General features: G+C 46.5%; 144 protein-coding genes, 3 tRNA genes, 1 other RNA gene and 4 pseudogenes (1 of these 152 running past the window's edge). 72 read left to right on the top strand and 80 right to left on the bottom strand.

The window, feature by feature from the left end:
- Positions 1 to 371, top strand: a pseudogene (locus tag FW758_RS02375) (IS4 family transposase); the annotation flags it as partial.
- Between the two features lie 76 nt (positions 372 to 447).
- Here FW758_RS02375 and FW758_RS02370 read toward each other — a convergent pair.
- Both FW758_RS02370 and FW758_RS02365 read right to left on the bottom strand, forming a co-directional pair.
- Positions 448 to 1,647, bottom strand: a complete 1,200-nt coding sequence (locus FW758_RS02370) for a porin (RefSeq protein WP_446444535.1) — start codon at positions 1,645 to 1,647, stop codon at positions 448 to 450.
- Positions 1,648 to 1,870: 223 nt separating this feature from the next.
- A complete protein-coding gene (locus FW758_RS02365; RefSeq protein ID WP_446444534.1) occupies positions 1,871 to 4,300 on the bottom strand; it encodes a DNA polymerase II in 2,430 nt (809 codons plus the stop codon).
- 137 nt (positions 4,301 to 4,437) lie between these two features.
- Between FW758_RS02365 and dinG the strand changes: the two genes are divergently transcribed.
- Genes dinG through FW758_RS02335 form a run of 6 tightly spaced genes read left to right on the top strand, consistent with a single transcriptional unit; the run spans position 4,438 to position 9,911 of the window.
- Positions 4,438 to 6,510, top strand: coding sequence for an ATP-dependent DNA helicase DinG (gene dinG / locus FW758_RS02360; RefSeq protein WP_446444533.1), 2,073 nt, complete (start codon positions 4,438 to 4,440; stop codon positions 6,508 to 6,510).
- Positions 6,511 to 6,519: 9 nt separating this feature from the next.
- Positions 6,520 to 7,293: a sulfite exporter TauE/SafE family protein gene (locus FW758_RS02355; RefSeq protein WP_012196866.1), complete on the top strand. Its 774-nt coding sequence runs from the start codon at positions 6,520 to 6,522 to the stop codon at positions 7,291 to 7,293.
- Positions 7,284 to 7,952, top strand: coding sequence for a primosomal replication protein (locus FW758_RS02350; protein ID WP_446444532.1), 669 nt, complete (start codon positions 7,284 to 7,286; stop codon positions 7,950 to 7,952). Before FW758_RS02355 ends, FW758_RS02350 begins: the two co-directional genes overlap by 10 nt.
- A 10-nt stretch (positions 7,953 to 7,962) precedes the next feature.
- Complete coding sequence (locus FW758_RS02345) at positions 7,963 to 8,652, top strand: DUF2057 domain-containing protein (protein ID WP_220776398.1); 690 nt, start codon at positions 7,963 to 7,965, stop codon at positions 8,650 to 8,652.
- A gap of 29 nt (positions 8,653 to 8,681) precedes the next feature.
- On the top strand, positions 8,682 to 9,587 hold the full coding sequence (locus FW758_RS02340) for a histone deacetylase family protein (protein ID WP_446444531.1): 906 nt from the start codon (positions 8,682 to 8,684) through the stop codon (positions 9,585 to 9,587).
- 33 nt (positions 9,588 to 9,620) lie between these two features.
- Positions 9,621 to 9,911 (top strand): late competence development ComFB family protein, encoded by a 291-nt coding sequence (locus FW758_RS02335; RefSeq protein WP_028760452.1) that lies wholly within the window; start codon positions 9,621 to 9,623, stop codon positions 9,909 to 9,911.
- Positions 9,912 to 10,129: 218 nt separating this feature from the next.
- On the opposite strand, the gene ffs is transcribed toward FW758_RS02335, so the two are convergent.
- From ffs to pspA, 8 genes are all read right to left on the bottom strand, one after another.
- Positions 10,130 to 10,227: signal recognition particle sRNA small type (gene ffs, locus FW758_RS02330), an RNA gene on the bottom strand.
- A gap of 294 nt (positions 10,228 to 10,521) precedes the next feature.
- Positions 10,522 to 10,890: a ComEA family DNA-binding protein gene (locus FW758_RS02325; RefSeq protein WP_446444530.1), complete on the bottom strand. Its 369-nt coding sequence runs from the start codon at positions 10,888 to 10,890 to the stop codon at positions 10,522 to 10,524.
- A 226-nt stretch (positions 10,891 to 11,116) separates the two neighbouring features.
- The gene (megL, locus tag FW758_RS02320) at positions 11,117 to 12,310 is read right to left on the bottom strand and encodes a methionine gamma-lyase (protein WP_446444529.1); all 1,194 of its coding nucleotides are present in this window, start codon (positions 12,308 to 12,310) and stop codon (positions 11,117 to 11,119) included.
- 343 nt (positions 12,311 to 12,653) lie between these two features.
- Positions 12,654 to 13,874, bottom strand: a complete 1,221-nt coding sequence (locus FW758_RS02315; RefSeq protein WP_446444528.1) for a TIGR01620 family protein — start codon at positions 13,872 to 13,874, stop codon at positions 12,654 to 12,656.
- Positions 13,871 to 15,331 (bottom strand): YcjX family protein, encoded by a 1,461-nt coding sequence (locus FW758_RS02310; protein ID WP_446444527.1) that lies wholly within the window; start codon positions 15,329 to 15,331, stop codon positions 13,871 to 13,873. Before FW758_RS02310 ends, FW758_RS02315 begins: the two co-directional genes overlap by 4 nt.
- A gap of 113 nt (positions 15,332 to 15,444) precedes the next feature.
- Complete coding sequence (pspC, locus tag FW758_RS02305; protein WP_063883141.1) at positions 15,445 to 15,831, bottom strand: envelope stress response membrane protein PspC; 387 nt, start codon at positions 15,829 to 15,831, stop codon at positions 15,445 to 15,447.
- Positions 15,818 to 16,057, bottom strand: a complete 240-nt coding sequence (gene pspB, locus FW758_RS02300) for an envelope stress response membrane protein PspB (RefSeq protein WP_006081138.1) — start codon at positions 16,055 to 16,057, stop codon at positions 15,818 to 15,820. The genes pspC and pspB overlap by 14 nt, the downstream gene beginning before the upstream one ends.
- Positions 16,058 to 16,074: 17 nt before the next feature.
- Positions 16,075 to 16,758: a phage shock protein PspA gene (gene pspA, locus FW758_RS02295; RefSeq protein ID WP_006081137.1), complete on the bottom strand. Its 684-nt coding sequence runs from the start codon at positions 16,756 to 16,758 to the stop codon at positions 16,075 to 16,077.
- 177 nt (positions 16,759 to 16,935) lie between these two features.
- Here pspA and pspF point away from each other — a divergent pair, with 177 nt between their 5' ends.
- The 8 genes from pspF to FW758_RS02255 all read left to right on the top strand — a co-directional run bounded on the left by pspF (position 16,936) and on the right by FW758_RS02255 (position 25,060).
- Entirely contained in the window at positions 16,936 to 18,027 is a 1,092-nt protein-coding gene (gene pspF / locus FW758_RS02290; RefSeq protein WP_446444526.1) for a phage shock protein operon transcriptional activator, read from the top strand.
- A gap of 69 nt (positions 18,028 to 18,096) precedes the next feature.
- Positions 18,097 to 19,722 (top strand): ABC transporter substrate-binding protein SapA, encoded by a 1,626-nt coding sequence (gene sapA / locus FW758_RS02285; RefSeq protein WP_446444525.1) that lies wholly within the window; start codon positions 18,097 to 18,099, stop codon positions 19,720 to 19,722.
- Positions 19,722 to 20,753: an ABC transporter permease gene (locus tag FW758_RS02280; RefSeq protein WP_446444524.1), complete on the top strand. Its 1,032-nt coding sequence runs from the start codon at positions 19,722 to 19,724 to the stop codon at positions 20,751 to 20,753. The genes sapA and FW758_RS02280 overlap by 1 nt, the downstream gene beginning before the upstream one ends.
- Positions 20,740 to 21,630 carry an ABC transporter permease subunit gene (locus tag FW758_RS02275; protein ID WP_446444523.1) on the top strand — a complete coding sequence of 297 codons (891 nt, stop codon included), beginning with the start codon at positions 20,740 to 20,742 and terminating at the stop codon, positions 21,628 to 21,630. Before FW758_RS02280 ends, FW758_RS02275 begins: the two co-directional genes overlap by 14 nt.
- A 3-nt stretch (positions 21,631 to 21,633) precedes the next feature.
- Positions 21,634 to 22,641 (top strand): peptide ABC transporter ATP-binding protein, encoded by a 1,008-nt coding sequence (locus FW758_RS02270; protein ID WP_259573231.1) that lies wholly within the window; start codon positions 21,634 to 21,636, stop codon positions 22,639 to 22,641.
- Positions 22,622 to 23,407 carry a peptide ABC transporter ATP-binding protein gene (locus FW758_RS02265; protein WP_115335020.1) on the top strand — a complete coding sequence of 262 codons (786 nt, stop codon included), beginning with the start codon at positions 22,622 to 22,624 and terminating at the stop codon, positions 23,405 to 23,407. The genes FW758_RS02270 and FW758_RS02265 overlap by 20 nt, the downstream gene beginning before the upstream one ends.
- Before the next feature lie 105 nt (positions 23,408 to 23,512).
- Positions 23,513 to 24,715, top strand: coding sequence for an enoyl-ACP reductase FabV (gene fabV, locus FW758_RS02260; RefSeq protein WP_446444522.1), 1,203 nt, complete (start codon positions 23,513 to 23,515; stop codon positions 24,713 to 24,715).
- A 132-nt stretch (positions 24,716 to 24,847) separates the two neighbouring features.
- Positions 24,848 to 25,060: a TOBE domain-containing protein gene (locus FW758_RS02255; protein ID WP_006085368.1), complete on the top strand. Its 213-nt coding sequence runs from the start codon at positions 24,848 to 24,850 to the stop codon at positions 25,058 to 25,060.
- Between the two features lie 188 nt (positions 25,061 to 25,248).
- Here FW758_RS02255 and FW758_RS02250 read toward each other — a convergent pair whose 3' ends face one another.
- The 9 genes from FW758_RS02250 to FW758_RS02210 all read right to left on the bottom strand — a co-directional run bounded on the left by FW758_RS02250 (position 25,249) and on the right by FW758_RS02210 (position 34,347).
- The gene (locus FW758_RS02250) at positions 25,249 to 27,114 is read right to left on the bottom strand and encodes a SurA N-terminal domain-containing protein (RefSeq protein WP_446444521.1); all 1,866 of its coding nucleotides are present in this window, start codon (positions 27,112 to 27,114) and stop codon (positions 25,249 to 25,251) included.
- Between the two features lie 225 nt (positions 27,115 to 27,339).
- Positions 27,340 to 27,612, bottom strand: coding sequence for a nucleoid-associated protein HU-beta (gene hupB, locus FW758_RS02245; protein ID WP_011717547.1), 273 nt, complete (start codon positions 27,610 to 27,612; stop codon positions 27,340 to 27,342).
- A 259-nt stretch (positions 27,613 to 27,871) separates the two neighbouring features.
- Positions 27,872 to 30,229, bottom strand: coding sequence for an endopeptidase La (lon, locus tag FW758_RS02240; protein WP_342897236.1), 2,358 nt, complete (start codon positions 30,227 to 30,229; stop codon positions 27,872 to 27,874).
- 132 nt (positions 30,230 to 30,361) lie between these two features.
- Entirely contained in the window at positions 30,362 to 31,642 is a 1,281-nt protein-coding gene (clpX, locus tag FW758_RS02235) for an ATP-dependent protease ATP-binding subunit ClpX (RefSeq protein WP_006081125.1), read from the bottom strand.
- Positions 31,643 to 31,726: 84 nt separating this feature from the next.
- Complete coding sequence (gene clpP / locus FW758_RS02230) at positions 31,727 to 32,335, bottom strand: ATP-dependent Clp endopeptidase proteolytic subunit ClpP (protein WP_006081124.1); 609 nt, start codon at positions 32,333 to 32,335, stop codon at positions 31,727 to 31,729.
- A gap of 89 nt (positions 32,336 to 32,424) precedes the next feature.
- Positions 32,425 to 33,729, bottom strand: a complete 1,305-nt coding sequence (gene tig / locus FW758_RS02225; protein ID WP_006085365.1) for a trigger factor — start codon at positions 33,727 to 33,729, stop codon at positions 32,425 to 32,427.
- Between the two features lie 262 nt (positions 33,730 to 33,991).
- Positions 33,992 to 34,067 (bottom strand) — tRNA-His (locus FW758_RS02220).
- A 9-nt stretch (positions 34,068 to 34,076) separates the two neighbouring features.
- Positions 34,077 to 34,153 (bottom strand) — tRNA-Arg (locus FW758_RS02215).
- Positions 34,154 to 34,270: 117 nt separating this feature from the next.
- A tRNA-Pro gene (locus tag FW758_RS02210) sits at positions 34,271 to 34,347 on the bottom strand.
- Between the two features lie 362 nt (positions 34,348 to 34,709).
- On the opposite strand from FW758_RS02210, the gene folD reads away from it, so the two are divergent.
- Positions 34,710 to 35,564: a bifunctional methylenetetrahydrofolate dehydrogenase/methenyltetrahydrofolate cyclohydrolase FolD gene (gene folD, locus FW758_RS02205; RefSeq protein WP_011846463.1), complete on the top strand. Its 855-nt coding sequence runs from the start codon at positions 34,710 to 34,712 to the stop codon at positions 35,562 to 35,564.
- A 198-nt stretch (positions 35,565 to 35,762) separates the two neighbouring features.
- On the opposite strand, the gene cysS is transcribed toward folD, so the two are convergent.
- Positions 35,763 to 37,142: a cysteine--tRNA ligase gene (gene cysS / locus FW758_RS02200; RefSeq protein WP_006085363.1), complete on the bottom strand. Its 1,380-nt coding sequence runs from the start codon at positions 37,140 to 37,142 to the stop codon at positions 35,763 to 35,765.
- Positions 37,143 to 37,282: 140 nt separating this feature from the next.
- Here cysS and FW758_RS02195 point away from each other — a divergent pair, with 140 nt between their 5' ends.
- Entirely contained in the window at positions 37,283 to 37,777 is a 495-nt protein-coding gene (locus FW758_RS02195; RefSeq protein ID WP_106650139.1) for a peptidylprolyl isomerase, read from the top strand.
- Between the two features lie 9 nt (positions 37,778 to 37,786).
- Positions 37,787 to 38,509, top strand: coding sequence for a UDP-2,3-diacylglucosamine diphosphatase (locus FW758_RS02190; protein ID WP_446444520.1), 723 nt, complete (start codon positions 37,787 to 37,789; stop codon positions 38,507 to 38,509).
- A 126-nt stretch (positions 38,510 to 38,635) separates the two neighbouring features.
- On the opposite strand, the gene miaE is transcribed toward FW758_RS02190, so the two are convergent.
- Positions 38,636 to 39,406: a tRNA isopentenyl-2-thiomethyl-A-37 hydroxylase MiaE gene (gene miaE, locus FW758_RS02185; RefSeq protein WP_259560496.1), complete on the bottom strand. Its 771-nt coding sequence runs from the start codon at positions 39,404 to 39,406 to the stop codon at positions 38,636 to 38,638.
- 283 nt (positions 39,407 to 39,689) lie between these two features.
- Here miaE and FW758_RS02180 point away from each other — a divergent pair, with 283 nt between their 5' ends.
- Entirely contained in the window at positions 39,690 to 40,286 is a 597-nt protein-coding gene (locus FW758_RS02180) for a Yip1 family protein (RefSeq protein ID WP_006081117.1), read from the top strand.
- Between the two features lie 182 nt (positions 40,287 to 40,468).
- Here the strand turns inward: FW758_RS02180 and glnS are convergent, their stop codons facing one another.
- From glnS to FW758_RS02165, 3 genes are all read right to left on the bottom strand, one after another.
- The gene (glnS, locus tag FW758_RS02175) at positions 40,469 to 42,139 is read right to left on the bottom strand and encodes a glutamine--tRNA ligase (protein WP_446444519.1); all 1,671 of its coding nucleotides are present in this window, start codon (positions 42,137 to 42,139) and stop codon (positions 40,469 to 40,471) included.
- Positions 42,140 to 42,354: 215 nt separating this feature from the next.
- Positions 42,355 to 44,649: a Fe(2+) transporter permease subunit FeoB gene (gene feoB / locus FW758_RS02170; protein ID WP_446444518.1), complete on the bottom strand. Its 2,295-nt coding sequence runs from the start codon at positions 44,647 to 44,649 to the stop codon at positions 42,355 to 42,357.
- Positions 44,642 to 44,881, bottom strand: a complete 240-nt coding sequence (locus FW758_RS02165; protein ID WP_006081114.1) for a FeoA family protein — start codon at positions 44,879 to 44,881, stop codon at positions 44,642 to 44,644. The genes feoB and FW758_RS02165 overlap by 8 nt, the downstream gene beginning before the upstream one ends.
- Before the next feature lie 435 nt (positions 44,882 to 45,316).
- Between FW758_RS02165 and FW758_RS02160 the strand changes: the two genes are divergently transcribed.
- The 22 genes from FW758_RS02160 (at position 45,317) to FW758_RS02055 (ending at position 75,559) form a co-directional block, all read left to right on the top strand.
- On the top strand, positions 45,317 to 46,282 hold the full coding sequence (locus FW758_RS02160) for a DmsE family decaheme c-type cytochrome (RefSeq protein ID WP_310796521.1): 966 nt from the start codon (positions 45,317 to 45,319) through the stop codon (positions 46,280 to 46,282).
- Positions 46,283 to 46,295: 13 nt separating this feature from the next.
- Positions 46,296 to 48,446: an MtrB/PioB family decaheme-associated outer membrane protein gene (locus FW758_RS02155; RefSeq protein WP_446444517.1), complete on the top strand. Its 2,151-nt coding sequence runs from the start codon at positions 46,296 to 46,298 to the stop codon at positions 48,444 to 48,446.
- A gap of 35 nt (positions 48,447 to 48,481) precedes the next feature.
- Positions 48,482 to 50,401, top strand: coding sequence for an OmcA/MtrC family decaheme c-type cytochrome (locus tag FW758_RS02150; RefSeq protein ID WP_446444516.1), 1,920 nt, complete (start codon positions 48,482 to 48,484; stop codon positions 50,399 to 50,401).
- Positions 50,402 to 50,649: 248 nt separating this feature from the next.
- A complete protein-coding gene (locus tag FW758_RS02145) occupies positions 50,650 to 52,842 on the top strand; it encodes an OmcA/MtrC family decaheme c-type cytochrome (protein WP_063883156.1) in 2,193 nt (730 codons plus the stop codon).
- A 341-nt stretch (positions 52,843 to 53,183) separates the two neighbouring features.
- Positions 53,184 to 55,136, top strand: coding sequence for an OmcA/MtrC family decaheme c-type cytochrome (locus FW758_RS02140; protein WP_446444515.1), 1,953 nt, complete (start codon positions 53,184 to 53,186; stop codon positions 55,134 to 55,136).
- Positions 55,137 to 55,204: 68 nt separating this feature from the next.
- Positions 55,205 to 56,206 carry a decaheme c-type cytochrome MtrA gene (gene mtrA, locus FW758_RS02135; protein WP_006081107.1) on the top strand — a complete coding sequence of 334 codons (1,002 nt, stop codon included), beginning with the start codon at positions 55,205 to 55,207 and terminating at the stop codon, positions 56,204 to 56,206.
- A gap of 12 nt (positions 56,207 to 56,218) precedes the next feature.
- Complete coding sequence (locus FW758_RS02130; protein WP_446444514.1) at positions 56,219 to 58,306, top strand: MtrB/PioB family decaheme-associated outer membrane protein; 2,088 nt, start codon at positions 56,219 to 56,221, stop codon at positions 58,304 to 58,306.
- Positions 58,307 to 58,522: 216 nt separating this feature from the next.
- Positions 58,523 to 59,128, top strand: coding sequence for a hypothetical protein (locus FW758_RS02125; protein ID WP_446444513.1), 606 nt, complete (start codon positions 58,523 to 58,525; stop codon positions 59,126 to 59,128).
- Between the two features lie 137 nt (positions 59,129 to 59,265).
- Entirely contained in the window at positions 59,266 to 59,964 is a 699-nt protein-coding gene (locus FW758_RS02120) for a uracil-DNA glycosylase family protein (protein ID WP_446444545.1), read from the top strand.
- Positions 59,965 to 59,972: 8 nt separating this feature from the next.
- Complete coding sequence (locus FW758_RS02115; protein ID WP_446444512.1) at positions 59,973 to 61,214, top strand: sugar diacid recognition domain-containing protein; 1,242 nt, start codon at positions 59,973 to 59,975, stop codon at positions 61,212 to 61,214.
- A gap of 151 nt (positions 61,215 to 61,365) precedes the next feature.
- Positions 61,366 to 62,373, top strand: a complete 1,008-nt coding sequence (locus FW758_RS02110) for a catalase family peroxidase (RefSeq protein ID WP_446444511.1) — start codon at positions 61,366 to 61,368, stop codon at positions 62,371 to 62,373.
- 344 nt (positions 62,374 to 62,717) lie between these two features.
- A complete protein-coding gene (locus tag FW758_RS02105; protein WP_006081101.1) occupies positions 62,718 to 64,076 on the top strand; it encodes a GntP family permease in 1,359 nt (452 codons plus the stop codon).
- A 242-nt stretch (positions 64,077 to 64,318) separates the two neighbouring features.
- The gene (locus FW758_RS02100) at positions 64,319 to 65,518 is read left to right on the top strand and encodes a glycerate kinase (protein WP_446444510.1); all 1,200 of its coding nucleotides are present in this window, start codon (positions 64,319 to 64,321) and stop codon (positions 65,516 to 65,518) included.
- Between the two features lie 275 nt (positions 65,519 to 65,793).
- Positions 65,794 to 67,443 (top strand): pyridoxal-dependent aspartate 1-decarboxylase PanP, encoded by a 1,650-nt coding sequence (panP, locus tag FW758_RS02095; protein WP_446444509.1) that lies wholly within the window; start codon positions 65,794 to 65,796, stop codon positions 67,441 to 67,443.
- 624 nt (positions 67,444 to 68,067) lie between these two features.
- A complete protein-coding gene (locus tag FW758_RS02090) occupies positions 68,068 to 69,180 on the top strand; it encodes a ParA family protein (RefSeq protein WP_446444508.1) in 1,113 nt (370 codons plus the stop codon).
- 3 nt (positions 69,181 to 69,183) lie between these two features.
- Positions 69,184 to 69,867 (top strand): hypothetical protein, encoded by a 684-nt coding sequence (locus FW758_RS02085; protein ID WP_446444507.1) that lies wholly within the window; start codon positions 69,184 to 69,186, stop codon positions 69,865 to 69,867.
- Positions 69,868 to 70,239: 372 nt separating this feature from the next.
- Positions 70,240 to 70,548, top strand: a complete 309-nt coding sequence (locus FW758_RS02080; RefSeq protein WP_446444506.1) for a hypothetical protein — start codon at positions 70,240 to 70,242, stop codon at positions 70,546 to 70,548.
- 120 nt (positions 70,549 to 70,668) lie between these two features.
- Positions 70,669 to 71,325 carry a Vat family streptogramin A O-acetyltransferase gene (locus tag FW758_RS02075; protein ID WP_432371833.1) on the top strand — a complete coding sequence of 219 codons (657 nt, stop codon included), beginning with the start codon at positions 70,669 to 70,671 and terminating at the stop codon, positions 71,323 to 71,325.
- 186 nt (positions 71,326 to 71,511) lie between these two features.
- Complete coding sequence (locus tag FW758_RS02070; RefSeq protein WP_259581471.1) at positions 71,512 to 72,348, top strand: helix-turn-helix transcriptional regulator; 837 nt, start codon at positions 71,512 to 71,514, stop codon at positions 72,346 to 72,348.
- 199 nt (positions 72,349 to 72,547) lie between these two features.
- On the top strand, positions 72,548 to 73,369 hold the full coding sequence (locus tag FW758_RS02065) for an AzlC family ABC transporter permease (RefSeq protein ID WP_011846435.1): 822 nt from the start codon (positions 72,548 to 72,550) through the stop codon (positions 73,367 to 73,369).
- Positions 73,366 to 73,668 carry an AzlD domain-containing protein gene (locus tag FW758_RS02060; protein ID WP_446444505.1) on the top strand — a complete coding sequence of 101 codons (303 nt, stop codon included), beginning with the start codon at positions 73,366 to 73,368 and terminating at the stop codon, positions 73,666 to 73,668. Before FW758_RS02065 ends, FW758_RS02060 begins: the two co-directional genes overlap by 4 nt.
- Positions 73,669 to 74,266: 598 nt before the next feature.
- On the top strand, positions 74,267 to 75,559 hold the full coding sequence (locus FW758_RS02055; RefSeq protein WP_446444504.1) for an aerolysin family beta-barrel pore-forming toxin: 1,293 nt from the start codon (positions 74,267 to 74,269) through the stop codon (positions 75,557 to 75,559).
- A gap of 116 nt (positions 75,560 to 75,675) precedes the next feature.
- Here the strand turns inward: FW758_RS02055 and FW758_RS02050 are convergent, their stop codons facing one another.
- The 7 genes from FW758_RS02050 to FW758_RS02020 form a co-directional block, all read right to left on the bottom strand.
- Positions 75,676 to 76,389, bottom strand: coding sequence for a helix-turn-helix transcriptional regulator (locus tag FW758_RS02050; RefSeq protein WP_446444503.1), 714 nt, complete (start codon positions 76,387 to 76,389; stop codon positions 75,676 to 75,678).
- A gap of 109 nt (positions 76,390 to 76,498) precedes the next feature.
- The gene (locus FW758_RS02045) at positions 76,499 to 76,948 is read right to left on the bottom strand and encodes a GyrI-like domain-containing protein (protein WP_446444544.1); all 450 of its coding nucleotides are present in this window, start codon (positions 76,946 to 76,948) and stop codon (positions 76,499 to 76,501) included.
- Positions 76,949 to 77,048: 100 nt separating this feature from the next.
- Positions 77,049 to 77,432 carry a VOC family protein gene (locus FW758_RS02040; protein WP_006081088.1) on the bottom strand — a complete coding sequence of 128 codons (384 nt, stop codon included), beginning with the start codon at positions 77,430 to 77,432 and terminating at the stop codon, positions 77,049 to 77,051.
- Positions 77,433 to 77,600: 168 nt separating this feature from the next.
- Positions 77,601 to 79,322: a phospho-sugar mutase gene (locus tag FW758_RS02035; RefSeq protein ID WP_446444502.1), complete on the bottom strand. Its 1,722-nt coding sequence runs from the start codon at positions 79,320 to 79,322 to the stop codon at positions 77,601 to 77,603.
- 191 nt (positions 79,323 to 79,513) lie between these two features.
- Positions 79,514 to 81,052: a hypothetical protein gene (locus FW758_RS02030; RefSeq protein WP_446444501.1), complete on the bottom strand. Its 1,539-nt coding sequence runs from the start codon at positions 81,050 to 81,052 to the stop codon at positions 79,514 to 79,516.
- A gap of 235 nt (positions 81,053 to 81,287) precedes the next feature.
- Positions 81,288 to 82,274 (bottom strand): TerC family protein, encoded by a 987-nt coding sequence (locus FW758_RS02025; protein ID WP_012588062.1) that lies wholly within the window; start codon positions 82,272 to 82,274, stop codon positions 81,288 to 81,290.
- 297 nt (positions 82,275 to 82,571) lie between these two features.
- The gene (locus tag FW758_RS02020; protein ID WP_446444500.1) at positions 82,572 to 83,156 is read right to left on the bottom strand and encodes a hypothetical protein; all 585 of its coding nucleotides are present in this window, start codon (positions 83,154 to 83,156) and stop codon (positions 82,572 to 82,574) included.
- 545 nt (positions 83,157 to 83,701) lie between these two features.
- On the opposite strand from FW758_RS02020, the gene FW758_RS02015 reads away from it, so the two are divergent.
- Entirely contained in the window at positions 83,702 to 85,321 is a 1,620-nt protein-coding gene (locus FW758_RS02015; protein ID WP_446444499.1) for a peptide MFS transporter, read from the top strand.
- 28 nt (positions 85,322 to 85,349) lie between these two features.
- Here FW758_RS02015 and FW758_RS02010 read toward each other — a convergent pair whose 3' ends face one another.
- The 6 genes from FW758_RS02010 to FW758_RS01985 form a co-directional block, all read right to left on the bottom strand.
- Positions 85,350 to 85,589, bottom strand: coding sequence for a DUF3624 domain-containing protein (locus FW758_RS02010; protein WP_259483168.1), 240 nt, complete (start codon positions 85,587 to 85,589; stop codon positions 85,350 to 85,352).
- A 105-nt stretch (positions 85,590 to 85,694) separates the two neighbouring features.
- Positions 85,695 to 86,894, bottom strand: a complete 1,200-nt coding sequence (gene oleD / locus FW758_RS02005) for a 2-alkyl-3-oxoalkanoate reductase (protein ID WP_446444498.1) — start codon at positions 86,892 to 86,894, stop codon at positions 85,695 to 85,697.
- A 149-nt stretch (positions 86,895 to 87,043) separates the two neighbouring features.
- Complete coding sequence (gene oleC / locus FW758_RS02000; RefSeq protein WP_446444497.1) at positions 87,044 to 88,918, bottom strand: olefin beta-lactone synthetase; 1,875 nt, start codon at positions 88,916 to 88,918, stop codon at positions 87,044 to 87,046.
- Complete coding sequence (locus FW758_RS01995; protein WP_259529671.1) at positions 88,918 to 89,826, bottom strand: alpha/beta fold hydrolase; 909 nt, start codon at positions 89,824 to 89,826, stop codon at positions 88,918 to 88,920. The genes oleC and FW758_RS01995 overlap by 1 nt, the downstream gene beginning before the upstream one ends.
- Positions 89,827 to 89,970: 144 nt before the next feature.
- On the bottom strand, positions 89,971 to 91,020 hold the full coding sequence (locus FW758_RS01990) for a 3-oxoacyl-ACP synthase III (protein WP_011846420.1): 1,050 nt from the start codon (positions 91,018 to 91,020) through the stop codon (positions 89,971 to 89,973).
- A gap of 253 nt (positions 91,021 to 91,273) precedes the next feature.
- A complete protein-coding gene (locus tag FW758_RS01985; protein ID WP_446444496.1) occupies positions 91,274 to 92,701 on the bottom strand; it encodes a methyltransferase in 1,428 nt (475 codons plus the stop codon).
- A 164-nt stretch (positions 92,702 to 92,865) separates the two neighbouring features.
- Here FW758_RS01985 and FW758_RS01980 point away from each other — a divergent pair, with 164 nt between their 5' ends.
- The gene (locus FW758_RS01980) at positions 92,866 to 93,099 is read left to right on the top strand and encodes a DUF1289 domain-containing protein (protein WP_006085323.1); all 234 of its coding nucleotides are present in this window, start codon (positions 92,866 to 92,868) and stop codon (positions 93,097 to 93,099) included.
- Positions 93,100 to 93,155: 56 nt separating this feature from the next.
- Here FW758_RS01980 and FW758_RS01975 read toward each other — a convergent pair whose 3' ends face one another.
- From FW758_RS01975 to FW758_RS01965, 3 genes are all read right to left on the bottom strand, one after another.
- Positions 93,156 to 93,518 carry a YajD family HNH nuclease gene (locus tag FW758_RS01975; protein ID WP_006081075.1) on the bottom strand — a complete coding sequence of 121 codons (363 nt, stop codon included), beginning with the start codon at positions 93,516 to 93,518 and terminating at the stop codon, positions 93,156 to 93,158.
- A gap of 164 nt (positions 93,519 to 93,682) precedes the next feature.
- Positions 93,683 to 95,659 carry a BCCT family transporter gene (locus FW758_RS01970; protein ID WP_006081074.1) on the bottom strand — a complete coding sequence of 659 codons (1,977 nt, stop codon included), beginning with the start codon at positions 95,657 to 95,659 and terminating at the stop codon, positions 93,683 to 93,685.
- A gap of 397 nt (positions 95,660 to 96,056) precedes the next feature.
- Positions 96,057 to 96,638, bottom strand: a complete 582-nt coding sequence (locus tag FW758_RS01965; RefSeq protein ID WP_006081073.1) for a DUF502 domain-containing protein — start codon at positions 96,636 to 96,638, stop codon at positions 96,057 to 96,059.
- Positions 96,639 to 96,825: 187 nt separating this feature from the next.
- Here FW758_RS01965 and FW758_RS01960 point away from each other — a divergent pair, with 187 nt between their 5' ends.
- The 5 genes from FW758_RS01960 to FW758_RS01940 all read left to right on the top strand — a co-directional run bounded on the left by FW758_RS01960 (position 96,826) and on the right by FW758_RS01940 (position 102,869).
- Positions 96,826 to 97,221, top strand: coding sequence for a VOC family protein (locus FW758_RS01960; RefSeq protein ID WP_006085321.1), 396 nt, complete (start codon positions 96,826 to 96,828; stop codon positions 97,219 to 97,221).
- 762 nt (positions 97,222 to 97,983) lie between these two features.
- Positions 97,984 to 99,312, top strand: coding sequence for an AAA family ATPase (locus FW758_RS01955; protein ID WP_446444495.1), 1,329 nt, complete (start codon positions 97,984 to 97,986; stop codon positions 99,310 to 99,312).
- 7 nt (positions 99,313 to 99,319) lie between these two features.
- On the top strand, positions 99,320 to 100,210 hold the full coding sequence (locus tag FW758_RS01950; RefSeq protein WP_446444494.1) for a DUF4435 domain-containing protein: 891 nt from the start codon (positions 99,320 to 99,322) through the stop codon (positions 100,208 to 100,210).
- 262 nt (positions 100,211 to 100,472) lie between these two features.
- The gene (locus FW758_RS01945) at positions 100,473 to 101,450 is read left to right on the top strand and encodes a transposase (RefSeq protein ID WP_446444493.1); all 978 of its coding nucleotides are present in this window, start codon (positions 100,473 to 100,475) and stop codon (positions 101,448 to 101,450) included.
- A 240-nt stretch (positions 101,451 to 101,690) separates the two neighbouring features.
- Complete coding sequence (locus FW758_RS01940) at positions 101,691 to 102,869, top strand: hypothetical protein (protein ID WP_259577340.1); 1,179 nt, start codon at positions 101,691 to 101,693, stop codon at positions 102,867 to 102,869.
- 296 nt (positions 102,870 to 103,165) lie between these two features.
- Here FW758_RS01940 and phoU read toward each other — a convergent pair whose 3' ends face one another.
- The 4 genes from phoU to FW758_RS01920 all read right to left on the bottom strand — a co-directional run bounded on the left by phoU (position 103,166) and on the right by FW758_RS01920 (position 108,786).
- Positions 103,166 to 103,876, bottom strand: coding sequence for a phosphate signaling complex protein PhoU (phoU, locus tag FW758_RS01935; RefSeq protein ID WP_006081068.1), 711 nt, complete (start codon positions 103,874 to 103,876; stop codon positions 103,166 to 103,168).
- 81 nt (positions 103,877 to 103,957) lie between these two features.
- Positions 103,958 to 104,776 carry a phosphate ABC transporter ATP-binding protein PstB gene (gene pstB, locus FW758_RS01930; protein ID WP_106650092.1) on the bottom strand — a complete coding sequence of 273 codons (819 nt, stop codon included), beginning with the start codon at positions 104,774 to 104,776 and terminating at the stop codon, positions 103,958 to 103,960.
- Between the two features lie 33 nt (positions 104,777 to 104,809).
- Positions 104,810 to 106,468 (bottom strand): phosphate ABC transporter permease PstA, encoded by a 1,659-nt coding sequence (gene pstA / locus FW758_RS01925; RefSeq protein ID WP_006081066.1) that lies wholly within the window; start codon positions 106,466 to 106,468, stop codon positions 104,810 to 104,812.
- A gap of 59 nt (positions 106,469 to 106,527) precedes the next feature.
- Positions 106,528 to 108,786 carry an ABC transporter permease subunit gene (locus tag FW758_RS01920; RefSeq protein WP_446444492.1) on the bottom strand — a complete coding sequence of 753 codons (2,259 nt, stop codon included), beginning with the start codon at positions 108,784 to 108,786 and terminating at the stop codon, positions 106,528 to 106,530.
- Between the two features lie 200 nt (positions 108,787 to 108,986).
- Between FW758_RS01920 and FW758_RS01915 the strand changes: the two genes are divergently transcribed.
- Complete coding sequence (locus FW758_RS01915) at positions 108,987 to 109,487, top strand: glycine cleavage system protein R (protein WP_071939034.1); 501 nt, start codon at positions 108,987 to 108,989, stop codon at positions 109,485 to 109,487.
- A 153-nt stretch (positions 109,488 to 109,640) separates the two neighbouring features.
- Here the strand turns inward: FW758_RS01915 and FW758_RS01910 are convergent, their stop codons facing one another.
- Both FW758_RS01910 and FW758_RS01905 read right to left on the bottom strand, forming a co-directional pair.
- Positions 109,641 to 110,528 (bottom strand): DMT family transporter, encoded by an 888-nt coding sequence (locus FW758_RS01910; RefSeq protein WP_300483183.1) that lies wholly within the window; start codon positions 110,526 to 110,528, stop codon positions 109,641 to 109,643.
- A gap of 100 nt (positions 110,529 to 110,628) precedes the next feature.
- A pseudogene (locus tag FW758_RS01905) lies at positions 110,629 to 111,783 on the bottom strand (alpha/beta hydrolase).
- A gap of 370 nt (positions 111,784 to 112,153) precedes the next feature.
- On the opposite strand from FW758_RS01905, the gene FW758_RS01900 reads away from it, so the two are divergent.
- Positions 112,154 to 112,975 carry a DUF2797 domain-containing protein gene (locus FW758_RS01900; protein WP_006081061.1) on the top strand — a complete coding sequence of 274 codons (822 nt, stop codon included), beginning with the start codon at positions 112,154 to 112,156 and terminating at the stop codon, positions 112,973 to 112,975.
- A gap of 262 nt (positions 112,976 to 113,237) precedes the next feature.
- Here FW758_RS01900 and FW758_RS01895 read toward each other — a convergent pair whose 3' ends face one another.
- Positions 113,238 to 113,957, bottom strand: a complete 720-nt coding sequence (locus FW758_RS01895; protein WP_446444491.1) for a DUF4136 domain-containing protein — start codon at positions 113,955 to 113,957, stop codon at positions 113,238 to 113,240.
- Positions 113,958 to 114,355: 398 nt separating this feature from the next.
- Here FW758_RS01895 and FW758_RS01890 point away from each other — a divergent pair, with 398 nt between their 5' ends.
- Positions 114,356 to 114,949: a LysE family translocator gene (locus FW758_RS01890; RefSeq protein WP_012088771.1), complete on the top strand. Its 594-nt coding sequence runs from the start codon at positions 114,356 to 114,358 to the stop codon at positions 114,947 to 114,949.
- Between the two features lie 27 nt (positions 114,950 to 114,976).
- The gene (locus FW758_RS01885; protein WP_446444490.1) at positions 114,977 to 115,525 is read left to right on the top strand and encodes a DUF1415 domain-containing protein; all 549 of its coding nucleotides are present in this window, start codon (positions 114,977 to 114,979) and stop codon (positions 115,523 to 115,525) included.
- Between the two features lie 502 nt (positions 115,526 to 116,027).
- Here the strand turns inward: FW758_RS01885 and FW758_RS01880 are convergent.
- Positions 116,028 to 116,495: a GNAT family N-acetyltransferase gene (locus FW758_RS01880; RefSeq protein ID WP_259215535.1), complete on the bottom strand. Its 468-nt coding sequence runs from the start codon at positions 116,493 to 116,495 to the stop codon at positions 116,028 to 116,030.
- Between the two features lie 665 nt (positions 116,496 to 117,160).
- On the opposite strand from FW758_RS01880, the gene FW758_RS01875 reads away from it, so the two are divergent.
- Positions 117,161 to 118,393: a serine hydrolase domain-containing protein gene (locus FW758_RS01875; RefSeq protein WP_446444489.1), complete on the top strand. Its 1,233-nt coding sequence runs from the start codon at positions 117,161 to 117,163 to the stop codon at positions 118,391 to 118,393.
- 209 nt (positions 118,394 to 118,602) lie between these two features.
- Here FW758_RS01875 and FW758_RS01870 read toward each other — a convergent pair whose 3' ends face one another.
- The 7 genes from FW758_RS01870 to FW758_RS01840 all read right to left on the bottom strand — a co-directional run bounded on the left by FW758_RS01870 (position 118,603) and on the right by FW758_RS01840 (position 125,442).
- On the bottom strand, positions 118,603 to 119,433 hold the full coding sequence (locus FW758_RS01870; RefSeq protein ID WP_446444488.1) for an SseB family protein: 831 nt from the start codon (positions 119,431 to 119,433) through the stop codon (positions 118,603 to 118,605).
- Positions 119,434 to 119,648: 215 nt separating this feature from the next.
- Entirely contained in the window at positions 119,649 to 120,935 is a 1,287-nt protein-coding gene (locus FW758_RS01865) for an acetyl-CoA hydrolase/transferase family protein (RefSeq protein WP_446444487.1), read from the bottom strand.
- A 169-nt stretch (positions 120,936 to 121,104) separates the two neighbouring features.
- A complete protein-coding gene (locus FW758_RS01860) occupies positions 121,105 to 122,226 on the bottom strand; it encodes an ABC transporter permease (RefSeq protein WP_006081051.1) in 1,122 nt (373 codons plus the stop codon).
- The gene (locus FW758_RS01855; RefSeq protein ID WP_006081050.1) at positions 122,216 to 123,172 is read right to left on the bottom strand and encodes an ABC transporter ATP-binding protein; all 957 of its coding nucleotides are present in this window, start codon (positions 123,170 to 123,172) and stop codon (positions 122,216 to 122,218) included. The genes FW758_RS01860 and FW758_RS01855 overlap by 11 nt, the downstream gene beginning before the upstream one ends.
- On the bottom strand, positions 123,169 to 124,272 hold the full coding sequence (locus tag FW758_RS01850; RefSeq protein ID WP_446444486.1) for an HlyD family secretion protein: 1,104 nt from the start codon (positions 124,270 to 124,272) through the stop codon (positions 123,169 to 123,171). The genes FW758_RS01855 and FW758_RS01850 overlap by 4 nt, the downstream gene beginning before the upstream one ends.
- Positions 124,269 to 124,970, bottom strand: coding sequence for a TetR/AcrR family transcriptional regulator (locus tag FW758_RS01845; protein ID WP_446444485.1), 702 nt, complete (start codon positions 124,968 to 124,970; stop codon positions 124,269 to 124,271). Before FW758_RS01845 ends, FW758_RS01850 begins: the two co-directional genes overlap by 4 nt.
- Positions 124,971 to 125,094: 124 nt before the next feature.
- Positions 125,095 to 125,442, bottom strand: coding sequence for a hypothetical protein (locus FW758_RS01840; protein WP_011846399.1), 348 nt, complete (start codon positions 125,440 to 125,442; stop codon positions 125,095 to 125,097).
- A gap of 851 nt (positions 125,443 to 126,293) precedes the next feature.
- On the opposite strand from FW758_RS01840, the gene FW758_RS01835 reads away from it, so the two are divergent.
- The 10 genes and pseudogenes from FW758_RS01835 to FW758_RS01790 all read left to right on the top strand — a co-directional run bounded on the left by FW758_RS01835 (position 126,294) and on the right by FW758_RS01790 (position 139,349).
- On the top strand, positions 126,294 to 127,151 hold the full coding sequence (locus FW758_RS01835; RefSeq protein ID WP_259511293.1) for a hypothetical protein: 858 nt from the start codon (positions 126,294 to 126,296) through the stop codon (positions 127,149 to 127,151).
- Between the two features lie 11 nt (positions 127,152 to 127,162).
- The gene (locus FW758_RS01830) at positions 127,163 to 128,491 is read left to right on the top strand and encodes a DUF4785 domain-containing protein (RefSeq protein ID WP_446444484.1); all 1,329 of its coding nucleotides are present in this window, start codon (positions 127,163 to 127,165) and stop codon (positions 128,489 to 128,491) included.
- A gap of 482 nt (positions 128,492 to 128,973) precedes the next feature.
- On the top strand, positions 128,974 to 132,165 hold the full coding sequence (locus FW758_RS01825; protein ID WP_446444483.1) for an nSTAND1 domain-containing NTPase: 3,192 nt from the start codon (positions 128,974 to 128,976) through the stop codon (positions 132,163 to 132,165).
- 37 nt (positions 132,166 to 132,202) lie between these two features.
- Positions 132,203 to 132,580, top strand: coding sequence for a DP-EP family protein (locus tag FW758_RS01820; protein WP_089067447.1), 378 nt, complete (start codon positions 132,203 to 132,205; stop codon positions 132,578 to 132,580).
- A gap of 169 nt (positions 132,581 to 132,749) precedes the next feature.
- Positions 132,750 to 133,811 (top strand): annotated as a pseudogene (locus FW758_RS01815) (transposase).
- 300 nt (positions 133,812 to 134,111) lie between these two features.
- Positions 134,112 to 135,140: a diguanylate cyclase gene (locus FW758_RS01810; RefSeq protein WP_446444482.1), complete on the top strand. Its 1,029-nt coding sequence runs from the start codon at positions 134,112 to 134,114 to the stop codon at positions 135,138 to 135,140.
- Positions 135,141 to 135,271: 131 nt separating this feature from the next.
- Entirely contained in the window at positions 135,272 to 137,866 is a 2,595-nt protein-coding gene (locus FW758_RS01805) for an FAD-binding protein (RefSeq protein ID WP_446444481.1), read from the top strand.
- 105 nt (positions 137,867 to 137,971) lie between these two features.
- Positions 137,972 to 138,178, top strand: a pseudogene (locus tag FW758_RS01800) (EamA family transporter); the annotation flags it as partial.
- 273 nt (positions 138,179 to 138,451) lie between these two features.
- Entirely contained in the window at positions 138,452 to 138,664 is a 213-nt protein-coding gene (locus FW758_RS01795) for an EamA family transporter (protein WP_446444480.1), read from the top strand.
- 160 nt (positions 138,665 to 138,824) lie between these two features.
- Entirely contained in the window at positions 138,825 to 139,349 is a 525-nt protein-coding gene (locus tag FW758_RS01790; RefSeq protein ID WP_012588096.1) for a lipocalin family protein, read from the top strand.
- A gap of 153 nt (positions 139,350 to 139,502) precedes the next feature.
- On the opposite strand, the gene FW758_RS01785 is transcribed toward FW758_RS01790, so the two are convergent.
- Positions 139,503 to 141,095 carry an ABC-F family ATPase gene (locus FW758_RS01785; RefSeq protein WP_012196852.1) on the bottom strand — a complete coding sequence of 531 codons (1,593 nt, stop codon included), beginning with the start codon at positions 141,093 to 141,095 and terminating at the stop codon, positions 139,503 to 139,505.
- Between the two features lie 367 nt (positions 141,096 to 141,462).
- The gene (locus FW758_RS01780) at positions 141,463 to 143,697 is read right to left on the bottom strand and encodes a heavy metal translocating P-type ATPase (protein ID WP_446444479.1); all 2,235 of its coding nucleotides are present in this window, start codon (positions 143,695 to 143,697) and stop codon (positions 141,463 to 141,465) included.
- A gap of 148 nt (positions 143,698 to 143,845) precedes the next feature.
- On the opposite strand from FW758_RS01780, the gene FW758_RS01775 reads away from it, so the two are divergent.
- Complete coding sequence (locus tag FW758_RS01775; RefSeq protein WP_446444543.1) at positions 143,846 to 144,316, top strand: MerR family DNA-binding protein; 471 nt, start codon at positions 143,846 to 143,848, stop codon at positions 144,314 to 144,316.
- A gap of 15 nt (positions 144,317 to 144,331) precedes the next feature.
- Here the strand turns inward: FW758_RS01775 and FW758_RS01770 are convergent, their stop codons facing one another.
- From FW758_RS01770 to FW758_RS01725, 10 genes are all read right to left on the bottom strand, one after another.
- Entirely contained in the window at positions 144,332 to 146,401 is a 2,070-nt protein-coding gene (locus FW758_RS01770) for a S9 family peptidase (RefSeq protein ID WP_446444478.1), read from the bottom strand.
- Between the two features lie 63 nt (positions 146,402 to 146,464).
- Positions 146,465 to 146,707 (bottom strand): hypothetical protein, encoded by a 243-nt coding sequence (locus tag FW758_RS01765; protein ID WP_006081033.1) that lies wholly within the window; start codon positions 146,705 to 146,707, stop codon positions 146,465 to 146,467.
- A gap of 215 nt (positions 146,708 to 146,922) precedes the next feature.
- Positions 146,923 to 147,681: an SDR family oxidoreductase gene (locus tag FW758_RS01760; protein ID WP_006081032.1), complete on the bottom strand. Its 759-nt coding sequence runs from the start codon at positions 147,679 to 147,681 to the stop codon at positions 146,923 to 146,925.
- Positions 147,682 to 147,705: 24 nt separating this feature from the next.
- Positions 147,706 to 148,608: a 3-hydroxyisobutyrate dehydrogenase gene (gene mmsB, locus FW758_RS01755; protein WP_259581995.1), complete on the bottom strand. Its 903-nt coding sequence runs from the start codon at positions 148,606 to 148,608 to the stop codon at positions 147,706 to 147,708.
- A 176-nt stretch (positions 148,609 to 148,784) separates the two neighbouring features.
- A complete protein-coding gene (locus tag FW758_RS01750) occupies positions 148,785 to 149,936 on the bottom strand; it encodes an enoyl-CoA hydratase/isomerase family protein (protein ID WP_446444477.1) in 1,152 nt (383 codons plus the stop codon).
- On the bottom strand, positions 149,936 to 150,709 hold the full coding sequence (locus tag FW758_RS01745) for an enoyl-CoA hydratase (protein WP_446444476.1): 774 nt from the start codon (positions 150,707 to 150,709) through the stop codon (positions 149,936 to 149,938). Before FW758_RS01745 ends, FW758_RS01750 begins: the two co-directional genes overlap by 1 nt.
- A gap of 59 nt (positions 150,710 to 150,768) precedes the next feature.
- Positions 150,769 to 151,926, bottom strand: a complete 1,158-nt coding sequence (locus FW758_RS01740) for an acyl-CoA dehydrogenase family protein (protein ID WP_006081028.1) — start codon at positions 151,924 to 151,926, stop codon at positions 150,769 to 150,771.
- Positions 151,927 to 152,027: 101 nt separating this feature from the next.
- A complete protein-coding gene (locus FW758_RS01735; RefSeq protein ID WP_446444475.1) occupies positions 152,028 to 153,527 on the bottom strand; it encodes a CoA-acylating methylmalonate-semialdehyde dehydrogenase in 1,500 nt (499 codons plus the stop codon).
- A 115-nt stretch (positions 153,528 to 153,642) separates the two neighbouring features.
- Entirely contained in the window at positions 153,643 to 154,833 is a 1,191-nt protein-coding gene (locus FW758_RS01730) for a thiolase family protein (protein WP_446444474.1), read from the bottom strand.
- Positions 154,830 to 155,069 carry a hypothetical protein gene (locus FW758_RS01725; RefSeq protein ID WP_446444473.1) on the bottom strand — a complete coding sequence of 80 codons (240 nt, stop codon included), beginning with the start codon at positions 155,067 to 155,069 and terminating at the stop codon, positions 154,830 to 154,832. The genes FW758_RS01730 and FW758_RS01725 overlap by 4 nt, the downstream gene beginning before the upstream one ends.
- Before the next feature lie 478 nt (positions 155,070 to 155,547).
- Here FW758_RS01725 and FW758_RS01720 point away from each other — a divergent pair, with 478 nt between their 5' ends.
- The gene (locus FW758_RS01720) at positions 155,548 to 157,266 is read left to right on the top strand and encodes a methyl-accepting chemotaxis protein (RefSeq protein WP_446444472.1); all 1,719 of its coding nucleotides are present in this window, start codon (positions 155,548 to 155,550) and stop codon (positions 157,264 to 157,266) included.
- Positions 157,267 to 157,521: 255 nt separating this feature from the next.
- Here the strand turns inward: FW758_RS01720 and metA are convergent, their stop codons facing one another.
- The gene (gene metA, locus FW758_RS01715; protein WP_006081023.1) at positions 157,522 to 158,463 is read right to left on the bottom strand and encodes a homoserine O-acetyltransferase MetA; all 942 of its coding nucleotides are present in this window, start codon (positions 158,461 to 158,463) and stop codon (positions 157,522 to 157,524) included.
- A 70-nt stretch (positions 158,464 to 158,533) separates the two neighbouring features.
- Entirely contained in the window at positions 158,534 to 158,953 is a 420-nt protein-coding gene (locus tag FW758_RS01710; RefSeq protein WP_006081022.1) for a YbaY family lipoprotein, read from the bottom strand.
- A gap of 117 nt (positions 158,954 to 159,070) precedes the next feature.
- Between FW758_RS01710 and FW758_RS01705 the strand changes: the two genes are divergently transcribed.
- A complete protein-coding gene (locus FW758_RS01705) occupies positions 159,071 to 159,814 on the top strand; it encodes an SDR family NAD(P)-dependent oxidoreductase (protein ID WP_006081021.1) in 744 nt (247 codons plus the stop codon).
- A gap of 92 nt (positions 159,815 to 159,906) precedes the next feature.
- On the opposite strand, the gene ompW is transcribed toward FW758_RS01705, so the two are convergent.
- From ompW to phhA, 8 genes are all read right to left on the bottom strand, one after another.
- On the bottom strand, positions 159,907 to 160,560 hold the full coding sequence (gene ompW / locus FW758_RS01700; RefSeq protein ID WP_446444471.1) for an outer membrane protein OmpW: 654 nt from the start codon (positions 160,558 to 160,560) through the stop codon (positions 159,907 to 159,909).
- Positions 160,561 to 161,082: 522 nt separating this feature from the next.
- Positions 161,083 to 161,760, bottom strand: a complete 678-nt coding sequence (locus FW758_RS01695) for a nucleotidyltransferase family protein (protein WP_446444542.1) — start codon at positions 161,758 to 161,760, stop codon at positions 161,083 to 161,085.
- Positions 161,761 to 161,824: 64 nt separating this feature from the next.
- The gene (locus FW758_RS01690; protein ID WP_446444470.1) at positions 161,825 to 162,115 is read right to left on the bottom strand and encodes a hypothetical protein; all 291 of its coding nucleotides are present in this window, start codon (positions 162,113 to 162,115) and stop codon (positions 161,825 to 161,827) included.
- Positions 162,116 to 162,211: 96 nt separating this feature from the next.
- Entirely contained in the window at positions 162,212 to 162,862 is a 651-nt protein-coding gene (gene maiA, locus FW758_RS01685; RefSeq protein WP_259510377.1) for a maleylacetoacetate isomerase, read from the bottom strand.
- 87 nt (positions 162,863 to 162,949) lie between these two features.
- Positions 162,950 to 163,936, bottom strand: a complete 987-nt coding sequence (locus FW758_RS01680; RefSeq protein ID WP_006085272.1) for a fumarylacetoacetate hydrolase family protein — start codon at positions 163,934 to 163,936, stop codon at positions 162,950 to 162,952.
- Between the two features lie 386 nt (positions 163,937 to 164,322).
- Positions 164,323 to 165,861, bottom strand: a complete 1,539-nt coding sequence (gene tyrR, locus FW758_RS01675; RefSeq protein ID WP_006085271.1) for a transcriptional regulator TyrR — start codon at positions 165,859 to 165,861, stop codon at positions 164,323 to 164,325.
- Between the two features lie 266 nt (positions 165,862 to 166,127).
- On the bottom strand, positions 166,128 to 166,466 hold the full coding sequence (locus FW758_RS01670; protein ID WP_006081014.1) for a 4a-hydroxytetrahydrobiopterin dehydratase: 339 nt from the start codon (positions 166,464 to 166,466) through the stop codon (positions 166,128 to 166,130).
- A 146-nt stretch (positions 166,467 to 166,612) separates the two neighbouring features.
- On the bottom strand, positions 166,613 to 167,413 hold the full coding sequence (gene phhA, locus FW758_RS01665) for a phenylalanine 4-monooxygenase (protein WP_259520972.1): 801 nt from the start codon (positions 167,411 to 167,413) through the stop codon (positions 166,613 to 166,615).
- Between the two features lie 323 nt (positions 167,414 to 167,736).
- Between phhA and galU the strand changes: the two genes are divergently transcribed.
- From galU to FW758_RS01635, 6 genes are all read left to right on the top strand, one after another.
- Complete coding sequence (galU, locus tag FW758_RS01660) at positions 167,737 to 168,645, top strand: UTP--glucose-1-phosphate uridylyltransferase GalU (protein WP_006081012.1); 909 nt, start codon at positions 167,737 to 167,739, stop codon at positions 168,643 to 168,645.
- A complete protein-coding gene (gene galE, locus FW758_RS01655) occupies positions 168,645 to 169,658 on the top strand; it encodes a UDP-glucose 4-epimerase GalE (protein ID WP_446444469.1) in 1,014 nt (337 codons plus the stop codon). Before galU ends, galE begins: the two co-directional genes overlap by 1 nt.
- 95 nt (positions 169,659 to 169,753) lie before the next feature.
- Positions 169,754 to 170,236, top strand: coding sequence for a ferredoxin-type protein NapF (napF, locus tag FW758_RS01650; protein ID WP_226058699.1), 483 nt, complete (start codon positions 169,754 to 169,756; stop codon positions 170,234 to 170,236).
- 110 nt (positions 170,237 to 170,346) lie between these two features.
- On the top strand, positions 170,347 to 170,796 hold the full coding sequence (locus FW758_RS01645) for a bactofilin family protein (protein ID WP_446444468.1): 450 nt from the start codon (positions 170,347 to 170,349) through the stop codon (positions 170,794 to 170,796).
- Between the two features lie 314 nt (positions 170,797 to 171,110).
- Entirely contained in the window at positions 171,111 to 172,085 is a 975-nt protein-coding gene (locus FW758_RS01640) for a LysR family transcriptional regulator (protein WP_063883223.1), read from the top strand.
- Between the two features lie 507 nt (positions 172,086 to 172,592).
- Complete coding sequence (locus FW758_RS01635) at positions 172,593 to 174,878, top strand: OmcA/MtrC family decaheme c-type cytochrome (RefSeq protein WP_446444467.1); 2,286 nt, start codon at positions 172,593 to 172,595, stop codon at positions 174,876 to 174,878.
- 149 nt (positions 174,879 to 175,027) lie between these two features.
- Here the strand turns inward: FW758_RS01635 and FW758_RS01630 are convergent, their stop codons facing one another.
- From FW758_RS01630 to mak, 3 genes are all read right to left on the bottom strand, one after another.
- Positions 175,028 to 175,711 (bottom strand): DUF2982 domain-containing protein, encoded by a 684-nt coding sequence (locus tag FW758_RS01630; protein WP_413493014.1) that lies wholly within the window; start codon positions 175,709 to 175,711, stop codon positions 175,028 to 175,030.
- A 70-nt stretch (positions 175,712 to 175,781) separates the two neighbouring features.
- The gene (locus FW758_RS01625) at positions 175,782 to 176,483 is read right to left on the bottom strand and encodes a YdcF family protein (RefSeq protein WP_446444541.1); all 702 of its coding nucleotides are present in this window, start codon (positions 176,481 to 176,483) and stop codon (positions 175,782 to 175,784) included.
- A 217-nt stretch (positions 176,484 to 176,700) separates the two neighbouring features.
- Positions 176,701 to 177,179, bottom strand: the 3' portion of a protein-coding gene (gene mak / locus FW758_RS01620; protein WP_446444466.1) for a fructokinase. 391 nt of this gene lie beyond the right edge of the window; the window shows 479 of its 870 coding nt (coding positions 392-870); its start codon lies off the right edge, out of view — the gene reads right to left on this strand; its stop codon occupies positions 176,701 to 176,703.

Raw genomic sequence — 177,179 nt, 5'->3', positions numbered from 1 at the left:
ATGGCGAGCTGAAGCAATATCAACTGGAAAATAAACCTATCCTGCGCAGTAAGAAGAAGGATGGGGTGTATCAAGAATTATGGGGGATCTTGACGACCTACAATATTGTTCGGCTAGAGATGGCCGCAATGGCTGTACAACATAAAGTTGAGCCACAGAGGATAAGTTTCATTAATGCCCTGTTTTTAATCCAGGATGAGTTTGGTTGGAGCGACAGAGGGAGTCCAGGAGCGATCCCACAGCACTTAAAACGACTGAGGGGAAATGGCAAAAGGTTGATTTTACCCGCGAAGAGGAAGCGCCCCAGCGACCCGCGTGTGGTGCTAAAGAAAACGGTGAAATATCCAAGTAAAAATGCCACTCGCTCTTAAGCGAGTGGCATTAGTCATTGCTGACTGGCTTTTTGGGTAATATCTGAAAAGGTTCTTACTTCAAAGAACCTGAAACTTAGAGCGTGTAACGGATACCGATTGCAACGCCGTCAGATTCAGAAAGTGCCATTCTGGCTTCATGTTCCCCAGAAAAATCACTGTAATCTTTACGTGCTTCTACGTACAGAACTGTGTTTGGATCCCACACAAAGTGCAAACCGACAACGACAAACTGACGCTTAAACTCATCTGTAGGTTTGGCATTGAAGTTTGGCTGGATGACATAATCTTTACCGGCATCAAGCACGTTGTAAGAAATGAATGGACGTAGGCCATTGTCAAACTTGTAAGAAACTAAACTTTCAATACCATAGGCATCTTTGATCAAACGACCAATGTTGTCAGTGTCATGGTTTTCTTGTCTGTTAACGTTTGCAGCAGCATATAAACCATCGTTATCGAAGTTACCCCAAGTGATACCTGCACCGTAGATAAGATCAACCGCTGTGGTTTGTTCGCCGTTACCAAAACTCACATCAAACTCACCACGGTTAACACCCGCAGTTAAAGTCAGCATATCAGTGGCTTTATAGGTCAGCGCGCCACCATAAGTGTAGTTGTACTCAACTTGTTGAGCTGTACGATCACCGCTGTTCCATAACTCTTCACAAGCTTGTTGAGTAATATCTTCTGAATCACAGGTATAGAAGCTGCTGTTTTTCAACTGCGCTTGAACTGCGAAGCTAACATCGCCAAAGGCGTTGCGATACTGGACCGTTTTATCACCACGACCCACGCCGTTTACCGCGCCGTCATCTTTGTTATAAGTGTAAACACCTGCAGTGTTGCCGTCCCACACAAAACCGTAGTTAGTGTTGTAAACGACATCGTACCAAGCACCCCACTGCTTACCGATAGTGAGTGTTCCATAAGTGTCATGGGACAGACCTGCGTAACCTAAACGGTTATAGAAGAACTCTTCTTGAACAGATTCGAAGCGATTGTTATAGACAATATCGCTATTACCCACTGGGTTTACGCCCCACTCTAATTTAGCAAAGGCTTTCCAACCGTCAGTCAACTCACGATTAAAACCAAAATTAATGCGAGATGCGCCGTTAACAACCTCTGTTTCCCCTTGAGTGTTGATCACGCGTGCATCAATAAAACCACCGATTTCTACGGCATTTTTATTATCTTTATAGATCTCGATAGCCGAGACTGATGGTACTAAAAACATTGCTGCAAGCGCAGTTGCTACTAACGTCTTGTTCATTTGGTGCTTAACCTTTTTTTGTTTATGTTCTGCCAACGTCATTCCGTTGTTATATTTCCTTACAATTTCCGCTTAAAGGGTAGCAAATTTTCAATATCCCCTCAAAGCGAAACCTAAAGAATATGTCGATTAACATCACAAAAACAAACCAGTTAACCTCTACAAAACAGGTTAAAACGCTACATTCGCCACCTATAGCAACACATAAAGAACATTAAAAACACTATATTAACAGCAACTGCTTTGACGCAATATCCATGTAGTTTAGTTTCATTATCGAAAATACCGGCTCTGCAATAGGGCCAATTTGCTTATCAATGTAGTATTGGTAATCAATTGGTGACGTTCTGTACAGTAAGGGTTCCGGTCCATTTACAGTAATCAGGTAGTCAATTTGCGCCCCACGCTTGCCAAAAGAGACATCACCTGTTATGTCGCATAGTTGCTGGGCGACTTTAACATGTGGTGAAGATTTAGCCGTGTAATCTTCAATATTACGCCGCATGCGTTTACGAAATACCAAATCATTATCCAACTGACCATCAAGCAGTTTTTCAAACACGCTGGCTAAATAAACACTGATATCCCTTTGGTTAAACATTCGCTCATAGAGTGACTCTTGGACTTTGCGCGCTAAAGGACTCCAATCACTGCGCACTTGTTCCATACCTTTAAAGGTAAGCTCAAGTTCATCACTGGTATTACGCCACGCGCCAACATAACGTTTTTTACTGCCTTCTAATGAGCCTCTTAAGGTTGGCATAAAGAACTGCTCGTAATGCCGCTCAAACTGTAACTCGAGAAAACTCTCAACTTGGTGTTCAACACAGATCTTAGCCTGCCACTTAGCATTGATATCCTGTGCTAGTGATTTACCTAAGGCGTTAATGTCTGAGAGATCAGGCTCGCTGCCAAGCCACACAAAGGTCGAATCCGTATCGCCGTAAATCACTTGATAGCCCATCTCTTCTATCCATGCGCGGGTTTGTTTCATGATTTGATGGCCGCGCATCGTGATCGAACTTGCCAACTTGGCATCATGGAACACGCAGCCTTGAGAGCCTAAAACCCCATACAGCGAGTTCATGATAATTTTTATCGCTTGGGATAACGGCGCATTGTGCTCACGCTTGGCCTTTTCGCGCTGCTCGGATAGGGTTTGAATTAGCTTAGGTAAAATAGGCTGTTGCCGACTGAAACGGCCGCCGAGAAACCCCGCAACACATTCAGACTCGGGCAACTGCAAGCCCTCAATCAATCCCTTAGGATCGATCAAAAAGGTGCGAATAATGGAGGGATACAAGCTTTTAAAATCGAACACTAAGATGTGTTTATAAAGACCCGGCACAGAATCCATCACGTAGCCGCCAGGACTTTCAATGCCCTGACTCACAGGCTCTGCTGGAGCGACATAACCCACGCGATGTAGATGCGGTAAATACAAATGATTAAACGCCGCCACTGAGGCCCCTACCCGTCCCAGTTCTAAACCTGTCAGTTCGGCACGCGCGAGGGCAAAATCCCACAATTGAGTGTGAGTAAAAATATCCCACACTAGGCGGCTATCGGTAAGATTGTAATGCGCTAAAGCTTGTTTATCGGTCTTAAACAGCTGGTCAATTTCTTCAACGCGATTATCGACGTTATGAATGGCCTTGCCTTCACCTAATAGTTGCCGCGACACAAATTCCAACGAGAAACGCTCAAAGTGATAAAAAGCGGCTTTAAGCCAATCGATACCATCGAGTACCACACGGCCCGGTAAGACTAAGGTTTCTGGGCGAAACTTATTGTCAACTTTCCAATCGAGCTTGGCGCCACCGCGGCCAATGGTGAGCGGAATACGGTGTAATGATGCACGGCGTGACAATAGAGCGAGATCGAAACTCACCACTGACCAACCGATAATAAAGTCAGGATCAAACTCATGGAACCACGCGATTAATCGATGGATCAGCGCCGCTTCATCGGCCACCCATTCAATATATTCGGGGGAGTTTGATTCAACTTCGCCCACCATAATCACTTTTTCATAAGTCTGCTTGAGGCTGCCTTGCCCCTCGTCTCGGCCACTGTCTTGACTATATAGCGCCACCGAATAGAGTAAGCCCTCAAAGCTACATTCAAAATCCAGTGAGATACAGCGTAAATTCACCGCCGTTAAAGGGGCAATACTCTTAGCCCGCTCGGCGATAAACACGGGCAGCGAGTTAGCCTCAAGACTGTCGCTAGTCGGCGTAGAGAAATGCCCTAAAAATGCCACATCTAGCGCTACAAACCGCTCGATTAAATAACGCTGTTCGGGCCGAATATCCGCTTCGAATAAAGGGATATCGGCATCTTTCGCGATGCGCTGTAAGGTACGTAAGCTGTTGCTCGATTTAGCATAAACTCCACTGACGGCGCCGCCTTTAAAGCTTTTGAGCGCTAACGGCACAAACCGCAATGCTTGACCCGGCGTTTGTAACTGTAAAGCCGCCACATCCGTTTGATGACAAAAACAAATGTGTTCAGTGCCTTGCACTTCCACCAGCACAGGGCCTTGGGCGGTCGCCAGATAATACTGCAACACTAAACTCCCATTACGATGAATCGCATGGCGTGTTAAGACTCGACCTTGTACACTAACGGCCGCGGTAGCCTCTGGCTTCATCGCATGGATTCCCAAATCGCATAGCTTGTCAATTTAGATGGTTCCTCAATTTAAATGCCGCCAAATGGCAGAAAAGTTTCTTAGGCTATGCAATCACTGTTATTATGTACAGCATTAATTCGATAAAGTAGTGACGCATGTTACCTGACAATGTAAAAACCCAGATCCGCGCCATCTATAAGGATATCGCTACCGCCTTACCTCATTTTAGGCCGCGCCGCGAACAAAACTATATGGTGGCGGAAATCTCTAAGACCCTCGCCGGCGACTATGACAAAGATAGACGCATCATAGTGGTCGAAGCAGGGACTGGTATCGGTAAATCATTGTCTTATATTCTCGGTACCATTCCACTGGCATTAGCGAGCAAGAAAAAAGTCTGTATCGCCACCGCGACCGTTGCCCTGCAAGAACAATTACTGCATAAAGACTTGCCCTTCTTCCTTGAGCAATCCGGCTTAAATTTCCGCTTTGGCCTAGTCAAAGGTCGACAACGTTATGTGTGTCTTTCGAAACTGGCGATGCTCATCGGTGACGACAACAGTACACAAATGGCCATGTGGCAAACTAAGCCTGACAATAGCCAAGTGGCTATGATGCATGGCCTGTTAAAAGACTATAACGAAGGTCGCTGGAATGGCGAAATCGATACCTTAGCCGTACCGCTGCCCGATCACCTGTGGCAACAAATCGCCTGCGACAAACACAGCTGTCATCGTCAAGTCGCCAGCCACAGAAATTGCCCGTTCCATAAAGCCCGCGAAGATGTCGATACTTGGGACGTACTTATCGCCAACCACAGCTTGTTATTCGCCGACTTAGAGCTCGGTGGCGGCGTGATTTTGCCCGATCCCGAAGACGTGTTTTATGTTATCGATGAGGCACATCACTTACCGATTGTGGCGCGGGATTTCTCCAGTGCGCAGGCCACGCTGAGGGGCGCATGCGACTGGCTCGAAAAAATTGGAAAAACCTGCGCTAAGTTGCAAAACCAAATAAAGAGCAACAACATTATTGCTCCTGCGCAGGCGATGCAGGATCACTTAGGCGATCTTATCAGTCAGCTCAATCAAGTGGCCCACTACTGCGACACCCAAACTAAACACTTTGCTAATCCTGAAAACCGTCTGCGTTTTGAACACGGCAAACTGCCGGACTCATTACTCATTCTGGCTGAAAACCTTGCTGTAACGTCTAATCTTGCCCTCAAACAGTTTAATAAAATGCTGTCACTGCTGGCCGAGGCGATTAAAGATGGCGACATTCCTAAACATCAATCCGAAGCACTGTTAGCCGAAACCGGATTTATGCTGCAAAGACTCGAGAATCTACAAAAATTGTGGAGGATGATGGCCAAGGAAGATAAACATAAAGGTGCGCCTATGGCGCGCTGGGTGGAGCTCATTACAGGTAAACAAGTGGATTATCTGTTTAGCGCCTCGCCTATCGAAGTCGGCTTTATGCTGGAATCCATGCTGTGGCAAAAAGCCGCGGGGGTAGTGTTATGCAGCGCCACACTACGCGCACTCAATAACTTCGACCATTTTGTGCATCAAGTCGGTTTGTCACTCAACGATGGCAGCCGTTATTTAGCCTTACAATCGCCCTTCGATTATCCCAATAACGCGACACTTTATTTACCCAAAATGCGCACTGAGCCGACGGATGATGCCTATACGGCAGAACTTGCCGAGCAAATCGTCACTCTGATTGAAGGAGAAATGGCTACCTTAGTGTTATTCGCCTCCTACTGGCAGATGGAAAAAGTGGTTGAATTACTTGAAGGTAAACTCACCACTGAGCTGCTTATTCAAGGCAATGCGCCACGGCAACAGTTACTCGAACATCATAAAGCTAAGTGCGATAAAGGCGAACCGAGCATATTGTTCGGCACCAGCAGTTTCTCCGAAGGTCTCGACTTACCCGGCGATTATCTGACGAACTTGATCGTCACTAAACTGCCCTTTGCGGTGCCAACCTCACCCGTTGAACAAGCCCATGCGGAATATGTCAAAGTCAAAGGCGGCAATCCCTTCTTGCAACTGACTATCCCAGATGCTTCACGTAAGCTTATTCAGAGTTGTGGTAGATTACTGCGTAAAGAACAAGATTATGGCCGAGTCACCATTTTAGATAGGCGGTTAGTCACTAAACGCTATGGCAAGTCCTTGTTGGACGCCTTACCGCCCTTTAGACGTGTCATAGAGTAGGATTAAAATTTGGAATTGTTACTCGAGCCCAGTCATTGGGCCCTGTTGGCAGTTATAGGTCTTATCGCTGGATTCATCGATGCCGTTGTTGGCGGCGGTGGCCTATTGTCGATCCCCGCACTGTTAACCTTAGGCATTGCACCGCACACCGTATTAGGTACTAATAAGTTAGCCGCCAGTTTTGGCTCTTCAATGGCGGCTTGGACCTATTATCGTCAGCACCTTTTTAAACCCTCATTTTGGTACATGGCCTTTATTGCCACCTTTATTGGTGCCGTATTGGGCAGTTTCTTAGTCTATTTAGTCGATACCCAATGGCTCGAAAAAGTCCTGCCACTGCTGATCATTGGCATCGCCATTTACAGTTTAATCAGCCCCAATGCGATATCAGATGTTAACTGCCAAGCCCCAACCAGCAAACCACCCGCCAAGCAACAATGGCTACAGGGACTCGCTTTAGGCACTTATGATGGCTTTGCCGGCCCTGGCATTGGCGCGTTTTGGACTGTCACATCCGGCTCTTTGTATAAACTGCCTTTACTGCACAGTTGCGGCCTCGCCCGTGCAATGACCTTCACCAGCAACTTGACCGCATTGACTATCTTTGGCTGGCTTGGGCAGGTAGAGTGGCAAATAGGTTTGTGGATGGGATTATGCATGATGTTAGGCTCATTTATCGGCGCCCGCTGCGCGATTAAATTTGGCATGCCCTTTATTCGTCCACTGTTTATTTTGATCGTGCTAATGATTGCAGCAAATTTGGCATGGAGCGCATGGTTGTGAACACCCAACAATTACTGGTGATGCTGAAAAATCAGCTCAAAACGCTAGAGCAAGAAGTACTGCAGCACGATAATCGACTCGCGCCGCCGCAGCGCAAACTCCTGCAAGAAACGGAGCGCTTTAATCACTCGCTATTTGTCCAACACGGCGCCCAACTCGGTCCCTGTATTGAACAAATTCGTAGCAGCATTATACAGCTCGAAAAACAAATTAAGCTCAAACTCGCCCCCCAGACGATTGCCCTCAGCTGCGAGCGGATCCAAGACAGATTCACCGCCGTCAAACGGGCCTTGCTGACGACCTCTATCGACATTAAGTCTAAAACTCAACAGCGTGCCAGTAGCCGCGCCCGTTTTGCCGAGCGTCAGAATCAGTCTCACCAAGCCAGCGGTTTCGATTGGATCGCCAATAACGTGATGCAAAATAGTCACGAGATCTATGAAGAATTGAACAAACACCTAAATTGGGCGAAAAAATTTGAACAAAAAATTGAAGAAATGGAATCAAAACTTGAAAACTGTCATAGTGCTGACAAAATAAAATTGCAAAATGACATCCTTTTGATGCATCGTCGTCTAGGAAAATGCAGGCAAGCTATTAGTTATATAGAAGATCGCATTCAAATATTCGAACGTCCGTATCAGAGTAATAATCGTTAAGGAGTAACAATTGAAATCACTTTTGCCAATCAGCAGCCTGCTAGTATTACTCGGTTCTGCTTCAGCCTTCGCCGCAGATCTCAACATTCCGATGTCTTTTGAGTACCTTGCACTCGATGGTAAAAAAGTCGAATCCAGCGTATTCAACCATAAAAGCAGCTTAGAATTGACACCCGGCACTCATAAAATCGCCATTCGTTACCATGAGATGGTAGAAGACGATTTTAGCGATAGCCAAACCTTTGTTAAATCAGCCCCTTTCATCGTGACCTTAGACGTTGATGGCGACTATCAATATTACCTCCAAGCCGCCGAAGGCAAAGTCGTCAAAAAGCCAAAAGTTTACGCGCAAAACCCACAAATCAAATTGACCCGTAGCGACAAAGGCAACGTCAATTTCCAAGTGGTGAATACCAATTTAGAAGAAGAAAGCTTTGTCTCTCGCCTTTTCAGTGGTAATCAAGCTGTTGACGTATCGGGAACTGCCGCAGCAGCAACCGGTGCAGCAGGCGCTGTGGTTGCAGTTGCACCAGCACCCGTGGCGACATCGGCGACCGTTAGCGCAACCTCACTCACAGCTCCTGTAGACACTTCTAAAGCAACAGCTGCCAATCCACAACAAATGTTGCAATACTGGTGGTTACAAGCGGATGAGAAAACACGTAAAGAATTTATGAGCTGGGCAATTTCACAGCTATAACGACTTACGATAACGAGGTTTAGTCAATATTGACTCTGATCCCACTGGTTTATCACGCCAGCTATTCCAAGCTGGCGCTTCCTCCTCACCACAGATTCCCCACGACCAAGTACGCGAATTTACGGCAGTACTTACTCGAGAATCAGCTTGCCACACCAGCCCAGTTCCACACGCCAACGGCGATGACAGCGCAGGATGTAATGCAAGTGCATCAACGCGAGTACGTAGAGCAGTTTATCGCGGGCACTTTGTCAACAGCGGCGCTTAGACGGATTGGTTTTCCGTGGAGTGAAGCCTTAGTTGAGCGCACCTTGCATTCTGTGGCAGGCACCACTCTCACAGCTTCATTGGCCATTAATCAGGGTATTGGCCTGCACCTAACGGGTGGCTATCATCACGCCCATTACGATTTTGGCAGTGGCTATTGTATTTTCAACGATCTTATCCTCGCGGCCAAAAATGCCATCGCGAGCCAGCAAGTGCACAAGGTACTGATTTTTGATTGCGATGTACATCAAGGTGACGGTAGTGCGACACTCAGCCAGCGACATCAAGGGATAATCAGTTGCTCGATTCACTGCAAAGAGAACTTCCCGAGTCGTAAGCAGCATTCCCACCATGATATTGAGCTAACCAAAGGCAGCGATGACAATCTGTATCTCGAAACCGTGGAGCAAACACTCGCCCTACTCATTCGCATCCATCAGCCAGATCTCATTCTTTATGATGCAGGGGTCGATATCCATCAAAATGATGATCTCGGCTTGCTCAGTATCAGTCAAGAAGGGCTGTTCAGACGGGATTTAACTGTGTTATCAATGGCAAAATCGGAAAATATTCCAATTGCTGCCGTGATAGGCGGCTACAGCAGAGACGCACTACAATTAAGCCAAAGACACAGCCAACTTTTTATTGCGGCAAACCATTTGTGGTAGCAAACTCAATGAAAACCGTCATGGAGCATAACGATGCAACTCGAAATCCGTAATTACTACGAAGTTCTTTTAATGGAAATATTGTCAGATGAAGGACTTATGGACGAGCTTCCTGAAGACTATCTCGCCGACTTATGTTGCGTGACCTTAAATCAACTGCCTGTGCGCTACATACGCCACCTCGTCGATACCTACTTCTTTGAAGACTATAACGAGCTGCAAGAATTAAAGCGTGAGATCCAGACCGCACTCGAAAAGTCCCGCGCCTTCCTTAAACAAAATCTGCAAAAAAGATTACAGGAAGAAGCCGAAGCCAATCGTTAATCTCGCTAAGGGTTATTGTTCATAGCATTTTAGCCGTTGCAGTGGCATGAAAGAGGCAAACAATGGATTATCCCATTGCGTATAAAGTATTCACGCTATAAATGATTAACGGCAGAAAACAGAAATAGTCAGTTAGCCAGTATATTGAATAAAATAAATTGAGTAGATAGAGAGAAGTAAAAAGAGAATAAAACAGAGATATTGCAGAATTGGAGGTTCCCCTAGAGCCGACACCCCGGCACACGAGTCGCTTGCTGCGGTTGCTCCCTTCCGGGCCTGGCCGAGTTCACAAGTTATCATTGCGGGGGGACCCTAGGGTCACCATAACTTCGAGCATTGCTTTGAAAGAGATAAACCAAAGTGCTTGCTTGAACGCCGAGGATTATCCCCCATGCCTCCTATGGGATCAAGCGCTAATCGACAAGATCTGTTAATATCCCGCCTAACTGCACAATCTATAAGCAAGTGAAGTGGTTGAAATGATAAAAGCCTGCAAATGCAGACTTTTATAGACATTTCCCTGAGTTTCACTGTGTCAAACTTGGTATAAAGAAAATCCAACAAGAGTAAAACTCAATACATAATGACGCTCAATCATCGCCTGAGATAATTACAACTTAATCAAATGACGATTCTGCTCAATCAACTTAGCCCCAACACCCGAGACATTGGCTAAATCATCAATTGCATTGAACTTACCATTTTTGGTTCGGTAATCGACAATCGCTTGCGCCTTAGCGGCACCAATCCCTTTTAGCACTTGTAACTGCTCTGCTGAAGCCGTATTGATGTTGACTTGAGCAGCATCTGGCATGGCTTTCTTCGCATCCGATGCCATATCGCTCGCCTCAGTTTTGGCCTGAGTCTGCATTTTAGCGGCGGCTTTAGTCGGGGTGTCTGCGGCGATTGCTGGCGTTGCTAAAAAAGCCGTTAATGTCATGGCGCTCATAATCGCAGGTATACATTTGGTGATGTTCATAACTCTTCCTCTATTCCATGAATTGCGGCCTCTCTTCCTACTTCCGTGGCCTCAAATCAAAAATAGTCCAAGCTGTTATGAAATACCAAATCGGCGCCACAAATATTCACACTAGCTAAACTTCACCTCTTAACCCGATGAATCTAAACCTAACCATAGAAAAAGGGATGCTAAATCGCATCCCTTTATCATTCAAATAGTTGGTGGTTTAAATTAGTGACACTCGTTAAGCTAAACGCGCTAACGCTTGACTCAAGTCGGCGATAATGTCGTCACAATCTTCTAAGCCAATAGAAATTCGCAGCAGATTATCACCAATGCCAGCCGCCGCTCTCGCCTCTGGCGTATAGGGAGAGTGCGTCATCGACGCTGGATGTTGGATGAGGGATTCTGCATCGCCTAGGCTCACCGCAATAGAGAACAAGCTTAAATGCCCCACAAAGGCCATAGCCTCCTCTAAATTTGCCGCCAGTTCAAACGCGATCACGCCGCCGGCACGTTTCATCTGCTGACCAATGAATTTATGCCCTTGGTGAGAGGCAAGTCCGGGATAATACACCCGGTTAATACTGGGATGTTCGGCTAAAAATTCGGCCACGCGCTGGGCACTATCGCAATGGCGCTGTAAACGTACATCTAAGGTTTTAAGGCCGCGCAAGATCAGCCAAGCATCGTGTGGCGATATCACAGCGCCAATATCTTTTAAGATTTCATACTTCACTTTATGGAGCTGCTCTTCACTGCCACACACTATCCCCGCAATCACATCACCATGACCATTTAGATATTTAGTCGCACTGTGGATCACCAAATCGATACCAAAATCCAGCGGTCTCTGCAGTAATGGGGTCATAAAAGTATTATCGACAATACTGACCAACTGATGACGTTTGGCAATAGTCGCAATTGATGCCAAATCAAACACCTGTAAATGGGGATTCACTGGGGTTTCACAGAAAATGACCTTAGTATTGGATTTAATCGCCGCTTCTATTTCTGCTACCGATGAAAAGTCTACTAGGGACACTTCAATACCAAAGCGAGCGAACTGAGTCGTCATTAGCGCATAGGTACAACCGTATACGGCATTGGATGCCACTAAGTGATCGCCCATCTGCAAGTTAGCCAGTAATGCGGCGGATACCGCGCCCATACCAGATGCGGTTGCAGCGGCGGCTTCTGCCCCCTCTAAAATCGCCATTTTACGTTCAAGCTCGGCGGTTGTCGGATTCCCTAAGCGCGTGTAAATATACCCCGGCTCATTACCCGCAAATCGCTCACCACCTTGCTGTGCGGACTCAAACACAAAAGTCGCACTTTGATATAGCGGCGTCACTAAGGCGCCAAAGGCCTCACGCTCATGGCCGCCATGAATAACCTGTGTTGCCGCTTTCCACATCTTGCCTGACTCATCTTGCATACCTAGCTCCTTGTAATTGGCCTTGAGCGGTTCCCGTTCTTGATTGATTATTGGTATGGAACACTCAATGCCCGCATTATGGACAATCCAATAGATAAGTTAATGAAACATTAGCCCTATCGAATAAGCCCTACCATAACGCGGCCAAGCACTTAAGCCAGTAGTGTGGCGAAAATAGCAGCGCGCCAAGTGTAATTAACTTGTTACATAGCATTTTCCAGCCGCACTTGGTCATACTCGGTACCTGCAAAAAATCATAAAAAAATGCGCTAAGGAACAAGTCCATTAGCGCATCTACTTTCGGCCGATTTAAATCGGTTAATTGTTTGATATTGAATAATATCTACTCTTTAGTCTTCTCTTTAGCTGACTGAGGTACTTTGTCATCAACATCGGCGAACTGGCCTTTTAATGCGTCGCGGCCTTCCTTGGTAAACAACTTGCCTGAAAACTGCTTCAGTTCGATCAACAATTCCTGATGCACTTTAGACAATTTAGGCCTTTGCTCTTCCCTAAACACAATCGGCCGACACAGCGCCATGGCTTGATATCCAAGGCGCGCAGTTAACATACCGCCACCTAAGCCTTGGGCCAAGCGAGCAGACAATTTACCTGTCATTTCAACCGATAACAGCTGTGTTCCTAAATCGGTAACTAACTCACTGGTGCCTGCATAAATAATATTGATGATGATACTGCGGATAAGTTTAATTCGGCTCCAATAACCCAGCTCAATGCCATAACAGAGTGCGACATCACGCAGCATACGTTGATTACGCCAGAGGATAATGGCCATATCGAGCACAGCTAACGGACTGGCCGCCAGTAGCACTGCCGACTCAGCCGCATAGCGTCGCACGACTTTTTTGGCCAGTTCATCCCGCTCTGTCAGCACTAAGTCCTCGAATAACAAGACTTTCTCGGCATCATTATGCTCATCTTTTAATGAACGGCGAAGTTGCTGCAAACCTTGGCTGTCTTCATAGTGACAAACGATATTATCGATAAAGCTGTCTGCCTCACCCATTTGCATGCTCTGCGCCAGCCTAGCGCCAGTTTCTTGGGTATCGGCAACCTGTTTGAGTCGCTTCAGTTTGCGGTACTCACTAAACGCCCCCGCCAATGCCCACGCACTGACGACCCCAAGCACCACACCATAAAAACTAAACAACCAAGGGCTCTCAAGCCAAGCATCCCTCAATCCTAATCCTGTTTGAACCACTACGAGCAGCAATAAACTCGCTACCGCCAGACGAGCGAGCCATGACCAACGGCGTGATTTTACAAGTTGAGGCGATACCGATTTAGCATCGATCATTTTAGGATGGGATGACAGCGTTTCAACCATCAATTCCTCAATATCGGCAGCCACTTCTTGCACTGGTGTATGCGGATCAAAAGCTTTCGCCCCTTTGAGTTCCTCTTTGCTGGGTTTGAGCTCCACGACTTGTGAGTCAAACAGCTGCTGCTTTTTCAGCGGCTTATGTTCAACTGAGCGTGCAAATGAGTTTGCAGAAGAATTAGAAGCCTGCTCATTAGCGTTCTCCGATAGCTTTAACGTCATTCCAACTTATCTCCCAGTAAGTACTGCAGCAAATGATCGAGACGAATATGGTCAAAGTGCACTTGAGATGGGTCAACATTGGCATTGATCGGCGGTGCAAAGCCGACAAAGTTAAACCCTTGGTCACGCCAAAAATCAGGCTCAGGTAAGCGAGTGGGCACTTCGCCTGGAAACAAGGTCAGGGCTTTACCATTGAGTCCCGTCCCCTGCACGACTTCGACCTCGCCCTCTTGGGTCGTTACCATGCCATGGCGAGTCGCTTTGATGGCGCTAATCGCCATCGTCTCCACTTTACAACCATCGAAACTGGCAAAATGCTGGCTGTGTTTCAACATATCAGTCAGCAGGGACAAAACATGGCTCTGCTGATCGCGGGTAACATGGTCAACCTTGCTCGCGGCAAACAATAAACGGTCGATGCGGGGAGCAAATAAACGCCGTAAATAGCTCGATTGGCCAAACTGAAAACTTTCCATAATGGCATTAAGTGCCGCCCCCATATCCTCAAATTGCTTTTTACCGCGATTCAACGCACTAAAACAGTCAACTAGCACTAACTGCCTGTCAAAACCGGCAAAGTGATTTTTATAGAAAGGCTTAACCACTTTAGCCACATATTCTTGATAGCGTTTTTCCAGTACATGGAATCCACTGTGTTTATCGCTTTGCGAAAGCGCTGCGAACTTTTCATCATTAACCAATAACAGGGGGAAAAAAGCTAATAAGGGGGCGCCCTGCCATTCACCCGGCAATAACATGCGTCCAGGCTGCGCTTGGTAATAACCTTGCACGTGCACTAAATCATTGAGTAATAACTGATATTGATCGGCAATCCGCTTTAATTGCTGCTCATCGGCGCTGGCGGCTAAATCCAATGACATCAATGATTGTTCAAACTCAGCATACAAGGGTGAGCTTTTAAGATTCTCGATACGAACTTGTTGAGCACGGCACCAAGTAACGAAGTCTTGGCGCAGCATAGGTAAATCGAGTAGCCATTCGCCGGGGTAATCGACTATGTCCAAATACAGTGTGGCGGTATCAGAAAACTTGGCCAATAAGCCCTTTTGCGGTCGGTATTTAATCGCCAAGCGTAATTCAGAAATAGTGCGAGTGGAGGCTGGCCAAGTCGCAGGCTCGGAAGTGAGCGCTAACATGGCGCCTTGATAATCAAAACTGGCGATTTCCAGATCCGGCTGCATGGCACGCTTAACCCCGAGCAAACGCTGATCGCGGCTCACCTGCCACAATGGCAAAGCGCTGTTGTTGCGGGCGTGGGGTAAGGTTGAGACTGGTCCAGAATTAAGTAACTGATTGACTAAACCTGTGATAAACGCGGTTTTTCCCGCACCAGAAAGCCCAGTCACGGCCAAACGTAAATGCCGGTCCGCGGTGCGATGTAACAGGGATTGGCCCTTTTGGGTTATTTTATGGAGCGAGGCATCAAGCATTCCCATAGAGACTTCCCTTATGTCGAATGATGTTAACTTATGTTAAGTGATCTTGACTATACACTGGAATGGACAAGAGATTAAGCAACAAGGGCGGACATGGCCGCCCTTTAGAAGGGTTACAAACTATTGATTTGTCTTTTTAAATCAAAGTTGTCAGAGGTGACGTGACGTTCTAAATTTTGTAGCCTGACTTCCAGACTTCGAAATTGACGACTCACGTCGCTCAGCGCTTGCTTTGCGGGTTCTCCCGACTGCCACGGCTTCTTCTTCACCTCGATATCGTCCCTATCGTACGACTTCTGTGGCTTGATGTCTAAAATCACCCACAAAGCGACATAGATGATAAATACCACACCTGAGCCGCCGAGTAAGAAGATAGACACCGCCAGTACTCGCACTAACCAAGTTTCAATCGCAAAGTACTCGGCAATCCCTGCGCATACACCCGCTATTTTGCCTGACTGGGGAATGCGGTACAAAGTACGGCCATTAGATCCTCTCATGTTTCCCCCTCCATTCGGGCGATTCTGTATCCAGAATGGCCTCTAAGGTCTCGATACGCGCCGCCATTTTATCGGCCTTGGATATCAAGTCATTGAGTTGTGAAAACTCTTCCTCAGTGAGTCCCTGGCTCACTTGTCGCTTACTGCGATAATGAAGAACTAACCATATTGGCGCGACTATCACCATGAAAATAATAATCGGCGCCATTAGCACGTCCATATCCATAACTCACCTCTGAATTGTTATTCTTTTGACTTAGTTGGCGCTTTACCTTTTACCTTGGCTTTTAGCGCTGCCAGTTCTGCATTCACAGAATCTTCCGCTTCTAGCGCCGCAAACTCATCGGCTAAGGTCTTTTTGCTGCCAAGATCGTAAGATTCAACTTGGGCTTCTAAGCCTTCGACACGGCGCTCATATTGCTCAAACTTGAGCATAGCGTTGTCGATCTTGCTTGAATCTAACTGCTTTTTCACTTCTAAGCGTGATGATGCGGTTTGAGTGCGCAAAATAATGGTCTTTTGACGCGCTTTTGCATCGAGCAGCTTTTCCTGCAACATGCCCACTTCATCTTTCAAGCGTGCGATATGTTCATCGATAACGGCTAATTCTTGATTCAGCGTGTCTGCTAAACCGGTCGCTTTTTGTTTTTCAACTAAAGCGGCTTTCGCTAAGTCTTCACGGTCTTTGGACAGTGCCAGTTCAGCCTTATCTTGCCAATCTTGCACTTGCTCTAACACGCGGTTGATACGACGTTGCAGCTCTTTCTTTTCAGCTAACACTTTAGCTGAGGTAGAACGCACTTCAACGAGTGTGTCTTCCATTTCTTGGATAATCAGTCGAACCATTTTTTCTGGGTCTTCGGCTTTATCCAGCAATGCGCTGATATTAGAGTTAATGATATCGGCGAAACGAGAGAAAATTCCCATAATCCTATCCTCAAATTGATGTTGGTCTCTTATAAGGTAATACACTAACCGTGCCAACTTTTACTTCCCATTTAAATACAACGACTTAAGCAAAATTTTAACTTTTACTTCCTTTTACGCTTCAAGCCACTTATTATCATTTTCACCAAATTTTAGCGCGAAAGACTAAAAAATATCGTGGATAATAAATTTCAGCAAGACAACCTTATCGGTCAATCCAACGCCCTACTCGAAGTGTTAGAACATGTGTCGCAAATTGCGCCTCTGTCTAAACCCGTACTGATTATTGGTGAACGTGGCACAGGTAAAGAGCTAATTGCCGAACGCTTACATTATCTGTCTAAGCGCTGGGATCAAAGTTTTATTAAGCTAAACTGTTCATCTTTGAGTGAAAATTTACTCGAGAGCGAATTGTTTGGCCATGAGTCAGGTGCCTTTACTGGTGCTAAAGGTAAACACGAAGGTCGCTTTGAGCGCGCCGACGGCGGCACCTTATTCCTCGACGAATTAGCCAATACCTCAGGACTTATCCAAGAAAAGCTCCTGCGCGTCATTGAATATGGCGAATTTGAACGAGTCGGCGGCAGTAAAACCGTGCAAAGTGATGTTCGTTTAATCTGCGCCGCCAACGAAGATTTACCTTCGCTTGCGGAGGCAGGCGAATTTCGTGCCGACTTACTCGATAGGCTTGCCTTCGATGTGATTACGCTGCCGCCGCTGCGTTGCCGCCCAGAAGACATAATGACACTGGCGGAATACTTCGCCGTTGGCATGGCGCGCCAATTAAAGCTGCAGCTATTCAGCGGATTCAGCGCCCATGCGGTCGAGCAATTAATGACCCACGACTGGCCGGGCAATATCCGTGAACTTAAAAACGTGGTCGAGCGCAGCGTTTACCGAAATGGTGGTGAAAATCGCCCCATCGACCATATCACCCTCGATCCCTTTGCTTCACCGTATCGGCCTAAAACGCGCATCAAGACCCGCGAACGTCAAATCAGCTCAGTCGCGCCAATAAGCGTTGTCGGTACGCCGCAATCTGCGCCGATACTTGAGGCTGAAGTACCAGTCAATACTGAGTCTTCAGTGAATAGCTTTAATTTTCCACTGGATTTTAAAGAGCAAACTGAGAAGTTTGAGATGGATCTTATCCAGCAAGCACTCTCAAGCAGCCAATACAACCAAAAGAAAACCGCCGACATGCTCGGATTAAGCTACCACCAACTGCGTGGCATCCTTAAAAAATACAATTTACTTGATAAAGCATAAGCAGATTGCCCATGGGGGAGATGCACTGCTAAAATAGCCGTTCATAGTCGATAAAATAATGATTTATAAATGAGTGTGCTAATTAGACGCCTGTGCCTAACAACTGCAGTTTCTTGCATGAGTTGGTTGTTGGTCGCGTGTGGCCCCCAACGACTCCCTTCCGGTTTGGTGTATTGCTCCGAAGGGAACCCTGAGTCTTTTAATCCACAGTTGGTGACGTCTGGCACGACAATCGATGCCACCTCGCACCAAATTTATAGTCGCTTAGTGGATTATGATACCCAGTCAGGCAAGCTTGTCCCTGCCTTGGCGACGAGTTGGGCTATGTCCGATGATGGCTTAAGCTATCGCTTCATCCTCAGGGAAAACGTGCAGTTCCAGCATTCGAAGCGGTTTACCCCAACACGGCCCTTCAATGCCGACGATGTGTTGTTCTCCTTTAAGCGTATTATCGATACCCAGCATCCTTATCATTTTGTCTCCCGCACGGGTTATCCCTTCTTCCAAAGTATTGGCTTTTCTGAGCAAGTCAAAGGGATAGAAAAGATAAACGATCATGAAGTGGTCTTTTATTTAACCCGTAAAGATGCTTCTTTTTTATCAAATCTGGCCACCGACTTTGCGGTGATCTTATCCGATGAATACGCGCAGCAGCAGTTAGCATTGGGTCATCCTGAAAACGTCGACCACTTTGCCATTGGCACTGGGCCGTTCACTTTAGTTCAGTACGCGAAAAACGAATATATTCGCTATCGTCGTCATCCTGACTTTTGGGGCGAACCAGCAAAAATCGATATGCTCGTATTTGATATCACGCCCAAAAGTACCGTCAGACTCGCAAAACTTATCGCGGGCGATTGCAGTGTGTCTGCGCTGCCCAAAGCGGGTGAGCTGCCTGTTATCAAGCAACATGAAGAATTGAATATTGAGTCACAACCTGGACTCAACGTAGCATTTTGGGCCTTTAATACGCAAAAGCCGCCCCTGAATGATGTCCGAGTACGCCGCGCACTGGCCTATGCGGTCGATAAACAAAATATCCTGCGGGCGGTTTATCAAAATACCGCCATTGAAGCCACAGGCGTTCTGCCGCCAGCGTCTTGGGCCTACGACAATAACAAAGGGCTTGTGGATTACAATCCGCAAAAAGCGCGCGACCTCTTAAAAGAAGCAGGCATTAAAAATCTCAGTATCGATATTTGGGCTATGCCAGTTGCCCGCGCCTATAACCCCAATGCGTTAAAAACGGCCGAATTAATTCAATCGGATCTGGCCAACATAGGCGTCAAAGTGAATATCGTCAGTTACGACTGGAGCGTGTTTAGTCAGCGGCTCAGCCGCGACGACTATGATTCAGTGTTAATTGGCTGGAATGCTGATAACAGCGATCCCGATAACTTCTTTACTCCATTGCTGAGCTGCGCCGCAATGCAGTCTAACAACAATCGTTCTCGCTGGTGTAACCCTGAGTTTGATGCCATCTTAGATAGCGCAAGGGAAGTGTCAGATCAGGGCGAACGTAAAGTGATTTATCAACAAGCAGAAGCCTTTTTAGCTGAACAAGTGCCTATGCTGAGTCTGGCCCATGCCAAACGTGTGGCGTTAACTCGCCATGATGTTAAAGACATGCAACTCACGCCTTTTGGTGGCATTTCCTTCGCCCACACTAGCCAAGCACAAGAGGAGGCGAATTAATGTTTAAATACCTACTGCGCCGCCTCAATTTGTTTCTTGCCACCTCGTTAGTCATGGTGGGTGTCTTATTTTACGCCACCGGCTTATTTCCGGTAGATCGCACCCACGCACTCACCGGCATACATACACCGACGGCGAGCCAACTGGTTCAAATCGAGCAGGACTACAAATTAGATAAAAACCAAGCGTGGCAATTTATCGCTTATCTACAACAAAGGCTTAGCGGTAATTTAGGCATTTCAGTCACCTCACATCAAGAAGTGGCCGAAGAACTCAGCGCCGTCCTACCCGCCTCCTTCGAACTTGCTGTGATGGCGGCCATTATCGCGATTTGCTTCGGTGTGCCCTTAGGTGTGCTTGCTTCCCAGAGCCAACATAAGCTCACCCAAAATACCATTATGGCGATCACGCTAACGGGCTACTCTGTGCCCGTGTTCTGGTTAGGTCTTTATCTTTCGCTCTGGTTTGGTGTCGATCTCGGTTGGTTACCGATTTCTGGCCAAATCAATTTGTTATATGAAATCAAACCTGTCACTGGCTTTATGTTGGTAGATACCCTGTTGTCAGAGTCTGAATACGGCATGTCGGCATTTAAAGATGCGCTGCTGCACATCATTTTGCCTGCCACGACACTCGCAGTGTTACCTTTTACTGTGGTGGTTCGCAGCACTCGTTCGGCGATGATGAATGTAATGAATCAAACCTTTATCCGCGCCGCCGAAGCCAGAGGCATGCATACTGGGACTATTATACTGCGCCACGCCCTACCTAACGCCTTGATCCCTGTGCTGAAACATTTAGGGTTGATGCTTGGCTCATTTGCCAGTTATGCCATAGTGGTCGAAATGATTTTCTCTTGGCCTGGCGTGGGTTCTTGGCTGGTTTCAGGGATTTACCAACGGGACTACACTGTCATCCAAGGTGGTATTCTGGCTGTAGCCCTATTGATTATCTTCCTAAGTATCTTGATTGAAGTGCTGCACACAGTCTTTAATCCACTGAGCAGAAAAGACCTTTATGCCACCAATTAAAATTTATCAAGAAGATCAAATTGCCTCCCCGACTATGCGGGTTTGGCTTAATTTTTCGGCTAATCCTTTCGCCTTGGCAGGTTTGTGGACGATTGCATTCCTACTCTTGCTAACGCTATTTGGCCCTATGATTGCGCCCTTCCCACCAGAAGCACAAGATCCAAGAGCCTTGCTATTGCCCCCCTCTTGGGACCCCTCAGGCACAGTGGCACACTTTTTAGGCACAGACGATCTCGGCCGCGATATCTTCAGCCGATTATTACACGGCGCGCACTTGACCTTTGGTATGGCGCTGCTGATCGTCGTCACCGCATTATTCACAGGCTTTATCATAGGGTCACTGTCCGGCATGATGCGGGGCTTAAAATCCAGTATCCTCGGGCACTTACTCGATGCATTGTTATCAATCCCTTCGTTATTGATGGCCATTTTAGTGGTGGCCGTAATGGGGCCAGGGCTTGAAAATGTGTTCTGGGCCGTCGGGATAGCGTTAACCCCGCAATTTGTGCGCTCGATACACCAGTCAGTGCATGAAGAGTTACAAAAAGAATACGTCACAGCGGCGCGTTTAGATGGCGCGAACTCGATGCAAATTTTTTGGTATGTCATAATGCCAAACGTGTGGGAAGTGGTGATCATTCAAACCACGCTTGCCATTTCAGCCGCCATTTTAGATATCGCCGCCCTCGGTTTTTTAAGCTTGGGCGCGCAGGCACCAAGCCCTGAATGGGGCGCTATGGTCGCCCAAGGTATGGATAATTTATTAACGGCGCCTTGGGCTGTAACTATCCCGGGCTTAGCGATTCTTTTCAGTGTGCTTTCCATTAACTTGGTTGGCGATGGCCTAAGGTCGGCGCTTGCGCCCATCAGAAACTAACTTATGCCTTTACTCGACGTACGAAATCTCACGATTGAACTCGATACGCCCCACGGTAGAGTGCGGGCGCTCGAAAAAGTCAGCTTAACGCTCAACGCCGGCGAAATTCATGGCCTAGTCGGTGAGTCAGGCTCTGGACGAAGTTTGTTAGCCAGAGCGATTCTTGGGATCCCAGGTCCCAACTGGACCATCACAGCCGATCGCATGATGTGGGATGGCAATAACTTGATGGCCATGAGCTCAAAAGAGCGCCGCAATCTGATGGGTTCAGACATGGCGATGATCTTCCAAGATCCATCGGGCAGCTTAGATCCGGCGCAAACCGTCGGCAGTCAGCTGATGCAAGCTATGCCTAAGAATCCCAATGCCTTTTTTTGGCAAAAACGTCGACATGCACGGCTGACAGCGCAAAAATGGCTGCATAAAGTCGGGATTAAAAATCCACGACAGGTCATGTCTAGCTACGCCTGGGAATTATCCGAAGGCGAATGCCAAAAAGTGATGATTGCGATGGCGGTTGCAAATCAGCCTCGCCTCTTGATTGCCGACGAACCCACAAGCTCGATGGAGCTCAGCACTCAAGCGCAGATATTCAGATTATTATCTCAATTAAATCAATTACAAAACGTATCGATTCTATTGATCAGCCACGAGCTTGAAACCTTAGCCCAATGGTGCGATCACTTATCCGTGCTTTATTGCGGTCAGGTTATGGAATCAGGGCCGACAGACGAAGTGATTAAGCAGCCTTATCATCCTTACACTAAGGCGCTACTTGACAACATGCCCGACTATTCAGGCTCAGGTGGCCACAAGGCGATTATGCCCACCCTTCCAGGGTCTGCGCCCGCCTTACAGCATTTGCCAATCGGTTGCCGTTTAGGGCCTCGTTGCCCTGAAGCCCAAAAAAAATGCGTTAATCAGCCAAATTTAAGTCATATTAAAGACCGCTATTTTGCCTGTCATTTCCCTTATCACGGCGAAACCCACAATGACGACCCCACTGCTTAAAGTTAACGATCTTTATAAAAGATACGATACCGGTTATAGGGGCTTTTCCCGCCAATATAACGATGCACTAGCGCCCGTATCCTTCGAGCTCCAGCGCGGCGAAACCTTAGCCATAGTAGGTGAAGCAGGTTCGGGTAAAAGTACCCTCGCCCGCATTTTAGTCGGTGCAGAGCCCCGCAGCGGCGGCGAGATTTTTTTCGAAGGTGAAGCCTTAGACAGCCGCGATATCAAGCAAAGATGCCGCTTGATTCGAATGATTTTCCAAGATCCGAATACCTCACTGAACCCGCGTTTGACAATTGGCCAGCTACTCGATGAACCGCTGCGTTTTAATACCAATATGTCGGCGCAATCGCGGCACACCCAAGTGGTCGACACATTGCGCAAAGTGGGCTTATTACCTGAGCATGCGGAGTTTTATCCGCACATGATTTCCGAAGGCCAGAAACAACGCGTTGCGGTAGCGCGAGCCTTGATGCTCAATCCTAAAATTATCATTGCCGACGAAGCCTTAACCGCGCTTGACCTTTCAGTACGCTCACAAATTCTTAATTTGCTGCTGAAACTGCAAAAAGACCTCGGCTTGTCTTATATCTTCGTATCCCATAATCTCAATATTATTCGCCATGTTAGCGATAAAATTATGGTGCTGCACAAAGGTGTAATGGTCGAGAAAGCGCCAACAGAACAGATATTTAACTCGCCACAACATGAATATACCCAGAGGTTGATCCAAGAGCAAAGTCTGTTTGTCCATAAACGTTAAACTGCTCCAACCACTTAAATAATCAGGTGAATTGGCTAAAAATAGGTGCCATTTACCCGCCGAAATATTTATCCTATTGGTCATTTTGATAGAAGAAGCTTAAACATGATTATCAAACCAAAAATTCGTGGATTCATTTGTACCACTACACACCCAGTCGGTTGTGAAGCCAACGTTCAAGAGCAAATCACACTAACCAAAGCTAAAGGTAAAATTGCTAACGGCCCGAAAAAGGTATTAGTGGTTGGTTCATCAAGCGGTTACGGTCTGTCTTCACGTATCGCAGCCGCTTTCGGTAGCGATGCCGCAACGATTGGCGTGTTCTTCGAAAAGCCAGGTACTGAAACGAAACCAGGTACTGCGGGTTGGTACAACTCTGCTGCTTTCGACAAATTTGCTAAAGCTGAAGGCTTATATTCTAAGAGCATTAACTGCGATGCCTTTAGCCATAAAGCAAAACAAAAAGTAATCGAGCTTATCAAACAAGATCTCGGTGAAATCGACATGGTCGTTTACTCACTGGCATCACCTGTGCGCAAACTGCCAGATTCTGGTGAACTTATCCGTTCTGCGTTAAAACCAATCGGTGAAACTTACACTGCGACTGCGGTTGATACCAATAAAGATTGCATCATTGAAGCCACCGTTGAGCCAGCAACTGAGCAAGAAATTGCCGACACAGTCACAGTGATGGGCGGCGAAGATTGGGAACTGTGGATCAAAGCCTTATCTGAAGCGGGTGTATTAGCGGCTAACTGCAAAACCGTAGCCTATAGCTATATCGGTACTGAACTGACGTGGCCAATCTACTGGCACGGCGCCCTTGGCAAGGCCAAGATGGATTTAGACCGCGCAGCAAAAGCCTTAAATGAGCAACTTTCAGCCACTGGTGGCAGCGCTAACGTCGCGGTACTGAAGAGCGTTGTGACTCAAGCGAGTTCGGCTATTCCAGTCATGCCTTTGTATATCGCTATGGTATTCAAGAAAATGCGTCAGGAAGGTCTTCATGAAGGTTGTATGGAGCAAATCTATCGCATGTTCAGTGAGCGTCTATTCCGCGCCGATGGTGCTAAGCCAGAAACCGACAGCGACAATCGCATCCGTTTAGACGATTGGGAACTGCGTGAAGATATTCAGCAACACTGCCGTAATTTGTGGCCACAAGTGACCACAGAAAACTTGTCAGAGTTAACGGATTACCGTGAATACAAAGCTGAATTTATTAAATTATTCGGCTTTGGTATCGAAGGTATTGATTACGATGCTGACGTTAACCCATACGTTGAGTTTGACGTTATCGAGCTCTAATCGACTACGATAGCTCATCACTGCTTATCACAACCTTAAACGCCACTTTTTAGTGGCGTTTTTATTTGCAACGCCCACACTAAGATGCGCTACACTCGTTTCCACTAATCACTCCCTCAATAAAGAAAGACGATGAAAATTAGCGCAAGAAATACGCTCAGCGGCACGATCAAATCCATAGAAATGGGCGCGGTAAACAATGAAGTGACGATCGAACTTGCACCAGGTGTCGTATTGACCTCTGTGGTGACTAAAGCGTCCTGCGAGCGCCTAGGGCTTAAAGTGGGGGATTCGGCTTATGCACTTATCAAAGCCAGCAGCGTGATGATAGGCGTTGATGACTAGCCGCCTGTAACATCTCGCTTTATGTGATGGAAGAGTAAATCTGACGGGGCTGCTGTGGCAGATCACCTTCAAACTCATCGACATACTTCATCGCATTGAAAAACAAAAAGGCCAAGTGGAATCACTTGGCCTTTTTAATCGAATTTTACAAGTAAGATAGCCAGTTCAACGCGCTATCCTCACTTAAATTATTCTTCTACAGGGTAAAGCACCTTGGCATTGGCTTTAAGTGAATCTATCAAGCCACGGTAGTCTGCTTCGCTGTATTGAGCGTTCAGGCGTTGTTTAAGCGCATTAACCAGCTCATCACTCACACCTTCAGCAGCGTTGACTTTATCTAGCGCAACCACGGCATAACCATTTGCTAAACCCACGGTATCGACAACTGGAGAAGTGCTTGGTGTTGGCATTTGGAACGCTTTGCCTACAATCGCAGCATCAACATCTTGCGCGCCGCGGCCTAGTTTCGCTTCAGCCACTAAACCAAGATCCGTTGCACCGGCTTTAACTTGTGCCATCAGCTCTTGTGCTTTCGCACGGGCAGCTTCGTTTGCTTGTTCTTGCTTCAAACGTTCGGCGATATTAGCTTTCACTTCCGCTAAGGCCAAAGTGCCAGCATCGTGATGCTCCTTCACACGCACCACCACCACGTGGTTAGGTTCAAGCTCAATCACTTCACTGTTTAACCCTTTTAGCATAACAGTTTCAGAGAACGCAGCTTTAACTAAGTCTGGCTTGTTCAGCGCAGCAGGAACGTTATCGCGAGAGAACAGTGGAGTCGTCTTAATATCGACGCCCACAGCTTTAGCGGTTTCAGATAACGTATCTGGCACTTCATAGCTAGTATCAGCCAATTTGCTTTGTAAGCTATAGAATTGATCAACCGCTTTCTTATCTTGCAATTGCGCCACTATCTTAGCTTTTACATCGGCAAAAGGTACAGTCACACCAGGTTGCACATCTAATAGCTTGATAATGTGGAAACCAAAGTCAGTTTTAACCACAGCAGAATGTTGGCCTTTGTTCAATGCAAATAATGCAGCATCGAAAGCGGGGTCCATCACACCTGGTTCAAACCAATCCAGTTTACCGCCCTGCTCTGCACTCAAGGTATCGTCAGAGTTAGCTTTAGCCAGATCAGCAAAATCGGCACCGCTGTCTAATTGCTTAGCTAAATCTTCAGCCTTGGCTTTTGCAGCAGCTTCATCGCTACCTGGCATAACCAGAATGTGTGCGGCAAGACGCTTCTCGTTAGACACGTATTGCGCTTTATGTTCTTCGTAATAAGCTTGCGCTTCTTCGTCTGAAACTGGGTTATTTTTAGCAAAATCAGCCGCATTCAGCTCAACATATTCTAAGCTCACCATTTCAGGGCTCATAAACTGCCCTTGGTTTGCGTCGTAATAGTTTTTCACTTGCTCGTCAGTCACAACCGCTGTCGCTAAGAATGGCGCAGAATCAACGACTAAATAGCGCACATCGCGGGTTTGGCCTTGTAACTCAGCTAATTGCTTAGCTTCGCCAGCTAACACAAATTCAGTACCAACTAGCGCAGCCGTTAACTGACGGCGGGTCATATCGACGCGCATCATGTCTCTGAACGCCTGTGGTTGATAACCTAACTGACGTAGAATCGCCTGATAACGATCGTTATCAAATTTGCCATCGGTTTGGAATGCGGGTTCAGTTTTCACTGCTGCAATAATCTGTTCGTCAGATACACGCAACCCCATAGCCTTAGCCGCTTGATCTATCAGTTTGTCAGCCACTAAGCGCTCTAATACGCTCTGCTTAATGCTTTGTAGATATTTTTCGTCAGCAGATAACGCAGCAAACATCTCACCTAGCTGTTGCTCCATACGAGAGCGCTCGCTTTGGTAAGCCTGCTCAAGCTCGGCTTTAGTGATTATGTCACCGTTCACTTCTGCTGCAGGCACATCAGTTGTAGAACCTAAGTAACTGCTGACTCCTGCAAATGCAAAAGATAAAATCACAAGTACGAGAATGCCTTTAGCAATCACGCCTTGCGAACCATCGCGGATCTTTTCTAACATCAGATTTCTCGCTTGTTGCGATTAACAAAATAAAAAGGCGCATCGGTTTGAGATGCGCCTTTCTGTAATTTATGGGGAATATTCAGACGCTACCACAGGTAAATTCTAAAACCCCGAGTAATGGTAGAAATTAAGCTTCATATTCCATTACTTTCAATTCGTAAAAAGCACTGATAAACAGTGCTTGTCATTACGAATGCCTTACAAAGGCTACGATATTAATGATTAATTAACAGCGTCTTTCAGTGCTTTACCAGCTTTGAATGCTGGAATTTTAGCTGCTGCGATTTTGATTTCTTGACCCGTTTGTGGGTTGCGACCAGTACGCTCAGCGCGTTCACGCACTTCAAAAGTACCAAAACCAACAAGAGAAATTTTATCGCCTTCTTTCAGACCTTCGGTCACAGCAGCGATAAAAGAATCCAGTGCACGGCCTGCAGCGGCTTTAGAAATGTCAGCACCAGATGCGATTTTCTCGATTAGTTCAGATTTGTTCATGTCATCCCCTTGAATGTAATTTTTTTGCGCCGCAACCAAATCCGTCTCTAGAGCGGTCTGCGGAGGCTTTTATAACAAGCTTGAATTCAAAGTTCAAGCTGAGTTCGAAAACCAAAGAAATAAAACTGGATACAGCTCAAAGCCAGTTGCGCCAAGGGCTTGGAGCAGCTGGCTCTCCACAGACCTAGGCTACCACAGGTCTGCGCTTTGTTAAGCCCCTTTTTTCATTTTTTTTAACGTGATAGCGCAATTTCTTGCGTTATGCCAAGTTTTTAACCACTTCGAAGCCTTCAACCGGTCTTTCTAGGGCCAGTTTTAACACTTCGTCGACCCAACGCACAGGACGAATTTCTAAATCGGCAATCACATTGGCAGGAATTTCTTCCAGATCACGCTCGTTTTCTTTTGGTATAAGCACTAATTTTATGCCGCCGCGGTGTGCTGCCAGCAGTTTTTCTTTTAAACCACCGATAGGTAACACTTCACCACGTAAGGTTATTTCACCTGTCATGGCCACGTCGCTACGCACTGGGTTACCCGTTAAGCTGGATACTAAAGCGGTACACATAGCCGCACCGGCCGATGGACCATCTTTTGGCGTTGCACCTTCTGGCACATGCACATGGATATCACGCTTCTCGTAGAAATCCGCATTGATGCCTAATTGTTCCGCACGGGCGCGAACCACTGTCATCGCCGCTTGAATCGACTCTTGCATCACGTCGCCAAGGGAACCGGTATAAGTTAATTTACCTTTACCAGGCACTGACGTTGCTTCTATCGTCAGTAAGTCACCACCCACTTGGGTCCACGCTAAGCCAGTCACTTGACCGATTTGGTTCTTCGACTCGGCTTTACCGTAATCGAAGCGCTGCACGCCAAGGAATGACTTAAGGTTCTCTTGATTCACAGTGACAGATTTAACTGATTTATCGAGCAAAATCATTTTCACGACTTTACGGCAAATCTTAGACAATTCACGCTCAAGCGAACGCACGCCCGCTTCACGGGTGTAATAGCGGATAATGCCAACAATCGCGCTGTCATCCACATGGATTTCAGTCGCTTTTAAGCCGTTGCGCTCAATTTGCTTATTCAGCAAATGTTGCTTAGCAATATTCAGCTTCTCGTCTTCGGTATAACCCGACAAACGAATGACTTCCATACGGTCAAGCAGTGGCCCAGGAATGTCCATAGAGTTTGACGTAGCGACGAACATCACATCGGATAAGTCGTAATCGACTTCGAGGTAATGATCGTTAAAGGTCGCATTTTGCTCAGGATCTAACACTTCTAATAAAGCAGAAGCCGGATCGCCGCGCATGTCTGAACTCATCTTGTCGATTTCATCGAGCAAGAATAATGGGTTTTTCACGCCCACTTTAGCCATTTTTTGAATGACTTTACCTGGCATAGAACCAATATAGGTACGGCGATGACCACGGATTTCCGCTTCATCACGCACGCCGCCTAAAGCAACACGCACATACTTACGACCGGTCGCCTTAGCGATCGATTGACCCAAGGAAGTTTTACCCACACCTGGAGGTCCAACTAGACACAGGATCGGCCCTTTAAGCTGACGCACTCTGCTTTGGACTGCCAAGTATTCCAAGATACGTTCTTTAACTTTTTCAAGACCAAAATGATCGGTATCGAGCACTTCTTGGGCTTTCGCTAAATCACGTTTGATTTTAGAGCGTTGGCTCCAAGGCACTGACGTCATCCAATCCACATAGCTGCGCACAACTGTCGCTTCTGCCGACATTGGCGACATCATACGTAGCTTGTTAAGCTCTGCCAGGGCTTTTTCTTTCGCCTCGGCGGGCATATTAGCCTCTTCAATCTTACGATTTAAGGCTTCAAACTCGTCATGGCCTTCGTCTAAGTCACCCAGTTCTTTCTGGATGGCTTTCATCTGTTCGTTCAGATAGTACTCACGCTGACTTTTTTCCATCTGTTTTTTAACGCGGGTACGGATACGTTTCTCAACCTGCAATAGGTCGATCTCCGATTCCATCATCGCCATTAAATATTCCAGACGCTCGCCAACGTTGATCATCTCAAGCACAGATTGCTTATCTTCAAGCTTAAGTGGCATGTGTGCAGCCATAGTATCTGCCAGACGCGCCGCTTCATCGATACCCGATAAAGAGGTCAAGACTTCTGGCGGGATCTTTTTGTTCAGCTTGATATAACCTTCAAACTGACCAATAGCACTGCGCACTAACACTTCTTCTTCTTTGTCTTCCAGCGGTTCTGATTCCAGATACTCAGCCTTAGCCACAAAGAACTCTGTTTCTTGGGTGTAACGGGTAATACGGGCGCGACGACCGCCTTCTACCAACACTTTGACTGTGCCGTCTGGCAGCTTAAGTAACTGTAAAATAGAAGCAACCGTACCCACTTCGAAGATGTCATCTTTTGATGGTTCATCGAGTTCGGCATCACGCTGCGCCACTAAAATAATTTGCTTATCCTGCGCCATTGCGGTTTCGAGACATCGAATAGATTTTTCTCGTCCGACAAATAACGGAATTACCATATGGGGATAGACCACCACATCTCGCAGTGGCAGCACGGGGAGTTCGATATGCGCTTCACGCTCTTGGGTCATAGTTCGATTCCGTTTTGGTGAAATGGATTAATACTGGAGTATATTGGGACGCTTTATTGAGTTTCAATGGCTAATACGAAAAAAGGAGTCCATTGGACTCCTTGTTTTTCAGTTTATTAGCTATCAGTACAATTATTGCTCGCCAGAGGCTGCTTGGGCTTCATTGTGCTCATAAATCAGGATAGGTGCAGATTCACCTTTCACGACTGATTCATCGACAACGGCCTTCACTACACCATCGACTGAAGGAATATCGTACATAGTATCCAGTAGAATACTTTCAACGATTGAGCGTAAGCCACGGGCACCAGTCTTACGTGACATCGCCTTGTGTGCTATCGCTTTGAGTGCATCTTCACGGAACTCAAGCTCGACGCCTTCCATCTCAAATAACGCGCTGTACTGTTTAGTCAGGGCATTCTTAGGTTGAGATAAAATTTGCACTAGGGCTTCTTCATCCAGCTCAGTCAGAGTCGCAACCACAGGCAGACGGCCGATAAACTCAGGAATTAAGCCATATTTGACCAAATCGCCAGGTTCAACTTGAGTTAAGGTTTCAGAAATCGTCGCCTTTTCTTTTTCGCCTTTTACCTGAGCACCAAAACCGATACCCGAACCAACGTGTGCACGCTGCTCAATCACTTTCTCAAGCCCTGCAAACGCACCGCCACAGATAAACAGGATCTTAGAAGTATCGACTTGTAAGAATTCTTGCTGTGGATGCTTACGGCCACCTTGGGGTGGAACCGCGGCAACAGTACCTTCAATCAGCTTAAGCAGCGCTTGCTGCACGCCCTCACCCGATACGTCACGGGTGATCGATGGATTGTCTGACTTACGGCTAATTTTATCAATTTCATCGATATAAACGATACCACGCTGCGCTTTCTCTACATCGTAGTCGCACTTTTGCAGCAACTTTTGAATGATGTTTTCAACGTCTTCACCCACATAACCCGCTTCAGTCAGTGTTGTGGCATCGGCCATAGTGAAAGGTACATTGAGTGAGCGCGCAAGGGTTTCAGCCAACAGCGTCTTACCACTACCCGTTGGACCGATAAGTAAAATGTTACTCTTACCCAGCTCGATACCATCTTTAGGCGACGCATTTTTCAAACGCTTATAGTGGTTATACACTGCCACAGACAGCACTTTCTTCGCCCTGTCTTGGCCAATCACATAATCGTCTAAATGTGCACGCAACTCATGTGGTGTCGGTAACTTATCGCTATCGCGCTTTGGAGAGATTTCTTTAATCTCTTCGCGAATGATGTCGTTACATAACTCAACACATTCGTCGCATACATACACTGATGGGCCAGCAATGAGTTTTCTGACTTCATGCTGGCTCTTTCCGCAAAAAGAGCAGTACAGCAATTTACCGCTGTCACCATTATTTTTGTTGTCGCCCATTAATTACCTCATTTGCAGTCTGCTCTACTGCCTGTCTTAAATTTGCTTAACCTTTACAGAGCATAGCTCAGTCAAAAGCAAAAATCAGCCGCGTTTCGTCATCACAGAGTCAACTAAGCCATATTCGACGGCTTGAGTCGCGCTCATAAAGTTATCACGATCGGTATCGCGTTCAACCACTTCGAGCGGTTGGCCAGTGTGCTCGGCTAACATTTGGTTAAGCTTATTCTTAATGCCTAAGATTTCTTTGGCATGGATAGCGATGTCAGAAGCCTGACCTTGGAAACCACCCAGTGGTTGATGGATCATCACGCGAGAATTTGGTAAACAGTGACGTTTGCCCTTCTCACCACCGGCTAATAAGAAAGCGCCCATGCTGGCCGCTTGGCCGATACAGACAGTGCTAACATTCGGTTTGATAAACTGCATGGTATCATAAATCGCCATGCCTGCGGTGACTGAGCCACCTGGAGAGTTAATGTATAAAAAGATATCTTTATCTGGGCTTTCTGATTCTAAGAATAATAGTTGCGCCACGATAAGGTTTGCCATGTGTTCTTCAACTTGACCTACCAAAAAGATAATCCGCTCTTTCAACAAACGAGAATAAATATCGTATGAGCGTTCACCCTTAGCAGTCTGTTCGATCACCATAGGCACTAAAGCACTTTGTATGTCTGACGCATTATGCATTATTCACTTCCCTAAATAAAAATGGCTCGCATGAGGAGCCTCATACGAGCCATTATAAATGGCGAACAGCTAATCAAGTCAAGCTTAGCTTATGCGCGACCAGTAGCCTTGTTCATAAATTCTTCAAAAGCGACTTCTTTTTCGGTCACTTTGGCAGATTTCAACAGTGCTTCAACCGCTTGCTCTTCTAAAGCAACGTTGCGCATGTTTTGCATCAGCTCTTTGTTGCTGTTGTAATAAGCAACAACTTCACTTGGATCTTCGTAGGCAGAAGCCATAGAAGCGATCAAGCCTTGTACGCGTTCGTCTTCTGCTTTCAGTTCGTTAGTCTTGATGACTTCGCCTAATAACAGACCGATTTTAACGCGACGTGCAGCTTGTTCAGTGAACAATTCAGCTGGCAGTTCAGGCATGTTTGCCGTTTGATTGCCAAAACGTTGCATTGCTTGTTGACGCAGTACGTTAACTTCGCCATCAATCAGTGCTTTTGGCAGAGTGATGTCGTTGTTCGCTAACAGACCGTTGATCACTTGCTCTTTCACGTTAGCTTTTAACGCTTGCTCAAGTTCACGGTTCATGTTTTTACGGATTTCAGCTTTAAGGGCTTCTAAGCCACCTTCGCTGATACCGAACAGAGCAGCAAACTCATCGTTTACTTCTGGCAGGTTAGCTGCTTGAACTTCAGTCAGCGTAATCGCGAACTTAGCGGCTTTACCTTTCAGGTTTTCAGCGTGATATTCTTCTGGGAAGTTCACGTCGATAACAAATTCTTCACCCGCTTTGTGACCTAAAATACCCGCTTCAAAACCAGGGATCATACGGCCGCTGCCTAATTGCAGTTCGAAATCGTCAGCTTTGCCGCCTTCAAATTCTTCACCATCAACTGAGCCAACAAAGTTCATTTTCACTTTGTCGCCATCGGCAGCTTCACGTTCAACAGCAGCGAAAGTTGCGTGTTGTTTACGTAGCGTTTCAATCATAGTGTCAACGTCAGCATCAGTCACTTCAGCTTTTGGTTGTTCTACTTCGATTGCATCTAAGCCTTTCAGCTCAACTTCTGGATAGATTTCAAAGGTAGCGATAAATTCGAACTTTTCGCCATCAGTTGAACCAGGAACAAACGTCGGTGCACCGGCTGGGTTTAACTTCTCAGCAATAATTGCTTCGATGAAGTTACGTTGCATCACTTCACCCATGATGTCTTGACGAATCGCTGCGCCGTAACGTTTGTTAATCACAGTAATAGGCACTTTACCAGGACGGAAACCTGGGATACGAGCACGCTTAGCTTCACGTTGTAAACTGTCTTTAACCAGCTTTTCAATTTGTTCAGCAGGAACAGAAATGGTCAGGCGACGCTCTAGGCCTTGGGTTGCTTCAACAGAAACTTGCATTGTTTTACCTCGAAATTTGTCTAACGTCCTTTGTAATAGCCGATTCATCAACTATTCAGGTATTCGTTTCTTGATCATTAAATTTGACTACAATGCCCACCACTACTGGCTTTAGGCACAGGTCGCTCATAGTTGATATCTATCAAGACGCGACATTATAGCCACCGTTTTCTGCAGAGTCGAGCCTCAACAGCCGAATCTGGGGTATAAAAAAAGCGACACAAGGTCGCTTTTTTTAATTTGTACTCAAAGTACTAAAAAATGGGGTGACTGATGGGGCTCGAACCCACGACAACCGGAATCACAATCCGGGACTCTACCAACTGAGCTACAATCACCACTGAAACTGGTACGCCCGGCAGGATTCGAACCTGCGACCACCCGCTTAGAAGGCGGGTGCTCTATCCAACTGAGCTACGGGCGCATGGTTTACAGAACTTTCTGTATCCTAACCGATTTTGGAAAGCACTTAGCTAACCCTACTATTCGCTTATTTGAGTTCAAATTATCTTTAAATTCATTGAAGCAAACAATAATAAAGTGGTCGGTGATAGAGGATTCGAACCTCTGACCCTCTGGTCCCAAACCAGATGCGCTACCGGGCTGCGCTAATCACCGAAGGTCTTACATTTTTTTGGTATCAACTCAGAGGGTTTCCTCTGGCCCGCTCTCATCCAAAAACTGGATACACTACCGGACGCGCCAATCACCGAAGGTCTTACATAACATTTTCAGTGCTAGATGAACACATCTGCCTGAGAACGGAGCGCATCTTATCCCCTCACTTTAAAACCGTCAACGATTTTTTTATTGATTGACTCTAGGTGCTGAATTATCAGGCTAATCCGGTTTTTTTTATCCATTTGGCGACGGCTTTAACCATGACACAGTAGCTGTGCCCTGTTAAAATAGCCGCGATTGCCAATCTCTGTGTTAACTACTGTTTTAACCATCGCCCATATAAAGGATATCCTACACCCATGACAGCCCAAATAATCGACGGCAAGGCGATTGCTCAATCCATCCGCACTAAACTCAGCGAAAAAGTCACCGCCCGCAAAGAGGCTGGACAGCGTATTCCGGGTTTAGCCGTAGTATTAGTGGGAGCCGATCCGGCATCACAGGTTTATGTTGGAAGCAAACGTAAGGCCTGTGAGGAAGTTGGATTTATTTCTCGTTCATACGATTTAGAAACAAGTTGCAGTGAAGATGAGTTGCTGAGCCTTATTGATAGTCTGAATGATGATCCGACCATCGATGGCATTTTAGTGCAACTGCCACTACCCGCCCATATCGAAGATTCAAAAGTCATCGAACGTATTCGCCCAGATAAAGATGTCGATGGATTTCACCCGTACAACGTTGGCCGTTTAGCCCAGCGTATTCCGGTGCTGCGCTCTTGCACGCCGATGGGCATAATGACACTCATCAAATCCACCGGCGTTGATACTTATGGTTTAGATGCTGTCGTGGTTGGTGCGTCTAATATTGTCGGTCGTCCTATGACGTTAGAATTACTTTTGGCGGGTTGCACTACGACCACTTGCCACCGTTTCACTAAGAATCTTGAGCAAAAAATTCGTATCGCAGATCTCGTGGTTGTCGCAGTCGGTAAACCCGGCTTCATTCCTGGTGAGTGGATCAAGCCCGGCGCTATCGTCATTGACGTAGGCATTAACCGTTTAGATAACGGCACCTTAGTCGGCGATGTGCAATATGACGTTGCGGCGCAAAATGCCAGCTTTATCACTCCAGTCCCCGGCGGTGTTGGTCCGATGACGATTGCGAGTCTATTGGAAAACACCTTATACGCTGCCGAGCAATATCACGATTAAGTTCTAAGTTCTAAGTTCTAAGTTCTAAGTTCTAAGTTCTAAGTTCTAAGTTCTAAGTTCTAAGTTCTAAGTTCTAAGTTCTAAGTTCTAAGTTCTAAGTTCTAAGTTCTAAGTTCTGCAAGCATAAAAAACCTGCATGATGCAGGTTTTTTTATGGCTGAGGATTTCATCTAGATGAGAGAAAACAACTAACTAAGCTTATTTCTTGCGCCAAGTGGTGCCACTTGGGCCATCTTCGAGCTCAACGCCTAACTCATTCAAACGATTACGCGCCACATCCGCAGCAGCCCAGTCCTTTTCAGTACGAGCACGGTTACGTTCAACGATTAAAGCTTCGATTTCAGCCACTTCATCATCACTACCGCCGCCTTGGAAGAAAGCTTCAGGCTCTTGGCTTAATAAGCCTAAAACATCCGCTAATTGCTTCAAGGTGACTGCTAATGCCGATGCCTGTGCCATATCGGTCAGTTTTAAGCGATTGATCTCACGTACCATGTCAAACAGGACTGAATAGGCTTCAGGTGTATTAAAGTCATCATCCATCGCCGCTTTAAATTTCGCGATAAACTCTTCTGCTGGCGCTGCAGCGACAGTCAAGTCGACATCTTTAATGGCGGTATACAAACGCTCTAAAGCTGAACGAGCTTGTTTCAAGTTATCTTCTGAATAGTTCAGTTGGCTACGGTAATGGCCAGATAACAGGAAATAACGCACAGTTTCAGCATCATAGTGACCAAGTACATCGCGAATGGTAAAGAAATTGCCTAACGACTTAGACATTTTTTCACGGTCAACCATCACCATGCCAGTGTGCATCCAATAGTTCACGTATGGCGTGTCATGGGCACAGCAAGACTGGGCGATTTCGTTCTCATGGTGCGGGAACTGTAAATCAGAGCCGCCGCCATGAATATCAAAATGCAGACCTAAATGTTTGCTGTTCATGGCAGAGCATTCGATATGCCAGCCAGGACGACCCGGTCCCCATGGGGATTCCCACGTCGGTTCACCAGGTTTAGACATTTTCCACAACACAAAATCCATTGGATTTTGTTTGGTTTCGTCCACTTCTACCCGAGCACCGGCTTGCAGTTGATCTAAATTCTGACCCGATAAACGGCCGTAATCAGGATAGGAAGCCACGCTGAAAAGCACATCACCATCGCTCGCCACATAGGCATGGCCACGGGCGAGTAATAACTCAACCATGTCGATGATTTCGGCAATATGCAGGGTTGCGCGCGGTTCAAAATCGGGGCGCAACATATTTAAGGCATCGAAGTCTTGATGCATTTCACCGATCAAACGCTCGGTTAAGGCTTCACAGCTTTCGTTATTCTCGTTAGCGCGCTTGATAATTTTGTCATCAACATCGGTGATATTGCGCTGAAAATTCACTTCATAACCCGCGTAACGCAGGTAGCGCACTATCATGTCAAAGGAAACAAAAGTACGGCCATGACCAATATGACAGAGATCGTATATGGTCACACCACACACGTACATCCCGATTTTTCCGGGAGTAATCGGCTTAAATTCCTGTTTTTGGCGGGTAATACTGTTGTAAATCTTCAACATCGATATTCTCTTCAATGATACATTCAGGTGTAAAATCAAGGAGTCAGTCTATCACGGCCTGACAGGTTTTGAATACTGCACTTTGCGCGCAATCCGAGATAAGTTAGAATCGCGCCACTATTTACAGAGAGTATGAAAACATGATCACATTACACACCAATTTGGGCGACATTAAACTGCAACTGAACGCTGAAAAAGCGCCGTTAACAGTGGCAAACTTCATGAAATATGTTGACGAAGGTTTCTTCGACGGCACTATCTTCCACCGTGTGATTGACGGTTTCATGATCCAAGGTGGTGGCTTCAACGAAGACATGAGCCAAAAACGTTGTAACGAGCCAGTAAAGAACGAAGCCAATAACGGTTTATCAAACCGTACTGGTACTGTCGCTATGGCGCGTACTTCTGATCCTCATTCAGCCACTGCGCAGTTCTTCATTAACGTGAACGACAACACTTTCCTCGATTTTAAATCAGAAACCTCACAGGGCTGGGGCTACTGCGTATTCGGCGAAGTTGTTGAAGGCATGGATATTATCGAAAAAATCAAAGCAGTTAGTACAGGTAACCGTGGTATGCATCAAGATGTACCATTAGAAGCTGTAGTGATTGAAAAAGTCAGCGTTGCGGCATAATCCCTGCGAATGCGAACTTTATTTATAGGCGATCTGCACCTAAGTGCAGATCGTCTTGATATCACGCAAGCGTTCACTCGCTTCCTCGACACTGAGCTCGATGATGCCGACGCCCTCTATATCTTAGGTGATTTGTTTGAAGTCTGGGTTGGCGATGATATTGCCTTGCCTTTTGCCCTCGAACTCGCCGAAAAACTCAAGCAAGTATCGCAAAAGCTACCGGTGTATTTCATCCACGGTAACCGTGACTTTATGTTAGGCAAGCAATTTGCGCGCGCCGCAGGAATGAAAATCTTACCCGAAGTGACGTGCCTGAATTTATACGGCGTAGAGACGGTTATCTTACACGGCGACAGCTTGTGTACTTTAGATAAAGCCTACCAACGCTTTCGAAAACTGCGCAGTTTGTCACTGGCGCGTTGGCTATATGGTTGTTTATCCAAGAAAACCCGTCAGGGCATTGCCGATAAAATTCGCAGCAATAGCAAAAGTAGCAATCAGCAAAAAAGCTATACCATCATGGATGTGGAGCCCAATGCGGTCGATGCGTTATTTGCCAAGACCCACACCAAACATATGATCCACGGTCATACCCATAGACCCGCCATTCATCAACTTGCCAATGGCTGTCAACGTATTGTGGTGGGCGATTGGTATGAGCAAGGCAGTGTACTGAGTGTGAGCGCCGAAGGGATTAATATGCAGTCTTTACCCTTCGAGCAGGCAACTTAAATTAGCTTGCTTTTATTAGCCTTGTTTCAGCTTAAAGAGGCTTCATATTAACGGTTCGAGCGAACCGTTAATCGTTTTAGCTATATCGACTTAATTCATCAATTTTTAAAAAGAAGGTGCTTCAAATCAATTTGCTAGCGGCGACCCACTGTGGAAACGAAACTCTTCATCCTGCGCCAGAATCAACTCAGCCTCTATCTCACCAAAGTACTTTACGCGCTCGCTAATATCCTCAGGTGAAACCAACTGTGCTAATGAAAGATAATCTTGATAGTGGCGGGCTTCAGAGCGCAGCAGTGACACATAAAACTTACTCAGCTCACCGTCTAAATAGGGCGCCAACTTAGCAAAACGCTCACACGAACGCGCCTCAATATATGCCCCCACAATCAGCTTATCCCGCAGGATATCTTTCTCATGGGTCGTCACATAGCTCATCATGCCTTTGGCATAACGGCCTGCGCGAATATTACGATACTCAATGCTGCGTTTGTGCATCAATTCCAATACTTGCTCAAAATGATGAAACTCTTCTTTAATCAAGCGGATTAAAGGTGAAACCAAATTGGCGGCAAACTTAAAGTTTGGCTTAGGCATAAGTTCGGCCACCAGCTCATTCTTTTTCACATCGCGCGCCAGAAAGCTCACCACATCATGATCTTGCGAATAGATAAACTCTTCATAGGGTTTAGCCCACGCCAACAGAGCTCGACCACTGTCTTTATCTAACGCATATTTTCGAAGCAAAAATATCGCTGTCTGGGCTGCTTTTAACTCACAGTTACAATGATCGATAAGCAACTCATCCAAGGAATCTGATTTTATCGCGACATCAATCCAAGTTTGCGGTGTTTCACAGCGAAGAAACGCGTGGATGGGGGCAAGAAGTTGCTGCATGGACTCACTCAATATCATTCTGAATATCGCGCTATTTTACGCATATTTACTCATAAGCTATAGCATTAGGCTTCAGTAAACTTGACGCGCCGAACTTTTTGTTCAATAAATAATCTACACTCTAAAGAACTGAGATCCTGATCACACAGCTTCTCACTTCTGTATGTGTCACCAATCGGCAGTTAAAGGGACAGGACACCATTTTAACCTCGATTGTGGAGCTGTTATCAGCTCGTCTGACGTTTGGCGAGCCATTCATCAATGCTGAACAAGGATAATTATAATGATATTGAATCACTTAATGGGGCTATACACTCATCCTAAACAAGAGTGGCACACAATTGAAAAAAACCATGAGGCACTAAAAAGTAGTTTAAGTCATGTGGTACTGATCGCCTTAATCCCTGCGATTTGCAGTTATATTGCTACGGCTTATATTGGCTGGAACCCAGGCGCTGGCGATCCGATTTACCTCACACCTCAAAGCGCCATGTTTATGTCAGCTGGCATGTATTTAGGTCTGATTGCGGGCGTATTCGCCCTCGCCTATTTGGCCTATTGGATGGCAAAAACCTTCGATGCAAACCCAACCTACACCCAAGCGTTAGAACTCGCATCCTATACCGCTACGCCATTGTTCATGGTCGGTTTAGCCGCATTGTATCCAGTGCTGTGGTTTATCATGATAGTGGGATTGATTGGTTTGGCTTACTCAGTGTACTTACTGTACGCGGGTGTGCCGATCATTATGAATATCCCTGAAGAGAAAGGCTTTATCTACGCCAGTTCCATGGTGACCGCAGGTTTAGTGCTGTTAGTGGGGCTAATGGCAACCAGCGTTATCTTATGGAGCCTAGGCTTTGGTCCTATGTATCAATAACAACTCAAATTAACTGTAACCACACCAGACAATAGCTTTATCGCTGATTCATAAAATAAAAAAGAAGGCCTAAAGGCCTTCTTTTTTGGGTCTAATTAATGATCAGAATAACTTAGCTTAATTCAACTTAGCTTCGTTGAGTTGAACTGTTTGACTCATTCCATCAAACGCATTCTATCAAATCATTCGAAAGAATCACGCAGCGCTACGGTTAAGTTAAACACGTGTTTATCAGCTGATGAATCTTTGCTGTCAGCACAGAAATAACCTTCACGCTCAAACTGATAAGCTTTTTCTGCTGGTGCATTTACTAGGCTTGCTTCAGCAAAACCGTGCACAACCACTAATGATTCAGGGTTTAATACTTCGTCCACAGTCTCAGCCGCTGCTGGGTTAGGATCGGTAAATAAACGCTGATAGAGACGGAACTCAGCAGGTTTAGCAGTAGATGCCTCAACCCAATGAATCACGCCTTTGACTTTACGGCCATCAGCAGGATTTTTACCCAGAGTTTCAGGATCATAAGTGCAGTAAACCGTCGTGATATTGCCTTCGCTGTCTTTGTCACAACGCTCAGCTTTAATTACATAGGCATTACGTAAACGCACTTCCTTACCTGTCACAAGGCGTTTGTATTGCTTGTTGGCTTCTTCTCTAAAGTCAGCCACATCAATCAATATTTCACGGCCAAAGGCTAATTCACGCGTCCCCATGCTCTCATCATTTGGATGAGCGGCCGCTTGAATGTACTCAAGTTCACCTTCAGCATAGTTTTCGATGATCACTTTCAATGGACGTAATACAGCCATCGCACGCGGTGCATGTTCGTTCAATTCTTCACGAATACACGCATCTAACATGCCGACTTCAATCATATTCTCTTGCTTAGTCACGCCGATACGTTGGCAGAACTCGCGAATTGACGCAGGCGTGTAACCACGGCGACGTAAGCCAGCAATCGTTGGCATACGTGGGTCGTCCCAACCTGACACTAATTTGCGAGTCACAAGGTCGTTTAGCTTGCGCTTAGACATCAAGGTATATTCAAGATTTAAGCGTGAAAACTCGTATTGACGAGTACGATTCGGCGCTTGAAAATCATTCAAATTATCCAACACCCAGTCGTATAAACGACGGTTGTCTTGGAACTCTAAAGTACATAAAGAGTGGGTAATATGTTCTAACGCATCAGAAATACAGTGGGTAAAGTCGTACATTGGGTAAATGCACCACTTGTCACCCGTTTGGTGGTGATGGGCAAAACGAATACGGTAGATGATAGGATCGCGCATACACATGAATGGCGACGCCATATCAATTTTGGCACGCAGCGCACACTCACCTTCTTTAAAACCACCGTCGCGCATCTTAGCGAATAAGGCGAGGTTCTCTTCGACTGATGTGTCGCGGAAAGGACTGTTTTTACCTGGCTCTTTTAACGTGCCACGGTATTCGCGGGTTTCATCAGCATTCAAGAAACACACATAGGCCAAACCTTTATTGATCAGTTCAACCGCATATTGGTGTAACTGATCAAAATAGTTTGATGAATAGCGCACGTCGCCATCCCACTGGAATCCAAGCCAACGCACATCCGCCTGAATAGAATTCACATAATCAATGTCTTCTTTTTCAGGATTTGTATCGTCAAAACGTAAATTACACAGACCGTTATAGTCTCGCGCTATCCCAAAATTTAAGCAGATAGATTTAGCATGACCAATATGAAGATAGCCATTCGGTTCCGGCGGGAAACGAGTCTGTACACTCGTGTGCTTACCGCTTTGTAAATCTTCATCTATGATATTACGAATAAAGTTACTCGGACGTACTTCAGTGTCCACATGACTCATGGAATTCCTCTTTGCGAACAATGGCAATTTTAAGAAAACCAGCATGATCCTACAGATCACTACTAGTTACAATGCCTAGTGCTAAAAACTATGGTTTTTGACCGGCTGGGTTATAGCCGCGATAGTAAAGCAATAAAAGCAGCCATGAAAGCTGCTTTTATCTTTGACCTAACTAAGCTGACATTTATTACTCAGTCATGCTGACTCAGTAAATCTTACTCGGTAATGATGCGGATCCCCGGAATGATCTGCTGGGTTCTTCTGCCCTTACGTTTCAGCCATTGATAAAAGGCCACTAACGCAAAGAGGAAGAAACCAATCCACAGACTCGATTGCACAGGATGCTGCGTAAAGGTTGCCGCTTGATAGACCACCGTCGCTGAGCCATAGGCCAGTGAGAAAGTCCACGTTGCCGCAAATGTCGCCCAACGGGAGCCAAACTCATGCACTAAAGCGCCCATCGCCGCAACACAAGGGGTATACAGCAAGATAAACAGCAAGTAAGAAAACGCCGCAATTTTGCCACTGAAACCGGCTTGCAGGGCACCGAAGGTCGATGTCGCCACGCCTTGCTCTTCCGCTATCGCTTCTTGATTGGTCAAATCACCAACAGACAGTTTTAGCGGATCTTCAAGATCTAACCCAAACAAGTTTGCAGGAATCGTCGCTAGAGCCGCATTAAAGCTTTCACTCAAGGGTGTCAGCTCTTCATCAGCGGGCGCTGCACTGCTGTACAAGCTGTTTAAGGTACCGACCACGGCTTCTTTGGCAAAAATACCTGTGATAATACCAACAGTTGCTGGCCAGTTATCCTGTTCTATACCCATAGGTGAGAAGATAGGCGTGATTTTTTGGCTCGCAACACTCAACAAAGATGCTTGGCTGTCTTCATGGCCGAAAGTGCCATCAACACCAATAGCATTGATAAAGTTTAATAGCGTCACCACCAGCACAATGGTTTTACCCGCACCTAAAATAAAGCTCTTAGTGCGTTTACCTGTACGTACCATTACGGCTTTGAGTTTTGGCATTTCATAGCTTGGCAGTTCCATCACCACAGCGCTGCTGGTACCGGGTAACAGCGTGCTTCTGAGTAATAAACCCGTACCGATAGCGGCAAAGATACCAATAACGTAAAGCAAAAACACTAAATTCTGCCCAGAATCGGGGAAGAAAGCCGCAGCAAATAACGCATATACTGGCAGACGTGCACCGCAAGACATAAATGGCGCCATCATACCCGTGACAATACGCTCACGTTCACTGCCTAAGGTCCGCGTCGCCATAATCGCCGGCACAGAACAACCAAAGCCAACAATCATAGGTACGAAAGCTTTACCGGGCAGACCGATGCGGCGCATTAAACCATCGACCACAAATGCGGCGCGCGCCATATAGCCAGAGCTTTCAAGCACAGACAAACCAAGGAATAAAGCAGCGATCACCGGAATAAACGTAGTGACGGTTTGAATACCTTGGCCAACCCCACCCGCGAGGATAGTAACTAACCAAGCCGGAGAGCCCATGTTCGTCAAGAATGCGCCAAAGTGATCGACAAACAGCGCGCCCGCAAAGACATCGAAGAAATCGATAAAAGCACTGCCAATGTTGATGCTGAACATAAACATCAAATACATCACAAACAAGAACACAGGAATGCCAAGCATGGGATGCAATACGAGTTTATCTAATTTGTCACTGAGGGTGAGAAATCCCGACTCTTTCACTGAACCTTGAAACACTTTCTCAACGAAATTAAAGCGCGTGGTAGCCACCATCACTTCAATATCATGGCCTTGCGAAGAGATAATCTGGGTACAGGTATTCACTTCATCCTGCAGATCAGAATTCTGACAGCTGCCACAACCTGAACCATTGCCTAACATAGCCAAGGCACGGCCACGGCTTAATTGCGCGTCTTTGCTACAAAGTAACTGCACGCCCGCTTCAATTTGTTCATCATAATGCAGCATTAATGGCGCTTCAGAGACTCGGCCTTGCAGTAAATCGAGTACCTGCGCTTGCACTTTTTCCACATCGGCAGGATCGCGAGAGCACACACCAATCACGGGGCAGCCCAGCTCTTTGCTCATTTTCTTTAAATCGACTTTGATACCGCGTTTGACTGCCGAATCGATTTTGTTCAACACCACCACCATAGGGATCGCGAGTTCACGCAATTGGGCAGTGAGGTATAAGTGACGTTCGATGTTAGTGGCATCGACTAAATTGATAATGCCATCGACGCGTTGCTCGGCGAGATATTGCTGCGCAATTTGCTCATCGAGTGAACAATCGCAACTATTGCCCGCAGGCAGAAGATCGTAAATACCGGGTAAATCGGTCAGATAGACATCGGCACCGTTTAAGGTGAAATGACCAGTCTTTTTCTCGACCGTCACACCAGACCAGTTACCGACTTGTTGATTCGCGCCGGTTAGCGCGTTAAAGAGCGTCGATTTACCCGCGTTCGGGTTACCGACTGTGACGCAATGAAACTGCTTAGTCATTCGCCTTTTCCACCTCAATGATGTCTGCCAAATCTCTGCGCATACAAAGTTTACTACCACGAATATCCAGTTCGAGACCAGAGCCCATAGGTGCGTATCGGATCAATGAAAAACGCGTATTCGGCGTGATCCCCATGGACAACAACTTACGCTTCACGGTTTGTGGTAACGCTAAACGTCCCACTTCAGAAATAATACCGCGATCACCCGGACTGAGTTCGCTTAACTTCATTACGTATTCCACCTTGCAACAGGTTCAGCTCGAAAAACTGCGCCCATTGTAACTGAGCGATGACCCTAATAACTTTACCTAGATCAAGATTTTTGACTGGTAACGATAATAGTTTTCAATTGTGTTGGGTATTATGTGACAAAAATACCAATGAATAAACGGCCAACTGAAAATAAAAATTCACGCCCAAGTGCCCAAGACGGTTATGCGATCGACAGAAGTCAAAAAGCTGTGAACAAATCCCCTACCGAAGCAAACGTGATCAAGGTCACGCTTCCTCTATATCACCAGTAAAATCATCCATCTTTACAGTGAAAAGACCAATGAATGTTAAGCACCTGTCATACATTTGTTCTAATATTAACCAAGCTTGATAAGCTAAATTAGTAATATCGAAAGCGTAAAAATAACAAATATAAATGCACTCGGGAAAAGATGAACATGGAAATAAGGTTAAAGTTCAAAAGCATAGCTAAGGCTATGCTATGTATTTTGTTATCAATCGTCAGTATTTCGGCCTCGGCGACGCCTTGGGATGACAAAAAACCAGAGGACGTTGTCGCGACATTAGACAAAAAATTCGCCGAAGGTAAGTATTCCGCCAAAGGGGCTGACACTTGCCTGATGTGTCACAAAAAAAGTGCCGTGGTCATGGCGATATTTGATGGGGTTCATGGCAACCCCAATGTGAAAGATTCGCCCATGGCCGATTTGCAGTGTGAAGCCTGCCACGGTCCGTTAGGGAATCATAACAAAGGTGGCAAAGAGCCAATGATCACCTTTGGTGCAAATTCTCCTGTTACCGCGCAAAAGCAAAACAGTGTTTGTATGAGCTGCCACAATGACAGTCAACGCATTGCGTGGAAAGGCAATCACCACGATAACGCCGATGTTGCCTGCGCAAGTTGCCATCAAGTTCATACCGCCAAAGATCCTATCAGCGATAAAGCCAATGAAGTCGCCATTTGTACCCAGTGCCATACCCAACAAAAAGCTGATATGCACAAACGCTCAGCCCATCCATTACAGTGGCAACAAATGGTGTGCAGTGACTGCCATAATCCCCACGGCAGTTTGAACGATTCAAGCTTGAAGCAAATGAGCGTCAACGAAAATTGCTATAGCTGCCACGCAGAAAAACGCGGCCCTAAACTGTGGGAACATGCCCCCGTCACCGACAACTGTGCTAATTGCCACAACCCCCATGGCAGCGTGAACGAAGCCATGCTGATCAGTAAGCCGCCGCAGCTTTGTCAACAATGCCACGCCTCGGATGGTCATAGCAGCAATGCCTACTTTGGCAATCAAACCAATGCCTTCACTTCAGGTAACTCCTGTATGAATTGCCACGGGCAAGTGCATGGTTCTAACCATCCTTCTGGCAAATTGCTACAGAGATAACAAGGGAATGATCATGCGAACAGCTAAATTATCTCACCCTAGTGCTTGTTTCTCCCTCACTTTACTCGCATGGGCGATAAGCGGTGTTTTGACTCAAGCACATGCCGAAGGTTATGAGCTAAAACAGGCGAATCGAAGTGGCATTAAGACAGAGGCATGGAGCTGCAAACAATGCCAACCTAAGACAGGGCATAGTGGTAATGTCAGTGCCACTCTCGCTTATAACGATGGCGAGGACAGCCGTTTCGGTAACCGCACTGGGACAGATAACGATGGTCTCGTTGCCACCGTCGATGCGGGTATGGTGTACAAAACACAGTCGGGTTATCAAACTCAGCTGGTCGCGGATAAGTTAGGCTTTGATGCGGGCTCAACCAAGCTCACAACAGGAAGGCCGGGGAACTATCAAATCAACTTAGGTTATAGAGGCTTAGCGAGCTATAACCATAATCAACTCAAAAGCCCTTATACCTCAGTGCAAGATAAGATGTTGTTGCCCGATAACTGGATAACAGGTGGCACAACACAATCTATGCCTATGCTACAGAGCAGCCTTGTTGGCCAAGATATAAGTATTCAACGTGACCGCTTTATGATCGGTGGTTACTATGCCGGAAAAATATCACCCGAAAACGACCATTCCAGTCACTACAAAGCCTCATTAAACTATCAACATGAAGACCGCAGCGGCGCCAAAAAGACCAGCGCCAATATACTCACCAATAGCGTCATGCTCGCCCAACCTATTGATGACAGTACCGATGAAATCGATGCCAGAGTCTATTTTAATGGCACTGGCTGGCAAGCTGGCATCAATAGCCAAGTCAGCCAATATAAAAATGATCACCAAGCCATGCAATGGCAATCCGCCTACACGCCCACCTTTGGCGCGGCATACTTAGGCCAAAATGCAGTCGACCCCGATAGTAAAGCCTATCGCGTTGCCGCAGAAGCCTCAGGGGGAGCGAATGGGCAGAATGTGCTAATACACGCAGGCTTTAGCCGTATGACCCAAGATGACGCCTTTATTCCAGCCACCATCAATGGCCCATCACCTATCCTACCTGCAGATACCTTAGATGGCCAAGTGGATATTATTGAAATGGTCCTTAAATATTCGGGCCGGATCACCCAAGACTTAAGCGTACAGGCTAGCTACAACTATCAAGACAGAGATAACAAAACGGCCAAATTAGCCTTCCCACAAATCATCACCGACAGTATTAACCAAGGCACTGCTCAAAATAGCCTTTATGATAAGCGAACCAAAAAACTCGAACTAAAAGGCAAATACCGTTTCACCTCAGCCTCCTACGTCGAAGCGGGCTATAGCCGCAACGAAAACGATTACACTGAACTCGACCGCCAATCCGTCGACGAGTCCGGCGTGTTTACCAAACTGAGCTATCGCTATTCCCCTGCTTGGTCAGCATGGTTGAAAGGAGAAGCACTAGAGAGAGATGGCAGTGAATACGATCCCGTCACGACCACTCAAAGTCAAAGCAATCCTTGGCTACGTAAATCCTACCTTGCCGACAGAAAAAGACAAAAAGTCACCTTACACACTGATTATCAAACTGATATGGGCCTCTCGCTGGGCGCCAGCTTGCACAGTGTCGATGACGATTATCACCATACCCAAGTGGGTCTCACTCAAGTGTCCTACCTAGGTTATGACGTATCGGCCCAATATGCGCTGAGTAACGATCTGCATTTCACCGCCTTTGTTAACCAAGATTGGCGCGACTCAGATCAAGCGGGCAGTAACCGCTTTTCAACGCCCGATTGGTACAGCACTGCCGAAGAAAAATCGACTCTAATTGGGGCTGGTTTCAGTTATCAAAACCTGTTCGATAATCACCTCGACATTGGCTTGGACTACAGCTATTCCGATGGACAGAGTGATACCGAAGTCATCTACGGCATCACCAGTCCCTATGGCGACTTTTACGCCCGCAAACACAATCTGAATGCCTACGCCAAGTATAAGTTTGCCGACAGTATGTCGCTGCGCGTCGATTGGTTATTTGAGAAATATCAAGATGCTAACAGGCAAAACCAAGGCACAAATTGGGACACGATTCCCAACGTACTCAGTTTTGGTGATATGGGCCACGACTACAACGCTCACTATTTAGGCTTGACCTTAAGCTACCAAATGTAACTTAGGCACTGACAGCGCATTCCAAGGATAGAAATATGAACAAGTTTGCAAAAATGAGCACTCAATTCAGTCTGATGCTGGCCTTAGTCTCGCTATTAAGCGCCTGTGGCGGTGATAGGGGCCAAGATGGTAATCCCGGTGAACCCGCAAAACCGCCCGCATTAATCATCACTAGCCTAAAGGTCATGGTCGATAAAGTCGCGATAACAGATGGCATTGCTCAAGTGGATTTTCAAGTGAGCAATCAAGATGATGAAGCCGTCATTGGTGTCCCATCGGCGACGTTTATTGCAGCGCAGCTTCTTCCCCAAGGTTATACAGGCGCGGGAAATAGCAGTGAATGGCAACATTTTACCGCTGAAACCTGTGCGGCAACTTGCCCAGGCAGTCTCACAGATCATAAAAACGGTCACTACAGTTACACCTTCAGCGCCACGTTTAATGGCATGAATGGGGTGACGTTTATGCCAGAAGCGACCCAAAGAATGGTGGTCAAAATCGGCGGCGATAAACTTGCCGATAACACGCCCTTGCCTATTACCAATCAACATTATGACTGGCAATCTTCTGCGGATAATGTCGCTTACACCCGCAACTTAGTCACAATAGAAACCTGTAATAGTTGCCACAGTAATCTTGCTTTCCATGGTAGTAAATATAATCAAATCGAAACCTGCGTCACCTGTCATAACAGCAAAAAAGTCAGTAATCCTGCGGATATTTTCCCGCAAATGATCCACAGCAAGCATTTAACTGGTTTCCCGCAACCCATCAGTGATTGCCAAACCTGTCATGTCGATAAGGCTGAGTTAGCTGAGCAGCAAAACTGGCATAGAGTCCCAACCATGCAAGCCTGCGGCGCCTGTCATACACAAATCAATTTTCCCGCAGGCGAAGGACACCCTGCGCAGGCTGATAACAGTAACTGCGTGGCGTGCCATAATGCCGACTGGACCGCAAGCGTTCACAGTGATGAAGACAAAACAGCGGCACTGATGCAATTTAGTCCTAGTATCACCAGCGCCAGTATGGATGCCAATGGTACAGCCACTGTTGCGGTTAAATTGATGAACCCAGCTACAGGCTCCGTCTACAGCGACAGTGCCGATAAGCTAAAATTCATCAATGATTTAAGGGTCTATGCCAACTGGGGAACCAGTTTTGATTATGCCACCCGCTCTGCCCGTTCGATTAAGCTGCCGGAATCCACCCCAGTGTCAGGCTCAAATGGCATTTATACCTATACGATTTCGGGTCTTACTGTGCCTGCAGGCACTGAATCGGATAATGGCGGACTCGCGATTCAAGGCCGAGTCTGCGCCAAAGACAAAGTACTCGTTGATTGCACGACTGAACTGGCGGAAGTGTTAGTGATTAAAGCCAGCCACAGTTATTTTGATATGGCAGCATTAAGCAGTACGGGTCGCCGCACTGTTGTCAGTAATGCAAGCTGCGGTAATTGCCATGGCGATCAAAAGCTTAATATCCACGGCTCACGCAACGATCTCGGTGGTCAATGTCAGCTATGTCATAACGCCAATATGCTGGCTGATGCGACGGCGGCAAATCCTTCCACCACGTCGTTTGACTTTAAGCAGCTGATCCACGGTATTCACACCAGCCAATTCGCAGGTTTTGAAAACCTAAACTACCCAGGGAAAATCGGTAACTGTGCCCAATGTCATGTTAACGATACCGCGGGGATATCTACCGTCGCCCTTCCCTTAAATTCAGCGGTACAACCCCTTGCCCTCGATAACGGCACTTTTACCAGCCCGATTGCCGCTGTGTGTAGCAACTGCCATTCAGATACCCGCACTCATAACCACATGGCTCAGCAAGGTGCTGTTTTTGCAGGCACAAAAGCCGATGCAACCGCAGGAACTGAAACCTGTGCTTTCTGTCATGGACAAGGCGGAGTCGCGGACGTGTTAAAAGTGCATCCCATAAACTAAGCCTATGATGCTGGCCTAAAAAGGCCAGCAACTGCAGATATAAAAGGAACTCATACTATGCAGTCATCTACTCCTAAAGAAATAGTCAGATCTCAGTCACATTACCCACCTAAAGTGACTGATTAATACCAGTGACTTAGTTAGCCTTACAGATGGAAAACTAATTCCACACATCTTATGCTGGTAATGAGATTTATTCTTATCTACCAAGCGTTTGATGATGATTACAACTATTGCAGGGAAATATCATGATGAAACGGTTCAATTTCAATGCCGCAACAAAAGCGATGTTGGGTGCCGGTTTACTCTCTCTACTACTCGCCGGTTGCGGTGGTAGTGACGGTAAAGATGGTGAAGACGGTAAACCGGGTGTTGTTGGTGTTAATATCGATACAACTCCTACACTGAAAGCAAGTTTCACTAATGCCACTATCGATGCAGGTAAGGTTACAGTCGATTTCACATTAGAAAATGCGAATGGCGTAGCAGTACTAGGCTTAAATAAAGATCACGACATACGTTTTGGTATTGCACAGCTTAGCCACGTTACAGTAGCAACTGAGGATCCAGCAAAACCCGCTGACCGCGGTTACCAATGGCAAGCTTATATCAATGCCAAAAAAGAGCCTGGCACAGTGCCTTCTGGCGTGGATAACCTCAATCCATCAGCTCAATATCAAGCCAACGTTGAAGCCGCTGCCAAGTGTGATACCTGTTTAGTGGATCATGGTGATGGTAACTACAGCTATACCTATCAAGCCAATATCGCCAATGTCACTGAACCCTTAGCGATTACCTACAGTGCTGAAGCGACTCAACGGGCAACATTAGAACTTGAATTACCACAGCTTGCTGCCAACGCCCATTTTGATTGGCAGCCTTCTACAGGCAAAACTGAAGGTATTCAAACACGCAACGTTGTTTCAATAACAGCCTGTTATACCTGTCACCAACCAGAAAGTTTAGAGCTACACGGTGGCCGTAGAGTTGATATTGAGAACTGTGCATCTTGTCATACGGCAACTTCTGGCGATCCTGAGTCAGGTAATAGCATTGAATTTACATACATGATCCATGCTATCCACAAAGGTGGCGAACGTCATACCTTTGATGAGACAGGCGCTGAAGTACCAGCACCTTACAAGATTGTCGGTTATGGCGGTAAAGTGATTGACTACGGCAAGGTCGGTTTCCCATTAAAACCTGCAGCGGATTGCGCAGCCTGTCACGTTGAAGGAGCGGGTGCACCAGCTAATGCCGATTTATTTAAAGCCGACTTAAGCAATCAAGCCTGTATTGGTTGCCACACAGAAAAACCGTCTGCTCACCACAGCAGCAGTGATTGTGTCGCTTGTCATAATGCAACTGAACCATACAATGGCACAGGTAGTGCAGCTAAACGTCATGGTGATGTGCTGAAAGCTTACACAGAAACTAAAGCCATGGGCATTAAGTTCACTAATGTCGGCGTGAATGACACGGGCAAAATCACTTTTGATGTCCAAGTTGTTGACAAAGATGGCAATGCCATTGATAAAGCCTTCGTAAATCAAAGCTCACGCGTTGTCGTAGCATGGGATTCTGATAAAGATTACCCAAGCTATGCTGATGCCTCTTATAGTAATCGTCGTATCGCTTTAAGTGAAGGTACCTATAATGAAGCGAATAAAACCTACTCATTAACAGGCACTAAGTTCAGTTTACCCGCTGATGCAAATGGTAAAACATTCGAGCTGTGGTCAACATTAGAAGTGTGCTTCAACAATGGCGGTTATGGCGTTGCTGACATAGTCATGACAGATTGCTCTGCTGACAGTGTAAGTAAAGTCGCGGTTAAACAAGCCCCATATCATTTCGTTTGGAAAGATACGGGAGTGGACAACACTGCCAAGGCAGCGACACGTCGCGACATTATTGATGCAACTAAGTGTCAAGGTTGTCACAATCAAGAAATCCACCACTATGACAACGGTGTAAATTGCCAAACTTGTCATACTTCGGATAAAACCTTGAAAAGTGATGCCAACTATCCTGGCGGTAAGATCCCAACTAGCTTCGCGTGGAAAGCTCACGAACGTGAAGGGCATTACCTGAAATATGCGGGTGTACAATCAGGCACTGTGCTAAAAACCGATTGTGCGACATGCCATACGGTTGATAAAGCAAACGTCATTACAGGTATTACCTTAGGACGTCAGCCTAATCGCACATGGCGCTACGGTGATATCAATAATAACGGTGCCGATATTTGGGTATCTTCAGATGCGGGTGCGTGTTTAAGCTGTCACCAAAAATATCTGAGTGATGCGACAAAATCTCACATTGAGACTAACGGTGGTATTTTAAATGGCAGCAGTGCAGCCGATGTGCAAACTCGTGCATCAGAAAGCTGTGCAACTTGTCATACCCCAGCTCAATTAAGTAAAGTTCACGGTAATTAAGCAGATATAACGCTCTCATTCAGAGCAATGTTTTATCGTTACTAAAGAGAGAGGTTTTTACCTCTCTCTTTATATTCTTGCCATTTAAAAATCCGCTGTTTTTTTGATCTGAAATCGTTTTTACCTCTCGCTTTAAATACCTCTTTAGAAATAGAAAGATCCAAGTCACACATTAGCAAAGGCCTTGGAGATTTTAAGGTCATGTTAGGTTAGCCTTTCCTTGGGGAATTCTATTTCCAGCATCCACTTAAGTCGCTTCTAGTGACCAAAAACACAGACATAGAATCTGTTGGCTCTAGAACACAGCGTTTAAGCAATGCCAAACCTATGCAGGGAAAAAAATGATGAACGCACAAACAACTAAAATCGCACTGCTGTTAGCAGCAAGTGCAGTCACTATGGCCTTAGCTGGCTGTGGTGGCAGCGATGGTAATGATGGTAATCCCGGTGAACCTGGTGGCGAACCTGCTCCAGCGATTCAAACCCTTAATTTCACGTTTGATAAATCTGTCGTCACTAACGGTGTACCGAGTGTTGAATTTACCGTGACTAACGAAGATGATTTACCTGTCGTTGGTCTCCAAAAAATGCGCTTCGCCGCAGCACAGTTGATCCCGAAAGGGGCGACAGGTGCCGGTAATGCCTCACAATGGCAATACTTTGGTGATGAAACCTGTGATGTGGCAGCAACATGCCCAGGGACCTTTGTTGACAAGAAAAACGGTCACTACAGCTATACCTTCAACATGAACTTGACCGCTAACGCTAAAATCACCTACAACGATCAGTTAGCTCAACGGGTATTAATCCGCGCTTATAACACGCCGTTACCCGATGGTACTCAAGTCCCTAACAGTAACGCCTTTGTCGACTTTACGGCCGACACCGGTGCTGCAGCGACATACAGCCGCAAAATTGTTGCCACTGAAAGCTGTAATACCTGTCACCAAGATTTAGCCAATGTGAAACACGGCGGCGCGTACTCAGATGTTAACTACTGTGCAACTTGCCACACAGCTGGCAAAGTTGGCGTAGGTAAAGAGTTCAATGTTCTCGTTCACGCTAAACACAAAGACCTGACTTTAGGTTCATTGGAAAGCTGCCAAAGCTGTCATGCTGCAAACGATGCCGCGCCAGATTGGGGTAATTGGTCACGTATTCCAACTGCCGCTACCTGTGGAAGCTGTCATAGCACAGTGGACTTCGCCGCAGGTAAAGGCCATTCACAACAGCTAGATAACTCTAACTGTATCGCCTGTCATAACAGCGACTGGACTGCCGAGCTACACACAGGCAAGACTGCTGACAAGAAAGCCGTTATCGCTCAGTTAGGTATACAAGCAACACTCGTGGGTCAAACTGATGATACTGCGGTATTAACCGTCTCTATCTTAGACAAAGACGGTAACGCGATTGATGCGGCAACGGTCCAAGACAAGATTAAACGTTTAGAAACTGTCACTAACGTTGGCCCTAACTTCCCAATTATGGGTTACAACAAGAGCCCTGGTAGTGGTGCTGCGAAAATTGCTAAAGACTTAGTCAAAGATGGCGCACTGCAAGATGGCGTGACCTTAGTTGACGGCAAACTGGTTTTCACTACACCTGCCCTGCCTTTCGGTACTGGCGATACAGATACGGCCTTTACTTTTATCGGTCTGGAAATGTGTAGCACAGGTACTAGCTTAACGGCATGTACCGTTGATAGCGCAACCACCAGTATGAAAGCAGAGCTCGCCTTTGGTACTAAATCAGGCAACACCCCAAGCATGCGCCATGTTAACTCAGTTAACTTCAGCACCTGTCAAGGCTGTCACAGCGATACCTTTGAAATCCACAAAGGCCACCATTCAGGTTTTGTGATGACAGAGCAAGTATCACACGCAAAAGATGCGAACGGTAAAGCGATCGTCGGTGTTGATGCTTGTGTCGCGTGTCATACACCTGATGGTACTTATGCCTCTGGTGCTAACAAAGGCGCATTCGAGATGAAACTGCACGTGATCCACGGCGAGCAAGGTGTCATCAAAGAATGTACCCAATGTCACAACGATTTCAACCTAGATGCATTCAAAGTGAAAGGCGCGCTGGCAACATCAGCAGGTAAATACACCACGCCAATCACAGCCACTTGTACTTCATGCCACGCGCCAGAATCCATTGGCCACGGCTTAGAAAACATGGGCGCGATTGTGAACGGTGATTATGTTCAAGCTAACCAAGCGGCGCAGTCAGAAACCTGTTTCTACTGTCACAAACCCACACCAACAGATCACACTCAGGTGAAAATGTAATTTGCCCAAGCAGGGGGAGCTCGCTCCCCCTTTCTTGAATTTTGTTGGGACAAATTGGGAAGCCTATTATGAAGAACAGCCTAAAAATGAAAAACCTACTGCCGGCACTTGTCATCACCATGGCCATGTCAGCAGTCATGTCTTTATGCATCGCACCAAACGCTTATGCGTCGAAGTGGGATGCGAAAATGACGCCAGAGCAAGTCGAAGCCACCTTAGATAAGAAGTTTGCCGAAGGCAACTACTCCCCTAAAGGTGCAGATTCTTGTTTGATGTGCCATAAAAAATCTGAAAAAGTGATGGACCTGTTCAAAGGTGTTCACGGCGCCATTGATTCATCAAAAAGCCCAATGGCTGGCCTGCAATGTGAAGCCTGTCATGGTCCTTTAGGTCAACACAATAAAGGCGGCAATGAGCCGATGATCACTTTCGGTAAGCAATCGACCTTAAGTGCTGAAAAACAAAACAGTGTCTGTATGAGCTGTCACCAAGATGATAAACGTGTGTCTTGGAACGGCAGTCACCATGACAATGCCGATGTCGCTTGTGCCTCTTGCCACCAAGTACATGTGGCAAAAGATCCTGTGTTATCAAAAAACACTGAAATGGAAGTCTGTACTAGCTGCCACACTAAGCAAAAAGCAGACATGAACAAACGCTCAAGCCACCCATTAAAATGGGCTCAAATGACCTGTAGCGATTGTCATAATCCCCATGGGAGCATGACAGATTCCGATCTGAACAAGCCGAGCATTAACGAAACCTGTTACTCCTGCCACGCCGAAAAACGCGGCCCCAAACTGTGGGAACATGCCCCCGTCACTGAGAACTGTGTCACTTGCCACAATCCTCACGGCAGCGTAAATGATGCCATGTTGAAAACCCGCGCACCGCAGCTGTGTCAGCAATGTCACGCCAGCGATGGCCATGCCAGCAATGCTTACTTAGGTAACACTGGTTTAGGTTCAAACGTCGGTGACAATGCCTTCACGGGTGGAAGAAGCTGTTTAAATTGCCACAGTCAGGTTCATGGTTCAAACCATCCATCTGGCAAGCTATTACAGCGCTAAGGAGACGAGAAAATGAAATTTAAACTCAATTTGATCACTCTTGCGTTACTGGCAAACACAGGTTTTGCGATAGCGGCCGATGGGTATGGCTTGGCCAATGCCAATACCGAAAAAGTCAAAATGTCCGCATGGAGCTGTAAAGGCTGCGTCGTTGAAACGGGCACATCGGGTACTGTGGGTGTCGGTGTAGGTTATAACAGCGAAGAGGACATTCGCTCGGCGAATGCCTTTGGGACGTCAAACGAAGTCGCAGGGAAATTGGATGCTGATGTCACCTTTCGCGGTGAAAAAGGCTATCGTGCCAGCGTTGAAGCCTATCAACTGGGCATGGATGGCGGCCGCTTAGAGGTGAATGCCGGCAAACAAGGCCAGTACAATGTCAATGTGAACTATCGCCAGATTGCCACTTACAACAGCAACAGTGCCTTAACGCCCTACTCGGGTGTGGGCAGCGATAATTTAACGCTGCCAGACAACTGGGTGACGGCGGGTTCAAGCAGCCAAATGCCATTACTGATGGACAGCCTGAACTCCTTAGAACTGTCGCTCAAACGTGAGCGCACAGGGCTAGGTTTTGATTATCAAGGTGAATCGCTGTGGAGCACACATGTGAGCTACATGCGTGAAGAGAAAACCGGCTTGAAAAAAGCATCTGGTGGATTCTTCAACCAATCTATGATGTTAGCCGAGCCTGTCGATTACACTACTGACTCCATTGAAGCGGGTATCAAGCTTAAAGGCGACAACTGGTTCACCGCACTTAACTACAATGGCTCGATTTTTAAGAATGAGTACAATCAGTTAAATTTTGACAGTGCGTTTAATCCAACCTTTGGCGCGCAAACCACGGGCTCTATCGCCCTTGATCCTGACAATCAGTCACACACAGTATCGTTAATGGGCCAATACAACGACAGTACCAATGTGCTATCGGCTCGCTTGCTTACCGGACAAATGAGTCAAGACCAAGCGTTAGTGACTTCAGGTTATGGTTATCAAGTGCCAACTGAAGCCCTTGATGCCAAGGTCGACCTTATCGGTTTGAACTTAAAAGTGGTCAGCAAAGTCACCAACTCACTGCGCTTAAGTGGTAGCTACGACTATAACGACCGCGATAACAATACGCAGATTGAAGAGTGGACCCAAGTCAGCATCAACAATGTCAACGGTAAGGTGGCCTATAACACCCCTTACGACAACACTAGCCAACGCTTCAAAGTGGCGGCGGATTATCGTATTACCCGCGGCATGAAACTCGATGGCGGCTATGACTTCAGACGTGACGAACGTAATTATCAAGACCGTGAAACCACGGATGAGAACACGGTTTGGGCGCGTTTCAGAGTCAACAGCTTCGAAACTTGGGATATGTGGGTTAAGGGCAGTTACGGTCAACGTGACGGCTCTGAATATCAAGCCTCTGAATGGACATCGTCTGAAACCAACAGCCTGTTGCGTAAGTACAATCTGGCGAACCGTGACAGAACCCAAGTGGAAGCACGAGTCACTCACTCGCCTATCGAAAGCCTGACCATAGATTTCGGTGCCCGTTACGCATTAGATGACTACACAGATACTGTCATCGGTTTAACTGAGTCAAAAGACACCAGTTATGATGCCAACATCAGCTACATGATCACCGATGATTTACTGGCGAACGCCTTCTACAACTATCAAATCATTGAATCTGAACAGGCGGGTAGCAGCAACTACAGCACCCCAACCTGGACAGGATTCATTGAAGATAAAGTCGATGTTGTCGGCGCTGGCATTAGCTACAACAACTTACTTGAGACCAAGTTACGCATGGGACTGGATTACACCTATTCAGACTCCAACAGTAACACCCAAGTTAGACAAGGTATCACAGGCGACTACGGCGATTATTTTGCTAAAGTACACAACATTAACTTATACGCTCAATATCAAGCCACCGAGAAAATGGCGCTGCGCTTGGATTATAAAATTGAGAACTATAAGGACAATGACGCTGCCAATGATATCGCCGTTGATGGCATTTGGAACGTCGTAGGCTTTGGCAGCAATAGCCATGACTATACAGCGCAGATGATCATGTTAAGCATGAGCTACAAGCTCTAATCCTCAATGATAGACAATCCAAAAGCCCGCATCTTGCGGGCTTTTGTTTAACCGCAGCAGTCACATGCAAAATCATTACATCAGCCCAGATATAAGTAAAAATCTTGAATAAGATCAGACTCTGGCGCAAAAGTCCGCCCATAAAAACCTTATTCCTTGAGTTTTAGCTCACTTTAGCGGATCTTAATTCAATCTTTTGGTTAATCCTCTGAGTCCATGCGTATTTATTCTCCCCTCTGCCAATCTAAGTGCTTGTCGTCTCTTCCCGCCCTACTGGGGCTGAGTCTATTGCCCTTACCCGCCTTGGCGTTCGACCCCTCGGGCGGCACCGCCAGCCTGTTTATCATTCTCGGCCTCGGCGGCTTTACCTTAATCAATTTATTTTTACAGGGTTTGTTCTTTTTTGCGGGTCGGTATCGCAGCGCCACCTTTGCCAAACGTCATGTATTAAGCGCCTTAATCGTACCGCTGATTGCCGTCGCCTTAGCCATCTATGATCACAGAGGTTGGAGTGATTTCGCCTTAAACTTAGGCATTATTTGTGTGGGGATTGGACTGATATTATTGCCACTACAACTGTGCCAAATCGATAAACCCGCCAATCGTAATGCCGATTGGATCATCAGCCTAGGGGCATTATTCATCCTAGCCTTGAGTTATGTCATTGCGCCCTTAGCCTTTTTTACCATTGTGCTAACCCACATCTGTTTGGCTTCAAGCCCAAGTAGAGTGCCTAAGTTATTAAGCTACTTGGGCCTATTGTTAGGGTACGGTCTTTTTGGCTACTGGCTATATCAAACGGCGATGATGTTCCAATCCTGATTGAAAATGAATCAGCGATGACATTAACCACTGGCACTGACCACTGACTAAGACAAATTTTGACTAAAACACATTGCACTAACGCGCCGGCGTCATCACCGCTAAGCGAAACAGTATCGCCGCCCAATTCTGCATCAATGGCAGCGCTGCTGACGAAAATTAACGCCTGTACTTTATGTCAGGCCGATTTGCCCTTAGCGCCCAAGCCGATACTACAGGCCAGTAGCCAAGCGCGGATTTTGATTGCCGGCCAAGCTCCGGGCGTGAAAACCCACCATAAAGGCATACCATTTGACGATGCCAGTGGTGAACGGCTGCGCACTTGGTTGAATGTCACGCGGGAGCAATTTTACGACCCAGCCCTTTTTGCCATTGTCCCTATGGGATTTTGTTTTCCGGGCAGTATCGAAAAAAACGGTAAAAAGCAGGGTGATAAACCACCGCGCCCCGAATGCGCCGCCACTTGGCATCAAGCCTTACTTGCCCTAATGCCCCAAATAGAGTTAATCGTGATCCTCGGCCAATATGCCATCGATTATCATCTACCGCGTGAATCGTCCGTGGCCATAAACCCCACTTCGCCGCTCACTAAGCTTCAAACAACCCACATAAATGTATCGTCCAGCACCAAAGCAAAAACCATCCCCAAACTTAAACCCATCACAGTGACCCAAGCGTGCGCGCAGTGGCAGCAATATTGGCCTAAGTATCTTGTCTTGCCGCACCCAAGCCCGCGTAATAATCTTTGGCTTAAGCAGCATCCTGAGTTTGAACGCGATATGCTACCCAGATTAAGAATGCGTATTGCATCCCAGTTAAACCTTCAACCACTCTAGGCACTTATATGTATCTGCTTGATTCTGCCATCGCTAAACAAATTGTGAGTCGCACGATGAAAATCATTGGCCACAATATCAATGTGATGAATGGCCAAGGGGTGATTTTAGGCTCAGGCGATCCTAAACGTATTGGTTCAACCCACGAAGGCGCGCTGCTAGCCATTGCCCAAAATCGCAATGTGGAGATAAGCCAAGAAGTGGCCTCTGGATTACATGGCGTTAAACCTGGCATCAATTTACCCTTGCATTATCAAGGACAAATCATAGGTGTTGTCGGCATTACTGGCGATCCTAGTGAGCTTACCCATTACGGTGAATTACTCAAAATGACCGCCGAAATGATTGTCGAACAAGCCAACCTGCAGGATAAATTGCAGTGGGAGAATCGCCAGCGCGAAGAGTTTATTTTGCAGCTGATCAAAGCTGAAACCGACGATGATGAGCAGTTGCACCGCTGGGCAAAACAGTTAGAAATTGATATCAGCCTGCCACGGGTCGCGGCCATTATTGAGATCAGCGAGAAGCACACCCAAAAACAACATTTAAAGACTGACGCCAACTCATCGGCCTTGTACTTAGCAGAAGCTTCCGCTCAGTCCGCCGATGAACGCAGCCCCAGAGTCAGTGAAACCCTCAAGCAAGTGCTGCATCTATTGCAATACCCTGACCGAGCCAACTTGATTGCCATGACCTCAATGTCGCAATTGGTGATCCTAAAGCCCGCTTTTTTAGATGGTAAACAATGGGATCCTGAGCTTGAAAATCAACGCATCGACAAGCTGTTACAACGCTTACCCGCCCAAATGGATTTAAACTTTAAAATTGCCTTGGGTCATTTTTTCCCTGAAAAAGGCGGTATAGCGCGCTCCTATCAAACCGCGCAGGAAACCTTAGCCCTAGGTAAACAGCGCGATGCAGAGGGCAATAAATACCTGTTCGAAGATTATTCCCTGCAAGTACTACTAGCGGGACTTAAACAAGACTGGCGCGGTCAGGCACTAGCGTCACCCTATCAGCAACTCGCCAAGGCCGATAAAAACGGCCAGTTACGCAAAACCTTAGCCGCCTATATCACCCACTTTGGTGATGCGCAGCAATGTGCGAATGCGCTGTTTATACACCGCAACACACTTAGATATCGCCTCGATAAAATTCAGCAAATCACCCAAGCCGATATCCAATCCCTGCATGGATTATTGAGTTTGTATCTTGGACAACTGCTTGATACTTCGGCAACCCCAAGATAACGGGTGTTATTTCCTACGTCATTGAGTCAATTAAGCATTTATTAACAGATCGATTGAAAGATTTATACCGTATCCCCTTTCCTATAGTTTCTAATAACAATCTCGCGTCGACATGTCGAACGCTCGACCCAGACCATTGAAAGGAATTGCAATGACCCCATTCAAACTGACTTTACTCGCCAAAGCCTGCCTCATCACAGGCTTAGCGCTAACTTCACCCACATTAGTCGCTGCCGAAAAAACCATTCCAGAGCTGGTTGATGCCGTCAATGGCACGCCCGATGCGGCAAGTCGCGAGGCGGGTAAAAAAGTCAAACTGCGTAACCATACAAAAGGATTTTGCACCTCAGGTAGTTTTAAACCGGATCCGCAATTACAACAAACACTGGCGATTCCATTTTTTAATCAAGATGCCATTAAAGTTACTGCCCGTTTTTCCCTTGGTGGCACGAATCCACAGATCTCCGATAAAACCGCTGGGCGCTTTATGTCACTCAAAATTGATGGCGATAAAGAAAATCTTAATTTTGTCACCACTAACGTCCCCGTTTTCTTCGCCAGTAATCTAGAAGACTTTTTTACCTTTCAGACCAAAGTGAAACAAGGCGCAGAAGGTAAACAGTGGCTTATCGACAATCAACCCAGCGCTAAAGCCTTTTTCGACTATGTCAAACAGCTGCCTCCCAGCCCTAGTTTTGCCAACAGCCGCTACTATGGCGTGAATAGTTTCCTGTTTAGCACCCAAAAAGGTGGCGATCAGCAAGGTGAAACGGTTGCGGGAAAGTGGATTTTTGAACCTGTAGCTGGCACGGCAGCGCTGTCAGCCAGCGAACTTGCCAATTTGGGTGACGATTTTTTAAAGGCAGAATTACTCGAGCGCATTAAAACCCAGCCGGCACAATGGAACCTCTATATTCAACTGGCTGAAACTGGCGACGAGATTAATGACCCTACCGTGATTTGGCCTGAAACCCGCCAGCGTTTGCTGGTCGGTCAAGTGGTGATTAACGGTGAACGAGATAGCGATCCCCAAGTGCAACAGTGCGATAAAGGCATTTTCAACCCGCTGTTATTACCTAAGGGCATTGCCGCGTCTGCAGATCCGATACTCAATGCTCGCACCGCTGCCTATGTCGAATCTTTTATTCGTCGCCAATAAAACGACGAGTTAAGCCAAGTTCCTCCTATTTAAGGTTGGCAAATAGCCCTATTTGCCAACTCTTACCGACAAGCCCCCCTTATCGACAAAATGCCCCCTCTTACATTCGAATTCACCTAAGCATTTTTGTGCATGAGCACAAAAATGGCGAAACATAACGCGGTAATTCCGTGGATTTAACCAAAGCTATTCAAGCATGCCTGCACAATAATAGGATGATCTTAAAATAGGATAACCTTAAAGCAGCCCTCATTTGGACTCAGGCCCAAATAAGCACTGCGCCCTACAATATAAGTCAAAAAACTTACTCAAAAACTTCAGCCAAGAACTGAACGGGACATAATATGAACTTAGTGCTTATTCTTATCGGCGTGATTGCATTTATTGTTATCGCGACCTCAAAATTTAAACTCCACCCCTTTTTAACCTTAATTCTAGCCGCCTTTATCGCGGCGTTCGCCTATGGCTTACCGAGCGGAGAAATCGCTAAAACCATCACCACAGGTTTTGGCGGTATCTTAGGTTATATCGGCCTTGTGATCGTCTTGGGGACTATCATAGGTATCATTCTAGAAAAAAGCGGCGCCGCCATTACTATGGCTGATGTGGTGATCAAGGTATTAGGTAAACGCTTCCCGACATTAACTATGTCGGTCATCGGCTACCTAGTGTCTATTCCAGTCTTTTGTGATTCGGGCTTTGTGATCTTGAACTCGCTAAAACAATCGATGGCGAACCGCATGAAGGTCTCTAGCGTCTCCATGAGCGTTGCCTTAGCCACGGGTCTGTATGCCACTCACACCTTTGTACCGCCAACACCGGGGCCTATCGCCGCCGCGGGTAACTTAGGCTTAGAGTCGAACTTGGGCTTAGTGATTGGCGTGGGTCTCTTTGTGGCCGCCGTAGCCGCATTAGCAGGCATGTTATGGGCGAACCGTTTTGCCGATGTTGAGCCAGATGGTGAAGGTGCGCAGGAGCTTAAAGCGGAAGCGAGCGACTATGAAACCCTGAAAAAAAGCTATGGCACCCTGCCCAGCCCATTAAAAGCCTTCGCACCGATTTTTGTGCCTATCGTATTAATTTGTTTAGGTTCTATCGCTAACTTCCCTTCAGCGCCTTTAGGTAAAGCAGGGTTATTTGACGCGCTAGTGTTCCTCGGTCAGCCCGTTAACGCTCTGATGATTGGCCTATTCTTATCCCTGTCGTTATTGAAAGGTGAGAATAAGATCAGTGAATTTAGCGAGCGCATCAGCCAAGGGTTAGTCACAGCCGCGCCGATTATTTTAATCACAGGTGCGGGCGGTGCCTTTGGTGCTGTCTTAAAAGCCACACCTATCGGTGACTTTTTAGGCACATCATTGTCGGCACTCGGTATCGGTATCTTTATGCCCTTTATCGTCGCCGCAGCGCTTAAATCGGCGCAGGGTTCATCGACTGTGGCATTAGTCGCAACCTCGGCACTGGTTGCGCCTATGCTCGGTGATATCGGTCTTGGCAGCGATATGGGCCGCGTATTAACGGTTATGGCGATTGGTGCCGGCGCGATGACGGTTTCCCACGCCAATGACAGCTTCTTCTGGGTCGTCACCCAATTTAGCCGCATGAGTGTGAAACAAGCTTACAAAGCACAAACCATGGCAACCCTTATTCAAGGTATCACCGCCATGTTGACTGTGTATGTGCTCAGCTTAGTCTTGCTCTGATAGTGATGAGTAATTAGTGATTTAACCTTGATTCAAGCTTGTCCCTTGGGCGCTAACCGCGCCCAAGATCTCTTTGTTATCGCCCAAATAATTGCAACAGTTCAATGTGCCAGTGATGGATATTAATACGTTTATATACCTCAGTGTTTGCACAGGAAAGCTGTTGTACCCAACGTAAGTGGCATTGGGTTTAGTGTTCAACATTGAGCCCTGTTTTATCCCATTTAGCTGTAGGATTTTTAATGAAAATAGTTATCGCCCCCGACTCATTTAAAGAAAGCTTAAGCGCCCTCGAAGTGGCCAACGCCATCGAGCAAGGCTTAAGACAAGTGATACCCGACTGCGACATAGTCAAAATTCCCGTTGCCGATGGCGGCGAAGGCACAGTGCAATCTATGGTCGATGCCACGGGCGGCAGTATTGTCAGCTTAGAGGTCATGGGACCACTGGGGCATAGGGTGCAAGCGCACTATGGCATTCTTGGTGAAGGCATTCTCGGCAATGGATCAAACTCTGGCTCAAACAGTGGTTCAGTCGCTGATATAAGTACTGGCGCGATTGCCGTGATTGAAATGGCCTCTGCGTCCGGTCTGCACCATGTGCCAAGGGAGCAACGTAATCCGCTGATCACCACCAGTTATGGGACGGGCGAGCTGATTTGTGATGCGCTTAATCGGGGGATAAAGCACATCATTTTAGGTCTAGGCGGCAGTGCCACCAACGATGGCGGCGCGGGTATGGCCCAAGCGCTGGACATTTTATTGCTCGATAGCCAAGGTAAAACCTTGCCTTCTGGCGGCGCGGCGCTAGCGAACCTTGCCCAAATCGATGTCTCGAACGCTCATCCGCTGTTACGTGAGTGCAACTTCGAAGTCGCCTGCGATGTTGACAATCCACTGTGCGGTGAGCGTGGTGCCTCGGCAATTTTTGGTCCGCAAAAAGGCGCAACGCCTGCGATGGTTAAGCAGCTCGATACGGCGCTATCCCATTATGCCGATGTAATTGCCCGCAATGGCATGACAGATCACCGTGAACATGCGGGTGCAGGTGCTGCGGGCGGTATGGGTCTTGGCGTGATGGCTTTTTTAAATGCCGAACTTAAACCCGGTGTTGAAATTGTAATGAAAACCGTTGGCCTTGCTGACAAAATCCGCGGCGCTGATTTAGTGATCACAGGTGAAGGCCGCATCGACGGGCAAACCGTGTTTGGAAAAACCCCGATGGGTGTGTTAAAGCAAGCCCAACTGCAGGGCATTCCTACTATCGGTATCGCGGGCTGCCTAGGTGACAACGCCAATGCCATATTGGATCACGGTATGGCGGCTATCTTCCCTATCATTCCGCACTTAAGTCCACTCGATGATGTACTGGCTAATGCCAAGCTAAACCTTAGTAATACCGCCCGAAATATCGGCGCGGTACTCATGTTAGGCCAGCGCTAATTTTTAGGGATAACATGAATTTTAGGACTAATGCTCAAGCTTGATGAGTGGCTCGTCGAGTTAAACATAAAGGCGCCATAACGGCGCCTTTGCTTATTTAGGCCGCAACGCTTTAGCAACACAAAATTTTAGTGCTTGATGCCTAAAAGGCCTTGCAGTAAAGTGAGCTCCCTTTTTGGTATTCCGCTGATTGAACATTTTGAGAGTCACTGGTCCGTTGTACTCTTCGAGCAAATTTGCGGTTTCACTATAAAAATTAATAGACGGCAAGCCCCATGACCCAGAAACTCCCTCGCCAAGCCACAGCATCCGAAGAAAGTCTGCTACGCATTTTTACTGCACCGGAAGATGCAGGATCAACGCTGAGTATTATCGAGCAGAAGCTCTCCGAGGACTTAGCAGGCTTTTTGGGTGATAGTATCGCCGCGCTCGAAAAACCCTTGTCGGAAATTGAAACTGATTTTCAAGCCTTTGAGATCCCAACTCAGCCGCGTTTTGTTTCCGATTACACCGACGAAATTATGCAAAATCTGGTGGCGCATTCGGTACACACAGCGGCACCGAGTTTTATCGGCCACATGACGTCGGCACTGCCCTACTTTGTGTTACCGCTGTCAAAAATGATGGTGGGGCTCAATCAAAATCTGGTCAAAATCGAAACCTCAAAGGCATTTACGCCGCTTGAGCGCCAAGTGCTCGGGATGATGCACCATTTGATTTACGCCCAAGATACGGATTTTTATCAAAGCTGGATGCACAGCGCCAATCATTCCCTCGGCGCATTTTGCTCCGGCGGTACAGTGGCCAACATCACGGCCCTGTGGATTGCCCGTAACCAATTATTAAAAGCCGATGGCGAGTTTAAAGGCGTCAGCCGCGAAGGATTACTCAAGGCACTGCGCCACTATGGCTATGACGATTTAGCGATTTTAGTCTCGGAGCGCGGTCACTATTCGCTAGGCAAAGCCGTCGATCTGCTTGGTATCGGTCGTGACAATATCATCAGCATTCCCACGGGCATCGATAACAAGGTCGATGTCGCGAAAATGCGCCAAGCCGCCCTTGAACTTGCCAGTAAAAACATCAAAGTGTTGGCGATTGTTGGTGTGGCTGGCACCACTGAAACCGGTAATGTTGACCCACTGACAGAGTTAGCGGCGCTGGCAAAAGAGTTAAATTGTCATTTCCATGTAGATGCGGCGTGGGGCGGTGCGAGTTTATTATCCAATAAATACCGCCACTTACTCGCAGGTATCGAACTTGCCGATTCAGTCACTATTGATGCCCACAAACAAATGTACGTGCCCATGGGCGCAGGTATGGTGTTATTTAAAGACCCAGAGTTCGCCCACGCCATTGCCCATCACGCCGAATATATTCTGCGCCGTGGTTCAAAGGACTTAGGCAGCCAAACGCTCGAAGGTTCACGCCCCGGCATGGCGATGTTAGTGCACGCTTGCTTACAGATCATCGGCCGCGATGGCTATGAAATCTTAATCAATAACAGCCTTGAAAAAGCGCGTTATTTTGCGGAAAAAATCAAAGCCCATGAGGATTTTGAGCTGGTCACTGAACCAGAACTTTGTCTGCTGACTTATCGTTATGTCCCCGCCCGCGTACAAGCCGCCATGCAAGTTGCTATTGAGCAAGGTGACATGGCAAAACTCGCGCACTTTAACGCGCTGCTCGATGGCCTGACGCAATTTATTCAAAAGCACCAGCGCGAACAGGGTAAATCCTTCGTCTCCCGCACCCGCATTCAGCCCGCCCGCTATTTTAGGCAAGCGACCGTGGTGTTTCGTGTGGTATTAGCCAACCCGTTGACTAGCAATGATATTCTGAATCAAGTACTCATCGAGCAAGCTGAAATCGCCGCATTAGATAAAGAGTTTTTACCAGCACTCATGGCGATGGTGGCTGAATAGCAAGTTGTCTGGTGTTAGTTATATACGAAGCTTAAATAAAGCGCTTTAATGTCAAACAGCCGCAAATAATTTGCGGCTGGTTTTATTTGCGGCACAAAACTGGTTGGGTATTACGTTAAATAACAAAGAGTAAGCGTCATTTCACCATGCCATAGTACGTCGAATTCAACTGCTTCCGTGACACGCGTGAAGCCATCCATGGCGGCTCTACGATGACATCCATGTCATCGAAGGTCACGTCCGCAGTTAAATTCGCCTTGGTTAATTTCTGCGTAATCTGTAGCATTTAAAAAAACAAATAGCGCGATCACGTCGTAGTGATTTTAACCACAACCTATAGGAATTATAGTGTCCGATGGGGTTAGACCAGAACAAGCTATAGGTGTCCTCACTCTTTATTGATATAAACAAATTTAGAAGACATATAACCTATCCCACCATTAACTATATGTTTATCATGTATTTTAAAATTGATTTGAATATTTTAAGTTTAACTTCTACATCCCGTTTTAAAAACAACCCAAAAACACGGAACCTATTGAAAAAATTAACATTTAAATTTTACAAGGTATGCGATAGAGTATACGATTATCGTATTATAATTTACCTATTTCAGAGGAAAAAATGCAAATACTCTCAGTATTTAATAACAAGGGGGGAGTTGGTAAAACAACTTTAACTTATCACGTCGCACAAGCGCTGTCTGAAATGGGGAAAAAAGTACTTGTTATCGATGCAGATCCTCAATGTAACTTAACCATATACTCTTTAGGTCAAGAAATCATACATCAACTTTGGTATGAAGAAGATAGTTTTATCGATGAAGGCTATGAAAGCTCAAAGAAAAAAATGTCTCAAGAAAGTTTTGAAGATTTATTAAGCCGTCCACGTAGCCTCCATTTTTTATTAAAACCAACAGAGGAAGGTACTGGTGATCTAACTTCCTTACCGCCCCCAGCAGCATTAAATAATAATCTTCATATCATTCCAGGGCGTTTAACTTTACACCTTTATGAAGAGAAAATAGCTAGCCGTTGGACTGATATATATCGTGGTGAGCCCCTAGCCATAAGAACAATAACTAAAATCCGCTCATTAGCAGAGCAATATTCTAAGCAATATGGATATGATTTTGTTGTAGTTGATACATCTCCCAGCTTAGGTTCATTAAATAAAGTAATCATTTCAACCGTTGATGGTTTTTTTGTGCCAGCCCTACCTGATCTTTTTAGTTTGTATGGTATTAAAAACATTGGTAAAGCACTTGCGGCTTGGAAAGATGAATTTGATATTGTTTATAAGCTTATTTCAGATGAAAAACGTCATTTATTTCCTGAAAAATTTGTTACTTTTCTTGGATATACAATTTACAACGCGAAAAAATACACTGGATATAATGCATGGGATTTGGCTAAAGCACATATGAATTATGCACATCAAATCCCTAGAACAATTGAAGATAATATTAAACCTGAAATGAGGGTACATTTAACTCAGGAACTCTTGGAGGCTCCAATCGGAGGTACTGCGGTCATGCATACACATAATACATTCCCCTCAATGGCTCAGTATTACAATAGCCCTATGTGGCTAGTTCCTGATTTATCTATAATTGAAGCAGATCATGTAGACACTCTCCGTGGAGCAAGTCGAAAATACAGGTCAACCAGAGATGCATATAAAGAATTTTGCAATGACTTACTAGTGAGAACTGCTTTATTACAATCTGAGGTTTAGAAAATGAATGAATTAACTTCAGATAAAATTGAGCTGCTAATTTCTGAGTTCGAAAGGAATAAGCATACTTTTATAAAGTTTATGAAAGGTGTAGTTATTGCATTTGAAGAAGAGCCTGAACTAAACACGAGCCATAATCCTGTAATATATACTGTAAAAAGTCGTCTTAAAGATGTTGACCATCTTAGAGATAAAATTCGTAGAAAATGGGCTGAAGGTGTAGAAGTAACAGTAGAGAACTTATTTGATATTGTTAATGATTTGGCTGGGGTTAGGGTTCTACATCTGTACCAAGAGCAATTTGAAAAAATACATTCCTTAATAGTTAGCCAAGAATGGCATCTCAAGGAACCTCCAATAGCATATTCATGGGATCCCGAAGCGTCTGATTATTTTAAGGGGTTAGGTTTAGAACCTAGAATTAAACCTTCTTACTACACAAGTATTCACTATGTTGTACAGCCTAAAAAAGATTCTGATATATGCTGTGAAATTCAGGTCAGAACTTTATTTGAAGAGATTTGGGGTGAGATAGATCATACTATTAACTATCCACATCCAACAATAAACAACTCATGTAAAGAGCAGTTAAGAGTATTGTCGAAGTTAGTATCGACAGGAACTAGGCTAGCAGATTCAATTTTTAGAACACATAACGAACAAGTTTTGCAAGAAAAGTCGAAATAAAAAGCTGTTGCGACTTACATAAGAAACACAGGACAGGCTTGAATCTTTTAGAATTCACAGTTAACTCCGAAGTAACAGAATACACCTCCCCTCGGAGTTGCCGCAGGGCGAATAGGCAAATTGCGTGAGTCTCGCCATGGATGGCGAGCTAGCTTTCGCAGGTGCAGGGACGCATCCTTCGGAAGCAATAGCAAATTTGCCAATGAGCACAAGGGGCTTTCAACTCCGTTGGGGGCGTCTTGGAGCATCCAAGGAGGATAGGACGAGCAGTCCTTCTTGGTCGGGTGTGGGGTGAAGCCCCACGACGTTGATTTAGCCTTTAAAAATTAACCATCAATCATCCCCGAAACCACATAGGAACTAAGGCCTTACATGCGAAAGATCATTCTCCCACTGCTCATGCTAAGCCTTGGTGCATTGCCTCTATTTGCTCAAGCACAGGACACCAGCGCGTTATGGGGTAAAAAGTATGCTGAGGTGAAGTCGAGTTTATTGGCTGCTGGCTGGGTATTAGCGCCCGTAGCAGAAGATGAAAAGCCAATGACAGAAGATTACCCCGAAATAACCTGTGGTAGTGGCGCGATGGCAATTTGCTCTGTCGGCTTTATGCGAGACAAAACTACGCTTGCCTTAGTGGTTGAACCTATTGAAAATACACTTGTGGTGACGGGCGAGTACTAGTCCGGCTCATCCCGCTATCAACACCACCACAGGCACCACTGCAATAGGCACCACAAATTCGCACATCAATCGCATAAAAGAATGCACGAGTTAAGACGTACTTTAACGATGGAGACAGTTATGCCTGACACAACAACTCATTCCCAATTAGGCCCAAATCCCAACGATAAAGCGCCGATGAAAGGCTTCCCTCAGGTTGGATTTCTTAAAAACTTTATTACCCGCGAGAACATTATAGTCGGCGATTATACCTATTATGACGATGCTGCGGGGCCTGAAAGGTTCGAGTCGAATGTGCTTTATCACTTTGACTTTATTGGCGATAAACTGATTATCGGTAAATTCTGCGCCATTGCTAAAGACGTGAAATTCATTATGAATGGCGCCAATCATCAAGTGTCAGGCTTCTCGACTTATCCCTTTTATATCTTTGGCAATGGCTGGGAAAAGGTAATGCCAGATCCCACCGATTTACCCCATAAAGGCGACACCTGTATCGGTAACGATGTGTGGATTGGCTATAACGCCACTATCATGCCTGGAGTGAAGATTGGCCACGGCGCAATTGTTGCCAGTCAATCCGTGGTGACAAAAGATGTGCCGCCCTACGCTGTAGTTGGCGGTAATCCTGCCACTGTCATCAAGCTCAGGTTCGAGCAAGATGTGATAGATAAGCTCGTTACCATCGCTTGGTGGGATTGGCCGATAGAAAAAATCACTCAGCACCTACACGCCATCGCGGGCGCGGATCTGACTCAATTACAGCAGGCGACCTAAGTAAGCGGGTCGCGAGCAAGCTTGATGAAAAATCTCAAGCGACAGCAATAAGCAACAAACATTAAGAAACCGCCATTAAGCGCAAAACAAAATCCAATATGCGCAATTTTGTACAAAAGCGCTGAGGATTTCTGGGTTACTATCAGGCATAACCCGCCCATTCATCCATTCAAGAAAGGAGGCTTGATGAACACAGAACATGCGGCCTACCAAATTGCCGATGAATTAGGTGGCCTTGAGTTACTCAATGCCCACTACCATAAACAAAATTTTAGTCGGCACACCCACGAAGGTTACACCGTAGGCGTGATTGAAACGGGTGCGCAGCGTTTTTATCGCACCGGTGGCAACCATGTGGCGCCAAAACACAGCATTATTCTCGTCAATGCCGATGAAGTGCATAATGGCTGTAGCGCCACTGAAGGCGGCTGGTCGTATCGTGCCATGTATCCAGTCCCTGCGCAGTTTGCCGGTATTAACAGTGAGCGAGCAGCAAACAGCGGTGCGCCCTATTTCCCTGAGCCCGTAGTGTACGATCCTGAATTAGCCGAACTGCTGCGCCTCACCTTTACTACCTTAGATACATCGGATAATCGCTTACTGCGCGAAAGCTTAGTCTATTCAAGCTTGACGCAGTTGATGGCGCGCCATGGCAAGCATCGTCCAAGCGACAACCTCGCGGCAATGGCCAAGCCTGCGTTAGCGCTGGTGAAATCCTTTATCGACGATCATCCCGCAGCTGATATTTCCCTTGAAGAGCTGGCAACGCTTGCGGGATTAAGCCCCTATTATTTACTCAAGCAATTTCAGCGTTATTACGGCTTACCGCCCCACGCTTACCAAATTCAGACCAGAGTCAGACTGGCCAAGGGGAAAATCAAGCAAGGCACACGGCTGCTTGATGTCGCTCTCGATTGTGGTTTTCACGATCAAAGCCATTTGAATCGGCATTTTAAAAAGACAGTCGGCGTAACACCGGGGCAATTTGCCAAAGAAATAGGCCGCAATATTATCCAAGCCTAAACAACCACTTTAGGTTAATCTGACATGCTCATGCTTACTATCCCTAATAACAGGCCGCTAATAACAGGTCTGCCATAACTAAACACTAGTCTCTAAGAAATAGTCGTAACTGAGCGGTAATAACAGAGCAAGCAGACCTTATCCAAGCATTCATTGTTTAACAGCGATCCTCGCGTCGCCGCTATTTTTAGGAGCCAAAGTGACAACCGACAAGCTTATAGAATCTGATGTTTCTCCCGCGCATCCCACAAAAGCCAAGGCTTTTTTAAAAGGCACCTTGGCCATGATGCCGCTGACAATAGCAGTGGTTCCTTGGGGAATTTTAGCGGGCTCCTTCGCCATTGAGGTTGGGCTCACGCCCATTGAAAGCCAAGCCATGTCAGCCATTATCTTCGCGGGCGCGGCTCAATTAGTGGCGCTCGGCATGGTCAAAGCCGGTATTGGTCTGTGGAGTATCTTAATTACGACGCTACTCATCACCTCGCGCCATCTGTTATATGCGATGGCGATGCGCAGTCAAATCAGTCCCTTGCCATTAAAGTGGCGCCTGACATTGGGCTTTTTGCTCACAGATGAACTGTTTGCCATCGCCAATCAAGGCAAGTTGCATAAGTTCGATCGCTGGTACGCCCTTGGCGGCGGCTTGAGTTTTTATATCGGCTGGAACATAGCGACCTTGCTTGGCATAGTCGCAGGCAATGCTATCGAGAACTTAGGCGAACTTGGGCTCGATTTCGCCATCGCAGCCACCTTTATCGCACTGGTCGTGCCCACGGTAAAAAAGCCGTCGATTCTCGTCTGTGTATTAGTCTCGCTCACTCTCGCTGTGGTATGCGCCTTGTTTGAAATTCAAGCGGGATTACTGATCGCAGCCATAGCCGGAATGACAACTGGCGTACTTTACGCCAAAGTAACCAAGGAAGCGGAACGCGCAGAACAATCCGCAACTGAGCTTGCAAGCACACAAACCCAAGCAGAAACTGGGACTAAGACAAACACAGCATCAGGAGAAAAAGCATGATTTGGTTAATGATTTTCTCAATGGCAGCGGTTGTGTTTATTAGTCGTCATTTACTGCTCGAACCTAAATTACCGCTGCGATTAAGTAAGGTCACCCAAACTTTTTTAAGTTACTCAGCCCCTGCAGTACTGACCGCTATCTTCGCGCCCATAGTGTTTGTGCAAGAAGGCCAGCTCGATCTCAGTTTAGACAACAGCTATCTCATCTGCGCCGTGGTCGCGACGATACTCGCGCTCGTCACCCGTAACACCTTGCTGACCACAGTGTTGAGTATGGGACTGTTTTTCTTGATCCATTAAGTAAGCAACATTAAGTAAACAAAGAGTCAGTGCCCTCTGTAGCACTGGCTCTTGCATCAAGCACTTATACAGCCTCTACCACACTTTTACCCAACCTCATCCCCTCAGATACTCGTGTATCTGAAAATCACTTTCACATTATCTTCCACTGTCTTCATGTCCTATAGCCTTATGACTGTATCTATTAGGGTATTGATCTCGGTTTAACTTTCGATATCGCACTCGGTATAACTCTCGATATAACTCTTTGTATAAATCATCCATTTAAAAATTTTTTCATATAAAAGTCAGTTTAAATATTAAATACGCCATGCCATTAATATTAATTCACGCACAAAATTAAACTCATTAAAAAATTAAAGTAAATACACTAAATTATAAAGTTTAAAATACCGTTTAAAAATAAAACAATTAACACTTTTAACATAAATTAAACACTATTTAAATTAATCTATTTTTACTTTGTTTAATAAAAATAAAAGTGCTAGTTTTTAGATGTGCCTAGCAGTAATGATTATTTATATGATTTAGGACTACATATAATTGCCATCGGCGCTCTCAATGAAAGGACATATTTTATTAAAATAAAGGAACAATCATGAGAACAAAATCTAGCCTGAGTATATTAACTTTATCCTGTTTAACCGCACTTGGAACTGTTTCTTTGTTGGCCGAAGCCGCTATTCCGAATACTATTCCAAAACTGTCAATGGTAGAACACGCTGTCCCTGATCTTGATTCGCTTAAAAATGATGCGATTAACGATCCCTCGTTTATCAGCTCGTTATTCTCCTTGGGACACCATCTTGGATATGCATGGGCTGGCGGTACGGCATCCCAGTATGTTGGTGAAGACATCGAAGTCAGAAGAGAATCGAGCAACGAATACAGTCTTAAAGCCCGCTATAACGGCAACGATCCTTATGCAAGCGGCTACAGAGCGAATGAACGTTTGAAGGTGAATTTACAAAATATCCATTTCGTGACTAATCCTCAAAGCCTAAAGTTAGGTTCACCCCAAGTTTATGATCGTGAAGCTATTTATACCGCTCCAGTAGTGATTTACAACTGGGGCGATACCGAAGATACCGGTGTAGCCACCCTAAACTATGATTACACCACTAGCTGGGCCAAAACCGATAATTTCTCCTTCTCCGAGAAAATTGGCGTAACCAATAAATATGAAGTGGGTATTCCAGGAATAGGTGGAGCGAGTTCTGAAATCAGTGCCGAATTTTCCGCCAGCCAAGGTTGGAGTGAAACCGACGGTAAAAGTACAACGATTTCAAGTCAGGCACAGTACCGAGCAGTTATGCCGCCTCGCAGCAAACGTTATATCTCAATCACTCTGTTTAAACAAAAGGCGGATGTCCCATACACCTCAAGTTTATATATGATGTACGATATAAAATATGAGAACTTCTTAAAATGGGGAGGTAATGCGCATATTAATCATCCGACAAATAGACCTAACTTCCCTTACACCTTTGGCGGAGCGAATGCGAATAATCTCAATGGTCCAGAAGCCTTAGTCGATCAATATCTTCATCAAGATATAAACGGTTATGGTGTTTGGGATTGGCCTGCAGCGATTCATTCGGCACAGTCAAAAAGTGGCTTTGAGTGGCAATTGGCGAATATTGTTAGACAACATGGCGCACCAATCAGCGGTAAATTTACCGCAATCGATTCGAGTCAATTTAATATAGATGCCAGTGAATCCTATCCGCTAACGGATGAAGATATTGCTAATCGTCCTAAAAGCGCTCAAAAATTAGGACTGAGTCGTAATATTCAAGTTGCCGTCGGCGAGATCCAAAATAATGATGAAGATGGTTTAATCAAAAAACTGAATATTTCGCAATCAAGCGAAGTCATGTTAAACAATTAAAAACGGTGATCTAAGGCTCTCAATAATAGCTATGACACGAGTATCAGAGAGATCTCGATACAACTAGCGAATTACTAGAATGTTACTAGCAAATTAGAAATGTAATAAAAAGCCACTCATTCGAGTGGCTTTTCTTTTGCTTCGGCTCGCGCCTTCGCATGTTCATCCATCAGGCAAATATAATCTTCTAGCTCTTGCCCAGGTGCTTGGTCAAAATGACGGTTCAACCGCACAAGGCCTGTGATGCGATCAACCCTGAAATTACGAAAGGCTGAACGTAGCTCGCACCAAGTCAGTAAGGTCCAAGTGCCACGCCAAAAATAGATGGCGAGCGGGCGCACTTCACGCTCGGTGACATCAAGTTTGACGTCTTGATAGAAGAGTTTGACGTATTCGCGGTGCTGAGCTGAGTTACGCAGCGGATCGAGGAATTGGAACTCATTGGAGTCGAGGTAAAAATCCGGTGAAAACATCAAGGATTGATAGGCTTGTAGTCGTTTTGGTAGTACGGCTTCGACTTTAATCATCGCCTGCCTCGCGGCGCTACCAAGCTCCTTGCCACCCCAAGTTTGCACCATACGCATGCCAACTTGAATCGCTTCGAGTTCGGCTTCGTTAAACATCAAGGGCGGAACATTCACCTCGTGGCGCAACAAATAGCCGACACCCGCCTCCCCTTCAATGGGAATGCCACTTAAACACAAATCCTGCACGTCACGGTAAATCGTGCGCGTGGACACCTCTAACCGTTCAGCCAACTCTTGGGCTGTGGTCAGGCGTTTATGTTTAAGAATTTGCACTATTTGAAATAGGCGGTCGGCGCGGCGCATTGACTCTGATTCAATCCTTTAGTTGCCTATCAGTTGATTAAGCATTGTGAGTTTACATAAATCACTGACATATCCTGATACTCACTTGAGTGATATTTTACGATTTAAATCATAAAATCCCGATATAAATCTCAACCTCAGTGGCGCTGAGATAGACTTCAAAATCAGTTTGATAACGTCGCTGATGCGGACAATCGTTAGCACTAAAATAGCCCCACACTTGTCCCCAAAGATCGATAACACACTGGGGCATGTCACCTTGACCGGTGAATTTAAGGTATTTACCGGCTTCAAGATCCAGCGACGTGAAGTAGTTTGCCTCAACAGGGGCATCAATTGCCTTGCCCACCAGCACAGCAAACTCGCCATTCATGTCTGACTCATAGTCATAATACACGCCATACATGGGCGAATTGAGCATGGCGGTGAGCTGGGATGATTCAAAAAAGGCTTGCCATAAACTGCCAATTTTAGCGCCATCGGCGCACATTTCGGCCCGATTGTTCGTGCGGGTGCTCAATCCAAGTAGCGGTCGAGCATCAATATAAACCACGTCCATCTTTGTTTCTTCCATAAAAATCTAAACCCATGTTTAGTTAATTGCGTGATTTTAGCGTCGTGCCTTAAGGCCACGACGCTAATACATTAATCACTCGAGACTACTTATCCTTAGACCACAGACCCACTTTGTTACCTTCGCTATCGGCAAATAAGGCGATATAACCACACTCACCGTCTTTTATCGGTGTGACTGGCAGGATAATCGTCACCTCTGCTGCGATAAGTTTATCCACTAAAGGTTGCAATTGTGCGCTGAAATGCAGATATACAGTGCTGCCTTGCATCGATGGCTGGCTCATGCTGCATTTGACTAGCCCTATGCTCGCCGCACTCGCATCTTCGGTGACTATCGTCGCATATTCCATGTCTTCCATATCGTCACGCTTAAACTCAACCCCAAAATGCTGCTGATAAAAAGCAACGGCACGGTTCATGTCACTGACAGGAATTTCACCCCAAACTAACGGTGCAATAGATAACATTTTCACTTTCTCCTTGTTGAAAAATATCAATGATTCAAACCTTATTTATAAAATTCAGGACTGAATCATTAACGGGCGACAACAAGAATAAAACAAGGCTACTGACAGCATGATGTCAGTAGCCTTTTAATAAAAGTGAATGTTGAGGGTTTTGGCCTAGTTAAAACGTTACTTTGGCAAACTGGCTTGGTGCGACTGAATAAAATCATCCATGGCTTTACTCGCCCTAGCTTGGGCGCTGGCCAAGGTATCTGTATCGACCATAGTTTCGACCACTTCGTAGTAGCACTTAATTTTGGGTTCAGTGCCAGATGGCCTAACGATCACCCGAGCGCCACCCGCTAAGCAATAGGTCAATACATCGCTTGGTGGCAAGTCGATTTTCTCAACGCTACCATCGGCAAAACGACGCTCAAGGGCTTTTAAATCATCGGTTGAGAGCACGTCTTGCTCACCAATCTTCGCGGGGGGATGTTCGCGTAAATAGGCGCCAATATTAGGCGTGTCAGGTTTTAGTGCAATACTCACCTGCGCATTGAGATGGAAGCCATGCTCACGGTAAATTTGCTCGAGTCTGTCCCAAATCGTTTGCCCCTTCGCCACCAGCTCGGCAGTTAATTGGGCAAATGCCACCAGCGCCGACAAGCCATCTTTATCCCACACCATGCTGCCAACTGTGTAACCAAGTGCTTCTTCATAGGCAAACAGGAACTGATCCTCAGGGGACGTTTTCGCGATACCCACATTCATCAGCCACTTAAAGCCGGTGAGCGTGGTAAAGCTTTGCGTGCCAAAACCTTGAGCAATTTTAGATAACAGGCTCGATGACACTATCGTGGTGCCCGTAAGTCGCTGATTATCTTTGGCGTGAGATAACAAGTAATGCCCAAAGAGCACACCGACTTGATCGCCCGTTAGCATCTGGTATTCGCCATCATCGCGGCGCACTGCGACCGCAAAACGGTCGGCATCGGGATCGTTGGCACAGGCGAGCATAGCGCCGTGTTTTTTCGCCTCGGCGATCACTAAATCCATCGCGCCCTTTTCTTCCGGATTGGGGAAGTTCACCGTTGGGAAATCCCCATCGGGTTCGCGCTGGGAGGCTACCGAATACACTTGGGTGAAACCCGCATCTTTCAATACGGTTTCAGCCATTTCAGCGCCCACGCCGTGCATGGCGGTATAGGCTAAACTGACCTTTTCTGGAGCCGTATGGTTTTGCAGCACCTCAGCGTGCTGCACGCCATGGCGATAGCTTTGGTAAAAATCGTCCTGCAGAATAATTAACTTACCTTGTTTTACCGCCTCATCATGTTCTAAAAACGGAATCACTTGATTCGCGGCGCGCTCAATTTGCGCGGCAATGCCAGAATCGTGGGGCGGAATAATCTGCGCGCCATTGTCCCAATACACTTTATAGCCATTGTATTGCGGCGGGTTATGACTCGCGGTCACTACAATGCCTGCTGCCGCATTAAAATGTTTCACCCCAAAAGCCACCAGCGGTGTCGGCGCCACTTTAGACGTTAAGCGCACCTTAATGCCCATAGCGGTGAGCACACTCGCCGCATCATGGGCAAAATTGAATGAATCGTGGCGACCATCGTAACCAATCACCACACCACGCTCGGCGGCATCTTTAATCTGATCAAGTAGATAAGCACCAAGGCCTGCCGAGGTTTGACGGATCACCAGACGGTTCATCCCCATGGGTCCTGCGCCGACCACACCGCGTAATCCTGCGGTACCAAACTCTAAGCGACCGGCAAAGCGCGCCGCGAGTTCGGCTTCATTGCCACTATCGACTAGGGTTTGTAATTGGGATTGAGTGCGAGGGTCAGGATCATTTTCAAGCCAATGGTTTACCTGTAACTGCAGATGGGTATTCATAACACGCCTCATTGAAAATCATTTGCAATCACATTAGGAAAAACAGCGGCGAAGAACAAGCTAATTTGCATTAATTTCAAAATCAGCTGAGGCTTAATTTCGGCATAAACTAAGGCTTAGCATAAAAAACGCACTATCTGGCCATTCATGCCGGATAGTGCGTTGGTGTTAACCTTAAACAAACTTCAACATTAGCGAGAAGGTAAAGTGCCCTCGAATACGCGCACTTTGATGTTCTTTTTCAGGTTATCTTGGTCTTCTTGCCATTCTTGCCACTGGGTGAGACTGATACTGAGCTGTAATGAAAAGTCAGTAGAAATCCACTCTTTTTGCCCTTGGGCATATTTAGGTACGGGGACTATGTTGCTTGGTCCAACAAAGGATTCTGAGCACATAAAGGTTTTGAAATACACTTGGTCAATCGATAAATCGAGGGCGCTGGGCGATGTTAAGCATTGACCACTGCCCGGCTCTTGATACGAGGCAAATTGGTACATGATTGCCGGAGTATTATTAGTGCTATCAGGAACGGATGCGGTTTGATGGCAAGATAAACAGCTACTTAATGCGTTATCCGCAGGGCCATTTAAACGTCCATTACACCCTAAGTGTCCCGCATTGGTGTGCTCATTCAAGCGACCAACCACCTCTTGAAATACAGCGCTATCCTTAAGCCCTGTGATTGGGTTTTGAGGGAATGCTGCCGCTCCCACTGTGGCTGGCGGCGTGTCATTACCCCACATTAACCCCAGTGGGGAGATACGATCCCAAGGATTTTTCTCTTTCGCTTTAAACTGACCATCGGCGACAAAAGTGCCATAGGCCCAGCCCACGGGCGAGCGGCTGTCACGCACTGCGATGTCAAACTGTAATAAGTACACATCGGCGACAGAGCGCGGGCATTGCTCTGTTTCCTGTTGGAAACTGCAAGCACTGCCATCGGCATTTTTACATTCGCAGAAATCACTGGCACTGATATTGGCTTGCCAAACGGGTACGTTTTCGAGGAAAGGATAATTATTGGGCGTTGCGGTAGTGAACAGTAACTTGCCAATCACACTACCTTCATTAAATGCAAAATTTTGCTGGGGCATTACAGGCGATGGCGCTCCTGTCCATACCTTGCCAATGCTATTAGCCGCCTGAGGATTATAAAACCCCACCGCCCACATAGTGGTTTTCAAATCGCCTTGGCCTTTTATCTCCATAGTGACGGGGGCTTCGCGGGTCAAGCCGTGGATAAATTCCCGCCCACTCATAGGATCATAGGTCTGATAGGGAATATGGTACCAAGAGCGTACCTTGTTATTACACAAATCCCAGTCCTTACTGATATCGCCTTTGTCGACATTCCCCTCTTGGATGTACTTCATCACAGCCCAAAGGTATTTCCACGCTTGGGTATTTTTATCTGTCTCACTCAGACTTTTATCGAAGGGATTGAATTCGAGCCAAGGTGCAGCATTATCTTGCTGCGCACTCGAATAGGCATCGCTCAAGCTAAAAATGGGTCCCTTCCAGCCCGAATATGCTTGGTTGATGATGACTTGATTGTCCCACATACCTGTTTTATTGAACGCGGGGTCTTGGAAGTAACTTGGGTAAGCTCCAGTACAAGTGGAAGTTACATTAGATGCTGTATCAGTTGCTTGTTTGTCTGCAGCTTTTGCACTGACAGGGGTCAATGAACAAACTGAGAGCATAAGTATGGCGGCAATGTTAAGTTTCATAATATCGTCCTTGAAGAGTATTAGTCCTAAAAACTCCCTTAGTGAGCCTCGAAACCAGCAGCGACTCAAAGTAAGCATAGACTAATTTTTAATATCCTCATTTTTTAACATCCTCTATAAAGCTTAACGATTCGGATAGTAAGAATATAAAAAAGGCCATTTAGCATGGGCTAAACGGCCAAGAGATTCGTTATTGGACTCGCCACGAGTCGCGCAAACTATTTCCCCTATTTCCCTATTTATCGATTTCTTGGCCGCGCGTTTTCCACAGCGAGAACAAGACCCCTGCGACTAACAGGCCGAACGTCACCCCAAGAGACAGTGCGGTTGGAATAGTAAAATCCACTATTCCCTCGTGATTGAAATACACTAAGCCCACTTTCACCCCGATAAATACTAATACCACCGACAACGCGTATTTAAGGTACTCGAAACGGTGCACCATGGCCGCCAAGGCAAAATACAAGGCACGTAGCCCCAAAATCGCGAAGATATTCGAGGTATAAACGATAAAAGGATCTTGGGTAATCGCAAAAATGGCTGGAATACTGTCGACAGCAAACACTAAATCTGCGGTTTCCACTAAGATCAATGCTAAAAATAACGGCGTCGCCCACCATCCTTTTGATAACTGATGATCTTCACCCCGTACCCAGAACTTCTCCTTATGCAGTGTCGGCGTAAAACGCATCTTAGTGCGTAACCATTTGTAAAATTTATTATCTTGGATATCACTGTGCTCGTCATTGGAGAAGAGCATTTTCACGCCAGTGAAAATCAAGAAGAGTCCAAATAACACCAGTACGCCTTGATACTGAGCAACGAGCACTGCGCCAAGGCCAATCATAATTGCGCGTAGCACTATTACACCCAAAATACCCCAGAAGAGCACTCTGTGTTGGTATAAACGCGGAATCCCTAAGCTACTGAAGATTAAGGCGATAACAAATACGTTATCCATAGACAGTGATTTTTCAATCAGATAACCCGTCAGGTATTCCATACCCGCCGTTGAGCCCTTGTACCACCACAGCCAAGCCCCAAACAGTAAGCCCATACAGATATAAAAGGCTGAAAGTTTTAAACTTTCGGCCACGGTAATTTCATGCTGCTCCTTGTGTAATACGCCAAGATCGAAGGCCAATAACGCCAGCACAAAACCGAAAAACATCAACCAAACCCAAAGCGGGTAACCCACAAATAGGGTGGTAAAAAACTCCATAAGTCTCCTTAATAACCAACATAACGGCTGAGCGAAATCAGCATAACTGAGTCTGAAAACCCATAGGAATCCTAGGTATCAAAACAGTGACTATTCAGATAAATCATTCTTAACATCAAAAGCTAATTGATTAAAATTGAGCTTATATCCACCGCCATTGGCATCTAATACCTATATCATTCAACACTGCTATGCAACCGATACGCAAGTCTCCGACGCAGAGCTAAACAATCCCTTTACCTTGCTTTCGGGCCTAATGTAACGTCCTAACGCTAACGAACGGTTGTTTTACTATTTCTAGTCGAATCGCTGCCAAACTTCGACTTCTTTTAACTCACCGTTTTCAACTCTTTGAGTATGTAACTCTTGACCCTTAATGGCATAACTAAACACAAACTCCGCACCTTTAGTGGCACCAAAAGAGTTCAGCTCTGGCCGCTCTGTATACTCAGTCGCCGTTGCCTGATAAGTCCCAGAGCCCGCCGCCCAGAACTGGCTGACACCTTCCACATTCTTCATGGTGGTAAAACTAAAGTGCCGCGCTGATATCACTTTAATTGCACTCAAATTGAGACTCTGATAATCCACCCATTCGTGCTTTTCATTCAAATAACGACCTGAGACTAGTTGCCAACTTCCCACTAACGCAAGAACTTGCGCGGGAACTTGCGCTGCTAATCCAGTGGCCGTATCGACTCTCGCTTCAGTGCTCACTGTTTCAGTGATCATCACTACTGAACTGGCAGTATCAGCATAAGCATTTTGTATCTCAATAAAGCCACTCGCATTGGTGAGCACGGCTAACAAGGTAAAAGCCTTCACATTCTGGCGAACCGCACTCATTACACTAATGGCACTAATGGCACTAATAGAAAATCCCATGAAAATATCCCTTTATACAAAGTACAAAGCCGCTTGCGCTAAGTTCTCATGTTGTGGAAGTATCTTCAACAGCACAGAATCGATATCAAGCACGCGCTTAAAACAAGGGATAAACAAGAGCTAAACAAAATCTTTAGCAATACCTTAAGCGGCTCGCTAAACGACGCCTTGAACATCAAATCGGCACAAAATCAAAGCCCTAAAGCCATCTTTAAAAACTAACTCAGTCGAATTCTGGCCACTATTTAGCACTCATTGATTAACTGAAAATGAATTAATTTAGCCACTCAGTCTGACTCAGAAGCAGGTTAACCACAGTTTCAAAGAACGGCAAAATGGTGAATTAAGCAAAATATTCATCAGTTTCAAGCCCCTTGGCTGTTCCATAGCATCCGAGTGTGATTAACTGCAGCTACTGCGGCGTCTTTTAGCAATCAACAAGGCTGCAATAACCACTAATAATGAAAAATAATTAATAAAATTCATTACGATAAAATGAATAAATCGAAGCTTGGTGCATGAAGCGCCAGCAATGGGAGTCTTAAGTGTCAACAGAACAACATCCTCCGCACGCTATGCAAGGCCCACAGGGTTCGCCCCCACCCGAAATGCTCTTTGGGCATCCTAAGGGCTTGTTTGTCTGCTTTTTTACCGAAATGTGGGAACGCTTTTCCTTCTACGGCATGAAGGCGTTACTGTTTCTTTACCTGATTAAATATCATCTATTTACCGATGAATTTGGTTACAACGTCATTGGTGCTTACGGTGCCTTAGTGTACGCCATGCCCGTGGTCGGTGGTTTATTAGCCGACCGCTATATCGGCATGCGTAAAGCGGTGATCTTCGGTGGTATTTTGTTGGTCCTCGGCCACTTAGGCATGGCCTTTGAAGGCCATCAAGCGGTCATCGTCGCTGGTGAAGTTCAGCGCGATGAACAAGCACTGCAGGTGTTCTATTTGTCCCTCGCCTTGATCATTGTCGGAGTGGGCTTTTTAAAACCTAACATTTCCACCATAGTCGGTCAGCTGTATCCCGAGTCATCTCCAAAGCGGGATTCAGGCTTTACCATTTTCTACGCTGGCATCAATTTAGGCGCCACCTTAGCACCGTTGATTTGTGCTTATTTAGGCGAAACCTATGGCTGGAAGTACGGCTTTGGTTTGGCCGGTTTAGGCATGTTAGCGGGGTTGTTGGTGTTTATTCGGGGTAAGAAACATTTGCAGGGCTTCGCCGAACCCAGAGATCCCGCAAGAATTTTAAAGAAAACCGCCGGCATCACCACAGAGCAATGGATTTATTTAAGCGCCATCGGCAGCGTACTGCTGGTCTGGGGCTTAGTTCAAACCCACTCCCTTGTGCTTTCTATTAGCAGTTTATTACCCGCTGTGAGTCCAGTTATTTGGTTTTTGCACTCAGTTTCACTGGGGCTCGCCCTCGGCATTGGCTGGTTTATGGTGAAACACTGCAACCCGATTGAACGTCAACAGATGTCGGCCTTACTGCTGTTCATCGTTGCGGGTTTGATCTTTTTTGGCTTATATGAGCAAACCTACGGCTCTTGGGTGGCATTTTCGGACCGTGTGATGGACCGTAACATGCTCGGCCTCGAATGGAGTGCGGGACAGTTAACCTTCCTCGGCGCCTTCTTTGTGATCAGTTTATCGCCCATCTTCGCTTGGCTCTGGCCTGCCCTCGCCCGTAAACATTGCGATCCGAGTAAGCCGGTTAAAACCGCACTCGGCATTTTGTTCGCAGGTTTATCCTTTATGGTGCTAGTGCTCGGGATCCAAATGCCGCTAAGCAGTGGCTTAGTGAGTATTTGGTTTTTAGTCGCGGCTTATTTTGTATTAGAAATCGGCGAGTTATTGCTGTCGCCCATTGGCTTATCAGCCGTAACTCAGCTGTCGGTAAAACGCGTGGTCAGCCTGATGATGGGCGCTTGGTTCCTCGGCACTTCATACTCTGAAATCTTAGCCGCCGAATTAAACAAACTCGCCGCGATTGATACCCAAGGCGGCGTGATAAGTGACGTACCGAGTGCGATGGCGCTATACGAGCAACTGTTTATCTTCTCGGCGCAAATTGGTGTGGTAATGGCGTTAGTCTTCTTTGCCCTTGCGCCATTAATGAAAAAAATGATGCACGAGAACACAGCAACAAATTAAGTCAAAGAAAAAAGAAAGGAAACTTGGCTTACTCTCGGCCTCTAAGGCGACGGTAAGCCAAGACAATAAGATGTAAAGCCAATAACCCCGTAAAAGCGGTGCAGAAAAACAGTAAGGCAATCGAGTTTACATCCCTAGGCGCATCATAATAAAGCCACCACCACAGCGGCCAACCGATAGCCGACAAAGCCGTAAGCTGCCACATACAGCGTTTGCAGCGACCAATCTTTTGCCTGAAAATCTCCGTTTTACAATCACCGCAACTCATAAGTCCCCAGCTAAACTATGCCCACAATAAGAGTGCCAATAAGAGTGCAAATAAGAGCAGGCATATTGAATTTCAAGCACACTCCTAAACTCACGCCTAATAACACTAGAGTGACGCTTTAAGTCTTGCCATCCCTTCATTGATAGAGACAAGTGCACGATAGCCTAAATCTCGCTTGGCAGCGCTGATATCAAAATAATGGCTGCAGGATAACTGCCGTGCCACGAAGCGCGTCATCATAGGCTCTTCTTGCTTCTTTAGCAGAAAATACACAGTTTCCAACACGGCGCCTGCCACATAGGCCACAGATTGTGGCACGCGCTTAGTGACTGGCGGCAAAGCATCGCAGGCCAAAATAAGATTAAGCATTTTTGCCATAGTAATGGGTTCATCGTTACTCAAAAAATAGGCTTTTCCCTGGCACTTAGGCTTTGCTTGACACAGTTCTAGCGCGGCCAGCACATGGGCATAGGCGGCGTTGTCTATGTAGATGGTATCGACCAGCTTATCTTCACGGCCAACCAGTTTAAGCTTATCTAAACGGCCGCGCGCCAGTACTCGAGGTACAAGATGGGGATCGCCAGGACCCCAGATCAAATGCGGCCTGAGCGCGACAGTTTTTAACGCGTAGGGTGCAGTCACTTGAGATGTGTTCGGGATAGCGACTTGAGTAGTGGCTAGATTATTGTCTGAAATAGTGGCTGTCGTGGCTTGAGTGGCTTGAGTTGCAGCGGCACTTTCAACCGATACGTCACCCACTTGATTGGCATCAAGCATCATCTTTTCGGCGATGGCTTTGGAATGGGCATAATAATTAAGGAAGGATGTGGCATAGGGAGTGGATTCATCTATACCGGATTCATCCTGCCCCGCAAAGGTTACACTCGGGGTACTGGTGTAGACTAACTTATTTATTTTTAATGTCTTACAAGCAGCAATCACATTTGCGGCGCCCTTCACATTCGGGCAAAAATAACTGTCCCTATCGCCCCAAACGCCAGCTTTAGACGCCACATGGAACACGATATCGCAGCCTTGCATCGACTGTTGCAACTGGTCTTTATTGACTAAATCCCCTTGCAACATGACTACGCCCAGCGCTTCAAGTTCGGGATAATGCCCACGGGCAAAACCTGTGACCTTAATGCCCGCGGCTAACAATCTCAAACAAATCGCTTTACCTAAAAATCCCCCCGCTCCCGTCACAAAGGCGTGTTGCACCTTAAGGGCGAGCTGCGCGAGTGCAGTTTGTTCAGCCGCATCAAATTGCGCAAGCGTCGTGCTCTTGATTGGGTTTATCGTCATTTAGGTATCCATTTCAGCACATTTACATGAACTTAAAGTCGGTGTAAGAAGTTTAAAATAAGCACAAGGGCTTAAAAATAAGCGAGTTTGTTCAAATGAACACAGAATATAACGTAAAAAATGCAGGAAAAAAGCCGCGGAGTTTTAAATCAACCTTTCGTTTGTGATTGTGCCCAAACAGCTAATTTTTCTCTAAAAATCTTGGCATTATGCCGCACATCCACAGGGAAATCAGGATGGATAAGAAAACGTCTTATGCCCTGCGTCTGGGCAAATTGCTCAGCGATGGTAATCAAATCTTGATACAGCTGTTGGCTCTTATTGCACACCAATGATTGGTCGAGTTCGATACAGATCAAGGGCTCTATCTCGTTCGCCACTTTCACTCCAACTAAGGCAGAGCGCTTCACATTTGGATGGGTATTAAAAATTCGCTCGCAGGGAATAGAATAATAACGCTTTACCAACTGGCCTTTACGGGTGGCATCGACTCTGTGGGCCTTGCGACCGCACATCCACAGTCGGCCTTGATCATCGAGATACCCGAGATCGCCCATGCGATGTCTAAAACTATTGGTGGCGGAGTCCCACATCTTGGCCGCCGCAGTCGCGCTATTACCTTGGTTTTCGTTTTGGCTATCGTGCTGACTATTATTTAGATAATAGGACTGACTCACCATAGGCCCTTGCACCACGATTTCGCCGATTTCACCCTTATTCAGCACTAAGGCCTCATCCCACTCGGGGATAACGGCTTCGCTGATGCCGATGATGCGAATCGTCACGCCATCGATAGCGCCGCCGACACAAATGCCGCCGCCGTTATCTGTGATATCTGTGGTGGCAAATAACGCATCGCTGGCAATCATGCTGATCGGTAAAGATTCGGTCGCACCGTAGGAATTTAAAATCGGCACGCCTTGGCTCAGCATCTTGCTAAATCGGGCGATGGAAGCAATGGTGGCTGGCGCGCCCGCGGAAATGACCCGCTGCACACTGGGCAGTTTATGCTGTTTTTGTTCACCTGCACGGCCTAAACGTTCAAGCAAGGCGGGATTAACAAAGATGTTGCTGCATTGATATTTTTCAATCGCGGCAAACAGGAATTCGGGATTGGCGGTAATGGGCTTGCTGGCATCCATTTCTGGAACGATAGAGGCCATACCCAGCGCGGGGCCAAATAGTGAAAACAGCGGAAACGTCGCTAAATCGCGCTCGCCATGGCAAATGCCATAATCGTTTTTTAACGCTTTAATTTGCGCCTCAAACATCCCATGGCTATACACTACGCCCTTAGGCGTGCCGGTACTGCCACTGGTGAATAAAATCGCCGCCATCTCATCAGATTTGAGCATCACCATGGGATATTCAGCATGTTGGGCTTGGGTGTGCTGAGCAGAGGCGTTTCGTGAAGAGCTGTTTTGCAGCAGAGTCGATAAACTGATGGCACCAGTAGCGATGCGGATTAATCGTGCCGCTAAGCCAGTTTTACCGCCATCAACATTGAGCAATGACGTAATGCTGCCCTTACCCCAACCAAATAAACGTCTGGCGATATGGGCTTTAGGAATACCGATAAAAGCATCAGGCGCGGCTTCGGCAAAACATTGCTTAAGATTGTTAATACCCATGCCGGGATCAACTAGGATAGGAATAATCCCCGCTTTAAACAGCGCAAAGGTGAGTGCAAAAAAATCCAGACTCGGCGTGACCATAAGCACAGCTTTCATGCCACGCTCAATGCCATGGGCGTTAAGCGCAAAGGCTATCGCATCGCTTTGTCTGTCTAGATTGAGAAAGTCCAACTCGCTGTAACGCAAATTCGCCACAGAAGCGCCCTGAGCGCTTTGTACAGCGACTGCAAGATGGTGGGGAATGGCATGGGCGGCTTGCTTGAGATGACGACAAATATTGGCGTCACTGGCCATTGCTGACGCAGAAGTGCCAGTTAAAAGTGACGTTTCCAACGGCGTCACTACAGCAGCCAACAAAGGAGTCACTTCAGTCTCAAGCAAGGTCGACATTAACCTGCGGCCTGTTCGGACGGCGCCGCTGCTTGGTCGTCGGCCATAAAGCCCTTGATATGAGCAATCACTTCATCGCTGGCATCTTCCAGAATGTAGTGACCACAATCGGCAAATTCATGCACGGTCGCATGGGGCATGTGCTGACGCCATTTTGCTAAAAAGTGCTTATCGAATACAAAGTCCTTCAGGCCCCAGCAAATCAAAGTCGGCACTTTGGCAAACTGCGGTAAACTCGCAGCGATATCAGAGACTAACTGATAGTTTCTATCGCCTTCACGCAACGGAATATCCTGCACAAAACGCAGCGTCGAAATGCGATTGGCCCAAGAGTTAAACGGCGCGACATACGCCTCACGAATGTATTTGGACATAGGCTGGCGCTTCACGCCCACATATGAGGCGATAGACGAAAAGGCATTAAAACCACGCACCAGCACTGTGCCTAGCAGGGTATTACGACAGATCCACAGCGGCCAAGGGAAAGGTTTAGTCTCAGGCAGATGGAAAGCACCCGTATTCAAAATCACTAGGCGTTTGATACGCTCAGGATAACGCGCCGCATAACCCATACCTATCATGCCGCCCCAATCGTGTACGACTAAGGTAATGTTTTCTTTCACATTCAGGCTATCGAGCAGGGCTTCGAGATCGTCGATGCGGTTCTTAAGGGTATAGTCATAGCCGCTATCGTCTGGCTTATCCGACAGACCACAGCCGATATGATCTGGCACTATGCATTGATGCGTGTCTTTTAAGGCGCTCACGAGATTGCGGTAGTAAAACGACCAGCTAGGATTACCGTGAACCATCACCACAGGTTCGCCTTGGCCCTCGTTGATATAATGCAGCTTGTTGCCATTACGGCTAAGAAAATGACGTTTAAAAGGCAACAGAGTGTCTAACATGACGCTTCCTATCTTGATTCTTTATGAGAGCGAATAACGGGTTATGTACAGCTGGCTTAGCTTATCGACTGAATCATGGACTTACTGGGTTGGCTAGAATGTATTCTAGCCATCAAGCAAAGGCGTGAAAAGGTGCACTGCACCCTACCACTTAATGCCTAACATCATGCAATTCAATCCACTGCCTATGCCTAAAAAGCTCACTTGATCGCCCGCTTGTAAAAAGCCTTGATCGTGCGCCATGGCGGCGGTCACAGGTAACGACACTGTGCCCATATTGCCCAGCAGCTGATACGTAGGAAATTCTTTCTCGGGGGGAATATTTAACGCGCTAAGCACTTGCTTACGGTTTGAGGCGCCCACTTGATGGCAAATCACTTTGTCCACTTGCTCAACCAGCCAATTACGCTGCTCAAGGAAATGCTCCCAAGTATGCTTAGCTAGCTCAACGCCTTCTTTGAGAAGCGTCACCGCATCGGTACGCATAAACTCGCGATACAGATTGTGCCCCACTTCCTGCAGACCCCATTGACACAACTGGTGGTGCTCAGGCGCCGATAAGTGCGATGCACCCAGCAATTGATGCTGACGCACATTTGTCAGCGGCAAACTGCCGTCGGTAAGGATAACCGCCACTGCGCCAGAGCCACCGGTTAAGGTCGCCAGCGACTGGGCAAAATTCTGCATAGTGGGATCGGCCAGCATGTTATCGATAGTGACATCGACAATATCCCGCGCCGATTCACAGGACACCACCATACCCGCCTTGATTTGACCCAACTCAATACGGTTAGCGATATCTAAAATGCCCGATAACACCCCAAGACAAGCGTTGCTGATATCGTAAATGGCGGTGTCTTTTGACACGCCCAATTCGGCAGCAACGCGACACGCAGTCGCGGGTTCATGTTGATCGCGGCACACGCCGGTATAGACAACAGCACCTAAATCGGCGACATCAATCCCAGTTTCAACCATGGCTTTACGGGCAGCTTTAATCGCACCGTCGGACAATTGATGTCCTTTTGGCCACCAGCGGCGTTCAGTAATCCCAGTCAATGCGGCAAGCTGTCCCATAGGAATACGGAACTTTTGATACAAAGGAGCAAGACGAGACTCTAGCTCACTACTGGAAACCACAACAGGCGCCAGTTCATAGGCCAGGCTATTAATAAATACGCGGGAATATTTCATGAAACTGTTTTATTCGCTCACTAGAATGACTGACCAACAGGTCAGCTTTCAGTTGTTATTCGTCATTAATGCGACATTTGAACAAGAAAAGCCCGATGATTCAATAAAAAACCATCTTCAGTGTAAGACTTGTCTCACAGCGCAGGTTCCAAACACGACGGCCCTGAATTCACTATCACTAAACTTAAATGCGCTAATATAGAAATACTTCATAAAAAACATCACAGTACAGCATATTTTCAGACACTCAAAATTATACTGACATTTTTTGCGCTAAAATCAGCGAATTTCTTGGTGTGACGCTGTTTGCACAAAATTCACCCACGCAAACACCATATCCTTGTTCCTGCAAAAAACAAGCGCGATCTAAGATTAACCATTGCTCGAGTACAGTGCGGAATAAATGCGCCACTAAATCGATGCGGCGAGTTAATTGTTGTCTTTGTCGCCCTATCTCAAGCCAAGCCTCAAAATCCCTATTTTTGGCTAAATTAACGGCCTTAGTCTCGGCCGCCCACAGGCAAAAATCAGTAAAACTGCCGCTCAACTGACTCTGTTTTAACGAGGGTAAAGGTAAATATTCGTCGATTTGTCGACATTCACGTTGCAGTGCATCAAAACCTAAGCGCCACGCGATTTCTTGATGGCGCAGCGCCTGCTGTTTGGGATTGGCGATCACGCTCTGCTGCAGCGGTAACTGTAAATCATGGCGACTGAGTTTTAGGCTGCTCTGCTGAGCAAGATTGGATAACGGCTGATAATGGCTCGCGTGAATTAAATGATAACAACAGGGGGAAATCGCCAGCGCCTGCGTGCCCGCCTCGGCCGCCAGTGTTAACAGCCGAACATGCAAATCACCGCAGGCATGCAAAGCAACCGCTTGCTGCCTTGCGGTTAAGGGATTAGTTGTTAACGGATTGGCATTTGAGGCGCGTTGAGCTGGTGCTTCAACTGTAGTAATGGATGTGGTTATAGATGTCGTTGTAGATGTGTTTGTCGCAGCATGTTCTGCACCAATAGCAAAGGCATCGGCACAAATAAAGGTTTGCGATAACTGCCACTTATCGGCAAAGGCCTGTCCTGCTTCACATAATGGCGCTTGCCATTCTAAGCTCACCACTTCGGCGCCGCGGGCTTTAGCAATCAAGCGGCCCAAATGCCCTTTACCCGCACACCATTCCAGCACAGGTAAATTAAGCTGGGGTAAATGCTGCACAAAGGCGGTAATTTGCTGCCATTTACGGCCTTTGATGTGCGCACTGAAATGCGCTTCATCGTCAAAGGACAAGCCGCCTTGCTGCGCTGCGGTGCTATCCATAAGCGACGGTTCAGCCACGTCAGCCTTATCAGTAACTGTCTTATCATTAAAAACCGTACGTTCGGCAATGGATGCGGTGAGCAATGACAAGTCCCAATCTTGGCCTAATGCCCTAAGATCTTGGCTTAATGCCGGTGACAACGCTTTAACCAGCAAAGATTGCTCGGCATCGAGTCCATCAAGCTCATCATCACCTAGCGTCCACACAGCGGCGGCCAACTGCGGAAAATCCTGTGCCCAAGGTAAAGCGTTCACTTCAAATGCACGCACTTGCCACAGGGCAGCACTCTTTTCAAGCAACTGATTAATTTTGCTAAATTTCTGTGAGTAAGTGAGTTGTTGCTGCAGGTTATCTTGGTTCACGTCATGCCCAGTGTAAAAAATACTTGTCTCACCTTAGGCCAAGGGAATGCGCCCTAAAGATGACTTTATGCGAAAAAATGTTAGTATCGCGGCCTTTAAACACTCAACCATATCGTTAACTGAGAAGACTCGGTTAACTAACCATAAGGCTCCAGAGGACACCTATGCTTTCACCTTGCGTCGCACGCTGCGGTTTAAATGACGAAGACTACTGCATGGGCTGCTTTCGACATATCGATGAAATCGTCAGTTGGCGCACGAGTAGCGAAGCGCAACAGGCGGCCATTTGTCAGCAACTCCCCGCCCGCAAAGCCTTATTTGAAGGCAGTGAAAACCAGCATATTTTAAGCCGTGATAAATGGTTAGCCGCCGAGGCGCGTTTAACCGACAAAGACTAAACGCCGTCCGCTAACGCTACCCTCTACGCAATCTTATCCAGCTAAAGCCAGCAAGACTATTTTTTCAGCATTGATTTCAAGTCGGCAAAGGGATTGTAGGTCGCCGCCGCTTGTTTCGTTTCTGTGGTGCTGCCGTAACGGATGAGTTCTTCGAAACGAGAATGTTCGTTATCGTGGCAGTACAGGCACAATAACTCCCAGTTTGAACCGTCTGACGGGTTGTTATCGTGGTTATGATCGCGATGATGCACTGTCAGTTCACTTAAGTTTTTCGGGGTAAACTCACGGGTACAGCGGCCACATACCCAAGGATAAAGTTTTAACGCCTGCTCACGGTAACCGCCCTCACGCTTAGCTTTGTACTCCCGCGCATCGGCTAATACTTTGTCTAACTTACTCTGGCCTGGCACTGACGACATAGTGTAATCCCTAAAACAAACCCTAAAAAATTGCCCCAAGGATAATCCGAGTTATCACTTGGGGCAATATCTCCCGCACTTTGCGGGTTAATGGTGCGCGATTTGTAGACGCAAATAGCTAAACCGACTTACGTTACTGGCTTACCTTGCTTAACTTACATTACTTAGCTTATGTGGGCATGATCGGCATTCGACAGATGCAAATAGTGTAAGTATTTTTCATACTGAGTCACCACATCCGCGAGGATTTGCTCTTCGGTATACCCCATCACATCGTAATGCTGACCACCTTGTTCTAAATACACTTCGGCGCGGTAATACAAGGTATTGCCCTGCTCGATTTCAGTCCCTATCGGGTTAGTGATGTCAAAACAACGCGTTCGTACTCCGTAAACAAAGGGCAAGTTCACCTCGTTGCTGATCACCAAACGTACGCGGCCATCTAAGTATTCGAGATCGGCCACTATGCCTTTGGCCATAAAGTGTTGACACACCTTAGACAAAGCAGGCGTAGCAACATTATTCAAGAACACTTGCGCTTCTTCATGGGTAGGATGCGAGACGAGAACGCCAATGCGCTCTTCCCAGCTCATGTTGGTTTTGGCGTACTGCACACTGGTATTGTGCAATTGCACGCTGTTGATCTTAAGCCAGTCATTCTTCAGGGCTTTAAATAATCCCAGACACATGAATAACATCACCACGAGGAACGGCATGGCGCTGGCGATAGCCGCCGTTTGCAGCGCCTGTAAACCACCGGCTAACAACAATACCGAGGCCACAACCCCTTGCAACAGTGCCCAGAAAATCCTCTGCCATACAGGCGCATTGTTATCGCCGCCCGAGGTTAGATTATCAATCACTAAGGATCCCGAATCCGACGAGGTCACAAAGAAGGTCACGACTAAACAAATCGCAATCCCTGAGAGTAAGGTCGGGAACGGCATGTGCTCGAAAAACACAAACAAGGCCACTGACACATCGGTATTCACCGCTTCAGCAAGGTAAGTCGCGCCTTGATTCATAATCGAATCAATCGCCGAGTTACCAAACACTGTCATCCACAGGAAGGTCAGCGCCGATGGCACAAATAACACACCAATCAAAAACTCACGGATGGTACGACCGCGGCTCACACGCGCTATAAAGGTACCGACAAAAGGTGACCAAGAAATCCACCAGCCCCAATAGAGCAAGGTCCAGCCGCCAAGCCAATCTTCCTTATGTTGATAGGCGTACAAGTTAAAGGTTTTGCCAACCAAATCACTTAAGTAACTGCCAGTGTTTTGCACAAAGGCCTGCAACAGCATGACTGTAGGGCCCAAGATCAAGACAATAAGCAATAAGATAATCGCGAGGCCAAGATTGAGTTCACTTAAGCGTTTGACGCCTTTGTCGAGGCCAGAAAACACCGACAGCGTCGCGAGCAAGGTAATGCCGATGATCAGGCACACTTGCACTACAGCATTATTAGGTAAACCTTCAAATAGATAACTCAGACCCGAGTTAACTTGCAACACCCCAAAGCCCAGTGATGTCGCCACCCCAAACATAGTGCCGAGCACGGCAAAGGTATCGACAATATGGCCAATAGGACCATAAATACGTTCACCAATTAAGGGATAAAGAGCACTTCGTGGCAGTAGCGGTAACTTATGACGATAGGAAAAGTAGGCCAGACTCAATGCCACTACGGCATAAATCGCCCAAGCATGCAGTCCCCAATGGAAGAAAGTAATCTTCATCGCCTCTTTTGCGGCGGCGAGACTCTCAGGCGTAGCATCTGGCGGCGCCAGATAGTGCATTACAGGTTCGGCAACCCCAAAGAACATCAGGCCAATACCCATACCTGCCGAAAACAACATGGCAATCCAGCTTTTATAGCTGTAATCCGGCACAGAATGATCTGGCCCGAGTTTGATATCGCCAAAGCGGCTGACCATGACAAAGATGATAAAAATCAGGAAAAACGCCACGCTCAGAATGTAAAGCCAACCGGCTTTCACTTCTATCCATGACTGTATTGATCTAAAAACGGTGTTAGCCTCTGTGGGCCATACTGCACAAATCATCACCATCAAGATGATGAAAAAGACCGACGAATAAAATACCGGCGGATTAATACTCGACTTGATCGACATTGACTCTCCCTATTTCTAGCGGGTTCACTCTCCAAATATCTCAGCGCACCAACGGAGAGATAGAACAAAACTTATACTCAAAATATGTTTAATGCTGCGGGGCTCATCTATGACCAGTATGGGCTCAATCCCACAGATCAATGCAACGACTCGCTATGGCTAAACGTGACAGGATCTGAAAAACGGGATTAACAACACACGACTTTGACAGCCGATGATTGATGGATAAATAGCGTTAACACCACTAAGGCAGTCAAAGCATGCCTTTAGCATAAAACAAATTTATAATTAGAATATTCAGCACAAAAAATGGCGACCATATTGGTCGCCAAAAAATTATACCACAAAAATCATCAAATTTAATTTTAAACGCTAAATCGCTTGAACCAACATCCGATTACTTAGTCGGTGTTTGCGAAATGCCAGCGGTTAAATTAAAGCGCATCGCCTCTTCAAACGACCAGTCGACCATGATTAGATCGTCCCGTTTGATCAAGCTAGTCACGCCCGCCATTTGGTAACTCAATTGGAACAACACAGGCACCCAATCGCCCTCAGGCAACGCATCTAACAATGGCTGCGGCGGCGTATCTGTCATGATAAATCCCACCACAAAACTGCCATTAGCCTGCTTCACTAAAACTGTCTTTTGGCTGGTCGGCTTGCCATCTCGATTCATCAAAGAGGCAATATCACGGATACTGCCATAAACCGATTTAAACAGTGGGAAACGCATCAACTGGCGCTCAAGCCAACCATAAAGCCACACTATCGGGCTGACTGAAAACAACAGGCCCACCGCAAAAACTAATGCCACCACCAGCATAAAACCGGCGCCGACAAAGTGTTGGTTAATCCCTACCAACTCTAAAATCACAATTCCTAAACCATCTAACGATACAAACAGCGACCAAAACAGCCACAAACTCAAGGCCATAGGTAATAGATTCATTAAGCCGCGGGCTAAGGTTTTCTTCATCACACTCTCATTCGGTCATAGGGATATAGTAGGCACAAAATATTTACGCAAAAAAACGCCACAAATGCTACCACAGAGTCACTTTTGCACCAGCACATGATGTAAGGTATCTGACTCTTATTCGTCTCAAGCATAGAGATAGCGTTCAAAATCAGAGCCCACTCTGAGCCATTCTAAGGAAAGTAAAATGCGCGTAACCCGCTTAGATCATTTGGTCTTAACCGTAAAAGACATCGCCGTCAGCGTCGAATTTTATCAAACCGTGCTCGGGATGAAGAAAGTGGTATTTGGCAATCAGCGTATTGCGTTAAGTTTTGGCGACCAAAAGATCAATCTACATCAAGCGGGCGCCGAATTTGAACCTAAAGCTGCAGCAGCCACGCCCGGCAGTGCCGATCTGTGTTTTGTAGTCAGCCATAACATAGAAGAAGTGATCGCGCATTTAAACGCACTTCAGATTGAAATCATTGAAGGCCCAGTGCTACGAACCGGCGCCACAGGCAGGATAAACTCAGTCTATATCCGCGACCCCGATTGTAACCTGCTTGAGTTATCAGAATATTTGCCCGCCTGCACAGGGTGAGCGAATTTGGGTAAAGGTAAGCGAAGTTAGGAAAGAGTAATCGGTCAGTTCTGCGAGCACGCTGCAGCCAGAACTGCAGCGGCCGTTATACTGGTTCACTATCGTTTGCGATAAGACTCTCGACAGTTAGATGGCATTCATTGTCATGATATCCCCAGTGACACGCCGTGTTTTCATTTAATAAGAACGTTCTTAAAAGCAAAATAAATAAGTCGTCAGTTGTGCAGCATGAATTGTCATTGCTTCCCCAGTGACTCGCCGCCCTTTCATTTAAAAAGTTTCCCTATAGGCTCGACGGCGACATCTGCTGTACAGGATGTACGAATGTTGCGATCACATGGATGTAAATGAGCAACCATGTCGCCAACGGTACAGTTGCAACAATACCAATATTACTGACCCTCTCGCTTTTCATTCAGCTAAAAAGCTAATGCCCCACAGCAAGATAACTTTATCGTCAGTTGTGCAGCATGAATTGTCACTGTTTCCCCAGTGACTCGCCATAAACTCGTCCCTGAGGGCTCGACGGCTGCATCCATGCCGCCAACGGTCACTGTTGCAACAATGCCAATCTTAACTAACCCTATCGCTGTTCGTTTAGCTAAAAAGCTATTACCCCAAAATCAGTTTCAGGAGACAAGCTACACAGATTAAGTAACAAGCCAATAGCAAGTCATACACTCATTGCCGAAAATTAGTGACATGAATCTAATACTCTATATAATCAGTAGTTTATATCTTTACTGAGTATGAGGCTTAGCAGTGAAACTATTACACTTTAGAGCACAGGGTGTTCACGGATATTTAGATTTTGATGTCGATTTCAGGCCTGATGTAAATTTTTTTGCTGGACTAAATGGTTCAGGAAAAACAACGGTATTGAATATGATAATGGCTTTGCTTACCCCGTCAGTAGATAAATTATTTGAAATTAGCTTTTCTAATGCAGTCTTGGTCGTGCAGAAAGCTAGAGAAATTATCTATATTGATTGTAAGAAGGAAAATGACGATATAAAGCTTACTGTTCGCGATCAATATACTACTTTAGGACAGGATAATATCTCTCATGAGGAGTACTTTTTTTCTGGAAGAAGAAGATCTGCAGTGGCACGAGATGTAAATAGTCCTGCTATCAGCGTAATTAGGCAGCTTGCTTCCCCGATGTTCCTTAGTCTTGATAGGCGTTTTGTAAAATCTTCTAGAGATGAAGACTTTCAAATATATTTGGATGAAAATACACATCGCACAATAAATAGAAGCGGACTCAAAGATAATAGCCTAGATGAAATCGTAGATATTGTTGCTGAGGTTAGTGCCGTAGCTAAAGCCCGTCAAAGCTCAGCTGATAATAAGTTAAGAAACGAAATTATTCTAGACTCTCTTTCCTTTGTAGAGATGACGGGAGAAGCAAACTTCCCTGATAATAAGACATTAAGTCAATTACGTCGCAAGCAAAAAGCTATCAAAAAGACCTTTGATAACTTAGAAGTACCTAGTGATCAATTTGAAATCAAATACAATGCATTTTTTGACAAGTTGGAAGCTCTAGTCAAGCGTTTTGAACTGCTAGATTCAAATAATGCACATCGACGTGAATTTGAACTAGATGATATAACGAACAAAATCATGTCAGATTGGTTTGTGAATCAACATCAATTACATCGAATAGATAGGCTGTTTTCTAAAGTTGAATCTTATCAGACTGAGAAAAATAAAATTTATGCTCGTCTATCTCGTTTTGAAATGCTAGTAAATAAATTTCTAAATGAAACGGGTAAGAAAGTTCAAATTAATAGTAAAGGACGATTGATTGTTAACTTCCCTGGTGAAGAAAGAGACTTGTCAGTTCTATCATCTGGAGAAAGACAAATTATAATCATGTTAGCGCATTTGGTATTAAATAAGAGTCTTCGTAGAGATGGAGTATTTATTGTTGACGAGCCAGAATTATCTCTGCATATCTCATGGCAAGATATGTTTGTGGAAGCTATTCAAGAGGCAAGTCCCAATTTACAGATAATTTTAGCCACACACTCTCCTTCAATTATTGGTGGGAGAAATTTTATGTATGTTCCTTTAAGTAAGGTCTGATAATAATATGTATGGAATACCAATCAGATCAGACTCTGCAAATCAAAGTGTTGGACTTTTTTATCGTACACTTCAAGAGATAGAAATATATGTTGAAGATGTTGATGCTGAAGCTATATACACAGAGCTGTTAACTCGTACAACTAGTTTCACAGTGAAAATAAGAAAAGTTATTTCTCTGTGTGGTCGTGAAAAAGTCGTCCAACGATGTCGGGAATATAATGAAGAGTTCCCAGCTATTTTTATTATTGATGGTGATCTAGATTTACTACACTATGAGCGTGAAGGGCCATATGAGAGATTATTTCAACATAGACACTATTGCTTAGAGAATTACCTGATTTGTAAGAACGCCAGTGCTGAGTTATTGCGAGATCATTCTGGTAAGCTTTCGATGCAACAAGCAATAGATATGCTGGAATGGGACAAGTTTCTAGCAACTATTACGCCGACATTACTTGAATTATTCAAGGTATATGCTGTGTCATGGAAAGCACTGGAAGAAGAACGAGTAGCTACGGTTGCGAGACGTTACCATAACATGTGTAACAAAAAGAAAAACCCGGCGCATTGGGAGTTGTGTTCGATTAAGGTGCAGCAAGTTATTGATGAAATAAATAGTCAAGTACTTAAATTAATTACAGTTGAACAATATGGAGAAATCTACAACTCGATTACAGAAAACATTAATAGGTTAGAGTCCCCACTATCAGCTATATCTGGTAAAGACTATCTTTTAAAGTCTTTGCGTGAGTACTTAGCATCAAAAGGGGCAAATTATAGTTGTGATAATGGTTTTAAGTTTAAATTAGCAAGGTATTGTAACACTGAACCATTAGCTGAATTAGGTGATGCAATAATTCATACAATCAAAAATGGACCTTACCTACAAACTTAGTAATAGAAAACCAGTCTTCGACTGGTTTTTCCAATTCCTTTAGCTCTAAGCATTCATAGAGGAATTAACTAGGGAATTAACTGGACACCCAGCCTTAATAGCTCAGTAGTTAACCTCGACTATGCTTTGGTTAAGCATTGAACAAGGAGATTTGTATGCCGCGCCCTCGCAGTGGTAAACGGTTAACTGGACACCCAGCCTTAATGGCGCAGTTGTTAACCTCCGACTATGCTTGGGTTAAGCATTAAACAAGGAGGTTTGTATGCCGCGCCCTCGCAGAACTCAGATAAGTGTTGAAGACACTCCATATTACCATTGCTGTAGCCGCGTTGTTCGGCGTGCGTTTTTGTGTGGCGATGATGCCTATTCTGGAAAAAACTATGACCATCGCCGTGGTTGGGTTGAGTCACTACTGTTTGAACTTGAAGCCGTTTTTGCCATTGATGTGGCAGCCTTTGCGGTAATGTCGAATCATCTACATGTGGTGCTGCGGGTCGATATCGACAGTGCAAATTGTTGGACTGACTGCGAAGTACTTGAGCAATGGCATAAGCTGTTTAAAGGCGATGAGTTAACGCAAAAATTTGCGCAAGGAGAGCTTGTTGAGGCGCATGAGGTCAACAGATTAAGGCATTCAATCGCCATTTATCGCAGTCGATTATGCGATATTTCATGGTTTATGCGCTGCCTTAATGAAACGATAGCAAGACAAGCAAATCAAGAAGATAACTGTACTGGTCGTTTTTGGGAAGGACGCTTTAAATCCCAAGCCTTACTTGATGAAGCTGCCGTTTTAGCCTGCATGTCTTACGTTGATTTAAATCCCATCAGAGCGCAACTGGCTGATACGCTAGAACAATCCGACCATACCAGTATTCAGCTGCGCATTCGGGCCGCATTAAAAGGTGAACAACCTAAAAATTTACTACCTTTTATCGGTAATGAGCGCGTGAACCAGCCCAATGGCATTGCGTTTTCCTTAACGGATTATCTCGAATTAGTGGATGATACAGGCCGAATCATCCGCAATGATAAACGTGGGACAATAAGTGCAAATAGCGCTAAGTTACTGACAATATTAAATATCCCCCATGAGAATTGGCTCAAGCTGTCCACTGAATTTGGCAAGCTATTTCATGGTCCGGTGGGTACGCTGCAAGAACTCACTGATTACTGTGAACATCTAGAAAAGCGACGACGGCACTTTGCGGCAAGCTGTCAGCACTTTCACAGCAACTAACTGTAATACTGCTTAACCAAACCAATCACTGCCCATTTGTTTTATTGGGTGGGTTAGCATGTCTTAAATACACCATTTTTTAATGAATTAGCTCATTTTTATGCCTCAGCTTCAGCTCTTCAACTTTTGATGACTCTCATTTAAGCAATTTTAGCTCGAACAAGTTGTAGACAAACCAAAAGTGCATTATGTTGTTGATCTAAAATGGATGGCCAGATTTTTTATGGAAGGTAAGATGCCATGGCGTTAAGCATTGAAATTATATTGACTTATAATGCTTTTAAAGAAGCATATGAATTGTGGGATATGGCAGGATTTACTGATGCTTTAAAAGAGTTCGAAGGGCTTCAATATGTCAGCTATAACCACACACCACACAGTATAAAAATTGAAAACCTAAATAGAAGCCTGAAAAAATCAAAAGAATATTATTCATTCCATGTTGAAAGCCCTGCAAGGGCCAAAAATGAATTAGTTTATATCAGTTACTTAAATCCATCTGGCAGTAATACCGGAAAGTTAGATATTCATAAATTCGACAATCTTATCAAAAATAGAGAATCATGGTTAAAAAACATATATTCCCATGAAACATTCATTCAATGTCGAGTTTATAACACTGAATACAGCCGCATCCAGAATATGAGTGACATTCAATCGTATGAGCTTTACGGCTTAAAACATGACCATTTGCCCAAAGTTAACAATGGTATGCCATACCCTCTAAATCTGGATGAAATTGATACTTCTTGCAATCCTGGTTATTGGACTTTTCGAAATGGTTATTTGGAATCAGTAGGTTCTGAAATGTGGCTTGGTAAACACTTTTTCAATAGGGTAAATTTAAGTGTTGATGATTTAAAAAAAGTGAATTGGCTCGAGTTAAAAGAATTGGATAATGGAGTTATTTACATTAAATCATATGAATATCCATTCGATAGTAGCGAAGGCGAGCAAAAGGATATTCAGGAAAAATTAAGACACTTGCTCTATTCAAATACAAACCTATCTGATAATGAGTCGAAAAATGACTCAGATGTTGGCTGTAGAATACTTATAGAAAGAAAAGATCGAAAAATTACGTTCTCCGAATGGATTGAAGCTATTTATAAAGTACAAGAGGTCAAGTTTGATGGTAACCCTGAAATTTTCAAAAACCCAGAGACAGGTGATATAATTACTATAAGAGGAAACCCAAGTATAGTTGCTGTTAACTTCAGCAATACACAGTCTAAAGAAGAATGGAGAACTTGTATTTATTTTAAGGATGGCAGCGTGATGTTCGATGCTATTAATTATATTGAAGATATTGAAGATATTGAAGATATTGATAATCGACTTAAGTTAGCTATCTCAAATATTGCTAAAGAACTAGATGCAAATATCGTAGGTTATGGTGGTGAGGTCTACGATTGGTAATCTCGTTTATGCCTCATAATTGGGCATTATATCATCCATAAAACTTACAAGCTTTGTAAATACCAACATGGTTAACCAGAATATTCACGAGATGACCGCATACCCAATAAACTGAAAATTTGAGCACCAAGGATGAAACAGAGTATAACTCGCCTCACCTATCAGCCATAACGAACACCCATAAACAACACTCTTTATTGACTTTTCAAGGCTCTCTTCCATTTAAACACCTAAACAAAAAACGCCCTGCGGATTAGGCAGAGCGTTTGTGGATAAACCCGTGTGATAAAAGGCGTTTAGCCTTTCATGTCCTTTTCCATATCTTCGTAGGAAGTATGGCGAACGTCTTTACCTTTCACATAGTAGATAATGTATTCACAGATATTTTTACAACGGTCGCCAACACGCTCAACCGCACGTGCTGCCCACAGTACGTCTAAGACGTCTGGGATAGAACGCGGATCTTCCATCATATAGGTCATTAACTGGCGGATAATCCCTTCGTATTCACGGTCAAGCTTGGCATCTTCTTTGTGCAGCTCTAAGGCTGTATCGGCATCCATACGGGCCAAAGCATCTAAGGTCGCGTGCAACATACGGGTCGCGTGACGGCCCATATTTTCAATGCTAACCAGTAAAGGTTGTTGATTATTCAAACGCTTATCTAACGCTGCTTTAGCGATACGCACGCAGGCATCACCAATACGCTCAAGATCGGCGATGGTTTTTGAGATGGCGATAATCAGCCGTAAATCGCTGGCCGCAGGTTGACGCTTGGCGATAATACGGGTGCACTCTTCGTCGATAGACACTTCCATGCCATTAACCTTGTGATCGCCCTCGATAACACGCTGCGCGAGTTCAGCATCCAGCGCGCTGAGTGCGTCAATGGCTTGCTCTAGCTGACGTTCAACCAAGCCACCCATAGCGAGTACGCGGTTACGGATATCATCCAGCTCAGCGGTAAACTGTCCTGAGATGTGCTTACTTAAATTCATGTTTTCCATTTAGCCAACCTTTTACTTAACTGTTTACCAAGCATGCTCAAAGCCTGCGGTTGCGGCTTTATCCGATAGCGACCGAGCTAATTAACCGTAACGTCCTGTGATGTAATCTTCGGTCTTACGTTTTTTCGGCGTGGTGAAAATCGTATTGGTATCAGCGTATTCGACCAATTCACCCATATACATAAAGGCCGTTTGATCCGATACCCGCGCCGCCTGTTGCATGTTGTGAGTCACGATAACCACAGTGTATTTAGTCTTAAGCTCGGTGATGAGCTCTTCAATCGTCAATGTCGAAATAGGATCGAGTGCCGATGTGGGTTCATCGAGTAATAACACTTCTGGCTCGATGGCAATGGCACGGGCAATCACCAGACGTTGTTGCTGACCGCCAGATAAACCAAAGGCGTTATCGTGCAATCTGTCTTTCACTTCGTCCCAAATTGCCGCGCCGCGCAGTGAACGCTCGGCCGCTTCGTCGAGTTCACGACGGTTATTCAGCCCTTGCAATCTCAAACCATAAACGACGTTTTCATAAATCGACTTAGGAAACGGATTCGGGCGCTGGAACACCATGCCCACGTTACGGCGCAGGGCCGCGACGTCGATTTTCTTGTCGTAAATATTCTGGCCATGCAGCAAAATTTCACCGTCGATATGGCAGTTATCCACCAAGTCGTTCATGCGGTTAATACAACGCAGCAGCGTCGATTTACCACAACCACTGGGGCCGATAAAGGCGGTCACTTGCTTCTTGGGGATCTTCATCGATACATTAAACAGCGCTTGTTTACTGCCATAGCGCAAGTCTAAGTTACGGATCTCCAACGCGGTGTCGGTCTGGCTTAAGTTCGCTAAATCAAAGTTGTTGGTTTTCATTGCTGTCGAATCTATAGAAATCATATTCAGTCCTAATACTTTCAGGATAATCGCTGATTAGTGCTCAAGCGAACGATATTTTTCACGCAAGTGGTTACGTACGCCAATGGCCGTCAAGTTGAGTGCCACAATCACAGACACCAGCAAGAAGGAAGTTGCATACACCAGAGGACGTGCCGCTTCAACGTTAGGACTCTGGAAGCCCACATCATAAATATGGAACCCTAAGTGCATGAACTTACGTTCTAAATGCACAAACGGGAAGTTAAAGTCCAGTGGTAATGTTGGGGCTAATTTCACTACACCTACCAACATCAGTGGTGCCACTTCACCGGCGGCGCGGGCGACCGCTAAAATCAAACCCGTCATGATAGCTGGGCTCGCCATTGGGATCACAATGCGCCACAGTGTCTCAGCTTTCGTTGCGCCCAGTGCCAAACTACCTTGACGCACCGCACTTGGGATACGGCTCAAACCTTCTTCGGTCGAAACGATAACCACAGGCAGAGTCAAAATCGCTAAGGTCAATGCCGACCAAATCACCCCTGGCGAACCAAAGGTCGGTGATGGTAATGCTTCAGCGTAAAACAGTTGGTCGATAGAGCCGCCCATCATGTAGACGAAGAAACCTAAACCAAACACGCCATACACGATTGATGGCACACCCGCTAAGTTGATTACCGCAATACGGATCATCTTAGTGATTGGGCCTTTCTTAGCGTATTCATGTAGATAAACCGCCGCGACCACACCAAATGGCGTCACGATAACGGCCATCAACATCACCATAAACACAGTACCGAAAATCGCTGGGAAAACGCCGCCTTCGGTGTTAGCTTCACGCGGGTCGTCACTCACAAAACGGCCGATACCGACGAACCATTTACCAATTTTGCCGATTAGGCTTAAGTGGTTCACATAGGTCACATCCAGCACTGTATCTAGCTTAAGCTCGACTTCTTCACCGCGCATATCACGCACGATTACTGAATCTCGCGCCGCGTCATCACGCAGGGCAAATAACTCTTTTTCAAGCACTAAGTAATCTTTTTGCAGTTGCGCTCGCTTGGCCACTAAGTCAGCTTTATTGCTGTCGGTCAGTTCGCCATCAAGCTCGTATCGACGCTCCTGTAAACGCAGTTTTTCAATGGCGTAGTTAATCGAGCCAATGTCTTGCTTCTGCAAATCGACCGCTTTGTCCGATAAGGCTACTGCGCGGTCGATATGCTCCATTAAGGAGGATTCAATCGCATCGTTAACTAAATCCAGACGCTTGCCATTTTCAATCACGGCGATTGGATAACCGTAGAAGTTACCGTTTTTAGCCCGCTCAATCATGGCGACATCGCTTGGCGTAGAACGGCTCAGAATGTCAGTGCCTAATATCCAGCGGAAATCTAGCCCTACAAATTCGCGGTTACCGGTTTTCACTAAGTAACGGGTGACGAACTCGCCAGGATGTTCCTTAAACACATGGCCCGCAGCAATCAAACGCTCAGTCGGTACTTCTTCCCTATCGTAAACTTCACCAATTAAGGTCGAACGTACGCCCGTGTTATCTTCGAGTTCCCACTGGTAAACCGTTGCTGGCCAAAAGTAACTTAAGCCACGCCAAGCGATTAACAGTAATAAGCCTAAGACGGCAATCAAACTGATGCTCACCGCACCGCCCGTCATCCATATCCATGGCGAGCCTGATTTTACCCACTTACCCATTGCACAAACCTCTCAAGGTCACTGGCGAAATAGTATTTAATGTCATTGTCTTATCCCCGTTACAGCGAGCTATAGCGTTCACGTAGACGCTGTCTCACCACTTCTGCAATGGTGTTAAAGAAGAATGTAAAGATGAATAGCACGAATGCCGCGAGGAAGAGCACACGGTAATGCGAACTACCGATAGCCGACTCAGGCATTTCAACCGCAATGTTTGCTGCCAAGGTTCGCATCCCTTCGAACACGCTCCATTCCATAATGGCGGTGTTACCGGTGGCCATCAGTACGATCATGGTCTCGCCCACAGCGCGGCCTAGGCCCATCATGATGGCCGAGAAAATACCTGGACTTGCCGTTAACAACACCACACGAGTCAGTGTCTGCCAAGGCGTCGCACCTAAGGCTAAGCTGCCGTTCGATAAATGACGTGGCACAGAGAAAATCGCATCTTCCGCGATAGAGAAAATCGTAGGAATAACCGCAAAGCCCATGGCGATACCCACTACCAGCGCGTTACGTTGGTCGAAGGTGATGCCCAGTTCGTTGGTGATAAATTGACGGGTATTACCATCAAACAGTGCCACTTCGATGATTGGGCTGACCGCAAAAGAGAACCAACCCACAAAACAGACCACAGGGATCAACATCAGCTCTTGGTACACTTCGGGTAAACGTTGTTTCCAAATAGCAGGTAACTTACTCCAGCCATAGGCCGAAGCGAGAATCGAGGTCGGCAACAGGGTCAGTAAAATCAAGATACCGGGGAGATGTTCTTCAATCAGCGGCGCTAACCACAGACCCGCCAAGAAACCTAAGATAACCGTCGGTAAGGCTTCCATGATTTCGATGGTCGGTTTCACTAAACCGCGCACCTTAGGCGACATAAAGTAAGCGGTGTAAATCGCACCGGCAATGGCTAAAGGCACGGCAAATAACATGGCATAAAATGCCGCTTTCATTGTGCCGTAGGCCAATGGCATTAAGCTCAGCTTAGCTTCGAAATCGTCAGAACCCGAAGTCGATTGCCATACGTATTTAGGCTCTGGATAACCTTCATACCATACCTTGTCCCACATGGCGCTCCATGACACTTCTGGGTGTGAGTTTTCCACACTGAAGATATGCAGCTTTTTGTCCGCTTCAACGACTATGCCGTTTGAGCGTGGGGTAAATCCCATTTTACCGGGGTTTTTAAGGTCGAATTTTTCGTCAAACAGTTCACGATGACTCGTGGTATAGAGCAATGTCAGCTCGCCCTCAGGGCTCACAGTCGCAAAACTCTTACGGTAGAATTCAGAGGTAATGGACTCAATAGGCGGTAAGTCATCAAACTGGCGGATTTCTTGATATAAACGCCCTTTTGGACCACTGACTTGGAAGTACTGGGCCACAATACCTGTGTCGTAGCTGACCAGTAACGAACTTGCGCCCGCCAGCAAAGCCACGTTATTCACTTGGGCTTTAGCACGTTCAACATCAATCACCTGCAGCAGATCTAAGCTGTCAGTATCACGGATGTCGTACACGAAGATTTTATTGCCAGTTTGCAACATCAATTGACGTTGATCGGGCGTCATCAGCTCATGGGAGACTTTCTTCGGTGCATCTTGAATTTGTGACGTCGTAGACACCCACTCCACTTCTTCAGTCATCATGTTCTCTTGCCCTTCGAGGCGAGTCAGGCGCCAAACGCCGCTCTCATCTTGATAGGCAAAGCTCATTTTGTCTGAACTGTAGGTGAAGGTCAGTTTATGAATCGCACTGCCCGTTTCATCGACTGTAATTGGGGTTTCGCCTGCGGGATAACGCAGTTTAGGCGTGATTAAGCGCTTGTTGTTTGGATAACTTAAACCAAACTCTAGGCCAGCCACTAGGACCTGACCATTACTTAATCCCAGCGCAAAACGCTGTTCGCTCGGCACGGCAACGGCGGCACTGGTCACAGTCACGCCCGCTGGCAACGGCGGTGTAAAGCTAGAAAGTAGGCTACCGTCGGCAACGGTATAGAAGTCCACTTGGCCATCAACGGCCACACGGTACATCACCTCATTTTGCTCTTCAGCGCCCACCATTAAGGTCGGTACATCCGCATGCTGATAGCTCACCGTCTTAACCGGCGTGACATCAGCACTATCGAAAATGGGTTTAATCACATACAACAGATAAAAGAAGATCAACAATAAGGCGACAAACACCATAGTGCCGCCGATAGTGACGCCGATTTGCGCCGCTTTATCCTTAAATGCCCTGCGATTCGAGCGTCCGCCTTTAAGCATACTGTGCGATGCAGAACCAGGTTGAGTGACCTGACTTTCCATTAAGAACCTCTATTATTAATAGCCAGCGAGTTTTTTCGCTAGGATTTGCCGAGTGCTATGCTTACACTGTTTGAACGTAAACTGAGCAATAACAACATCCTTTATTCTAAGTGCGTTGGATTATATGACGCAAAGATGACAGTTGTGTTACACCCCGTTTTAAAACAGGTGCCTTTTACAAAAAATAGGAGTCAGTCACTATGCTACGATATTTGATCACACTACAAGCACCTGATAGAAAAGGATTAGTAGAACAAATCGCCCATGCGGTGAGCCGTCACGGCGGCAACTGGCTCGACTCGGAATTGCGCCATATCGACGGTATCTTTGCCGCTATTCTGTTACTTGAAGTGCCTTCACTGCGTATGGATGAGCTTATTGAGGCGCTGGAGTGCATCGATAGCCTCACCCTCACCTACGCCAAAACCTCGGTCGCGCTTAAACCCATCAAACGCCTAAGCTACAACCTAGTGGCCTATGACAGACCCGGACTCGTGCTCGATATCTCAAATAAGATCAACGCCCTTGGCATCAATATCGAGCAGTTTAGTAGCCAATATGAAACCGCTGGCCACACAGGTATCGCTCTGTTTCGGGCGACTATCGGCCTTGGACTCACAGATCTCGCCCAAGAAGAGCAACTGGTAGCATCCCTCTATGCCCTGGGTGATGATCTCGTGCTCGATAGATTAAGCCGTTAACCTTTACGACGAGCTAACACTTATCACACTCGGCACATTTAGAGCGTGCATTTGCCATAGCACTTTCAAACTGCACGAAAATGGCACTTAAAAACGATTTGAAGATGCTAAAAATACAAACGCCGCTAAGCAGATGCCAGCGGCGTTTTTTGTTTAAGTCACTTTTTGATGCCGAGATTTGACTAAGTAACGCAGCGGCACTTGGGAGATCAACATCCCCAATAACATCAAGCCACAGCCGAATAATGCCCGCACACTCAAACTCTCATCGAGGAAGATAATGCCACCAATGGCCGCAAATACCGTTTCTAAACTGAGGATAATCGCCGCATGGGCTGGATGCGCATTTTTCTGTGCTAACACTTGCAAGGTATAAGCAATCCCCACCGAAATCAGCCCAGCATAGAAGAGTGAACCCCAAGCCGCCATCACACCATCGAGCGTGGTGACTTCAATCACCGCCGACACCATCAAGCTCAGCACGCCGCAGACGAAAAACTGCATCATGGCTAACACCACGGGCGAAATCCGCTTGGCAAAATGATCCACCGCCAGAATGTGCAATGCCCAAAACAAGGCGCCCACCAACTGCAAGGCATCGCCATAACCTATGCTCATGCCATCTTTAACGCTTAAAAAATACAAACCGACTGCGGCAATCGCGCAGCCAAGCCAAGTATTCAAGCCTGTCGTATGTTTTAGCGCTAACCCAAGCACAGGCACTAACACTATATATAGACCAGTGATAAAACCCGCGTTCGCTGCTGTGGTGTATTGCAAACCGACCTGTTGAAATGACGCGCCCGCAAACAGTAAACCCCCGACCAGCAAACTGCCGCGCACTAAATCCTTTGGCGCACTCACATGCAGCTTATTTTGCCGACGCAAGTACCACACCAAAGGCACTAAGCTAAACGTCCCCATTAAAAAGCGAATACCATTAAACGCAAAGGGGGAAAGATGTTCCATACCTAAGGTTTGGGCGACAAATCCAAAGCCCCAAATCGCGGCGGCAAGCAGTAATAACAGGTTGGCAGGCAAGATAAATTCTCAGCGAACAAAAAGATCACAAGATTACCTAGCCGCGTGAGACTTGTCCAAACATGTTGCAACTTTGTAGTTAAACCCTCTCTGGGAGCGGTTACTTTTTCGCTTGCGACTGCAAGTGTTTAGCTTGACTGAGGATCTCATTTAAAAACACGGAATCCGTTTGTTTTGCCAGTAGCACGGCTTTATCGGAGGCTTTTATCGCCTGCTCAAGTTGTCCATCCAGATCATAGGCGGTCGCTAAACTGTCCCATAACACCTCTGAATTGGGGAACACGCGCGTCCCCTCTGCGAGAATTTCAACGCCCCAAGCTGTTTTTTGTTCATAAGTCGCTTTGAGTCCATAAACATTATATTGCTGAGCAAAGAGTGGAAATTCATAGCCAAACTCAGCGCTCTTTTGTCGATAGAAGTGTTTTATGTCCTTGAGTGGCATAACGGCAATTTCAGGCACAGCATTCCAACCGACAAAAAGGGTCTTTAATGCCTCAATATTGCCAACAAGCGGCGTACTGTCGTGGGTTTCATCGGGGAAGTGTTTGTAAAACCAATGCAGTTGCTTTGATGCGTTCCCCGTGGGGCTTGTGCCTAAGCTGCCTTGCAACTGCTTAATTTGCGCCGCAAACGCGCTCGCCATTTCATTGGGTTCACTTGCCATACTCAAAAACCAGCGCAGTGGTTTCGCACGCTTGGCTGGTAATAACTCTGCCGACTTAAGCACTAGCCAATCACTGTCCCATCATAAACTGGGACTGATTGAAATCACTGCATCAAATTGGCTATTTGGCGTCATAGCCACATAACTCGTAAACAGCCCAGCGAAGGAGTGACCCGTGAGTATTTGATAATCCGAGGTGCGGTATTTTTGGCCTAATGTACTGAGCAGCTCTTGCTCTAAAAATTGCCTGAACCGTTCAGCACCACCGGAGCTGTCTTTAAATTTATCGATTTGAGTCGGCGTGAAATACTTCATCCGTTGATCCGAACTCACGCCAACGGTGATCATTTCCGGAATAATGGCATAAGTACTTAAAAAGCCAACATTCGCCGCCACATGCTCAAATTGGATAGAGCCATCTAATACGATTAATACCGGATAGTTAAAATCGTTGGAATGCGCATAGGTATCTGGCAAATGGATTTGTAAGCTTATGTCATCATTCAAAATTTCTGAATGAATTACCGTCTTATCCGTCTGTGCGAAGACAGCCGTTGAAAAGAAGAACATCAGCACTAAAACCAACCGCATAAGTACACCTCCATTTGTAATGCTGGGTAACTTACTGGTTTTCATCATAAGACTCAAATCATTACCCTCAAAAAGTCTGATTAAGATGATGGAGTTGAGTACAGTTTACAAAGACTCACTCAATCAGCTCATTCAATCGACTAATTCAATCGACTCTGGTCATTAACGCCATCAATCGGCTCGCTTATTGACTGACTTATCGATTCACTTACCGATTCACTTATCGCCTTACTTATCGAAAAATCCTATCTAAACTGGCTTGGATAATCTTGTATACTGACGGCCACGCAATGACGATATAACGAAAGCGTGCACTAGACCGCATGATGAGCGACTAAGCTGCACCAGAACGCAACACATTAGGATTACCATGTTAGGAACGCTAAAGAAGATGCGCGTACAGTTAGATGACGCGCAACAAGTGCAATATCAACTCGTTGTCGGTGATGAGTTACTCCCGCTCAATCCATTGATAGGCAAGCAATTAACCTTGACCCACACAGGCAATATCTTCTGCTGCAACTGCGGTAAAAAAAGCAAGAAGAGTTACTCGCAGGGCCACTGTTTTGTCTGTATGCAAAAGCTGGCGAGTTGCGATATGTGCATCATGAAGCCGGAAACTTGCCATTACGACCAAGGCACTTGCCGCGAACCCGAGTGGGCCCAGAGCCACTGTTTTGTGCCGCATTATGTGTATTTGGCGAATACTTCGGGCGTCAAAGTCGGCATTACCCGCCACACTCAGCTGCCCACCCGTTGGATTGACCAAGGTGCCACCCAAGGTTTGCCGATTTTTAAAGTGTCAACAAGACAACTCTCAGGTCTGGTCGAAGTAGAATTGGCCAAACTGGTCAACGATAAAACCCATTGGCAAGCCATGTTAAAGGGCCACGCCGACGATATCGATTTAAATGCGAAAGCCGCAGAACTGATCCCGCAAATTGAGGCTAAGTTGCATGAAATCGGTATGCAAAAAGGCGATTACAGTATCGAGCGTTTAGATGAAACGATTCAGCCGATTCATTATCCTATCAACACCTTTCCTAAGAAGATCACTTCCCACAACTTTGATAAAAACGGGGTTGTGAGCGGGATTTTGCAGGGGATTAAAGGTCAGTATTTAATGTTCGATACCGGCGTGATTAACATTCGTAAGTTTTCATCCTACGAGATCAGCGTCGAGCACGACTGATAGCCTGAAATCGAAACGGGACTTGCCCCGTTAAAATGAAAAAGCGCGGCAGTTTTCACTGTCGCGCCCTTTATTGAGATGGCTGTCACTAAAATACCATGTCCCACCATTCAAAAATGGGAGCTAGCGCCACAAATGTGGGACCGAGCCGCTCAATTAAGCACTAATACCGTTTACTAATCCCGTTTATCTGACGAATGCTCCTATCAAGATGCTGATTCACTCAGGCTAGCACTGAAACGAAGCAAGACTAAATCGCTGGCTAAGGTGCCACATTAACCGATGGCATGTTGGCCACCATGCTGGCAATAAGACTGTCGAAGTTTTCGGTTAGCTCATCCATCTTTTTAATGTTGCCAAAGCCTTGGGCAAGGACACGCCAAATGGGTTCGTCACCACCGCCCTTTATTTTGGTCGGCTTAAACAGTGCTATCACCACAGTGCCCTTGTCATACTTTTTAGTGTTCACACCTTCGGTCGAAAGCCCAGCAACCAAACCTGTTACCGCCAGAATTTGCTCATCGCTCATTTCAGTGCCCATGGCAACACCAAACCCGACCTGAAAATCTGCCAGTTGTGGGTCTTCAACCCAGCGATATCCCTTATTCTGCAAACTTTGTTTGAGTACATCTTGCATGTGCTGCAACACTTGCTGCGGCTCTAAGCGCTTGTCTGTGATAATTTTTTGAAACTTGGGATGCCAAGTGTACGTCATGGCGGTTGGTGGTAATTCACTGAGATCGCCAGACATCACGACTGTGGTTCGCAGCGGCTGCGCCGCGTTATCCGTCACAGTCACGCACCCAGTAAGACCTAAAACGCCCGTGAACAGCAGCACTAACACAGCTAAATATCTATTGAGCACTCGGCTAATATCTAGATGTAGTCCTCGACTTAGGCTTAGATCCTGCCTTCGACTTAGGCCCCGATTAAGCTCTCCACTTCGCTCTCGATGTAACGCGTTATGCAGCGGATTGATCATGCACTGTTCCCTCATTTTATAAAATTCTGTCTAAGGATAGTCGCTATTGCTAAAACTGAAAGTTGATATGCATCATAGTGTTAAATCAGCATATTCCAATATAGATTGATGTTCTCGCCATCACAGGGAAATCACCAGCCTGCGCTAATACTCTCCATTCAATATTGAGCCTCTTAGTGCTTCAACCTATTTTGTTATTCTTTTTCGTTTATAAACTCGCTATGCCGTATAGGCGCGGCAATATTTAACCGCTAGAATGCCTCGCCTGCGCTGCAATCAAACGCTGCAAAAACTTGCTAGCCACACAGTATTGCGCAGGCAGATGCGTCGGTCGCAGCCGAAATATCGCCATTAATCACAATGCCATACAACGAAAATGAAAGGTGTGAGATCTATCTATGGAGTTAATACTCGCTATCGCGCTATTCGCCTTCTCATCGGGGATCACCCCAGGGCCGAACAACATTATGCTGATGACCTCAGGGGTTAACTTTGGCGTAAAACGCAGTATTCCGCATCTGCTGGGAATAAGCCTTGGCTTCCCAACGATGATCCTCGCGATCGGTTTGGGCTTAAGTGCGCTCTTCCAAAGCTATCCTATCATCCATCAAGTGATTAAAGTCGTCGGCATAGGTTACCTTTTGTATCTGTCTTGGCTTATCGCCAACAGCAGTAGCAAGATGGAAGGCAAAGCCATTGCCAAACCCTTCAGTTTTATCCAAGCTGCGGCGTTTCAATGGGTGAATCCTAAGGGCTGGATCATGGCGGTGGGCGCGATTGCAACGTTCACATCAGTACAGCAAGATTTAACCCCACAGGTCATCACTATCGCGACAGTATTTTTATGTGTCGCCTTCCCCTGCGCCATTGTGTGGCTCGGTTTTGGCGTGGCCCTTAAGCGCATTTTAAAAAATGAGCGCCAACAGAAGATCTTCAATATCACTATGGCAGTCTTGCTTGTGGCGTCTATCATCCCTATGATCGCCCCCTAATTTTTGTCAGCACGAGTCACTACCACCATGAACGAAATCGACATGATCATTAAACAAACCGACAACTGGGTCAAAAAAGTGATCATGAAATACAATATTTGCCCCTTCGCCAGACAAGAAGTCGAGCGCGGCAGTATTCGGTATCTAGTGGTGGAACAAACCAAAGTCAAACTCGTGCTAAAGGCATTGATTGAAGAGTGCCAATACCTCGACGCCCACCCCGAAGCCGAAACCACACTGTTTATTCTGCCCCGAGGTTTTGAGGGCTTTTATGCCTATCTCGACCTCGTCGACATGGCAACCGATACGCTTATCGAGCACGAGTACGAAGGCACTTACCAACTCGCCACCTTCCACCCAGACTATTGTTTCGATGGCGAACCACAGGACGGGGCAGCCAACTTCACCAACCGCGCCCCCTATCCAACCCTGCACATCATTCGCGAAGCCAGCATGGAGCTCGCTCTTGCCAGCTACACAGATCCCGAAACCATCCCAGAACGCAACATCGCCTTTTGCGAACGCAAAGGCAGCGACTTTTTCGTTAAGTTGTTAGCAGAGTGCATGGGGAAATAGCTTAAGCGCCTCAGAAATAACTGAGAGAGATGGTAAATATAAGAAGTTGTAGAGTAATCACTTAACCTTGGTATCCAAAAATTAAGCACTGTCACTCCAGTGACACGCCGTAAACTCGTCCCTGAGGGCTCGACGACGGCATCCATGCCGCCAACGGTCACTTTCATGCCAGTGCTTAATGCCGTGGATTTTTGTGTATACCTACTGACCGCGAAGCCAAGATAGCAGGCTAAAAACGGGACAACAGATCTGCTTGCTCAGCTATATTTTTGCTTTTACGGCTCAAAAATACCAGATTGTGATACCAAGACAGAAATAGCCATCTAAGCAGACAGTGCTTTGTCCCTTACTTGCACAACTCCAATAAGGAAAATACTATGCCTGACCTGTCTTTTTCTTGCGGCATAACACACTCCAACATCGAAAAATTATTTCAATCTTATGGAAAATGCAAACTCCAGGTTTTAATTTAAATGACTTGATTTTCGTCTTTCAAAACTGCTTATTCACCGATGTTTGCGCTCATAACCAGTACATTTATACCTTTATAATTGACCTGCTCTATAGGCTCAAAGCCGTGTTGCAAATACAAACCTCCGGTTAAATCCTCTGTTTGAAGGTACAGGTTTTTAACGCCTATTTTATGCGCTAGCGATATTATCTCTTTTACTAGTTTTGAGGCGACTCCTTGTCCCCTAGCCTGCTTAGTGACGTAAACACCACCAAGCCAAAATTCAAATTCTGGATATATGTCCATTTCTCGAATTTTTAGCTCTGCTGATCCAGCAAGAACGCCATTCACTTTCCCGATGATCAGAATTGGAGCGGTATCTCGATTTATAGATGCTGAAACTTTTTTAACTACTTCGTCCTCGGTATAACTACCACTATCTCGGCACCATTCGTTGAAATACCATTTAGCGACAGTTTCTATAGCTGAAGGATTATCGGCAAGTAATGAAATTTCCATATATCTCCGTACATGTATCACGCTCACTTAAGCGTTTTACTTACTTTGGTTAAAATGCTTGTGGAACGAAGCAGCTTTGCGGAAGGTATAAGATAAACTTAACCTCCACGCTTATTCTAAATACTTGCTAAAAGCTGCCTAATTTGGTCATGAGCCTAGAAGTATCATGAACATACACGGACAACCACACTTTTATTTGTTTTATGAACAACATCTTACTAACTTAACTCTACCAAGCAAAAGGATTGCCGTACTGGATTACTTTATAGGGATGTAAAACGAGGACTTCGGAAGCCATAGCAAATTTGGCCATGAGAGCAAGGAGCTTACAACTCCGTAGGGCGTCTTTGGTGGATATGACGAACAGTACTTTTTGATCAACTCTTGATTAAATATCAGGGGATAAAGATCCACCACTTTGACTTTGAAAACTAAAAACGAAGTTAGAAAGTAGACTATATCTAAAGCGTGTCATCATTAGTTACACCTGCGATATTGCAACTGTAACCACAGTCCAATATGTTCAGTTCATCAGGCTGTTACGAAACAAATCCACACTCAGTATTGCGCCACGCTAAATACTCCCGTTTGTTTTGATAGACGAACACTTGAACAGCCCCTGTTTCGCCAAGGATTTTCAACATTTGATAAAGGACTAAAATCACATGCTCAATATGCTAAATCCGCTACGTAACACGTTGGCTTTATTGATGTTCGGCTGTTGTTATCCGATCGCAGTATCAGCCGCGACTGCCACACAAGATGATGCGGCGCAAAATGTCAGCATAAGCCGCGTTGAGCACGGGCTTTCCAGCTTAGTGGTTGCAAAAGGCGCCTCAGCGCAAAAGATGAACCTTGTGGATCGGATGCAATATTATCGGGTGCCTGCGGTCAGTATTGCGGTCGTCAATAATGGCCGCATTGAATGGGCTCGGGCTTATGGCGTCAATATTGCGGGAAAAGACGGCGCTAACGATGCGCAAAGCACGACACCAACAACATTATTTCAGGCCGCATCCATCAGTAAATCCCTCACCGCGCTGGCAGCATTGCATCTGGTTGAACAAGGAAAACTGCAACTGGACGGTGATATCAATAACCAATTGCACAGCTGGAAGCTGCCTGACAATGAATTTACCAAAGAGCACAAAGTCAGCCTGCGACAATTGCTTAACCACAGTGGCGGCATCAATGTTCATGGCTTTAAAGGTTATGCCGACGGGCAGCCTCTGCCCGACTTACTGGCGGTGCTAAACGGTGTTGCTCCGTCCAATACCGATGCGATTCGGGTCGAAGCCGTACCAGGCAACCAATGGAGCTATTCTGGTGGTGGTTACACTATCGCCCAATTGATGATGATTGAGGCCAGCGAACAGGATTTTCCGCAATTACTGCAACAAACCCTCTTTTCTCCTTTAGATATGCAGCACAGTTTCTTCGCACAAACCTTACCAGCCGAAGCGCGCAGCAATGCCGCTGCAGGACATGATGAAAATGGCGCTGCAATTGCGGGTCTGTGGCATCAAAACCCCGAGCTGGCGGCAGCAGGTCTGTGGACGACGGCGACGGATTTAGCCAAAGTCATCATTGAAGTGCAACAGTCGGAGGCGGGAACGTCCAATAAAATACTCTCAACGGATATGACCAAAACCATGTTAACCCGACTATTGGGTGAAACCGGCCTTGGCTTTTTTGTTGAGCAACTGCCAGACCGGATTAGCTTTAGCCATAGTGGCGGCAATGAAGGCTTCCGCAGCCAATTATATGGTTATACCCAAACGGGTCAGGGAGCCGTTGTGCTGACCAACGGCGATAATGGTTCCGCCTTAATAAAGGAAATTCTGGCCAGTATTTCAGCCGAATATGACTGGCCAGAATTTAAAGTGACAGAGAAGTAAGCTGCTTAAATAAGGCATTAAATAACAGCACATTGAGCAGTAATGCGAAGAGAAACAGTGCATTGCCAGACGCCAGACTAAAAACCATTTAGCTGGCGGCTCGCTTTAAAATTGCGGCGACAAAATAGCAGCGATGATCGCCACAGAAAGCGCGAATAAGCCTTAACTCATTTAATGAGCAGGTAAATAGATCAGCCTGTTATTTATGATTAGGCAAACCAGCGCTTCATTTTTGCAAACAACGACTCACTGTAAAAAGGCTTGGCTTTTTCAACACAAAACTGTCCGAGGGGTTCTTGAACATCTGCGCGCATTTGATGCACTTTCACCTCCCAACTATTGGGGTCCATTTTGCGCTGCATTCTATCCACATCTGCCCTGATCCGGCTTAAATCATCGGCATCATCAGCGACAAACTGCACCATCAAACAGAGCGCATGATCTGTGCAACTCCTACTAAAATTCAACGAGTTGGATTCGATAAGGTAGGCTTTCTGGACACGCTGATAGTTTGAGAGTATTTCCTTTAACTCCGCAAAAATGGGCAGTTCATCACTGAAGACTTTGCCCAGAATAACCAGTGCGCCCCTTTGTTCAACCAAAGAAAAATCCGGTAATAGCATGTAGCGGATCTCATCTTCATCTAAGGTTTTCGACATATTACTGTTGGGATTCAGCGCCATATCGTTGCCCGACTGCAATAGCAGCTGAAAAATCGTGGCCGCTTCGAGTTCCATCACGCCATGGTACTCAGTGCCTTCGCTTTTCATCAGCTCAATGGCTTTATCAACCGCGGTTTGGGAGGTAAAAATAGGGGTAAAAGGATGATCGCTGCCATCTTCTAAGGGGATATACCATTGCTTGATGCTGATAGCGATAGCACCATCACCCGCCTGCGGCGCATCCTCGCTACCCTCACTCAAGATAAAGAGTTTTGCTTGGCTCAATTGCTGATAAAACGCCTCAGCATACGCATTATTGCTTAATGCCTTTTCAAAACATTGTTCGAGTGGATTGGTCGCTTCTAAGTGGTACAGCATTGACAAACATCCTTTTATTTAGCAGTTCAGTCCTTTCTTATCAAAGCGTTAAAATACTTTAAGCAATTCAATTAACACTGAACAGATAATATCGTGCGGGCATATTAAAACATTGGGCGCGGGGGATCTAGTACGCCCAGCCTACCTCTCTTTATGTTTATGCTTGCCATCAATGAAGACTGAGCGACAGATCTAACGAGGGACACACCTAAAAACTACAGTCTTAAGCCCCAAACATCGAAGGCATCACGGCTCAATTGTTCCCTAAAATCTGGGTGAGCGATAGCGATCAACGCTTGTGCCCGTTCGCGCAATGAACGGCCGCGTAGATTGGCAGCGCCATATTCGGTCACAATGTAATGCACATGGGCCCGAGTGGTAACGACACCCGCGCCGGGTGATAACACACTGGCAATACGGGAAATCGTGCCGCCCGCAGCCGTGCTGGGTAGCGCAATCACAGAGCGCCCACCTTCGGATAACCCAGCGCCGCGGATAAAATCCATCTGGCCGCCGACGCCAGAATAGATTTTAGTGCCAATCGAATCGGCGCACACTTGGCCAGAAAGGTCGACCTGCAGCGCCGAGTTAATCGCCATCACATTAGGGTTTTTACGGATAATGGACGTGTCGTTGACTTGCTCTATGTCCATAAAGATAACCGCAGGATTATCATCAACATAGTCGTATAATTTCTGGCTACCCAGGGCGAAACCTGTGACTAGTTTCCCCGGATAAAAACGCTTCTTGCTGTTGTTAATCACGCCCTTTTCAACCAGTTGTAATATACCGTCAGAAAATAGCTCAGTGTGAACGCCCAAATCCTTATGGTCGGTTAAGCAAGATAAAACGGCATCGGGGATTGCGCCTATGCCCATCTGCAGGCAATCGCCATCGCGTACCAATTGGGCGACATTTTTGCCAATGGCCAGACTCACGGCATCGCCCGTGCCGAAAGAATGGATCGGCAAGGCCGCACTTTCTTCATACACAGCAGCAAAACGGTCGATATGCATAAACCCATCACCGTGGGTGCGTGGCATTTGTGGATTGATATGGGCGATGATCTTGCCCGCCACTTGGCAGGCCGCAAGCGTGGCTTCGACCGAGATCCCTAAGGAACACATGCCGTGCTTATCGGGCGGCGACACTTGGATAATCGCAGTATCAATTTTTTGCTCGCCGGAGCGAAATAACTTAGGCACTTCAGACAGGAAAATCGGCACATAATCCGCATCACCACTTTGCAATAATGCCCGCGTCGGCAGACCACCGAAAAAACATCGATGGCGTAAATGTCCCTGTAAACTCGGATGGCTTAAGGATTCAGCGCCTTCGGTATGTAACTGTAATAAGGTGAGATTGTCTTTAGTGAGTGCGTGCTGCGCCAACGCATCGAGTAAGATACGCGGCGTGGCGCCCATGGAATGCGTCCACAGCGTCTCGCCACTTTGAATTAATGCAACGGCTTCGAGCGCGCTATGACAAATGATTGCAGGCATAATGAATTCCCTTCCCTAAGCATGATGGCGGCAATGGCCCTAGCGGTAGTGTAAGGGATATCCTAATTAAGCAATATCGATTTCAATGGCTTAGCGCGACTGTTTCTCTATAGTTTGCGCTATATCAAAACTCGGCACTTTGCTCTTAGCAAAAATGCCGAGCACAGGGCTAATCCAAGCGCTTAGAGAATCTCATACTGGCGATAAATAGCCCGATACAGGTAAAACCTATCATCCACAGGGCATCAAATTGCAGATCCATCACTTGGGCATCGCGCAGCACTATGGCCCGTGACATGCGCATAAAGTGGGTTGCGGGTAAGGCTTCGGCAATCCACTGCGCCGCGATAGGCATGGCTTCGTAGGGGAACATAAACCCTGACAATAGAATCGATGGCAGCAGGATAAATACCGTCATTTGCATCGATTGCAACTGGGTTTTCGCTATGGTCGAAATCACTAATCCTAAAGTTAAACTGGCGCAAATGAACAACATAGCGGCAAGGGCGATGGAGTCGATTCCGCCACGAATCGGCACATCAAACAACAAATGCCCTGCGCTCAGGATAATGGTCACTTGCACAAAGCCGACGATCACATAGGGCACGATTTTACCCAGCATCAACTCCAGCGGCCGCACTGGCGTAGTGATCAAAAACTCCATATTACCCTGCTCGCGCTCACGCACTATGGCGGCGGAGGTAAACATCACCATGGTCATAGTCAAAATCACCCCCAACAGGCCGGGCACGATATTGACCACAGAGCGTTGCTCGGGATTAAAATATTGCACCACTTCAAAACTCGGCATCACGGTTTTTTGCGCTCTCCCTGCGACTTCATCCAGCGGCATTTGCCTAAGGCTACGAATGGTTGAGGCGACAACCGTATCAGAACCGTCCACCAGCCATTGCCCTACTGGCTGAGCTAAATATTGCTGACCCGCAAAGCTTGGATGCCGCACTAAACGCTCATCGAGATCGGCGGGCAAATACAGCACAGCTTTAACTTCGCCGCGAGTGATCGCCGCCTCTGCCTCGGCCGCACTTAAATAACGCTGTTTAAAATCCACCACCTGCGTCGCTTCTACCGCCTGCACCAATGAGCGGCTGTAGGCGGAATCGCTCAAATTCACTAGCCCCGCGGGCAGATGGCGCGCATCGGTATTGATGGCATAACCAAACAACATCAATTGCACCAGCGGGATCATGACTATCATGCCAAAGGTCATACGATCCCGTGATAATTGCCGCAGCTCTTTGACGACAATTGCAAAAATTCTACGCCACATGATCAGTTTCTCCCTTGGACACCCCAGCCAAACGCTCGCCGGTGCAAGTGACAAACACATCCTCTAGGCTAGCGCGCACTTCTTCCATCGTCCGGCTGGCAACCCGAGGTTTAAGCCAAGCGAGCGGATCTTCAATATCGCTGCGCACTAACACCCGCAAACGACTGCCGATTTGCGCCGCCGATAATACGGCAGACTCGCTGATCAATGATTGCTTTAAATTGCGTAAATCATCCCCTGAAATTTCAACCACCCGAGCGCCCATCGCCGCCATCAGCTGCTGGGGTGAACCGTCGGCGCGTTTTATCCCCCGCTCTAAAATCGCCAGACCGTGGCAACGCTCGGCTTCATCCATATAGTGAGTCGACACAAGAATCGTGGTGCCTTGGGCGCAGAGATCGAATAAGCGCTCCCAAAACTCGCGCCGATTCTCGGGATCGACCGCCGAGGTCGGCTCATCGAGAAACAGCAATTCGGGGTGATGCAAGGTCGCCGCCGCTAAGGCCAAACGCTGTTTCTGGCCGCCACTCATGGAGCCCGCCATTTGTTTCTCGCGGCCGACTAAATCGTACAGCGTAACTAACTCGGCTATCCGCAGCTTTGAGGCTCGGCGGTTCAAACCATAGATTTGCGCGACAAATTCTAAGTTTTCCCGCACCGAAAGATTGTCGTACAGGGAGAATTTTTGCGTCATATAGCCGATGCGGCGACGCAGTTTTTCCTCGGCGCCGGGTAAGGTTTCACCCAAGACGCGGATTTCCCCCGACGTTGGGCTCAGCAGCCCAGTCAACATGCGAATTGAAGTGGACTTTCCGCAGCCATTGGGGCCAAGAAACCCATAAATAGTGCCCTTGGGAATGGCGAGATCGAGGTTTTCCACCGCATTGACGCCGCCAAAGGCGCGGGTCATGCCTTGGGTCTCGATAGCAAAATCGGCGTGGCTCATGGCAACTCCACAGCTAATGCCATGCCCGTCGGCAAATCCTGACCTTCGGCAGAAATAGTAATATCAGTCAGATACATCAGCCGCGCTCGATCACGCTCATTAAGCGCATAAAATGGCGTGTAAGCAGGTTGACTGCGGATATTGCGCACTGTGCCAGTAATCGGTATCTCGCGGCCATCCACAAGAATATTGACGCTATCACCGGCCTTCACTCTATCTAACCAAGTCGCGGGCAGATAAACCCGCACATAGGGATCCTCACTCGCCAGCAAACCAATCAACTGAGTACCCGCAGCAATACGATCGCCTACTCGCCAAGGTAGGGTATCGACAACGGCGTCACGCGCCGCCACTAAGCTCAAGTCGGCTAAGGCTTTTTGTTCTATGGCGACACTGGCGCTGGCGGCGGCCACCGCCGCTTTGGCTTGTTCTAGCTGCTCACTACGGGTGCCATTTTCTAATAGGCGCAGGCTTTGCTCGGCCTCGGCTTGCTTGGCTAAACTGGTATCCCGCGCCGCACGGGCGGTATCTAAATCCGCTTGGCTCAGCACTTTGGTGGCATACAAACGGTTAGTACGCTCAAAGGCTCGCTGCGCTTCCTTCACGCTGGCATTCGCCCCATCGAGCACGGCCTTGGCGCGTTCTATATCCTCTAAACGCGCACCAGTCACCGCCTCAGAAAGTTTAGCCTTGGCCTGTTCAAGCTCGGCTTGACGCAGGGCAAGGCGCGCATTGGCCGAGGTCGAATCGAGCGTGAGTAGCACTTCGCCCGCCTTAACCTGCTGACCTTCAACCACATTTACCTGAGTAATCAACTCACCCACGGGCGCGGTCAGTGTCAATCTGTCACGCTCGACTGTGCCAAGGACGCTCGGCGACTCTTGGCTGCAAGCCGCTAACTGCAGCAGCAAACAGCCTAAAACGACACCTGTCGCGACTCGTTTAATTAACGCGGTTTGATTAGTTAACTTATTGTTTCTTAACTTATTGTTGCTTAACTTACTGCTACTTAATCTGTTGTTTCTTGAGTTGTTTTTACTGAAACGATTGCTACTAAAATCTTGGTCATTCAACATCGTTAAACCTGTCGTTGAGCTCATGACTGGCTCCTTGGTTCACATAACAGTCCCTGCGTAAAAACCTGCATATTGTGCAGTGTTAAGCGCTGCAAAAGCTCAGCATCGGCATCAAAAAAGCCGAACTGACGCATTAATACGGGCGGGGCAATAAGCGGAAATACCATAAGACTCACAAAACTTAGCCGTGCTAAATCGGGGTCGACGCCCTCTTTTAATAATCCCGAATTAACTAAGGTGGATTCGAGCCATTGCCGCGACAGAGTTAACACTTGCTCAAATACAGACAAGATAATCCGATAGGGTTCCGAGCCATCGCCCTCCTGCAACACTCGTATAATCAGCCGTGGCAAGCCAGGGTTGGGCGCCATAACGCGATAGTAGGTCTGCATGATTTCGCCGACATTATTAGGCGCTTCAGCCGCGGATATTTCGCGTAAGCGGGTTAATACGGGCTCAAGGGTTTCCCGTACCATTTGTTCAAACAAACCCGCTTTCGAACCAAAATAGTAACGGATAAGTGCGGCATCGACCTCGGCTTCGCGGGCGATTTCACGGGTAGACACAGTAGGATAACTGCGATGACTAAAGAGACTTAAGGCAGCGGTTATTAAGCGTTGACGCGCGTCTGAGTTTCCCTTCGGACGACCGAGAATGGGCGGCGATTCAGGTTGGGTGCTAAATGGAACGACGCCCCTAGGACGACCGGGAATAAGCGACATGGCAGGCTCCAGCAAAATTCATCTATTGATGAATATACTGAAACGCCGCGTAAAAAGGCAGCAGTTAAATTCCTCATTTTCATTGGTATTGGGGAATTTAACCCTAAAGCGTCAAGACTAAAATTTATGCACCTTTGACTATGGCACCTAAACGGCTGACAAATTGCTGCACGGCTTCGACTGTGTCAAAGCTAAAGGCAAGTCCATAGTGGGTTTCGGTGAGACTCTTATGCAAACGCTTTGGAAAACGAGTCATCTCCGCATTGTGGAAATAATCGTATTTGGCATGCACGCCTGCAATGGTGGCGAGTTCGCCAGAAAAAACCTCAAATGCGGGCCGAATAATCAAGTTCGGTGATTTACCGTCGAGGTGTAAATAGAACGCCTCTTTGGTGTCTGGGAGCATGTATTCGGTAATGTTTTTTATGGTGAAGTTAGTGCGGCATTGCAATCCACTTAAGCAGCTCACCATCTCATTATGTTCTATCGCCAAACTTATTCTCCCTTATCTCTTTAATCCTGCCCAAGTCGCATTGCATCTCGTATTTCAGCCCATCGCTCAATCACTATTTGAATCACTGTTTCTATTAGTAATTCAACCAATGGTTCAAATCAATGGTTAAATCAATGACCTGATAGCTGACTTATCATAAATGCGTGCATGCTTGGCAGTATGGGTATTCATCACGTTGATGCTACTTTAACTCAGCTCAGCCTAATCGGTTTACGCTGTAAATGCACTAAGCTGATGTCGATCTCACAAAGCGAGTGGCTAAGTTTAGCGGATTTATCCAAAAAACCTTTATATACAGAATGATAAACCTATTAAATCAAACGCAAAGCCAATGTCACAGAAAATTATTTTGCGTAATCGAGCCATAATTTCAAACACCATAAAACACAGTACCATTTATTAGCCATTGCTTATCATAAGCTTACCTCCCTCGATATTGACATTAAAACGTATGCTTTAAAATACTGCCATGCTATTCAATTATATGGTGATTTTTTTACTTGCCAGCTCAAAATGTTGCGTCTAGGTTAAGAAGCTTGAGTTAAGTCCTGTTGATAATGGCTAAGTTACGGCAATCACATCGGCTGCCAACCTAAACTAGCGCATTCACCCTATCCCGTCGTATTCAGGCCTTAAATCATGTTCTACCCAAAGTGAGTAACCCGCGCCTATGGCGCATATAACCCGAGCCATGTCAGCCGATTTAACGCTAAACTACGGCAAATCCTTAGCATTAACCGATTTGCCCTAAACAGTCGCAACGGACTGCGCGGCCACTATCAACAAGACCAACAACACGAGATATACCCATGAAGATCAAAAAAGCCCTCATGCTCTTGGGTCTGTTAGCTGTCAGCCCAGCGACATTAGCTGCAACCGGAGTTGCCTTTATCCACGGTACGGGTCACCAGACCAATGCCTTAGCCGATTACTGGACGCCCGAATTTGTTAACTCAGTGCGCCAAGGCATCCCAGTGCCAAACAATTACACAGTGATCAACTGCGACTTTGACCAATATATGTGGGAAGACAGCGCCGCAGGTTGTCTGGCGACCCAGCTCAATAGCTTTATCCAAGCCAAAAATATCGATGACTTAATTCTGCTGACCCACTCCAATGGTGGCAACGTAGTGCGGTGGATTTTATCTAACCCCACGTGGGACAGCCGTTATCCTGCGGTGATCAACGCCACCTCAAAGGTTATCGCCCTCGCCCCATCCAGTGCTGGTACGCCGCTGGCCGATGCGGTGAACCAAGGTAATGTGTTCGAAACCAGCTTAGGCTGGCTCTTAGGATATGGCAGCAATGCGGTGAAACAACAGCAAGTGGGTTGGATGGCAAACTACAACAACACTATGCTCTACGGCACTGCAGGCCGCCCAAGCTTAGGTAAACCCTTCGAAGTCGTGGTGGGCTCTGATGTTGATTCCGCCATTTGGGACAGCGACAGTTACTGCGCGGGTTATCAATACCAAGTGGCGCTCGAAACCACTCAAAACTGGCTCGATAGCTGCTCCGACGGCTTCTTAAATTGCAGCTCGCAAAAGGCAGCTGGCACAGTCTGGTTTACCGATAAACAAAAGACCCGTGGCCAAGAACCCCTAAGCCATCAGCAGAGCCGCCGTGCGTGTTTCAATTTAGACACGCTGATCCGCAACCATATTTAAGGAGCACTAAGATGCATACACTCAGCAAACTTGCCAGTGTCTTGGCGCTAAGCGGACTGCTCGCAGCCTGCCAAGATGAAGCCACACCCATAGATCCCAAAACCAATGCCAGCCCTATGTACGCCAAAGGGTTAACCCTAGCCGCGCTGAGCAATACCGATCTTGTCGATAGCAATATTGCCAGTCCAACACTGGCGCCCATTAACACCAGTACGGATTACATTAGCTTTATCACCCCTTTGTATGGCGAGTATCAGGCAAGCGCGCCGCAGCTTGAACAAGCCAGCCAAAGTGACGAGTATTGGGTCAATGTAACCGGCGCTCAGCTTAATGCGGGCGTGGGCCTCACCATGAGCCAAGCGTCGAGCCTAGTGCGCATTGCGCCTCGGGGCGACACCAGTTCTGGCGCCTTAATGCATGCAGAGGCTATCGCCCCTGAGCGCGTACAAATTCAGCGCGTTAGCCCTAATCAGTCACCCCAAGGCAAAGCGGCCAACAGCAGCGGGGTAAACACCAATGAGTCATTGGTCAAATCGATGGCCAACGCCGATGCCCTTGCTAGCGCAGGATTAACCGATGATTCCAGCGCACTGCAAATGTCGGCGAAAGCCACACCGGGCCAATATCGCCTGCAGGTCAATCAGCCGTTAACGCCAAGCGCCAACTACTTAGTCAATGTGAAGGAAAAAGGCTCGCCCTATCAACTGAGTGTCAAAGCCTCCTCCGCTATCGCGGCTGATGCGCAAACCCTTGGGCTTGAACTCGCACTCAGCCAAAGTGATAACACCTTCCTGCCGCAGGCAACACTCAAGCAAGCCGATGGCGATATGCAACCACTCTTGATGGTAAAACAAGGTGAGACATGGCAAGCGGTGATCCCCGCGGGCGTGGCACTTTCGAGCAGTAATGCGGGTTTCAGTGAAGTTGAAATTACAGTGCAAACCCAAGTCGATGGCCGTCCAGTGCAGCGCACGGTCAAATCTGTCTTTAAGTCCTATGTCAATTCGGCGAGCATCAAGCCCGAAGTACTCACGGTTTGGGATAAAGGCCTGCCTAACCAAATCAACTTTGAGTTATCGGTCGCCGAGGCGGGACGTTTTGGCTTAAGTGGCACGTTAACCGGTACCAATGCCGAAGGTCAAAAGGTGGCGATTCTACGTACCCAAGCGGCCAATTGGCTGACCCCAGAGTCGCCAAAGTTAAAGCTGATGTTAGATCCTAAGCTCATCCAAGCCTCAGGTTTACAGCCGCCATTTGAACTCAATGAGTTAGAACTGCAAGATCAAGGGCAAATGGCCAGATTAAGCTATCAAGCCAAAGCATTGATCTTAACCCGCTGACATTAGAGGCTCATGTTAAGGGACTGATATTAACGAGCTGATAGAAGACGCGGGCTTTAAATGCCAACGTTAAACCAGAGGCGAGGCTCATCAGCTCAAGTTAATCCGCCCGAGTTTTCTCTCTCATTGAAAAGTGCCCATAGTGGGCACTTTTCCATTGTTGATGTTTTGCTAATAAACAGCCAAAAGCCGCCGCGTTACTTAACATGCTACGTAAAGCACAAACTGTTGACAGAAAAATGACAGGCCGCAGATGATTTCCCATAGCTGCCATGAATAAAATTTACATTGATTATCAAGGGTTATTCCTTTTAAATAACAAATGTAATAGGCATAATGTCAAGGCTTTGACATCAAACCTTAGGCTGACAACAGCCCAGCACTTACCATAAAAACATAACAAAAATATAACTATAAGAGTGGTAACTAACGGTACGTTTTCCCACAGTACGCTAGCCAATACTCAATAAATGGACATCGTTATGAGTGACAGCACATTTTTCTTTGGTGAATGGCAAATCAATCCCAGCGCCAATAGTCTGCTCCTTGGCAAACAAGTCAAACAACTTGAGCCCAAGGCGATGGATGTGCTGCTGTTTCTCTGTCAACGGGCGGGCGAAGTCGTCAGCAGTGATGAAATAGTCAGCCACTGCTGGCCGGGTGTTGATACTGGCGACAATCCACTACACAAAATTATCAATCAGTTACGTAGAGCATTAGGCGATAGCGCCACCGATCCCATCTATATAGAAACCATACGCAAACGCGGCTATCGCACCTTAGCCGAAGTGCGTTTTCCTATCGGCCACGAAGCCACCGCCTGCCCGCAAAGTTGGCAAGGCGGCTCGCCCTTTCCGGGTCTGCAAGCCTATAACGCTAACTATGCCGAGGTGTTTTTTGGTCGCAGTGAACAAATCAGCACTTTGCTTAACCGTATCAGCCAGCAAATCATCTATGGTCGTGCCTTCTGTCTGGTTTTAGGCCCAAGTGGCAGCGGTAAATCCTCCCTGATAAATGCCGGTGTTGTGCCCAATTTAATGAAGGGCGGCGGCTATAACGGCATTGGTGTCGCGTCATTCAGCAGCTTAGATTTTGCCGATGTGAGTAAAGGGCAACTGCTAACCGATCTTGCCAGCGCTATGCTCGACTGGGAAATCAACGACACGCCAGTGTTCGAAGGCATGAGTGCCGATACTCTGGCGGTTCAACTCATCGAAGATATCCAAGGCGTAATCAACCAGTGCACCCAAGCTCTCAAGGTTCAGCCCTTTACTCAGCCGTTTTTTACCTTGTTTATCGACCGATTAGAAGTGTTGCTCTCATCACCGCTATTTAGCGACACCGAGCGCACAGTATTTGTTGAACTGCTGGAACAACTCGCCACCTCTAAGGCCGTGATTATTATCAGTGCCTGTCGCAACGATTTTTATCCTTTACTTGTGGGCTACCCAAGCTTAATGGCCGGCAAATCCCGCGGCGCCCACTTTGACTTAGCGCCGCCGACACGCACTGAACTGTTGCAAATGATCCGCCTGCCTGCGGTGGCCGCCAACTTAAGCTGGGAAGTTGACAGTGAAACCGCGATGCCGCTCGATGAAATGCTCTGCAGCGACGCCGCCAGTAACCCGGATGCGCTGCCCATGTTGCAATACACGCTGCAGGCCTTGTATTTGCAGCGCAGCGCCGACGATAAGTTATTAGTCTCGGTTTATCATGCCCTTGGCGGTATTGAAGGGGCGATTGGCAAAAATGCCGAGCAAGCGATTTCCCATTTAAGCGATGCCGAAAAAGCCAGTCTGCCACGGATTCTATCCCTGCTAGTCACCCTGCGCGAAGATGAAAAGTCCATCACCAGCCGCACCGCCCGCTGGTCGCAGCTGCAAAGCACCGCCGAAACCGCCCTAGTGCAAGCCATGGTCGATAGCCGCTTATTCGTGTCGCATCTGCAAAATGGTGAACCCTGTTTTAGCATCGCCCACGAAGCCCTGCTGCGCCGTTGGCCACGGGCGACGGCTTGGATTAACGAACATAGCGACAGCTTGAGTATTAAGAGTCGCCTACAGCATCTTTCAACACGCTGGCTCAGCGAAGCCAAACACAGCGCCTATCTACTCGCTGAAGGTAAACCTTTAAAAGAAGCCCAAAGCCTCAGCCAAAATCCGTTATTCGATTTAGACGATCCCGAAACCGCCTTTATCACAGCCTCCACCAAACGCGCCAATATGCTGCGCTGGACGAGGCGCTTAACCGTCACCCTATTATGCGTCCTCACCCTCACTTCCATTATCATGAGTGTGCGCAGCATAGAAGCTGAAAAACTCGCCCTGCAAAAACGCCTCGCCGCCGAAGATTTGCTCGGCTTTATGGTGGGCGACTTCGCCGACAAGATGCGCGGCATCGGCCGTATGGACTTACTCGACGGGATCAGCAATAAAGCACTGGAATATTTCAGTGATTTTTCCAATAAAGAGGATGATGCACACTTAAGTTTTGACGCCCGCTTCCAACACGGCCAAACCTTAGAGGCCATGGGCGAAGTGGCATATTCGCGCAATAAAATCGATGAAGCTCGCAGCGCATTACTCGCAGCGCAAGAAAAAATGCTGCCGCTCTTGAAGTTACAGCCAGAAAACTTAGCGCTACTGAAAACTCTAGGTGCCAATGCCTTTTGGTTAGGACAGCTTAAGTATGATGTGAGTGATTGGGCAGCATCACGTCCCTTCTTCGAGCAATACTTAACCTATAGCCAAACTATGTATGCCCTTGCGCCCGAAGATAAAGATGCACTTATGGAGCTGTCCTATGCCCATAACACTCTGGGCTCAGTATCGATGAAACAGCAGGAGTTTGATCAAGCGAGACAGGATTTTGAAGAGTCGCTAAGGCTTAAATTGCTCGCTTTGGCAAAAGCACCAGAGGATAGTCAGCTGATTGCGGATGTGGCTAATGCTCGATCTTGGTTAGCGAGTGCGGCAGTGTCTTTGGGTGATATAAGCACAGCAATATCAATCCATAAAGAACTGCAAAAAGAGTTAGAACTAGGTAATCATATAAAAAGTCCTTACTTGCTAGAAAAACTAAGCGGAAGCTACCAAACTCTCGCTGATTTGCTTAGTTATACTGAACATAAAGATGAAGCACTCAATCAAGCCAAGTTAAACCTATCAACTGTTGAAGAAATACTAAGGCAAGATCCCCAGAATGACATATGGAAAACATTGAGATATTACTCTATTTTCCAAGTAATCAGATTAAGTAACTCTACAACAGAGAAAACTCCAGAGAACAAAATCAGCGTATTAGAAGCTTCTATGCTTGCTGATAAGAGTCTAAGTAAAATTCAAAAAAAGTCTGAAATATGGGCTACTTTTTACTTATCATCATCCTATTTACTGATGAATTCAGGAAACTATAAAAATGCTAAGACCTATGCAGAAAAAGCATACGAATCGTATCTAACTTTATCAAAAGATTTTTCACAAAATATGACTTTCGAACTCAACTTAGCAGAAAGTGAGTTACTAATTTCCGAGAGTAATGAATACTCTCTTGAAATAAATAATTCTTTTTGCCGCAAAGCGAATAAACGTATAAAAAAACTAATGGAATTAAGTAGAGAACCAAAGTATAAACTCTTATTTGAACGTTCTATTAATTGTATACATTTACAATAACGCTATTCTATAACAACACAATGAAAAGGAAGTAAACATGTTCGTACCACAAGGTCTTGCTCAATTTATTAAAGTCAATGTTACATTAGAAAATGGTGAACCTGTATTTATCTATACCGATGCTAGCGGTGAACAGTGCCCAGGCGATGTCACAATCACTCAAGCGGGTACTGTAACTTACCTACTTAATGACCAAACCGGTAAAGGGCTAAAATTTGTCGGTGTAGGTTTTGTCACCCCATTCGACGAAATCGTCGATGCAGTTACCATCAGCAGCGATGGTATGTTGGTGCAACTTGTCGACCTAGATAAAACCCCAGGCAACACTAAGTTCCAATTTGTATTGAGCAATACTACCAATACTCTATTGGTATTAAGTCCTGATCCTGAAATTACCAACCGCCCACAAAACTAATCTCCATTGAAAGGGACTGCTGAGCAGCCCCCTTTTTTCTCACTGCTCACCATTTAGCCATAACCCAAAAAGAAGCGGGCAGAAGCGGGGACAGCCATGTCTTTTTGTGCTTTGTCCCCTCTTCTACTAGTCTTTAGATTATCTTCACCTTGTCTGTTTGGAGCGAGTCATGACCTCGGCCAGAAGAATGCTTATCGATGCCAATACAACGCCCTTCTATCATGTGATAAATCGCTGTGTCAGAAGGGCTTTTCTGTGCGGTGAAGATAAACTCACAGGCCGCAGTTATGAACATAGACGTGGCTGGATTGTCGATAAAATCAAAGTATTATCTGCTATCTTTTGTATCGACATTTGCGCCTATGCAGTGATGAACAACCATTACCATTTAGTACTTAAAATTGATGTTGAGGAAGCAAAAACCTTAAGCCCAAAAGAGGTTATCAGCCGGTGGTGTCAAATAACTAAAGGCCATACTGTCGCAACTAGGTATATAAATGGTGAAGCCTTAATTGACGGTGAACGCATGCTGCTCGATGGGTTAATTACCGAATGGCATGAACGTTTATCCAGCATATCTTGCCTTTGATTTGAAGAAGAGGTGCGCTGCCTGAACGAAGAGATTGCCCGTAAAGCGAATCGTGAAGATGAGTGTAAAGGTGCCTTCTGGGAAGGCCGTTTCAAATCCCAAGCTTTGCTAGATGAGCAAGCCTTACTAGCCTGCATGATGTACGTGGATTTAAACCCTATTCGAGCAGGGATTGCCGACTCTTTACAATCTTCTGATTTCACCTCGATTCAAGAAAGAATTAGTGCACTCAAGCAGGTAAATAACATCATCATCTCACCGCAAGCACCAGTCCAATCCGCAAAAAATCAGCCTCAAACGATAAACAAATCTCTCGCCAAGTTCGATGCGGCGACACACTCTAGTCAACAAACGGGCATCCCTTTTCATTTTGCGGATTATCTGGAACTTATCGATTGGACTGGCCGCGCCATTCGCCATGATAAAAAAGGCTTTATCGATAATCAGCAACCAAAACTGCTCAATGAGTTAGGGATTGCATCAGATGCTTGGCTCAGCTCTGCTAAAGATTTTCGCCGCCAGTACAGTGGCATCAGTGGTCGTTGGGATGCGATGTGCGCTTTTAAACTTCAGCAAGGTGGTAAATGGTGTAGAGGAAAATCGAGTAGCGAAGCTCTGCATCCAAATCAACCTTTAGGGTAAACGAGCCGTTTCCACCTCTTTATCTGCGGTTAAATTTCGACACTAACATCCTTTGCCCTTGCCGCTTAATAGCCAAAAATCCACTCATGAGTGCAACTTTTCAACTTAGCCATACCCCAAAATCTCGCACATTTCCGCTAAATCTGAGAATTTATCGTGAGAAGAGTAAATTTAAAACCTTTATAAACAATAGATTAAATCGGAAGGTAAGCAGAAGGTATCTTTTCTTTGCAGAGAATAAAGTCATCATCAGAAAAGCGCTTAGCGCAGATGACATTAGGTTCACGGAGAATGATAACAATGACAAGCTCACCTAAACTGACTCGCTCACAACATCCATTATCACTTGTGGGTGAAGACAATGGCTTACAGTGTACTGCGCAGCAAGACTTGGTCGAGCCCGCATTGCCGTTAACCTTCTTCGAGCATGCCTCGATTGAAACGATTCAACAGTTTATTCAGCATCTGACCGAGCCTGTGATTATCGTCAATGCCCAAGGTTACATTTACTTTAGCAATAGCAAAGGTGCTGACTTACTGACATGCCCGCAGGCCAGTTTGAAGGGACAAGATTGGCGCAACTTTTTGACCGAGCACCATCAAGCTCGCTACGACAATCTGCTGAGCAATGATATTAAACTAGGCAAAAACTGCGGCATTCCAGTGCAGCACTGCGCCGAAGAAATCACCCTCATTACCGCCTCAGGCAAAGCAAAAGATGTCGAACTCTCCATTTCCTACATCCCCAGCCATGAACATCTGTTCGTGATGATGATGCACGATTTAACGCAGCACAAAGCGGAGAATCAAAAGCTACGAAAATTGGCCGCCACAGATTCACTGACTGGGCTGGCGAACCGCCGATACTTCGACGAAATGCTGCATCACTATTGGGAAGAATGCACAGGTAAGCTGCGCCCTATCAGCGTGGTGATTATCGATGTGGATTATTTCAAAGTGTTCAACGACCAATTCGGCCATATCCAAGGCGACGAATGTCTACGTAAGATTGCCAAAGTGATTGCTGACATAGTGCCAATAGACATTGGCCTGGCAGCGCGTTACGGCGGCGAAGAATTCGCGCTAATACTACCAAGCCACAATGCCAAAATGGCACTAACGATTGCCCAAAAAGTGCAGCAAGGGATTAATGACCTGCGCTTTACTGAGCAAGGCCTGCGCGACTATGTCTCTGTGAGCGCGAGCCAAGGGATTGCGAGTGAAATCAATGGCCAATTCCGTACCTCACTCGCCATGCTGTGCGCCGCCGATACCGCATTGTACCGCGCCAAAGCCGATGGCCGTGACAGGATCAATACGTCGCTTTAATCCCATTAATTGGCGACTTATTTACCCGCAACTGATTTACCCGCGATGGATTAATAACGGGATGAATTACCCCAGTAGCGCTTTAGCGCACTGAGGTAAAACACGCAAAGCACACGAAAGGATGCACGAATATGAATAAGCTTGAGGCATCAAGAAATATACGGGCAGTGATTGAAAAAAGCTTACCCGTGAGCACGTCACCCCTTGCCATATTTACTTACCAGTGCTGGGTAAAAACCAGCGCGGGTGGGCGTGTGTTCCATTATAAAACCGATCGAGAAGATACCTATTTCGCGGTGGATATTAATTCACTGGGGCATATTGAATGCGTGATTAATACCACCTTGCTGCGGGTTGAGGCAATTTCAACCTTAGGTGGACTCAACGATGGCCAGTGGCACTTATTGTCTATCTGCCATGAATACCATGAAATCAATTGTTATGTGGATGGTGAAATTACCCATACACAACTCAATAATCTGTCACTGGTTGCCGACAATGAGTTTTTAATTGAAAACGTATCATTACCCAATCACCGCGACACTCATTTCGATGGTGAAATATTTGGCATCACTTTACTCAATCGATTATTAACCCGAACCGAAATCGTCGACTATTATCGTAATCCGGCGCAACAAAAATCGATTACCGAAAATAACCTTTACATTTATCAGCATAAAGATGTATATAATTTTCGTGATGAAAACGTTATCCCACTTCAAAGACAAAAAGTGCTGCTGGTCATATTTAATGATACTGAATATCAATTCATAAAAACCACCGCGGATAGCAACGCCTATAATCAACAACTGCCTAAGATTATTCCGCCCCACGAACGCCGAGCCTATATTATTGAGTGTGACTATAACACTTGGCCTAATTTTAATTATGTCGTTAATTACGCGGTGAGCAATCAAGCGGATATCACCCTCAATATCGAAGTATTTAAATCGCTAACGGCCTATCGCTCGAATATTAAAGTGACTGTCGCAAATGAACTCGAACGGGATTGTTTGATTATGCAATCGACCGAAGAAGAATTAAGTGCGGAAGTGCGGATCAATGAAAACTTAGTGATCACTCAAGCCAAAAACTTTGTTAATTTCATCAATGAAGTTCGCGCACACATTCCGGCCGACAATATTATTACCGCTGGCCATTATTATAGTGAACAGCAATTCTCAGTCAGCACGGGTAAACAAATGATTGCCTACCAACAAGCTTGCCAGTTGTTCAACCGCAGGTTACAAAAAAAACCACTGGCGATCATCAAATGCACTTCCACTGAAGAAGTCAAAATCGCCTATAAAGCAGCCATCGATTATAACTTGCCGATCAGTGTGCGCTCGGGTGGAAATGATCTCGAAGGTGAAAGCACTGAAACCAATACCATAGTGTTGGATCTGCTGAAGATGGATAGCCTCACTTTAGATCCCATCACAGGTATTGCGGCCATTGGCCCAGGCAATCGCTTTATCAATCTCACCACTGCCCTTGCAAAAAAAGGCGTGATGATCCCCCATGGCACCAGTGGCAACGTTGCCTTAGCGGGATTTATTATGGGCGGCGGCTCAGGACCTTGGACCCGCAAATACGGCATGTGCTGCGAATCCCTATTACAGGCAGAAATTGTCCTCGGCATTGGTGAAACCCAAGTCGTCTCGGTTGCCAATAAACCAGAGTTACTCTGGGCGCTCAAGGGGGGCGGCGGATTAAGTTATGGCATAGTGACCCGCTTTTTTGTGCAAACCTTTCCACTACCGCCTTGCCTGCTCAAGTTTGAATTAGAGTGGAATTGCTATGATAAACAAACCCAAGAACTCATTGAGCACACCCCAACCAAAGACATTTTACAGCGCTGGGAAGCCATCATTAATGCCGACAGCACAGGCTGTTTGATTGGTACCAATCTCAAGATAAATGCCAAACATTTACCCGCAGAACAACACAAAACGACTGACATAGACACTGAGTCGATTAAGCATAACTGCTTGATGTATGGCTTTTGGGAAGGCAATTCCGCCAGTCTGAATCACTTTATCCAGACACAATTTAATGAGTTTGACCTAGTCCCCAATGATATTCGCATCGAGGGGATGGGCGGACTCACCAAAGCCTACGGTGAAAACTTAATGGCCAATTGGGAAAGGGAATCTTTTCATCATCTGCAAGCGGACTTGCAAGGCATAAACCGCTCACCGACGCCACCTGATTTGGATGAGCCCGCGCCCCATAAAGTCACCTCGCGCTTAGTGAATCAAACGGGACTGAGAGATGGTTATAAGCCACTGCTCGAAAGCTTAACCTCTCGCTATGTGCTTGAAGGTAATCGTCAACTGGGGCTATTTACCTATGTCACCCTTGGCGCCATTGCGGGCGATTATTATCGCACTATGGGCGAAGAGCAAAAGAGCCGCAGCGCCTTCCCCTACAAGGACAGACAATACACGATTCAATATCAAACTTGGTGGAATAACGCGCTGCAAGAGAAACAACAATTGCAGGATAGCCAAGTGTTTACCCGCATCAATCGTGCACTCGATTGGATTGATGCCAGCCGAAATTATGACATCCCCAACACCTCGGGCGCCTTTATCAGCTTCAAAGATAAGGCCATCCCCACTGATGTGTACTTCGACCATAACTACGCCGCGTTAAAACGGATTAAGGCGGCCTACAGCCAAGATAGCTTTAACCATTTCCGCTCACGTAAAAGCATTATTTAGTTAATATATCGGCATAGCCTAGGGAGAGTTTTTAAGGCAAAATCGACGCCGTCCACAGGACGGTGTCGCCCCTTAACTCTCTGTTCACTCTGTTGTAGGTTATCTATGCCAAGCTCAGCTTTACCAATCATTTTTGCCCTATTGGCGGCCATTCTTATGGGCACAATCGGTGTATTAGCACGCTTTGCCGCCCTACCCGCCGAGCACATTACCTTTTACCGCTTACTACTCGGTGCCCTATTTCTATTGGCTTATATGCTGCTCACAGGTAAAGGCCATCAGATTCGCCATAGACCGAGTAAACGCAACTTATACCCAAACAACCTCAAGATGCAGGATTCAGCGGAAATTTAACGCACTTTAGGCAAGGCGGTTATTTGCGGACCTAGTGGACTAAGTTAAAAATAACCAACACAGCATAAAGTGCGTTAAAACCCGCCGGGACGGAGCGCCTAGGGCACTCCACTTCCGTGTTGCATCAATTCAAAAGGTAGCCGACATTCTGTCATTGATGCGCCTTGAATTGAAGCACCCTAGGCGCTCTGAAACTCGTATCTTGAGGTAGCTTGGGTATATAATGGCGCTATGCTCGCGGGTTTTATGGCGTTTTACATTGAAGCCATTCAGTACACCCAAATGGCCAATGTGATCATGATTATTTACTTAGCCCCTGTGGTGTCGGCTATTTTCGCCCATTATTTCTTTGCCGAGAAACTCACCCGCTTAAGCATAGCAAGCCTGGTCGTCGCGCTGATGGGCTTTATCAGTCAGCGCAAAGTGCAGGTTGCGAGCGAGTAACCCACAAGACTGTCGCCGACACGACTTTAAACAACAGAACTTTAACAAACAGAAGCCAAGTTGCTGAAATAATATGAAGAAAATAGTGTAAGCTCGACAGAGGATTGATTGAACATTTAACTTAAGATGTGCAACTAAGATTTGGGATCAGGAGGTCAAATTGAGAAAGCTACTGTTAGTCATCAGTATATTTTTGCTCAGCGGTTGTTTAGGCATGCCTAAATTGGTTCAACCCGTTAATGATTTTGAGCTGAATAAATACTTAGGTAAATGGTACGAAATTGCGCGCTTAGATCATTCATTTGAAAGGGGGTTAAGCCAAGTTAGCGCAGAATACAGCCTGAAAGACGATGGCGGTGTGATGGTCATTAACCGTGGATTCTCAGCGGCTAAAAACGAATGGAAAGAAGCCGAAGGTAAGGCCTATTTTGTCAATGGGGACTCAGAAGGCTATTTGAAAGTCTCCTTCTTTGGGCCATTTTATGGATCGTATGTGGTCTTCGAATTAGATCATGAAAACTATCAATACGCTTTTATATCGGGACCCGACACGGATTATTTGTGGCTACTGGCTAAAACCCCGACTGTGCCAACCGAGGTACTGCAAAAGTTTGTTGAAATGTCTAAAGCCCGCGGTTTTGATACCGACAGTTTGATTTATGTGCAGCAAGAGTCAGTGCAATAACGAGCGTCGCTAATGCGCTAGAATCAAGTTCACGAAAAGCTAATGCCTAAAGACAGAAAACAGATACAAAAACGCCGCAATGTATTGCGGCGTTTTTATTGATGCTGCATTTAGATGCATGCATTTACACATGCAGCTAAATCACGAATAACCTTAGACTTCGATACCTTTGCTAGCAAGGAATTCATCGTAAGTGCCTCTGAAGTCATTCACGCCTGTGTGAGTCACTTCAAGGATACGGTTTGCCAGCGATGATACAAATGCACGGTCATGACTCACGAAAATCAAGGTGCCTTCGTACATTTCCAGCGCGTTGTTCAATGATTCGATCGATTCCATATCCATGTGGTTGGTCGGTTCGTCGAGCACTAAAATGTTAGCTTTTTGCATGATGAGCTTGCCGAATAACATACGGCCTTTCTCACCACCAGACAGCACTTTGACTGACTTTTTGATGTCGTCAGAACCAAACAACATACGGCCTAAGATACCACGTACTGATTGGTCGTCATCTTCTGGTTTGCGCCATTGGCTCATCCACTCGAACAAGGTCATTTCGTTAGCGAAATCAGACTCATGATCCTGTGCATAGTAACCAATGTTGGCGTTTTCAGACCATTGGATAGTACCTGCATCCTGCGGGATGTCGTGGATCAGGGTACGTAACAGGGTCGTTTTACCGACGCCGTTTTCACCCAGTACCGCAATGCGCTCGCCCACTTCAACTATCAGGTTTAAGTCTTCAAATAGCGGCGTATCGTAACCTTTAGTTAGGTTTTCAATCACTAAGGCATTACGGAACAGTTTCTTCTCTTGCTCGAAACGAATGAAGGGGTTCACGCGGCTAGAGGCTTTTACTTCGTCTAACTTAATCTTGTCGATTTGACGGGCACGTGATGTGGCTTGTTTCGCCTTAGAAGCGTTAGCCGAGAAGCGTGCTACGAAGGTTTGCAGTTCAGAGATCTGGGCTTTTTTCTTCGCATTATCAGACAATAAACGCTCGCGAGCTTGGGTAGCCGCTTGCATATATTCGTCGTAGTTACCTGGGTAAACGCGCAATTCGCCGTAGTCTAAGTCAGCCATGTGAGTACAAACTGAGTTTAAGAAATATCTATCATGCGAAATGATAACCATAGTACTGCTACGTTGGTTCAACATGTCTTGTAACCAACGGATAGTGTCGATGTCCAAGTTGTTGGTGGGTTCGTCGAGCAGCAGCACGTCTGGATCAGAGAACAGGGCTTGCGCTAACAGTACACGCAGTTTTAAACCCGGAGCGATTTCAGACATCAAACCAAAATGGCTGTCAATACCGATACCTACACCTAACAGCAATTCACCGGCGCGAGATTCGGCGGTATAACCGTCCATCTCAGCAAAATCCATCTCTAGGTTGGCTACAGTAATGCCGTCTTCTTCACTCATTTCAGGTAAAGAATAAATACGGTCACGCTCTTGCTTTACCTTCCACAGTTCGCGGTGGCCCATGATCACTGTGTCGATCAGGTTGAATTCTTCATAACCGAACTGGTTCTGGCTTAGTTTACCCAGACGCTCATTCACATCTAACGAGACGTTACCGCCGCTAGGATCTAGATCACCACACAGGATCTTCATGAAGGTCGATTTACCACAGCCATTTGCGCCGATAAGACCGTAACGGTTACCACCGCCAAATTTAACTGAGATGTTTTCAAACAGTGGCTTAGCGCCGAACTGCATGGTGATATTTGCTGTTGTGATCAAAATGAACTTCCAAATCGAGTAATGTTGGCCGAGCCAGCTGGCGCCGCTTTAAATAAGCATAAACCAAATAACGCTATGCCGAAGGGGTAAAAATAAACGTGGCACTATAGCAGTTTGGGCTAAATTATCAACTACCACGGCTGATCAAAAGCCAGAGGGAATGCCGAAATCGCCGCACAATGCCTGCGTGAGAAGCGTAATTAATTTTACCCTATTGGCTTAGCTTTCAATGTATTCGAGCAGAATGACAATCTGATGACCCTTAGCGTCGCAAAGCTTGCCAACGCCAAAGGCTAATGTGGACATAGCCCTAAGCTAACTCAAGATACCCGTTTCAACATTTTGAGTTAGCTTAGGTATCGACAGCTTATAATTTCTGCCGTCTTAAACGGTTGGCGTTCGTCACCACAGTGAGTGAAGACAAGGCCATGGCGGCGCCCGCGATCACAGGGCTTAATAACATGCCCGTGAGTGGATAAAGCACGCCCGCCGCAACCGGAATGCCTAAACTGTTATACACAAAGGCGCCGAATAGATTATGCTTAATATTGGTAATTGTTGCGCGCGACAATGCCAATAAGTTAGCAATCACTATCAACTGCTGCGACAGCAAGGTGATATCCGCACTTTCAATCGCTACTTCAGTGCCCGATCCCATAGCAATCCCCACATCGGCGCTCATCAGAGCAGGCGCATCGTTAATGCCATCCCCTACCATAGCCACCACATGTCCTTGCTTTTGCAAATCCAGCACATGCTGTTGTTTTTGCTCGGGGAGTACACCGGCAATCACTTCGGTGATGCCCACTTGGTCGGCCACCGCCTGCGCCGTTTGTGGGTTATCCCCCGTTAACAGCACCACGCGAATCCCCCTTTGCAGCATGGCCGCGATGGCGTCTTTAGCATCAGGTTTAATCGGATCGGCAAGCGCGATAGTGGCCACTAACTTGCCCGCTTTGGCGACATAAATCGGAGTTTTACCTTGGTTTGCAAAGCTTAATGTCGCTTTTGGGTCTAAGGCACTGCCATCGGAATTAACAATATCCAATGCCGTCATCAATGCGAGATTACCAATCGCCAGCGATACGCCATCGACCTTGCCCTCAATCCCCTTACCTTGATGGTTCGTAAATGCCTGTGTGTCGGGTAATTGCGACAGGGATTCCTTGGCATAACTGACAATCGCCCCCGCTAACGGATGCTCAGAGTGCTGCTCAAGACTCGCAATCTCGCCCAGCAAAGTCTCTTTGTCGGCATCACTCAGCGTTTGCACTAAATTAAAATCAGTGACTTGCGGCTTGCCTAAGGTGACAGTGCCGGTTTTATCCAGTACCACACAATCGACTTTACTGGCGGTTTGCAACGCTTCGCCATTTTTAACTAACACGCCCATTTGGGCGGCGCGGCCAACGGCCACCATGATAGACATAGGTGTCGCCAGCCCCAGCGCACAGGGGCACGCTATGATGAGCACGCTCGTCAGCACCACTAACGCATGGCTTAAGGCGGGTGCTGGCCCCACAAAATACCAAATTGCCGCCGCCAACAGCGCTATAGCCACCACAGTCGGGACAAATACCGCTGAGATTCTGTCAGCCAATCGACCTATGGGTAATTTCGAGGTTTGCGCTTGCTGCACCAGTGCGATGATTTTGGCGAGTTTGGTATCTTCTTGCCCCGCCGTTACTCGGTAAACTAAGCTGCCGTTGCCATTGACTGTACCCGCACTCACACTGTCGCCGCGATTTTTAAGCACGGGAATGGGCTCACCTGTGAGCATGGCTTCATCGAGTAGGGATTGCCCCGTTTCAACCTCACCATCGAGGGCAACTCGGTCACCGGGGCGCAAACGCAGCTTATCGCCCAGTTTCAGCTGACTTATCTCAACCTTTTCATCGCCCTTATCTGTGATCCGAATCGCAGTGGTGGATTGCAATCCAAGTAATCGCTGCACCGCTTCACTGGTTTTGCCCCGCGCTTTAAGTTCGAGTCCGTGACCTAAGTTAATCAAACCTAGAATCATCACACTCGCCTCAAAGTACACATGGCGGGTATCCATAGGGAATGCGCTCGGCATAATGACCACCAGCATGGAATAAGCCCATGCCGTACTGGTGCCCAGCACAATCAGCGTATCCATGTTCGTGGTTTTGGCTTTTAGCGCCCGCCACATGCCTTGATAGAAATGTCCGCCCGTGGTGACAAGCAAGGCCAAGGTGACCAGTCCCATAATGCCCCAGCCAAGCTGCATCGCAGGACTGTTGATCATCATCTCGCCGCCCAATAATCCCCACAGCATCATAGGCACGCCCACAACCAGCGCGGCTATGGCTTGGCGCATCCGCAGCCGATACTCAGTGGCATCTTCTAGGCGTTTTTCTTCGGCAGCGACTTTTGCATCCACCACTACCTGCGCCGGATAACCAGCTTTTTCCATCACAGTTAAGGCAGTATCGGCGCTCATCTTGCCTTCTACCGTCACTTGTTTATCGGCGAGATTAACACGCGCTTCGACGCCCGCTTGGGCGGCAAACGCCTTTTCAATTTTCGCGACGCAGCCAGCGCAATTCATATTGGCGACATAGAGTCTGGTCATAGACATGGGAGATCCCTCACTTGATGTTTTACACTATAGGTCTAAGATAAAGTCTCCCATTGCGGGAGAGTCAAGGATGAATTTGCTCAATGTGATCACATCGACAATTAATAGCTGGGCGAAAAACCATTCAGTTGGAAAAATAGAGGTCAAGATGAAGATAGGCGAAGTGGCAAAACAAACGGGCTTGAGCGTTAAGAGTATCCGTTATTACCATGATATTGGCTTAGTGTGCGGCGAGCGCAATGAGGCGGGTTATCGAGTTTATCGCCATCAAGATATTGAAGCGCTTAAGTTTGTGCATCAATGTCGCGACTTAGGTTTTAGCCTAGAAGATTGCAAATCCTTGCTTGGCCTTAAGGGCAATGAAAACCGTAATGCCGAAGACGTCAAACAACTTACCCGTACTCACCTTGCCTATGTCGAAGAGCAAATCAATAAGTTGCAACAGCTTAGGGCGCAATTACAACACATGGTGACCCAATGCCAAGGCGGCGATCAGCCCCACTGCGCCATTATCGATAGCCTAAGCCATGAGGACCACGAAACTGACATAGACAAATCCCAAAAAGACCAAAGCCTGCAAGATACAGGCTCTGAGTGTTGCGGTAAAAACCTGAAGTAATAACGACAAGTTAGATCAATAACCGCGAGTAGCGCGGGGATGACCTTTCAAGACGGGCGGCTTTAACGCCGCAGCATTATCCAGCACCAATGTTGCTAGCTTACCCGCAGGGGTGAAGTTAAACACTTGCCCATAAAATGCGAGTTCGGTCTCTAATCCTGCGGCCCTGTGCTCAGGCTTCCAACCGCCGTGTGGCTCATCTTGATAGGCAATATAAGCCGTTGGCACACCTCTGACTTTTAATGCCTCATAAATTTTTCGCGACTGCTGTGGCGGCACAATTTGATCCCGCAAGCCTTGAAAAATTAACAAGGGCTCATTCAAGCCTTCAAGATGATACAACGGCGACAACTCCCTATAGCGGGCTTGATTGTTCGCATATGGACCAATGAGCTGATCTAAATACCCAGTCTCAAACTTATGGGTACTCTTGGCCAGCTGTTCAAAATCACTGATCCCCGCATAACTTACCCCCGCTTGAAACACATCATAAAAAGCCAACGACGACATCACAGTCAACCCACCTGCGCTTACGCCTCGAATCGCCAGCTTTTGTCCATCAACCCAACCTTTATCGACTAAATAACGGGCCGCATTGACCGCATCTTCCACATCAGCTTGGCCCCATTTGCCGTAAATACTCTGACGATAGGCGCGGCCAAAACCACTGCTACCGCGAAAATTAACATCGAGTACCGCAAAGCCACGGCTGGTCCAAAATTGAATGTCACTGCGATAAGCCAGACTCGCCCGCGCTGTTGGGCCACCGTGCAACATCACTATCAGCGGCGGGCGGGTATCATGGGGCGCAGTATAGTTGGGGTTAACCGGCCCATAAAAATAACCGTAGGCTTGCTGGTTAACGCCGGTTTTAAAGGTAATATTTTTTGCCCGGGAAATATAATTAGGATCAAGCTTTGGCAAGTTAGGCGTATATACCAACTCAGTGCCGCGACCGATGACTTTATAAATACCCTTCTCTGGCGTTGCCTTAGCGCCAACAAAATAGACGGCATCTTCGCCCCTGATCACTTGGGTGATTTCGCCGAAATCGACGGCTAAGGACTCGGTCAAACCCGAATCCAAATGCAACCGAATTAGCGCCGCCTGACTGCCAAGCATATAACTGGCAATGATGGTTTTTTCGGATTCGAAGGCGTAGTTGTGATTGCCTAAATACCAATCAGCCACGGCAAACTCGGCTTTTTTGTCCAGCACTGGGGCTAAGGTATTTTGTGCCGTGACTCGATAGATATTCCACCAGTTACTGATATCCGACACGACATACAATTGTCCATCAGGGCTGAATAATGGCTGCGTCACGGAAGAATCCGTAGGCGTGTTGACCTTACGAATATTGTGTAGTTGCCCTTTGCGGTCGAGATCGCCAAGCCAGAGAATACTGTTATCCCATGGCATATAGGGATGTTCCCACGTGATCCACGCCAGTTGGCTGTTGTCGGGCGAGATAGCAGGCGAAGAAATAAAGTCATGCCCCGAGACAAAAGTTTCGCCTTCGCCGGCAAAGTTAAGATTGATTGTTACTAGACTCGCCTTGGGCTCACCGGGCTGGCGATGATCCTCGCGCACACAGATAATCCGCGACCCTTTAGGATAAGCGATACAGTCAGCATGACGGGTGCCATTAGGCGTTAACGGCAGGGGTGGTTGATTAGGGGCGAAACGATAAAACAGTTGATCTTGTGCCTTAGTGGCAAACAAACTCTGGCCTATCCCTAAAAAGGCGGCGCCGCCGTATTCATGAACGGCGGATTTAACATTAAAGCTTGGCGGCACGACGTCGGCGATATTGCCCTTTTTATCGAGACGCTTAATCCCTACTTGGCCTTGCTTATCACCATCAGATTCAGAGAAATAAATCGCCCCATCTACGCTTTGTAACTCGGCGACATTATCGGCCTGTTCAAATACATCATTCGCCGATAAGGGAGACAGCCAACTGCCATAGGGCGCAACAATACGCTCACCATTATCACTAAGATGCGGTGTTTCTTTGTTCGAGCGCTCGCAAGCCCCCAAACAAAACAAACTCCCTAGCACCCATAAATATCCATGTAACTTCATTGTTTCTCCCCAATGTTTGCCAACTGCACAAACCGAAACAAAATAGGAACTTGCAGAAATTGGTTATTTTTTAAATTTTTTTAAGAACCAATTTACCACTTGCACTTGCTGTACTTGCGTTAAGCCAAAATAAATACACACCCAAGGTGAGATAAGGAAAAACCACGGGATCACGGCCACAGAGCGACCACTGAAGAGCAGAAAAAAGAACCCGCAATAGATCACAATCAACCCTAGGACACCCACGATTAACATCATGCGTTTAGTGATTTTCTCAAGCCAGAGGGCTTTATCCTGCCAAGACATCCGGATGTTAAGCTCCATTACATGCGACAAACATGTATGTAAAGTTATGTAAAAAAACTGGAGGGCGATTGTTGAAGGTTAACAACTAAATGTCAACTCCAACAGTGAAATCTAAATAAATCCAAAGACTGAGTTCAAAATGCCATTATGTTTCTTTACGCAATAAAAAACCGAGCCTCAGCTCGGTTTTTATGAATATCAATAAGATATCGTCATTACAGACGAATACCACCATCGATTTCGAACACGCGACCATTTACATAGTCGTTCTCAATAATAAAGCGTACGGTGGAAGCTATCTCGTCGGCATGACCAAGGCGTCCTACTGGCACTAGCTTCTCTAAACGCTCCAGCGCCTCAGGTTTCATTGCCGCCGTCATCTCAGTAGCGATAACGCCCGGTGCAACCGCTGCGCTACGGATATTGTAACGTGCTAATTCCTTCGCCCAGCCAACAGACATGGCCGCAACGCCCGCTTTGGAGGCGGCATAGTTCGACTGACCCATGTTGCCCGCTTTCGCTAGACTAGAGATGTTGACAATCACGCCCGCTTGACCGGATTCAATCATGGCCGCTGCCGCTTCACGACCGCAGAGGAAGCTGCCCGTCAAGTTCACATTGATCACAGATTGGAATTGCTCATAAGACATACGGTCGGTGACTTTGCCGTCTTTGGCTTTGACTAACAGGCCATCACGCAGAATGCCGGCGTTGTTCACTAACACGTTCACTTGGCCAAAATCTTCGAGAATATAGGCAAAACCTGCCACGACGTCTTCTTCGTCGGTAATGTCTAAGGCATAACCTTGGACTTCAGTGTCCGATCCAAGCTCAGCACAGGCTCGCTCGAGTTTTTCTTGGTCCACGTCGATAAGCGCTATCTTAGCACCCGCCTGCGCAAAATTTTGCGCCATTGCCAGACCTAAGCCACCCGCGCCGCCAGTAATGACGACAACCTTATCTTTTAAATCCATCTGGTTATCCCTTGTTAACTATGTCTATTTTTTAAGTTGTGCAAATTGTTCAAAAATACTGGAAAAATCTCGGCGGCCGTTGCCTTGCCTTGCATGATTCACATACAAGCTGCGGGCTAAAGCGCCCATTGGCGTGCTAGAGTTGCTCAATAATGCGGCTTCTTGGGACAGACCGAGATCTTTAACCATCAAATCTACCATAAAGCCGCCCTGATAGCCCTTAGAAGAAGGCACAGTCTCCATCACACCTGGGCATGGATTATACTTTTCGAGCGTCCAATTGCCACCACTGCTGACCTTCATAATGTCAGACAAGACTTTGGGATCCAGACCATGGTCAATGCCCATTTGCAACGCCTCAGAAGTGCCGACCATCAACACAGATAACAGCATGTTGTTGCAGATTTTAGCGACTTGTCCCGCACCTGGGCCACCGGCGTGGAATATGTTCACACCCATAGCTTTCAGCACTGGCTGGCCCCGCTCAAAAGCGCTATCGGAACCACCACAAATAAAGGTTAAAGTGCCCGCAGCCGCGCCTGCGGTGCCGCCAGAAACCGGTGCATCCATAAACTCGATGCCGCTTTTAGCCGCTTCGGCCGCCACTAATTGCGCGCTTTGCGCATCTATGGTCGAGCAATCGATCAGTAAAGTATCACCCGCAACCACTTCGAGGAGTCCTTTGTCTGTTCCATTGCCTAAATATAAACTTTTCACATGCTTGCCAGCAGGCAGCATAGTGATCACCACATTGGCACCCGCCGCCGCGCCGCAAGCCGTGCTAGAAACAAAGGCCCCTTGGTCGGCAAGGCTTTGCATGGCTTCTGGAACTAAATCAAATACACGAACCGTCATGCCCGCTTTTAATAAATTGGCCGCCATTGGGCCGCCCATATTACCTAAACCGATAAATGCTACTGTACTCATGCTGTCACTCCTGTGTGCTGTTCTTTTTTTAGTGTAGTGATAATGCTAGTCCGTTGATTATGCTGTCGTTATCACAGAGTAAAGCGAGCTTGGCTGAGCCTATACACTCAGCACTAATCAAGTCGGCGCTAATCAAGTCAACGCTTAGCCAACTCCATGCATAATCAACTCAACGTTTAGCTCAGTTGGCTAAAGGGATGCGCCTCGCCCCAAGGGGAAGTCAATATTTGCTCAAGTACAGCGGTAGGCACTGAGTTCACATCCTTAAAGCGCCACTGGGGCTGTCTGTCTTTATCAATCAAGAGTGCGCGAACCCCTTCGCAGAAATCACCATGGGCACACACGTTAACGCTGGCGGTTAATTCCCATTTAAAACATTCAGCTAGGCTTAACTTAGTACCAAGTTGTGATTGGATATTAACCAGATGCCAGCTGATAGGACTGCCCGCAAGGAAGGTGTCGCGCGCCTTCATTAACCAAGCATCTTCCGAGGCTAACGTCGACATACGCATGACGATATCCTCCAAGCTGCCCGCCATCAGTCGATCGATATTATCTTGACTGTCCGCCAATACACTTTCGCCCTTAGGGATATCCACTTGATTAGATAACTCGTTGATCATGCTATCTAAGCGTTGATGATTAAGCGCAGGTGTATCGCTCCAATCTAAGGTGGCCATGGCATCGAACATCAGTTCTTTGTCGTCACGGTTCAGGTAATGATCGGCAAGGCCCACATAACAGGCATCGGCAGCATTGAGTTGATAGGCAGTGAGCCCTAAAAACAGTCCCATTTTGCCCTGCATGCGATTAAGGAAATAACTGCCGCCCACATCGGGGTAAAGGCCAATCGTCACTTCAGGCATAGCAATGCGCGAAGTTTCGGTAACGACTCTGTGGCTCGCGCCCGCCATCAAACCGAGCCCGCCGCCCATCACAATCCCATTGCCCCACACCAACACAGGTTTGCCAAAGGTATGCAGTAGATAATCGAGACGATATTCCTCTTCGAAGAACACCTTCGCCTCCTCAGTCACTTGTCCTTTAGCGGCAATGGATGCATGGTATAAAGCACGCACATCACCACCCGCACAAAATGCCTTCTCACCGCTGCCATCTAACACGATACAAGCGATAAGTGAGTCTTTCTTCCATAGATTGAGCTGCGCCGTCATAGCGCGCACCATGTCTAAATCTAAGGCGTTGAGGGCTTTTTCCACATTGAGTGTCACCACCCCAATCAACTTACCGGACGCGGTGGCTAAGGTTTGAAACACCACGTTTTGCGTGGTCGTGGCCTGATTTACGTTATCTACTACATTAGTCATTAGCGGTTCTTCCAATCAGCTTTACGTTTGCCCAAAAACGCATTCACGCCTTCGGCCTGATCTTCGGTATCAAATAACCCGACAAATAATTCACGCTCAATCGGCAGCGCTTGGCTACGCGCCATAGTGCGGCCCGCTTGAATGAGTGTCTTGCACGCTGTGACGCTGCTTGGGCTTTGGTTAGCGACTTTAACTGCCAACGCGATTGCCGCATTGAGCGCTTCGCCTGTTTCGACCACTTCTTCAACTAAACGCAGACTCAAAGCTTGAGTCGCATCGACGCGCTCGCCGCATAAAATCATCCGCTTAGCCCAACCTTCACCTACTAATGCGGTCAGATTCTGGGTGCCACCCGCGCAAGGTAATAAACCCACGGTCGCTTCAGGCAATGCCATCACAGCTTGAATTTCGGCGATGCGAATATCACAGGCCAGTGCGACTTCTAAGCCGCCGCCCATGGCATAACCGTTAATCGCGGCAATCGATACACCGCGAAATTGACTTAGGGTTTCAAAGGCTTCACCGAAGTGCTTTGCCATCGTCGCCGCATTGCCTTTGTCGCCGTCACTAAACAGCTTTAAATCGGCACCGGCAGAGAAGAACTTTTGCCCTTGGCCCGTTAACACTAAGGCATAAATTTCTTTATTTGCGTTCAGCTCAAGCACTTTGGCTTTGAGCGCCTGCAAACTCTCGGCGGTCCAAGTATTTGCCGGTGGATTATTCATCGTCAGAATGGCCGTATGGCCTTCGATACGTTCTACTAAATATTCCATCTGTATAGACTCCTTTTATGTTATCGCCAACCGATAAGTCACACTTCTTGCGAGTGGACTTAGAGGATTTGTCCTGCATTTTCATCGAGTAAACGACGGGCGATAATTAAGCGCATAATTTCGTTGGTGCCTTCTAAAATCTGGTGCACACGCACATCACGGAAATGACGTTCCAGCGGGTACTCCCTTATATAACCATATCCGCCATGAATTTGCAGCGCCGCATCACAGACTTGAAAGCCCACATCGGTGGCAAAACGTTTCGCCATGGCACAATAGGCGGTGGCTTCAGGATCGCTGCTGTCGAGTTTAAAGGCCGCAAGGCGCACCATTTGGCGGGCTGCGACTAACTCAGTCGCCATATCGGCGAGCTTAAATTGCAATGCTTGGAACGCCGCTAACGGTTTACCAAATTGCTGACGCTCATTCATATATTGAGTTGCACGCTCCAGCGCCGCTTGCGCCGTACCGACTGAACAGGTCGCGATATTGATACGACCGCCGTCTAAGCCTTTCATCGCGAAAGCAAAACCTTGGCCTTCTTCACCGAGCAAATTCGCTACTGGCACGCGCACGTTTTCAAAGGTAATTTGACGGGTCGGCTGGGCATTCCAGCCCATTTTGTCTTCGGCCTTACCGTAGATAACACCAGCGGCATCCGCCGGAATGGCAATGGCAGAAATCCCCTTAGGCCCAGCTTGACCCGTGCGGCACATCACCACTAATAGCTCAGTGGCGCCTGCTCCTGAGATAAACATCTTCGAGCCTGAAATCACATACTCATCACCGTCGCGCACCGCTTTGGTTTGCAAAGATGCGGCGTCTGAACCCGCGCCCGGCTCAGTTAAGCAATAGGACGCTAACATCTGCCCTGTGGTTAACGGCTCAGACCAAGTCTGACGCAGAGTTTCAGTGCCCCAAGTTGTCACCATCCAAGTGGCCATATTGTGAATGGTCAGCATGGCCGTGGTCGCTGTGCAGCCCTTGGCGAGCTCTTCAAAAATAATCGATGCATCGAGGCGCGATAAGCCCATGCCGCCTTCTGATTCTGGCGAATACAGAGAGCAAAAACCCAGCTCACCGGCTTTTTGGATCACGTCTTTGGGGAAATGGTGTTCTTCATCCCACTTGGCGGCAAACGGGGTTAACTCTTCCGCGGCAAACTGGCGCGCAAGATCGGCAAACTGGCGTTGGTCATCGTTGAAATTAAAATCCATTTGGCTCTCCTATGACTCTGTGGTCACTTTTTTATTTTATAAATTGGGCGCCGTAAAGACGCCGTAGTTTATCGATTAATCACCGAGCTTGACGTACGAGCTTAGCGCAAGTTAATGCTCATGTTTGGCGTAGACGCCACGGCGATATCGGACTCGAACCAGCGGGAAGTGATGGTCTTGGTCTCGGTATAGAAACGCACCGCTTGCTTACCATAAGCATGTTGATCGCCGTAGAAACTGCCCTTCCAACCGGTAAATGAGAAGAAAGGTAATGGCACAGGAATCGGCACGTTAATCCCCACTTGGCCGACTTCGATTTCGTGCTGATATTTACGGGCCGCCGCGCCGCTAGCGGTAAAGATAGACGTGCCGTTGCCATAAGGGCTAGCGTTGACTAATTCGATGGCGGCTTCTAATGAGTCTGATTCCATGCAGCACAATACAGGGCCAAAGATTTCTTCCTTGTAGATGCTCATGTCGGTAGTGACTTTATTGAACATGGTTGGGCCAATCCAGTTGCCTGACTCATAACCTTCCACAGTAAAATCGCTGCCATCGAGTAAACACTCGGCGCCTTCATCAATCCCCTGCTTGATAAGCTTCAGCACGCGTGCCTTGGCTGCAGGGCTGATAACCGGGCCATAACCTGCTTCTTTATCGTCCCATAAACCTGGGCGAACCTTGGCTAAGGCTTTTTTTAACTCTGGGATCCACTCTTTAGCGGCGCCAACAAACACGGCAACCGAAATCGCCATACAGCGCTGACCCGCCGCGCCCACAGAGGCGCCAACTAAGTTATTGATCACTTGCTGTTTGTTCGCATCTGGCATGATAACGCAATGGTTTTTCGCACCCGCAAAGGCTTGTACGCGTTTTAAGTTATCGGTACCGGTTTTATAAATATATTGGCCCACAGCCACAGAACCGACGAAGGAAATAGCTTTAATCGCAGGGTCTGCCAGCAGAATATCGACGGCAGTTTTGTCGCCATGCACTAATTGCAATACACCCTTAGGTGCGCCCGCTTCAACAAACAGTTCAACAAGGCGCTGCGGCGTCATAGGATCTTGTTCTGAAGGCTTTAAAATGAAGGTGTTACCGCAGGCAATTGCCAGTGGGAACATCCATAACGGGATCATCGCAGGGAAGTTAAATGGCGTAATACCCGCACACACACCCAGTGGTTGGGTGTAGCTGTAAGTGTCAATTGAACGCGCGACGTTCTCAACGGTTTCGCCCATCAATAATGACGCCACGTTACAAGCGTGCTCTGCAACTTCGATACCGCGCCATACATCGCCCTTGGCATCTTCGAAGGTTTTACCCGTTTCATGGGCAAGAATGGTCGCAAGTTCGTCGTGATGTTCTTTTAGCAGATGTTGATAACGCAACATGACGCGCGCACGTTCAGAAACTGGCACTTCTTTCCACGTTTTGAAGGCGGCTTTGGCGCTAGCAATGGCTGCGTGAACTTCTTCGCTCGTAGCAGCATTAATCACGGCAATCGGCGAGTTATTCGCGGGATTGGTGACAATAATCTGCGATGTGCCCGTACCTTGGGTAAACTCACCGTCAATGTAATGCTTTACTTGTGTGGTCATGTTGCAATCCTTTCCTTGTAGAGTGATGGGCTGGCGGTGCGATATTATGATTATCCTCAAGGGAAGTGATTGCCCTTGCCAGCCCCGTCTTGTTGATTTAACTAAACTGTTGCGATTAAACCTCGATGGCCATCGCCGTCGCTTCTCCACCGCCGATACACAGCGAGGCAACACCGCGCTTAAGGCCGCGGGCTTTTAATGCATGAATTAAGGTCACCAGTAAACGTGAACCCGAGCAACCAATCGGATGACCTAAGGCGCAGGCGCCGCCATTGACGTTAACCTTAGCAATATCTAAACCGAGTTCAGACACGGCAAGCATAGTCACCATGGCGAAGGCTTCGTTGATTTCGAATAAATCCACCTCATCCGTTGACCAACCCACATTAGCCAGCAATTTCGCCATAGCGCCAACCGGTGCAGTGGTAAAGAGTGAAGGCTCTTGGGCGTGAGTCGTATGGCCTTTAATAGTGGCTAATACAGTTAAGCCTAAACGCTCAGCTTCGCCGCGTGAGGTCAGCATCAATGCCGCTGCACCATCGGAAATCGAGCTAGAGTTTGCCGCTGTGATAGTGCCATCTTTGGTAAAGGCTGGGCGCAGCGTAGGAATTTTTTCAGGGCGGGCATTACCGGGTTGCTCGTCGGTATCGATAGTCACATCACCACGACGATCACTGACAGTGACTGGGGTGATTTCGGTTTTAAAGGCACCCGAGTTAATCGCGGCATTGGCTTTTTCAAGCGAGCTTAAGGCAAAAGCATCCATCTGCTCGCGGGTGATACCAAATTCATCGGCCGTTTTCTGGGCGAACGTTCCCATAGCACCGCCCGTGTAGGCATCTTCAAGACCATCTAAAAACATGTGATCTAACACTTTGCCATGGCCCATGCGCATGCCGCCGCGGGCTTTATCGAGTAAATACGGCGCTTGGCTCATACTTTCCATGCCGCCTGCGATCACCACTTTTGCACTGCCCGCTTTAATCAAATCGTGGGCTAACATTACCGTCTTCATGCCTGAGCCACAAACCTTGTTCACTGTGGTCGCACCAACGGATAAGGGTAATCCCGCACCCAAAGTTGCCTGACGCGCAGGCGCTTGACCTAAACCTGCGGGTAATACGCAGCCCATCAAGACTTCATCGACATGCTCACCCGCCAATTGTGTTTCCGCTAACAAGCCTTTAATGGCCGTCGCGGCTAACATGGGTGATGCTACGGATGATAAGTTGCCTTGAAACCCGCCCATTGGGGTGCGTTTAGCCGCAACGATAACGATATCTTGATTTAACTGTTCAGTACTCATGAAGGCTCCACCCTAAATTGACCACGAAGCCTAGTACCAGCCTCGGGACGTTTAATAAAATCGACAATAAAACCACTCTGACGTTTACGCGAACGTAAAGCAAGTATTCCTTGGTCTAATGTGCAGATTTTATCAGTGGAAAATGTCAGTAAGGATTTACAGTAAAAATGGGATGAAGAACAACAAGGGGCGGTATCGATAAGGCGGTCACGGTGATGACTGAGATATAAAGGCATGCGCAATCCTAGCCAATCCGTTGAAGTAAAAAGTGGATGTTGGCTCAGCATAAACGATAGAGCCTATCCAGCTCATGCGCTTTTATTACGCTGAGCCAACCTTGCTAAGCTAATTTAATATCAGTGAGTGATATCTAGGGCGTGTTGTCACTTAACGTCCTAGCAGCGAATGATTTATGCTCGCCATCAAGAAATGAACGCATGAGCTTGACGACCAAACCAGTTCAAGTGGACAGACCTGTTATAACATCGACATAAGGATTTGGTTGTTATCTATAAAATCGCTATGCTCAACTACACAGTTAGCATGTTATTGACCCGCTTACATAAATCCATAGTGTGCAAAGTGGGATACCTTAACTGGGTACTGAAATTTAAGAATAAAAATTCAAGCTATTGTTCCTATTTAATAATGCCAAATTATCTAACCATAAACATCCCAACCAGATAACCCTAAATAAAAGTAGGAAGGAAAGACATGCTAAATCAGATGACGCTTAAGACCCAGTTTATCGGGGTCATCGCTATTCCCTGTATTGCTCTTATCTTAATCAGCTTAACAGCCATTCAAGGCTTATCTGGTATGCAAGATCAAACTAAAACACTCGCCGAAAATACCAGCGCGCCATTACGGTCGATGGCGGAAGTTGCGTCCCGTATTCCTCGTATGCGAGTGGGCATTGATATTATTATCTTGCAAGAAATACCGACGATGAAGGATCAAAAAGGCGTATTAACCCGAGTAACAGAAACCCGTGCTGAGGATATTCCAGAAATGGATGCGGCATTAAAAGCTGCCCGTGACGCTCAAGTAAACCCCATTACCCGTGCCGAAGTACAAAAGTTGATCGACCTCTTTGATAAAGTCAAAAGTGACGAACTCGCGCCTATGCTGACAGCGATGGAAAAGGGGGAAGTGGCAAAATCGCAAGAAATCTATCGTAACCAGTTCGCAGCTAGCTACAACATAATGAGAAAGAGTACCGATGCCATTCTTGACTCATTGCTACAACAAGGCAACGCCAGCTTCGTTGACAGTCAAAAAAATTACCAAGAAACACGCATGGAAATGTTTGTTGTTTTAACCATCGCTTTGATTATTTCAATATTTCTAGGTTTTATTATGCTGCGTCGTCTACGACTTCGCGTGGCATCGTTACAACAGCATATTTCTTCTGCCAGTGACAAACTTGATTTGCATAATATGATCGAGTTAAAAGGCCAAGACGAACTCAGTGATATTGCCCTGCACTTTAATCAGTTTGTGCTGAAGATCCGTAATGCGATTGAAGCCGTGGCTGACAACTCACGCCAACTCGCCCATACGGCAAACGATGTCGCCAGCAAAGCCCAAGCAACCCATAGAAATTGTATTAACGAGCGCGATCGCACCACGCAAATCGCAACGGCAATCCATGAGATGGGCACCACAGTGGACAATATTGCTGGCAACGCAACCCAAGCGGCTAATGCCGCCAAAGAAGCAGATAATCAAGCGCATAATGGCGCGAGTGTGGTCGCCAAAGCTCGCCAGGGTGTCAGCTCGTTATCCATTGAAATTCAACACATCAGCACTGACATTACTTCGCTCGCGACGCAAACCAATTCGATCGGCAGTATTTTGGACACCATACGCAGCATTTCAGAACAAACTAACTTGCTGGCACTCAACGCAGCCATTGAAGCTGCACGTGCTGGCGAGACAGGTCGAGGTTTTGCCGTCGTCGCCGACGAAGTCCGAAACCTTGCCAGTCGTTCAGCGTCATCGACAGATGAAATTCAAACAATGATTAACAAGCTGCAGGAGCAATCGTCCAAAACAGTCACCGCCATCAAGCGGGGTCACGAACAAAGCGGTATGGTCGTCAAGCAGGCAGATGATGCCAATGACTCGTTAACCCTGATTACTTCGCATATTAGCCAAATCAGCGACATGAACATTCAAGTGGCCACCGCGACAGAAGAGCAGTCTATGGTTGTAGCGGAGATAAGCCAAATCAGCGACATGAACATTCAAGTGGCCACCGCGACAGAAGAGCAGTCTATGGTTGTAGCGGAGATAAGCCGTAACGTCGAAGAGATAAATCAATTAACCACCGAGACCTCTGAGATTGCCGACGAGTTAACGGCATCCAGTGCAAACTTACAAAAACTATCGGTTCACTTAGATAAGTTAGTGACCCAATTTAAGTTATAAGCGGTAAAAGTCATCATATACCGCAGGACGCTTAGTGCATTCAATCAACGTAATGCTTCAAAAACATAGTGACTTTAAAAAAAACAGTGACTTAAAACAGTTACTTAAAACAGTTACTTAAAACAGTTACTTAAAACAGTTACTTAAAAATACAGTGCTTTAAAAACAGAGCCTTAAAAACAGTGCCTTAAATCAATAAGGCACTGAAGCACTAAACGCTATCTTGACAGGAACTCACAGAAATAACTGCGTGAATTAACGCGACTCCCACGGTGTCATCGCCGTCATATCGCTTAAGTCGTAAGGGGTTAACTGATAGACGTAATAGTTGAGCCAGTTACTCACCAGCAGGCTACCGTGGCTGTGCCAGCGGGCAATGGCGTCGGCTTTAGGATCATCATTACGATAATAATTCTGCGGCACATTCGGGTCTAAGCCTTGGCTTAAGTCTCGCTGATATTCCTCGTTTAAGGTCGACTTTTGATATTCAGGATGACCCATCACAAACAAGTTACGATTATTCCGACTTAACACCAAATAAGCCCCTGCCTCATCGGACTCGGCCAATAGCTGCAGCTGTGGATGTTGTCTAATTTCTTCGACATCCATTTCAGCAAAACGGGAATGGGGCGCAAAAAATTCATCATCAAAACCGCGCAGTAGCGGGAAATGCTGAGAGGTACGGCGATGCACAAACACGCCAGAACGCTTCTGTTGCAATATTTTTCGATTTAAACCATAGAGATGATACAAGCCCGCATGGGCTGCCCAGCATAAAAACAACACAGAGGTGACATGCTCTTGCGACCAGTCGATGATTTCACGGATATGATCCCAATAAACTACATCTTCGAAATCGATTTGCCCAAGCGGCGCACCTGTGATGATAAGGCCGTCGTAATTTTTATGGCGCACGGCTTCAAAGTCACGGTAGAAAGTATTCATGTGATCGATGGAAGTATGCTTGGATTCTTTGTCGTGAATGCGCAATAAATCCACATCGACTTGTAAAGGCGTGTTGCCCAGTAATCGCAGTAACTGGGTTTCTGTCTCGATTTTGTTCGGCATCAAATTCAAAATCAACACCTTCATCGGCCTGATATCTTGATTCGCCGCCCGCGTCTCGGACATAACGAAAATATTTTCTGACTCTAACACTTCTGCTGCGGGCAGATGATCTGGAATTCTAACCGGCATACCGCGCCTCTTCTGTTCGTAAATACCAACGGATTCGGCGCGTATGTCAGCTCACTTCTGAGCAGGCTAACTAGCCACCGACTTTCTCTAGCAGTATCGTCATTGGCTCAGTGGAGTTGAGGTCAATATGATAGGCTTGAGTATTAATAAACAATAACTTATCACCGAGCATTATCCGTGCACCTATGGCATAAGTGTGCCCGGGTTGGAACTGATCGCTGCCAATCGCAAAACTGAATGGCGTGGGTGTTGCAGCACCTTGTTGTACGCGCTCCGCCATCACTATGGCTGGCACATCCATTTTTGAGACATCGAGCAGTTGCACTACGACCTTAGCCTCGGCGGGCAGAGCAATCCGTTCGCGATACAAGGTCTCGCCTTTTATCTCCACGATAGCATTGGGTGTCGCACAACCCGATAACACACCCATTAGCGCCATTAATGCTAAAGCGGTTAATCTCAACGCGCTTAAACGCAACCATTTGTTCATTTTGTTTCTCCTAATCATACATAAAGACTTCTAGATGTCCATACGCCCAAGCTATAAATCTTGTCTTGGCGAACATATCTTCCTATCATAAGCCACCATTTCGTTGCCGAAAAACCTATGACCCAAGCAACTGCAATAATTGTGGGAGCTAGCTCACAATTAAGTCGTGAAATTGCAAAGCAATTGGCAGATCAACAGGTTGAATTAGTCTTATTCGCCCAAGATCCAGAATCACTCCGCGATTTTGCCTTATCCTTGCCAACAAAAGTACAAGTATTTTCACTTCAAATTGAACAGCCTCAAGCCATTATCACTCAACTTGAATCCGTCTGGCAGAGTCTGGGCGGCGCGCACTTAGTCTTAGTCAATACAGGCCTTAATAGTTATGATCCTGAGCTGCCTTGGCTGCCAGAGCAAGACATTATCGATGTCAATGTGCGAGGTTTCGCCGCTATCTGCAATACGGCATTTAGACTATTTCGCGAGCAAGGTTATGGACAACTGGCGGCAATAAACTCTATCGCAGGTTTGCGCGGTGGCCCAAGTGTGGCCTATCACGCCTCAAAGGCCTTTGGGCAGAATTACCTTGAGGGCTTATGTATGCACGCCCAGCGCCTCAAGTTGCCCATTACGATTACCGATATCCAACTCGGTTTACTCGACAAAGCCGCAATGCAACAAAGTGCGATGTGGCTTGCCCCATTACCACAAGTTGCAGCACAGATCATCAAAGCAATGAAGCAAGGTAAACGCCGCGTCTATGTGACTAAACGCTGGCGCCTCGTCGCTTGGCTCACCGTATTATTACCCGAATTTATCTATAACACGCGCCACTGGAAGGCTAAAAAGCCAAAGCGCTAAATCGGCTTAACCTGAGTGGAACATGTCAGGATAAAAGTGCACAAACGAAAAAGGAGCCTAAGGCTCCTTTTTACGCTTATCTGATCCGTAGATTAGAAAGTGTAACCTACACTGACCATGTAAACCCATGGGTCAATATCGGTTTCGAATTGTTGTTGCGCACCTCCGGCAGTGAACTTAACATCTGTACTAATTTTTGCGTACCACACAGATGCGTTCACCAACCAATTCTTGTTCACTTGATAATCCAAACCTACTTGTGCAGCTATGCCCCAAGAAGTACTCATACTTAAATCACTTAATCCTAGAGACTTACCATGGGCATTAAAATCATTGTCATAAAAGTTAGTGTAGTTAACACCTACACCAATATAAGGACGAATAACAGATTGAGAATTACCGAAATAGTACTGCGCCACTAGCGTTGGCGGCAGTTGCTTAGTTTCAGCAATCTCACCGACACCATCTGCAGGCAAAGAAACGGTATGGCTAAAAGGGGTTGCCGCTAATAACTCAATCCCAAAGTTATCTGTCAACATGTAACCAAAGTTTAAGCCTAATTGGGTATTATTATCGACTGAAAACTCACCCAAAGTTAAAACGTTGGCACTTGATTCGTTTGGCGCGACAACAACAGCACCCGCACGAACGATAATCTCACCTGCTTGGTGAGCCGATACAGAAGCAGAAAAACCAGCAGCTAAAAGGGTGGCAGCGATCAGTGTAGAAACAGTATTTTTGTTCATCATCATACTCCATATGTACAACATAGGTTTTTGTTTTAAATTACATCCTTAACAATTGACGCCTACACTGCCAGAGAAGCGCGACCACTTTATTGATCCAAATCAAAGTGAACGGCCAATACTCATTTCTAGGTACAACCCATGGGATCCAAATCACGGAATTCAAACATTTATCGACAGTACACCTTTGTTTTCTGTGAGCTCAGTTCTTTATTAGTCATCACTAATGACTACAGCAAGAGGTAGAGACCATTAGCGAAACCAACATTTGAATAACAATAAAAAGCACTTAGCTGAGGGGGATTTGGCCATTAAGTTCAAATTAATCGGACTAGATGAGGAAGAATAGAAGCAGAAAATGGCCGAATCCAAACGGCTTAAGGATGATACCCATACTGTTAGCGGTCTAAATTAGTGAGTAACTATATTGAGTCGCTAAATAACATGGGACGAATTGAGTCAGATGCTTGAGTCGGTTTAGGAGTGAATGAGAGATATAAAGTGGGTGGGTGAGTGAGAAAATTAGCTTGTGCGGTAACACTCAAGCAAAGGATACCGAGTGAGCCAACCCTTATTCGCGACTCTGTGTTCAAACACGGATAATGATCGCTTTGGATTGGCGCTCAGTTTGAGTGCAAGCAGGGAGTTCAGCCCAAAGGGAGCCACCAGCTCAATATCATAAGACGCGGGATTATTTTTCATCCCAACACAAGTCTGAGTCTGAGTATCAGATTCTGTATCAACAGCTTGATAGCTTACTCCGATTGCGGTTTCAAGCTCTGGCCAATAGGCCATCGCATCAACACAAGATGTGTAAGCCATGTCTTGATTTCGAACATGCATGCGCGCCTGATTCTTCACCGACCAAGGTAACTCAGGGGCAAGCTGATTAAGATAGGTTTCAATTACCAGATCCCGCTCGGGGCTAATATCTAACGGGCAAAAATAGATCAGGTCGATATCGTTCAGTGGACTCAACTCAGATCCGTGCAAGCGATCCCAGACTAAATTACGGACAAATCCCGCCGCAAGGCGCCACTGCGGCATTGAGTGTACTTTGGCGCATTGGAGCGCAAGTTCAAGCGCCCTCACCCGCTCGCAATCCTGAGTTATCCATTTGAGTAATTGATGCTTTAGCGCTGCTTCACACATAGCCTCATCCATAACATTATTCATAGCACCATTCAGAACATGACTCATGCCATTACTCATAACAGTATCGTTCGCTTCAATGTAAGATAACACCACGGGAATGACATTCGGCTTACTCCACTTCGCCATCGGTTTCTGAGCACTTTACGACCTCATGACAGAGTAGAGAAACGAGACTATAAATAGGTGCCATTACCGCAAAACAAATCCAAAACCCATAGACATCTTTGTCTAGCAGATTAACGCTAACAGTAAAGATGGGCATGAACAGTAGCATCCATTTTATTACATTGAGTTTGTACCGTATCGGCTGTTCACAGTGGCAGCAGCGTCCTTCCTTAATCGGCACATCCTTAGCGCCGAGTTTACCTTTGCAATACGGACATTTTTTACTGATAAACATTTAAACTCCATCGCTGAGATAAGACTCGCAACACAAGCCTCATCATCCATTCTTTCAATTGTTAAACACTATATCCGCACCATTCGTTATAAAGCATCACACAGCATCCGCTTGGCGCTCTGGGGCCGCATCGGCAAAGGCTTCTAGCTGATTACACTCAGTCCACACGCGCATGATATTGGGATAAGGCGTTAAATCCACATTAAAACGCATGGCGTTATACACCTGCGGCACTAAACACAGGTCGGCTAATGTCACTGTATCCCCAAAGCAGTAACGACCGCTGTGCCTTACCAACAAGGTTTCTAAGGCTGCAAAGCCACTCGCGACCCAGTGGTGATACCAAGTATTTTTAGCCGCTTCATCGACCCCTAAGGTTTGGGTTAAATACTGCAATACCCGCAAATTGTTTAATGGGTGAATTTCACAGGCTACCGTGAGTGCCATGGCGCGCACATGAGCACGTTCAAGAGCCGATGCAGGCAATAATGGTGACTGAGGGTGTATCTCATCAAGATATTCAATAATGGCTAAGGATTGCGACAATGCATCTGCATCTAACTCATCGTCCATCACTAAGGTTGGCACTAACTCCAGCGGATTAAGCGCACTGTAGGCCGCTTTATGTTGCTCGCCACCATCACGTACAAGATGCACAGACAACTGCTCGGCTGAAATACCCTTAAGATTGAGGGCGATGCGAACACGGTACGCCGCGCTTGAGCGCCAATAACCATAAAGCTTCATATTTTCATGTCCTTATAAAAGTCTGTATAAAAACGGGGCAATTAAGCCCCGTTAGTTTAAGTCGATGTAGCCCTTTAAGGGAAAGCTTTAGGCTTTGTATTCAACCACTTTTTGATCGATAGAACCGAAAATCGTTACGTCGTTGTCATCGAGCATTTCGATGCGCACAGTGTCGCCAAAACGCATAAATGGCGTAGTGGCTTTGCCTTCAGCAATCACTTCTAGCATACGTTTTTCCGCTAAACAGCTAGAGCCTGCGCTACGGTCATAGTTAGAAATAGTACCTGAGCCAATAATCGCACCAGCGCCCAATGGACGGGTTTTCGCAACATGCGAAACTAGCTGGCTGAAATTAAATGTCATATCGACGCCGGCATTCGGACGGCCGAATAATTCACCGTTTAAATGGGTGATCAGCGGTAAATGCACTTTAGAATCTTCCCAACGTGCGCCCAGTTCATCCGGCGTCACTGCCACAGGTGAAAAACTGCTCGATGGCTTAGATTGGAAGAAACCAAAGCCTTTCGCCAACTCACCTGGGATTAAGTTACGCAGTGACACATCGTTCACTAACATCAACAATTTAATATGCTTAGCCGCATTGTCGCTGCTCACGCCCATAGGCACATCATCGGTAATGATCGCGATCTCAGATTCGAAATCGATACCCCAGTCTTCACTCGCCAGTGGAATATCGGCTTTAGGGGCAATAAAACTGTCTGACCCACCTTGATAGAACAGCGGATCTGTCCAGAAGGTTTCAGGCATTTCTGCGCCGCGAGCCTTACGGACTAGCTCAACGTGATTCACATAAGCGCTGCCATCGGCCCATTGGTAGGCACGCGGTAGTGGCGACAAGCACTTAGCTTCGTCAAACGCTTGGGCGTTATCTAACATGCCTTCATTTAACGCGTCGTACAATTCTTGCAATTGCGGTTTCAGTAAATCCCAACCGTCGAGTAATTGCTGCATAGTGTGGGCAATGGCAGGAACGGCAACCGTTTTAGTGAGATCGCGGCTAACTAACATCAACTGACCATCGCGGCGACCATTGTTATAACTTGCAAGTTTCATATTGGCTCCAGTGCTTCTAAGGCTAGGCGTACAATTTTATTGTGCTGGAAAACGCGCGGCGTCATTCAGCTTATATTCGGCGATTTTAATCGGACTCTTTGACTCATTAAGGGCGCACACGTTACGCACTCCGCGCCAACAGAGGCACGCCCTTTTGCTTGCTTTAACGTATTTGTTGCGCGTAGAGATACCCGAAGCTGACGCAGATTCCTATAGCGTGACCCAAATCACATTTGGGTCAATTATTTCACATTTCGTAAACTAATCATTACGTTTATAACCTAGTTGCCGCTTATCAATATCTCGGTAAGCAATATGCCTGAAAAGTCGGCAACTAAGTGGAACGATACTGTTACATCTATCGCGTCAACCTAGCAAGACACGGCTTAACGACGCTTGGCTATCTTGTACTCACGCAGCTTATTGGCAATAGCGGTGTGCGACACCCCGAGCTTTTTCGCTAACTGCCGAGTGCTCGGATAGGCAGGATATAATCGGCGCAACAGACTCGCCTCAAACTGCTTCATCGCATCGTCGAGATTGCCTTCAAACTCATTGTCAAAGTAACCAAAACCTTCTGCGTAGGACGGCAATTTTAATTGTTCGACCGTCAACTCAGCCGAACCATCCCACATAGACACAGCTCTAAATACTGCGTTCTTTAATTGGCGTACGTTACCTGGCCAAGCGTAGGTGAGCAAATGATCGCGGCACTGGGCCGAAATCCGCCGCACTGGGCTAGACAACTGTTGACTGTAATGTTCGAGGAACATTTCCGTCAGTGGAATGATATCGACTTTACGCTCGCGCAGTGACGGAATGTGATAACTCAGCACATGGATGCGATAGTATAAATCTTCCCTAAACTCACCGGTTTGGCACAGTTCGGCTAAATTTTTCTGGGTTGAGCAAATGATCCGCACATCGGCACGGACTTCTTCATCGCCGCCAATACGTCTAAAGGTGCCATCTTGCAATAGCCGAAGCAGCTTAACTTGGGCGGCCTTAGACATTTCAGCTACTTCATCGAGAAATACTGTGCCGCCCTTGGCTTCTTCAAAGAAACCCCGTTTAACAACTTTGCCCTGGCTGACATAACCGAATAGCTCTTCTTCGGCGGCGCTGTCGGGCAGAGCGGCGCAGTTGATGGCGATAAAGGGTTTCTCACGGCGCATACTGGCATCGTGGCTGGCTCTGGCCATTAATTCTTTGCCAGTACCCGTTTCACCCGTGATCAATAAAGGCGCATCGAGCTGGGCCATACGCCTCGCTTGCTTTAGCACTTCCTTCATTTTGTCACTGCTGGCTAATACATTTTCAAAGCCAGTGGTTTGGTTCTGCAGCGCGTTAAACTGTTTTCCAACCCGCGCGGGGGATTTTAGCGACACCACAGCGCCAACCAAGATGGTTTTTTCATCTTCATCGGGCAGGTAAATCGGCAGCATTTCGGCTAGATATTCGTTTGGACCAATTTGTACCCTCGCCGCTTGCGGTAAGACTTGGCTTTCGCTCAACCAGCGGCTGAAGTTAAAACCTTGCACCCAATGATTGAGCGACTCTTCGAGCACTTCGTGCTCACCCATGCCGATATTGAGCAAGGCAGACTCGTTAACGATACGGATACGCGCTTTGGCATCAATGGAGAAAACGGAGTCGGGTAAGGTTTTGAGCAGGGTTTTAAGGGCGTAATGTTCTTGCTCTGAGGGCATAAACGAAACCGTACGCACATCATGGACACTTTCCACTTTGCGGATCTGCGGCATCAAGGCACTTAAGGTTTCAAAACTGATTTCGGCAAATTGTAAGTACAGGAATCCTTGGTTACTGGCATCAATGGCAATTAAATTAATACCATAACGCTCTAACACGACTAAGATATCTTTGGCTAAACCAACACGATCCTGACAGCTGACTTCCAAGCGCATAATGACTGATATTCCCTTTTTTGATTCGAATTTTGGGGATAAACCGTGCAGAGCTATTTTTCGCCTTAAGCTTTACAACAAAAATGACGCTTGCTAGGCAAGTCGTTACCTTAACGAAAACGTCACGATGAGGGGAAATAGCAGAGCCCGTATACGTTAGAAGGTTAAACAGAAAGTGGCAAGCCTAGTTTACAGCTGAATTGTAACAGGAAGAAAAAATCAGCATCGAAAAGTAGATTAAGATGCTGATTAAATTGGCGAATTAATTAGACTAATAACTGGTCTGTCTTGGCTGCCATGATGAAGTCATTCTTATGTAGACCCTTGATAGAATGTGACCACCAAGTGACTGTCACTTTGCCCCATTCAGTGAAAATGCCTGGGTGATGGAATTCTTCTTCCGCTAAATCCGCCAGCTTATTCGTGAATGCCATCGCCAGTTTAAAGTTTTTAAACTTGTAAACGCGCTCAAGCTGCATTACGCCGTCACGCACTTGCACGCCCCAGTCGGGGATCATACGAATAAGTTCGGCCAATTCTTCATCGGTCACTTTAGGTGCGTCGGCTTGGCACGCTTCACATTTCATATTCGATAACGCTGTCATACATACTCCTCTTGGCAACATTGGTAGGGATATTCTGTTGCACTTTACTTATTTTCTATTAATAGCTTAAATCGCATGACTCAATATCAGATGGCTAAATTAGACGCCAGCCAAATAACGAGTCAACTCATCAACCGAATCGTGACTTAACTCGCCTTAGCTTTTGGCGGAAACTTAGGGGCAAATAAACCTAACTGACGGGCCTTAGTGACATAAGCCATAATATCCATCTTGGCAATTTCATCCAGCATATCAATGTGCTCAATCACATAATAAATCGGCTGCATAATGTCGATCCGATATGGCGTGCGCAGCACATCCAACAAATCAAAGGGTTGACGCTCTGGCACATCACTTTCCATCGCATACAAGGTTTCCCCGGGAGAGCTTAAAATGCCGCCGCCATAGATACATAAGGCGCCGTCTTTAGGTTGCAGTATGCCGAACTCAACCGTAAACCAGTACAAACGCGCTAAAAATACCCTTTCCTCTTTGCTGGCATGTAAACCTAACTGGCCATACATATGAGAGAAATTGGCAAATGAAGGATTGGTGAGCAAAGGGCAGTGGCCAAAAATCTCGTGGAAGATATCTGGCTCTTGCAAGTAATCAAACTCCTCCTTGCGGCGAATAAAGGTGGCAACAGGAAACTCTTTATTTGCCAGTAATTCAAAGAAACGGCCGAAGGAAATCAACGCAGGTACCGCCGCCGTTTTCCAACCAGTGGTCGCTTGTAATACCGCATCAATTTCGGCAAGTTGCGGAATGCGATCCTTTGGCATACCCAAGGCATCGAGCCCTTGCAGATATTCCTTGCAGGCACGACCGGGGAGATTAACGGCTTGACGGGCGTAAAGCTGACGCCAAATATCGTGCTCTTCTTGCGGGTAATGGATAAACCCAGTGTCATCGGCTCTGTGAGCGATGTACTCTGTTCCTTTCGTCATAATCTTCACTTGGTGGCTAACACTCATGACTCCATAGTGGTCTAAGGCTTTAAATTTGTTAACTCCCTCACACTTTATTCTTGTGCCGCCACTGTGACGTAAACGTAAAGCAAATATTACAAGGTCATTAAAATTACCCTGTTGGAACACGCCATGAATGCTGGATTAGATCCACTGTGCTACCTTTGCTAAAACTTATGCCCGAATTTGCCGTTAAAATACTTAGTTTTCCTCAATTTTTTAGTGTTTGTAAATAGCTTTTCTGTGTAGGTCATTTACAATATTGGCCATTAGCCGCATCTCCTTGACCTAAAAGGTTCGCAATGAAACAACATCAAATTCGTAAAGCCGTTATTCCTGTCGCAGGCCTAGGCACTCGTATGCTTCCAGCGACCAAAGCGATTCCAAAGGAAATGTTACCGGTTGTCGATAAGCCATTGATCCAATATGTGGTCAGTGAAGCTATCGCTGCTGGGATCAAAGAAATTGTCCTAGTGACCCACGCCAGTAAAAACTCTATCGAAAACCACTTCGATACCAGTTTCGAATTAGAAGCCCAACTCGAGCGCCGCGTTAAACGTCAGTTACTCGAAGCCGTACAATCTATCTGTCCTAAAGACGTGACAGTGATCAGCGTGCGTCAATCTCAGGCGAAAGGGTTAGGCCACGCTATTTTGTGTGCGAAATCTGTCGTCGGCGATGCACCATTTGCAGTATTGCTGCCGGATGTGATCATTGATGAAGCCAGCTGTGATCTGCGTCGCGATAACTTAGCCGCTATGGTTGCGCTGTTTGATGAAACCCAAGTGGGTCAAATCATGGTTGAAGGCGTGCCGCACAACGTCGTCAATCAGTACGGTATTGCTGATGTGAATGGCCATGATTTACAACCTGGTGAATCTGAGCCATTAGTTGAATTGGTTGAGAAACCAGCCGTGGATGAAGCGCCATCTAACTTAGCCGTTGTAGGCCGTTATGTGTTACCTGCCAGCATTTGGCCACTACTGGCTAAAACCCCTGCGGGCGCGGGCGATGAAATTCAATTAACGGATGCGATCGCTATGTTAATGAAACAAGAAACCGTGAACGCTTATTATATGGAAGGCAAGAGTCACGACTGTGGTAACAAACAAGGTTATATGCGCGCGAACGTTGAATACGCCCTGCGCCACAGCGAAATCGGTGAAGATTTTGCGCAATATTTAAAAACCGTTGTAAAAGGGATGAAGTAATGACGATTTTAGTGGCCGGTGGTGCTGGCTATATTGGCACTCACACTGTGGTAGAACTGCTCAATGCAGGCAGTGATGTCATTGTGCTAGACAACTTGTCTAATTCGAGCATAGAAGCCTTAAACCGAGTCGAGCGGATCACAGGTAAATCGGTCACTTTCTATCAGGGCGATATTCTCAATAAAGCCTTATTACAAAAAGTGTTTAACGATCATGCTATCGATTCGGTTATTCACTTTGCAGGATTAAAAGCAGTGGGTGAATCCGTCACTAAACCCCTTAAGTATTATGAGAATAACGTCACAGGAACCCTGATCCTCTGCCAAGTTATGGCGGAGTCTAAGGTGAAAAATCTCGTTTTCAGCTCATCGGCTACTGTGTATGGCGATCCTGCAAGTTTACCTATCACCGAAGACTTCCCCACTGGGGCGACCAATCCCTATGGCCAATCTAAATTGATGGTTGAACATATACTGGCAGATGTACACAATGCCGATCCGAGCTGGAATATCGCTCGTCTGCGTTATTTTAATCCGGTTGGCGCCCATGCCAGTGGCTTAATCGGCGAAGATCCTAACGATATCCCTAACAACTTAATGCCCTTTATTGCGCAGGTTGCCGTGGGTAAACGTACCGCCTTAAGCGTGTTTGGTGATGATTATCCGACTCATGATGGGACTGGCGTGCGTGACTATATCCATGTGGTGGATTTAGCTAATGGCCATTTAAAAGCGCTGGCTAAATTGGCCACTAAACCAGGTCTGGTCACCTATAACTTAGGCACAGGCCAAGGATATAGTGTTTTAGACATGGTTCACGCCTTTGAAAAAGCCTGTGGTAACACCATTGCCTACCAAATTGCGCCACGTCGCCCAGGTGATATTGCCGCCTGCTACGCCGATCCAACCCATGCACGGGAAGATCTCGGCTGGCAAGCAACGCATACGCTAGCAGATATGGCCAACAGTAGCTGGCATTGGCAATCGACCAATCCCAATGGTTATAACGGCTAACAAATTGAATGGCTTGTGGAAATATCCCAAGCCATTTTTCTTTATCACTTTGAATACGCCCATCACTTTAAATAATTAACCGTTCGAGGAGCAACATGACTCAAAGTATTAATCACAGTCGTCGCAACCTCTTTCGCCGCCGTAAAGATAATGCCTTGAGGCCGCCTTGGGTGCGTGATGATATCGAGTTCACCGATGTGTGCACGCGCTGTTCAGCCTGTGTTGAGGTATGTGAAACCCAGATCATCATCAAAGGCGATGGTGGATTTCCTGAAGTGTCCTTTAAGGACAATGAGTGTACATTTTGTACGCTGTGCGCTAAGGCATGCCCTGAAAATATCTTCGATTTAGCCCAAACACCTTGGTCGTATCAAGCCCGTGTTCAACAGAACTGTTTAACCTTTCAAGGGATCTGGTGCCAAAGTTGTAAGGATGCCTGTGAGCCTAGAGCCATCAGTTTTGTGTTCAATATTGGCCAAGCTCCACGTCCGAAAATAGACCTTGAACTTTGTACCGGATGCGGCGCCTGTGTGGCTCCCTGCCCTAGCAAGGCCATTGAAATAACCCGACCGACTTAATGCAGCAAAGCCATCGCATTACCCATACAAAGCTGTGCTTATTATCCGTTTTACGCTAGTATCGCGCCTCTATTGAACTCAGTTAATCCCTTCTCGAATTAAGTTGATTTATGATGATGTTTGTAAAAAAACTGTTCTTCCCCCCTAAAAAAAGTCCCTCTTTAAGCTTTATTTCTCGAGGCACTAAACTCACGGGGAACATCGAATTAACGGGCGATGTGCTTGTTGGCGGTGATATCCAAGGTCAACTGCTTTCTGAGGCTAATATCACGATAGAACAAGGCGGTACGATTCAAGGCGAAGTAAAGTGCCATGAATTTATCGTTGACGGACACTTCAAAGGCAGACTCATTTGTGAGCGTTTAGTGATCCAGCGTAATGGCGTTGTCGATGGCGAAGTAGCGAGTACTTCAATGCAAATTCTTGAGGGCGGCCAGTTTATCGGCATGCGGATTAAAGAAGATGCGCCAACCATTTATTCCCATGCAATAGGCCACACTCCTGCAACAGACAATCGTAACTTATCTCACGCACAAAACGATGTTATAGAATCTCGCTAAAACGGCGAATAAATGACACGCGCAAGCTCACCCACTTAGGCGAGCTTGTATTTTTAGCTCGATCTTTTTTTAATACCCCGACTCTAAACCCTTCACTGACCAGCCAAATAACTGCCTGCGAAATAGCACGCTTTACAATGGTTAAATAATTGTTATTTTGCCGAGAGTGATCACAGTTAATCCGCACGACTGCTGTTAATCTTAGCGGCTAATCGCGGCGGTTCGGGTAATAGCAAGGAGCAGAGTCAGAGCCACAGAATGCCCTTAATAACCCCGCAAAAAATAGTTAAGACTCATACAGGGCAACATACAAAATGAGCAACTTATTACTCAAACAAATCTGTGAACTCGATGTTTTTACCTTGCTGGTATTTAAAAGTATTTTCGACACTGGGCACGCGAACAGTGCCGCCAAAGCGCTGGATGTTTCTGCACCGAAAATTAGCCGCTGCCTCAACGCATTACGCCTGACCTTTAACGATGAACTGTTTTATCGCCGTCAACAGGGGCTAAAACCCACTCCCCTAGCAGAAAGCCTGTATGTAGCTATTTGCCAGTTTACTGAATCGGTTTATCACCTCGAACAATCTGCAACTCAGATACAAAATGCGGCCATCAATGCCGATTTACCGCTGCATATCGCTGCCTGTAATGGGCTATTGAGCTTTTTAGCGCCACAATTAAGCACGCCAGACGTCGCCCAAGCGCTAGGGCAAATACGTTTACATAAATGGCAGGAAAATAGCGCTGAGTTAATCCACGCAGGTGCGCTGGATTTTGGCATTACCTTAGAAAGTGCTGAAAATAAAGAATTAAGCTATACCAAACTGGGTTCAGTCAATGGCGTTTACATCGTTGCCACCAAACAACATCCTCTGTGGCAGATTGAGACCGATATTACCTTAGAGCAAATCTGTCGTCATCCATTCCTCTACCAAGAAGTGAAGGGCTTTAATAGCAAAATTGACCCCTTAGAATTATTTTGCCAGCGCCAAGGCCTCTTGCTACCAGCGGTGGATAAAGTCATCGACAGGGAGGAATGGTACGCCCATTTACTCACCATGAAGAGTGTGGCTTTTTGTTCAAGCATTGATATGCACACAGTAAAACATATGCCCGGATTACACTTAGAACGCCTAAGCGATACAGAACTCAATCGACTCCACGATACTATGATGGCACCACAATATTATCTCATTGAAAAGCCTGCAATTCATCGGCGATACAGCCAAAGTCAAAGCGCGCTTGTCGTGCGTTCCTTACTTGCCGCGCTCGACCCCGCACGCTAACGCGAGACAATAAGCTCAGCCAAGCTCGTGGATATAATGTTCACTAAACCTTGTTTACATCATTGCGATGATGTCGATGTTAAACGGGGTTTAGGTAGTAAAAGACCGAAGTTTAAAACAGCAAAATTACATCGATATTTTATCTCTTAACAAGGCTTATCCTCAGACGAGATTACCGCTTATTTCCCCTGTCGCTTTGATGCTTAAAACGTCAATTCCATCACTCAGATTTAGGCTATCTTAGCCTCAAGCATTTTGCTTAACCGAAAATGAATTCTTCACGGAAGTCCAAGTTAAAAAATAAAAATTGTGATGCTCATCATGGCTTTCCAGCTGAATTTCATTATTTAAAATATCAAAATGCAAATTTTAGAATTTCCATCCACGTTTGTTAAATCATCGTTCACATATCAGATACAAACTTGCAAATACCACTTTATAAGTAGGTGAATCCTCCTATATTAGAGGCACTGCACACGCAGTCTTATAGAAAGAAAAAGGGACGCGATGATGAAAAACTACAATAAATCTCTACTGGCACTGGCTCTCGTCAGTACCTTAAGCCTTACCGCCTGCGGGGACGGAAGCGATGGTCAAGATGGGGCACCTGGCACACCAGGTACACCCGGAACACCAGGCACTCCCGGAACACCAGGTACACCCGGAACCCCTGCGGGATCCTTCGCAACGACAGCTCAATCTATTACTGATCTGGCTTTCACTTTAAGTCCAGCTGACATTAAAGTGACCAGCAGTGAAGGCTTCAGCGTTAAATTTACTGTTACCGGAAAAAATGCTAACAAAGATGTTCCTTTTACAGGACTCGATAAAGTTGCGCTTTATTCTTTAACAGCAAATGAAAATACCTCAGGTACTGGCGCCCCTATTCAATGGCAAAACAATGCCATGGCGAACGCCGCAGGTACTTCGCTAACTTGTACCTTAGATGGTCTTAACGGTACTAAAAATGCTTGTACTTTAACCGAAGATACAGCAACACCAGGCACTTACACTGCAACTTGGGCACATGATGGCGCAGCGCCAATCATTAATCCCAATGATAATCCAAATGCAGTACACAGAATATTTCTACGTGCTTACAACGTCACTGACAGTGCAGGCGTAGCCTTATCTGACAAGATTTTATCTGTACCCGTTGACTTTATCCCTGCCACTGATGAACTTGCATCATCAGGTAAAGATACCGTCAGTAGCGCAGCCTGTGAAAAATGTCACGGTGAAGCAGATGGCCATATCGCCAATATTTCAGCCCACCATAACTACCAAGGCGTTAAAAATTGTGTGACCTGTCATAACCCAGATCAAATCCCAAGTGATGCAGATCTAGCCGCAGGTTTGATATTTGACTTTGCACCTATGATCCACAGGATCCACTCTGGCGCAGCAAACTTCGATACTAGCAATAATACCGCTAAAGAATGGAGTGAAATTGGCTTCCCATCTGATCTGAAAGAATGTACGACCTGTCATACTACAGACCAACCTAGCTATAACACTATTTACGCCCAAGCTTGTGTAGGCTGCCATATGACAGTCAACTTTGCGACTGGTGAAAACCACTCTGAATTTGCCCTAGCTCAAGCAGATGATACTCAATGTAGTTCTTGCCATGGCACAGGTAACTTGTCACCTGCGGTGGTACATAGTGTTGGTAAACGTGCAGAGTATGCATCTCTGTTCAAAGTTGACTTCACCAGTGCTACAACAGTTCCATCAGCGACTCTAGGCATGAAAACCTTAACCTTAACAGCCAATATCACCTTAAATGGTGCGCCAATTGCTGATGGTACATCGTTAAAAGCCTACAACGCGACCACTAACCCAACAGCGATGTTTGTCGCTAATGGTCTATTGATCGGTAATGTGGCCACTGACGGTACTGTGTACTCTTGGAGAGATGTTAAACCTGCAGCAATCAGCCTGAAACTGGAAAACGGTACACTTGCTGGTGGCGTGTTAACTATCGTTAAAGATATCCCAGATGCGCAAGCTGTGGGCACTCTCTACGTAGGTTCAGAAGCCAACTTCTGTGCTAAAGCGGGTAAAGTGGTTAGCTGTAATACTACAAACTTAGAGTTTGGTCCAACTAGCCCTATCGGTAACGAAGCTGCAGTGAAATTCTATAGCCCTGATGGTAGCGCAGTCACTAAAGCCCGTATGACTGATCCTACTCGTATCACAGTCGCAGAAACTAAGTGTAATGCTTGTCATGGCACCTTAGATTATGCAAAAGGTTCAAGACACGGCGCTTACACCTTCGACCAATGTATGCACTGCCATAACGACACCACAGGCGCTTCTGGCCACGGTGCAACTGGCTATAAAGGCGATGATGGTAAGTTAGTTGTTAATCCTGAAGTGACCTTCAATAACAAAGACCTATTCACAGTTGCTCACCGTTTCCACAGCGGTAACTTCGGTGTAGTAGAAGGTATCTTCCGCGATGCGAAAGGTGGTTTGTTCGGTTATCCTGCGGTTGAAACAGATTGTGCGGCTTGTCATAAAGACAATGCCAAACTGTTTGCAACTGACGGTGGGTTAACTTCAGGCAAACGCTCAATCAAAGTAGGTGCTTACTACATTAGCCCAGTAGCTGAATCATGCCGTACTTGTCACGCTCACTCTGATGCGGCAGCTGTCGCTCACTTTAGAAGTAACGGTGCGGTAGTTGAAGCGGATGCAATGACAGATCCTAACCTACCAGTAGAATCTTGCGCGACCTGTCATGCTGAAGGAAAAACCTACGGCGTAGATAAGGTACACGCAGAGTAGCACAGCAGTACTAGTACCTTTGGGTTGCCCCTGCACAACCCAAACTTCATCTCTGCAACTCATTGGGGACCCTTAGGGTCCCCTTTTTTATTACCGATTATCTTCACGTAAAAATGAAATATCAATCGTATTAATAACTGCGGTAAAGCTTAATCCGCTAAGCGACTGGCTTGTGCAATACGTTGCCTAAGCAGCTTGATAAAGTCCTTAGCTTCTCTGTCCAAACTGTCGTGGGGAATATACAAGTGATAACCTAATCGCGTATCTAACATCACGCAGCGATGCCCAAACATTGCCAATACACCGCGATAGCGATCCCCTTCTATCACCAAAGGACCAAACTCTGCGCCGAGATAAGTTTCTAAAGTCGCTAAGTCTTCATCTTGCGAGGCTGCAGTCACCAATAAAGGCCGCTGCTCTGTTAATAAGCCGGTGGCTAAGCGCAGGGAGATATTGTCCAAAATAGGATTTAAGTGTTTTAGTTTAATGCCTAAATAAGATAACTCTATGGTATCTAATCCATTGGTCACCCGCGGGATATCGACCCTTTGAATATTATCCCAAGCGATAGACACTTTGCCGCGACGATGAAAATAGGTCAGCCCCTTGTCATCTAATGCTAGGGTCGTTTCCGGCTCATACACCTTAGCTAAACCGAGAATGAGTGAAATCGCGCCTAAGCTAAAAAACATCAAACCCGCGGCAAACAAGGCCGGCCACGTTAGAAAAAGTCCCAACCCCAGCAACAGACTTAAACCGCCCAGCCAAGTTAAGGTTAACCCATTTCGTTTTGATAAAGGACGCACAGACATTATTTCTGACTCAATTGTCATTGTTCATCTTCCTGTTAACACTCACTATCTTTAGATTAAATTCGGAAACCACATCCTTAACTTGCCATTTTTAACTTACGGTCTTTAACCATAACCACAAACGGCCAATGTATTCGTGAATCGCCCGCTGAGAGGCCACTAGATTATCCGCCGTCAAACGCCACCAAAAATCATCTCTCCCAATAAAATCCGTTGGTGCGGCTTCAGGATGTAAACCTTTAGCGGTGAAGATAGCCATAGCCCGTGGCATATGAGTGGCCGATGTGACTAAGCGAAAAGGTTCTTCGCCTAATTCCCACTGTAAATATTGCGCTTCTTCTATCGTATCTCGCGCTAAAGGAAATTGAATGATCCGACGTTTATCGACGCCCAGTTCAACTGCGGCATTCGCCATCATTTCAGCATGGGAAAATTGAGTGAGTTCACCGCCCCAACCGCTGACAATCAATTTACATTCTTGGCCTAAATTAAGTTGTCTGACACCTTCACTAAGCCTTGCAAGCGCTACTGCAGACAAGGATTGCACCGCAGTCGCACCTTGAATATCCGAGTGCGCCGAACCTAATACCATCACAAAACAAGCGCCTGTGATGGGTGTGGAATTAATGGGGTAAGCTGATTCTAATGGGCGCACTAAGGTATTCACACCCAGCTGACTACTTAAAAAGAGTAAAACAAAGAAGGCGCACGATACTAAGTATTTCGCCATGCTCCGACGGCGCCATACCAGAATAGAAATGAGTAATAACAATAGGATAAAGGGAATCGGCATTATCCCCTGTGAAACAACTTTCTTAACCCAAAACATGATGTCCATGCCAAGCAACCCAAAAGAGCGCAATCATAGCATCAAAATACGGCGAAACGCATAGCAGATAACATTAGCCCAGCGTTTTGCTGGGCTAATATTTATAAAACGTATAGGCCATTAAGCATTGATTTAAAAGCCTAATAAGCTCACTAGATGAGTACAGATATCCAAGCGAAGATTACTTTTCCCACAACCAAGCGGCGCCGCGCACACCCGATGAACAACCATAAAGATTCTGCACCACAGGTGTATGGCACTCACGCCCCACCACATAATGGGCCAGCAATGCCGGTAATCTTGGGTAAATCGCCGCAACATTAGACATACCGCCGCCCAGCACTATAGCATCGGGATCGAGCATATTGATCACATGGGCGAGTGAGCGAGCGAGCCTATCCATATAACGATCAAACGCAGCGACCGCAATCACATCCCCCTCATCGACTAACAACATAATATCGGCACCTGATTTTGCAGCAGCGCGCACTGTACCCGCCGCCGTCAATGCCGCATTAAAATCACGCACAAAGCCAGTGCCAGAGATAAAGGTCTCGATACAATCTGGATTGCCACAGAAGCAACGGGTGGTATTAAATTCTTCCTTAGTCATCCAAGGCAGAGGATTATGACCCCATTCACCGCCGATACCATTCCCCC

The organism is Shewanella sp. 1180_01, from assembly GCF_052850535.1.
Note: the sequence above shows the minus strand (reverse complement) of the source record. Positions and strands in the feature narration are given on the sequence as shown.

What these genes read in the sequence shown, in the direction of transcription:
- FW758_RS01705 (WP_006081021.1), top strand. Translation starts at nt 159,071, where the DNA reads ATGACCCAAGCAACTGCAATAATTGTGGGAGCTAGCTCACAATTAAGT.
- FW758_RS02045 (WP_446444544.1), bottom strand. Translation starts at nt 76,948, where the DNA reads ATGGACGTGGTTTATATTGATGCTCGACCGCTACTTGGATTGAGCACC.
- FW758_RS01805 (WP_446444481.1), top strand. Translation starts at nt 135,272, where the DNA reads ATGAATAAGCTTGAGGCATCAAGAAATATACGGGCAGTGATTGAAAAA.
- FW758_RS01775 (WP_446444543.1), top strand. Translation starts at nt 143,846, where the DNA reads ATGAAGATAGGCGAAGTGGCAAAACAAACGGGCTTGAGCGTTAAGAGT.
- FW758_RS01740 (WP_006081028.1), bottom strand. Translation starts at nt 151,926, where the DNA reads ATGGATTTTAATTTCAACGATGACCAACGCCAGTTTGCCGATCTTGCG.
- FW758_RS01720 (WP_446444472.1), top strand. Translation starts at nt 155,548, where the DNA reads ATGCTAAATCAGATGACGCTTAAGACCCAGTTTATCGGGGTCATCGCT.
- FW758_RS01970 (WP_006081074.1), bottom strand. Translation starts at nt 95,659, where the DNA reads ATGTCGATCAAGTCGAGTATTAATCCGCCGGTATTTTATTCGTCGGTC.
- FW758_RS01795 (WP_446444480.1), top strand. Translation starts at nt 138,452, where the DNA reads ATGCTCGCGGGTTTTATGGCGTTTTACATTGAAGCCATTCAGTACACC.
- mtrA (WP_006081107.1), top strand. Translation starts at nt 55,205, where the DNA reads ATGAAGAACAGCCTAAAAATGAAAAACCTACTGCCGGCACTTGTCATC.
- FW758_RS01975 (WP_006081075.1), bottom strand. Translation starts at nt 93,518, where the DNA reads ATGTCGTCAGTGCCAGGCCAGAGTAAGTTAGACAAAGTATTAGCCGAT.
- FW758_RS02145 (WP_063883156.1), top strand. Translation starts at nt 50,650, where the DNA reads ATGATGAAACGGTTCAATTTCAATGCCGCAACAAAAGCGATGTTGGGT.
- FW758_RS02055 (WP_446444504.1), top strand. Translation starts at nt 74,267, where the DNA reads ATGAGAACAAAATCTAGCCTGAGTATATTAACTTTATCCTGTTTAACC.
- FW758_RS02315 (WP_446444528.1), bottom strand. Translation starts at nt 13,874, where the DNA reads ATGACGTTAAAGCTATCGGAGAACGCTAATGAGCAGGCTTCTAATTCT.
- FW758_RS02030 (WP_446444501.1), bottom strand. Translation starts at nt 81,052, where the DNA reads ATGAAACTTAACATTGCCGCCATACTTATGCTCTCAGTTTGTTCATTG.
- phhA (WP_259520972.1), bottom strand. Translation starts at nt 167,413, where the DNA reads ATGACGAAAGGAACAGAGTACATCGCTCACAGAGCCGATGACACTGGG.
- FW758_RS02275 (WP_446444523.1), top strand. Translation starts at nt 20,740, where the DNA reads ATGCCACCAATTAAAATTTATCAAGAAGATCAAATTGCCTCCCCGACT.
- pstA (WP_006081066.1), bottom strand. Translation starts at nt 106,468, where the DNA reads ATGGGTAAGTGGGTAAAATCAGGCTCGCCATGGATATGGATGACGGGC.
- clpP (WP_006081124.1), bottom strand. Translation starts at nt 32,335, where the DNA reads ATGCATAATGCGTCAGACATACAAAGTGCTTTAGTGCCTATGGTGATC.
- FW758_RS02040 (WP_006081088.1), bottom strand. Translation starts at nt 77,432, where the DNA reads ATGTTATCTATTGCACCGTTAGTTTGGGGTGAAATTCCTGTCAGTGAC.
- FW758_RS01965 (WP_006081073.1), bottom strand. Translation starts at nt 96,638, where the DNA reads ATGAAGAAAACCTTAGCCCGCGGCTTAATGAATCTATTACCTATGGCC.
- FW758_RS01710 (WP_006081022.1), bottom strand. Translation starts at nt 158,953, where the DNA reads ATGAACAAATGGTTGCGTTTAAGCGCGTTGAGATTAACCGCTTTAGCA.
- FW758_RS01895 (WP_446444491.1), bottom strand. Translation starts at nt 113,957, where the DNA reads ATGATCAATCCGCTGCATAACGCGTTACATCGAGAGCGAAGTGGAGAG.
- FW758_RS01940 (WP_259577340.1), top strand. Translation starts at nt 101,691, where the DNA reads ATGGCGTTAAGCATTGAAATTATATTGACTTATAATGCTTTTAAAGAA.
- oleD (WP_446444498.1), bottom strand. Translation starts at nt 86,894, where the DNA reads ATGACGATAAACCCAATCAAGAGCACGACGCTTGCGCAATTTGATGCG.
- FW758_RS02140 (WP_446444515.1), top strand. Translation starts at nt 53,184, where the DNA reads ATGATGAACGCACAAACAACTAAAATCGCACTGCTGTTAGCAGCAAGT.
- FW758_RS02020 (WP_446444500.1), bottom strand. Translation starts at nt 83,156, where the DNA reads ATGGGATTTTCTATTAGTGCCATTAGTGCCATTAGTGTAATGAGTGCG.
- FW758_RS01750 (WP_446444477.1), bottom strand. Translation starts at nt 149,936, where the DNA reads ATGACTAATGTAGTAGATAACGTAAATCAGGCCACGACCACGCAAAAC.
- FW758_RS01870 (WP_446444488.1), bottom strand. Translation starts at nt 119,433, where the DNA reads ATGCTGTACCACTTAGAAGCGACCAATCCACTCGAACAATGTTTTGAA.
- dinG (WP_446444533.1), top strand. Translation starts at nt 4,438, where the DNA reads ATGTTACCTGACAATGTAAAAACCCAGATCCGCGCCATCTATAAGGAT.
- FW758_RS02280 (WP_446444524.1), top strand. Translation starts at nt 19,722, where the DNA reads ATGTTTAAATACCTACTGCGCCGCCTCAATTTGTTTCTTGCCACCTCG.
- FW758_RS02265 (WP_115335020.1), top strand. Translation starts at nt 22,622, where the DNA reads ATGACGACCCCACTGCTTAAAGTTAACGATCTTTATAAAAGATACGAT.
- FW758_RS02025 (WP_012588062.1), bottom strand. Translation starts at nt 82,274, where the DNA reads ATGGAGTTTTTTACCACCCTATTTGTGGGTTACCCGCTTTGGGTTTGG.
- ompW (WP_446444471.1), bottom strand. Translation starts at nt 160,560, where the DNA reads ATGAACAAAAATACTGTTTCTACACTGATCGCTGCCACCCTTTTAGCT.
- clpX (WP_006081125.1), bottom strand. Translation starts at nt 31,642, where the DNA reads ATGGGCGACAACAAAAATAATGGTGACAGCGGTAAATTGCTGTACTGC.
- sapA (WP_446444525.1), top strand. Translation starts at nt 18,097, where the DNA reads ATGAGTGTGCTAATTAGACGCCTGTGCCTAACAACTGCAGTTTCTTGC.
- FW758_RS02255 (WP_006085368.1), top strand. Translation starts at nt 24,848, where the DNA reads ATGAAAATTAGCGCAAGAAATACGCTCAGCGGCACGATCAAATCCATA.
- FW758_RS02335 (WP_028760452.1), top strand. Translation starts at nt 9,621, where the DNA reads ATGCAACTCGAAATCCGTAATTACTACGAAGTTCTTTTAATGGAAATA.
- FW758_RS01745 (WP_446444476.1), bottom strand. Translation starts at nt 150,709, where the DNA reads ATGGAATATTTAGTAGAACGTATCGAAGGCCATACGGCCATTCTGACG.
- FW758_RS01760 (WP_006081032.1), bottom strand. Translation starts at nt 147,681, where the DNA reads ATGGATTTAAAAGATAAGGTTGTCGTCATTACTGGCGGCGCGGGTGGC.
- FW758_RS01730 (WP_446444474.1), bottom strand. Translation starts at nt 154,833, where the DNA reads ATGAGTACTGAACAGTTAAATCAAGATATCGTTATCGTTGCGGCTAAA.
- phoU (WP_006081068.1), bottom strand. Translation starts at nt 103,876, where the DNA reads ATGGAAAACATGAATTTAAGTAAGCACATCTCAGGACAGTTTACCGCT.
- FW758_RS01960 (WP_006085321.1), top strand. Translation starts at nt 96,826, where the DNA reads ATGCGCGTAACCCGCTTAGATCATTTGGTCTTAACCGTAAAAGACATC.
- FW758_RS01835 (WP_259511293.1), top strand. Translation starts at nt 126,294, where the DNA reads ATGAAGATCAAAAAAGCCCTCATGCTCTTGGGTCTGTTAGCTGTCAGC.
- pspB (WP_006081138.1), bottom strand. Translation starts at nt 16,057, where the DNA reads ATGGATATGGACGTGCTAATGGCGCCGATTATTATTTTCATGGTGATA.
- FW758_RS02105 (WP_006081101.1), top strand. Translation starts at nt 62,718, where the DNA reads ATGAACTTAGTGCTTATTCTTATCGGCGTGATTGCATTTATTGTTATC.
- FW758_RS02075 (WP_432371833.1), top strand. Translation starts at nt 70,669, where the DNA reads ATGCCTGACACAACAACTCATTCCCAATTAGGCCCAAATCCCAACGAT.
- FW758_RS02035 (WP_446444502.1), bottom strand. Translation starts at nt 79,322, where the DNA reads ATGAATACCCATCTGCAGTTACAGGTAAACCATTGGCTTGAAAATGAT.
- cysS (WP_006085363.1), bottom strand. Translation starts at nt 37,142, where the DNA reads ATGTTGAAGATTTACAACAGTATTACCCGCCAAAAACAGGAATTTAAG.
- FW758_RS01945 (WP_446444493.1), top strand. Translation starts at nt 100,473, where the DNA reads ATGCCGCGCCCTCGCAGAACTCAGATAAGTGTTGAAGACACTCCATAT.
- FW758_RS01890 (WP_012088771.1), top strand. Translation starts at nt 114,356, where the DNA reads ATGGAGTTAATACTCGCTATCGCGCTATTCGCCTTCTCATCGGGGATC.
- FW758_RS01765 (WP_006081033.1), bottom strand. Translation starts at nt 146,707, where the DNA reads ATGTCTTGGCAGGATAAAGCCCTCTGGCTTGAGAAAATCACTAAACGC.
- panP (WP_446444509.1), top strand. Translation starts at nt 65,794, where the DNA reads ATGACCCAGAAACTCCCTCGCCAAGCCACAGCATCCGAAGAAAGTCTG.
- FW758_RS01865 (WP_446444487.1), bottom strand. Translation starts at nt 120,935, where the DNA reads ATGCCTGCAATCATTTGTCATAGCGCGCTCGAAGCCGTTGCATTAATT.
- FW758_RS02110 (WP_446444511.1), top strand. Translation starts at nt 61,366, where the DNA reads ATGACCCCATTCAAACTGACTTTACTCGCCAAAGCCTGCCTCATCACA.
- FW758_RS01780 (WP_446444479.1), bottom strand. Translation starts at nt 143,697, where the DNA reads ATGTCTATGACCAGACTCTATGTCGCCAATATGAATTGCGCTGGCTGC.
- FW758_RS01825 (WP_446444483.1), top strand. Translation starts at nt 128,974, where the DNA reads ATGAGTGACAGCACATTTTTCTTTGGTGAATGGCAAATCAATCCCAGC.
- FW758_RS02370 (WP_446444535.1), bottom strand. Translation starts at nt 1,647, where the DNA reads ATGAACAAGACGTTAGTAGCAACTGCGCTTGCAGCAATGTTTTTAGTA.
- metA (WP_006081023.1), bottom strand. Translation starts at nt 158,463, where the DNA reads ATGCCGGTTAGAATTCCAGATCATCTGCCCGCAGCAGAAGTGTTAGAG.
- FW758_RS02190 (WP_446444520.1), top strand. Translation starts at nt 37,787, where the DNA reads ATGCGAACTTTATTTATAGGCGATCTGCACCTAAGTGCAGATCGTCTT.
- FW758_RS02090 (WP_446444508.1), top strand. Translation starts at nt 68,068, where the DNA reads ATGCAAATACTCTCAGTATTTAATAACAAGGGGGGAGTTGGTAAAACA.
- FW758_RS02070 (WP_259581471.1), top strand. Translation starts at nt 71,512, where the DNA reads ATGAACACAGAACATGCGGCCTACCAAATTGCCGATGAATTAGGTGGC.
- lon (WP_342897236.1), bottom strand. Translation starts at nt 30,229, where the DNA reads ATGACCCAAGAGCGTGAAGCGCATATCGAACTCCCCGTGCTGCCACTG.
- FW758_RS01645 (WP_446444468.1), top strand. Translation starts at nt 170,347, where the DNA reads ATGATGATGTTTGTAAAAAAACTGTTCTTCCCCCCTAAAAAAAGTCCC.
- galU (WP_006081012.1), top strand. Translation starts at nt 167,737, where the DNA reads ATGAAACAACATCAAATTCGTAAAGCCGTTATTCCTGTCGCAGGCCTA.
- FW758_RS02125 (WP_446444513.1), top strand. Translation starts at nt 58,523, where the DNA reads ATGCGTATTTATTCTCCCCTCTGCCAATCTAAGTGCTTGTCGTCTCTT.
- FW758_RS02010 (WP_259483168.1), bottom strand. Translation starts at nt 85,589, where the DNA reads ATGAGTTGCGGTGATTGTAAAACGGAGATTTTCAGGCAAAAGATTGGT.
- hupB (WP_011717547.1), bottom strand. Translation starts at nt 27,612, where the DNA reads ATGAACAAATCTGAACTAATCGAGAAAATCGCATCTGGTGCTGACATT.
- napF (WP_226058699.1), top strand. Translation starts at nt 169,754, where the DNA reads ATGACTCAAAGTATTAATCACAGTCGTCGCAACCTCTTTCGCCGCCGT.
- FW758_RS02310 (WP_446444527.1), bottom strand. Translation starts at nt 15,331, where the DNA reads ATGGGAATGCTTGATGCCTCGCTCCATAAAATAACCCAAAAGGGCCAA.
- galE (WP_446444469.1), top strand. Translation starts at nt 168,645, where the DNA reads ATGACGATTTTAGTGGCCGGTGGTGCTGGCTATATTGGCACTCACACT.
- FW758_RS02350 (WP_446444532.1), top strand. Translation starts at nt 7,284, where the DNA reads ATGGTTGTGAACACCCAACAATTACTGGTGATGCTGAAAAATCAGCTC.
- FW758_RS01920 (WP_446444492.1), bottom strand. Translation starts at nt 108,786, where the DNA reads ATGGAAAGTCAGGTCACTCAACCTGGTTCTGCATCGCACAGTATGCTT.
- tig (WP_006085365.1), bottom strand. Translation starts at nt 33,729, where the DNA reads ATGCAAGTTTCTGTTGAAGCAACCCAAGGCCTAGAGCGTCGCCTGACC.
- FW758_RS02160 (WP_310796521.1), top strand. Translation starts at nt 45,317, where the DNA reads ATGAACATGGAAATAAGGTTAAAGTTCAAAAGCATAGCTAAGGCTATG.
- FW758_RS01915 (WP_071939034.1), top strand. Translation starts at nt 108,987, where the DNA reads ATGCTACGATATTTGATCACACTACAAGCACCTGATAGAAAAGGATTA.
- FW758_RS01950 (WP_446444494.1), top strand. Translation starts at nt 99,320, where the DNA reads ATGTATGGAATACCAATCAGATCAGACTCTGCAAATCAAAGTGTTGGA.
- FW758_RS02060 (WP_446444505.1), top strand. Translation starts at nt 73,366, where the DNA reads ATGATTTGGTTAATGATTTTCTCAATGGCAGCGGTTGTGTTTATTAGT.
- FW758_RS01990 (WP_011846420.1), bottom strand. Translation starts at nt 91,020, where the DNA reads ATGAAATATTCCCGCGTATTTATTAATAGCCTGGCCTATGAACTGGCG.
- FW758_RS01640 (WP_063883223.1), top strand. Translation starts at nt 171,111, where the DNA reads ATGAGCAACTTATTACTCAAACAAATCTGTGAACTCGATGTTTTTACC.
- FW758_RS02050 (WP_446444503.1), bottom strand. Translation starts at nt 76,389, where the DNA reads ATGCGCCGCGCCGACCGCCTATTTCAAATAGTGCAAATTCTTAAACAT.
- FW758_RS02150 (WP_446444516.1), top strand. Translation starts at nt 48,482, where the DNA reads ATGAACAAGTTTGCAAAAATGAGCACTCAATTCAGTCTGATGCTGGCC.
- FW758_RS01735 (WP_446444475.1), bottom strand. Translation starts at nt 153,527, where the DNA reads ATGACCACACAAGTAAAGCATTACATTGACGGTGAGTTTACCCAAGGT.
- FW758_RS01810 (WP_446444482.1), top strand. Translation starts at nt 134,112, where the DNA reads ATGACAAGCTCACCTAAACTGACTCGCTCACAACATCCATTATCACTT.
- fabV (WP_446444522.1), top strand. Translation starts at nt 23,513, where the DNA reads ATGATTATCAAACCAAAAATTCGTGGATTCATTTGTACCACTACACAC.
- FW758_RS02250 (WP_446444521.1), bottom strand. Translation starts at nt 27,114, where the DNA reads ATGTTAGAAAAGATCCGCGATGGTTCGCAAGGCGTGATTGCTAAAGGC.
- FW758_RS01630 (WP_413493014.1), bottom strand. Translation starts at nt 175,711, where the DNA reads ATGACAATTGAGTCAGAAATAATGTCTGTGCGTCCTTTATCAAAACGA.
- FW758_RS02365 (WP_446444534.1), bottom strand. Translation starts at nt 4,300, where the DNA reads ATGAAGCCAGAGGCTACCGCGGCCGTTAGTGTACAAGGTCGAGTCTTA.
- FW758_RS01840 (WP_011846399.1), bottom strand. Translation starts at nt 125,442, where the DNA reads ATGGTGAGCTGCTTAAGTGGATTGCAATGCCGCACTAACTTCACCATA.
- FW758_RS02115 (WP_446444512.1), top strand. Translation starts at nt 59,973, where the DNA reads ATGTATCTGCTTGATTCTGCCATCGCTAAACAAATTGTGAGTCGCACG.
- FW758_RS01980 (WP_006085323.1), top strand. Translation starts at nt 92,866, where the DNA reads ATGCTTTCACCTTGCGTCGCACGCTGCGGTTTAAATGACGAAGACTAC.
- FW758_RS01635 (WP_446444467.1), top strand. Translation starts at nt 172,593, where the DNA reads ATGATGAAAAACTACAATAAATCTCTACTGGCACTGGCTCTCGTCAGT.
- FW758_RS01680 (WP_006085272.1), bottom strand. Translation starts at nt 163,936, where the DNA reads ATGAAACTTGCAAGTTATAACAATGGTCGCCGCGATGGTCAGTTGATG.
- FW758_RS01850 (WP_446444486.1), bottom strand. Translation starts at nt 124,272, where the DNA reads ATGAGCTCAACGACAGGTTTAACGATGTTGAATGACCAAGATTTTAGT.
- pspA (WP_006081137.1), bottom strand. Translation starts at nt 16,758, where the DNA reads ATGGGAATTTTCTCTCGTTTCGCCGATATCATTAACTCTAATATCAGC.
- FW758_RS01855 (WP_006081050.1), bottom strand. Translation starts at nt 123,172, where the DNA reads ATGAGCCACGCCGATTTTGCTATCGAGACCCAAGGCATGACCCGCGCC.
- FW758_RS02325 (WP_446444530.1), bottom strand. Translation starts at nt 10,890, where the DNA reads ATGAACATCACCAAATGTATACCTGCGATTATGAGCGCCATGACATTA.
- FW758_RS01770 (WP_446444478.1), bottom strand. Translation starts at nt 146,401, where the DNA reads ATGAAGTTACATGGATATTTATGGGTGCTAGGGAGTTTGTTTTGTTTG.
- FW758_RS02195 (WP_106650139.1), top strand. Translation starts at nt 37,283, where the DNA reads ATGATCACATTACACACCAATTTGGGCGACATTAAACTGCAACTGAAC.
- tyrR (WP_006085271.1), bottom strand. Translation starts at nt 165,861, where the DNA reads ATGCGCTTGGAAGTCAGCTGTCAGGATCGTGTTGGTTTAGCCAAAGAT.
- FW758_RS01690 (WP_446444470.1), bottom strand. Translation starts at nt 162,115, where the DNA reads ATGTTTATCAGTAAAAAATGTCCGTATTGCAAAGGTAAACTCGGCGCT.
- FW758_RS02180 (WP_006081117.1), top strand. Translation starts at nt 39,690, where the DNA reads ATGATATTGAATCACTTAATGGGGCTATACACTCATCCTAAACAAGAG.
- FW758_RS02080 (WP_446444506.1), top strand. Translation starts at nt 70,240, where the DNA reads ATGCGAAAGATCATTCTCCCACTGCTCATGCTAAGCCTTGGTGCATTG.
- FW758_RS01880 (WP_259215535.1), bottom strand. Translation starts at nt 116,495, where the DNA reads ATGGAAATTTCATTACTTGCCGATAATCCTTCAGCTATAGAAACTGTC.
- pstB (WP_106650092.1), bottom strand. Translation starts at nt 104,776, where the DNA reads ATGATTTCTATAGATTCGACAGCAATGAAAACCAACAACTTTGATTTA.
- FW758_RS01625 (WP_446444541.1), bottom strand. Translation starts at nt 176,483, where the DNA reads ATGCCGATTCCCTTTATCCTATTGTTATTACTCATTTCTATTCTGGTA.
- miaE (WP_259560496.1), bottom strand. Translation starts at nt 39,406, where the DNA reads ATGCAGCAACTTCTTGCCCCCATCCACGCGTTTCTTCGCTGTGAAACA.
- FW758_RS02100 (WP_446444510.1), top strand. Translation starts at nt 64,319, where the DNA reads ATGAAAATAGTTATCGCCCCCGACTCATTTAAAGAAAGCTTAAGCGCC.
- FW758_RS01995 (WP_259529671.1), bottom strand. Translation starts at nt 89,826, where the DNA reads ATGTTAGACACTCTGTTGCCTTTTAAACGTCATTTTCTTAGCCGTAAT.
- megL (WP_446444529.1), bottom strand. Translation starts at nt 12,310, where the DNA reads ATGCAAGATGAGTCAGGCAAGATGTGGAAAGCGGCAACACAGGTTATT.
- FW758_RS01885 (WP_446444490.1), top strand. Translation starts at nt 114,977, where the DNA reads ATGAACGAAATCGACATGATCATTAAACAAACCGACAACTGGGTCAAA.
- oleC (WP_446444497.1), bottom strand. Translation starts at nt 88,918, where the DNA reads ATGTCGACCTTGCTTGAGACTGAAGTGACTCCTTTGTTGGCTGCTGTA.
- folD (WP_011846463.1), top strand. Translation starts at nt 34,710, where the DNA reads ATGACAGCCCAAATAATCGACGGCAAGGCGATTGCTCAATCCATCCGC.
- FW758_RS01875 (WP_446444489.1), top strand. Translation starts at nt 117,161, where the DNA reads ATGCTCAATATGCTAAATCCGCTACGTAACACGTTGGCTTTATTGATG.
- FW758_RS02165 (WP_006081114.1), bottom strand. Translation starts at nt 44,881, where the DNA reads ATGAAGTTAAGCGAACTCAGTCCGGGTGATCGCGGTATTATTTCTGAA.
- feoB (WP_446444518.1), bottom strand. Translation starts at nt 44,649, where the DNA reads ATGACTAAGCAGTTTCATTGCGTCACAGTCGGTAACCCGAACGCGGGT.
- FW758_RS01845 (WP_446444485.1), bottom strand. Translation starts at nt 124,970, where the DNA reads ATGTCGCTTATTCCCGGTCGTCCTAGGGGCGTCGTTCCATTTAGCACC.
- glnS (WP_446444519.1), bottom strand. Translation starts at nt 42,139, where the DNA reads ATGAGTCATGTGGACACTGAAGTACGTCCGAGTAACTTTATTCGTAAT.
- mmsB (WP_259581995.1), bottom strand. Translation starts at nt 148,608, where the DNA reads ATGAGTACAGTAGCATTTATCGGTTTAGGTAATATGGGCGGCCCAATG.
- FW758_RS01900 (WP_006081061.1), top strand. Translation starts at nt 112,154, where the DNA reads ATGTTAGGAACGCTAAAGAAGATGCGCGTACAGTTAGATGACGCGCAA.
- FW758_RS02130 (WP_446444514.1), top strand. Translation starts at nt 56,219, where the DNA reads ATGAAATTTAAACTCAATTTGATCACTCTTGCGTTACTGGCAAACACA.
- FW758_RS01695 (WP_446444542.1), bottom strand. Translation starts at nt 161,760, where the DNA reads ATGAGTCATGTTCTGAATGGTGCTATGAATAATGTTATGGATGAGGCT.
- FW758_RS02085 (WP_446444507.1), top strand. Translation starts at nt 69,184, where the DNA reads ATGAATGAATTAACTTCAGATAAAATTGAGCTGCTAATTTCTGAGTTC.
- maiA (WP_259510377.1), bottom strand. Translation starts at nt 162,862, where the DNA reads ATGAAGCTTTATGGTTATTGGCGCTCAAGCGCGGCGTACCGTGTTCGC.
- FW758_RS02120 (WP_446444545.1), top strand. Translation starts at nt 59,266, where the DNA reads ATGGCAGCGCTGCTGACGAAAATTAACGCCTGTACTTTATGTCAGGCC.
- FW758_RS01860 (WP_006081051.1), bottom strand. Translation starts at nt 122,226, where the DNA reads ATGTGGCGTAGAATTTTTGCAATTGTCGTCAAAGAGCTGCGGCAATTA.
- FW758_RS01670 (WP_006081014.1), bottom strand. Translation starts at nt 166,466, where the DNA reads ATGACAGCGTTATCGAATATGAAATGTGAAGCGTGCCAAGCCGACGCA.
- FW758_RS02155 (WP_446444517.1), top strand. Translation starts at nt 46,296, where the DNA reads ATGCGAACAGCTAAATTATCTCACCCTAGTGCTTGTTTCTCCCTCACT.
- FW758_RS01820 (WP_089067447.1), top strand. Translation starts at nt 132,203, where the DNA reads ATGTTCGTACCACAAGGTCTTGCTCAATTTATTAAAGTCAATGTTACA.
- FW758_RS01725 (WP_446444473.1), bottom strand. Translation starts at nt 155,069, where the DNA reads ATGCCTTTATATCTCAGTCATCACCGTGACCGCCTTATCGATACCGCC.
- pspC (WP_063883141.1), bottom strand. Translation starts at nt 15,831, where the DNA reads ATGAGAGGATCTAATGGCCGTACTTTGTACCGCATTCCCCAGTCAGGC.
- FW758_RS01830 (WP_446444484.1), top strand. Translation starts at nt 127,163, where the DNA reads ATGCATACACTCAGCAAACTTGCCAGTGTCTTGGCGCTAAGCGGACTG.
- FW758_RS02270 (WP_259573231.1), top strand. Translation starts at nt 21,634, where the DNA reads ATGCCTTTACTCGACGTACGAAATCTCACGATTGAACTCGATACGCCC.